At 59.5% G+C, this 224670-nt stretch carries 225 protein-coding genes and 1 tRNA gene (1 of these 226 only partly in view); 101 read left to right on the top strand and 125 right to left on the bottom strand.

What is annotated here, in order from left to right; all coding sequences use genetic code 11:
- Positions 1-127 carry the 5' end (the start) of a DUF3604 domain-containing protein gene (locus ACR0AI_RS16970; RefSeq protein ID WP_480675747.1) on the bottom strand. The gene continues 1796 nt to the left of window position 1, outside the view, so 127 of the gene's 1923 nt are visible here — the first part of the coding sequence; its start codon is at positions 125-127; its stop codon lies off the left edge, out of view.
- Positions 128-409: 282 nt separating this feature from the next.
- Positions 410-1480 carry a hypothetical protein gene (locus ACR0AI_RS16965; RefSeq protein WP_480675745.1) on the bottom strand — a complete coding sequence of 357 codons (1071 nt, stop codon included), beginning with the start codon at positions 1478-1480 and terminating at the stop codon, positions 410-412.
- A 907-nt stretch (positions 1481-2387) separates the two neighbouring features.
- Between ACR0AI_RS16965 and ACR0AI_RS16960 the strand changes: the two genes are divergently transcribed.
- Positions 2388-3386, top strand: a complete 999-nt coding sequence (locus tag ACR0AI_RS16960) for a LacI family DNA-binding transcriptional regulator (RefSeq protein ID WP_480675743.1) — start codon at positions 2388-2390, stop codon at positions 3384-3386.
- Here ACR0AI_RS16960 and ACR0AI_RS16955 read toward each other — a convergent pair whose 3' ends face one another.
- The gene (locus ACR0AI_RS16955; RefSeq protein WP_480675741.1) at positions 3387-4520 is read right to left on the bottom strand and encodes a Gfo/Idh/MocA family protein; all 1134 of its coding nucleotides are present in this window, start codon (positions 4518-4520) and stop codon (positions 3387-3389) included. It abuts the gene before it with no gap.
- A 38-nt stretch (positions 4521-4558) separates the two neighbouring features.
- Positions 4559-5662, bottom strand: a complete 1104-nt coding sequence (locus ACR0AI_RS16950) for a Gfo/Idh/MocA family protein (RefSeq protein ID WP_480675739.1) — start codon at positions 5660-5662, stop codon at positions 4559-4561.
- Positions 5663-5775: 113 nt separating this feature from the next.
- On the opposite strand from ACR0AI_RS16950, the gene iolC reads away from it, so the two are divergent.
- The 3 genes from iolC to ACR0AI_RS16935 are packed head-to-tail and all read left to right on the top strand — an operon-like array spanning position 5776 to position 8438.
- Positions 5776-6756: a 5-dehydro-2-deoxygluconokinase gene (gene iolC / locus ACR0AI_RS16945; RefSeq protein ID WP_480675737.1), complete on the top strand. Its 981-nt coding sequence runs from the start codon at positions 5776-5778 to the stop codon at positions 6754-6756.
- 9 nt (positions 6757-6765) lie between these two features.
- On the top strand, positions 6766-7602 hold the full coding sequence (locus tag ACR0AI_RS16940; protein ID WP_170701454.1) for a 5-deoxy-glucuronate isomerase: 837 nt from the start codon (positions 6766-6768) through the stop codon (positions 7600-7602).
- Positions 7599-8438 carry a class II fructose-bisphosphate aldolase gene (locus ACR0AI_RS16935; protein ID WP_480675734.1) on the top strand — a complete coding sequence of 280 codons (840 nt, stop codon included), beginning with the start codon at positions 7599-7601 and terminating at the stop codon, positions 8436-8438. The genes ACR0AI_RS16940 and ACR0AI_RS16935 overlap by 4 nt, the downstream gene beginning before the upstream one ends.
- Before the next feature lie 12 nt (positions 8439-8450).
- On the opposite strand, the gene ACR0AI_RS16930 is transcribed toward ACR0AI_RS16935, so the two are convergent.
- The 11 genes from ACR0AI_RS16930 to ACR0AI_RS16880 form a co-directional block, all read right to left on the bottom strand.
- The gene (locus ACR0AI_RS16930; RefSeq protein ID WP_480675732.1) at positions 8451-9230 is read right to left on the bottom strand and encodes a TIM barrel protein; all 780 of its coding nucleotides are present in this window, start codon (positions 9228-9230) and stop codon (positions 8451-8453) included.
- A 33-nt stretch (positions 9231-9263) separates the two neighbouring features.
- The gene (locus tag ACR0AI_RS16925; protein ID WP_170639994.1) at positions 9264-10022 is read right to left on the bottom strand and encodes an SDR family oxidoreductase; all 759 of its coding nucleotides are present in this window, start codon (positions 10020-10022) and stop codon (positions 9264-9266) included.
- Positions 10019-10825 (bottom strand): 5-deoxy-glucuronate isomerase, encoded by an 807-nt coding sequence (gene iolB / locus ACR0AI_RS16920; RefSeq protein WP_170691382.1) that lies wholly within the window; start codon positions 10823-10825, stop codon positions 10019-10021. The genes ACR0AI_RS16925 and iolB overlap by 4 nt, the downstream gene beginning before the upstream one ends.
- 47 nt (positions 10826-10872) lie before the next feature.
- Positions 10873-12054 carry a phytanoyl-CoA dioxygenase family protein gene (locus ACR0AI_RS16915; RefSeq protein ID WP_480675729.1) on the bottom strand — a complete coding sequence of 394 codons (1182 nt, stop codon included), beginning with the start codon at positions 12052-12054 and terminating at the stop codon, positions 10873-10875.
- Between the two features lie 48 nt (positions 12055-12102).
- A complete protein-coding gene (iolE, locus tag ACR0AI_RS16910) occupies positions 12103-13002 on the bottom strand; it encodes a myo-inosose-2 dehydratase (protein WP_480675727.1) in 900 nt (299 codons plus the stop codon).
- Positions 12999-14831: a 3D-(3,5/4)-trihydroxycyclohexane-1,2-dione acylhydrolase (decyclizing) gene (gene iolD, locus ACR0AI_RS16905; protein ID WP_480675725.1), complete on the bottom strand. Its 1833-nt coding sequence runs from the start codon at positions 14829-14831 to the stop codon at positions 12999-13001. The genes iolE and iolD overlap by 4 nt, the downstream gene beginning before the upstream one ends.
- An 89-nt stretch (positions 14832-14920) precedes the next feature.
- Positions 14921-15739 carry an ATP-binding cassette domain-containing protein gene (locus tag ACR0AI_RS16900; RefSeq protein WP_170378783.1) on the bottom strand — a complete coding sequence of 273 codons (819 nt, stop codon included), beginning with the start codon at positions 15737-15739 and terminating at the stop codon, positions 14921-14923.
- A 1-nt stretch (position 15740) separates the two neighbouring features.
- Positions 15741-16865 (bottom strand): ABC transporter permease, encoded by a 1125-nt coding sequence (locus ACR0AI_RS16895; RefSeq protein WP_170767239.1) that lies wholly within the window; start codon positions 16863-16865, stop codon positions 15741-15743.
- Positions 16866-16949: 84 nt separating this feature from the next.
- Positions 16950-17891, bottom strand: coding sequence for a sugar ABC transporter substrate-binding protein (locus ACR0AI_RS16890; protein ID WP_170378787.1), 942 nt, complete (start codon positions 17889-17891; stop codon positions 16950-16952).
- A 122-nt stretch (positions 17892-18013) separates the two neighbouring features.
- A complete protein-coding gene (iolG, locus tag ACR0AI_RS16885) occupies positions 18014-19027 on the bottom strand; it encodes an inositol 2-dehydrogenase (protein WP_480675723.1) in 1014 nt (337 codons plus the stop codon).
- A gap of 252 nt (positions 19028-19279) precedes the next feature.
- On the bottom strand, positions 19280-19438 hold the full coding sequence (locus ACR0AI_RS16880; protein WP_480675721.1) for a hypothetical protein: 159 nt from the start codon (positions 19436-19438) through the stop codon (positions 19280-19282).
- Here ACR0AI_RS16880 and ACR0AI_RS16875 point away from each other — a divergent pair.
- Positions 19431-20348, top strand: a complete 918-nt coding sequence (locus ACR0AI_RS16875) for a Hint domain-containing protein (protein WP_480675719.1) — start codon at positions 19431-19433, stop codon at positions 20346-20348. The two genes, ACR0AI_RS16880 and ACR0AI_RS16875, sit on opposite strands and share 8 nt — an antisense overlap.
- A 181-nt stretch (positions 20349-20529) precedes the next feature.
- Here ACR0AI_RS16875 and ACR0AI_RS16870 read toward each other — a convergent pair.
- From ACR0AI_RS16870 to ACR0AI_RS16860, 3 genes are all read right to left on the bottom strand, one after another.
- Positions 20530-20606 (bottom strand) — tRNA-Arg (locus ACR0AI_RS16870).
- A 21-nt stretch (positions 20607-20627) separates the two neighbouring features.
- A complete protein-coding gene (locus ACR0AI_RS16865; protein WP_480675717.1) occupies positions 20628-21104 on the bottom strand; it encodes a GNAT family N-acetyltransferase in 477 nt (158 codons plus the stop codon).
- Entirely contained in the window at positions 21105-21416 is a 312-nt protein-coding gene (locus ACR0AI_RS16860) for an ETC complex I subunit (protein ID WP_480675715.1), read from the bottom strand.
- Between the two features lie 154 nt (positions 21417-21570).
- Here ACR0AI_RS16860 and uvrB point away from each other — a divergent pair, with 154 nt between their 5' ends.
- From uvrB to ACR0AI_RS16840, 4 genes are all read left to right on the top strand, one after another.
- Complete coding sequence (uvrB, locus tag ACR0AI_RS16855; protein ID WP_480675713.1) at positions 21571-23757, top strand: excinuclease ABC subunit UvrB; 2187 nt, start codon at positions 21571-21573, stop codon at positions 23755-23757.
- Between the two features lie 660 nt (positions 23758-24417).
- Positions 24418-24897: a Pycsar system effector family protein gene (locus ACR0AI_RS16850; RefSeq protein WP_480675710.1), complete on the top strand. Its 480-nt coding sequence runs from the start codon at positions 24418-24420 to the stop codon at positions 24895-24897.
- A 115-nt stretch (positions 24898-25012) separates the two neighbouring features.
- Entirely contained in the window at positions 25013-25714 is a 702-nt protein-coding gene (locus tag ACR0AI_RS16845; protein WP_170691398.1) for an ORF6N domain-containing protein, read from the top strand.
- A 47-nt stretch (positions 25715-25761) separates the two neighbouring features.
- Positions 25762-26190: a hypothetical protein gene (locus ACR0AI_RS16840; protein WP_480675708.1), complete on the top strand. Its 429-nt coding sequence runs from the start codon at positions 25762-25764 to the stop codon at positions 26188-26190.
- A gap of 44 nt (positions 26191-26234) precedes the next feature.
- On the opposite strand, the gene ACR0AI_RS16835 is transcribed toward ACR0AI_RS16840, so the two are convergent.
- Positions 26235-26525, bottom strand: a complete 291-nt coding sequence (locus tag ACR0AI_RS16835) for a hypothetical protein (RefSeq protein ID WP_170468737.1) — start codon at positions 26523-26525, stop codon at positions 26235-26237.
- 143 nt (positions 26526-26668) lie between these two features.
- Positions 26669-27088, bottom strand: coding sequence for an excalibur calcium-binding domain-containing protein (locus ACR0AI_RS16830; protein WP_480701410.1), 420 nt, complete (start codon positions 27086-27088; stop codon positions 26669-26671).
- 109 nt (positions 27089-27197) lie between these two features.
- Between ACR0AI_RS16830 and ACR0AI_RS16825 the strand changes: the two genes are divergently transcribed.
- Positions 27198-27680: a HugZ family pyridoxamine 5'-phosphate oxidase gene (locus ACR0AI_RS16825; RefSeq protein WP_480675704.1), complete on the top strand. Its 483-nt coding sequence runs from the start codon at positions 27198-27200 to the stop codon at positions 27678-27680.
- 21 nt (positions 27681-27701) lie between these two features.
- Here ACR0AI_RS16825 and ACR0AI_RS16820 read toward each other — a convergent pair whose 3' ends face one another.
- The 4 genes from ACR0AI_RS16820 to ACR0AI_RS16805 all read right to left on the bottom strand — a co-directional run bounded on the left by ACR0AI_RS16820 (position 27702) and on the right by ACR0AI_RS16805 (position 32578).
- Positions 27702-28022, bottom strand: coding sequence for an antibiotic biosynthesis monooxygenase family protein (locus ACR0AI_RS16820; protein WP_170378809.1), 321 nt, complete (start codon positions 28020-28022; stop codon positions 27702-27704).
- A gap of 111 nt (positions 28023-28133) precedes the next feature.
- Positions 28134-30419: a glycosyl hydrolase family 28-related protein gene (locus ACR0AI_RS16815; protein WP_480675702.1), complete on the bottom strand. Its 2286-nt coding sequence runs from the start codon at positions 30417-30419 to the stop codon at positions 28134-28136.
- Between the two features lie 135 nt (positions 30420-30554).
- Positions 30555-30956 (bottom strand): DUF4864 domain-containing protein, encoded by a 402-nt coding sequence (locus ACR0AI_RS16810; protein WP_480675700.1) that lies wholly within the window; start codon positions 30954-30956, stop codon positions 30555-30557.
- A gap of 47 nt (positions 30957-31003) precedes the next feature.
- Positions 31004-32578, bottom strand: a complete 1575-nt coding sequence (locus ACR0AI_RS16805) for a lysine--tRNA ligase (RefSeq protein WP_480675698.1) — start codon at positions 32576-32578, stop codon at positions 31004-31006.
- A gap of 339 nt (positions 32579-32917) precedes the next feature.
- Between ACR0AI_RS16805 and ACR0AI_RS16800 the strand changes: the two genes are divergently transcribed.
- Complete coding sequence (locus ACR0AI_RS16800) at positions 32918-34798, top strand: cellulase family glycosylhydrolase (protein WP_480675696.1); 1881 nt, start codon at positions 32918-32920, stop codon at positions 34796-34798.
- A gap of 127 nt (positions 34799-34925) precedes the next feature.
- Here the strand turns inward: ACR0AI_RS16800 and ACR0AI_RS16795 are convergent, their stop codons facing one another.
- Both ACR0AI_RS16795 and phhA read right to left on the bottom strand, forming a co-directional pair.
- Positions 34926-35252, bottom strand: coding sequence for a 4a-hydroxytetrahydrobiopterin dehydratase (locus ACR0AI_RS16795; protein WP_480675694.1), 327 nt, complete (start codon positions 35250-35252; stop codon positions 34926-34928).
- Positions 35253-35285: 33 nt separating this feature from the next.
- On the bottom strand, positions 35286-36086 hold the full coding sequence (gene phhA / locus ACR0AI_RS16790) for a phenylalanine 4-monooxygenase (RefSeq protein WP_480675692.1): 801 nt from the start codon (positions 36084-36086) through the stop codon (positions 35286-35288).
- A 109-nt stretch (positions 36087-36195) separates the two neighbouring features.
- Here phhA and ACR0AI_RS16785 point away from each other — a divergent pair, with 109 nt between their 5' ends.
- Both ACR0AI_RS16785 and ACR0AI_RS16780 read left to right on the top strand, forming a co-directional pair.
- Positions 36196-36663: an Lrp/AsnC family transcriptional regulator gene (locus ACR0AI_RS16785; RefSeq protein ID WP_480675690.1), complete on the top strand. Its 468-nt coding sequence runs from the start codon at positions 36196-36198 to the stop codon at positions 36661-36663.
- 79 nt (positions 36664-36742) lie between these two features.
- On the top strand, positions 36743-37165 hold the full coding sequence (locus ACR0AI_RS16780; protein WP_170639976.1) for a tellurite resistance TerB family protein: 423 nt from the start codon (positions 36743-36745) through the stop codon (positions 37163-37165).
- A 2-nt stretch (positions 37166-37167) separates the two neighbouring features.
- On the opposite strand, the gene dacB is transcribed toward ACR0AI_RS16780, so the two are convergent.
- From dacB to ACR0AI_RS16765, 3 genes are all read right to left on the bottom strand, one after another.
- A complete protein-coding gene (gene dacB, locus ACR0AI_RS16775; protein ID WP_480675688.1) occupies positions 37168-38646 on the bottom strand; it encodes a D-alanyl-D-alanine carboxypeptidase/D-alanyl-D-alanine endopeptidase in 1479 nt (492 codons plus the stop codon).
- 66 nt (positions 38647-38712) lie between these two features.
- Positions 38713-39333, bottom strand: a complete 621-nt coding sequence (locus ACR0AI_RS16770) for a nicotinate-nucleotide adenylyltransferase (RefSeq protein WP_480675686.1) — start codon at positions 39331-39333, stop codon at positions 38713-38715.
- Between the two features lie 32 nt (positions 39334-39365).
- Positions 39366-39836 (bottom strand): MOSC domain-containing protein, encoded by a 471-nt coding sequence (locus tag ACR0AI_RS16765; RefSeq protein WP_480675684.1) that lies wholly within the window; start codon positions 39834-39836, stop codon positions 39366-39368.
- Positions 39837-39974: 138 nt separating this feature from the next.
- Here ACR0AI_RS16765 and ettA point away from each other — a divergent pair, with 138 nt between their 5' ends.
- The 4 genes from ettA to ACR0AI_RS16745 all read left to right on the top strand — a co-directional run bounded on the left by ettA (position 39975) and on the right by ACR0AI_RS16745 (position 43759).
- Complete coding sequence (gene ettA, locus ACR0AI_RS16760) at positions 39975-41642, top strand: energy-dependent translational throttle protein EttA (protein ID WP_170462733.1); 1668 nt, start codon at positions 39975-39977, stop codon at positions 41640-41642.
- Between the two features lie 148 nt (positions 41643-41790).
- Positions 41791-42633, top strand: coding sequence for a glycosyltransferase family 32 protein (locus ACR0AI_RS16755; RefSeq protein ID WP_480675682.1), 843 nt, complete (start codon positions 41791-41793; stop codon positions 42631-42633).
- Between the two features lie 213 nt (positions 42634-42846).
- Positions 42847-43053 carry a cold-shock protein gene (locus ACR0AI_RS16750; protein WP_170378838.1) on the top strand — a complete coding sequence of 69 codons (207 nt, stop codon included), beginning with the start codon at positions 42847-42849 and terminating at the stop codon, positions 43051-43053.
- Between the two features lie 151 nt (positions 43054-43204).
- A complete protein-coding gene (locus tag ACR0AI_RS16745; RefSeq protein WP_480675680.1) occupies positions 43205-43759 on the top strand; it encodes a L,D-transpeptidase in 555 nt (184 codons plus the stop codon).
- Positions 43760-43765: 6 nt separating this feature from the next.
- Here ACR0AI_RS16745 and ACR0AI_RS16740 read toward each other — a convergent pair whose 3' ends face one another.
- Positions 43766-44431, bottom strand: coding sequence for an arylesterase (locus tag ACR0AI_RS16740; protein WP_480675678.1), 666 nt, complete (start codon positions 44429-44431; stop codon positions 43766-43768).
- A 26-nt stretch (positions 44432-44457) separates the two neighbouring features.
- Here ACR0AI_RS16740 and ACR0AI_RS16735 point away from each other — a divergent pair, with 26 nt between their 5' ends.
- The gene (locus ACR0AI_RS16735) at positions 44458-45153 is read left to right on the top strand and encodes an ATP-binding cassette domain-containing protein (RefSeq protein ID WP_170468773.1); all 696 of its coding nucleotides are present in this window, start codon (positions 44458-44460) and stop codon (positions 45151-45153) included.
- The gene (locus ACR0AI_RS16730) at positions 45150-47678 is read left to right on the top strand and encodes an ABC transporter permease (RefSeq protein WP_480675676.1); all 2529 of its coding nucleotides are present in this window, start codon (positions 45150-45152) and stop codon (positions 47676-47678) included. Before ACR0AI_RS16735 ends, ACR0AI_RS16730 begins: the two co-directional genes overlap by 4 nt.
- A 4-nt stretch (positions 47679-47682) precedes the next feature.
- Here the strand turns inward: ACR0AI_RS16730 and ACR0AI_RS16725 are convergent, their stop codons facing one another.
- Positions 47683-48129: an RrF2 family transcriptional regulator gene (locus ACR0AI_RS16725; RefSeq protein WP_170490778.1), complete on the bottom strand. Its 447-nt coding sequence runs from the start codon at positions 48127-48129 to the stop codon at positions 47683-47685.
- A 95-nt stretch (positions 48130-48224) separates the two neighbouring features.
- On the opposite strand from ACR0AI_RS16725, the gene ACR0AI_RS16720 reads away from it, so the two are divergent.
- A complete protein-coding gene (locus ACR0AI_RS16720) occupies positions 48225-48836 on the top strand; it encodes a gamma-glutamylcyclotransferase family protein (RefSeq protein ID WP_170691421.1) in 612 nt (203 codons plus the stop codon).
- Positions 48837-48846: 10 nt separating this feature from the next.
- On the opposite strand, the gene gltX is transcribed toward ACR0AI_RS16720, so the two are convergent.
- Positions 48847-50172 (bottom strand): glutamate--tRNA ligase, encoded by a 1326-nt coding sequence (gene gltX / locus ACR0AI_RS16715; RefSeq protein ID WP_480675673.1) that lies wholly within the window; start codon positions 50170-50172, stop codon positions 48847-48849.
- 216 nt (positions 50173-50388) lie between these two features.
- Between gltX and ACR0AI_RS16710 the strand changes: the two genes are divergently transcribed.
- Entirely contained in the window at positions 50389-51321 is a 933-nt protein-coding gene (locus ACR0AI_RS16710; RefSeq protein ID WP_209252382.1) for an MBL fold metallo-hydrolase, read from the top strand.
- 4 nt (positions 51322-51325) lie between these two features.
- Here the strand turns inward: ACR0AI_RS16710 and ACR0AI_RS16705 are convergent, their stop codons facing one another.
- The 3 genes from ACR0AI_RS16705 to ACR0AI_RS16695 form a co-directional block, all read right to left on the bottom strand.
- Positions 51326-52657, bottom strand: a complete 1332-nt coding sequence (locus ACR0AI_RS16705) for an NAD(P)/FAD-dependent oxidoreductase (RefSeq protein ID WP_480675787.1) — start codon at positions 52655-52657, stop codon at positions 51326-51328.
- A gap of 161 nt (positions 52658-52818) precedes the next feature.
- Complete coding sequence (locus ACR0AI_RS16700) at positions 52819-53091, bottom strand: hypothetical protein (RefSeq protein WP_480675671.1); 273 nt, start codon at positions 53089-53091, stop codon at positions 52819-52821.
- 271 nt (positions 53092-53362) lie between these two features.
- Entirely contained in the window at positions 53363-55021 is a 1659-nt protein-coding gene (locus ACR0AI_RS16695) for an NAD+ synthase (RefSeq protein WP_480675670.1), read from the bottom strand.
- 127 nt (positions 55022-55148) lie between these two features.
- Here ACR0AI_RS16695 and ACR0AI_RS16690 point away from each other — a divergent pair, with 127 nt between their 5' ends.
- Positions 55149-56660 (top strand): MORN repeat-containing protein, encoded by a 1512-nt coding sequence (locus tag ACR0AI_RS16690; RefSeq protein WP_480701408.1) that lies wholly within the window; start codon positions 55149-55151, stop codon positions 56658-56660.
- 4 nt (positions 56661-56664) lie between these two features.
- Here ACR0AI_RS16690 and ACR0AI_RS16685 read toward each other — a convergent pair whose 3' ends face one another.
- Positions 56665-57330, bottom strand: a complete 666-nt coding sequence (locus tag ACR0AI_RS16685; protein WP_480675666.1) for an SDR family NAD(P)-dependent oxidoreductase — start codon at positions 57328-57330, stop codon at positions 56665-56667.
- Between the two features lie 291 nt (positions 57331-57621).
- Here ACR0AI_RS16685 and ACR0AI_RS16680 point away from each other — a divergent pair, with 291 nt between their 5' ends.
- Entirely contained in the window at positions 57622-59190 is a 1569-nt protein-coding gene (locus tag ACR0AI_RS16680; protein ID WP_480675664.1) for a 2-isopropylmalate synthase, read from the top strand.
- Between the two features lie 154 nt (positions 59191-59344).
- On the opposite strand, the gene ACR0AI_RS16675 is transcribed toward ACR0AI_RS16680, so the two are convergent.
- Entirely contained in the window at positions 59345-60130 is a 786-nt protein-coding gene (locus ACR0AI_RS16675) for a 23S rRNA (adenine(2030)-N(6))-methyltransferase RlmJ (protein ID WP_480675662.1), read from the bottom strand.
- Between the two features lie 155 nt (positions 60131-60285).
- Between ACR0AI_RS16675 and ACR0AI_RS16670 the strand changes: the two genes are divergently transcribed.
- From ACR0AI_RS16670 to ACR0AI_RS16645, 6 genes are read left to right on the top strand one after another with little or no spacing between them, the layout of a single operon-like run.
- Positions 60286-61332: a rod shape-determining protein gene (locus tag ACR0AI_RS16670; protein ID WP_039523195.1), complete on the top strand. Its 1047-nt coding sequence runs from the start codon at positions 60286-60288 to the stop codon at positions 61330-61332.
- Positions 61333-61391: 59 nt separating this feature from the next.
- On the top strand, positions 61392-62294 hold the full coding sequence (mreC, locus tag ACR0AI_RS16665) for a rod shape-determining protein MreC (protein ID WP_170378866.1): 903 nt from the start codon (positions 61392-61394) through the stop codon (positions 62292-62294).
- Positions 62287-62823, top strand: coding sequence for a rod shape-determining protein MreD (locus ACR0AI_RS16660; RefSeq protein WP_480675660.1), 537 nt, complete (start codon positions 62287-62289; stop codon positions 62821-62823). The genes mreC and ACR0AI_RS16660 overlap by 8 nt, the downstream gene beginning before the upstream one ends.
- Positions 62820-64769, top strand: a complete 1950-nt coding sequence (gene mrdA / locus ACR0AI_RS16655; protein ID WP_480675658.1) for a penicillin-binding protein 2 — start codon at positions 62820-62822, stop codon at positions 64767-64769. Before ACR0AI_RS16660 ends, mrdA begins: the two co-directional genes overlap by 4 nt.
- Positions 64766-65905, top strand: coding sequence for a rod shape-determining protein RodA (gene rodA, locus ACR0AI_RS16650; protein WP_170462716.1), 1140 nt, complete (start codon positions 64766-64768; stop codon positions 65903-65905). Before mrdA ends, rodA begins: the two co-directional genes overlap by 4 nt.
- A 15-nt stretch (positions 65906-65920) precedes the next feature.
- Positions 65921-66853 (top strand): 2-hydroxyacid dehydrogenase, encoded by a 933-nt coding sequence (locus ACR0AI_RS16645; protein ID WP_480675656.1) that lies wholly within the window; start codon positions 65921-65923, stop codon positions 66851-66853.
- 31 nt (positions 66854-66884) lie between these two features.
- On the opposite strand, the gene ACR0AI_RS16640 is transcribed toward ACR0AI_RS16645, so the two are convergent.
- The 6 genes from ACR0AI_RS16640 to ACR0AI_RS16615 all read right to left on the bottom strand — a co-directional run bounded on the left by ACR0AI_RS16640 (position 66885) and on the right by ACR0AI_RS16615 (position 73443).
- Positions 66885-68900 (bottom strand): M3 family metallopeptidase, encoded by a 2016-nt coding sequence (locus ACR0AI_RS16640; RefSeq protein ID WP_480675654.1) that lies wholly within the window; start codon positions 68898-68900, stop codon positions 66885-66887.
- 62 nt (positions 68901-68962) lie between these two features.
- Positions 68963-70012, bottom strand: coding sequence for a HesA/MoeB/ThiF family protein (locus ACR0AI_RS16635; protein WP_480675652.1), 1050 nt, complete (start codon positions 70010-70012; stop codon positions 68963-68965).
- Positions 70012-70467 carry a dUTP diphosphatase gene (dut, locus tag ACR0AI_RS16630; protein ID WP_480675650.1) on the bottom strand — a complete coding sequence of 152 codons (456 nt, stop codon included), beginning with the start codon at positions 70465-70467 and terminating at the stop codon, positions 70012-70014. Before dut ends, ACR0AI_RS16635 begins: the two co-directional genes overlap by 1 nt.
- A 16-nt stretch (positions 70468-70483) precedes the next feature.
- Complete coding sequence (gene coaBC / locus ACR0AI_RS16625) at positions 70484-71680, bottom strand: bifunctional phosphopantothenoylcysteine decarboxylase/phosphopantothenate--cysteine ligase CoaBC (RefSeq protein ID WP_480675648.1); 1197 nt, start codon at positions 71678-71680, stop codon at positions 70484-70486.
- A 63-nt stretch (positions 71681-71743) separates the two neighbouring features.
- Positions 71744-72568, bottom strand: a complete 825-nt coding sequence (locus ACR0AI_RS16620; protein ID WP_480675646.1) for a ChaN family lipoprotein — start codon at positions 72566-72568, stop codon at positions 71744-71746.
- Positions 72565-73443: an RNA polymerase factor sigma-32 gene (locus ACR0AI_RS16615; RefSeq protein ID WP_170378887.1), complete on the bottom strand. Its 879-nt coding sequence runs from the start codon at positions 73441-73443 to the stop codon at positions 72565-72567. Before ACR0AI_RS16615 ends, ACR0AI_RS16620 begins: the two co-directional genes overlap by 4 nt.
- Before the next feature lie 99 nt (positions 73444-73542).
- Here ACR0AI_RS16615 and cobU point away from each other — a divergent pair, with 99 nt between their 5' ends.
- Genes cobU through ACR0AI_RS16595 form a run of 4 tightly spaced genes read left to right on the top strand, consistent with a single transcriptional unit; the run spans position 73543 to position 77144 of the window.
- Positions 73543-74064, top strand: coding sequence for a bifunctional adenosylcobinamide kinase/adenosylcobinamide-phosphate guanylyltransferase (gene cobU / locus ACR0AI_RS16610; RefSeq protein WP_480675644.1), 522 nt, complete (start codon positions 73543-73545; stop codon positions 74062-74064).
- Positions 74061-74639 carry a histidine phosphatase family protein gene (locus ACR0AI_RS16605; protein ID WP_480675642.1) on the top strand — a complete coding sequence of 193 codons (579 nt, stop codon included), beginning with the start codon at positions 74061-74063 and terminating at the stop codon, positions 74637-74639. The genes cobU and ACR0AI_RS16605 overlap by 4 nt, the downstream gene beginning before the upstream one ends.
- A gap of 58 nt (positions 74640-74697) precedes the next feature.
- Entirely contained in the window at positions 74698-75582 is an 885-nt protein-coding gene (locus ACR0AI_RS16600) for a glutathione S-transferase (protein ID WP_475219357.1), read from the top strand.
- A gap of 47 nt (positions 75583-75629) precedes the next feature.
- Complete coding sequence (locus ACR0AI_RS16595; protein ID WP_480675640.1) at positions 75630-77144, top strand: YifB family Mg chelatase-like AAA ATPase; 1515 nt, start codon at positions 75630-75632, stop codon at positions 77142-77144.
- A gap of 197 nt (positions 77145-77341) precedes the next feature.
- Here the strand turns inward: ACR0AI_RS16595 and gshB are convergent, their stop codons facing one another.
- From gshB to rsmI, 3 genes are all read right to left on the bottom strand, one after another.
- Entirely contained in the window at positions 77342-78274 is a 933-nt protein-coding gene (gshB, locus tag ACR0AI_RS16590; RefSeq protein ID WP_170378897.1) for a glutathione synthase, read from the bottom strand.
- A gap of 61 nt (positions 78275-78335) precedes the next feature.
- Positions 78336-78707: a YraN family protein gene (locus tag ACR0AI_RS16585; protein WP_170661161.1), complete on the bottom strand. Its 372-nt coding sequence runs from the start codon at positions 78705-78707 to the stop codon at positions 78336-78338.
- Position 78708: 1 nt separating this feature from the next.
- Positions 78709-79566: a 16S rRNA (cytidine(1402)-2'-O)-methyltransferase gene (gene rsmI / locus ACR0AI_RS16580; protein WP_170721139.1), complete on the bottom strand. Its 858-nt coding sequence runs from the start codon at positions 79564-79566 to the stop codon at positions 78709-78711.
- 88 nt (positions 79567-79654) lie between these two features.
- On the opposite strand from rsmI, the gene ACR0AI_RS16575 reads away from it, so the two are divergent.
- The 3 genes from ACR0AI_RS16575 to murJ are packed head-to-tail and all read left to right on the top strand — an operon-like array spanning position 79655 to position 85144.
- Positions 79655-80827 carry a penicillin-binding protein activator gene (locus tag ACR0AI_RS16575; RefSeq protein ID WP_480675638.1) on the top strand — a complete coding sequence of 391 codons (1173 nt, stop codon included), beginning with the start codon at positions 79655-79657 and terminating at the stop codon, positions 80825-80827.
- Positions 80787-83606 (top strand): [protein-PII] uridylyltransferase, encoded by a 2820-nt coding sequence (locus ACR0AI_RS16570; RefSeq protein WP_480675636.1) that lies wholly within the window; start codon positions 80787-80789, stop codon positions 83604-83606. The genes ACR0AI_RS16575 and ACR0AI_RS16570 overlap by 41 nt, the downstream gene beginning before the upstream one ends.
- On the top strand, positions 83603-85144 hold the full coding sequence (murJ, locus tag ACR0AI_RS16565; RefSeq protein WP_480675634.1) for a murein biosynthesis integral membrane protein MurJ: 1542 nt from the start codon (positions 83603-83605) through the stop codon (positions 85142-85144). Before ACR0AI_RS16570 ends, murJ begins: the two co-directional genes overlap by 4 nt.
- Here murJ and ACR0AI_RS16560 read toward each other — a convergent pair whose 3' ends face one another.
- The gene (locus ACR0AI_RS16560; protein WP_170490861.1) at positions 85145-85831 is read right to left on the bottom strand and encodes a rhomboid family intramembrane serine protease; all 687 of its coding nucleotides are present in this window, start codon (positions 85829-85831) and stop codon (positions 85145-85147) included.
- Positions 85832-85917: 86 nt separating this feature from the next.
- Between ACR0AI_RS16560 and trpS the strand changes: the two genes are divergently transcribed.
- The 13 genes from trpS to ACR0AI_RS16495 all read left to right on the top strand — a co-directional run bounded on the left by trpS (position 85918) and on the right by ACR0AI_RS16495 (position 97392).
- Positions 85918-86946, top strand: a complete 1029-nt coding sequence (gene trpS, locus ACR0AI_RS16555) for a tryptophan--tRNA ligase (protein WP_480675631.1) — start codon at positions 85918-85920, stop codon at positions 86944-86946.
- A 59-nt stretch (positions 86947-87005) separates the two neighbouring features.
- Positions 87006-87869, top strand: a complete 864-nt coding sequence (locus tag ACR0AI_RS16550) for a branched-chain amino acid aminotransferase (protein WP_480675629.1) — start codon at positions 87006-87008, stop codon at positions 87867-87869.
- Positions 87870-87934: 65 nt separating this feature from the next.
- Positions 87935-88390, top strand: a complete 456-nt coding sequence (locus tag ACR0AI_RS16545; protein WP_170378913.1) for a universal stress protein — start codon at positions 87935-87937, stop codon at positions 88388-88390.
- Positions 88391-88396: 6 nt separating this feature from the next.
- On the top strand, positions 88397-88990 hold the full coding sequence (locus ACR0AI_RS16540) for a DsbA family protein (RefSeq protein WP_480675626.1): 594 nt from the start codon (positions 88397-88399) through the stop codon (positions 88988-88990).
- A 69-nt stretch (positions 88991-89059) separates the two neighbouring features.
- Entirely contained in the window at positions 89060-89623 is a 564-nt protein-coding gene (locus ACR0AI_RS16535) for a NifU family protein (protein ID WP_170490874.1), read from the top strand.
- Positions 89613-90200 carry a tRNA (adenosine(37)-N6)-threonylcarbamoyltransferase complex dimerization subunit type 1 TsaB gene (gene tsaB, locus ACR0AI_RS16530; RefSeq protein WP_480675624.1) on the top strand — a complete coding sequence of 196 codons (588 nt, stop codon included), beginning with the start codon at positions 89613-89615 and terminating at the stop codon, positions 90198-90200. The genes ACR0AI_RS16535 and tsaB overlap by 11 nt, the downstream gene beginning before the upstream one ends.
- Complete coding sequence (locus ACR0AI_RS16525; RefSeq protein WP_480675622.1) at positions 90197-90610, top strand: GNAT family N-acetyltransferase; 414 nt, start codon at positions 90197-90199, stop codon at positions 90608-90610. The genes tsaB and ACR0AI_RS16525 overlap by 4 nt, the downstream gene beginning before the upstream one ends.
- Positions 90611-90767: 157 nt before the next feature.
- A complete protein-coding gene (locus ACR0AI_RS16520; RefSeq protein ID WP_170553494.1) occupies positions 90768-91766 on the top strand; it encodes a BMP family lipoprotein in 999 nt (332 codons plus the stop codon).
- A gap of 84 nt (positions 91767-91850) precedes the next feature.
- A complete protein-coding gene (locus ACR0AI_RS16515; RefSeq protein WP_480675620.1) occupies positions 91851-93380 on the top strand; it encodes an ABC transporter ATP-binding protein in 1530 nt (509 codons plus the stop codon).
- Between the two features lies 1 nt (position 93381).
- Entirely contained in the window at positions 93382-94476 is a 1095-nt protein-coding gene (locus ACR0AI_RS16510) for an ABC transporter permease (RefSeq protein ID WP_170462690.1), read from the top strand.
- Positions 94476-95444 (top strand): ABC transporter permease, encoded by a 969-nt coding sequence (locus ACR0AI_RS16505; RefSeq protein WP_480675618.1) that lies wholly within the window; start codon positions 94476-94478, stop codon positions 95442-95444. Before ACR0AI_RS16510 ends, ACR0AI_RS16505 begins: the two co-directional genes overlap by 1 nt.
- 257 nt (positions 95445-95701) lie before the next feature.
- Positions 95702-96622: a sulfite exporter TauE/SafE family protein gene (locus ACR0AI_RS16500; RefSeq protein WP_170378929.1), complete on the top strand. Its 921-nt coding sequence runs from the start codon at positions 95702-95704 to the stop codon at positions 96620-96622.
- Positions 96623-96624: 2 nt separating this feature from the next.
- The gene (locus tag ACR0AI_RS16495) at positions 96625-97392 is read left to right on the top strand and encodes a TIGR02186 family protein (protein WP_480675616.1); all 768 of its coding nucleotides are present in this window, start codon (positions 96625-96627) and stop codon (positions 97390-97392) included.
- A gap of 3 nt (positions 97393-97395) precedes the next feature.
- Here ACR0AI_RS16495 and ACR0AI_RS16490 read toward each other — a convergent pair whose 3' ends face one another.
- From ACR0AI_RS16490 to ACR0AI_RS16465, 6 genes are all read right to left on the bottom strand, one after another.
- Positions 97396-98124, bottom strand: a complete 729-nt coding sequence (locus ACR0AI_RS16490) for an SDR family oxidoreductase (protein WP_480675614.1) — start codon at positions 98122-98124, stop codon at positions 97396-97398.
- On the bottom strand, positions 98121-99653 hold the full coding sequence (locus ACR0AI_RS16485) for an ATP-dependent DNA helicase (protein ID WP_480675612.1): 1533 nt from the start codon (positions 99651-99653) through the stop codon (positions 98121-98123). Before ACR0AI_RS16485 ends, ACR0AI_RS16490 begins: the two co-directional genes overlap by 4 nt.
- Before the next feature lie 60 nt (positions 99654-99713).
- Positions 99714-100352 carry an acyl-homoserine-lactone synthase gene (locus ACR0AI_RS16480; protein ID WP_475219327.1) on the bottom strand — a complete coding sequence of 213 codons (639 nt, stop codon included), beginning with the start codon at positions 100350-100352 and terminating at the stop codon, positions 99714-99716.
- Positions 100353-100435: 83 nt separating this feature from the next.
- Entirely contained in the window at positions 100436-101155 is a 720-nt protein-coding gene (locus ACR0AI_RS16475; protein ID WP_480675610.1) for a helix-turn-helix transcriptional regulator, read from the bottom strand.
- A gap of 363 nt (positions 101156-101518) precedes the next feature.
- Positions 101519-102805: a crotonyl-CoA carboxylase/reductase gene (gene ccrA / locus ACR0AI_RS16470; RefSeq protein WP_170468948.1), complete on the bottom strand. Its 1287-nt coding sequence runs from the start codon at positions 102803-102805 to the stop codon at positions 101519-101521.
- A 111-nt stretch (positions 102806-102916) separates the two neighbouring features.
- On the bottom strand, positions 102917-104305 hold the full coding sequence (locus ACR0AI_RS16465) for a 1-acyl-sn-glycerol-3-phosphate acyltransferase (RefSeq protein ID WP_480675608.1): 1389 nt from the start codon (positions 104303-104305) through the stop codon (positions 102917-102919).
- A 144-nt stretch (positions 104306-104449) separates the two neighbouring features.
- Here ACR0AI_RS16465 and ACR0AI_RS16460 point away from each other — a divergent pair, with 144 nt between their 5' ends.
- From ACR0AI_RS16460 to deoD, 3 genes are all read left to right on the top strand, one after another.
- Positions 104450-106417 (top strand): methylmalonyl-CoA mutase family protein, encoded by a 1968-nt coding sequence (locus ACR0AI_RS16460; RefSeq protein ID WP_480675606.1) that lies wholly within the window; start codon positions 104450-104452, stop codon positions 106415-106417.
- Between the two features lie 122 nt (positions 106418-106539).
- Positions 106540-106857: an H-NS histone family protein gene (locus tag ACR0AI_RS16455; protein ID WP_480675604.1), complete on the top strand. Its 318-nt coding sequence runs from the start codon at positions 106540-106542 to the stop codon at positions 106855-106857.
- 19 nt (positions 106858-106876) lie between these two features.
- Positions 106877-107590 carry a purine-nucleoside phosphorylase gene (gene deoD / locus ACR0AI_RS16450; protein WP_480675602.1) on the top strand — a complete coding sequence of 238 codons (714 nt, stop codon included), beginning with the start codon at positions 106877-106879 and terminating at the stop codon, positions 107588-107590.
- 275 nt (positions 107591-107865) lie between these two features.
- Here the strand turns inward: deoD and ACR0AI_RS16445 are convergent, their stop codons facing one another.
- The 11 genes from ACR0AI_RS16445 to ACR0AI_RS16395 all read right to left on the bottom strand — a co-directional run bounded on the left by ACR0AI_RS16445 (position 107866) and on the right by ACR0AI_RS16395 (position 115836).
- Complete coding sequence (locus ACR0AI_RS16445; RefSeq protein WP_480675600.1) at positions 107866-108012, bottom strand: hypothetical protein; 147 nt, start codon at positions 108010-108012, stop codon at positions 107866-107868.
- Positions 108013-108136: 124 nt separating this feature from the next.
- On the bottom strand, positions 108137-108916 hold the full coding sequence (locus ACR0AI_RS16440) for a succinate dehydrogenase iron-sulfur subunit (RefSeq protein WP_480675599.1): 780 nt from the start codon (positions 108914-108916) through the stop codon (positions 108137-108139).
- A gap of 13 nt (positions 108917-108929) precedes the next feature.
- The gene (locus tag ACR0AI_RS16435; RefSeq protein ID WP_480675597.1) at positions 108930-109556 is read right to left on the bottom strand and encodes a sulfotransferase; all 627 of its coding nucleotides are present in this window, start codon (positions 109554-109556) and stop codon (positions 108930-108932) included.
- 91 nt (positions 109557-109647) lie between these two features.
- Positions 109648-111456, bottom strand: a complete 1809-nt coding sequence (sdhA, locus tag ACR0AI_RS16430; protein ID WP_480675595.1) for a succinate dehydrogenase flavoprotein subunit — start codon at positions 111454-111456, stop codon at positions 109648-109650.
- A gap of 22 nt (positions 111457-111478) precedes the next feature.
- Entirely contained in the window at positions 111479-111850 is a 372-nt protein-coding gene (locus tag ACR0AI_RS16425; RefSeq protein WP_170468973.1) for a succinate dehydrogenase, hydrophobic membrane anchor protein, read from the bottom strand.
- A 10-nt stretch (positions 111851-111860) separates the two neighbouring features.
- On the bottom strand, positions 111861-112244 hold the full coding sequence (gene sdhC / locus ACR0AI_RS16420; protein ID WP_170378960.1) for a succinate dehydrogenase, cytochrome b556 subunit: 384 nt from the start codon (positions 112242-112244) through the stop codon (positions 111861-111863).
- Between the two features lie 213 nt (positions 112245-112457).
- Positions 112458-113117, bottom strand: a complete 660-nt coding sequence (locus ACR0AI_RS16415) for a DUF1194 domain-containing protein (protein ID WP_480675593.1) — start codon at positions 113115-113117, stop codon at positions 112458-112460.
- Between the two features lie 53 nt (positions 113118-113170).
- A complete protein-coding gene (locus ACR0AI_RS16410) occupies positions 113171-114199 on the bottom strand; it encodes a MaoC family dehydratase (RefSeq protein ID WP_480675591.1) in 1029 nt (342 codons plus the stop codon).
- On the bottom strand, positions 114199-114405 hold the full coding sequence (locus tag ACR0AI_RS16405; RefSeq protein ID WP_170378966.1) for a DUF1737 domain-containing protein: 207 nt from the start codon (positions 114403-114405) through the stop codon (positions 114199-114201). Before ACR0AI_RS16405 ends, ACR0AI_RS16410 begins: the two co-directional genes overlap by 1 nt.
- 15 nt (positions 114406-114420) lie before the next feature.
- Positions 114421-114972 (bottom strand): NnrU family protein, encoded by a 552-nt coding sequence (locus tag ACR0AI_RS16400; RefSeq protein ID WP_170721202.1) that lies wholly within the window; start codon positions 114970-114972, stop codon positions 114421-114423.
- Positions 114973-114978: 6 nt separating this feature from the next.
- Complete coding sequence (locus tag ACR0AI_RS16395) at positions 114979-115836, bottom strand: HpcH/HpaI aldolase/citrate lyase family protein (protein ID WP_480675589.1); 858 nt, start codon at positions 115834-115836, stop codon at positions 114979-114981.
- A gap of 169 nt (positions 115837-116005) precedes the next feature.
- Between ACR0AI_RS16395 and ACR0AI_RS16390 the strand changes: the two genes are divergently transcribed.
- Positions 116006-116311, top strand: a complete 306-nt coding sequence (locus tag ACR0AI_RS16390; RefSeq protein ID WP_170661186.1) for a hypothetical protein — start codon at positions 116006-116008, stop codon at positions 116309-116311.
- On the opposite strand, the gene ACR0AI_RS16385 is transcribed toward ACR0AI_RS16390, so the two are convergent.
- Entirely contained in the window at positions 116308-117063 is a 756-nt protein-coding gene (locus ACR0AI_RS16385; RefSeq protein WP_170378973.1) for a sulfite exporter TauE/SafE family protein, read from the bottom strand. The two genes, ACR0AI_RS16390 and ACR0AI_RS16385, sit on opposite strands and share 4 nt — an antisense overlap.
- 161 nt (positions 117064-117224) lie before the next feature.
- Between ACR0AI_RS16385 and mdh the strand changes: the two genes are divergently transcribed.
- The 11 genes from mdh to lpdA all read left to right on the top strand — a co-directional run bounded on the left by mdh (position 117225) and on the right by lpdA (position 129215).
- Positions 117225-118190: a malate dehydrogenase gene (gene mdh, locus ACR0AI_RS16380; protein WP_480675587.1), complete on the top strand. Its 966-nt coding sequence runs from the start codon at positions 117225-117227 to the stop codon at positions 118188-118190.
- Positions 118191-118373: 183 nt separating this feature from the next.
- Positions 118374-119159 (top strand): sulfotransferase domain-containing protein, encoded by a 786-nt coding sequence (locus ACR0AI_RS16375; protein WP_480675585.1) that lies wholly within the window; start codon positions 118374-118376, stop codon positions 119157-119159.
- A 202-nt stretch (positions 119160-119361) separates the two neighbouring features.
- Positions 119362-120555 (top strand): ADP-forming succinate--CoA ligase subunit beta, encoded by a 1194-nt coding sequence (gene sucC, locus ACR0AI_RS16370; RefSeq protein WP_480675583.1) that lies wholly within the window; start codon positions 119362-119364, stop codon positions 120553-120555.
- An 84-nt stretch (positions 120556-120639) separates the two neighbouring features.
- Positions 120640-121521 (top strand): succinate--CoA ligase subunit alpha, encoded by an 882-nt coding sequence (gene sucD / locus ACR0AI_RS16365; protein ID WP_170378979.1) that lies wholly within the window; start codon positions 120640-120642, stop codon positions 121519-121521.
- Entirely contained in the window at positions 121522-121962 is a 441-nt protein-coding gene (locus tag ACR0AI_RS16360) for a hypothetical protein (RefSeq protein ID WP_480675581.1), read from the top strand.
- A gap of 10 nt (positions 121963-121972) precedes the next feature.
- On the top strand, positions 121973-122515 hold the full coding sequence (locus tag ACR0AI_RS16355) for a DUF805 domain-containing protein (protein WP_480675579.1): 543 nt from the start codon (positions 121973-121975) through the stop codon (positions 122513-122515).
- The gene (locus ACR0AI_RS16350) at positions 122512-125469 is read left to right on the top strand and encodes a 2-oxoglutarate dehydrogenase E1 component (RefSeq protein ID WP_480527388.1); all 2958 of its coding nucleotides are present in this window, start codon (positions 122512-122514) and stop codon (positions 125467-125469) included. Before ACR0AI_RS16355 ends, ACR0AI_RS16350 begins: the two co-directional genes overlap by 4 nt.
- A 3-nt stretch (positions 125470-125472) precedes the next feature.
- Positions 125473-126981 (top strand): 2-oxoglutarate dehydrogenase complex dihydrolipoyllysine-residue succinyltransferase, encoded by a 1509-nt coding sequence (gene odhB, locus ACR0AI_RS16345; protein WP_480675577.1) that lies wholly within the window; start codon positions 125473-125475, stop codon positions 126979-126981.
- A 2-nt stretch (positions 126982-126983) separates the two neighbouring features.
- Positions 126984-127259 (top strand): hypothetical protein, encoded by a 276-nt coding sequence (locus ACR0AI_RS16340; RefSeq protein ID WP_170721212.1) that lies wholly within the window; start codon positions 126984-126986, stop codon positions 127257-127259.
- 123 nt (positions 127260-127382) lie between these two features.
- A complete protein-coding gene (locus tag ACR0AI_RS16335) occupies positions 127383-127775 on the top strand; it encodes an MAPEG family protein (RefSeq protein ID WP_480675576.1) in 393 nt (130 codons plus the stop codon).
- Between the two features lie 51 nt (positions 127776-127826).
- Positions 127827-129215: a dihydrolipoyl dehydrogenase gene (lpdA, locus tag ACR0AI_RS16330; protein WP_480675575.1), complete on the top strand. Its 1389-nt coding sequence runs from the start codon at positions 127827-127829 to the stop codon at positions 129213-129215.
- Positions 129216-129237: 22 nt separating this feature from the next.
- Here lpdA and ACR0AI_RS16325 read toward each other — a convergent pair whose 3' ends face one another.
- Complete coding sequence (locus ACR0AI_RS16325) at positions 129238-129831, bottom strand: TetR/AcrR family transcriptional regulator (protein WP_480701405.1); 594 nt, start codon at positions 129829-129831, stop codon at positions 129238-129240.
- A gap of 87 nt (positions 129832-129918) precedes the next feature.
- On the opposite strand from ACR0AI_RS16325, the gene ACR0AI_RS16320 reads away from it, so the two are divergent.
- Positions 129919-130512 (top strand): NAD(P)H-dependent oxidoreductase, encoded by a 594-nt coding sequence (locus tag ACR0AI_RS16320; protein ID WP_480527382.1) that lies wholly within the window; start codon positions 129919-129921, stop codon positions 130510-130512.
- 9 nt (positions 130513-130521) lie between these two features.
- Here ACR0AI_RS16320 and ACR0AI_RS16315 read toward each other — a convergent pair whose 3' ends face one another.
- From ACR0AI_RS16315 to ACR0AI_RS16300, 4 genes are read right to left on the bottom strand one after another with little or no spacing between them, the layout of a single operon-like run.
- Positions 130522-131127: a pyridoxamine 5'-phosphate oxidase family protein gene (locus tag ACR0AI_RS16315; protein ID WP_480675571.1), complete on the bottom strand. Its 606-nt coding sequence runs from the start codon at positions 131125-131127 to the stop codon at positions 130522-130524.
- Positions 131114-131854 carry a lysophospholipid acyltransferase family protein gene (locus ACR0AI_RS16310; protein ID WP_480675569.1) on the bottom strand — a complete coding sequence of 247 codons (741 nt, stop codon included), beginning with the start codon at positions 131852-131854 and terminating at the stop codon, positions 131114-131116. The genes ACR0AI_RS16315 and ACR0AI_RS16310 overlap by 14 nt, the downstream gene beginning before the upstream one ends.
- A complete protein-coding gene (locus tag ACR0AI_RS16305; RefSeq protein ID WP_480675567.1) occupies positions 131854-132753 on the bottom strand; it encodes a cell division protein FtsX in 900 nt (299 codons plus the stop codon). The genes ACR0AI_RS16310 and ACR0AI_RS16305 overlap by 1 nt, the downstream gene beginning before the upstream one ends.
- On the bottom strand, positions 132750-133427 hold the full coding sequence (locus ACR0AI_RS16300) for an ATP-binding cassette domain-containing protein (protein ID WP_170379000.1): 678 nt from the start codon (positions 133425-133427) through the stop codon (positions 132750-132752). Before ACR0AI_RS16300 ends, ACR0AI_RS16305 begins: the two co-directional genes overlap by 4 nt.
- Before the next feature lie 184 nt (positions 133428-133611).
- Between ACR0AI_RS16300 and ACR0AI_RS16295 the strand changes: the two genes are divergently transcribed.
- The gene (locus tag ACR0AI_RS16295; protein ID WP_480675565.1) at positions 133612-134322 is read left to right on the top strand and encodes a zinc-ribbon domain-containing protein; all 711 of its coding nucleotides are present in this window, start codon (positions 133612-133614) and stop codon (positions 134320-134322) included.
- A 108-nt stretch (positions 134323-134430) separates the two neighbouring features.
- Here the strand turns inward: ACR0AI_RS16295 and ACR0AI_RS16290 are convergent, their stop codons facing one another.
- The 4 genes from ACR0AI_RS16290 to argH form a co-directional block, all read right to left on the bottom strand.
- Positions 134431-136974, bottom strand: coding sequence for a TIGR02302 family protein (locus tag ACR0AI_RS16290; protein WP_480675563.1), 2544 nt, complete (start codon positions 136972-136974; stop codon positions 134431-134433).
- Between the two features lie 36 nt (positions 136975-137010).
- On the bottom strand, positions 137011-138276 hold the full coding sequence (gene lysA / locus ACR0AI_RS16285) for a diaminopimelate decarboxylase (RefSeq protein ID WP_480675561.1): 1266 nt from the start codon (positions 138274-138276) through the stop codon (positions 137011-137013).
- A gap of 315 nt (positions 138277-138591) precedes the next feature.
- Positions 138592-138774, bottom strand: a complete 183-nt coding sequence (locus ACR0AI_RS16280) for an argininosuccinate lyase (RefSeq protein ID WP_170469036.1) — start codon at positions 138772-138774, stop codon at positions 138592-138594.
- Complete coding sequence (gene argH / locus ACR0AI_RS16275) at positions 138774-140162, bottom strand: argininosuccinate lyase (protein WP_480675559.1); 1389 nt, start codon at positions 140160-140162, stop codon at positions 138774-138776. The genes ACR0AI_RS16280 and argH overlap by 1 nt, the downstream gene beginning before the upstream one ends.
- Positions 140163-140183: 21 nt before the next feature.
- On the opposite strand from argH, the gene ACR0AI_RS16270 reads away from it, so the two are divergent.
- From ACR0AI_RS16270 to yddG, 9 genes are all read left to right on the top strand, one after another.
- The gene (locus ACR0AI_RS16270; protein WP_480675557.1) at positions 140184-140750 is read left to right on the top strand and encodes a TlpA disulfide reductase family protein; all 567 of its coding nucleotides are present in this window, start codon (positions 140184-140186) and stop codon (positions 140748-140750) included.
- Positions 140751-140814: 64 nt separating this feature from the next.
- Positions 140815-141201 carry a hypothetical protein gene (locus ACR0AI_RS16265; protein WP_480675555.1) on the top strand — a complete coding sequence of 129 codons (387 nt, stop codon included), beginning with the start codon at positions 140815-140817 and terminating at the stop codon, positions 141199-141201.
- Positions 141198-142169: a sterol desaturase family protein gene (locus ACR0AI_RS16260; protein WP_480675553.1), complete on the top strand. Its 972-nt coding sequence runs from the start codon at positions 141198-141200 to the stop codon at positions 142167-142169. The genes ACR0AI_RS16265 and ACR0AI_RS16260 overlap by 4 nt, the downstream gene beginning before the upstream one ends.
- Positions 142170-142263: 94 nt before the next feature.
- Complete coding sequence (locus ACR0AI_RS16255; RefSeq protein WP_170462645.1) at positions 142264-142452, top strand: hypothetical protein; 189 nt, start codon at positions 142264-142266, stop codon at positions 142450-142452.
- A 76-nt stretch (positions 142453-142528) separates the two neighbouring features.
- Positions 142529-143362: an EAL domain-containing protein gene (locus ACR0AI_RS16250; protein WP_480675551.1), complete on the top strand. Its 834-nt coding sequence runs from the start codon at positions 142529-142531 to the stop codon at positions 143360-143362.
- 195 nt (positions 143363-143557) lie between these two features.
- Positions 143558-144733: an acetyl-CoA C-acetyltransferase gene (locus ACR0AI_RS16245; RefSeq protein ID WP_170379022.1), complete on the top strand. Its 1176-nt coding sequence runs from the start codon at positions 143558-143560 to the stop codon at positions 144731-144733.
- Between the two features lie 187 nt (positions 144734-144920).
- Positions 144921-145643 carry an acetoacetyl-CoA reductase gene (gene phbB / locus ACR0AI_RS16240; RefSeq protein ID WP_170379024.1) on the top strand — a complete coding sequence of 241 codons (723 nt, stop codon included), beginning with the start codon at positions 144921-144923 and terminating at the stop codon, positions 145641-145643.
- A 300-nt stretch (positions 145644-145943) separates the two neighbouring features.
- Positions 145944-146891 (top strand): transcriptional regulator GcvA, encoded by a 948-nt coding sequence (locus tag ACR0AI_RS16235; protein WP_480675549.1) that lies wholly within the window; start codon positions 145944-145946, stop codon positions 146889-146891.
- The gene (gene yddG / locus ACR0AI_RS16230; RefSeq protein WP_480675547.1) at positions 146888-147754 is read left to right on the top strand and encodes an aromatic amino acid exporter YddG; all 867 of its coding nucleotides are present in this window, start codon (positions 146888-146890) and stop codon (positions 147752-147754) included. Before ACR0AI_RS16235 ends, yddG begins: the two co-directional genes overlap by 4 nt.
- Here the strand turns inward: yddG and ACR0AI_RS16225 are convergent.
- From ACR0AI_RS16225 to ACR0AI_RS16215, 3 genes are all read right to left on the bottom strand, one after another.
- Positions 147751-147915: a YdcH family protein gene (locus tag ACR0AI_RS16225; protein WP_170379030.1), complete on the bottom strand. Its 165-nt coding sequence runs from the start codon at positions 147913-147915 to the stop codon at positions 147751-147753. The two genes, yddG and ACR0AI_RS16225, sit on opposite strands and share 4 nt — an antisense overlap.
- Before the next feature lie 115 nt (positions 147916-148030).
- The gene (locus ACR0AI_RS16220) at positions 148031-148810 is read right to left on the bottom strand and encodes a tRNA1(Val) (adenine(37)-N6)-methyltransferase (protein ID WP_480675545.1); all 780 of its coding nucleotides are present in this window, start codon (positions 148808-148810) and stop codon (positions 148031-148033) included.
- The gene (locus ACR0AI_RS16215; protein WP_170474882.1) at positions 148807-149022 is read right to left on the bottom strand and encodes a putative signal transducing protein; all 216 of its coding nucleotides are present in this window, start codon (positions 149020-149022) and stop codon (positions 148807-148809) included. Before ACR0AI_RS16215 ends, ACR0AI_RS16220 begins: the two co-directional genes overlap by 4 nt.
- Before the next feature lie 56 nt (positions 149023-149078).
- On the opposite strand from ACR0AI_RS16215, the gene ACR0AI_RS16210 reads away from it, so the two are divergent.
- Entirely contained in the window at positions 149079-150077 is a 999-nt protein-coding gene (locus ACR0AI_RS16210; protein ID WP_480675543.1) for a polyprenyl synthetase family protein, read from the top strand.
- Here ACR0AI_RS16210 and ACR0AI_RS16205 read toward each other — a convergent pair.
- Positions 150070-150891, bottom strand: coding sequence for a 4-(cytidine 5'-diphospho)-2-C-methyl-D-erythritol kinase (locus ACR0AI_RS16205; protein WP_480675541.1), 822 nt, complete (start codon positions 150889-150891; stop codon positions 150070-150072). The two genes, ACR0AI_RS16210 and ACR0AI_RS16205, sit on opposite strands and share 8 nt — an antisense overlap.
- Positions 150881-152596, bottom strand: coding sequence for a tetratricopeptide repeat protein (locus ACR0AI_RS16200; protein WP_480675539.1), 1716 nt, complete (start codon positions 152594-152596; stop codon positions 150881-150883). Before ACR0AI_RS16200 ends, ACR0AI_RS16205 begins: the two co-directional genes overlap by 11 nt.
- 357 nt (positions 152597-152953) lie before the next feature.
- Between ACR0AI_RS16200 and ACR0AI_RS16195 the strand changes: the two genes are divergently transcribed.
- Both ACR0AI_RS16195 and ACR0AI_RS16190 read left to right on the top strand, forming a co-directional pair.
- On the top strand, positions 152954-155407 hold the full coding sequence (locus tag ACR0AI_RS16195) for a GcvT family protein (protein ID WP_480675537.1): 2454 nt from the start codon (positions 152954-152956) through the stop codon (positions 155405-155407).
- A gap of 57 nt (positions 155408-155464) precedes the next feature.
- Positions 155465-156478 carry an Ldh family oxidoreductase gene (locus ACR0AI_RS16190; RefSeq protein ID WP_480675535.1) on the top strand — a complete coding sequence of 338 codons (1014 nt, stop codon included), beginning with the start codon at positions 155465-155467 and terminating at the stop codon, positions 156476-156478.
- 24 nt (positions 156479-156502) lie between these two features.
- Here ACR0AI_RS16190 and ACR0AI_RS16185 read toward each other — a convergent pair whose 3' ends face one another.
- From ACR0AI_RS16185 to soxR, 8 genes are all read right to left on the bottom strand, one after another.
- Positions 156503-157237 (bottom strand): SDR family NAD(P)-dependent oxidoreductase, encoded by a 735-nt coding sequence (locus ACR0AI_RS16185; protein WP_480675533.1) that lies wholly within the window; start codon positions 157235-157237, stop codon positions 156503-156505.
- Positions 157234-157965 (bottom strand): SDR family NAD(P)-dependent oxidoreductase, encoded by a 732-nt coding sequence (locus tag ACR0AI_RS16180; protein ID WP_480675531.1) that lies wholly within the window; start codon positions 157963-157965, stop codon positions 157234-157236. Before ACR0AI_RS16180 ends, ACR0AI_RS16185 begins: the two co-directional genes overlap by 4 nt.
- A 3-nt stretch (positions 157966-157968) precedes the next feature.
- Positions 157969-159093: a mandelate racemase/muconate lactonizing enzyme family protein gene (locus ACR0AI_RS16175; RefSeq protein WP_480675529.1), complete on the bottom strand. Its 1125-nt coding sequence runs from the start codon at positions 159091-159093 to the stop codon at positions 157969-157971.
- On the bottom strand, positions 159090-160184 hold the full coding sequence (locus ACR0AI_RS16170; protein ID WP_480675527.1) for an alcohol dehydrogenase family protein: 1095 nt from the start codon (positions 160182-160184) through the stop codon (positions 159090-159092). The genes ACR0AI_RS16175 and ACR0AI_RS16170 overlap by 4 nt, the downstream gene beginning before the upstream one ends.
- Before the next feature lie 10 nt (positions 160185-160194).
- Positions 160195-161298 (bottom strand): mandelate racemase/muconate lactonizing enzyme family protein, encoded by a 1104-nt coding sequence (locus ACR0AI_RS16165; protein ID WP_480675525.1) that lies wholly within the window; start codon positions 161296-161298, stop codon positions 160195-160197.
- Positions 161299-161332: 34 nt separating this feature from the next.
- A complete protein-coding gene (locus ACR0AI_RS16160; protein ID WP_480675523.1) occupies positions 161333-161884 on the bottom strand; it encodes a TetR/AcrR family transcriptional regulator in 552 nt (183 codons plus the stop codon).
- 152 nt (positions 161885-162036) lie between these two features.
- Positions 162037-163683, bottom strand: a complete 1647-nt coding sequence (locus tag ACR0AI_RS16155; RefSeq protein WP_480675521.1) for an electron transfer flavoprotein-ubiquinone oxidoreductase — start codon at positions 163681-163683, stop codon at positions 162037-162039.
- Between the two features lie 136 nt (positions 163684-163819).
- A complete protein-coding gene (soxR, locus tag ACR0AI_RS16150; RefSeq protein WP_170379057.1) occupies positions 163820-164275 on the bottom strand; it encodes a redox-sensitive transcriptional activator SoxR in 456 nt (151 codons plus the stop codon).
- 88 nt (positions 164276-164363) lie between these two features.
- On the opposite strand from soxR, the gene ACR0AI_RS16145 reads away from it, so the two are divergent.
- The 3 genes from ACR0AI_RS16145 (at position 164364) to ACR0AI_RS16135 (ending at position 166454) form a co-directional block, all read left to right on the top strand.
- Positions 164364-164744, top strand: a complete 381-nt coding sequence (locus ACR0AI_RS16145) for a VOC family protein (protein WP_480675785.1) — start codon at positions 164364-164366, stop codon at positions 164742-164744.
- Between the two features lie 234 nt (positions 164745-164978).
- Positions 164979-165449 carry a transcription elongation factor GreA gene (gene greA, locus ACR0AI_RS16140; RefSeq protein WP_170379061.1) on the top strand — a complete coding sequence of 157 codons (471 nt, stop codon included), beginning with the start codon at positions 164979-164981 and terminating at the stop codon, positions 165447-165449.
- A gap of 15 nt (positions 165450-165464) precedes the next feature.
- Positions 165465-166454 (top strand): hypothetical protein, encoded by a 990-nt coding sequence (locus ACR0AI_RS16135; RefSeq protein ID WP_480675519.1) that lies wholly within the window; start codon positions 165465-165467, stop codon positions 166452-166454.
- Here ACR0AI_RS16135 and ACR0AI_RS16130 read toward each other — a convergent pair.
- Genes ACR0AI_RS16130 through ACR0AI_RS16105 form a run of 6 tightly spaced genes read right to left on the bottom strand, consistent with a single transcriptional unit; the run spans position 166451 to position 171614 of the window.
- Positions 166451-167044: a GNAT family N-acetyltransferase gene (locus ACR0AI_RS16130; protein ID WP_480675517.1), complete on the bottom strand. Its 594-nt coding sequence runs from the start codon at positions 167042-167044 to the stop codon at positions 166451-166453. The genes ACR0AI_RS16135 and ACR0AI_RS16130 overlap by 4 nt on opposite strands.
- Positions 167041-169110 carry a molybdopterin-binding protein gene (locus tag ACR0AI_RS16125; protein ID WP_480675515.1) on the bottom strand — a complete coding sequence of 690 codons (2070 nt, stop codon included), beginning with the start codon at positions 169108-169110 and terminating at the stop codon, positions 167041-167043. Before ACR0AI_RS16125 ends, ACR0AI_RS16130 begins: the two co-directional genes overlap by 4 nt.
- Positions 169107-169598: a molybdopterin-guanine dinucleotide biosynthesis protein B gene (mobB, locus tag ACR0AI_RS16120; protein ID WP_480675513.1), complete on the bottom strand. Its 492-nt coding sequence runs from the start codon at positions 169596-169598 to the stop codon at positions 169107-169109. Before mobB ends, ACR0AI_RS16125 begins: the two co-directional genes overlap by 4 nt.
- Positions 169595-170236, bottom strand: a complete 642-nt coding sequence (mobA, locus tag ACR0AI_RS16115; protein ID WP_480675511.1) for a molybdenum cofactor guanylyltransferase MobA — start codon at positions 170234-170236, stop codon at positions 169595-169597. Before mobA ends, mobB begins: the two co-directional genes overlap by 4 nt.
- The gene (locus ACR0AI_RS16110) at positions 170233-170679 is read right to left on the bottom strand and encodes a hypothetical protein (RefSeq protein ID WP_480675509.1); all 447 of its coding nucleotides are present in this window, start codon (positions 170677-170679) and stop codon (positions 170233-170235) included. The genes mobA and ACR0AI_RS16110 overlap by 4 nt, the downstream gene beginning before the upstream one ends.
- Entirely contained in the window at positions 170676-171614 is a 939-nt protein-coding gene (locus ACR0AI_RS16105; protein WP_480675507.1) for a formate dehydrogenase accessory sulfurtransferase FdhD, read from the bottom strand. Before ACR0AI_RS16105 ends, ACR0AI_RS16110 begins: the two co-directional genes overlap by 4 nt.
- Here ACR0AI_RS16105 and ACR0AI_RS16100 point away from each other — a divergent pair.
- Positions 171613-172329: an AzlC family ABC transporter permease gene (locus ACR0AI_RS16100; RefSeq protein ID WP_170379071.1), complete on the top strand. Its 717-nt coding sequence runs from the start codon at positions 171613-171615 to the stop codon at positions 172327-172329. The two genes, ACR0AI_RS16105 and ACR0AI_RS16100, sit on opposite strands and share 2 nt — an antisense overlap.
- A complete protein-coding gene (locus ACR0AI_RS16095; protein WP_480675505.1) occupies positions 172326-172658 on the top strand; it encodes an AzlD domain-containing protein in 333 nt (110 codons plus the stop codon). Before ACR0AI_RS16100 ends, ACR0AI_RS16095 begins: the two co-directional genes overlap by 4 nt.
- On the opposite strand, the gene ACR0AI_RS16090 is transcribed toward ACR0AI_RS16095, so the two are convergent.
- The 7 genes from ACR0AI_RS16090 to ACR0AI_RS16060 all read right to left on the bottom strand — a co-directional run bounded on the left by ACR0AI_RS16090 (position 172647) and on the right by ACR0AI_RS16060 (position 179145).
- The gene (locus tag ACR0AI_RS16090; protein WP_480675503.1) at positions 172647-173279 is read right to left on the bottom strand and encodes a hypothetical protein; all 633 of its coding nucleotides are present in this window, start codon (positions 173277-173279) and stop codon (positions 172647-172649) included. The two genes, ACR0AI_RS16095 and ACR0AI_RS16090, sit on opposite strands and share 12 nt — an antisense overlap.
- 17 nt (positions 173280-173296) lie before the next feature.
- Positions 173297-173431, bottom strand: a complete 135-nt coding sequence (locus ACR0AI_RS16085) for an aa3-type cytochrome c oxidase subunit IV (protein ID WP_170379077.1) — start codon at positions 173429-173431, stop codon at positions 173297-173299.
- Between the two features lie 67 nt (positions 173432-173498).
- Complete coding sequence (locus ACR0AI_RS16080) at positions 173499-174059, bottom strand: hypothetical protein (RefSeq protein ID WP_480675501.1); 561 nt, start codon at positions 174057-174059, stop codon at positions 173499-173501.
- The gene (locus ACR0AI_RS16075; protein ID WP_480675499.1) at positions 174046-175884 is read right to left on the bottom strand and encodes a glycerophosphodiester phosphodiesterase; all 1839 of its coding nucleotides are present in this window, start codon (positions 175882-175884) and stop codon (positions 174046-174048) included. Before ACR0AI_RS16075 ends, ACR0AI_RS16080 begins: the two co-directional genes overlap by 14 nt.
- A 55-nt stretch (positions 175885-175939) precedes the next feature.
- Entirely contained in the window at positions 175940-176392 is a 453-nt protein-coding gene (locus tag ACR0AI_RS16070) for a DUF6173 family protein (protein WP_170379083.1), read from the bottom strand.
- A gap of 3 nt (positions 176393-176395) precedes the next feature.
- Positions 176396-177442 carry an MBL fold metallo-hydrolase gene (locus tag ACR0AI_RS16065; protein ID WP_480675497.1) on the bottom strand — a complete coding sequence of 349 codons (1047 nt, stop codon included), beginning with the start codon at positions 177440-177442 and terminating at the stop codon, positions 176396-176398.
- Positions 177442-179145 carry an acyl-CoA dehydrogenase gene (locus ACR0AI_RS16060; protein ID WP_480675495.1) on the bottom strand — a complete coding sequence of 568 codons (1704 nt, stop codon included), beginning with the start codon at positions 179143-179145 and terminating at the stop codon, positions 177442-177444. The genes ACR0AI_RS16065 and ACR0AI_RS16060 overlap by 1 nt, the downstream gene beginning before the upstream one ends.
- Before the next feature lie 129 nt (positions 179146-179274).
- Here ACR0AI_RS16060 and ACR0AI_RS16055 point away from each other — a divergent pair, with 129 nt between their 5' ends.
- Positions 179275-180222, top strand: coding sequence for an L-threonylcarbamoyladenylate synthase (locus tag ACR0AI_RS16055; protein WP_480675493.1), 948 nt, complete (start codon positions 179275-179277; stop codon positions 180220-180222).
- A 1-nt stretch (position 180223) separates the two neighbouring features.
- Here the strand turns inward: ACR0AI_RS16055 and ACR0AI_RS16050 are convergent, their stop codons facing one another.
- A complete protein-coding gene (locus tag ACR0AI_RS16050) occupies positions 180224-180778 on the bottom strand; it encodes a YqgE/AlgH family protein (protein WP_170379089.1) in 555 nt (184 codons plus the stop codon).
- A gap of 148 nt (positions 180779-180926) precedes the next feature.
- On the opposite strand from ACR0AI_RS16050, the gene ACR0AI_RS16045 reads away from it, so the two are divergent.
- Positions 180927-181736 (top strand): protein-disulfide reductase DsbD domain-containing protein, encoded by an 810-nt coding sequence (locus ACR0AI_RS16045; protein WP_480541167.1) that lies wholly within the window; start codon positions 180927-180929, stop codon positions 181734-181736.
- A 4-nt stretch (positions 181737-181740) separates the two neighbouring features.
- Positions 181741-182160: an NUDIX hydrolase gene (locus ACR0AI_RS16040; RefSeq protein ID WP_480675491.1), complete on the top strand. Its 420-nt coding sequence runs from the start codon at positions 181741-181743 to the stop codon at positions 182158-182160.
- Here ACR0AI_RS16040 and ACR0AI_RS16035 read toward each other — a convergent pair.
- The 6 genes from ACR0AI_RS16035 to ACR0AI_RS16010 form a co-directional block, all read right to left on the bottom strand.
- Positions 182157-185558 (bottom strand): efflux RND transporter permease subunit, encoded by a 3402-nt coding sequence (locus tag ACR0AI_RS16035; protein ID WP_480675489.1) that lies wholly within the window; start codon positions 185556-185558, stop codon positions 182157-182159. The two genes, ACR0AI_RS16040 and ACR0AI_RS16035, sit on opposite strands and share 4 nt — an antisense overlap.
- A 5-nt stretch (positions 185559-185563) precedes the next feature.
- Positions 185564-187012 carry an efflux RND transporter periplasmic adaptor subunit gene (locus tag ACR0AI_RS16030; RefSeq protein WP_480675487.1) on the bottom strand — a complete coding sequence of 483 codons (1449 nt, stop codon included), beginning with the start codon at positions 187010-187012 and terminating at the stop codon, positions 185564-185566.
- Between the two features lie 107 nt (positions 187013-187119).
- On the bottom strand, positions 187120-187662 hold the full coding sequence (gene moaB, locus ACR0AI_RS16025; RefSeq protein WP_170379098.1) for a molybdenum cofactor biosynthesis protein B: 543 nt from the start codon (positions 187660-187662) through the stop codon (positions 187120-187122).
- A gap of 6 nt (positions 187663-187668) precedes the next feature.
- Positions 187669-188289: a LysE family translocator gene (locus tag ACR0AI_RS16020; protein WP_480527313.1), complete on the bottom strand. Its 621-nt coding sequence runs from the start codon at positions 188287-188289 to the stop codon at positions 187669-187671.
- Complete coding sequence (locus tag ACR0AI_RS16015) at positions 188286-188885, bottom strand: metallophosphoesterase family protein (protein WP_480541307.1); 600 nt, start codon at positions 188883-188885, stop codon at positions 188286-188288. The genes ACR0AI_RS16020 and ACR0AI_RS16015 overlap by 4 nt, the downstream gene beginning before the upstream one ends.
- Positions 188885-189649: a uracil-DNA glycosylase gene (locus tag ACR0AI_RS16010; protein ID WP_480675783.1), complete on the bottom strand. Its 765-nt coding sequence runs from the start codon at positions 189647-189649 to the stop codon at positions 188885-188887. The genes ACR0AI_RS16015 and ACR0AI_RS16010 overlap by 1 nt, the downstream gene beginning before the upstream one ends.
- 441 nt (positions 189650-190090) lie before the next feature.
- On the opposite strand from ACR0AI_RS16010, the gene ACR0AI_RS16005 reads away from it, so the two are divergent.
- The 10 genes from ACR0AI_RS16005 to ACR0AI_RS15960 all read left to right on the top strand — a co-directional run bounded on the left by ACR0AI_RS16005 (position 190091) and on the right by ACR0AI_RS15960 (position 196306).
- Positions 190091-190366, top strand: coding sequence for a hypothetical protein (locus tag ACR0AI_RS16005; protein ID WP_480675484.1), 276 nt, complete (start codon positions 190091-190093; stop codon positions 190364-190366).
- Positions 190367-190424: 58 nt separating this feature from the next.
- Entirely contained in the window at positions 190425-191360 is a 936-nt protein-coding gene (locus ACR0AI_RS16000) for an aspartate carbamoyltransferase catalytic subunit (protein ID WP_480675482.1), read from the top strand.
- Positions 191357-191875, top strand: coding sequence for a hypothetical protein (locus ACR0AI_RS15995; protein WP_480675480.1), 519 nt, complete (start codon positions 191357-191359; stop codon positions 191873-191875). Before ACR0AI_RS16000 ends, ACR0AI_RS15995 begins: the two co-directional genes overlap by 4 nt.
- Positions 191860-192246, top strand: a complete 387-nt coding sequence (locus tag ACR0AI_RS15990; protein ID WP_480675478.1) for a hypothetical protein — start codon at positions 191860-191862, stop codon at positions 192244-192246. Before ACR0AI_RS15995 ends, ACR0AI_RS15990 begins: the two co-directional genes overlap by 16 nt.
- Positions 192243-192695, top strand: a complete 453-nt coding sequence (locus ACR0AI_RS15985) for a hypothetical protein (RefSeq protein WP_480675476.1) — start codon at positions 192243-192245, stop codon at positions 192693-192695. Before ACR0AI_RS15990 ends, ACR0AI_RS15985 begins: the two co-directional genes overlap by 4 nt.
- Complete coding sequence (gene pyrC, locus ACR0AI_RS15980) at positions 192692-193972, top strand: dihydroorotase (RefSeq protein ID WP_480675474.1); 1281 nt, start codon at positions 192692-192694, stop codon at positions 193970-193972. The genes ACR0AI_RS15985 and pyrC overlap by 4 nt, the downstream gene beginning before the upstream one ends.
- Complete coding sequence (gene plsY, locus ACR0AI_RS15975; RefSeq protein WP_170691593.1) at positions 193972-194577, top strand: glycerol-3-phosphate 1-O-acyltransferase PlsY; 606 nt, start codon at positions 193972-193974, stop codon at positions 194575-194577. The genes pyrC and plsY overlap by 1 nt, the downstream gene beginning before the upstream one ends.
- Positions 194578-194597: 20 nt before the next feature.
- Positions 194598-194843 carry a hypothetical protein gene (locus tag ACR0AI_RS15970; protein ID WP_480675472.1) on the top strand — a complete coding sequence of 82 codons (246 nt, stop codon included), beginning with the start codon at positions 194598-194600 and terminating at the stop codon, positions 194841-194843.
- A gap of 191 nt (positions 194844-195034) precedes the next feature.
- Positions 195035-195508, top strand: a complete 474-nt coding sequence (locus ACR0AI_RS15965) for a YHS domain-containing (seleno)protein (protein WP_170553758.1) — start codon at positions 195035-195037, stop codon at positions 195506-195508.
- A gap of 267 nt (positions 195509-195775) precedes the next feature.
- Positions 195776-196306, top strand: a complete 531-nt coding sequence (locus ACR0AI_RS15960; protein ID WP_170661248.1) for a porin family protein — start codon at positions 195776-195778, stop codon at positions 196304-196306.
- A gap of 55 nt (positions 196307-196361) precedes the next feature.
- On the opposite strand, the gene ACR0AI_RS15955 is transcribed toward ACR0AI_RS15960, so the two are convergent.
- Positions 196362-197345 carry a quinone oxidoreductase family protein gene (locus ACR0AI_RS15955; protein ID WP_480675470.1) on the bottom strand — a complete coding sequence of 328 codons (984 nt, stop codon included), beginning with the start codon at positions 197343-197345 and terminating at the stop codon, positions 196362-196364.
- A gap of 193 nt (positions 197346-197538) precedes the next feature.
- Here ACR0AI_RS15955 and ACR0AI_RS15950 point away from each other — a divergent pair, with 193 nt between their 5' ends.
- Positions 197539-198396, top strand: coding sequence for a DUF2189 domain-containing protein (locus tag ACR0AI_RS15950; RefSeq protein WP_170379128.1), 858 nt, complete (start codon positions 197539-197541; stop codon positions 198394-198396).
- Positions 198397-198407: 11 nt separating this feature from the next.
- Here the strand turns inward: ACR0AI_RS15950 and ACR0AI_RS15945 are convergent, their stop codons facing one another.
- Both ACR0AI_RS15945 and ACR0AI_RS15940 read right to left on the bottom strand, forming a co-directional pair.
- Positions 198408-199406, bottom strand: a complete 999-nt coding sequence (locus tag ACR0AI_RS15945) for an NAD(P)H-quinone oxidoreductase (protein WP_480675468.1) — start codon at positions 199404-199406, stop codon at positions 198408-198410.
- 55 nt (positions 199407-199461) lie between these two features.
- A complete protein-coding gene (locus ACR0AI_RS15940; protein ID WP_170379132.1) occupies positions 199462-200154 on the bottom strand; it encodes a COQ9 family protein in 693 nt (230 codons plus the stop codon).
- 111 nt (positions 200155-200265) lie between these two features.
- Between ACR0AI_RS15940 and rpsU the strand changes: the two genes are divergently transcribed.
- Both rpsU and ACR0AI_RS15930 read left to right on the top strand, forming a co-directional pair.
- Entirely contained in the window at positions 200266-200472 is a 207-nt protein-coding gene (gene rpsU / locus ACR0AI_RS15935; RefSeq protein WP_005614280.1) for a 30S ribosomal protein S21, read from the top strand.
- A 291-nt stretch (positions 200473-200763) separates the two neighbouring features.
- Positions 200764-201975 (top strand): CAP domain-containing protein, encoded by a 1212-nt coding sequence (locus tag ACR0AI_RS15930; protein ID WP_480675465.1) that lies wholly within the window; start codon positions 200764-200766, stop codon positions 201973-201975.
- A gap of 51 nt (positions 201976-202026) precedes the next feature.
- On the opposite strand, the gene ppk2 is transcribed toward ACR0AI_RS15930, so the two are convergent.
- Together ppk2 and ACR0AI_RS15920 are read right to left on the bottom strand one after the other, a co-directional pair.
- Positions 202027-202944: a polyphosphate kinase 2 gene (gene ppk2, locus ACR0AI_RS15925; protein WP_170379135.1), complete on the bottom strand. Its 918-nt coding sequence runs from the start codon at positions 202942-202944 to the stop codon at positions 202027-202029.
- Positions 202945-203164: 220 nt separating this feature from the next.
- Positions 203165-203623 (bottom strand): Lrp/AsnC family transcriptional regulator, encoded by a 459-nt coding sequence (locus tag ACR0AI_RS15920; protein ID WP_170553779.1) that lies wholly within the window; start codon positions 203621-203623, stop codon positions 203165-203167.
- Positions 203624-203761: 138 nt separating this feature from the next.
- Here ACR0AI_RS15920 and ald point away from each other — a divergent pair, with 138 nt between their 5' ends.
- Positions 203762-204880, top strand: coding sequence for an alanine dehydrogenase (gene ald / locus ACR0AI_RS15915; protein WP_480675463.1), 1119 nt, complete (start codon positions 203762-203764; stop codon positions 204878-204880).
- Between the two features lie 195 nt (positions 204881-205075).
- Here ald and ACR0AI_RS15910 read toward each other — a convergent pair whose 3' ends face one another.
- Positions 205076-205888, bottom strand: a complete 813-nt coding sequence (locus ACR0AI_RS15910) for a mechanosensitive ion channel family protein (RefSeq protein WP_480675461.1) — start codon at positions 205886-205888, stop codon at positions 205076-205078.
- A 211-nt stretch (positions 205889-206099) separates the two neighbouring features.
- Between ACR0AI_RS15910 and ACR0AI_RS15905 the strand changes: the two genes are divergently transcribed.
- Entirely contained in the window at positions 206100-206798 is a 699-nt protein-coding gene (locus tag ACR0AI_RS15905; RefSeq protein ID WP_480675459.1) for a glutathione S-transferase family protein, read from the top strand.
- Positions 206799-206846: 48 nt separating this feature from the next.
- Here the strand turns inward: ACR0AI_RS15905 and ACR0AI_RS15900 are convergent, their stop codons facing one another.
- From ACR0AI_RS15900 to ACR0AI_RS15845, 12 genes are all read right to left on the bottom strand, one after another.
- Positions 206847-207293 carry a YtoQ family protein gene (locus ACR0AI_RS15900; protein WP_170379140.1) on the bottom strand — a complete coding sequence of 149 codons (447 nt, stop codon included), beginning with the start codon at positions 207291-207293 and terminating at the stop codon, positions 206847-206849.
- A gap of 80 nt (positions 207294-207373) precedes the next feature.
- Entirely contained in the window at positions 207374-209770 is a 2397-nt protein-coding gene (gene pheT, locus ACR0AI_RS15895; RefSeq protein ID WP_480675457.1) for a phenylalanine--tRNA ligase subunit beta, read from the bottom strand.
- A 78-nt stretch (positions 209771-209848) separates the two neighbouring features.
- A complete protein-coding gene (locus ACR0AI_RS15890) occupies positions 209849-210652 on the bottom strand; it encodes a CE1 family esterase (RefSeq protein ID WP_480675455.1) in 804 nt (267 codons plus the stop codon).
- A 248-nt stretch (positions 210653-210900) separates the two neighbouring features.
- A complete protein-coding gene (locus tag ACR0AI_RS15885; RefSeq protein WP_480701402.1) occupies positions 210901-211338 on the bottom strand; it encodes a hypothetical protein in 438 nt (145 codons plus the stop codon).
- Positions 211335-212408, bottom strand: a complete 1074-nt coding sequence (gene pheS / locus ACR0AI_RS15880; protein ID WP_170480999.1) for a phenylalanine--tRNA ligase subunit alpha — start codon at positions 212406-212408, stop codon at positions 211335-211337. Before pheS ends, ACR0AI_RS15885 begins: the two co-directional genes overlap by 4 nt.
- A 70-nt stretch (positions 212409-212478) precedes the next feature.
- The gene (locus ACR0AI_RS15875; protein ID WP_480675451.1) at positions 212479-213849 is read right to left on the bottom strand and encodes a glutamate--cysteine ligase; all 1371 of its coding nucleotides are present in this window, start codon (positions 213847-213849) and stop codon (positions 212479-212481) included.
- Positions 213850-213914: 65 nt separating this feature from the next.
- Positions 213915-214442 carry a hypothetical protein gene (locus tag ACR0AI_RS15870; RefSeq protein ID WP_170481003.1) on the bottom strand — a complete coding sequence of 176 codons (528 nt, stop codon included), beginning with the start codon at positions 214440-214442 and terminating at the stop codon, positions 213915-213917.
- Positions 214443-214545: 103 nt separating this feature from the next.
- Positions 214546-215847, bottom strand: a complete 1302-nt coding sequence (locus tag ACR0AI_RS15865; protein ID WP_480675449.1) for an HlyD family type I secretion periplasmic adaptor subunit — start codon at positions 215845-215847, stop codon at positions 214546-214548.
- A 2-nt stretch (positions 215848-215849) separates the two neighbouring features.
- A complete protein-coding gene (locus ACR0AI_RS15860; protein WP_480675447.1) occupies positions 215850-217970 on the bottom strand; it encodes a type I secretion system permease/ATPase in 2121 nt (706 codons plus the stop codon).
- Positions 217971-217977: 7 nt separating this feature from the next.
- Positions 217978-219294 carry a TolC family protein gene (locus ACR0AI_RS15855; RefSeq protein ID WP_480675445.1) on the bottom strand — a complete coding sequence of 439 codons (1317 nt, stop codon included), beginning with the start codon at positions 219292-219294 and terminating at the stop codon, positions 217978-217980.
- Positions 219291-220049 (bottom strand): SapC family protein, encoded by a 759-nt coding sequence (locus ACR0AI_RS15850; protein ID WP_480675443.1) that lies wholly within the window; start codon positions 220047-220049, stop codon positions 219291-219293. Before ACR0AI_RS15850 ends, ACR0AI_RS15855 begins: the two co-directional genes overlap by 4 nt.
- Positions 220050-220066: 17 nt before the next feature.
- A partial coding sequence (locus tag ACR0AI_RS15845; protein ID WP_480701400.1) for a beta strand repeat-containing protein occupies positions 220067-224670 on the bottom strand: 4604 nt, incomplete at its 5' end.

Genomic DNA, 224670 nt, shown 5'->3' with positions numbered 1-224670 from the left:
GTGCGTAAGGGGAATAGGGTCGTTCCAGAAATAAACCTTCAGCGGCCTCTTCACTTGGCACGGCGTCAGAAAAAGCAGAAGCTGGCGACAGCACCAGCGCCAAGACGAAAGCGGAAACCCGGTACATATTGACCTCCCAAATCAACAACACGGTTCGAAACAGGACTCTTTTCGGTCCATTAATATTCGATTTTATGTATATCATATGGTGTCGATTTCTGTAAAAAATTTTCTCCGGCCATAGTCTTTTCGGCCATCATGGAGCGTAACTCCCTGATAAAAAATCATTTCTCCGGCTTACGCCAGACCCCATCGCCGTCAAAAGAGTTGATTGGTCATCTTGAGCAAGGTTCCGAAACTAAGCCCCTCCCATCGGGGCGTAGCGTGGCAAGACATGTCCCAACCTAACTCACTCGGATGTAGCATTTTCCTGCAGAACTATATTTAGGAAAAACTGCGTTGCGGGGTCCGTTTCTTCGAGCGCAGCCAAGGCTTCAAATTTTTGGTGCAGCGCAGTTTCGCCCCAATTTCGGGTTGCAACAGCGATTTGCAGGGTCAATTCTGGGTCGCTATCAAGGACACCCGCAAAAACGTGTACAATCTTATCCAGGAACTGCGTTTGTGACGATCCCGCGTCGGACAATGCCCGAACCAGGGCCTTTTTGTCATACAGCGTCTTCCTGCGGTCTTTGAGCGCGAGACCAATTGCGTTGATCGCATGTACCCCGTCCGCCTCTATGCCGGCAAGTGCCCACTCATGGGAATGCAAACCGCCAGACTTCAAGGATTTGGCAAAACGCGAGCGGACAATCGAACGTGCCTGTGGATCGGTTTGTAGTCCCAACAATCGAATAGCAACGGGCCAGTAGGCAAAACGGTTTAAGTTATTCAATTCTTCCAAGATCTGGCTGGTTGAAAATCCGTCGCCCTTCGGACGCACAAGTGCATAGTCTGCCCGCGCGATTTCCACCATCGCCATGTCATGCAGGGCTTGATCCGGGTGCCACAAATAGTCAGAAAAGAACGAAACGCGTGCGGCGTTGTCAGTTTCACCCAAACGCCAAAGCCCGCTATTTCTTTGAAGTTTTTCAAGAAACTCGCTTCTATCCGGATTCATTACAAAGATGCGCCGCCAAGCCCGCGAAAAATTGCGCCCAGCCTTGTCGTTGAATTCTGGTCCATATGCCAGAAGAACCGTTGTCGTTGGATCAGTGCGGATAGCCCGCCGCGTAGCGCTATCTATGAGAAATGGAATACTGGGTGCACTACTAAGTTTTTCATCGCTCCCCTTAAAGACGCGTCGAGCCGAATACTCAAAAGGGTTTTCTGGAGTTGACCCCGCAAATACAACAACATCTGCCGCTAGTATTTGATCAGAAATGGTTGCTTCTGGCAGTTCGGTACAAACGGCGCAAGCGAGCAAAGCATGCGGTGTCGCAAAACCGAGTAAGCATATAACAACTCCAAAAAAACTTCGCATAGTTGGCTCACAGCCCAGATCTTCTATTCGCAAACGCTGCTGGTGCTTTTAAAGTAGCAAGAAATCGCTGTTGTGCGAAATCGCGTTGAAACTTGACGGTTTCTGGTCGGCTCTGAGGCTTGGAAAACAAGCCTGAAAATGAGGTGAACAACCGATGTACAAACTACCAAGTCATTACGCTTTGTGGCTTTGAGACCGAAACTTGTAGTGCGGCGAGTTCGAAGTTTATCGCGCAGTTGCAAGCCCGATTGCATCCGCAGTGTCGTCGCCCTGTGAATGAATTGGCGGTCCCTATTCTCCGCATTGAACATCAATGACCAGTTTCCCCGCCGCGCAACAGCAGTGTGCCGACACCGTACGCGTCGATGGCTTAAACAGTCCCTACGTAGTCGCGAGGCCCCGGAGGACGTTTAGCTAAATTGCGCAGCAGAATTACTACGCTTCCAGCAATAAAGGTTCCTCACCTCAAAAAGCTGGAGGGAACACTTTTCAGGATCCGGTCGGCGAAGCCCGTATTGACCGTGAGAAATTGATAGAACTGGTGGGTGGCGGACAAAAGTTCGAGTCGGGTTTCTTCAAAACTCGTCCAAAGCCGTTGGAGCTGTATCGACTCTGGCTGCGCGGCTACACAAAAATGACTTTGCTGGTTGCAGTTCCGGCCACGGTTGAAGAAAAGTGTATTAAGCCTTTGATCGGAGCATTGGTGCATTGACCGATGTTTACAACTCTATCGCTCCAATCCCGATCTACAAAAGATCGCTTCTCAAGAGGGCACAACGCTCCTCCTGGCTCGATATTCCTGTGGCATTGTTGCAACCGGTTGCAGCAATGCGGTCTTGGTGCATAATACAGTCACCATGACACTGCCCAGCGCCCTCCCCGCCCAATTGCCTGCAAGGCACCTGCAATGAGCGTCACCCTCAAAGATGTTGCCGCGTTGGCGGGTGTGTCACGATCAGCCGTTTCGCGCACCTTTACCGAAGGCGCCTCGGTCTCGGCCAAAACCCGCAGTAAGGTAGAAAAAGCCGCGAAAGAGCTGGGATATAGCCCCAATGCACTGGCCTCGTCGCTGACAACGGGGCGGACCAAGCTGATCGGGCTGATCTCGAACAACTTCCACAACCCGATCTTTTTGGAGGTATTCGACCAGTTCACCCGCGCTCTGCAAGAACGAGGACTGCGTCCTTTGATCGTGAACCTGACCGACGAGACCGAGCCTGCCAATTCAGTCCGGATGTTGCGGCAATACTCGGTCGATGCGGCCATCGTCGCCTCATCGACATTGCCCCCCAGTTTTGCCAAGGCGTTCCACGACGCTGGGGTTCCCGTCGTGCATACATTTGGCCGCTCGGCCACCTCGCCCGAGGTACATGTGGTTGGCATCGACAACGTGGAATGCGGGCGTATGGCCGCACGAGAGCTAGTGGCCCGGGGGTACAAACGTGTCGGGTATCTTGGGGGGCCGAAGGATGCGACCTCGTCAATGGACCGTTATCGCGGGTTCATCGAGGAAGCCGCGCAATATACGAACCTCGAAGTGTCCTATTCCTTCGCGCAGAACTACTCGTTCGATGCCGGGCGGGCCGAGATGCTGCGGCTGTTGGACGACACCCCTGCCGAGGGGTATTTCTGCGGCGATGACATCCTGTCGATTGGCGCGCTATCGGCCCTCAAGGATCATGGGCTGACGCCGGGGCGCGACATCGGTATCATCGGCCTGAACGATATGGAAATGTCCCGTTGGGAGAGTGTTGACCTGACCACCATTCACCAGCCGATCAAGCAGATTATCAACGCCTCGGTGGATCTGGTCGAGGAGATGCTGAAAGAGCCTCAGAGATACCCTGAGGCCCGTATTTTCCCCTGCCGGGTGATCGAGAGGGGCACGCTGCGCCCCCGACCGTGATTACTGGAACATTGGCGGACGAGCGTCTTTCCACGCACCGTCCTCTTTGCCCGAAGCGACGGCGGCATGAACGGCGGCGATAGAACGCACACCGTCTGAGGCGCTGGGCAGACCGTCGCGGGACTCACCCCGGATCGCATCGGCCAGATCGCAATAGATATTGGCCACGGCCAGCGGAAAGCCCTCGGGGTGGGCGACGGCTACGCGAGACAGGCGCTGAACCTCGTCATGCAGACCACCCTCGCCCTTTTCGATGATCTGGGTGCGCCCTCCGACTGGAGTGTAGATCAGCTGGTTGGGCTGTTCGGACGCCCAGCGCAGACCGCCGGTTTCACCAAACACCTGAATGTCGAACCCGTGTTGCCGCCCGATCGCCACGGACGACGTCCACAGACGCCCAACCGTGCCGCCTTCGGTGCGGAAATTGACCATCGCGTCATCCTCCAGCTCGCGGCTGGAAATGGTCGAGGCCATATCGGCGGACAGGGATTTCACCTGATCATCACAGACGAAACTGGCCATATGCAGCGCATGAATACCACAATCGGCGAATTGGCCCGAGACGCCCGCCATCGCAGGATCATAGCGCCAGCGGACCCGAGGGTTGTCGGCGTCCGTCGCATCGCCGTGATGGCCGTGGCTGAAATTGGTCACCACCAGCCGCACCTTTCCGATATCGCCTGCCCGCACCATCGCGCGGGCCTGCCGGATCATCGGATAGGCCGAGTAGCAGTAGTTCACCGCGCAGATCTTGCCCGAGGTCTCGGCCACGCGCACGATCTCTTCGCCTTCTTCGACCGTCATGGTCATGGGCTTTTCGCACAGGACGTTGAAACCGGCTTCGAGAAGCGCCTTGGCGATTTCGAAATGGGTGGAGTTCGGCGTGGCAATCGTGACTAGATCAACCCGGTCGGGACGGTCTTTTTCGCCTGCCAACATGTCCTGCCAGCTGCCATAGGCGCGGTCGGCGCTGATGCCCAACCGCTGAGCATATTCGCGGCCTACCTCGGGCCGATGATCCAGAGCGCCGGCCGCGAACTCGAACATCCCGTCCGCCTGTGCGCCCAACCGATGGGCAGGTCCGATCTGGCTTCCTTCACCGCCACCAATCATGCCCCATTTCAGCTTTGCCATGGTCTTTGTCTCTCTTCAATTTTACCGAGCTAGAGCGATCAAAAGTCGCTGATATCTTTCCACTGACGCTGGTTCGACGAGGCCAGCGCAGCCGCCAGCACCCGGTTGACCTCATGCCCGTCGCGGAAGGTCGGCCAGATCGGATTGCCGGTGTGAATGGCCTGCAGGAAATCCTTGGCCTCGATGATGATCTGGTCCTGGTAGCCTGTTCCATGGCCGGGGCCCTGGCAAAACGGCTCATAGTCCGGATGGGCGGGGCCTGTCAGGATTTTGGTGAAGCCACGCTGCCCTTCCGGACCCTCGCGGCGATAGAGCCAGAGGGCGTTCTGATCTTCCTGATCGAACCGGATTGCGCCCTTGGTGCCCGAGATCTCATAGGCATAACCCATCTTGCGGCCTGTCGCGACACGGCTGAAATAGAGATTGCCCATCACACCGTTTTCAAAGCGGCACATCATCTGGGCGTGATCGTCATTCGTGACCTCTCCGCCCGGGCGTGTGCGATGAACGGTTTCGACATCGGCCATCACCTGCGCAATCGGGCCGATCAGCGCCAGCGCGCCGTTCACCATATGTGGGGCCAAATCTCCGATCGTGCCGTTGGCCATGCCGGTCGTGCGCCACGTGGCAGGGGCGTCGGGGTCGGCATAGAAATCCTCGGTATGCTCACCGCGAAACCAGGTGACGTCGCCGATCTCACCATCGGCAATCAGTTTGCGCGCATATTGGCTGGCAGGGGTGCGGATATAGTTGAAACCCACCATGTTGACGACGCAAGCATTCTCGGCCGCACGCGTCATCGCCTGACTGTCCTCAAGTGATGCGCCCAAGGGTTTTTCGCACAGAACCGGCTTGCCCAAGGCAAAGGCCGCCTCAGCGATTTGGCGGTGCGTTTCCTGAGGCGACGCGATGACAATCGCGTCGACCTTCGGATCCTCGACCAAAGCGCGCCAATCGTCGGTCGCACGCTGGAACCCATAGGCCGCACGGTATCGTTCGGCACTGTCAGGGGACGAGGCGCAAATCACCTCGAGTCGCGGACGCAGAGCAGTGTTGAACACGGCGCCTACGGCGGACATAGCAACAGAATGCGCCTTGCCCATATAGCCGCCACCAACAATTCCAATTCCGATTTCAGGCATCTGTCGCGGCTCCGAACATACTATTTGCAACCGGTTGCAAAATCAGTATCGTGTGAATCGATTCAACGCAAGGTCCAAACTTTGCCGACGACGCTACGCCGGAGGAACATCACGTGAGCGCTTTGATCGAGGGCATCAAAGGAAATCGGTTTGCGGTTTTCGGTCGTGCCGGAATGGATATGTTTGCCGATCCAATCGGCGTCAAAAGCGAGGATGCCGACACGTTCCATGCCGATCTCGGCGGGTCCTCGGCCAATATTTGCGCGGGTCTGGTCAAGCTCGGCAGTCAGGCATCATTGGTTACCTCGGTCTCGGACGATGCAGTTGGTCGATTCTGTCTGAACCGCCTGCAGCACTACGGTGTCGACACCTCTTACATCCGCGTTGTCGGCGGTGAGTTCCGCATATCCCTGGCGATCTATGAAAGCCGGGTCGAGAATTTTCAGAACGTCATCTACCGCAATGGGGCAGTCGATTTCCAAGTCACCGAAGAGGACATGGACCGGATCGATTTTTCGGCATTCTCAGCTGTGATATCCGCCGGAACTGTCTTTGCAGCGGAGCCGTCACGAAGCGCCACGTTTCGGGCTTTTGACAATGCCCGCGCCGCAGGTTTGCCAATAATTTTCGATATCGACTATCGCCCTTATAGCTGGCCGTCCCCCGAAGTAGCGGCCGACGTCCTGTCCCGGGCCGGAGAGGCCAGCGACCTGATTGTCGGCAACGACGAGGAATTCGGTTTCATGGCCGGCGGTATCGAAAAAGGGTTCGCAAAGGCCAAGGAATTGGCCGAAAAGCCGGGCCGCATCGTCATATACAAGATGGGTGAAAAAGGTGCCGTTACGATGATGGACGGCCATGAGATTCACACGGGCATCTACCCGGTTACCGCAGTCAAACCTAACGGAGCAGGGGATAGCTTTATGGCAGGTTTGCTGGCCTCAGTCGCCGCAGGCTATTCGCTAGAAGAAGCCGTCATGCGCGGATCGGCTTGCGCCTCCATCGTGGTTTCGAAACCCGGATGCGCCCCCGCCATGCCCACAACGCCCGAGCTGGATGCGTTTCTGGCCGACCACCCCGGCCCGACCACATAGGAGGCCCCCATGCACATCGCGCCCCATGACAACCAGAACAAAGCCATCGTCGACGTCGACGATCCGCTGGTCCCGCTAAACTATTTCAACATCGTCAAACTCAAGCGCGGCGAGGCGTTCGAATACCAGGTGCCGGGCTATGAAACCTGCATCGCCCCCGCCACCGGCTCCGTGGATGTAGACGTCGAAGGCGTGCAATTCGCCAAACTGGGCAACCGGGGCGAGGACGTGTGGGATGGCGAACCAGAGGGCGTCTATGTCCCGGTTGGCGCCAAAACGCAGCTGGTCTGCGTGTCGGATGAGGCCGAGGTTTTCATCGCCGGCGCCAAGTATGACAAGGTTCTGGACCCGTTCGATGTGCGCGAGCATGACCTTGTGCAGTACGGCAGCGACGACACAAAAACGCATCGCAAGATCAAACATATCCTGGGGCAAAAACAACAGGACAAGGTCGGTCGCCTGTTGGTGAGTGAGCTGTTCACCGTTGGTCAGGGCGGCTGGTCGGGCTTTCCCAGCCACAAACACGACACCAACCGCCTGCCGGATGAGACGCGCCACGACGAGACCTATAACTTCCGCTTCAAACCCAATTGGGGCTCGGGCCTGCAGATGTTGCAGCGCGAAGACAATGAACCGGGCGATGCCTATCATATCGTCGATGGCTCAACCGTTTGTATCGACAAGGGCTATCATCCCTGCTGCGTATTACCGGGATATGAGATGTACTATTTCACCATCCTCGGCGGACTGACGCAGCGCTCATTGGTGCAGTATTTCCAACCCACCCATGCCTATCAGGTCGAGACGATTCCGGGCATCAAAGACATGATCGCGAAGTTTAAATGACCCTCGTCACCCTGAAAGACGTCCTGCAGCCGGCTTATGAACAGGGCTATGCCGTCGGCGGTTTGGTAACCCTCGGCTGGGAGGACATGCGCGCCTATGTGGCCGCTGCCGAGGCCGAAAACGCACCGGTCATCCTGCAAGCCGGTCCCAGTTGTCGCGAACACACGCCCCTGCCGATCCTTGGTAAAATGTTCCGCCATCTGGCCGAGGGGGCCTCGGTCCCCGTAGTGGCACATCTGGACCATGGTTACACATATGAGGACTGCAAGATCGCGTTGGACAGTGGTTTTACGTCGCTGATGTTCGACGGGTCGCGCAAACCTTTGCAACAGAATATCGACGAGACCGCCGCCATCGCTGAAATGGCCCACGCGGCCGGGATTTCCTGTGAAGGTGAGATCGGGTTTGTCGGCTATTCCGGCGGCGAAGGCTCAAACGGAACAGACCCCGAGGAAGCCGCCCAATTCGCTCGTGAAACAGGCGTGGATGCGATGGCGATCTCGGTTGGGAATGTCCACCTGCAGCGGAACAAGGAAGGCGGTCTGGACGAAGACCGCATCGCCCGGATCGACGCGCTGACCGAGGTTCCGCTGGTCATCCACGGAGGCTCGGGAGTGCCGGTCGAGCAGCGCACGCGCTTGGCCCAAGGCACCTCGATCTGCAAATTCAACATCGGGACGGAACTGCGTATGGCCTTCGGCAACGCCCTGCGCGACGCCGTGAATAGCGACCCCGAACGGTTCGACCGCGTGACTATCTTGAAAGAGACCCAAGACCCGGTCGAAGCCGCCGCCCGCACCGTGATCCGCGCCTTCGGAGCGCCACCTCAACGGTAGGCGCCTACTAGGTCAGAAGGTGAATGCGGCCCGGAACGCCTCAAGGGCTGTTTCCGGTTCGCCCGAAGCAAATGCCTCCATCCCCACGGGACCGCCATAGTCGAGTTCGAAAAGCGCCTTGGCAACCCTGTTGTAGTTGATCTCGCCCGATCCGGGCTCGCAACGGCCCGGATTGTCCGCCACCTGTATCTCTCCGATCCAAGGTAGGCACTTTTCGCACCACCGGATCAGATCCCCCTCACCGATCTGCGTATGATAGAGGTCAAGGTTGATGCGCAATTGAGGGCGGTCAACAGAAGACACCAGCGCCAACACATCTGCTGTAGACCCAAACGGGCAGCCGGGGTGGTCCAGTTGGTTGAGGTTTTCAAGCGAAAATACGACGCCTTCCTCCTCGGCCAGATCGCAGATCCGGTTCAGGGTATCGCGTGCCTTGAGCCACATGGCTCCGCTCACAACATCATGTTGCCAGTTCGGAATGCCGCCATCACCAAGCCCGGTGCCATGCAAATTCAACCTATCTACATTCAGTCGTTTGCCGATCTGAGCTGTTTCTCGCGCTGATCGAAGCAGCATCTCGGCCCCTTCATCATCCGCCAGGCGCCCTTCGAGATATCCGTTCATGATCGTGAAATTGGCACCTACAACTTCGAGCTTGGCAAGATCCAGATCGGGCCAGTTCCATAGCCCAACACCAAAACCCATCTCGGTCAGACGGGCAGCACGCCAATCCATGGGCTTGTCCAACCAGAGCATTTCGGCGCACGCTGCCAGTTGAAAAGGTTGGGACATCCAAGCTCTCCGATGTTCTAAGATGTGGCGATTCTAGATCGAGCCACCCTCGACCATGAAATTCCCGGCGCTGCACATGGCGGCGTCGTCTGAGGCCAGAAACACCACCATCCGCGCCACATAGACCGGGTCGATCGGGTCCGGCAGACATTGGCGGTCAACCTGTTTTGCCAACGCCTCGGGCGTGACCCACAGGTCTTTCTGCCGTTGGGTCATGATCCAACCGGGGACAACAGTGTTCACGCGGATCCGGTGATCCCCCAGCTCGCGCGCCATGGTTCGGGTCAGGCCATGCACGGCGGATTTGGCGGTGGCATAAGCGGGGAAACCTGCGCCCGCCTCCCACCAGGAATTCGACCCCAGATTGACGATGGAGCCTGCGCCCCGTTCGATCATCGCGGGGGCAACCGCCTGAATGGCAAAGAACATATGGCGGATATTGGTCGCCATACGTTCATCCCAATAGTCTGGGGTGACCTCGCGCCAGTCATGTCGGTCATCTTGCGCCGCGTTGTTGACCAGAACATGCGCGGGGGCCAGTTCCTCGGTCAGTTGCTCCAGCGCATCGCGCAGCGCATCGATGTCGCGCAGATCGCATTGGGCGAAGGCATGCTCGCCCTCCAGCTCCGCCAACAGCTCATGGCCTGCATCCGCGTTGAGGTCCAGAAACCCCACCTTAGCTCCCTGTGCAGCGAATGCCCGAACCGTTTCCGCTCCGATCCCTCCAGCTCCGCCGGTGATGAAAACGGTCTTGCCGTTCAGACTGGGATAGGTGGCAAATTCTGGGGTCATCCGTCACGCTCCATGATCCACTCGACCTCGGGGGCCGCAACAAAGCGCCATTTCCGCAAGGGCCCGGCCATGACGTTCAGATAATACATCTCAAAGCCATAGGGTGCTCCGCAAGGGTGATGGCCGCGCGGAACGGTCACAACATCGCCATCCGAGACCGCCATCGTTTCATCCAGCTGGCCGTCATCTGTGTAGACGCGCTGAATCCCAAACCCGTTCGCCGGGTTGAGGCGGTGGTAGTACGTTTCCTCAAGATAGGTGATGCGCGGGAAGTCATCCTCATCATGGCGGTGGCTGGGGTATGAGGACCAATGACCGTTTGGGGTGAAGACCTCGGTCACCAGCAGGCTATCGGCGTAGTCTTCATTTTCCATCGCGATATTGTTGATATGGCGCGTGTTCACGCCCTTGCCGCGTTCGGTCAGAGTGATGCCATCCGGCCCAATCCGCCGGGCCTGATGCCCGCCTTTGCCGGGGGCCGAGCAGACGGCGATGACGCAATCGGTTTCGGCCACGGCCTCCCATTCGGTGCCGTTGGGCAGATAGAGGCAATGAGGCGGTAATTTCTCGAACACATTCATCCGGTCGCCCAGAACGCCCCAATCCTGCCCGGCGCCGGAGATCTGCGCCTTGCCTTCGACCATGACCAGAATGACCTCACGATCTCCAGTGACCTCGGTCGCCTTGTCGCCCGCGCGCAGGTGGTAGAGGCCGAAGCCGACATAACGCCACCCGGCGCTGGCCGGAGTAATGTCGTGGACCTTGCCACGGGTGCCGAATGGTTTCTTGAGCAAATCTGCCATATTGGTCTCCGGTATTGGGCGGCCCTTAAGACCGCCCGGTTCTTATTTCAGGCGGATTGCCGTGTGGTCAGCGCCGAAAGCGCATTCAATAGCTGCGCCTCAGACCACACCTCTGCCACAGCGCGGCGCAGGATATCCGCCTGACTGTCCGGCGCATTCCCCCCGACCGGAGGGTCTGTGTCGAGATTGGTTGGGAAAGGATAGCCTTCGGCGGTGGCGGCGATTGCAGCCTCTAGCTGTGCAGCAGTTAGATCACCCCGTTGTTTCAAGGCGATGAGCGATGGAAACACCGCCTCGGAAATCGCGCGGCGATCCACGGCCTCCATCGCCCGACCAAAGGCCGAGGACACCTGAAGCAGGTTTGCCATGCGATGAATATCCGCACTGCAGTTTTCGCCTGCCGCATGGAACAGCGCAGGATTGAAGAACACGGCATCCCCCTTTTGCAACGGCAGCTGCACGTAGTTCTCTTCGAAATGCGCGCGGTGATCCGTGTCGTGGAAGGCAAGATATCCGGGCGCATAAAGCTGCGAGAACGGAAGCAGCTTGGTCGGTCCAGACTCCACCGGCATATCGCAATGAGCGACAGCGCCCTGCAATGTCAGAGCTGCCGTTAGAAAATGCGCATGCGCGGGGTATCGCGCAGCGCTGTCTGCCGTTTGAAAGCCAAGGTGATAGTCACGGTGCGCTTGCTGTGCCTGCCCGCCGGGGCGCACCTGGTTGATCTGCGCCGTGACCTGATAGTTCGGACCAAGCCAAGCCTCACACGCGGCGGCAATCGAGGTGTTTCCGAAATAGAGCGCAAAGCCCTCGGGATCGCGCAGGCACTGTTTCTGCAACGCGTTCCAGATCCGGTCATTGGCCCCAGAGGCCGCAAAGTGGTCGCCCTCACCCCCGCCGCCCTGACGTTCGTCTTCGATGATCTGGCGGAACACATCTGTGGCCCGGTCGATCACACTTGTATCCGGATACGCCTGTTTCAGGGCGATGACGCCTGCAGATTTGGCAAGAACCCAAGCCCATTCGGACAGCAAGGCCTGCCGCTTGTCTGCTTGCTCTAGTAGCGGACGCAAAGCCTGCATGTCATAGACGGGCACATTGTTTTCCACAGACGCAGCAAACGACACCGCGTCCGCCGAAAGGGCCTGTGAGGTCAACACCTTGAATTCATCCAGATCACAGGATTCCCGGTCAAAATAGCCGACATATCCGAGTTCTTGATTTACCATGACTTTCTCCTTTCTCATGGCTTCGGTGTTGCCCCTTGGGGCGGTGTGCTAAGCGGTGATCTCCAATCCTGCCTTGCCGCAGACGTCAACGATATGGTCGTAGCCTTTTTTGGAGTACTCATAGGGCGGCGCTTTGGCTGGGTCCTGTTCTGCCTCAACGACGATCCAACCGTCATAATCCATCGCTTTCAGCGCATTTGCGACCGCCTGAAAATCAATGCAGCCGTCACTTGGCACCGTGAACGCGCCTGCAATCACGGCGTCCAGGAAACTGCGGTTGTTTTCCCGCACGTCCTGCACGACGGCGGGGCGGATATCCTTGAAATGGACGTGATGCACGCGGTCGCCCCAACGGTTCAGGGTCGCCATCACGTCGCCACCGCCAAACAGCAGGTGGCCGGTGTCAAAGCACAGCTTCACCTCGGGGCCTGAGCCTTCCATGAGCCAGTTCACGTCATCTTCGCTTTCGATGATCGTGCCCATGTGGTGGTGATAGGCCATCGGCATGCCCTGATCACCCATCCATTTTGCCAGTTCTGTGATCTTGGCCGCGTAGGTCAGCACCTCATCCTTTGACAGTTTCGGACGGTCATTGACCGGCGTCCCGATCTGGCCCTGAACGGTGTTGGAGCATTCGGCGTAAACGATGCACGGGCTGTTCAGCGCTACGAACTGGGCGACCTGTTCCTGCACGGCGTCTCGTTCCGCCGCGAAGTCATTCACCAGAGATGCACCGGAACACCACCCGCCACAAAGCGCGATATCGTTGCCCTCAAGGTAGGCGCGCAGCCCCTCGGTATCGCTGGGCATACGCTGGCCCCGTTCGACGCCGGTGTAGCCAATCTGACGCGACTCCTGCAGCGCTTGTTCCATGGTGTATGCGGCGGTCAGGTCCGGCAGATCGTCATTCTGCCACGCGATCGGAGAGATCCCGATTTTCACGCTCATTTCGTGTTTCTTTCTTTGATGGCAACCTCATAGGCCGCGCGTTTTTCATTCACTTCGGGGCGGGTGCTGACCTCGGGCACCGCGACTTCCCACCATGTGCCGCCATATTCGGTCGAGGGGTAAGGATCGGTGTCGATGACCACCACGTAGGGCCCTGTGATGTCGCCGCGTTTGGCCAGCGCGTTCTCAAGCTCGGCAATCGAGCTGACCTTGACCGAGGTCGCCCCCATCGCCGCCGCATGTGCCGCGAAATCGATGTTCGAGGCGGTTTCGTGGACAGTGTGATCCAGCAGGTTGTTAAACTCGGCCCCGCCAGTGCCCATTTGCAGGCGGTTGATACAGCCGAAGCCCCGGTTGTCGGTGATCACAACGGTGAAGGACACGCCCATCATCGCCGCCGTCGCCATTTCCGAGTTCGCCATCATGTAGGTGCCGTCGCCCGTAAAGCAGATCACGTCGCGATCCGGTTGGGCCATCTTGATGCCCATGGCGCCTGCGATCTCATAGCCCATGCAGCTGAACCCGTATTCCATGTGATAGGCTCCGGGTCGCGGTGCTTTCCACAGCTTGTGCAGCTCGCCCGGCATTGTGCCAGCGGCGCACATCACCACCGTATCGTCATGCGAGGCGCGCTGAACTGCACCCACCACCTGCATATCAGTGGGCAGAGCGTTCCCGTCACCCGGCGCGTCGGTCAGCGCGTCAACCTTGCCAAACCAATCCGCTTTGAGAGTGTCCGCCACAGGATCAGCATTGTAGCCCTGCAACGCCGCGCCCAGCTCCTGCAGGCCAACGCGAGCATCGGATTGCAACGGCATCGCGCCGTGTTTCTCGGCATCATAGGCGGCGGTGTTAAGGCAAATCATCTCGCGCGCGGGGTTTGAAAACAGGCCCCATGAGCCGGTCGTGAAATCCTGCAGGCGCGTGCCAACGGCCAGCACCAGATCGGCCTCGGCGCAGATGTCATTGGCAGGCTCGCCGCCCGTCACACCGATTGGACCCAGGTTCAGGGGATGATCCCAGGCCAAAGCGGATTTGCCGGCCTGCGTTTCTGTGATCGGGATATTGTGTGACTCAACAAAGCTCTGCAGCGCATCCGTTGCGTCCGAGTAATGCACCCCACCACCTGCAACGATAACCGGACGTTTGGCTGCTGAAATCGCGGCCACAGCGCGCGCCAGCTCGCCTTCGTCCGGGCGAATACGGCGCTGGAACCACACGCGCGGTTCAAAGAAGCTTTCTGGGTAATCATAGGCCTCGGCCTGCACGTCCTGACAGAAGGCCAAAGTGACTGGCCCGCAATCCGCCGGATCGGTCATCGTGCGGAAAGCACGCGGCAGAGCAGTCAGCAGATGCTCAGGGCGCGAGATACGGTCATAGTAGCGGCTAACCGGGCGGAAACAGTCATTGGCACTGACAGTGCCATCACCAAAACTCTCGATCTGTTGCAATACAGGGTCCGGCCCGCGCGAGGCGAAGACGTCGCCCGGTAGCAGAAGAACCGGCAGGCGGTTCACATGGGCCAGCGCGGCAGCGGTGACCATATTGGTCGCGCCCGGCCCGATGGATGACGTCACCGCCATCGCCCGCGTGCGCCGCATCTGTTTAGCATAGGCAATCGCGCAATGCGCCATCGTCTGTTCATTGTGGCCGCGATAGGTGGGCAGCGTATCTTTGACGCCATGCAGCGCCTCACCCAGCCCGGCCACATTGCCATGGCCAAAAATGGCCCAGACTCCTCCAATAAAAGGCTCTCCGGCCTCATTCATCTGCGCGCCCAGATAGCGCACCAAAGCTTGCGCTGCGGTCAGTCGGACGGTTTTGCCCATTGTGATCCCTTTCAACACAAGGCCAATTTGGCCAATTCTGCGATTTCGTTGGATGTCGGACCGAATGGTCCCGTTTTGGGCAAACGGCGTTAAACCGTTCCGCCCAGTGACCCTTCCAATTGGGCCAATTCCTGACCTCCTGCCATCAGGTCCTGTAGTTCTTCTGGTGTGATCTCACCGCGTTTTGCGGTGCCCAGCGTTTTGCCCCGGTTCAGCACTGTAAAACGGTCGCCGACGGCCAGCGCGTGGCGCACGTTGTGGCTGATGAAAACCACTCCGACGCCTTGGCTGCGCACCTTGTCGATAGTCGCCAGCACGTTCGAAGTTTGCCGCACCCCAAGGGCCGAGGTTGGCTCGTCCAAAATCAGGATCTTGGCGCCGAAATGAACCGCGCGCGCGATCGCAACCGTCTGGCGTTCCCCTCCAGACAGGGTGCCCACAGCCTGATCCGGGCCACGCAGGTTGATGCCCATCTTGCGCATCTCTTCCATAGTGATTTCGTCAGCCAGCTTCTTATCGAAGAAGCTGATACCAGCCACTTTGCGCGTAGGTTCATTACCCATAAAGAAATTGCGGCTGACACTCATCAGAGGGATCATGGCCAAATGCTGATGCACTGTTGCGATCCCCGCTGAAATAGCATCGCGCGGGTCTTCAAAATGCATCGGTTTGTCTTCGAAGAAAATCTCGCCCGAAGTTGGTTTGTGAACGCCCGACATCGTCTTAATAAAGGTCGACTTGCCTGCACCATTGTCGCCTAGAAGACAGTGGCATTCCCCCGGTTTAAGATCAAAGCTGACGCCTGCCAGCGCAATCACCGAGCCGAAGTGTTTCTGGATGTCGACCATACGAATGATCGGCTTGCTATCCTGCACGTCCCCATGGTGGAACTTGGTATCGTCAGTCATCTCAGTGTTCTCCTGTGATGATGCGGCGGATATAGGTGTTCAGGATTACGGCACCCAACAGGATGATCCCCAAGAAGACCCTAAACAATGAGCTTTCTACGCCGGCAAAGAACAGCCCCTGCTGTACCACGCCAAAAATCAAAGCGCCTAAAGCAGCCCCCAGAACCGAGCCATATCCACCGGTCAGCAGCGCGCCGCCAATTACAACTGCAATAATCGCTTCAAACTCCTTAAGCAAACCACGGTCCGCGCCAGCCGAGCCGAACTCCATAACCTGACAAGTTGCGAAGACCGTGGCGCAGAAGGCGGTGAACATGAACATCAGTATTTTGACTTTGTTCACTGGCACGCCTGAATTCCGCGCTGCCTCGGCGTCGCCACCCGCTGCAAAAATCCAGTTACCAAACTTGGTTTTGGTAAGCAGCACGTGACCAAAAATAATGATACCAATGGCCCAGACAATCAGCATGGGAATACCGTCAACAACAGGCTGACCCGCGCGCGTTCCACGCTCGAACGTTTCGATCAAGCCGTTTTCGCCAAGCCAACTGAAGAACCCTTGTCCGACTTTGCCACCGAAGATCGATGCCAGCCAGTCACCTTCCGCGACATCTTTGATGCCGCCAATGATCGTCTTCCGCTCAATGGTTTGCGGCAGATAAATGGTGAAGCCGCGCAGGATAAACAGAAAGGCCAAAGTCACGATAAAGCTGGGCAGGCCAGTTCGCACCACGATAAAACCGTTCAAGGCCCCAATCGACACACAGAGCGCAAACGTCACAATGATAGCCATCCACACTGGCCAGCTGAGTGTGACTGAGAAGATCGCGATCATCATCCCGGCAAAGCCGATCATCGAACCGACCGATAAGTCAAATTCGCCTGCGATCATGAGCAGGCACGCCCCTACGGCAATGATCATGAACTGCGCCGAAACGATCGACCAGTTCAGCACACCCTGACTGGTGAACATGCCACTATCGAATGCAAACAACAGAAAAAACGTAAATACGGCGACGGTGCCGACAATTCCACCCAGCTCAGGGCGGATCAGAGCACGGCGCAGCGGCGAGATCTCTTTGATCCGTTCGTCTTCAACTGCTGTGGATTGAGCTGACTCAGACATTGTGGTCCTCCCCTCGCGGGTGATCCAGAAAATTTGGAAGTAGGATTGAGCGGGCGTCCTAACACGCCCGCTCAGCTAGGAAGATCAGCGGTATTCACCCGCGAATTCTTCGATTTTCTCCAGGCCATCAGCGGTTACGAAACCGGGGCCAGAGTTGATGTTGTTGCCAGGCAGAACGCCATAACGGTGGTAGTTGGTCAGTACAACAACCGGCAGGTAGGCCTGCAGGAACGGCTGCTGGTCGATTCCCCACTGAATGGTACCGTCCTTGATGGCTTTGACAATCTCGCCACCCAGATCGAACGTGCCGAAATAAATGTCACCGGCCATGCCATTCTCTTGAAGCGCCAAGATGGTTGGATCGGCGGAGGTCGGGCCAAGCGTCAAAACAGCGTCCGTCTCTGGGTTAGCCGACAGGTAGGCCAGAACGCGGTTCTTAATCTCCGCCGGGTCCTGTCCCGCGTCGATCATCTGTTCACCAAGTTCAATACCCAGGCCGTCCGCGAAGCCCTGGCAACGCTCTTGGCTGGATGGCTGGACGATATAGTGGTTGACACAAAGGAAAGAGCCGATGCCGTCACCTTTCGCCCGAAGACCAGCCGCGTAGCCGGCGTCGTATTCGGGCTGCCCGACATACATCAGGGCGCCAACTTCGCGCGCCTTATCGGGCGTCCCAGTGTTCATAATGATCACGTCGATCCCGGAATCTACAGCAGCTTTGATTGGGCCTTCGAGAATATCCGGATCAGCCAACGTGGTGATGATACCGTTGGGGCCAGAGGCTGCAGCCTGATCGATGATGCGCGCCATATCCGCAAGGTCACCTGTAGGCGGGTTGCGATATTCCACCTCGACACCCATCTGCTCACCGGCCAAAGCGATACCGTTCTTGATCGTGTTCCACCAGCTGTCACTGTCAGGGGCATGGCTGACCAGGATGTACTTTTCGCCTTCAGCCGCGGCACCGCTCGCGGCCGCCACCGCGACAGCACTGGCCATCAGTACTCGTTTCACAAACTTGTTCATTTGGTTTCCTCCCATAAAACCGTCTGTTTTCGTCCTAGGCTATCAGCCCCATTTAATCGGTTGGGCCGAATCTGTATTGCCCGGGTCTGTATCCGAGCTGTTTTCAGTTTGAAGAAATTCAATCATTTTGCAACCGGTTTCAAAACTTCAGCCAGATGAACCGGCCTACCGGACTGCGCCGACAGCGTTGCTGCCTCGGCCATTGCGAGGGCTGCAACCCCATCCTCCAGCGACACAGGAACCTGCGCGCCCGACGCCGCTGCCTCCACAAAAGCGGCCCATTCCGCCTGGTAGGCGGGCATGTAGCGTTCCAGAAAGAAATAGGTGGGTTTGGCGCCGACAACACCGGCAGAGGTCGATTTGACAACCGTATTTTCCAGCATGTTCTGCGCCTGCAGAAGACCTTCGGAACCCAGTAGCTCAACCCGCTGATCATAGCCATAGGCCGCCCGGCGTGAATTCTTGATGGCCGCGATACGACCATCGGCGTAAGTCATTGTGACAACAGCAGTATCCACGTCACCGGCCGCGCCGATTTTCGGGTCGACGATCGACGAGCCGACAGCAGAAATCGTCTTCGGGACCTCTCCCATCAGGAAATTCGCCATGTCGAAATCGTGGATCATCATGTCCCGGAACAAGCCACCCGAAACCTTGACATAGCTCACCGGTGGCGGGGCGGGATCGAACGAGGTGATGGACAACAGTTCAGCCTTGCCGATCTCGCCTGCATTCACAGCCGCTTTCAATGCCGAAAAGCTGGGATCAAACCGACGGTTGAAACCGATCATCACGGGTCGACCATGGGCGACAACCGACTGCTGGCAGGAAATGGCCCGCTGGAGGTCCAGATCGACGGGTTTTTCGCACAAAACCGCTTTACCCGCCGCTGTTGCGGCTTCGATCAGGTCCGAATGCGTGTCGGTCGGCGTCGCGATCAGCACAGCTTCAATTTCTGGGTCCGCTATGATCTGGTCCGAGGTTCGAACCTCAGCGCCGTGGTCACTGGCCAGATCCTCTGCCGCCTGAGCCATGGCATCCGAGACCGCGCATAGCACACTGCCCGGATGGGCTGATATCGCCCGCGCATGCACCCGCCCGATCCGTCCGGCGCCCAGCAATCCAACCTTCAACATCCAAACCCTCGAATCCTGTTCTGTGGCGTAACAATGGATTTTTTTGCAACCGGTTGCAATAGTTTTATCATCGGTCCTCCGATCAAGGTCTGCGGGCGATGCAGTCGTCACCTCAACAACAATTGAATACGCGAAGCCTAAATAAGCCTGACGCTCAAGATGACGTGAATTGGTCGGGGTCGAGAACCACCCTAGGGTGCGCCGCAAATGGTCTGTTCAGGCCGTTCAAAACAACAGCAACCATGACGGATATTAGATGGTTTTACGTAGTTTCTTTTCGATCGACAGCGAGAACATGTTGGTCACGTCCAGCCCCAGCACTGGAATAGTAGGCACACCGATCCGCAACAACTCGGACACACCGAACGGAACCGTTTTCCAATATTCTTCGGGCGGGGGAACCATGATCACCGTGGATGACACCTCGGGCACTCCGGATGTGTTCGAAGATGATCAGGCCTTTGGTCACACCGTCACCGATGGCGGCGGTATCGTGGCCAATGGTACCCCTGTGGAATCCGAATCCTTCATCGATATTCGGCAGCTTGACGAAAACGGTCTGGAAACCGGCCCTGTCATCAGGCTGTATGTCTTTTCGCAAAACGGCGTGACCTCGGATGTCTGGGGCTTTGCGGCCTCGGAGCGGCTGATAGACGGGGCCTCCTACGTCAAGGTTGCGGGATCTAATGCAGGATCATCGCTGTATTCGGACTATGTGGCTTGCTTTTCTGACGGTACATTGATCGAAACAGCCGACGGCCCGGTTCCCGTGCAGCAGATCCACGTGGGTCAGCAGGTCTGGACACGGGACAACGGCCTGCAGCCCGTTCTGTGGGTCGGGAGCACATCCGTCCCGGCAACCGGGCGCTTTGCCCCTGTGGTCTTTGCCCCCAATACGCTGGGGAACCCGCGCGAACTTGTCGTCTCGCAGCAGCACAGGGTGATGATCGACACAAGTGTAGCCGAGCTTCTGTTTGGCGCGCCACGCGCATTGGTGGCGGCCAAATTCCTATGCGGCATGGAGGGCGTATCGATTCGCGAAGGCGGGCATGTCAGCTATTGGCATATCATGTTCGATCAGCATCAGATCGTCAGATCTGAGGGCGTTCTCAGCGAGAGTTTTTTAGTAACCCCGACCTCGATCGGAGCGCTGAATCACCCGCAGCGTACTGAAATACTGTCACTTTTCCCTGAGCTGCGCGGAAATCCCAACGCTTATGGGCCGACGGCTGCACCCATTCTGAAGCCACATGAAGCGGCTGTTCTCAGGTCCCATCTATCCCGTTTGAACACCACAGGATCCTGCGTAGCGGCACAGTAACTACGGGAATCCCCCAATTTCGCGCGCTGTACGCATTTGTTAATCATTGGTTACTGATTTACCTACCACTCAGTAACCCTCTAAAGAAGGGCTGGCGCGACCCCCTCAGCCAGCCCTTCTGAACCTTCCCCGCCAAAGCGAAGAACGGATCGGACAAGCCGCGTGTTTTTCTTGGGTGAAATGGCGATCCCTGAAGGACTCGAACCCTCAACCTGCTGATTAGAAGTCAGCTGCTCTATCCAGTTGAGCTAAGGGACCGCTGCGCCCTTCTTGCTGGTTTTAAGGGCGGGGTTCAAGGGCCAAGCGCATGAAGGCGCTGTTTGGATCGTCTTCATACCCATAGATCGGGCCGCAATAGGAATAACCCAGCGCCTCATAGAGCTTACGGGCAGCTGCATAATCTGGCAGATGCGCCGCACCCGTTTCGAGCACAAGTGCCTTTGTGCCCTCATTGGCTGCCAGATCGGCAAGGTATGCCATCATCACCCGCGCGAGACCGCGCCCGCGTGCGGCTTCGACAACGTGCACCGATTTCACTTCGGCCGTACCATCGGGTAGCGTCTTCAACGCGCCGCAGCCCAGGGCGCGGCCCTCTTCGAAAAGACCCCAGAAGCGGATGCCGTCACCCAACAAGGCCTCGGACCCCATGGTATGATTGCTTTCCGCTGGACCCGCTTGTTCGCTATGGGCAAAATGCGCCTCAATCACAGGGCGCATGGCGTCCGACGTGGGGTCGGCCATTCGAATTTTGATCATTTAGTGCGTCCAGGGACTGCGACGGTCCGTTGCAAAGTTCTCGCCATACCCGCGCGGACGCAGGTTGGGCTTGCGCTTGTGCGGTTCACTGACCTGTACGTCGATACCATTGTCCTTGGCGTAATCCAGCGCCTCCTCCTTGGTATCAAATTTCAGGCGCACCTGGGTCTGGGTATCATCGGATGAGGTCCAGCCCATCAGCGGATCAACTTCACGCGTGGACGCAGGCGCATATTCCAAAACCCACTTGCGGGTCTTGGCCATGCCCGAGGTCATCGCATTCCGCGAAGGCTGGTAAATCCGTGCGCGCATCTCGCCCCTCCGTACTCAATTGGCTGGCTTTGTTTATGCGCCACAGCATCCATTCGGACAAGTCCGCAATTGTCGCAATTGCGTTCAAAGGAAATGCCCCCTTGAACCGGAACAAAAACAGATCAAAATCAGGCGCGAAAGGAATCCCCCCTCTATGGCCTATGCTCATTCCGACAAGACCCAGCTGACCTCAGAAGACGTCCGCGCTCGCCTCAAGCTTGAGGGCGGTAAGGCGTTTGTCATGCACACCGATTTTGCGCCTGCCGGGGACCAGCCTACGGCCATCAAAGAGTTGGCGGGCGGTGTTCTAGACGGCGAGCGCGATCAGGTTCTGCTTGGCGCGACCGGCACGGGCAAGACCTTCACCATGGCTAAGGTGATCGAGGAAACGCAGCGCCCCGCCATCATCCTTGCACCCAACAAGACACTGGCCGCGCAGCTGTACGGCGAGTTCAAAGGCTTCTTCCCCGAAAACTCGGTCGAATATTTCGTATCCTACTACGACTACTACCAGCCCGAGGCCTACGTGCCGCGCTCGGACACGTATATCGAGAAAGAATCCCAGATCAACGAACAGATCGACCGGATGCGCCACTCGGCCACGCGGGCGCTGCTAGAGCGCGATGACGTGATCATCGTCGCCTCGGTGTCCTGCATCTACGGTATCGGCTCGGTCGAGACCTACGGGGCGATGACACAGGATCTTAAGGTCGGCAGTGAGTACGACCAGCGTCAGGTCATGGCCGATCTCGTCGCTCAGCAATATCGCCGTAACGATCAGGCCTTTCAGCGCGGTTCCTTCCGAGTTCGGGGTGACTCGCTTGAGATCTGGCCCGCCCACCTCGAAGACCGCGCCTGGAAGCTGTCCTTCTTTGGCGAGGAACTGGAACAGATCACCGAATTCGACCCGCTAACAGGCGAACGTGCGGCCACGATGGAGCAGGTACGGGTCTACGCAAACTCGCACTACGTGACGCCGAAACCGACGATGCAGCAGGCGATCATCGGGATCAAAAAAGAACTCCGCATCCGGCTGGATCAGTTGGTTGGCGAAGGCAAATTGCTGGAGGCCCAGCGCCTAGAACAGCGCACCAACTTCGATCTAGAGATGTTAGAGGCCACCGGCGTCTGCAACGGGATCGAGAACTACTCGCGCTATCTGACCGGTCGTGCGCCGGGCGAGCCGCCCCCGACCCTGTTCGAATTCATCCCCGACAACGCCATTGTCTTTGCTGACGAATCCCACGTCTCCGTCCCGCAGATCGGCGGCATGTACAGGGGCGACTATCGCCGTAAATTCACCCTGGCCGAACACGGGTTCCGCCTGCCATCGTGCATGGACAACCGACCCCTCAAGTTCGAGGAATGGGACGCCATGCGCCCGCAATCCGTCTTCGTCTCGGCCACCCCGGCGAAGTGGGAGATCGAACAGACCGGTGGCGTCTTCACCGAACAGGTCATCCGCCCCACCGGTCTTCTGGACCCTGAGGTCGAAATCCGCCCCGTGTCGATGCAGGTGGACGACCTGCTGGACGAGGTGCGCAAAGTCTCTGCCAATGGCTTCCGCACGCTGGTCACGACTCTGACCAAGCGCATGGCCGAGGACCTGACTGAATACCTGCACGAACAGGGCATCAAAGTCCGCTACATGCACTCGGATATCGACACGCTGGAACGGATCGAAATCCTGCGTGACCTGCGGTTGGGGGCGTTCGACGTGCTGGTCGGCATCAACCTTCTGCGCGAAGGCCTCGATATTCCCGAATGTGGGCTGGTCGCCATTCTTGACGCGGACAAAGAGGGCTTCCTGCGATCCGAGACCTCTCTGGTCCAGACCATCGGCCGCGCTGCGCGGAACGCCGAGGGCCGGGTGATCATGTATGCCGACAAGATCACCGGCTCGATGGAGCGCGCGCTGAACGAGACCAACCGCCGCCGCGCCAAGCAGATCGCCTATAACGAGGAACACGGCATCACGCCCGAGACGGTGAAGAAAAACGTCGAGGACGTTTTGGCCGGTCTCTACGAAGGCGATGTCGACATGAACCGCGTCACCGCCACCATCGACAAACCGATGCACGGCGCCAACCTCGAGGCCCATCTGGACGGGTTACGCGAGAAGATGCGCAAAGCCGCCGAGAACCTGGAATTCGAAGAGGCTGCCAACATCCGCGATGAGATCAAACGTCTGGAAGCGGTCGATCTGGCCGTCGCCGATGACCCTATGGCGCGCCAATGGGCGGTCGAGAAGGCCTCGGAAGACGCGGTGAAATCGCGCGGACGATCAACGGCTGGTAGGCCGGGGCAACGGGGTGGGAATGTGAAGCGGAGGAAGCGGTGAATTCGCTACCAAGCACATTGCTTGGCTTCGTCTTTGCTGGTCGCCCAATCAACACAGTCTTTCAGTTCAGATAACTCGTTTGTAGTATCCTTAGCGTCGCGTAACAGGTCGTTATAGTCATCTACCAATTCGTTATATTTGAACTGAAGACTCTCGTATTCTTCCACGCATTAGGACACATTTGATTTGCACGTGAAGCCTTCGAAATCGCATTGGTAGCTGTCAAAACAAACAGCATTAGTGCTCACGCATTTGCCCGCACTTGAGCATACTTTGTCCCCATAATCGAGACAAGCAGGTTGGGCTCCGTACTGGCATGAGAAAGATTGCGCAATCATTTCAGTGGCAAATACCGTTGCAGAGAAGCAGACAGAAATCGCCAAATACATATTTACTAGTTTCATTTTCCCATTCATTTTATTTGTTCGCGTCGCACGAAATCCTTCTGCGATGAGCCAAAACAACTGCATTGCCCCATTCACTTCAATCGCGCGCGCGCTTCTATTTCTTCGGATTTTTCGATGGTTTGGGAGTCGGTTTTGGATTAGGTCTTGGCGCGGGCTTTGTCCCATCATTACGTTGCGATGAAGCATTTCCGAGACGACCACGTGTCGGTGGAGGCGCAGGTCTCTTTGCCATTTACTACCTTTAGGAGAAGTTTTGACGTATAATAATCGTCTTGATATCGCAGTAGAAGCCCTTCGGCAAACGGAACTGAGGCTAGAAGACTACAATCAGTTGGCATCTAGTGCGGACCAAAGAGCAATGGCGCTTGCTGGAACGATGACGGCAGTTGCCGCTTTGCTTGGTGCTTTGGGGGCAAACACCCCTGCTCCACTGCTGACTTATTTTTGCTGCTCGGTTTTCGTCTTGTCTGGCATTTTGGCTGCGGCATCATGCCTTCCCCGAAGCTCCCATGTGAGAGGGCACTATTGGCGAGTTTGGAAAGGCCATCTCGATGAAGACGATGATTTTTTTGAAGTTATTGCTTCTCAAGCTGCAGAAAACGATGACAGGTTAGATCAGAACGACAAAGCTTTAGAAAAAGCTGCGAGACTAACGAAATTCTCATTCGTTTTGTCGCTTTGGACGTTTTGCTTTTTTGTTTCCGCTCAATTAGGAGCATTGTTCATTCAATGAACTATGTGCTTGCAGTGCTTTGGTTTTCATTCTTGGTACCCCACACTCCACCCTTGCACCCCGCCCCACCCTCCTCCACGTTTGAAATCACAAATTGTGATTCCAAACGGTTGCCATGACGAACACCCTGCCCAGCACGCATGAGGTCCAAAGCGCCATTCACCGGGTGCGTGGCACCCGTGTGGTGCTGGCCGAGGATCTGGCGCAGTTCTATGGAAAGTCGGTCAGCGCCTTCAATCAGGCCGTCTCGCGCAACAAGGACCTGTTCGAGGGCTACCGCTTTCAGCTGTCCGACGCCGAGGTCGCCGATTTGCAATCACAGAATGTGATCTCAAAACCCAAAGGCCGCGGCGGGCGGCGGGTCAATCCGTGGGTCTATACGGATTACGGCGTGGCCATCGCTTCGGCCCTGTTCAAGGACCCGCGCGCGATCAGGATCACCCGGATGATCACCGAGGCCTTTGTCGACGGTGCAAATGCGCTGGCCGAGACCCCGCGCAGCGTACCGGAAATCCTGCTGCCAAAGGACGACCCCGTCCCACTGCTGCCCAATGGCGCGCAACTGCGTGATCTGGCCGAGAACATCCTCGATTCCGGTAAGCAGAGCCTTGTTGACTATATCGCCAGCCCCAGCACCAATCGCAAACAGGCCGTGGCGGCGATCATGAAGACGCTGGCCGAAACCGCCAGCGAAGATGTCCGCACCCAGCAGGAACGCCTGCGCCTGAGCATTGCCCAGCGCTTGGCCACCGGTGACTATGCTGACGATGATGACCGAAAGCGGCTGCTGGACTTGTTGAATGCAATGAAAGGCTAGCCCGTCTCACACTTGCCAAAGGGCAATCTGCGGCTAGCTTCCTTGCCATGCGCTTTGTCCTGCTCTCACTGCTGCTCGGCAGCCCCGCCTATGCGTGGAACGCCACGATTGGCGAGATCTGCACGTTGACACACGAGACCGAAGCAGAGGAGATCCGGCTCACCTACGATCCAGTGCAGCCGCTCTATACGCTCGAAATCACGCGCCGCGCCGAAGGTTGGACGCAAACGCCTTGGTTTGCCATGCGGTTCGAAGGCTCAAACCCGATTGAGATCGGTACGCCACGACACAAGCTGTCGGACGATGCGATGTCTTTGTTCGTCTCAGACACCGGCTTCGGCAACGTCTTGGATGGCCTTGAGTTCAACCAAAAAGCCTATGCCTTCACGCAAGACCACCTGAGTGAATTCTCACTGGAAGGTGCAGCGCCAGAGGTGCGCAAGTTTCGCACCTGTGCAGCGTCGCTGCTCTCGTAGCACTGCCTGGAGTGGCGCGGATCGGCCTGTGGTCAAACGTGCGTTCAGCCTTTGTCCCAATGGGCAATCACGTCAAAACCTGCTGGGGTTGGCGGCGCTTCCATGAACTCGGCGAAATGCCCCCAAAGCTCGGCCACCTTTGGGGCGTTTGCGTTTGAGATATCCTCGCTTTCGACCACCGAGATCACGTATCCGGTGCCGTCCTCGTTCATTACATTGGTAAAACAGTGCATGCCTGGCATGCCCATGATTTCAGATTTCAATTCGTTCATCTTCGCCGTGGCCGCCTCGCGCGTGCCGGGCTTCATTTTAAATTGAGTTACGCGTGCAAACATCTTTGTCCTCCCAAACTGGGCGAAATTGCCCGATGGAGGCACCAAACTGGTACCAACGCGGGGCATCATAGCATGAACTGGCAGATTCCCGCAGCGTCACAGGCCAAGCGGTAGCGGAAGTAATAGGCCTCAACCCACGGGTTTTAGGGCTTGATGAACTTGGCGTTGCCCAAGGACCTTTGGTTGGCGGTTGTTTGACGGGGCGTGGTCGTACTTGGCGAGGGGGCCGTTTGACGCTGCGCCACATCCGGTCCACAGGCCACTCCATCACCGTCGGGATCGTTGCGCGGATGATAGCCCGCATAGCCTTCGTAAAACGTCCCAAACCCCACGGCCCGAGAGGCATCGCAACCGGCTAGAGCGATCAGATGGACCATAGCTTCATCCCGACCATAGTCTGAAAGGCGTACGAACATGTTAAAAGAGATCAGCGCGACGGTCAGCGGCAGGCACAGCACCATAAGCAGAATACGCACCGGAGAGAGTGCGCGTCGCCGGGCGGCTTCGGCCCGGCGCTGACGTTTGGTCGGCAAGGGTTCGTCCAACTTGGATTTGCGAAACATCATGCCATCGCGATACAGGGGATTTGTGGCGAAGCCGAGGCAGAACACGGCTTACCCACAAAGATCACCGCGGATAGGATTACCCTCACGCTTACCGATGCGAGGCAAAATGCCAACAAAAGACCCCTACCAACAGCTGGACGACACCGCCCGGGGCCTGATCCGCGAATTGATGGATGAGGCGACCCATGCTGCGCTCGCCGTTTTGAGGCCAGGCACCGTTGTGCCATCCGTATCGCGGATTGCTATAGCAACAGATGCCGAGGGGCAGCCGATCTCGCTGATTTCAAGCCTGTCGGACCATAGCCGGTCGCTACAGAACAACCCTGCCTGTGCCTTGCTGATCGGAAATCCCGGCGCTAAGGGAGACCCCCTCACGCATCCTCGGCTGACCTTGCACGCGACGGCTCGTTTAGTTGTGCGGGGAACTGAGGATCATGACGATCTCCGCCAGAGGTATCTGTCATTGCGCCCGAAGGCTAAACTCTATGCAGATTTCGCCGATTTCAGCTTTGTCCGCTTTGAGATTGAAGATGGGCTGTTGAACGGCGGTTTTGGCAAAGCTTACCGCGTCGAAGCTACAGACATCTGACCCCAATGCACGGGACCTGCGTCAATTGAATGTCTCAGCCACGTCATACATGACCGGCTCAAAACTCTTGCACAGTTCATTGATCTTGCGGTTGCGGTCACGCATTTCCGGGGTGCGCAGCATGGCAAGAAAATCCTCGCGCCGTTCCCATTGCGAATAATTGGCAATACGGGTCTGGGCGTCGTTGACATGCAGGCCGGCCGATACAAAACCGGGCTGTTTTGAGATGAAGTCGGAATAAGCATCCGTCAGCGCCTCTAGCAGGTCCTGACAGGTGCCGGGTGTCATCTCAAATGTCGTGATAACGGTCTGAACGCTGGCGGTTTTGGCTATGGTCGGCATCTGAGTCCTCCTTTGGCTTACTCTCAGCCTAGCACAGGATTCCCAAACGTCTTGTCTTTCCTGTCACCCGAAGCGAAGCCGCCCTGGCAAAGGGGCGACTTGCAGGTATCGTTACTCCTCGAGGCGCATCTGCACCGAGACATCGCCACTCAAGCTTTCGGCCCAGCGCAGTTGGACGGCATCGCCATTGCTGCCCTGTTCCACATCGGCATAGGGAAAGGAATAGCGCACCGACCCCAGCGCCGTTCTGAGCGGCCCCAGAACCGCCACCGCATCGCAACTGCGCGCCTTGGAGCTAAACGGCAACCGACCGTCCGAGTCGATGGTCCAGACCTGCGAGGCCGAGTTCTGGCTGTGTCGCACACGCAGCGGGTTTTCGACCTTGGCGTCAATACCGTGATAGGTGTTGTTGCTGAACGTGACGTTGATGTGCTGATCCGCATCCAGATCCGCAAAGGACGTATCCACCCGGTCGGCGCGCTCTAGGTCCGTCCCGTTTGAGCGGAACTTGTTGCCGGTCACCGCCAGCCCGTTCAGAAAATGTCCCGGACCGTGCGGACGGATCACGATATAGCTGAACCAGGGCGGCGCCTCGCTGGAATAGAAGATATTGTCGGTGATGCTCATGGCGCTGAAGGAATAGCCCGATACATAGGCGGGCGTCGTGTCACGCTCGTTCGTCCACTGCACAAAGCAATTGTCCACGTAATTCTCGGCGATGGTCGAGCTGTTATAGGTGCCGATCATGATCAGCCCTGCGGTCCGCACGCCTTGCGGGATACTGTCGCCCTGGAAGAAGTGGTTACCAAGGATCATGTTGTTGTCCCCGCCGACAACCGCAAAATGCTTGAAGCGCACCGCCCGGTTGTGGCGGATCTTCACATCGTTCGAGGTGGTGTTCAGCGCGATCGACTTGCGATCCGGTACAATGAACGACTCTTCCGAGGACAGGAACTGGCAATTGTCGATCAGCATCCCCTTACAGCCCGTCCCAATCGAGGTGATGCCGCGATCCAGCGGGCGGCTGATGAAACAATCCGACAATGAGAATGTGCTGCCCGCAGGTGCCAGACGGATGGCGCTGCAGCGGCCGTTGCACTGGAATTCGATCTGTTCCATTCCGAACTTGCGCAGCACTCCGAAATTGCTGAAATCCAGCAGGTATTTGAAGGACACGAAGGTGAAGGTCTGGGTTCCTGCCGCGTCATACATCGGTGCGTTCAACGTCAGCTCTCCGGCGCTTTCATCTTTGCCGCGCACGTAGATCTCGCGCCCCACGCCGCTGCCCTCAACCAGCGAACCGATGGGGATATTCGCGACGTTGGCCACATTTGTCAGACGGGTCGAATCCGCCGGATCATAGGTCGCGACCGAGGTGAAGGTCTCGGTATCCCAGGCCGAGCTGCTTTTGACATCGAATTGACCGTTTCGGATGACCCGACGGGTCGAAAACCCTGGCTTGTTGGGAACGGCAGCAAACATATCGATAGGGGCTGTCACTTCGATTTTGCGCCCACCCAGATCCAGCGATTCATGGTCCGAGTTGTTCAACAACGCCTGAAACGCCTTCTTGAAGGCCAGCTCTTCATTCCCGAACGCAGAGATATAGGCGGGCAGGTCATAGCTTTTCAGCAGTAAAAGCATCTTGTCGTCAGGCATCGTGACCGTGCCCTCAAACTCGACCTCCGAGGACAGGGTGGTGTTCTCGGCCAGGCGATAGGTACCTTGGGGCACAAAAATGCGACGACCATCGGCGGCCTGATCCGCCGCCTCGAATGCAGCCGAGTCGTCGGCAATGCCGTCGCCCACCGCGCCGTAGTCGCGTACATCCACGCGGCTGATGATCTCACGTAGGAACACGCCAGTGACATCCGTGATCTCCAGATCATCGACGCGGATGACGGCCCCGTTGGCGCCCTCAATATCAATGCCGAAATGACCATAGAGCGCACTGACACCCCAAGCCATGTCCACGCCTGGACGTCGCCCGGTGCCCACAATGGCGGTGATCTCGGTCACTGCGCCGTAACTTGTCAGCTGAGTGGCTGGGCCTTGCTCGATGACCCCCGTCAGATGGGTGTCGCCTGCTGCACCGGCCCAGGCGGCGATCCGCACCTCGGGCAGAGGGCCACTGATCGCCTTAACCCGCGCCTTGATCTGCAAATAGCACCCCGGCAGGATCTGGGTCTGGCCCATGTATCGCAGTTGTTGCGGGCTGTTGATCTTCAGGATCTCAAGACAGCCGCCAAAATCCGCATCCGATGGCACAAACGCCCCGGTGCCCGAGCCATCATAGGTCGGTGAGCCCGGCGTACCATCGCCCGCAGACCACACGCCCAGACCGTTTTCGAAAGCAGGCGGCATGAACACAATGCCGTCGGTGATTGCCTTGTTCATAGAAATCCCTTTCCTCGTCGCGCGGCCCAATGGCTGCACGTTCAAACGCCGTGTTCAGGTCCATCCCGAACGCGACGATCTGAGTATCTAAAAGGGATTAACCGCCACTCATGCGACCGTGACGGTGGTGTTGCATCAGGCCGCGGGGTCGGCGCGCCCAAGTAGCTGCACGCCGTTGATCTTCCAGCCATTCTCCTGCTGGATCATCTGATAGTCGAGAATGTGAGCTGCGCCATCACCATCGGTGATCATGACCTTCTGCCACAGCGCGCCTGCGACCTCGCGCAGTTCCAGAAACCGCACATCAGAGGGACGCCAGACCATGGGATAGCCATTGCGTACCATCGCTCCGAAATTGTCCGGGTTTCCGAAAAGACGCTGAATGTTGGGGCTGGCAAAGGTAAAGGCCGTGGCGAAATCATCCGCCTTGAAGGCCTGAATCTGGGCCGCGATATTGGCCTCGATCTCGGCGCTCTGGGCAAACGCACCCGACGCCAGACCGGCGCTCAGGGACAGGGCAAGCAATAAACGACGCATGGGGTACCTCCTGTGGGAACGGTAGCCCCATGCGGGATCAGGTCAAATCAGACCAGCTCTCCGGCCAAGGCCTTGTCGATCAGCGCGATCGTTTCCGGCACGCCGTAGAGGGCAATAAAGCCACCAAAACGCGGGCCTTGCGAGGCCCCCAACAGCACCTCGTAGAGGGCGGTGAACCAGCCACGCATCGGATCAAACCGCTCGCGCCCGATGGAATAGACCACCGATTGCAGCGCCTCATCTTCGGCCGGGCCGTCATAGGCCTCAAGCGCGGCCTTGAGCGCCTCCAGCGCTTCGCGCTCTTGATCCGTCGGGGCGCGGTGCTTGCGTGTTGGTTTGACGAAATCGTTGAAGTAGCGCACAGCAAAACCCGCCGCCTGATCCAGATCGGGGTGGCTTTCTGCAGTCGCCTCAGGCGCGTAACGGCGAATGAAGCCCCAAAGCGCCTCTTTGTCCTCGGCCCCGGAAACCGACGCAAGGTTCAGCAACATGGCAAACGGTACGATCAGGGTCGAATCCGGAACATCACCGCCATGAATATGCCAAACCGGGTTGTTCAGCTGAGCCTTCAGCTCCTGCCCCGGATAGGCCCGCAACTGCTGATGGTATTCATCATAGGCTTTGGGGATGACGTCGAAATGCATCCGTTTGGCCGTTTTGGGCTTTTGATACATGAAATACGACAGGCTTTCTGTAGGCGCATAAGTCAGCCATTCGTCAATCGAAACGCCATTGCCGGACGATTTCGAGATCTTCTGGCCGTTTTCATCCAAAAACAGCTCATACGAGAAATGCTCGGGCGCACGACCGCCCAAAGCACGGCAGATCGCGTCATAGATCTTTTCGTTGGTGGCGTGCTCCTTGCCGTACATTTCGAAATCGACGCCCAGCGCAGCCCAGCGCGCGCCAAAGTCCGGCTTCCACTGCAGCTTTACATTGCCGCCGGTCACGGGAACGGTCCATTCCTTGCCCGTCTCATCATCAAAGGTCACGGTGTAGGTCTCGGCACAGACCTTTTTCATCGGCACATACATCACCCGCCCACTTTCTGGATGCAGAGGCAGGAAGATCGAATAAGTTTGCTGCCGTTCTTCGCGGAGACTTTTCAGCATGATCGCCATGATCTCATCGTAGCGTTCGACAGCACGCTTTAGGATCTCGTCAAACTGTCCGGACTCGTAGAATTCCTTGGCCGAATAGAACTCATACTCGAACCCAAAGGTGTCGAGGAATCGGCGTAGCATAGCGTTGTTGTGCGCCCCAAAGCTCTCGTACTCACCGAATGGATCGGGCACCGATGTCAGCGGACGCTGCAGGTGCTGCTCCAGAATCTCTGGGTTCGGCACGTTGCTGGGCACTTTTCGCATACCGTCCAGATCGTCCGAGAAGCAGATCAGCTTGGTTGGGATATCCGACAGCGCTTCAAACGCGCGCTTGACCATCGTGGTTCGCGCGACCTCCCCAAAGGTACCGATATGTGGCAGGCCCGAGGGACCATAGCCGGTCTCGAACAACACAAACCCCTTCTCCGGAGCGTTCTTCTGATAGCGTTTGAGCAACCGGCGCGCCTCTTCGAAAGGCCAGGCCTTGGACGACATTGCGGTTTCACGCAGTTCAGACATCAGATTTGCTCCATCGGGAAAAACAGCGCCGATCGCCCTTTGCAACCGACCGGCCCCTCCTATTGTGCCGGTGCAGCATGAGTCAATAAAAGCACGGGGTTTTTCTAGCGCCGCCCCCTGCAAATAAGCATAAACTCAGTGTGCAGAACCATTTTGAAATCCCGGGCAACGCGGTAACCTTCCGAAAAGATACACTGTACAAGCACGAGGTGCCTGATGAACCGCCCAGATATCTTTGCTTTTTTGCTCATCCTAGCGGTTAGCATCGCATCAGGACCCAGATCGGCGACGTCGCAGCCAAGCGAAGATGTACAGACTTGGCCGAGAGGGGCGCTGCGGTTGGAAACTCCTATTCCCGACCTAAGTGCATTGAACCACCGGCCTGCGGGACGTCACGGTAAGATACAGGCCGTTGGCGATGAGCTCTTCTTCGCGGATGGTACCCCGGCCCGATTTTGGGGGGCGAACCTTCAAGCCTATGCCCTGTTCACGACCGAACCTCGTTTCATGCGGGCCCACGCCCAACGCCTTTCTCGGTTGGGCTTCAATCTGGTGCGCATCCACCACCACGACTCGCATTGGGTGCAGCCCAACATCTTTGGCAGCGAAGCGCAGACAACCCGCAAGCTCGATGCCTTCTCATTGAAAAAACTGGACCAATGGATCGCGGCACTAAAGGCCGAGGGCCTTTACATCTGGCTCGACCTTCATGTCGGTCGCAGCTTTACACCCGAAGACGGGGTCGAGGATTTCGAAGAGATCGCCAAGGGTGAGACCTCGATTCGCGTCAAGGGATTCAGCTACATTTCACCAAGCATCGAAGCGCTGATGCTTGAATTTCAGGACAAGTATCTACGACACATCAACAAGATAACTGGGCTATCCTACGCAGAAGATCCTGCGGTCATTGCCGTTATGATCACGAACGAAAATGATCTGACACATCACTTCGGAAATGCGCTGCTGCCAGACAAGAACGTCCCCCTGCATAACGCTGTCTATATGGAGGCCGCGCACGAATTTGCCGTGGAACACGGCCTTGATCCGGAGCTCACCTGGCGATCCTGGCTGCACGGGCCGTCCAAGCTGTTCCTGAACGAACTTGAACGCCGCTTCAATGACCGAATGATCGAGAATATTGAAGCGACCGGGTTTGAGGGTCTGATCACCACAACCAGCCTGTGGGGGGGGATGTCGGTCGCCGGGCTGCCCTCTCTCACGCGCGGCTCCATGGTTGACGGGCATAGCTATGGAAGCTCAAGCGAAGTTTATTACGACCCAAGAACGCAGTCCGGCTTTCTGGATTGGCTGTCTATTGGACAGGTGGTCGGAATGCCGTTCAGCATTTCCGAGTGGAACATCGGAGAATTTCCCGGCGACGACAGGTTTATTGCACCACTCAATGTCGCCGTGCGTGCCGCCCATCAGGGATGGGATGCCCCTATCGTCTATGGTTATGCGCAGCAGCCCTTGAATGGCCCGCTTCGCCCCACCAACTGGAGCATGGCCGAAGACCCCGCGATGATGGCCATGATGCCTGCGGCTGCTCTTCTCTATCGGCAGGGCCATGTGCGCCTTGCGGAAAAGACTTATGCCCTTTGCCCCGATCACGAGGCCTTTTTTGGCAGTTCGATAACGCCGGCATCCTCGGTCGGGATACGAACAATCGTCGAGCAAAGCAGATTGGTCACCTGTATGCCGGACACGCCGGCACTGCCTTGGCTGCAAGCCTCGGTCCTGGAGGGGCAGCCATATGAAATACTCGATACCGAGCGCTCTTACCTTAAACCGGACGCTCAAACCGTTGCGGCGGATACCGGTGATTTTTATAGGGCGTTCAACGATGGCCTGATTGTCATCGACACGGCCAAGACACAGGCTGCCGCAGGACAGCTTTCGGACAAAACGGTTGCCACCACGAATGTGGCTTTCGAGGTCGAGAACCCAACAGCAGCCGTTGTTGTCCAAAGCCTTGATGATGAAGAGATCACAACTTCAGGACGCATTCTGGTCTCACTGGCCGCCCGCGCAGTTCCGGAAGAACTCTCCTTTCGGATCGAGCCCTTAGTCGGACGGCTTCAGATTAAAGCACAGCCTGAGCTGACGCTTCGCTTCCCCGACCAGAGAAAAGCCGCCGTGGGAGCACACAGTTTTCAGGACGGTATGCATGTCATTGACCTTGAAAAATTGGGCCCAGGGAACTGGTTTTATCTCGAATAGAAATCCGGGGGCAGCATGAACCCCGCGCGTAGTCACATTCCAGTTGAACCTCCCCGCGCGCCCTCCCGTCGTTCCGGTGCAGCATGAGTCAAAAAAGCACGGGGTTTTTCCGAAGGCAAAGGCCGATTTAACCGGTCAACTGGTCCAGTTTCGCCGCCCAGATAAAGTCATTCTCGCTGAGTCCGCCGATTTCATGAGTTGTCAGCCTGACATCCACATAGCCCCAGCCGAACGAGATATCGGGATGGTGGCCCTGCTGATCCGCCAGCCATGCACAGAGATTGGCCAGATATGTCGCCTTAGCGAAACCCTTGAACGCGAAGTGGCGGCTAAGCTCGGTCGACCCGACATTCAGTGCCCATTCCGATGACAGCTCGCCCATATGAGCATTCGCCTCGTCTGCCGTCAGGGCTGGAATGCCGCCGGAACAAGGTACGCACGTACGGTCTGACAAGTTGCAGGTTTGTCCTGTTGTGGTCATTTTCGATCACTCCGCTGCTGTTGCTTTGGGTGGGAACTTGTTGGGCAATAGACCGAGCGACTGCGCCTGTCTTACATCTGCCAACAGGTCCCTGTCGGCCGCGGCGAACAGCGCCTCGGGGTCTTGCAGAACAAAGTAGCCCATTTGGTGCATGTCGATCCGGTATGGAGTACGCAGGATCGTCAGCACGTCGAACGGGTCCCGGTCCGGCATATCACTTTCGACCGCATAGACAAGTTCAGTGGGCGAGGACGCCAGTCCCGATCCCAGCGCTTTGATCTCACCGTCTTGCCACCTTAACCCGAACTCGACCGAAAACCAATAAAGCCGGATCAGCCAGGCATAGTCCTTCGGCCCAGCCTGCACCCCGGCCTTGCCGATGGCCTGACTGAACGCCGCAAATCTGGGATCGCTGAGCAAGGGCGTATGCCCAAAGATCTCGTGAAAGATGTCCGGCTCTTCAATATAGTCGAAATCCTCGCGTGAGCGGATAAAGGACGCTGCCGGAAACACCCTGTCGGCCAGCATCCCGAAGAAGGTTTCGAACCCAATCAGCGCTGGCACGGGCTGAACCCGCCATCCGGTCAGGTCCAACAAACGTTCCGAGATATCCTTGCAAGAGGGCACACGGGTCTTCGGCAACTCCAACCGTTTCAGGCCGTCGAGATAGTCGCGCGCCATGTATTTCTGCACGTTGTCCTGCTGCGCCGAGTAGAGATCAGCCCAAACGGCGTCCTCTTCAGCCGTATACGCGATATGACCCTTCGCATCGGCGATTTTAGCGCGGTATTTCGTTGATTTCGGCATCTTCTCCTCCCCTTCACAAATATTCTATTCAAGGGCGGTGGCGAATTCAGTTTCTATAAATGGGAAAATCGCTTATTGTTGAACGGATCATTTTGCATTGAGGTCAAAATTGGCACAAACGTTTCATCCTGCTGATCTGGCCATCCTGCAACAGCTGCAAACCGATGGCCGGTTGTCGATGCAGGAACTTGCAGACCGCACAGGCCTGTCGGCCTCGCAATGCTGGCGTCGGGTGCGGGATCTTGAGGCATCGGGCGTTATATCGGGCTACACCGCGCAGGTCCGTGCCAAATCCGTCGGGCTGAACGCAATTGCCTATATTCACGTCGCGTTGCAGAGCCATCAGGAAGACAGCATCAACGCCTTCCTCCGTCTGGTTGAGACCGAGCCTCAGATCGTGGAATGCGCGTCGATTACCGGAGATCATGACTTCCTCCTCAAGGTCTACGCCAAATCGCCCGAAGATCTTGAGCTTTTCATAATGCAGCGCCTTCTGAAGTCAGGTCTGGTCCGTGACACCCGCAGCAACTTCGTGCTGCGTCAGACCAAAACGCGGGGACCACTGCCAATTCTCTGACACGCGCCCGCAAAAGCCGTTGAACCTGCCCGCCAGCCCTCCTATCGTGCGACGGCAGCAAATGACTCAGGACGACCCAATGACCGACCAAGTACCACACCCGATGTCTCCGCAAGATTGCCTTGTGGCGATCATGGTCGCGATCTCGGCGTCGGATGAGACGATCCGCACCGCCGAACTGGTCAAGATCGAAGGCGCGGTGAACATGCTGCCTGTTTTTGCGGGCTATGACATCGACCGCACCCGCCGGGTTTCGCAAATCGTGTTCGACCTGTTCGAGCAGGAAGATGGGTTGGATGCTCTCTTCGGCCTGATCCGAGACAACTTGCCCGAGCGCCTGAACGAAACGGCTTATGCGCTGGCCTGTGACGTGGCCGCCGCAGACGGCTCGCTAGCCGAGACCGAGCTGCGTTTGTTGGAAGAAATCCGCTATGAATTGAACATCGACCGCCTGCACGCTGCCGCCATCGAACGCGGTGCCCGCGCGCGCCACGCAGTTTAGGCTCAACTGCCGTAGAGAGACCCCCAGCGTTCAATCAGCGCCCGCTGAAGCTTGCGCGACCGGCGGTTCCAACTGCGGGCACCTTCTGGTCGCTCGCGTTGCTCGCGCGGGATCGTGGCGCGGTGGTCCACATCTGCCGTAAAGATCGCAAAGGCCAGTTCGGACCCGTCGGCCGTGGTTAGAAAGCCGCCAAGACCCGAGACGAAGTTCAGCGTTCCGGTTTTTGCATTCACCTTGATGGGGTGATCCTTGACCGCCCGACCCTGACTATCGGTCAGCGTGAAAGGTTTGAGCAGGGGCCGCAGCGCCCCGGTTTTGCGCGCCGCGACAAGCGCTTTCACCAGATCACCCGGAGGCATGCGAGACATATCACCGAGGCCCGAATGGTCCACCATGGCGATTTGGCTGGCCCCATAGGTCTCATCCGCCCAGCGGTTCATCTCAGCCGCCGAGTCTGCCAGATCACGCGGCCTGACCCCGCGTGCTTTAGTAGCCGCCATACCTACCATTTCTGCCGTCAGATTGGTCGAGTATTTCAGCATCCCGCGCAGGATGCTCTCTAACCGGTCACTCTGATGCACAACCAACGCAGTGCCTTTTAGAGTTTCCTGAGTGACTTGCACCCGACCCAGAACAACCCCGTTTGAGCGGGCAAGCGTGCGGAACACATCGCCCGCATAAAGCGCAGGTTTTCGAACGGGTAACCAACGTGCGCCGCCTTTGCCCAGCGCGCCTTTGGCCACGGTCCAGCGGTCCTGACGCGCGCTGGGTTGGTAGGTGTAGATCGGCAGGCTGCGCGGTTCGACCCGCATAACAGCCATATCGACATCCGGACGGTACTTGGCGCTGCGCGCATCCATCGTGACGTTGTAATTCGTCCCGGCCCGCTTCCATTCGAAATGAACGCGGTTGAAGTTCAAAGAAATTCCACTGATCGCCGGGCTATAGCCCAGATGATCTGGCTGCCCTGGGTCGATGCTGAACACGTAGGGCAAGGCTCCGTCATAAACTTTGAACGCCCCGCGAACTTCGGTCACCCCAGACTCGCGCAGATTGGCTGCCATGCTTGCCAATGCATCAGTGTCCAATAAAGGGTCGCCGCCACCGACAAGGATCAAGTCGCCTTTAAGAATGCCATTCTCAATTGGCCCATCCGCCAGAAGCTTGGTCTCAAAGCGATGATCTGGACCCAGTACGTCCAACGCATAGAGCGCGGTCAGCGCCTTGCCCACACTCGCCGGGGGCAACCCGGCCTCACCCCCCAGCGCCTCAAGCTGAGTGCCTGTCTCAACATCTGCCACAGCAAAGATCACATCGCCCCGCAGCCCGGCTGCGCGCACGAACCGCTCGGCCCCGGTCAGCTGAGGTCCACGGGCCTGAGGCCGCAAGGATACCAAAGGCGCCTGCGCCATGGCAGCCGCAGGGATCGCAGATGCGCTCAACCCTGCCAGAAACAATCGGCGTGAAATACGATCAACCATGGGTCAATTAAAATCCCAGAGATGAAATTTGGACAACCATTGCATGAGAATATGCAGGCAATGTGGCTATTCGGGCAACACTCCGTTTGCCCAGATGCCGCGATTGCGAAGATCAGTTGAACTGAGATTGACCATCGGCACGTTCACGAAACACCATGCCGGAGCATGCGCGCGCCCCAATAAATGCCGAGCCTGCCCGTCAATTCTGTAGGGTGCGTAGACCCGCGCCGCTGGCGACATCCGCGCGGAAATTCGATCCCCCGGTCGCGCCACAACACCCACGGGGACGTTGTCCATGATCAGCCGCCAGTCCTTCCATTGGTGAAACTGCGCCAGATTGTCAGCCCCCATGATCCAGACGAACCGAACTGGAGGATAAAGCCGCCGGAGGGCCACCAGAGTATCCGCCGTCGCCCGCGTACCCGTCAGCGCTTCGATATCCGTAACGTCCACCCGAGGGTGCTGCATCACCGCCCGCGCGGCCTCTAACCGACGCGGCAAAGGCGCAGGCCCTTGCTGTTTCAGAGGGTTACCCGGAGAAACCAGCCACCACACACGATCCAAACCGAACGCCTTCATCGCCTCAAGCGTGACATGCACATGACCTTGATGCGGAGGATCAAAGGACCCTCCGAACAGCCCAATGACCTGTCCGGGTCGAGCATATGGTATCTGGCTGCGCAACATCCCTTGCTGATGTTCAGAACTGAAGCAGCTTGTCAATCAATCGGTTGCACCGTATCGCCCACCCGAACGCGTCCAGGGCGCACCACTTCGGCACACCACCCGCCATGCCCACGCACGGCGGAATAGCCGCCTTTTCCCAGCGCTTGCTCCATCCGACTGCAGGGCGCACAGATCACGGTAAAGCGCAAAATCGCCTCACCCACCTGCACTTCGCGCCCTTTGAGCGCCGCGAGGTTAATTCCCGAAACCACCAAATTGCGCCGCAATATCTCTGGCGCAATCGGCCCTTGTCCAAGATACGAGCCAATCGCCGCCAAATGTTCCTGCTGGATCAAGGTCACCGCCCTTTTGCCCGCTCGACTGCGATCTCCGTCCAAACCATCGGCGGAAATCATAGCGTCGCCCAAGGTGACGATCTCCGCCCGTCGGGCTGGACGCAAACCAATCCTATCGACCCGACCGGGCTTAGCCCACCCAGCAATCAATTCCGCAAATTCTGACATCTCACGCGCCTCTCAAACCGAACCCACTCTAGCCCGCCCAAGGTCTAAGCAAAAATCACGAAACCACCAGCTTGCCCCGCCCGCTCCGCTTGGATATCAAGCGTTTCAACCCAATTTCCCCGACCCAGAGGACGCGACATGGCCGCCTATCAATATGTCTACCACATGCAGGGTGTCTCAAAGACCTATCCCGGTGGCAAGAAGTGCTTTGAAAACATCCACCTGAGCTTTCTGCCCGGCGTGAAAATCGGTGTCGTCGGCGTCAATGGCGCGGGTAAATCGACACTTATGAAGATCATGGCGGGCCTCGATACCGACTTCACTGGTGAGGCATGGGCCGCAGAAGGTGCAAAGGTCGGCTATCTGCCGCAGGAACCGCAGTTGGATGAATCGCTGACCGTCCGCGAAAACGTCATGCTGGGCGTGGCCGCGAAAAAGGCCAAGGTCGACCGGTTCAACGAAATCGCCATGGAGATCGCTGAGAACTACTCGGACGAGCTGATGGAGGAAATGACCACCCTGCAGGACGCGATCGACGCCGAAAACCTGTGGGACCTCGACAGCCAGATCGACGTCTCGATGGAGGCGCTGCGCTGCCCGCCGGACGATGCCAACATCGCCAACCTCTCGGGGGGTGAGAAACGCCGCGTGGCGCTGTGCAAACTGCTGCTGGAAGCGCCCGACATGCTGCTGCTGGACGAACCGACCAACCATCTGGACGCCGAGACCATCGCCTGGCTGCAACAGCACCTGATCGACTACAAGGGCACCATCCTGATCGTCACCCACGACCGTTACTTCCTGGATGACATCACTGGCTGGATTCTCGAACTCGACCGCGGCCGTGGCATCCCTTACGAAGGCAACTACTCCGCATGGCTGGAACAAAAAGCCAAACGGCTGGAGCAGGAAGCCCGCGAAGACAAGTCCAAGCAGAAGACCCTTCAGCGCGAGTTGGAGTGGATGCGTCAGGGCCAGAAGGCTCGTCAGGCTAAATCCAAGGCCCGGATCAACGCCTATAACGAGCTGGCCGAACAGTCCGAACGCGAAAAGCTGACCCGCGCCCAGATCGTCATCCCCAACGGCCAGCGCCTCGGCGGCAAGGTGATCGAGGTCGAGGGCCTGTCGAAACACATGGGCGACAAGCAATTGATCGAGGGACTGGATTTCGCCCTGCCCCCCGGCGGCATCGTCGGCGTTATCGGTCCTAACGGTGCTGGTAAGTCGACGCTCTTCAAGATGCTCACTGGGCAAGAACAACCCGACAGCGGCACCATCACGCTGGGCGACACAGTCGAGCTGTCCTATGTCGACCAGTCCCGCGACGACCTTGCTGACAACGACACCGTGTGGGAGGCAATCACCGGCGGCGCCGAGATCATCCAACTGGGCGACGCGCAGGTCAATTCCCGCGCCTATTGCTCGTCGTTTAATTTCAAGGGCGGCGACCAGCAGAAAAAGGTCTCCTTGCTGTCAGGCGGTGAGCGCAACCGCGTCCACATGGCCCGCCTGCTAAAAGAGGGCGGCAATGTCCTCCTGCTCGACGAACCGACCAACGACCTCGACGTCGAAACCCTGCGCGCGCTGGAAGACGCTCTGGTCGATTTCGCCGGTTGCGCTGTGGTCATTTCGCACGACCGCTTTTTCCTTGACCGGATTTGTACGCATATTCTGGCGTTTGAGGGCGACGCGCATGTTGAGTGGTTCGAGGGCAACTTCGAGGATTACGAAGAGGACAAAAAGCGCCGTCTGGGACCGGATGCGCTGGAGCCCAAGCGGTTGAAGCATAAGAAGTTTGCGCGGTAGCACCAAAAAGCGATGCCGGAGCTCTGTGTTCCGGCATCACCGCCACAAGATCCGGCCATCCTTAGCAGAAAAATCTTGATACTGGTTTTGCAGAGTACTAGCACCAGACAGTGGTTTTCTATCAGTAAGTGCGCGGAAACAGATCAAAATGCAGCAAAACGGTTTTGGCACATTTTGGTCCGGCCCGAATTTGGGCGAAGTCGAACATGCCTGCCTGTCGTCCTTTCCCCGCGCCGGTCAAACGCTCTATCTTTTTTCGTACGACACAACGTCTTTACAAGTACCAGACGGCATTGTCCTGCGTGATGCGTCTGACATCCTCCCCCTGACACCAGAACTCAGCGAGGTTCTCGGGCAGTATCCTGCGCGTTTTTCGGATTTCTTCCGGCTGAAAATGATGCAGCAAATGGGGCTGATTTGGGTCGATTGCGACGTCTATTTTCTAAAGCCGGTGACATGCAACGGCAGCCTCCTGACCGTTGGTCGCGAATATCGCGGAGGGGCGCGGCACATCTGGAACGGAGTGATGTATCTTGATCCGGAATCCGACCTTTTTGCCGACTATCTGGGAATGTTCACCTGCAACCAAATAGAGTTCCGAGACTCATGGAATGCAAAAATAGCGCATAAAGGCCGCGACGAGTCTGCAGTGGCCGTATTTGATCGCGTCAAAGACGTTCATTTCTTTTCCAACGATCTTCCCCGGAGCTTCTTCGGCCCTATCCTGTTGTCATTGCTTGCTCTGGACCACCCCGAGGTGACACTCACGCCCCCTCCGGTGCACTATCCTTACGGTGCCCCAAAGATTCGAAAAAACACATTCAAGCCGCAGATCTATCCATTGGAAAAACCGCGGGACAGTGAAACGCTGCATTTTTACGGATCAATGGCCCGCAAGGTCAGCGAAGGCTACAGGTCGGCCCAAAACGACGGCAGAATAAATCTTCCGCCCGGAAGTCTGCTGGCACAGGCTTTTGCGGGCACATTGTAGGCAGGCGCTTTTGCCAGCCAGAAAATCTTTGGCTTGCAACCACGGAGCAAATTCCCCCCCTTGCCACACCGCCACCCCAATGCCATATCCAAAGAGCTAACGTTTTTCTATTTCGACCCACTGTCTCCTTCTACGGCGCTCAGTCATTCGATCCAGACCGACGACGCCAGGCTGCCGCATCCACGTGGGCAGCACTAAACAGGAGACACGGATATGCCTGCAGGCACCGTAAAATGGTTCAACACCACCAAAGGCTACGGCTTCATCGCACCCGAAGATGGCGGCAAAGACATCTTCGTTCACATCTCGGCTGTCGAGCGTTCGGGCCTGACCGGTCTGGCCGACAACCAGAAAGTCACCTACGAGCTGCGCTCGGGTCGTGACGGTCGCGAAAGCGCGGACAATATCGAGCTGGCATAAGCCACTCAGACGGGCGGGGGTAAACCTCGCCCTTTTTTGTGGCCGTAAGGCCTCAGATCACGATTTCGTAATATCTGCCCCATAATTGACCAATTAAGATATCATTCTGGAATTCGAGTGATGATTTTTCAGGTCAATTCAAGAGGCGCACATGTTTACACGTCGTGTTTTTCTGGCCGGAACGGCCCTGAGCCTTCTCCCCGGTATCGCCGTCGCCAAGAAGGCTACCGAGTACGATCCCACACCGCAATTTGTCCGGATCAAAAAGCAGTTTCAGCCGGGGCAGCTGCTGGTCGTGCCGCGATCATTCTACCTGTATTACGTGACCGAACCGCGCAAGGCGGTCCGCTATGGTTGTGGGGTCGGTAAAGCCGGGTTGGAGTTTACCGGCACTGCGACCATCGACGTGAAGAAGGAATGGCCCACCTGGCGGCCCACGCAAGAAATGATTGAGCGTGACCCGGTGGCCTATGCCCGTTTCAAGGATAACGACTATGTTCAGCCCGGCGGGGGCGACAATCCGTTGGGCGCGCGGGCGCTCTATCTGTTCCAGAACGGCGTCGACACCTATTTCCGCATCCACGGCACAACGCAGCCGCAGACGATTGGACGGGCCGCGTCGAACGGATGTATCCGTATGATGAACGAACATGTGGTGGATCTCTACAACCGTGTGCCAATCGGAACGGTCGTCACAGTGGTCTAACGACCCCTAGCCCTCATCACCCGACATCTTGACCAGTTCCAGCACGGATGGGCCAAGCGCCTCAACAATCCGCGCGACGCCTTGGGCATTCGGGTGAATCCTATCAGGCTGCATGTATTGGCTGACTGCGTTCGGATCACCACTCGAGGCGAGACCGTCAAAGAAACTCTCGGCGTAGAGGACATCAAACTGTTCAGCCAAATCCGGGTAGATCGTGTCGAACGCCTGTTTGTAGTCCGGACCATAGTTGCCGGGGGCCTGCATGCCGATCAGCAAAACGTCGACATCGCTTGTTTCAGCCGCGCTCAGGATTGTGGTCAAGTTGGCGCGCGACAGATCGGGGTCGAGGCCCCGCAGCAAGTCGTTGCCACCCAGCGCAACGATCATCGCGTCCACATCCGGCGTCAAAGTCCACTCGACCCGCGCCGCGCCGCCCGCCGTTGTGTCCCCCGAGACACCTGCGTTGATCAAACGAACCTCGGCCCCGTTCGCCTGCAGCCAGCGTTCCAGCTGTGGGACAAACCCATCCTGTTCGACCAGCCCATAGCCTTGGGTTAGCGAATCCCCCAATGCGGCAATCACCACGGGCTCGGCTGTTGCAGTATAGCCCCAACTGACAAACAGCCCTGAAACCAGAACCTTGCGCAGAGCTACAAACGCTCCATATCCCAATTGACTGCCCTCCGATGGAAAGACCAATGACTTCAGCTGTTCTTACGCTCCAAAATGCCTCTTTGTCTCTAGATGGCAATGCCGGGCGGGTCGATATCCTGCATGAAATCTCTCTGTCCGTGACGAAGGGTGAGAGTCTGGGGCTGATCGGGCCATCCGGGTCGGGCAAATCTTCGCTGCTGATGCTGATGGGCGGGTTGGAGCAAGCGACCGGCGGTCGCGTCTCGGCTTTGGGTCAGGACCTGACGACAATGGATGAAGATACGCTGGCCCGCTTTCGGCGCGACACGATGGGTATCGTGTTCCAGAACTTCCATCTGATCCCCACTATGACAGCACTGGAAAACGTCGCCACCCCGTTGGAGCTGGCCGGCCACAAGGACGCATTCACCCGCGCAGAGGCAGAACTCGACACCGTCGGCCTGTCCCATCGACGCGACCACTATCCGGCGCAATTGTCCGGAGGTGAGCAGCAGCGTGTTGCCCTGGCCCGCGCCTCGGCCCCGCGCCCTCAGATCCTTCTGGCGGATGAGCCTACGGGCAATCTGGATGAAACCAACGGTGCGGCAATCGTCGATCTGCTGTTCGGTCTGCGTGACAAGCACGGCGCGACCTTGGTGTTGGTTACGCACAGCCCTTCTCTGGCGGCGCGCTGCGACCGCGTTGTGCGCCTGCGCGATGGCCGCATCTCGGATGAGACCAAGCAAGAGGCCGCAGAATGAGCCTGCGACTGGCCGGACGGCTGGCACGTCGTGAACTGCGCGGAGGCCTGCGCGGCTTTCGTATCTTACTCGCCTGTCTCGCCCTTGGGGTTGCGGCCATTGCTGCGGTCGGCTCGGTCCGCTCGGCCATCCAGACAGGGTTGACGCAGGAAGGGGCTGCCTTGCTGGGCGGGGACGCGCAGCTTGAGTTCACCTATCGCTTTGCCAGCGACGAAGAACGGCGCTGGATGGACGAGACCGCGCAACAAGTGTCCGAGGTTGTCGATTTTCGGTCGATGGCTGTCGCCGCGCAAGACACCGGAACCGAGCGGGCCCTGACACAAGTCAAAGCGGTGGATGGCACTTACCCTTTGGTTGGGGCCGTTACTCTGGTCCCGGACATACCTCTGGACAACGCTTTTGCAGGCGCAGACGGCCTGCCTGGTGCCGTCATGGCCCCCGCTTTGATCGACCGGATGGGGCTGGCGGTCGGAGACCGTTTTGCCTTGGGCACGCAGGAGTTTGTTCTGATGGCGGCCCTGCGTCATGAGCCGGACGGTGCGGCGGACGGATTCGCCCTTGGGCCAAGAACACTGGTCCTAACCGAGGACTTACAGGCCTCCGGCCTATTGGCCCCTGGCACGCTGTTTTCGACCAAATACCGCCTCGATCTGCCCAGAGGTACTGATCTTGCAGACCTCTCCCAGCAGGCCAAGGAGGCATTCGACGGCACCGGCATGCGCTGGACCGACGCCCGCAACGGGGCACCGGGCATCACGGAATTCGTCAACCGCCTCAGCGCGTTTCTGGTTCTGGTCGGCCTTTCGGGGCTGGCAGTCGGAGGCATAGGCGTATCCGCAGCCGTCCGCGCGTACCTGTCGCAGAAGACCGAAACCATCGCCACCTTGCGCACCTTGGGGGCCAACCGCGCGACGATCTTCCAGACCTATATGATCCAGATCGGGCTCTTGTCGGGCATCGGAATAGCCATCGGCGTAACATTGGGCGGGGTCTTACCGCTGGCCTTGGCTCCAATGATCCAAAGCCTGCTGCCGATCCCGGCGGTGTTCGCCGTCTACCCGCAAGCGTTGGCCGAGGCTGCGATCTACGGCATACTGACCGCTTTCCTGTTTACCCTGTGGCCACTGGCCCGAACTGAGGAAGTGCGCGCCGCCACTCTGTTCCGTGATGCGCTGACCACGGCCCGCACCCTCCCCCGACCCATCTATGTCATGGCCACCGGTTTCGGGCTGGTTCTGCTGATTGCAATCGCCGCGTGGTTCAGCGGCTCGGCCAGACTGACGCTTTGGACCAGCGCTGGCTTGGTCGGCGCGCTCATCCTGCTGTCCCTATCGGCCATCGCCATCGGCCGCATCGCCCGCGCGGGCAAACCCGCAGCACGTGGCCGCCCTGCCCTGCGATGGGCGCTCTCGGCTATTTCCGACCCACGTGAGGGCGCGGCATCGGTGGTCCTGTCCCTCGGTCTCGGCCTGTCTGTTCTGGCCGCCGTTGGGCAGATCGATGGGACCTTGCGCAACGCGATCTCGGGCAACCTGCCGGATGTTGCGCCGTCCTATTTCTTTGTCGACATCCAAAAGGACCAGATGCCAGGGTTCACCGAGCGTCTTGAGACCGACCCATCCGTCAGTCGCATCGAAAGCGCACCGATGCTGCGCGGCATCGTCACCCAGATCAACGGACGCCCCGCGCGCGACGTTGCCGGGGACCATTGGGTTCTGGAAGGCGACCGAGGTATCACATACTCGACCCGCCCGCCCGAAAACGCCCGCGTCACAGCAGGCGATTGGTGGGCCGAAGACTATTCCGGAGAACCGCAGGTCAGCTTCGCCGCGGAAGAGGCCGCAGAGATGGGGCTGGCCCTTGGGGATGAACTGACGGTTAACATCTTGGGCCGAGATATCACGGCCCGCCTGACCTCATTGCGCGAGGTTGACTTTTCGACGGCAGGCATGGGCTTCATAATGTCGATGAACCCCTCGGCGCTGGCCGGTGCACCACACAGTTTCATCGCCACCGTTTATGCCGAGGAACAGGCCGAAACCGCGATCCTGCGCGATCTGGCCAACCAGTACCCCAATATCACCGCGATCCGGGTGCGGGACGCGATTGACCGGGTGTCGGGCCTGCTGGCCGGGTTGGCGGCGGCAACCTCCTACGGGGCAGGTGTCTCGCTTTTGACCGGGTTTCTGGTCCTGATCGGCGCAGCCGCCGCCGGAGAGCCTGCGCGACGCTACGAAGCTGCGGTGCTGAAAACACTCGGGGCGAACCGGCAGCGCATCCTGGGAAGCTTTGCTCTGCGTGCTGTCTTGCTGGGAGCAGCCGCTGGGGGAGTCGCCCTTCTGGTCGGAATTCTGGGGGGCTGGGCCGTCGCCACCTATATTTTCGACACCGGCTATACGGTTATCTGGCCTTCAGCCGTTGGCATCGTATTGGCCGGAATGGTCGTGACACTGGGTGCAGGGCTTGCATTCGCTCTACGTCCGCTATCGGTAAGACCAGCCCGCATCCTGCGCGCCAGCGATTGACCCTTTAGCGCACGCAGGCGACGGGTTGCAGGATTTTCAATAAAGGATCGTTGTCACAAACCAACGCGTCCAATGTGATTTCGTCAAGTGAGGCGTAAAATACCTCAGCCGCGTCCTTCAGCGCCAGCTTCAATCGACACGCATCGGTCAGAGGGCAGGTGTTGTCGGCATCCGCAAAACACTCGGCAATCGGCAATGCGCCTTCGACATCCCGGAACACCGCCCCCACTCGGATCTCATCGGCCGAGCGCGCCAGCGACATGCCCCCATTGCGACCCCGTTGGGTGCTGAGATAGTTCAACTGGCTCAACTGGTTGATCACCTGAGCCAGATGGTTTTCGGAGATGTTGCAAACCTCGGCAATCTCGGCCTTGGTCACCAACCTTTCGGGATGCGCCGCGCAATACATCAACAGGCGCACGGCGATATTCGTCCGTTTGGTAATCCGCATAAGGGCCTCCCTAAATCAATGATGTGATCTTATTGCATGTCCGGCAAAAAAGCGGTTTGACATACATCAATCAACCCAAAGGACATCCCGCGCTAATGGCAGATCCCTATTTCTTTGGCTATGGCAGCCTCGTGAACCTGGCCACACATGACTTTCCCGATCCCCGGCCTGCAAAGCTCAAAGGTTGGCGGCGGGCATGGAAGCACACCGACTTGCGGTCGGTCGCGTTCCTGACGGCGGTCCCTGATCCGGATTCCGAGATCGAAGGTATGATCGCCCATGTGCCCAAAAACGATTGGGCCGCGCTGGATGAGCGTGAGTGGGCTTATGACCGAATTCCCGCCACGCAGTCGGTCGCGCACCCTCTTAAGCAGGATGTGGAAATCGCTGTTTATGCGGTGCCGAAGGACCGGCACAATGCGCCGACAGATCATCATCCGCTGCTGCTGAGCTACATAGACGTCGTCGTGCAAGGGTATCTGCGTATTTTTGGACCGGACGGGGCCGATCGGTTCTTCGCAACAACGGATGGCTGGGACGCGCCCGTCTTGAATGACAGGGCCGAGCCAAGATACCCGCGCCACCAACAGCTCAAACCTGACGAGACAGATTTTGTTGACGATCGCTTGCGCCGGGCGTCGGTGCGGGTCATTCAACCGCACCAACAAAAAGAGGCAGACGAACTGCCTGCCTCTTTCAAGTTCTAAGGTCTGACAATCAGCCTCGCGCGCGGATCACTTGCAACAGTGGCAAGAGTGCCGCCATCTCAGGCCCGCGCTCCATCCCTGTCAACGCCTTGCGCAGCGGCATGAACAGGCCCTTGCCCTTACGGCCCGTGGCCTCTTTGACGGCCTTGGTCCAAGTGCCCCACGTGTCGCCATCAAACGGACCTTCCGGCAATAGCGCAATTGCCTCAACGATGAAGTCACGATCCTCATCTGCGATCAGAGGCTCGGCCCCGTCCCGGCAAAGCTCCCACCAACCCTTTAGATCGGCCAGAGTGGTGATGTTCTCGCGCGCCATGGCCCAAAACGGCTCGGCCAGGTCAGCAGGAACGCCCGCCTCGGCAACGGCGTCTGCAACATCGGCCAGCGGAAGCGATTGCAGGTGCTTCGCCGTCAGCGGGAACAGGTCCTGCACATCGAACTTGGTCGGAGCCGCGCCAAAGCGGTTGATATCGAACCCATCGATCAGCTCGGCCATCTCGGACCGCAGCTCAACCGGGTCAGACGAGCCCAGACGCGCCATCAAGCTCAGCAGAGCCATCGGCTGCACGCCTTGCTCCCGCAGATCACGCAGGGCCAGCGTGCCCAGACGTTTCGACAGCGCCTCACCCTGCGGACCGGTCAGCAGCGAATGGTGCGCAAAACGGGGGCAGTTGCCGCCCAGCGCCTCGATGATCTGAATCTGCGTTGCTGTGTTGGTGACGTGGTCCGAGCCGCGTACCACATCGGTCACGCCCATCTCGGTATCGTCCACGACAGACGCAATCGTATAGAGCACCTGACCGTCACCCCGGATCAGCACCGGATCGGAAACCGAGGCCGCATCGATCGAGATGTCGCCCAGAATGCCGTCATTCCACTCGATGCGCTCGTGATCCAGCTTGAACCGCCAGACGCCATTGCCACGCTCGGCGCGCAGCGCGTCTTTCTCGGCATCGCTCAGGTTCAGCGCAGCACGGTCATAGACCGGCGGCTTGCCCATGTTCAGCTGCTTCTTGCGCTTGAGGTCCAGCTCGGTCGGCGTCTCAAACGCTTCGTAAAACCGGCCCATCTCGCGCAGCTTGTCAGCGGCTTCGGCGTAGCGGTCCAGACGCTCGGACTGACGCTCAACCCGATCCCAGTGCAGACCCAGCCACTCAAGATCCTGTTTGATCGCGTCGACATATTCCTCTTTCGAGCGCTCAGGATCGGTATCGTCGATGCGCAGGATGAAGGTGCCGCCTGCTTTGCGGGCGATCAGGTAGTTCATCAGGGCGGTGCGCAGGTTGCCCACATGGATGTAACCGGTGGGCGACGGGGCGAAACGGGTGGTTGTCATGGGTGTCTCCTGTTGGCGCGGCTCTTGTCACAAAGGCGCGTTTTTGTCCAGCAGGCGTTTCGGACTACCCAAGCGCCTCAGGCACCCCGGATCGCAAGATGAACAAATATTAACACGCAATGTTCATCCACGCAGACTAAGTACCGGTGTATAAAGTGGCACGCGACCCGAAGCGAACTACCTTTTTCGCTGGCGTTCTGACAGGGAGACTAAGAAATGGCCATCAATTTAACACGCAGAGCGGCCCTGGGCGCCGCAGCAGCCCTTCCATTTGCATCCGCAGCGACCCCTCTTTTGGCGGCCGGAGCCGAGACAAAGGCGAACTCGACTATCGCAAGATCATTCCAGCTGGGCGACTTCACGGTCACGACCCTGCTTGATGGCAGCCTGCCGCGCGACGGCGCGCAGGAAATCTTTGGTGGCGGCGCCTCGGATGAGGAATTCGCCAAAGTTTCAGCCGAAAACTTCATCTCGCCTGACGTGGCACAGTTCTTTTTCACGCCGACTCTGGTGAACACAGGCTCGGAGCTGATCTTGTTCGACACCGGACTTGGTCAGGGCGGCATTCAGGCCGCTTTGGCAGATGCAGGTGTCACGCCTGATCAGATTAACGTGGTCGTGCTGACCCATATGCACCCGGACCATATCGGCGGCATGACCACCAATGACGCGCCGACATTCCCCAATGCCCGCTATGTCACTGCGGCACCCGAATATGATTTCTGGTCCGCTCAGGAAGCCGGGAACCGGGTCGGCGATCTGGTTGCTGCCAAGGTCACCCCCCTGGCCGAGAAGATGAGTTTTATCGAGGATGGCGGAGACGTGGCCTCGGGCGTGACCGCGATGGCGACCTTTGGGCATACCCCCGGTCACATGGTCTATCACCTGGAAAGCAACGGCCAGCGTCTTATTCTGACAGCGGATCTTGCCAATCACTATGTCTGGTCCTTTGCGCACCCCGAATGGGAAGTTCGGTTCGACATGGACAAAGCTGCGGCAACGGACTCACGCCGCAAGATTTTGGGCCTGCTGGCCGCCGACAAGGTGCCGATGATCGGCTATCACATGCCCTTCCCCGGCGCTGGCTATGTCGAGACCCGAGGCGACGGCTTCCGCTTTGTGCCCGTCAGCTATCAAATGATGGGTTAAGCCTTCAATACCCAGGGTCCGGCCGAACCTTTGAGCCATCGGTAAACCGAGACAGGCGAAACGCGGCCGGATCCACACAGGGCGTTCTGTGCATGACCAGATCTGCCATCAGCAGGCCCGCACCGGGGCCGATGCCGAAGCCGTGGCCAGAAAACCCGGTGGCAATGAACAGACCCGGCAGATCATCGACCGACGACAGAACCGGGATCGCGTCCGGTGTCACGTCAATCATCCCCGCCCAGCTTTGGACGATCTCGGCTTTCTCCAGCGCCGGATAGCTCTTGCGCGCATTTGCCCACGCGCCACGGATAACCTTTTGCGACGGCTCCGGATCTAGCACGCGGCAATGTTCGAACGGAGTCACATCGGTGGGCAGCCAGCGCCGATCCTCGCGCGCCTCGGTCGCCCAGCGGCCTGACAGGCGAAAGCGCAGCGATCTCCATTCCTGCACGAATGCTGGCAGGAACTTGAGTGCCAGCCGGAAACTGTCGGGTACGATATCCACCGTGTTTTCATGGCCCGAGGCGATGGTATAGCCGCCATCCGCCCGCTTTCGGATTGCAAACCAATCCGACCACAACGCGACCTCTGGCCCCTCGACCACCGGCGACACGCGCATGACTGTGTTCAGCACTTTCAGTTGAGGCAGGTCGATCCCTGCATTTCCCGCAAACAATCGCGACCAAGCCCCTCCGGCCAAAACAACCCCGTCACACGCCACGCGGCCCCGTTCGGTGAACACTCCGGCAACGCGACCTGCTTGCATGTCGACATTACGGACGGCGCAATTGGTCATGACGATTGCCCCGCGATCACGCGCGGCCTCGGCGATGGCGGGGGCGGCCCATTGCGGCTCGGCCCGACCGTCTTGCGGCATGTAGAGACCGCTTGAGATATCCGACTGCGCCCCGGGCATCAGCTCGGCCAGTTCCGCACCAGCGACGATCCGCGCGCCAGTGTCCAACCCGTCGACATGGCGCATCCAACGTTCAAGATTTCGCGCATCCCGCTGGCCTGAGGCCCCGAACAGAATCCCTGACTGCGTATAGCCGGTCTGACGTCCGATCCGGTCATCCATCCCGCGCCAAAGCCGCAGCGAATCTTGCATCAGAGGGATCTCCCTCGGGTCGCGCATCCCAAGACGCACCCATCCCCAATTGCGAGAGCTCTGCTCACCCGCGATCTGACCCTTTTCACATAGCAGAACGGAAACGCCCCGCTCGGCCAGTTCCAAAGCCGTGGATACTCCAATGATACCGCCGCCAATCACAACGACATCGGTTTGTTTCGGCAATGAAAGATCGGAGTCGAAGACAGTAGGCTTGGGACCGGGCATCAAAAGCTCATGGACAATCGCATGGACCGCCATGGAGACCGACCACTGCGCCACTGGCAACCGGTTTTTTGAGGTTCACAACAGGATTGTGTGGACCTGTGGCGCGCACGCCAAAGGTGCCGCGAAATACGCCGCACCTTCTTCGACTTTAGCTTGGCGATTTACGCCGCGCCTGACAGCTCAGCCCATTTCTGACGCAGATTAGCCGAGAACCCGGTAGCCTCGGGCTTTGATCCCGCCTTGACCTCTTCCTGAGGGACAAGATCAGGGAATTCAGGCCGCTTCATCGGCGCGACATTCTGCTGACCCGCTTCTTCCCTCAGCATGTCCGCAATGGCCGCATCCAGTTTCTCCTCATCCAATTCTTGAGGAGGAGATTCCATCGTATTCAGCGCCCACGGCGCGTGAAGCGATTTATCATATTGCTCATTCATCGTAACACCACACTGTTCACTCAGACATCCCACCCGGATGTGGCGTTGTCAGGCTAAAAAAGGTTTGCCATGACTCTGCGCCCCTCGCAGCAATACGTCACACCCGCCTCACATGAGGCAATATCTAAGCGTAAATGTGGCGGAAAAATGTCGTAAAAACAAGGACAGCCTGCGGATAACCCCGGAAAATGAACGGGGCACGCGCTCCATCGGAAACAATACGGGAAATCAGGGAGGCACTACACCATAAACGGGAAACAATGTGCCTTATTTACTCCTGATCACGCCAACGATTCACGATCGGATAGCGACGATCCAACCAGAAGGCCCGGCTGGTCAGGCGCGTGCCGGGGGCGGATTGGAACCGTTTATACTCGCTGATGTAAATCAAATGCTCGACCCGTTTGGCATCGGCCTCATCGAAACCGGCCGCAACACAATCGGCGATCGAGCCGTCCTGATCGACCAGGATATCCAGAATGCCATCCAGAACCGGATAGTCCGGCAGGCTGTCGCTGTCTTTCTGATCTTCGCGCAGTTCGGCGCTTGGGGGCTTGTCGATGACCGAGGGGCGGATGACCTCGCCCTCAGGCCCCATCATCCAGTCGCGATGATTGGCGTTGCGCCAGCGGCAGGTCTCGAACACGCGGGTTTTGTAGAGGTCTTTGATCGGGTTGTAGCCCCCGTTCATGTCGCCATAGATGGTGGCATAGCCCACGGCGACCTCGGATTTGTTGCCGGTGGTCAAAAGCATCTCACCAAATTTGTTCGAGATCGCCATCAGCAACACGCCGCGCAGGCGGGACTGGATGTTCTCTTCGGTCAGATCGGCATCGCGACCGGTGAACAGAGGGGCCAGAGTCTCGGTCACCGCCGCGCGGCTGTCCGAGATTGGCACATAGTCGTAGTGAACACCCAGTGCCTTTGCGACCGCCTCGGCATCGTCCAGCGAGGCTTGGCTGGTGTATTCCGATGGCAGCATCACGCAGCGCACATTGTCAGCGCCAATCGCGTCAACGGCAATGGCCGCAACCAGGGCTGAATCGACCCCGCCTGAAAGCCCAAGAACCGCCTTTTTGAAACCGGTCTTACCCATGTAGTCGCGCAAGGATTGGACCATGGCACGGTAGTCCTGCTCCCACACATCCGGTTGGGGCACGATCTCGGCCGGAACGATGCGCCAGCCGTCATCACCACGCTCAAGATCTACATGGCGTATCGCTTCGTCGAATACGGGCATGCGGAAGACAAGCTCACCACCCGGGTTCAGACCGAAAGTTGCTCCATCAAAAACCTGATCGTCCTGCCCGCCGACCATGTTCAGATAGATCAGCGGCAGGCCGGTCTCGACCACGCGGGCCACCATGTGGTTTAGACGCACATCGTATTTGTCCCGGAAATAGGGCGAGCCATTGGGGATCAGCAGAAACTCTGCCCCGGTTTCCTCCAGCGTCTCAGCCACATCCGGATGCCAGCCATCTTCACAAATAGGGCTGCCGATGCGGAAATTGCCCACCGAGTACGGTCCACCCAGCGGGCCGGAATCATACAGACGCACCTCATCAAAGACCGTTTCGTTCGGGAGATGGTGTTTCAAGGACTTGCTGGTGATTCGGCCACCATTCAGGATCAGATACGCATTGTAGAGGCTTTCATCTTCGACCCACGGCCCGCCGATGGCAATGGCAGGACCCTCCGCACAATCCGCAGCGAAATCCTGAACTGCGGCCATAGCAGCGCGGTGAAACACGGGCTTCATCACAAGGTCCTGCGTGTTGTAGCCGGTGATGAACATCTCGGGGAAGGCCACCATATCGGCCCCGGCCTCGCGGGCCTCGTGCCACGCTGCGTGTGCTTTGGCGGCATTGCCGGAAATATCCCCCACGGTGGGGTTAAGCTGCGCCAGAGTGATGCGGAAACGGTCGGCCATGCTGCCCTCTTGCCTTCGTCAGTCCATTTGCATTTAGCAGATCACCGCGCGAGTGAAAGGGCCATGCGGCAAAAGCCGTTGCTCTGCCCGTTACGGTCCCTTAGTTTTGCGCCGAAGAAAGCAAGCAATGATGACCGGGCAGGCAGGAACAACAATGGATGTGATCCGCAATTCGATTGCTGCGGGGGCCATGACCCTGATCGCAGCGGCAGCCTTTGCACAGGACGGAACCGTCATCGTCAAGGATGACGAGGTCGGAGGTGTCTATGAAGGCACCTTCCTGAACGGCTTGCGGCACGGGACCGGGTCGTATCGGCTACCCAACGGCTTCGAGTATTCGGGCGAATGGATCGAGGGCAAGATTCAGGGGCAAGGCACGGCGCGTTTTGCGAATGGCGCGATCTATGAAGGTTCCTTCGCCGATGGCCAGCCGGACGGCCAGGGCAAGATCACCTATCCCGATGGCGGCACCTATGAGGGGACGTGGTCCAACGGGGCCATCAACGGAACCGGCGTGGCCCAATATGCCAATGGCCTGCGATATGAAGGCGAGTTCAAAGACGCGCGCCATCACGGCAAGGGAACTCTGTCCGACCCCAACGGCTATTCCTACGAAGGTGACTGGGTCGACGGTGAAAAGCAAGGCATGGGCAAGATCACCTCGGCCGATGGCTCGGTCTATGAAGGTGAGATCGAACAGGGCCAGCGCCATGGTCAAGGTCGTCTGGTTCAGTCGGACGGCGTTGAATATGACGGTCAGTGGCAGAACAACGTGATGACAGGCACCGGGCGGCTGACGCTGGCCAACGGGGATGTCTACGAGGGCGCCTTGCTGGACGGGCGCCGTCAGGGCAAAGGCAAAGAAACCTATGCCAACGGCAACGTCTATGAGGGCGACTACGAAGACGATCAGCGCCACGGCAAAGGCACCTTCACCGGAACGGATGGCTACAGCTATACAGGCGACTGGTCCCGTGGTCAGATCGAGGGTTTTGGCGAGATCACCTATCCCGACGGCTCAACTTATATCGGCGAACTCAGCGCAGACCTGCCACATGGCAAGGGCCAGAACACATATCCCGACGGCACAGTTTACGATGGTGAGTGGGTTGCGGGTGTCTTCGAGGGCCGAGGCAAGGCCACATACCCAAACGGCGTCGTCTATACCGGCGAGTTCCGGAATGCGGTCAGCCATGGCACCGGCGTCGTCACCTTTGCCAATGGCTACCGTTATGAGGGCGAATGGGTCGATGGCGCGCGGCAGGGCAAAGGCAAAGCCAGCTACGCCGACGGCACGATCTATGACGGAGATTTCCTGAACGGCAAGCGCCACGGAAAAGGCACGATCATAACGCCCAGCACCTTCACCTACACGGGCGATTGGGTTGACGGCAAAATCAGCGGCGTCGGCGTTGCGACCTACAGCACGGGCGATGTGTACGAAGGCGGTTTCCTCGACAACAAACGCCACGGCGAAGGCACCATGCGCTATGCCAACGGGCAAGAGGAGACAGGCGTGTGGGACAATGACGCTCTGCCTGCGCAAAGCGCAGCGGAGGAAGCGCCCGCGCAAGAGGACCAACCCGCTCAGGCCGAAAACGCAGAGGAACCAACCGAGGCGGAACCCTCCGACGGTTAACTCGCTACCACGGGACGGGTTTTCCGGCCCAGTCGAAAAACCCACCCGTGTCATCGGTCGTCAGACCGTTGACCACGTTCAACAGGTTCATTGCGGCCTCTTCAGGCTCAACCGCCGGATGCCGCCCAAGGTATTTCTGCGTGAAGGCCGTTTTGACGGTACCGGGATGCAAAGACACGCAGATCGCCTGTTTGTGCGTGCGCGCCAGCTCAATAGCCGAGGTATGGACGATCTGATTCACCGCAGCTTTCGCTGCCCGGTAGCTGATCCAACCACCAATCCGGTTGTCTCCGATCGACCCCACACGCGCCGACAGAACACCAAAAACAGATCGCCTGTCGCGCGGTAGCAATCTGTGCGCACGGCTGAGGACCAAGGCCGGACCAACCGAATTCAACGCAAACTGATCCATCATTGTCTTTGCCGATACAGCGCGGATCGTCTTTTCCGGCACTGCCCCGTTGATCTCCAACGCGCCGGAGACGACCAGAACCAGATCGAACGGGTCAGGTAGATCATCCAGCATTTGCGACGCCTGCTCCGGTTGGGTCAGATCAAACCCGTCAACAGACCGGGACAGGCTCGTAGCCTGCGTACCCTGCCCCTCAAGACGCGTGCAAAGCGCCGAACCAATTCCGCCAGAGGCGCCTATGACCAAAGCTGTTTTCATGTCTCACGACCTAGCGGCGGCGACGGTTGGATCAATGATAGGTCCTCAAGAATTCGCACAGAAAGGACCAAGCCCTCATTTTGGTTCTTTTCATTCCGCGCAAGCTGGGTATAACCTCATCCTCATGATCAACCGCGCAGATATCCTTGTTGCCGACACCGCCCTTCGCGGTGCGTCGCTGCGTGGCCTACTGATCCTAATCCGCCTCTGAGCGTGCCATCCGGCGCGCCCGCTCAGAGGAGGACGCCAGCGCGCCAAGAGGCTTTAGGACAGAAGAAGAAAGAGAACCCCATGACCAACGTGACCGACCAAGACCGCGTCTTGATCTTCGATACCACTTTGCGCGACGGCGAGCAGAGCCCCGGCGCAACCATGACCCACGACGAAAAGCTCGAGATTGCCGAGCTGCTGGACGAAATGGGCGTCGACATTATCGAAGCCGGTTTCCCCATCGCATCCGAGGGCGACTTCAAGGCCGTATCCGAGATCGCGCAACGGTCGAAAAACAGCCGTATCTGCGGTCTGGCCCGCGCGAACTTCGCGGATATCGACCGCTGCTGGGAGGCTGTAAAACACGCCGAGAAGAACCGTATTCACACCTTCATCGGCACCTCCCCCCTGCACCGCGCCATTCCGAACCTGACGATGGACGAGATGGCCGAGAAGATCCACGAAACCGTCAGCCATGCGCGCAACCTGTGTGAAAACGTTCAGTGGTCACCGATGGATGCGACCCGGACCGAGTGGGACTACCTCTGCCGTGTGATCGAGATTGCGATCAAAGCGGGCGCAACCACGATTAACATCCCTGACACGGTGGGCTATACCGCCCCAGTGGAGTCGGCCGACCTGATCAAGCGTCTGATCGAGACCGTACCGGGCGCTGATGAGGTGATCTTTGCCACCCATTGCCACAACGACCTTGGCATGGCGACTGCGAACTCTCTGGCCGCTGTTGCAGGCGGTGCGCGTCAGATAGAATGCACCATCAACGGTCTGGGCGAACGCGCGGGCAACACGGCTTTGGAAGAGGTCGTAATGGCGCTGCGCACCCGCAACGACATCATGCCTTGGCACACAGGCATCGACACCACCAAGATCATGCACATCTCGCGCCGCGTGGCGACTGTGTCCGGCTTCAACGTGCAGTTCAACAAGGCCATCGTTGGCAAGAACGCCTTCGCGCATGAAAGCGGCATCCATCAGGATGGGATGCTGAAGAACCGCGAAAACTTCGAGATCATGCGCCCCGAGGACATCGGCCTCTCCGGCACCTCTCTGCCCTTGGGCAAGCACTCGGGCCGCGCCGCGCTGCGCGACAAGCTCGAGACGTTGGGTTTTGATGTGGGCGATAACCAGCTCAAGGACATCTTCGTTCGGTTCAAGGATCTGGCCGACCGCAAGAAAGAGGTGTTCGACGACGACCTGATCGCGCTCATGACCATGGATGAGCATGACGACTATCTTCAGCTCGTCTCGATGAAAGTGACCTGCGGCACCGGCGGTCAGGCCGAAGCAACCGTTGAGCTCGAGATGGACGGCAAGGACATCGTCGCCACCGAACATGGCGACGGGCCTGTGGATGCAACATTCAAAGCGATCCGCGCGATCTATCCCAACACGGCCCGGTTGCAACTCTATCAGGTTCACGCAGTGACAGAAGGCACCGACGCGCAAGCCACCGTCTCGGTCCGCCTGAGCGAAGACGGCATGATCGCAACCGGCCAATCGGCCAACACAGACACGGTCGTTGCGTCAGCCAAGGCCTACATCCACGCGCTGAACCGCCTGATTGTTCGTCGCGAGAAAACAGGCCCCGGCGCAGACATGCGTGAGATCAGCTACAAAGACCTAACCTAGAAACCGCAAAGGGCTCCCGCACCCGCGGCGGCCCTGCTTCGTCGACCCACCTTGGGTTTTGGGCCCGGCAGCGCGCTGCCGGGCCCAACGCGTTTGGCAGCATCTTTGATGCAGGCAAACGGGACGGGAGCTTTGCTTGCTCCTCTCCAAGACCTCAGAGTTGTTTGAACAACGCGGACAGTCTGCGGGTTTCCTGATCCAAACCAAAAGGCGCGTTGATCACGAACATTCCCGATCCGACCATCCCATACCCTTTGCGCGCTGCGGGGAATGTCACCTCGTGTTTCAACACCTTCGGAAAATCCTGAGACGTCAGTGCATCCACCATCGGCTTTTGACGGCCATCTTTTAGGATCGGATACCACAAGGCGATCACACCGACATTCCATTTGCGATGCAGCTTGGCGATGACCCCCGGCAGGCGGTCATATTCCGCCTTCACCTCGTAGCTGGGATCAATCAACAGCATGCCCCGTCTGGGCATTGGTGGAAGTAGGGACTGCGCCAGTTCATACCCGTCCTGCTTGTAGACGCGCGAATTGCCCCCCGGCACCGCCAGTGACAACGCCGCGTATTCCTGCGGATGCAATTCGGCGAGGTGGAGACTGTCCTGCGACCTCAACAGACTAGCGGCAATCAGGGGCGACCCGGGGTAGCTGGCCTCTCCAAAACGCGCTCGGGTCATCTCGATCGCTTGCGCCAGTGGATGATTATCGCCAAACCAAGCGCCTCGCTGCACCCGCTCGATCCCGGCGGCTGCTTCTCCGGTCTTGCGGGCCTCGTCTGAATCCAGATGGTAAAGCCCGCGCCCCGAATGGGTTTCGACATAGGTCAGCGGTTTGTCCTTTTGGGTAAGATAGGACAGCGTCCACGCCAATAAAGCGTGCTTTTGCACATCAGCCAGATTCCCGGCGTGGTAAATATGTTGATATGAGAGCATATTGCCTTCTACAGTCCCTGCAAATGAGGCGAAAAGGTGCTGATTGCCGCGGAATCAGCCCTTTTACCGGGCGAGTTGGCACCCTATAAGTCATCCGTCCCGGAACCGTCGAGTCGCGGGCAGTAGAAAAACCGACATACAGGATCAGGGGAAACATGGGGATCTTTGGCAATCTGGGCGGCCTGTTCACAGCGGACATGGCTATCGACCTTGGAACGGCAAACACGCTGGTCTACGTCAAGGGGCGTGGTGTGATCCTGTCTGAACCCTCGGTTGTGGCCTATCACGTCAAGGACGGCGTGAAAAAGGTTCTGGCGGTTGGCGAAGACGCCAAGCTGATGCTGGGTCGGACGCCGGGTTCGATTGAAGCCATTCGCCCAATGCGCGAAGGCGTGATCGCCGACTTCGACACCGCCGAGGAAATGATCAAGCATTTCATCCGCAAGGTGCATAAGCGTTCGACCTTCTCGAAACCAAAGATCATCGTCTGCGTCCCGCATGGCGCGACCCCGGTTGAAAAACGCGCGATCCGTCAGTCGGTTCTCTCCGCAGGCGCGCGCCGCGCGGGTCTGATTGCCGAACCGATTGCCGCGGCGATTGGTGCAGGCATGCCAATCACCGATCCGACCGGAAACATGGTCGTCGACATCGGCGGCGGCACCACCGAGGTTGCAGTTCTTTCGCTGGGCGATATCGTTTACGCCCGCTCGGTCCGCGTGGGTGGAGACCGTATGGACGAGGCCATCATCTCATATCTGCGTCGTCAGCAAAACCTTCTGGTCGGCGAATCCACCGCTGAGCGCATCAAGACCACCATCGGCACCGCCCGCATGCCCGACGATGGCCGTGGCCAGTCGATGCATATCCGCGGTCGCGACCTGCTGAACGGCGTGCCGAAAGAAATCGAGATCAGTCAGGCTCAGGTCGCCGAGGCGCTGTCAGAACCCGTCCAACAGATTTGCGAGGCTGTGATGACGGCGCTGGAGACCACTCCGCCCGATCTGGCCGCAGATATCGTGGATCGCGGCGTAATGCTGACCGGTGGCGGAGCGCTGCTGGGGGATCTGGATCTTGCTCTGCGCGAACAGACAGGTCTGGCCGTGTCGATTGCCGATGAAAGCCTGAATTGTGTGGCTTTGGGCACCGGCAAGGCGCTAGAATACGAAAAACAGCTGCGCCACGCGATTGACTACGAAAGCTAAGGCGCGCACCCTTTAGAAAATAGGGTAAATTCGGCCCGAGCAGCACGGGAAGGTAACCTGTGGCAAAAGACCGATCACAGCGCGATGACTACACGGCCCCACTGCGCCGTCTTCTTCTGGGGATTGTCGTGCTGTGCCTGCTGGGCATCTTCATTGTCTGGCGGATCGATAGCCCTCGGGTTGAACGGTTCCGCGCGCAGGTTGTGGATGCTGTTGTGCCGTCAATGGATTGGGCCATGGTTCCGGTCACCGCAACCGTCAACCTGTTCCGTGATTTCCAAAGCTATCAGAGCCTGAGCGAGCAGAACCGCGAGCTGCGCTCGGAACTGCGGCTGATGCGCGCCTGGAAAGAGGCCGCGTTGCAGCTGGAACAGGAAAACGCGCGGCTTCTGGATTTGAACAATGTGCGGCTTGATCCTCGCCTGACCTATGTCACCGGTGTTGTGATGGCCGATAGCGGCTCACCCTTCCGGCAGTCGGTGCTATTGAATGTGGGGGAGCGGGACGGGATCGTTGATGGCTGGGCCACGATGGACGGGATCGGCCTGGTTGGCCGTATCTCGGGCGTTGGGCCGGATACGGCGCGCGTTATTCTGATGACTGACGCCTCAAGCGTCATTCCCGCAACCATCCAGCCCTCTGGCCAGACCGCTTTGATCACGGGCGACAATACCCCTGCCCCATCCGTCGAGTTTCTGGAAAACCGTGAGCTTGTGCGCCCCGGCGACCGTGTCGTGACCTCGGGTGATGGCGGCGTGTTTCCCGCCGGTCTGCTGATCGGCCAGATCGCCGCAGACCCCGGAGGTCGCCTGCGCGTGCGCCTCTCCGCCGATTTCGAACGGTTGGAGTTCCTGCGCGTTCTTCGCTACAACTCGGCCCCCACGATCCGCGATCCGGGTCAGATCGTTGGCCCCTCGCGCCCCGCTGCTTCGTTGTCGTCTGAGGAAGCTGGTGATGGATAAACCGGCCTCTCACAAATGGGCGATGCGCAGTCTCTATGGGGGGCTAGCGGTGTTTGTTCTGTTCCTACATCTACTGCCACTGGATACGCAGCCGGATCGCTGGCCTTTTCCGGACTTTCTGATCGTCCTGACCTTTGCATGGGTGCTCAGGCGGCCGGACTATGTGCCCACCGTTTTGGTCGCTTTGGTCATGTTGCTGGCCGATTTGCTGCTGCAACGCCCGCCAGGTCTGATGGCCGCTTTGGTGGTGCTTGGCGCGGCTTACTTGCGGTCTGCGGCACCCGGGATGCGAGATGCGGGCTTTGTGGCTGAATGGATGTCCGTCAGCGCCGTCGTTGCTGGCGTGTTTCTGGGCAACCGGGTCATCCTTGCGATCCTATCTGTTGACCAGGCGGCTTTGTTACCGGTTATGATCCAGCTTGTGCTGACAATTCTGGCCTATCCGGTCATTGTGCTGCTGTCTCAGAGTGTATTCGGCGTGCGCCGCGTCTCGGCCGCGGATGCCAGTGCTGCAGGGGCGCGTGTATGAAACAACGCAAGATCAAAAGCGAAGGTGTCGCCTATAAACGTCTGCCCCGGCGGGCCCTGCTGCTGGGCGGTTTGCAGGCGGTTTTCATTGGCGGGCTGGCCGCGCGTATGCGGTATATGCAGGTCGACCAAGCAGATGAATATCGTCTTCTGGCCGAAGAAAACCGCATCAACATCCGCCTGATCCCGCCGACGCGTGGGCGCATCTATGACCGCAACGGGCAGGTTATCGGGCAGAACTCACCGTCCTACCGCATCGTCATTGTGCGCGAGGATGCCGGTGACATCGACAAGGTGATCGCCAAACTCTCGGACCTGATCCCGCTGAACGAGGATGAGATTGAGCGCGCACGCACGGAAATGCGCCGCTCGGCCCCGTTCCTGCCGGTCACATTGGTCGATCAGGTGACGTGGGAGGATATCTCGAAAGTCGCGGTGAACGCCCCGGCCCTGCCCGGTGTCACGCCTGAGGTCGGCCAGACCCGACAATACCCGCGCTACGAGGATTTCGCCCATATCGTCGGCTATGTCGGCCCGGTCAGCGACTATGACCTCAGCCAAATCGAAGACCCAGAGCCGGTGCTGCGCATTCCCCGGTTCCAGATCGGCAAGGTCGGCCTTGAGGCCAAGCAAGAGATCGACCTGCGCGGCAAGGCAGGCTCCAAGCGGGTTGAGGTGAACGCCACCGGCCGCGTCATGCGCGAGTTGGACCGGCAGGAAGGCCAACCGGGTGCTGATCTGCAACTCTCGGTCGACGCGGACCTGCAGCAATACGCTCAGGCACGGCTTGCCGGAGAAAGCGCCGCCGCCGTTGTCATTGATTGCGAAACCGGAGATCTGCGGGCGATGGCCTCGGCCCCCAGCTTCGATCCCAACCTGTTTGTGCGTGGCATCTCGGTCGCGGATTACCAGATCCTCACGCAGGACAAATACCGCCCCCTGGCCAACAAGACGGTTCAGGGCACTTATCCGCCTGGATCGACCTTCAAAATGGTCACCGCCTTGGCCGCGCTTGAGGCCGGTGTCGTTGGCCCCGGTAACACCGTTTACTGCCCCGGCCACCTCAAGGTCGGCAGCCGCCGCTTCCACTGCTGGAAACGCGGGGGACACGGTATGGTGGACCTCAATACATCGCTCAAGCGCAGCTGCGATGTCTACTACTACGACGTGGCGATCAAGGTCGGCATCGACAAAATCTCAGAGATGGCGCGGACCCTCGGGCTGGGCATCAAGCACGACATTCCCATGTCCGCTGTGCGTGCCGGTCTGGCGCCCAATCAGGAATGGAAGCAACGCACTCATGGCGAGGACTGGCTGATCGGTGATACGGCCAATGCCTCGATCGGGCAGGGATTCATGCTGGCGTCACCGATGCAGCTGGCCGTGATGACCGCGCGGATCGCCACGGGGCGGGCGGTGACACCGCGTCTGGTCCGCTCGATTGATGGGGTCGAACAGCCAACCGGCGCAGGTGAGCCGCTTGGGATCAGCCCAGCCAATCTGAACTACATCCGCGAGGCGATGTGGTCAGTCTCAAACGACCGGCGTGGCACGGCCTATCGCAGCCGGATCATCGCCGATGACCTCCGCATGGCGGGTAAAACCGGTACCAGCCAGGTACGCAACATCACCAAAGCGGAACGTGCCGCAGGTGTGATTCGCAACGAGGACCTGCCATGGGAACGGCGCGACCATGCGCTGTTCGTCAGCTTCGCCCCCTACGACAAACCCAAGTACGCCATTGCGGTTGTGGTCGAACATGGCGGAGGCGGGTCCAAGGCGGCGGCCCCGGTCGCGCGCGACATCATGCTTCAGGCGCTTTACAACGGCACCCCGCCGCTTGAGGCTTACCCGGCCGGAGATCGAGAGCGCATCAAGGAACAACAAAAACGGCTCGAGGGCGATCGCCGCCCCAAAGCGCGCCCCAGCGAGAAGGACCGCGCATGAGCTATCTTGAATATGCGGTCAAATCCACGCCATCGGGGTTCCGTAAATTCCTGTATATGAATTGGCCTCTGACACTGTTGCTGATCAGCACGGCCAGTGCCGGGTTCCTGATGCTGTACTCGGTGGCGGGTGGCTCGTGGATGCCCTGGGCCGAGCCTCAGATCGAGCGTTTCGGGCTGGGCCTGACGGTGATGTTCATCGTCGCGCTGGTGCCGATCTGGTTTTGGCGCAACATGTCGGTATTGGCTTATCTGGCTTCGATCGCGCTGCTGGTATTTGTGGAGCTGTTCGGCACAATCGGCATGGGCGCACAGCGCTGGATCGACCTTGGGTTCATGCGTTTGCAACCATCCGAAGTGATGAAGGTCGCGCTGGTGATGCTGTTGGCGGCCTATTACGACTGGCTGCCCTCGCACAAAACCTCACGCCCACTTTGGGTTCTGATCCCTGTCGTGCTAATCCTGATCCCTACCTTCATGGTACTGCGCCAGCCGGACCTTGGGACCTCGATCCTGCTGCTGGCTGCGGGCGGAGGGCTGATGTTTCTGGCTGGTGTCCACTGGGCCTATTTCGCCGCCGTGATCGCGGCGGTCGTTGGACTGATTGCGGCCGTCTTCAATAGCCGGGGGACCGAGTGGCAGTTGCTGAAAGACTACCAGTTCCGCCGGATTGACACATTTCTTGACCCGTCTACTGACCCGCTGGGCGCGGGCTATCACATCACCCAGTCCAAGATCGCATTGGGATCGGGTGGATGGAATGGGCGCGGCTTCATGCAGGGCACGCAATCACGGCTGAACTTCCTGCCGGAAAAACACACCGATTTCATCTTCACCACATTGGCCGAAGAGTTCGGCTTTGTCGGCGGCATCACCCTATTGCTGCTCTACGCGCTGATCCTGATCTTCTGCATGGTCACGGCGCTGTCGACCAAAGACAGGTTCTCGTCGCTGGTCACCATGGGGATCGCGCTGAACTTCTTCCTGTTCTTTGCGGTAAATATGTCGATGGTGATGGGGCTGGCTCCGGTTGTCGGGGTGCCTCTGCCCATGGTCAGCTATGGCGGGTCGGCCATGCTGGTTCTGATGGCCGCCTTCGGTGTCGTGCAAAGCGCCCATATCCACCGCCCCCGCTGATCGGAAAGCCCCTCGATGCCTGTCAATATCCTGTTCTCCGCACGTCCTGAGCTTTGGCCGGTGTACCAGCCACTTCTGACCGAGGGGCTGCAAGAGGCAGGCGTCGCCTTCAATCTGGCAACCGAATTCCCCGAGGATGAGGTGGACTACATCGTCTACGCCCCAAGCGGCGGGCTGCTGGATTTCACGCCCTATACCCAGCTGAAAGCGGTTCTGAGCCTCTGGGCCGGGGTCGAGAAGATCGCAGGGAACAAGACGCTGACCGTGCCACTGGCGCGGATGGTGGATCACGGTCTGACCCAAGGCATGACCGAATGGGTCGTGGGGCATGTGCTACGCTATCATCTGGGGATGGACCAGCACATCAAAGTGCAAGATGCTCTGTGGTCGCCTGACGCGCCGCCATTGGCGAACGAACGTCATGTCTGCATTCTGGGCCTTGGCGCATTGGGGCATGAGGCTGCCCAAGCGCTGGCCGCATTGAATTTCAACGTCACCGGATGGAGTCGCACCCCCAAAGACGTCCCCGGAGTAACCTGCCTGAGCGGCGAAGACGGGTTGCGAGAGGCTCTGTCAAAGGCCGAGATCGCCGTCCTCTTGTTGCCCGATACACCCGCGACCGAGAACACTCTGAGCACCGAAACACTTGCGCTGATGCCTATAGGCGCGCGGATCATCAATCCGGGGCGTGGGCCTCTGATCGACGATGACGCGCTATTGAAGGCGTTGAATAAAGGCCAGATCGGACATGCCACTCTTGATGTGTTCCGGGTGGAGCCTCTGCCCGCCGATCATCCCTACTGGGCGCATCCGAACGTAACGGTGACGCCGCATATCGCCTCGGAAACTAGGCCGGTCACAGCGGCGCAGGTGATCGTCGAGAATATCCGGCGCGGGGAAGCTGGCGAGCCGTTCGTGCATCTGGTGGATCGCCAGCTGGGGTATTGATCCCTCGATCCAAGGGCTGGAAGAGAACGGTTTAAGCTGCGATCAGGCCGCGCCCTTTCAGCAAGGCTTCGACACCTGGCATCCGGCCCCGGAAGGCCAGATACAGCTCCTCAGCCTCGCGCGAGCCGCCAGTGGACAGGATATTGTCTTCCAGAGCTTTGGCGCGTTCCGGATCAAATGCCCCTCCGGCCTCTTCAAAGGCCTCGAACGCGTCGGCATCCATCACTTCGGACCACATGTAGCTGTAGTAGCCCGAGCTATAGCCATCGCCCGCGAAAACATGCGCGAAATGCGGGGTCGCGTGGCGCATGCCGATGGCTGCGGGCATACCGATGCCGTCAAGGACCTCGGCCTGTTTTGCCATCGGGTCCGCCGGGGCCGCGCCTTCATGGAAAGCCAAGTCAACCAAAGCCGAGGCGACATATTCCACCGTCTGGAACCCCTGATCAAAATTCGCGGCTTTCAGCACTTTCTCGAGCATTTCCTGCGGCATTGCCTCGCCGGTGTCCGCGTGGGTGGCGAACTCGGCCAGAACCTCGGGGACCTCCAGCCAATGTTCGTAAAGCTGGCTTGGTAGCTCGACAAAGTCTCGCGCCACGGACGTGCCCGAGATGCTTTCATAGGTCACGTTCGACAACATCTGATGCAGGGCATGGCCGAACTCATGGAACAGTGTGCGCGCGTCGTCATAGGACAACAGAGCCGGATCGCCTTTGGCGAAGTTGCACACGTTGATCACGACCGGAGCCTGTTCTTTGGGGAACTTCGCCTGCCCCCGCATTGCGCTGCACCATGCGCCCGACCGTTTGGACCCACGTGCGAAATAGTCACCAATGAAGACCGCTATATGCTTACCCTCTCGCGTCACCTCCCACGCCCGGCAATCGGAGTGGTAGAGCGGCACGTCCAGCGGTTTGAACTCCAACCCGAACAGACGGTTGGCACAGGCGAACGAGGCCTCGATCATCCGGTCCAGTTGCAGGTAGGGTTTCAGCGCGGCCTCATCCAGATCATGCTCGGCCTTGCGGCGTTTCTCGGCGTAGTAGCGCCAATCCCACGCCGCCAGAGGGCCGTTCACGCCATCCTCCTGCATCATCGCAGTCAGCACCTCGGCATCTGCGTCGGCGCGCGCCTTCGCGGGCTCCCACACTTGCATCAGCAGGTCGCGGACGCGGTCGGGCGAGCGGGCCATTTCGGTTTCCAGCTTGTAGTCGGCAAAGCTATCATAGCCCAACAGCTTGGCGCGTTCTTCGCGCAGGCTAAGGATTTCGGCGGCGATGTCGCGGTTGTCGGTCTCACCACCGTTTGCTCCGCGCGCGGTCCATGCGCGATAGGCTTTTTCCCGCAGGTCGCGACGGGGTGAGAATTGAAGGAACGGCACAATGATCGACCGGGACAGGGTGACTACTGGACCAACAGCGCCCTTTTCCTGACCCGCCGCGCGTGCGGCATCGACAACGAAATCCGGCAGGCCCCGCAGGTCATCCTCGGACAGATCCATGAACCAGTCGCGCTCATCCGCCAGCAGGTTTTGGGTAAAGGATGTTCCCAGTGACGCCAGCCGCGCCTTGATCTCTTGCATCCGGGCGTCCTGCTCGCCTTCCAACGCAGCACCAGCCCGGACAAAACCGCGATGAGACAGCATCAACACGCGGGCCTGTTCGTCACTCAGGCCCAGATCATCGCGCCTCGCCCACAGGTCCGCCACACGTTTGAACAGCACCTTGTTCGAGGATATACCCGAGAAATGCGCGGCCAGCTTTGGCGAAAACTCTCGCTGTAGCTGTTCGCGTTTCGGATTGCTGTCCGCGCCCGCTACTGTGAAGAAAACCGACAGCACTTTGTCCAGCTGCTCACCCGCGGCCTCGAGCGCTTCGATCGTGTTGGCGAAACTCGGGGTTTCAGCGTTTGCGGCGATCGCGTCGATCTGCGCGTTATGCGCCTGCAGCGCCTCATCCAAAGCGGGGGCGAAATCGTCGTCCGAAATCTTGGCAAAAGGGGCGAGTTCGAACGGAGTGGTCCAGTCGGACAGGATCGGGTTGGTCATTCAGATCTCCTTTGCCCACAACCTAGGAAGGGCCGGTCAGATGATCCAGAGCAACATGGCGTTTATTCATCACCCGCGCCGCAAATCGGGCAGTCAGAGCGTTTGGACAGGGTGATTTTGCGGCTTTCCCCATAAAGCGCGTCATAGATCAGCATCTCGCCGCGCAGCGCCTGACCGGCCCCGGTGATCACCTTGATCGCCTCAACCGCCATCATGGATCCAACCACGCCCGGCAAGGGGCCGATCACGCCCGCCTCGGAACAGGACGGGGCCAGACCGGCTGCGGGGGCTTCGGGGAAAATACACTGGTAGCAGGGGGTACCCTTGGCCGGATCGAAGACGCTCAGCTGTCCTTCCCATTGAGACAGTGCGCCCGAGATCAGCGGTTTGCCCAACGCGACGGCCGTGTGATTGGCCAAATAGCGGGTTTCGAAATTGTCGGTACCATCCAGGATCAGGTCGAAATCACCAAACAGGTCTGACGCGATTTCCTCGCTTAGACGCCGATTGTAGGGCAGAACGGAGACGTTGGGGTTCTGCGCCTCCATGGCCTGCTGGGCCGAGAACACTTTGGCCATTCCGATATCGGCGTCGCGGTGAATGACCTGACGCTGGAGATTGGCGTTTTCGACCACGTCGTCGTCGATCACTCCGATCGTGCCCACACCCGCTGCAGCCAGATACTGCAAGGCTGGTGCGCCGAGACCCCCGGCCCCAATCACCAACACGCGCGCCTTTTTCAACCGTTTCTGCCCCGGTCCACCCAGTTCGCGCAGAACGATATGGCGGGCATAGCGGTCCAGCTCTGTTTCAGTGAACCGGTCCGAGGGTTTGGCCTCGGTCTTGTCCGCTTCGGGCTGCGCCCGATTTCGCAGCGCTTTCAGCCCCTTGCCATAGACCATGACCAGAGCAGCCGCTCCGGCCAGCATCAGCCACAGCGCAGCTGATCCTCCCGTCGCTTCGCGCAGCGGATGACCGCTCGGCAAAACCATATGCGACAGGATCACCCCGGCCATAAGCACACTGACCGAGGTCACACGCGCCGTGCGGGACACGCCCGCGATATAGCCGACGCCCCAAAGACCCGCGGCAAGGACCAGAACCAGCAGCATCAGCCGCGCCCGGTTGAGCCGAACCCGCCCGACCCACGCGCGGTATCGCCAAGGGTTTCGGTCAGTTCAAACGTGGCCTGCACTACAGGCGCGATGATCAGCTGCGCGATGCGTTCTCCGTGGGTGACCTCGAACCGGTCTTGCCCTGCGTTCATGACGATCACACCCAGCGGGCCGCGATAGTCGCTGTCGATGGTCCCCGGCGTATTGGGCAGGGTGATGCCGTGCTTCAATGCTAAGCCGGACCGCGGGCGGACCTGCACCTCATACCCCGCCGGGATTTCGATTCGCAGGCCGGTGGGGACAAGGGCGCGCTGCCCCGGATCCAGGAAAATCGACGCACCTCCGGGAAGGTTGGCGCGCACATCAGCCCCGGCCGCGCCTGAGGTCTCATATGAAGGCAGTGGAACAGAGGCGTCTGCCCCTTCTTCCCGGATTACGCGGATAGCTACCATCTGTATTCCTTCTGTCTTATCCGGCCAGCGCGTCGGCGATCTTTTGTGCCAGACGCGCGGCGACCATGCCTTTGCCCATGCGCGGCCAGCTCTCGGCCCCTTGTTCCGAAATAAGGACGACTGCATTTTCCGAACCACCCATGATGCCGGTTGCCGGGCTGACGTCATTTGCCACGATCCAATCGCATCCCTTGCGGGCCCGCTTTGCAGTTGCGTTGTCGATCACATCGTCGGTTTCCGCTGCAAAGCCCACAACCAGATCAGGGCGACCCTCGCCCATCTGCGAGACGCGTTTCAGGATGTCGGGATTCTCGGCGAACTCCAGCGAGGGCAGACCATCTCGGCTTTTCTTCAGTTTCCGATCCGAGGCGGTGGCCACTTTCCAGTCGGCGACTGCTGCGGCAAACACACCTGCATTCACAGGGAGCGCCGCATCCACTGCGTCCGACATCTGCTGTGCTGTCTCAACCTCCACGACCTGCACGCCTTGGGGCGGCGGAACTTCTGCAGGACCAGTGACAAATACCACCTCAGCCCCAAGCGCCGCCAAGGCGCGGGCAACGGCAGTCCCCTGCGCCCCGGATGAGCGGTTGGCGATGTAGCGCACCGGATCAATGGGTTCATGCGTCGGGCCGGAGGTCACAAGGATGCGTTTACCCTTCAACGGCCCATCAGCCAGGTGCGCCTCGACGGCGGCAACGATCTCTAGCGGTTCAGACATCCGGCCCGGACCGTATTCGCCGCAGGCCATGTCGCCCTCGTTGGGTCCTACAAAGCGGATGCCGTCCTGCTGCAACAGTTTCAGATTGCGCTGAGTCGCCGGGTGGTCCCACATACGCACATTCATGGCAGGCGCACACAGAACGGGCGTGTCAGTGGCCATCAGAAGGGTCGAGGCCAGATCGTTGGCCAATCCCGCCGCCATCTTGCCCATCAAATCAGCGGTAGCGGGGGCAACCACGATCAGGTCAGCCGAGCGTGACAGCTGGATATGCCCCATCTCGGCCTCATCGGTCAGGTCGAAGAGATCGCGATAAGCTTTCTGTCCGGCAAGCGCAGAGACTGACAGTGGCGTCACGAACTCCTCGGCGGCGCGGGTCAAAACGGGAGTGACTTGCGCACCGCGCTCTTGCAGCCGTCGGATAAGATCGAGCGACTTATAGGCCGCAATGCCACCGCCGATGATCAGCAGAATGCGTTTGGATGCCAGCATGTTCAGCCCTTCCCGTCCCGGTCGGTCCCGACATTAGGCAAGGCCACCGGGTAGTTCCAGCGGTTAATTCTGCGTCTCAAACGCTTTGCAAGGGTCTTCACGCTCAATTTCCGGGCTGTCGATCACCGCATCAAAGGTCCCGTCGATTGCGCCGCCTTCGGACTGGCCTAGCACAAAGACCTTCAGCCCCGGCTTCAGGCGCGACAGAAAGGTCGGGATGCCCCGGTCGGTTCTCGCGTGGCCATTGCCGGTGATCACGGCAATCGGACCATCGGTTTCCTCTTCCGCGCGCAGGATCGCTCGGGTCAGCACCGCGTCTCGCAGGCGTTGGATCGAGACCATTTGCGGCAACATCTCGACAGGCAGAGCATCGCAATGGGCGGCCAGTTGATCCGCCTCGCGTGCGGCTTGATCTTCCGGCGACAGCGGAACGGTCAGACCATAGCGGGCAGCGTCTGCACCAAGGGCCGTGGCCGCGCCCTTTTCCATCGCGGCGCGCGCGGCTGTGCGTGGAACCATGGCGCCATAGACCGGCGCGTCCGAGGCCTGAAAGACTGGGTAATACATACTCAGTGGGGGCCAACCCGATTCCGCCCAGCGCAGGATCCGAGATAATTCCTCGGGGTTGGAGGCGGCGGTCTGCGCCAGACGCTGCGCGCCTTCTTCGGTGACCATTTCCCACACCACCGCGGACGGAGAGATCGCGCCTAACGCCTCAGTCTGTACAAGGTGGTGACGCGGATTGTCGTGGATTTCGCCAAGGATCACCACATCTGCGTCCTGCATGGCTGCCAGGACATCCTCGGGGATCAACTCACCGGCTTGGACCGGGCGCACCGCACTGGCTGTAAACGCCAGCACACACAGCAGAATCGCAAATCTTATCATGCGATGAAGTGTTGCACCTCACGCGATTGGGCTTCAAGGTTCTTGCGCATCTTGGTGAAGGCCGCGGCCTCAAGCTGGCGTACACGTTCCTTCGATAGACCCAGCTCATTCCCCAAGCTTTCAAGGGTCCGGGCCGGTTCGCGCAGCTTACGTTCACGCACGATAAATCTTTCGCGGTCATTGAGGGATTGCATCGCCATCAGTAACCATTCGCGCAGCTGCTCGGTGTCGTGGCGATGTTCAACCGCCTCGGCGGCCTGCTCACGATCATCTTCCAGCGCATCAATCCACTCACGCCCATCTTCATCCGCTGACTGCACCGCGTTGAGCGAAAAATCCGAGCCGGACAGACGCCCTTCCATCATCTCGACATCGCGCAAGGGCACACCGATTTCCGTGGCAATCATCTGGTGCAGCTGATGCCGATCCAACTCCTGCCCCTCGGTGGCGGCTTCACGTTCCAACCGTGCCTGAACGCGGCGCATGTTGAAGAACAGAGATTTCTGAGATGAGGTCGAACCGGTCCGCACCATCGACCAGTTACGCATCACGTAATCCTGGATGCTGGCTTTGATCCACCACACCGCATAGGTCGAGAACCGCACACCGCGATCAGGGTCAAACTTGTCGGCGGCTTTCATCAATCCAAGACCGGCCTCTTGGATCAGATCATTCATCGGCGCACCGTAGCGCTTGAACTTGGCCGCCATTGAAATAGCTAGACGCATGTAGGCGGTGATCAGTCGGTGCAGTGCTTGTTCGTCGCGATTGTCGCGCCACGCATAGGCCAGTTGCAATTCGGTTTCCGCGTCCAGCAGTTCGGCCTTCATCGCTTTGCGGGACATCGAGAAATCGGATGCGTTGTCCAGTGCCATGAAACTCTCCCTTTTTGCAGGCATCAGCCGGGCTTGCCTTGCCGACTTAGGGTCGATACGCAGATCATCACCAAGTGGATCACCAGAAAGGTAAGAATTGTGACCGCCAATTTAACCTTTGTGCTGGGTGGGGCTTCATCAGGCAAGTCGGCCTACGCCGAACAACTGATTGTAACTTCAGGGAAAAGCCGGATCTATCTTGCGACATCACAAGTGTTTGATGGCGAGATGCAGCGAAAGGTCGATCGCCACGTCGAACAACGCGGGTCCGGCTGGGAAACAATCGAGGCACCGCTAGACCTTGCCCCGGTTTTGGCGGAACTTAGTCCTGACCAAGCCTGCCTGATTGACTGCGCCACGATGTGGTTGACCAATCACCTGCTGGCCGAGAACGATCTGGATCAGGCCCAAGCCCAACTGCTGAGCACCCTGCGCAGCTGCCCGGCGCAGCTTGTGATCGTTTCGAATGAGGTTGGTCACGGCATCGTACCCGAAAACGCCCTCGCCCGGCGGTTCCGCGAAGCACAGGGCCGGCTGAACATCGCGCTAGCAGCACAGGCCGACCTGATGGTTCAGGTCACGGCAGGGCTGCCCATGGTCTTGAAGGGACAGTTGCCATGACGCGGCTTCATCTGGTCCGCCACGGCCCCACCCATGCCAAAACGATGGTCGGCTGGTCCGATCTGCCCGCCGATCTGAGCGATCAGGCCGCGCTGCAGCGATTGCATGATCACATCCCTGTGGACGCGGTTGTTGTCTCATCCGACCTGTCGCGCGCGGCGGATACGGCAACGGCGATCCAAGGCCAGCGCCTCCGCCTGCCCCACCACCCTGACCTGCGCGAGATCAACTTCGGCACATGGGAACTGCGCGGTTTCGCCGAGATCGAAGCCGAAGACCCCGAGCTTGCCTTTGCATATTGGGACAATCCCGGCGAAGTGCGCCCTCCAAACGGAGAAAGCTGGAACGACGTCCGTGCGCGGGTCGACAAAACCGTCGATGCGCTGATGGCCACACATGCGGGCGCGGATCTGGTCATTGTTGCCCATTTCGGAGTGATCCTGACGCAAGTACAGCGCGCTTTGAATATTGAGGCGCAACAAGCGTTTTCGCACCGGATCGACAACCTGTCGGTTACCCAGATCGCCTATAACGCGGGCGAATGGTCCGTCGGTGCCATCAATCATCTGCCGTGATCCGGCAGGTCACAAATCACTGATTTACGAGCGCTTCCGGCTCCGTCATCCTTTGATCATGACCTATGATCTCTTTATCGGTGACCGCCTGTTTTCCAGCTGGTCCATGCGCGGCTGGTTGATGCTCGAGAAGTTCGGCCTGCCCTATCGCAGCCACTTGGTTGGCCTCTATTCCGGCACCATGGCCGCGGATATGGAATCCCTTGCCCCAGCCCGTCTGGTTCCCGCCCTGCGTCTGCCCGATGGTACGGTTGTGGGCGAAAGCCTCGCGATGGCCGAGACATTGGCTGAACGGCACCCCGAAGCTGGTCTTTGGCCGTCAGACCCAGCCGCGCGCGCAACGGCCCGTTGGCTGTGCGCCGAAATGGTCGCGGGTTTTACCGCACTACGTGGGGAATGCCCGATGCAGTTGGCGCATGTTTGGAAAGGGTTCCAACCGTCAGCGGACACTTTGAATGACCTCGCCCGGATTGAGACGCTTTGGGCGCATGCTCGGGCGATCTCGGGCGCGTCGAAGGGTCCGTTTTTCGGAGCCTACTCGCTGGCCGATGTCTTCTACACCCCAGTCGCGGCTCGGATCATTGGGTATGATCTGCCGGTCTCAGCCGAAAGTCGCGACTATTGCCTAAGCTTGCTGTCGGATACATCGGTCCGACAATGGCGCGCGATGGGGCTGACCGTGCAATACGATCCGTACCCCTACCCGGAATATTCACCCTCGGCTCTTTGGCCTGTTGGAGAACCGTCCGCGGCACGACCCGCCAACGAAGGCCCCTCAGTCAACGCGCACTGCCCATATTCCGGCGACCCGGTCACCGATTTCCTCGACCTCGACGGCCAGCGCTGGGGGTTCTGCAACACGTTCTGCCGCGACAAAACAGTCGCAGATCCGGACGCCTGGCCCAAATTTACTGCGATGCGCGCAGCCGTTAACCATTCCTAAACCGCCGCCATGGCAGCAACGTCCTGTTAACCAAGAACAGGATTGCCATGGTTGCCCGCGCTCATACGGTTGCGTTTCAAGGGGTTGATGCCCGCCCGGTCGAGGTGCAATGCGCCGTCTCTCCGGGCCTACCTGCCTTTTCCATCGTCGGTCTGCCGGATAAGGCAGTGTCCGAGGCGCGAGATCGGGTGCGCAGCGCGCTCAGCGCCATGGCTATCGCCTTGCCGTCAAAACGCATCACCATAAACCTGTCCCCCGCCGACCTGCCCAAAGAGGGTAGCCATTTCGACCTTCCCATCGCTGTCGCCCTCCTGTCCGCTTTGGAGATCATCCCGGCAGACGCGGCCGAGGGCACTGTTGCGCTAGGCGAATTATCCTTGGACGGGTCGCTGGTTCCGGTCGTGGGCGCTTTGCCCGCCGCGATGACGGCGGCGGCCGAGGATCGCGCCCTGCTCTGCCCCCGCGCCTCAAGCGCCGAGGCTGCATGGGTGGACGCCACTCAGGTCATCGGAGCCGGTTCGCTGGGCGATGTAGTGCGCCATTTTTCGGGTCAGGCCCCATTGGCAGCGGCCAAACCGGGCGAGGTTAGCCTGTCCTCCAACACCCGCGATCTGCGAGACGTCAAAGGACAGGAACGCGCCAAACGCGCGCTAGAGATCGCTGCTGCGGGACGGCACCACCTGATCATGATCGGCACGCCGGGCTCGGGCAAATCCATGCTCGCCGCGCGCCTGCCCGGCATCCTGCCACCTTTGACCCCGGTCGAGGCGCTGGAAACATCGATGATCCAATCCCTATGCGGGTTGTTGGACGAAGGCGGCATCAACCGGACGCGGCCCTTTCGCGAACCGCATCACACCGCCTCGATGGCGGCAATTGTCGGCGGCGGACGCGGTGCAAAACCCGGAGAAATCTCTCTGGCCCATAACGGGGTGTTGTTCATGGACGAGTTCCCCGAATTCCCTCGCACCGTTTTGGAAACCCTGCGCCAACCGATCGAAACCGGAGAGGTCATGGTCGCCCGCGCCAACGCCCATGTGAAGTACCCCTGCCGTTTCATGCTGGTCGCGGCAGCCAACCCGTGCAAATGCGGGTACCTGACCGATCCGTCCCGCGCTTGTTCCCGCGCACCGGGCTGTGGCGAAGACTACCTGAACCGCATCTCCGGCCCTTTGATGGACAGGTTCGATATGCGCATCGAAGTGCCTCCGGTAGCGTTCACCGACCTTGATCTGCCGCCGTCTGGCGACAGTTCGGCCACCGTGGCCGCGCGTGTGGAGCAGGCCCGCGCCGTTCAGAGCGCTCGGTTTGACGGTCACGAGGGCGTACGTCAAAACGCTGATATCGAAGGTAAATTGCTGGAGGAGGTCGCCGCCCCAGATGACGAGGGCAAAGAGCTGCTGCTCAAGGCCGCCGACCGGTTCGGCCTGTCGGCGCGTGCATTCCACCGCATCCTACGGGTCGCGCGAACCATAGCCGACCTGGATAGTTCCGCTGATATCCGGCGACCGCACGTGGCCGAAGCGCTAAGTTTTCGGATCAGCGCACGGGCCATGGCTTAAATGTTCGCCCACAGTATTTTGCTAGGCCGAATGGGATACAATCTACAGCGGAACCGATCATTGCCGTCGTCCTAGACAAGTCCGGTAGCTTACCGCTTGCGCCATGTTCAAGCGAGGAACTCGACCTTCAGTGCGACCGTGCATTCCAATGAACGGACCGCATCGAACACCTAAGCGCCGCCCAACGCCTGTAGCGCTTAGACTTTGGCCTCGATTGCCTGCCAGATCTTTTCGGCGATGTTCTCACCGTTGAAACGCTCAAGCTCTTGAATACCGGTGGGGGAGGTGACGTTGATCTCGGTCAGGTAGTCTCCGATCACGTCAATCCCGACAAAAATCTGGCCTTTTTCCTTTAGTAGAGGGCCTATGGCCGCGCAGATTTCGAGATCCCGCTCGGTCAAACCGATCTTTTCGGGTCGCCCGCCAACATGCATATTGGAACGCGTCTCACCTTCGGCCGGGACGCGGTTGATGGCACCCACAGGCTCTCCATCCACGAGAATCACGCGTTTGTCGCCGTTCTTCACATCTGGCAGGAATTTCTGAACGATCAACGGCTCGCGCGAGAATCCGGTGAACAGCTCATACAGCGAGGTCAGGTTGCGGTCATTGGCATCCAACCGGAACACCCCAGCCCCTCCATTTCCATAAAGAGGTTTAAGGATGATGTCCTGATGCTTGTCTTTGAAGGCCTTGATGGTCTGCATGTCCCGCGCAATCGTGGTCGGAGGGGTCAATTCGGGGAAATCCAGAACCAGTAGTTTCTCGGGGTAATTGCGTACCCAAAACGGGTCATTGACCACCAAAGTTTGCCCCTTCAACCGATCCAGCAGATGCGTTGAGGTGATGTAATGCATGTCGAACGGCGGGTCCTGACGTAGCCACACCACGTCAAACTCAGCCAGATCAACTTCACGCTCGGGACCGAGGACCGCGGGGTCTCCGGCAACGCGCTGAACCTGCATGTCTTGTCCTCGCGCGGTGATCCGCCCCTCCTGATAGGCCAATTGATCCGGCCCGTAGAAGAACAGCTCATGCCCGCGGGCCTGTGCCTCTTCCGCGAGGCGGAAAGAGCTGTCGGCGTTGATATCCACGGCCCCGATCGGGTCCATTTGAAAGGCGATTTTCATGGCATGTCCCTCAACTTCACGCCAGATACATGGCGCAGCAGGCCGAGGGGTTCAATGGGGCTTAGGTCGGTCCGAAGGCGTTTTCGATGATTTGAACAGCGCCCGTGCCATCGACCAGCGCCGCGTCGAACCGAACATTCGTCAATTGCCCGCCGGGTTCATTTTCAAGAAACTGCGCCGCTGATGCGCAGATACGCTGGGTCTGCCGTGGGGTGATCCGAGCCGCGGCCATATCAAAACTGGCGCTTTTCTTGACCTCAATGAAAACGAGCCCTTCGTCACCCCGCGCAATCAGGTCAATTTCACCCCCGGCACCGCGCCAGCGTCTGTGAGCGATCGAGAATCCGCGGCGTTCATAGTCGGCTGCAACCCGCAATTCCGCAGATTGCCCTGCATGATAAGATACCGACCCCCGCACCGCACGCTGCGTCATGTCATCCCTTTCCCAGTTTGAGAGCCTGCTGGTAAATGGGACGTCTGGGAAGTTCATACATCTTTGACACCAAATCCGCCGCATCCCGAACCGAATGGGTTTGCAAGGCCTGTTTCAATGCCTCTTCTACGTCAGATTCGTTAACGCTTGGCGAATGGCTGCGATCCACGAGCAGAACGACCTCACCCTTGGGTGTTTGGTCTTGGTAGGCCTCTGCCAGGTCTTGCAAAGAGCCACGTCGGACTTCCTCGAACTTCTTCGTCAGTTCGCGGCACAAAGCCGCCTGCCGGTCGGAGCCGAGGATGTCGGACAGATCGGACAAGCATCCAGCGACGCGCTTGGGTGATTCGTAGAACACCAGTGTTCCGGGAATATCCCGCAACGCCTCGATTCGGCTGCGACGAGCGCCAGACGCATTCGGCAAAAAACCCGCGAAAAAGAACGCATCCGTTGGCAGGCCCGCCAGCGTCAGCGCCGTCAGCGCGGCGGAAGGGCCCGGTGCGCAAGTAACGGTGTGCCCGGCCTCGGCCGCCTGCCGCCCTAAATCGTAGCCCGGGTCGGCGATTAGCGGCATACCGGCCTCGGACGCATAGGCAACGGATTGCCCTGCGGCCAAAGCATCCATGATCTTGCCGCGTGCGCCCGCTCCGCTGTGGTCGTGATAGGCCTGAATGCGTCGCCCGCCCAAGGGGATACCGTGGATTTCCATCAACCGGCGTAGGCTGCGGGTGTCTTCTGCCGCGATCATGTCGGCCGAGGCCAGCACATCCAACGCTCTGAGCGTAATATCGCGCGCCGTACCGATCGGAGTGGCAACAAAATACAGGCCAGCAGCCAAACTTATGTTTTGGAAATTCAAAGCTGGACCCTCACAGCGTGACGTTTATTATCGCGGCTCGATAGAACAGCAGCGTCGCAAGCCGCCGGATCAGGGAGTTTTCTTTTAGATGTTTACCGTTTGCAAGTCCGTAAGCAAGTTGGCCAAAACCACAATTGCCCTGACCACCGCCGTTTTTCTGGCAGCCTGTGAAACCACTGGCGTCGGCGGAGGCCCCTCGATCAACACCTCGGAACCGGTGCCCGTTGCGCTTCTGGTTCCGCGCGGATCGGGCCAGTCCGGCGACGCGGCGCTCGCGCAAAGCCTTGAGAATGCAGCACGTCTGGCGATGTCGGACCTGCCGAACGTTACAATCGACCTGCGTGTCTATGATACGGCAGGCAATGCCGGTACGGCCTCGGGCGTGGCGCAACAGGCGGTGGCGGACGGTGCCAAGATCATCATTGGACCGGTCTATGCACAGGCCGCCAACGCGGCCGGCCTTGCGGTGCTGAACAACAACGTGAACGTCCTGTCCTTCTCGAACAACACCAGCATCGCGGGTGGAAATGTATATGTACTGGGGCCGACATTCCAGAACACGGCCAATCGACTGGCCAATTATGGCGGAAGACAGGGCAAGACCGGAGCAATCGTCGTACACAGCAATGACGCCGCCGGAGAAGCTGGCCGCTCAGCCATTGCCAATGCGCTCGCCAGCAGCAGTATGAACAACGCTGGCAGCGTCGGTTACGATCGGTCGCAGCAGGGCGTGATCAACGCGGTGCCCAATATCAAATCCGCCATGGATTCCACCGGAGCGGACTCGGTCTTCTTGACTGCAACCACCGCAGGGGCGCTGCCTCTGTTCTCGCAGCTTCTACCTGAAGCGGGGGTTTCGCCGTCGACCTCTCAGTATATCGGTCTGACACGGTGGGACATTCCGGCCCAAACGCTGGAACTGCCCGGCGTTCAGGGCGGTTGGTTTGCCCTGCCTGATCCCGCAAAGGCGCAGGCCTATCGTCAGCGCTATAATGCGACCTATGGCGAAGCGCCGCATCCGATCAGCGGGTTGGCCTATGACGGGATCGCCGCCATCGGGGCGCTTGTCAGCCAAGGCAAATCGAATGCTCTGACCGGGGCAGCGCTGACTCAGAGCGCCGGTTTCCAGGGTGTTGGCGGCATCTTCCGCCTGCGCTCGGACGGTACCAATGAACGCGGTCTGGCGGTTGCCACGATCCAGAACAAACAGGTGGTTGTGATTGACCCTGCCCCGCAAAGCTTCTCAGGGGCCGGTTTCTGACCAGCCTCACCTGACCGCAGTGCCTGAAAACTCACTTATCTGCCCGCCAGAGGATATTTTCGACAGTGCCCGCGTTGACGCTCAGCTTGCTGCGGCGTTCCAGGCAGGTGCTGACAATTCCGCGTTACGTGCTGAAACCGTGCGCATTCTGCGTGAGGCACAAAAATCCGGGCGCGCCGCCATTGCCGAGGCCTTTGCTGCCCGCCCATTTGACGCGCGCCCTCTAACCCGGTCCTATACCTACCTCACGGATTGTCTGGTCGGTACCGCGATGCGGGTCGCCAGCGAGAATCTGCACCCTCTGGCCACCCCGACGCAGGGGGAACGCATCGCTGTTCTGGCGGTCGGCGGTTATGGGCGCGGTGAGATGGCACCCGCGTCGGATGTCGATCTGCTGTTCCTGACGCCCTACAAGATCACCGCCTGGGCCGAGAGTGTGATTGAATCCATGCTCTATATCCTGTGGGATCTGCGCCTGAAGGTCGGCCATTCCTCACGCACGATCAAAGATTGCCTGCGTTTGGGGACCGAAGATTTCACCATCCGCACCGCGATGCTGGAGCAGCGCTACCTGGCTGGTGATACGAATCTCGCCAAGGAACTGGACCAACGCCTCAAGGCCGATCTCTTCAAAGGTACCGAGCGCGAGTTCATCGAGGCCAAGCTTCAGGAGCGCGACGAGCGCCACTTGAAACAGGGGCAGCGCTACGTAGTCGAACCCAATGTGAAAGAGGGCAAAGGCGGGCTGCGCGATCTACAGTCGCTCTACTGGATCGCGAAATACATCTACGGCGTACAAGACGTGGCCGAGCTGGTCCCGCTGGGCCTGTTCACACCGGATGAATTCAAGACCTTTGCCGAGGCCGAAAACTTCCTCTGGGCCGTACGCTCGCACCTGCATCTGGTCACGGGGCGCCCGACCGAGCAGCTGACCTTCGACATGCAGGTCGAGGTTGCGGCGCGCATGGGCTATGAAGATCGGGCCGGGCGGCGGGCCGTCGAAGTGTTCATGCAACGCTATTTCCGCCATGCCACCAGCGTTGGGGAGTTGACGCGGATCTTCCTGACCAAGCTGGAAGCCCTGCATATGAAAGGCGCTCCGCTGCTGGAGCGGATTTTCCGCCGCCGCCCTCGGGTCAAACCCGGGTACAGCATGGTTCACGGGCGTCTGGATATTGCCGATCCGGATACATTCCTGACCGACAAGCTGAACATGTTGCGCCTGTTCGAGGAAGGCCTGCGTACAGGCATGTTGATCCATCCGGATGCTATGCGGCTGGTCACGGCCAATCTGCACCTGATAGACGACGATATGCGCAACGACAAAGAAGCCCAGCGCATCTTCCTCGACCTGATGCTGAAACACGGCAATCCGGAACGCGCCCTGCGCCGGATGAACGAACTTGGGGTGCTTTCAGCCTTCATACCCGAATTCGAACCCATCGTAGCGATGATGCAGTTCAATATGTATCACAGCTACACGGTGGACGAGCATATCATCCAGTGCATCGTCAACCTCGCCCAGATCGAACGCGGAGAGCTGGTTGAATCGCTGCCGCTGGCGTCCTCGATCCTTGAAGGGGGCGTAAACCGCAAGGTCCTCTATGTTGCGCTTCTGTTGCACGATATCGCCAAGGGCCGGCCCGAAGATCACTCTATCCTCGGGGCACAAATCGCGCGGAAAGTGGCACCCAGGCTGGGACTGAACAAATCCGATGCCGAGACGGTCGAATGGCTGGTGCGTTATCACCTGCTCATGTCGGATATGGCGCAGAAGCGCGATATCTCGGACCCTCGGACCGTGCGGGATTTTGCCAAGGCTGTGCAAACGGTCAAACGGCTGGATCTGCTGACCGTGCTAACCGTCTGTGACATTCGCGGTGTCGGGCCTAATACCTGGAACAACTGGAAGGCCACGTTGCTGCGCGCGCTGCATGCGGAAACCAAACGTGCCTTGGAAACGGGCATGGAGGATCTGAACCGTGCCAATCGCGGGGCCGAGGCCAAGAAACTGCTGCGCGCCGAACTGGCCGAATGGTCCAAGGCCGATCTGAAGACGGAAACCGGGCGGCACTATGCCCCGTACTGGCAGGGCCTGAACGTCTCGACCCACTTGGAATTTGCCGAGATGCTACGGACGCTGGAGCACAGCGGCGATCCCGGCGCGATGGAGATCCGCCTGCATCCGGACGAGGATCGCGACGCCACCCGCGCCTGCTTTACCATGGGTGATCACCCCGGTATCTTTGCGCGGATCGCCGGGGCCTTGGCCTTGGTCGGTGCCAACGTCGTGGATGCCCGCAGCTACACCACCAAGGATGGCTACGTAACGGATGCGTTCTGGATACAGGATGCCGAAGGCCACCCGTTCGAAGCCAGCCGTCTGCCGCGTCTGACCCAGATGATCCACAAAACGCTGAAGGGCGAGGTCGTGGCCCGCGAGGCGTTGAAATCGCGCGATAAGATCAAGAAACGCGAACGCGCTTTCAACGTACCGACCCATATCACCTTCGACAATGACGGCTCTGAAATCTACACGATCATCGAGGTTGATACCCGCGACCGCCCCGGTCTGCTCTATGACCTGACGCGCACGCTGGCAGCGGCCAATGTCTATATCGCCAACGCCGTAATCGCGACCTATGGCGAGCAGGTGGTGGATACGTTCTACGTCAAGGACATGTTCGGGCTGAAATACCACTCGGAAAGCAAACAGCGCGGGCTTGAGACCAAACTGCGCAAAGCCATTACCGAGGGCGCCGAGCGCGCGGCGTCATGAAGCAAATCCGGCTGTTTTCGGGCTTCTTCACGGTCGGCTTCTGGACGTTGGCCAGTCGCATTCTGGGCTTTCTTCGTGAAATCCTGCTGACCGCGTTCATCGGCCCCGGCCCGGTGATGGACGCCTTCGTCGCGGCTTTCCGTCTGCCCAACATGTTCCGCCGCTTCTTTGCCGAAGGCGCATTCAACGCAGCTTTCGTGCCGATGTTTTCCAAGCGGCTAGAAGGCGGAGAGAACGCGCAAGGGTTCGCGCAAGACGCCTTCAACCTTTTGGTCGCCGCGGTATTGGCCCTGGTCGGGCTGGCAATGGTCTTCATGCCGGGCCTCGTCTGGCTGACGGCCGAAGGGTTTTACGGCGATGAACGCTTTGATCTGGCCGTCGACTATGGCTATGTCGTCTTCCCCTACATTCTTTTCATGTCACTGGCGGCGCTGTTTTCGGGCGTTCTGAACGCGACCGGGCGGTTTGCTGCCGCCGCCGCAGCGCCGGTTCTTCTAAACATCTTCGCCTGCACCGCCCTGATCGCTGGCGCGATATCCGGAGGCGAGGTCATTCGCTGGCTCATCGCCGTGATCCCTTTGGCAGGTGTGGCGCAGTTGGCGTTGGTCTGGTTTGCCACCGAACGCGCCGGTATCCGCATACGTTTTGGGTTGCCGCGTCTGACGCCCGAGATGCGGAATATGGTCCGCATCGCCGTACCCGCCGCCTTGGCCATGGGGGTTACGCAGGTCAATCTGGTCGTAGGGCAACTTGTGGCCTCAAAAACCGAGAAAGCCGTCAGCTGGTTATTTGCAGCAGATCGTCTGTATCAGCTGCCTCTGGGTGTTGTCGGGATCGCCATCGGAATCGTTCTGCTGCCCGACCTGTCTCGCCGCTTGCGGGCGGATGACAAAGCGGGCGCGCGCAATGCGTTTTCGCGGGCCGGAGAATTCATGTTGCTGCTCACCCTGCCTTCGACCGTAGCCTTCCTGATCATCCCGAACCCGCTGGTGTCAGTCCTGTTTCAGCGGGGCCAGTTCACCGCTGAGGACACAGCCGCCACAGCCCTGGCCGTTGCGATCTATGGCATCGGCCTGCCCGCATTCATGCTGCAGAAGCTGCTGCAACCGCTGTATTTCGCGCGTGAGAACACGCGGTCTCCGTTCCACTATGCTTTGGTGGCAATGATCATCAACGCGGTGCTCGCCTTCGGTCTCTACCCGATTGTCGGCTGGATCGCCCCGGCCATCGCCGCCTCTGCCGCTGGCTGGGCCATGGTGGCCCTGCTGGCTTTCGGCGCGCGCGACATGGGGGATGAGGCGCGGTTCGACGACCGTTTTCGACGCCGCGCCGGGCGGATCATCTTGGCCTCGATCGGGATGGGCGTGGTGTTGTTTGCCGCTATTCAACTGTTCGGCTGGACGCTTGATGTGCCCGGGTGGCGCTATTTGGCTCTGCTTGCGCTGATCATGGTTGCAGCGGTCAGCTACTTCGCATTCGGCCACCTGTTGGGGGCATTTAGACTGTCCGAGTTCAAAACGGCCCTGCGCCGGTCTTGATCACTCACGCCGGATGCGACCCTTGATCCGCGCCCAACCACCCGGTGCCAGAAAGAAGGACAGGCCGAACCCGGTGGCAAAACCGCCCAGATCGGCCACCCAATCACCTGTGCCGCCAAAGATCAGGCCAAACAGCAGCTGAATGCCCATCAGCACCGCAATCAACTGAAATGCCCGCGCCTGATTGGCCCCAACCAAAGAAAGTTTGCGCCACAGCAACCAGGTAAATGCCCCGATCAACCCGTAGACCGGTGGGAACCCTCCGACCAGCGGATAAGACGGGTCCAGAAACAGCGCATAGGCGAGCGCGCCACCAACACCCGACAGCACGAAAATCAGCAGCATCGGAAAGCCACCAAAGACCTCACCCACCATCTTGCCCATGGCCAGCACGAAGACGCAGACAAAAACCGCCTGCGTAAAACTGCCCGAAACGAAGGGATAGGTCACAAAGCGGATGACATGCTCGAACGGCCAGCGCCCGTTTTGCACCATCCAATCGAAGATATCGGCCGAGAACGCGTAGCTCTGCAGCGCATCTAGCCGCCATCCAACCGCGCCCGGCCCTCCGACCAGACCACGGGCGCCCAGCGTAAACGCCAGCTCGATCCCCATGATGAACAGAACCAAGGCCACCACGACGGGCGGCAGAGGGTTCACGGCGGGTGTATAATGCTCACTGCTCATTGGGCTGGCCTTTCGCGGCTGTTGACGTCCCTTGGCCTCATGGGTAAGCGACGAGGGCTGATTTTTCCAGACGGGAGTTCCCTTCGATGACCCAGACCCAATTCACGCCGCGCGTGTTTTCCGGCATCCAGCCTTCGGGCGGGCTGACCTTGGGCAACTATCTGGGCGCGATGAAGCGCTTTGTGGATATGCAAGGGCCAGAGTTCGAAACCATCTATTGCATGGTCGACCTGCATGCGATCACCGTCTGGCAGGACCCCGCTGCATTGTCACACAACACACTTGAACTGTGCGCGGGCTATATCGCGGCGGGCATCGACCCGGAGCAATCCATACTGTTCAACCAAAGCCAGGTGCCCGAACACGCGCAACTGGCGTGGATCTTCAACTGCGTCGCTCGGATGGGCTGGATGCAGCGCATGACCCAGTGGAAGGACAAGGCGGGCAAGAACACGCAAAACGCCTCGCTAGGTCTTTTTGCCTATCCGGCGCTGATGGCTGCGGACATTCTGATCTATCACGCAACCCATGTGCCGGTCGGGGAAGACCAGAAACAGCATCTGGAGCTGACGCGCGACATCGCGATCAAGTTCAACAACGATTTCGGCGTCGACTTCTTCCCGGTCACAGAACCTGTGATCGAAGGGGCGGCCACCCGGGTTATGAGCCTTCGTGACGGCTCCAAGAAGATGTCTAAGTCTGATCCGTCAGACATGAGCCGGATCAACATGACCGACGATGCCGACACGATCGCCAAGAAAATCCGCAAGGCCAAGACTGATCCGGACGCCCTGCCATCAGAAGTCGACGGTTTGGAAGATCGCCCAGAGGCGCGCAATCTGGTCAATATCTACGCCGCGCTCAGCGACAGCTCGGCCGCTCAGGTGTTGGCCGAGGTTGGCGGCAAGCAGTTCGGTGAGTTCAAACCGATGCTCGCGGAACTGGCGGTCGAAAAACTGTCCCCGATCTCGTCCGAGATGGCCCGCCTGATGGGCGAACAGTCCGAGATTGACCAGATCCTGGCCCGTGGTGCGGAAAAGGCGCGTGCGATTGCCGCCCCGATCCTGAAGCAAACCTACGAAATTGTGGGCATGGTCGGCGCAGCCTCGCGCTGATTGCTCTGGACCTTCGTCCGACGCCCTCCTAGGTTTGCCGAAAGTTTTGAGAGGGCGCTATGGCAGTCGGCAAGAATATTCGTACCTATTTTGAAGGCCAATGGCATGAAGGGGACGCACCTATCATGCGAGCGGCGGATCATGGATCGTGGCTAGGGTCCTCGGTCTTTGATGGCGCGCGCTACTTTGACGGCCTGGCCCCAGACCTGCTGGCCCATTGCGCCCGCGTGAACCGATCCGCCGAAGCGCTGATGCTGACCCCGACCGTAACGCCGGAACAAATGGTTGATCTGGTGCGCGAGGGGCTGCAATCCTATGGCCCGGATCAGGCTGTCTATATCCGCCCGATGTATTGGGGCATCCACGGAGACGTCACGGCCATCGTGCCCCAGAAAGACAGTACCGGTTTCGCCATCTGTCTCGAAGAGATCCCAATGGCGCCCGAGACGGCCTCGGTCACGTTGACCACCACCCGGTTCCGCCGTCCTGTACTGGAATCCGCCGTGGTGAATGCCAAGGCCGGGTGTCTCTACCCGAACAACGCCCGGATGCTGACTGAGGCGCGCTCCAAAGGGTTCTCGAACGCGCTGGTCGCCGACGCGATGGGCAATGTGGCCGAGACCGCCACTGCCAATATCTTCATGGCCAAAGACGGTGAGGTCTTTACCCCCATGCCCAACGGCACCTTTCTGGCCGGGATCACCCGCGCACGGCACATCAAAAACCTGCGCGCCGATGGTGTCACCGTACATGAGTCCGTCCTCAGCTTTGATGATTTCCATGCAGCGGATGAGGTGTTCATGTCCGGCAACATGAGCAAGGTGACGCCTGTGACCGCTCTGGACGACATACAATATCAGGTTGGCCCTATCGCCCGTCGCGCCCGCGCGCTGTATTGGGATTGGGCAGCAAGCGAGCGCTAGGGATTCACCCGAGTTGCCAGCACGCTATCGGTCGGGCATGATCCCAGAAAATCAAGAGGACCCAAATGCGCAAGTTTCTCGTCATTCTGGATGACAGCCGCGAATGCCTGAACGCCATGCGTTTTGCCGCGATGCGGGCCGCGCATACCGGCGGCGGCGTGACAATCCTGTCCGTCATCCCACCGGATGAATTCAATCACTGGATCGGTGTGGCCGAAACCATGCGCGAAGAGGCCCGCGAACGTATCCACGCCCATTTCGAAGTCTTCGCCAAATGGATGCGCGACAAGCAGAGCGTTGAACCTGAATTGGCCATTCGCGAAGGCGATCCGGTGGCACAGATCATCGAACACGTGCAATCCGACCCCGAGATTGGGGTTCTGGTTCTGGGCGCCGGCACCGACAAGAAAGGGCCGGGTCCGCTGGTGACTCAGCTGACCAAGAACTCGGGCAGCATGCCGATCCCGATCACCATCGTGCCAGGCGATCTGAGCAAGGAAAAACTGGAAGAGATCACCTGAGGCACCATGGCAGCACCCGTTCAGTTCTGGTTCGAATTCGCCTCAACCTATTCTTACCTCAGCGCGATGCGGATCGAGCAACTGGCCGCTGACAAGGGTGTTTCCATTGACTGGCAGCCCTTTCTTTTGGGGCCCATCTTTGCCGAACAGGGCTGGAATACCTCTCCATTCACGATCTACCCCGCCAAGGGCCGCTACATGTGGCGCGATATGGAGCGTTTATGCGCCGCCCGCGCATTGCCATTTCAACGCCCCGATCCGTTTCCGCAGAATTCCCTGACTGCTGCGCGTTTGGCTGTCGCCATCGGGGCCCAAGACCAGCGGGCCGCGTTTACCCGTGCCGTTTACACGGCCGAGTTCGGCGAGGGCCGCGATATCTCGGCCGCATCAACATTGACCGATTGCCTTGCAGCCGCAGGTCTGCCCGCCGATTTTATGGAGAGCGCGCAAGACCCAAAGGTAAAAGCGGCGCTCTTCGCGCAATCCAGCCGCGCCAAAGAACTCGACTTGTTCGGCGCACCCAGTTTTGTCGTCGGGGATGAGGTTTTCTGGGGTGATGACCGGTTGGTTGACGCAATAAACCACTCTCTCGCAATTTAGAACGGTTCCAAATCTTGACTTCCACGGCAGCTGCCCGCATATCAGACGCAACGAAAACGGAGCTGCCTCATGTTCATTCAGACCGAATCCACCCCGAACCCGGCAACCTTGAAGTTCCTGCCCGGCCAGACGGTGCTTGAAGCAGGCACAGCCGACTTCCCATCCGCAGAAGCGGCTGAAAAATCGCCGCTCGCCCAGCGCATCTTTTCGGTCAGTGGCGTGACCGGCGTGTTCTTTGGCAATGACTTTGTCACAGTGACCAAAGCGGATGACGTCGATTGGGACCACATCAAGCCAAGCATCCTCGGCGCGGTGATGGAGCATTACCAATCCGGCCAGCCCGTCATGGGAGCCGAGGCGGCACCCGCATCCGGCCATGCCGAGCATACCGGCGAGGATTCGGAAATCGTCGACCAGATCAAAGATCTGCTGGACAGTCGCGTGCGCCCTGCTGTGGCTCAGGACGGTGGCGACATCACCTTCCACGGCTTTGACCGCGGCGTGGTCTACCTGCATATGCAAGGGGCCTGCGCCGGCTGCCCGTCCTCGACCCTGACCCTGAAAATGGGGATCGAGAACCTGCTGCGCCACTACATCCCCGAAGTGACCGAGGTTCGCCCCGTTGCCGTCTGAACCGACGCTTCTGGCATTTGACACATCGGCCGCGCATTGCGCGGCCGCTTTGTTGCGTGGCTCTGAAATTGTCGTCACGCGAGCAGAAGCCATGTCACGCGGGCAGGCCGAACGCCTGATGCCTCTGCTGGAGGAGGTTCTGTCTGAGGCCGGTCTTGGCTGGAAAGACCTGGACGCCATCGGTGTTGGCATCGGCCCAGGAAACTTCACCGGCATTCGAATCTCGGTTTCAGCGGCGCGTGGGCTTGTATTGGGTCTGAACATCCCGGCCGTCGGCGTGTCAGGTTTTGACGCCTTGGCCGAGAACATGCCCGACGGTCACCTGCCGGCGATCTCAGCCCCACGCGATCAGGTCTATGTGCAGACCTCCGAAGGCCCACGCCTGATGCCTCGAGCCGAGGCCGAGGGGATTGGCCCCCTCTTCACTGCCACGGACCCAAACGCGCATGTTCAGGCCATCGCCCATGTCGCGGCGCGCCGATGCGGCACGGAAACGGCCCCACCAGCACCGCTTTACATTCGCCCCGCGGATGCGGCGCCGTCTCGCGACCTCCCTCCTGTGCTGCTGGACGAATGACCCCGGAAGTCATGGCCCTGACCCACGCTGCCGCCTTCACGCAAGCGCGCCCGTGGACGGCTGCAGAATTCGAAGACCTACTGCAAAACCTCTTCACCCATGTTGTCGGAGACCCCAACTCCTTTGCCCTTTTTCAGGTCATCGCGGGCGAGGCCGAGTTGCTGACCATCGCGACTCACCCACTGCATCAGCGTAAGGGCTTGGCTGCAGCCTGCATGAAAAACTGGCACGCCGTTGCTGCTGACCTCGGTGCAACGCGCGCGATTCTTGACGTGGCGGCAGACAATGGGGCCGCTATCGCACTCTATGAGGGCTTCGGTTACAGCCCCTGCGGGATGCGAAAAGGCTACTATGCACGCGATTCCGCCTCAAATTGCGACGCAATCGTGATGGAACGCCCCCTACCGTAGCCCCACACCCCACTTTTTAGACCAAGTGGTCAAAAATCAGTTGACCCTGCCTGTTGCATACGGCCTTAATTCCCGTCATCACAACGGTTATGCTCGCTATAGGTGGGTAAACGAGGCTAGTTTAACCTCGAACCGACAAAAACAACGGGAGTACCAAATGACCCTGATGAAATCCTTGATGGGCGCTGCCGCCGCCGTCGCTCTGACCGCTGGTGCCGCACTGGCCGAACCGGCCCTGATCTTTGACTTGGGTGGCAAGTTCGACAAGTCGTTCAACGAAGCCGCACACAACGGCGCGCAGCGTTGGGCCAACGAAACCGGCGGCACCTATCGCGAGATCGAGCTTCAGTCTGAAGCACAGCGTGAACAGGCCCTGCGCCGTTTCGCCGAGGCTGGCGCGAACCCGGTCATCACCATGGGCTTTGCCATGGCCGATCCGCTGTCTGCCGTTGCCGGCGACTATCCTGACACCAAGTTCGTCGCGGTTGACGTTACTTGGCTGGACGCACCGAACATCCGTCAGATCGGCTTTGCCGAGCACGAAGGCTCGTACCTCGTTGGTATGATGGCTGCGATGGCGTCGGAATCGGGCACTGTGGGCTTCATCGGTGGCATGGATATCCCGCTGATCCGCCACTTTGGTTGCGGCTACGCGCAAGGCGCCAAGGCTGTGAACCCTGACATCAACGTTGTTGCCAACATGACCGGCACAACCCCTGCCGCATGGAACGACCCGGTTAAAGGGTCCGAGCTGACCAAAGCGCAGATCAGCCAAGGCGCTGATGTGATCTATGCGGCCGCAGGCGGCACCGGTGTTGGTGTTCTGCAAACCGCGGCGGACGAAGGCATCCTGTCGATCGGCGTGGACAGCAACCAGAACCACCTGCACCCGGGCAAGGTCCTGACCTCGATGCTCAAGCGCGTGGACGTGGCCGTCTATGACGCGATGAAAGCGGGTGAAGATCTGGAAACCGGCGTGTTCGCCATGGGCCTGGCCGAGGACGGCGTTGGCGTTGCCATGGACGAGAACAACAAAGAGCTGGTCTCGGTTCGTATGAACGACGCCGTGGACGAAGCACGCAAAGCGATCATCAACGGCGACATCTCCGTTGTCAGCTACTACGAGAACGACAGCTGCCCGGCGCTGCAGTTCTGATATCGCACGGGGCGGGGGGTGACTTCCGCCTCGGTCCCACTCTGCCGCGAACCGCGCGGCCCTTCGGCAACCCAAGGACAAGACATGACAGTCCCCGCCATTGAGCTCAAAGGGATTTCCAAAGCCTTTGGGCCGGTTCAGGCCAATAAAGACATTTCCATCAGCGTCGCCCCCGGCACGATCCATGGGATCATCGGTGAAAACGGTGCGGGCAAATCCACGCTGATGAGCATTCTCTACGGCTTCTACAAAGCCGATAAAGGTGAGATTTGGATCAACGGCACCAAGACCGACATTCCAGACAGTCAGGCGGCCATCGCCTTGGGTATCGGGATGGTGTTCCAGCACTTCAAGCTGGTCGAAAACTTCACCGTTCTTGAAAACATTGTTCTGGGCGCCGAGGATGGTGGGCTGCTGGCCCCGTCTCTGGCCAAAGCCCGGAAAGAGCTGAAAGCGCTGGAAGAAGAATACGAGCTGTTCGTCGACCCTGACAAGCGCATCGATGAAATCGGCGTGGGCATGCAGCAACGGGTCGAGATCCTCAAGGCGCTGTATCGCAAGGCCGAGATCCTGATCCTCGACGAACCCACCGGCGTTTTGACCCCGGCCGAGGCAGACCAACTGTTCCGCATCCTCGATCGCCTTCGGGCTGAAGGGAAAACGATCATCGTGATCACGCACAAGCTGCGCGAGATCATGGAGAACACCGATACCGTCTCGGTCATGCGGCGCGGAGAGATGACCGCTACGGTCAAGACCTCCGAAACCAGCCCTGAGCATCTGGCCGAGCTGATGGTGGGCCGCAAGGTCCTGCTACAGGTCGACAAGGTGCCCGCGCAGCCCGGGAAACCCATTCTTGAGGTCCAAGACCTGCGCGTGTTCGATGCGGCAGGCGTTGAACGTGTCAAAGGCATCGACCTGACCGTCCGCGCCGGTGAGATCGTCGGTATCGCAGGCGTCGCGGGCAACGGCCAGTCGGAACTGTTGGAAGTTCTGGGTGGGATGCGCCCCGGTCAGGGCTCGATCAAGCTAAACGGTACGCCCTTGCCCCTCAGCGGGGCCGGGTCTGATGGTCAGGCGCGTCGCGCGCAGCACATCGCGCATGTGCCGGAAGACCGTCAGCGCGAAGGTCTGATCATGGACTTCCATGCCTGGGAAAACGTTGCCTTCGGATATCACCGTGACCCGGCCTACAAGCGCGGCCTGTTCATGGACAACGCCGCCCTGCGCGCGGACACCGAAGCCAAGATCGAGAAATTCGATGTGCGTCCCCCGAACGGCTGGCTGACCGCCAAAAGCTTTTCCGGAGGCAACCAGCAGAAAATCGTCGTCGCGCGCGAGATCGAGCGGAACCCAGACCTGTTGCTGGTTGGCCAACCGACCCGCGGCGTAGACATTGGCGCGATCGAATTCATTCACAAGCAGATCGTAGCCCTGCGCGACCAAGGCAAAGCGATCCTGCTGGTCTCGGTCGAGCTGGAGGAGATTTTCTCGCTCTCGGACCGGATCGCCGTGATGTTTGACGGACATATCATGGGTGAGCGTCTGCCCCATGAGACAGATGAAAAAGAACTGGGCCTGCTGATGGCCGGTGTTGCGGGAGAGGCCGCGTAAGATGGAAAAAATGCCCAAATGGGCCGACGTCGTGCTGATCCCCATCATCAGCCTGGTGTTGGCCACGATCCTGTCGGCGCTGGTGATCCTCGCCATCGGAGAGAACCCGGTTGAGGCCGTGAACTTGATGGTCACAGGCGCGCTGGGGTCAACCTATGGCTGGGGCTATACGCTCTATTACGCGACTAACTTCATGTTCACCGGACTCGCGGTGGCCGTGGCTTTTCACGCGCGGCTGTTTAACATCGGGGGCGAAGGTCAGGCGATGCTGGGCGGCCTTGGCGTTGCCATGGTGTGCCTCTACATCCCTTGGCCGCATTGGAGCATCGCTCTGATCGCCGCAGGTCTGGGGGCCGCTATATTCGGCGCGGCATGGGCCGCGATACCGGCTTACCTGCAGGCCAAACGCGGCAGCCACATCGTGATCACCACGATCATGTTCAACTTTATCGCAGCTGCCTTCCTGAACTACATGCTGGTCAATGTCATGCGCCCGCAAGGTTCGCAGGACCCGGCGACCGCGCGCTTCCCCGAGGCAGTACACCTGCCGACCTTCCAATCCATGTTCTCGACCGCTGAAAACGTGATGTTCCGCGGCGCACCGGCCAATATTTCGTTCTTCGTGGCGATCATCGCCTGTTTCGTGGTCTGGGCGCTGATCTGGCGCACCCGGTTGGGATATGAAATTCGGGCCTATGGTCATTCGGAAACCGGTGCCGTCTATGCCGGGATCTCGCCGGTTCGCATCACCATCATCGCCATGCTGATCTCGGGCGGGCTGGCAGGTCTGATGGCCATCAACAACGTGATGGGTGAGGCCGAGCGTTTGGTTCTGAACTCGACCGAAGGCGCGGGTTTCATTGGGATCGCCGTGGCACTGATGGGCCGTTCGCACCCGTTCGGCGTGTTCCTCGCGGCGCTTCTGTTCGGCTTCCTCTATCAAGGAGGTGCCGAATTGGCCTTGTGGACATCCATCCCGCGCGAATTGATCGTCGTCATTCAGGCACTGGTGATTCTGTTTACCGGGGCGTTGGACAATATGGTGCGGATGCCACTTGAAAAGCTGTTCCTTGCCCTGCGGAAGGAGCCTCAGTAATGGAGTCGTTCGTAACACTGATCCAGGTTCTCGATTCCACCGTCCGTCTGGCGACGCCTTTGCTGCTGGCTTGTCTGGCAGGCCTCTATTCCGAACGTGCCGGGATTTTCGACATCGGGCTTGAGGGCAAAATGCTGATCTCGGCCTTCTTCTCGGCGGCTGTTGCTGCAGTGACCGGCTCGGTCTGGTTGGGATTGCTCGCGGGGATCGCGTCGTCTCTGGTCTTGTCGGCACTGCACGGCGTGGCATCGATCACGTTCCGGGGTAATCAGCTGATCTCTGGCGTGGCGATCAACTTCCTGGCCTCTGGCCTGACGGTTTTGATTGCTCAAAGCTGGTTCCAACAAGGCGGGCGCACCCCGTCGCTGTTCGGCCAAGGCCGGTTTGAGCCGATCAACTTCCCATTCGCCGAAGCGCTGAGCGACGTGCCCTTCATCGGCCCGATCTATTCCGAACTGCTGTCCGGCCATTCGATCCTTGTCTACATCGCCTTCCTGATGGTGCCTGCGACGTGGTGGATCCTCTATCGCACCCGGTTCGGGTTGCGGTTGCGCGCGGTGGGCGAAAACCCGGCTGCCGTGGATACTGCCGGTGTCTCGGTCGTCGGCCTGCGCTTTGCGGCTGTAGCCATCTGCGGCGTGCTTTGCGGTATCGCCGGGGCCTATCTTGCAACTGCGCTGCAGGCCGGGTTCGTTAAGGAAATGACCGCCGGACGCGGGTTCATCGCGCTGGCGGCGCTGATCTTTGCGAAATGGCGTCCATGGCACGCGATGTGGGCCTGTTTGCTGTTTGGCCTGCTTCAGGCCATCGCGCTGCGTTTCCAGAATATCGACCTGGGCGGCATCGTGATCCCTGTGCAGGTGATGGACGCCCTGCCCTATATCCTGACCGTGGTGATTCTTGCGGGCTTTGTCGGCAAGGCGGTTCCGCCCCGCGCCGGTGGCGAACCGTATGTGAAAGAACGCTGATAAGTCCAGTTCAGGGCCAATTCTGGGTCCTGTTCGCTGCAGAGCGGCATGCAGAGTTGATTTTGCATGCCGCAACCGCTCTAAGAGGGTATGTGCGTGTTTCCTCTGATAGAAAAGAGTGCAAACCTCCTCTCGTATTTGCCAAAGACGGGTGGTAGGCCTGTGACCGCAGCGCCCGATATTCAGGCTGCACGCATTTCCGATGCCGGCGGGTCCACCGCTTTGCACAGCCGAACTCAATACGACTAGAGCATGCCATGCAAATTTACCTTCCGATTGCCGAAGTCTCCGTAAACGCCTTTCTATTGCTAGGGCTCGGCGGCATGGTCGGCATTCTGTCGGGCATGTTTGGGGTCGGCGGTGGGTTCCTCATGACGCCGCTTCTGTTCTTTATCGGCATCCCTCCGGCCGTTGCCGTTGCGACCGAGGCCAACCAGATCGTGGCCTCGTCCTTCTCGGGCGTTCTGGCGCATTTCAGGCGAAGGACGGTCGATTTCAGGATGGGCACGGTTCTTTTGATCGGCGGCCTCATCGGGGCCGCGCTTGGCGTCGTCGTGTTCAACTACCTCAAGAGCTTGGGCCAGGTCGATCTGCTGGTAACCCTGTGCTACGTCGTCTTCCTTGGCGTGATCGGCAGCCTGATGTTCATCGAAAGCCTACGCGCCTTGCGCAAGGCCAAAAAAGGCGGGGCGGCACCTGCTAAGCGCCGTCAACGCGGCTGGGTCCATGCGATGCCCTTCAAGATGCGCTTTCGCACCTCGGGTCTGTATATCTCGGTCATCCCACCGGTTCTGGTCGGCCTCTGCGTAGGCGTTCTGTCCGCGATCATGGGCGTTGGCGGCGGCTTTATCATGGTGCCCGCGATGATCTATCTGCTGGGCATGCCCACCAAGGTTGTGGTCGGGACATCCCTGTTCCAGATCATCTTCGTCACCGCCTTCACGACAATGCTGCACGCCACCACGAACTACACCGTGGACGTGGTTCTGGCCGTGCTGCTCCTTGTCGGCGGCGTTATCGGAGCTCAGATCGGAACCGTGATCGGGGCCCGGATGCCAGCCGAGCAATTGCGGGTTTTGCTTGCCGCGCTTGTGTTGGTCGTTTGCGGCAAGCTGGCGCTTGATCTGCTTCTGGAACCGTCCGAGCTGTATTCGCTTGGCGCCAGCGGAGGGCACTGACTATGGTCCGCTCATTGATCGCCGCCCTGTGCCTGTTCTGCCTGCCCGCGGCTGCCGCGGAAGAGCAGGTGGTCCTGGGCCTCAGCCAGGACCGCGTTGCCATTACCGCAACGTTCGACGGGTCCGAGATTCTGATCTTCGGGGCCATCAAACGCGAAGCCCCGATCCCCGAAGGCCCTCCGCTTGAGGTGATCGTCACCGTCGCGGGCCCATCCGAGCCTCTGACCGTGCGCCGCAAAGAACGTAAACTGGGAATCTGGGTGAACTCCGACAGCGTCGAGGTCGATCTGGCCCCCAGCTTCTACGCGGTAGCCACCAGCGGGCCATTCAAAGAAATCCTTACCAATACCGAGGATCTGCGCTATCGGGTTTCCATCGAGCGGGCCATCCGCTCGGTCGGAGCGGCGATGCATATCGAGGCTGCTCAAGACTTTGCCGATGCCGTGATACGCATTCGCGAAAGCGAGAGCTTGTATTCGGTCCGCGAAAACACGGTTGCGGTGGACGAACAGACCCTGTTCCGCACGTCGATCGACATGCCTGCCGACCTGACCGAAGGAGACTACGCCGCACGCATCTTCCTGACGCGGGGCGGCAATGTGGTGTCGCAATACGAAACCACCATCGACGTGCGCAAAGTGGGGCTGGAGCGATTTCTCTACAACATGTCCCGCGAACAGCCCGTTTGGTACGGGCTGATGTCACTGGTCATCGCCATCGCCGCTGGGTGGGGTGCCTCAACAGCTTTCCGTCTGCTGCGCGAAAAGTAACGCTCAGCCCCGGCCGATATAGGGCATGGTCGTGGCCATCACGGTCATAAACTGCACATTGGCCTCGGGCGGTAGATTGGCCATGTGCAGCACCGACTTGGCCGCGTCTTCCACATCCATGGTCGGATCGGGCGTTCTACCATCGGCAATCGCAGTATCAACCAGCCCCTGCACCATCTGAGTGCGGGCGTTCCCGATATCGATCTGACCGCAGGCAATGCCAAAATCACGCCCGTCCAGCGACAGGCTGCGAGTCAGCCCGGTGATGGCATGTTTCGTTGCAGAATAGTGCACCGAGTTCGGGCGCGGTACATACGCCGCGATTGAGCCGTTGTTGATGATGCGCCCCCCTTGTGGGGTTTGATGACGCATGATCCGAAATGCCTCACGCGCGCTCAGGAACATGCCGTTAAGGTTAACGTTGACGCTTTGGTACCAGTCCTCCAACGCGATTTCATCAATCGTGCCGCCGGGTGCAAAGATGCCAGCGTTGTTAAACAGAACATCCAGCCGCTCGGCCCTGTTCGAGAAAGATCGGAAGGCGCGCGCAACAGCAACCGGATCGGTCACATCCGCAACCAGAGGGATCGCGTTGCGATGCCCTTCGGCCATTTCCACTAGTTTGTCTTCGCTGCGTGCCAGCAGGCCGACGGTCCAGCCCTCGGCCAGAAACAGCTCGGCCGTGGCTTTTCCGATCCCGGAACTTGCGCCAGTTATGAGGATGGATTTCATGTCTCTTCAGCCTCCAGTGTCAGGGTCGCCGCCGGTATGGCGCGCAGATCATCGACGCGCAGAGGATGGGTGGGTTTGGACAATCGATTGCGCACCACCCAGATCAACCGCTCCTGCGCACGGGTGATGGCAACATAGGCCAGTCGTTTCCACAAGGGCTGTCCGGCCTCGGTCCGACCCATGCGGGCCGCGGCGTAGATGTCGGGCGCAAACACCTGCACCGTATTCCATTGCGAACCCTGCGCCTTGTGGATCGTGACAGCCGCTCCATGCAAAAAGGTCGCGCCCATACGCGCTGCATAGGGGATGAACGGTTCCTCTTCATCCGGCTTTTCGATCTGCACAATCGACGCCGCACTGACCTGAGGGTCCTCGGCCCCCATAACATGCAGGCGAGAGAAACCGGGTTTTCGCCCCGGCCCCAGATAGACGACCTGCGCGCCTTTGATCAGGCCACGCGCCTCAAGATCCAGCCGTTTCTTGCGGTGTTTCAGAGGCAGCTCAATCCCGTCGCAGATCAGCGGCTCACCTTCCAGCAACTCCGTCTCGGGCGCGCCATGGACCTGCCGGAAGGCCTGGATCAGACGGATGCGCGTTGCGTTGCGCCAGACCAGAACCGGGCTGCGGGGCATCAGATCAACCTCGACCCGCTGCCCCCAGACCACCCGGTCATCGCGACGCGCGGTGTCTTCGACCAGACGCTCGAAATCCTCAAAGCCCATGGCAGGGTCAGCAAGCGCATGGGCCAAATCGAGAATGGGATTGTCGGCGTCCTGACGGTGTATACGATGCAGGGTCAGTTTGCGCGGCTCGGGCAGGGTTTCGAATACCATGCTACCGGATTGGTTAACTGGTGCCAGCTGCGCCGGATCGCCGAACAGCAGCAACGTCGGGAAGATCTCTTTCAGATCATCAAACTGACGGTCATCTAGCATCGAGGCTTCGTCGACAAAACCGATATCCAGCGGCTCTTCCCGGCGTTTCCAACCAGTGATGAAATCCGACCCGCGCAAACCGGCGGCGGCCAGAGCACCGGGGATCGACTTGTTGTTCTGATAGAAGGCAGCCGCTCGGTCCAACGCCTCATCCGTCAGGCCTTCGATTTCGGGCCGTTCGTCATTGCCCTCAAGCCATTCGGCGATGCGTTCATATTCCGGGTCATAGACGGGCGTATAGAGAATGCGGTGGATGGTCGTCGCGGGCACCCCGCGCAGGCGCAAAACGCTTGCGGCCTTGTTGGTGGGGGCCAGAATCGCCAGACTGCGTTTGTCGCGGGATTTTCGGCTTTCATAGTCGCCTGAAACGATGTGAACGCCTGTTTCGGCCAGCGCCTTGTACAGTTCCGCCAGCAAAAGGGTCTTGCCCGAACCGGCCTTGCCGATCACGGCCATAACACCCGATTCACCGTGTCCCGGCAGTTTCAGCAGGGCGTCATCTTCAAGGTCCACCCCGGCAGAGCGCAGCATCTCGGCGATGCTGTCATAGGCGGCAGCCTGATCTTCTGAGAAGGTCACATTGGGCAAAGACATGGCGCGACCCTACAGGGCCGCGCCACCCTTCACCAGATACGGATTTGGGTTTTCAAGACCCTAGGCCGACAGCGCAAACCGGTGCTGTTTGGCCGGGCCGAACGCGGTTCTGAACCACAGGCGCGAAAGCTCACGCGGAATGCCTGCCCGCTCGGCCACGCGGTTGCAATCATCCGCGGAATAGGGCCAAAGACCGACCGAGATTTGATCCCGCCCTTTCCCCTCGGACCCCAATACAATTGGGGACGACCCAATCAGGCGGTAGATCCGGATCATCCGCGCATCAAAGACGCCGGCGATATGGGTCAGACCGAAGCCCTCCATCATTTCGCCGCCGCTCAACATGATAGCCCCGGCCGTATGGGGGCTGGCCGTTCGCGACAGGCAAAAGCGCGTGACCTCCCAGATCAGAGGGCTGCAGATCGGCTCGCCCTCGTTGAGATGACCGAACACTTCGTTCACCATGACCGGGCCAGTGGTCGGCAGAACCCGCATTGAGCCGCCATGGCTGCCGTCCGACTCCTCCCAAATCACATAAAGCGGGTTGAGGTCATCGTATTGATCCCGCTCTTCCCCTTTTTCATTGACGTAAACGTCCCATCCCAGCCGGGTTTTGAACTGATCCGCGCGATCGCGAAACATCCCGTCGGCCAAAGCTGGAAATTTATGCAGCTCATCAGCATACAAATAACGCAACATGACTAATTCCCCTTGTCGTCCTGTGCAGGAACGAAAGGGGTACGAAGTCGTGGTTAATTTACTGTTCTAGGACCGTACGTTGCTTAAACGACTATTAACCCACGGCTGAGCGCGGTCACGATCGCGTGCGTCGTGTTTTGCGCGCCCAGTTTCGAGCGCGCGCTTTCAATATAGACCCTCAGCGTGTGTTCCGAGATCGACAGCGAGTGTGCAACCTGTGCGCGGCTGAAGCCCTGCGCAAGCAACGTCATCGCATCAATTTCACGCGGAGACAGACCTCGGGTCGCTTCAGGCTGCCTGTCCTTTTCAAACTCCAGTGCTTTTCGGTTGATGTAATGCGCCACGAGAATCAATTCGCGGCCAAAGGTCGAGATGAAATTCTGCCAGGTGTCGTCGTCACAACTGTGATTGACGGTGAACAGCGCAAACTGCCCATTTGGCCCTCGGATCGGGATCGAATACCCCTGATTGCCCACCCCATGTTCCAAGGCATCCTGAAGAAACGCTTTGGACACCCTGCCGGACCAGTCCAGCGATTTCCAATCAACCGGGTGAAATCTTTGGAAACACCCCAGTATCACGGGGTCGATGCGATGATAGTTTTTTTCGCGATACCGTTCATCCCAGGCATCGGAATAGGTGGTATAGCCGTACTGATCCCCGGCGGCATCCACCCAATGATATGTCAGATGTTCGACTTTCAGACAGTCGCGCAGGCGAGTGGCGACCGAGCCAAGCTCATCAAGCGTGCTGGTGTTTTCCAAATCCTTCAGGATCTGACCCAAATCGAGTTCTGTTCCCATCCGCGGGCGCCCGTGCCTTATCTGTCATGGACGCGATCTCGGCTGCGGCAATCAGCTTGGTGTCGTCCAGCTGTTCGGCCAAGGCAGTCAACCCATTCGCAACAGCGAACGCGTTGAGGTCCGACAATACGTCCAGTATCCACTCATTTTGCGCCATAAGGGTCTCTCTGAAACAGTTAACGAAGTGTTAACACAACCATAGCATGTGCGATCTTTTTGACCTATTCACCGGTTTCTACTCCCCAAAAATAGTGAGGGGCAAAATTCCAACCTGTTGAAACAAAAAAGGGCTTTCCCAGAAGGCGAAACACCCGCGTATCGAAGATCCGATTCGCGGGTGTTTTTGTCTATTTCAGGATGGGCTTATGGACGCGCGTCCAAAACCTCTTCCAAAGTGCGCATGCCGGTGCGCGGGGCCTGAACCAGGACCGACATGTTCCCTGGCTTGTGCTCGTTGCGCAGCATTTTCATATGCGCTTCGGGCAGATCGTTCCAGGCGAACACTTCCGACATGCAGGGGTCCAGACGGCGTTCGACCATCAGCTTGTTGGCGGCTGCCGCTTGCTTCAGATGCGCAAAGTGCGACCCTTGCAGGCGCTTCTGGTGCATCCACATGTAGCGCACGTCGAAGGTACAATTAAACCCGGTGGTCCCAGCACAAATCACGACCATGCCGCCCTTTTTCACCACGAAGGTCGACACTGGGAAGGTGCTTTCACCGGGGTGCTCGAACACCATATCAACGTTGTTGCCTTTACCGGTGATATCCCAGATCGCCTTGCCGAACTTGCGAGCCTCTTTGAACCACTCGGCGTATTCGGGCGTGTTGACCGTGGGCAGCTGACCCCAGCAGTTGAAGTCCTTGCGGTTCAGAACGCCTTTGGCGCCCAGCCCCATCACGAAATCCCGTTTGCTTTCGTCCGAGATCACACCAATCGCATTTGCACCGGCCGTGTTGATCAATTGGATCGCGTAAGAGCCCAAACCACCCGAGGCGCCCCAAACCAGAACGTTCTGACCGGGCTTCAGGTCATGAGGCTCGTGCCCGAACAGCATTCGGTAGGCCGTAGCGAGCGTCAGGGTATAGCACGCCGCCTGCTCCCAGGTCAGGTGCTTGGGACGCGGCATCAGCTGTTGCGCCTGCACGCGGGTGAATTGGCTGAACGACCCGTCTGGGGTCTCATAGCCCCAGATGCGCTGGCTGGGCGAGTACATCGGATCCCCGCCGTTGCATTCCTCGTCGTCGCCATCGTCTTGGTTGCAGTGGATCACCACCTCATCACCAACCTTCCAGCGCTTGACCTTGTCGCCAACGGCCCAAACGATGCCAGACGCATCCGAACCAGCTATATGGTAGGGGGCCTTGTGGCCATCAAACGGGCTGATCGGCTGGCCCAAAGCGGCCCAGACGCCGTTATAATTGACGCCCGCCGCCATCACGAGGACCAGAACCTCGTTGCTGTCCAACTCGGGAACATCAACCACTTCCTGCTGCATCGCAGTATTTGGTTCTCCGTGACGCTCTTTGCGGATCGCCCAGGCGTACATCTGCTTGGGCACAAACCCCATCGGAGGGATTTCCCCCATTTCATAGAGGTCCTTTTCGGGTGCCTCGTACGACGCGATACCGCTTTCGGTGTCCAAAGCCATGCTGGCCTCCTTTTCAATACCTTTGCCGCGGCGCAGAATCGCCGCCTCTCCTACAGAGGGATAGGAGGGGTTGCGCAACATTGCAACCATCTTTGGTCTATTTTTGTAATTTTATGACCCAGCGGGTGCAGAAACATCTTTCGCGAGCGCAGCATTGGCGGATTTCACCTGTTCGGGCACTGACTCTGCGTAGTATTGCATAAGATCCTCGCGCTGCCCGGACAGGTTCAAAGCCCCGTCTTGACGCGTCAGAATGCGCCGTTCGACCATTTGGTCCACCGCGCTTGTGATGGCACCCTCTGCCTCCGCGAGCGCAAGACCATCAGATTCCATGAGGGCACGGATTCGACTCCGCACCTCCTGTTCGGGCATTGGGCCATTCTCGCGCAGCAGCCAGCAGGCTGCCGGTCCCGGCACCAAGGGAATCGCCGCGCCAATCCGTTTCATCAACGCACGCGCGAGGTCAGTCATCACGTCATCCCCTGCCCGTGCCTCGAAGTCTTTCAGCGATATCGGCTCACCATACCTAACCGCGGCCAGTCCGAACCGCTTGTAGCGACCGATCAACCGACGCCAGATTTGCTTGAGAACCCAGCTTGTGATCACCCCGATCCGCGCACGAAAACGTCGATCAGTTCCAAGGGCGGCGCGCGTCAGAATCGTGTCCTCAAGTACGCGGTCATAGTTCAGCGCCACCGGCACAAACACCACATCGCGCCCCTCAGGCGAGGTGCCGTCGATAATATATTTCAACAAACCCAGCTTGGGGCGCCCTAAAGCGCCGGTCAGGCTGAGCCCGCCTTCGGGGAACATTGCCTGCGTTACACCCGCTTCGGTCGCGTGCCGGACATAGCTGGCCAGAACCTGGCGATACAGCTCGCTGCCTGATTTGCGACGGATGAAGTACGCGCCCATCGCGCGGATCAACCGGCTGAGCGGCCAAACCCGCGCCCATTCGCCCACGGCATAGGACAGGGCGGATTGCTGCGCCGCCAGATAGGTGACCAGAACATAGTCCATATTGCTGCGATGGTTCATCACAAAGACAACCGTCGCCTCGGGGTCGATATCCTTGATCGCGCTTTCATCCTTATAGCTGAGATGCACGTTGTAGAACGCGTTGCTCAGCAATCGGGACAGGCGAATGGCGAAGCTGAAATAGGCAAAAGCCGAAAAGGACGGCACGATCTCACGCGCGTATCGGCGGGCTTGTTCGAACGCAACGGCTTCGGGGATGCCTTCTTCATGGGCGTGCTGCTGCACCGCGTGCCCGACCTGAGGATCATAGATGAGCCGCTGGATCATGTCGTGCCGCCGCGCAAGTTTGAACGGCTGGATCGGCCTCTGCAGGCGTTGGTTCAACCGAGAGACCGCCCTCTCAAGCCTGCGGCGAAAGAACCAGCGGACGGAAGGGAACAGAAAATGCGAGGCAAAAGTGACCATGGCAAAGACCACGATCAACAGGAATAGCCACAGCGGAAGTTCCACGGTTCTCAACATCGGGCCACACTGCCACCAAACGAGGCGGCTCACAATCTAGACAATTCGCATATGCCGCAACGCAGCGAATTGACAATGCCTGAAAATTGCGATTTAGAACCCGTAGACGTAATTTTGTTACTCACCGAAACACGAGGCCCGCCCATGACGCAGATGCAGAAAGACCGCCCCTGGCTGATCCGAACCTATGCTGGTCATTCCACCGCCAAAGCCTCGAACGCGCTGTATCGCGGCAACCTCGCCAAAGGTCAGACTGGCCTGTCGGTGGCGTTCGATCTGCCGACTCAAACGGGCTATGACAGCGACCACACGCTGGCGCGGGGTGAGGTCGGCAAAGTGGGTGTGCCGATCTGCCATCTGGGCGACATGCGGGTGCTGTTCGATCAGATTCCGCTGGAGCAGATGAACACCTCGATGACAATCAACGCAACGGCCCCGTGGCTGCTGGCGCTTTACATCGCCGTGGCCGAGGAACAGGGCGCGGATGTCTCAAAGCTGCAGGGCACCGTTCAGAATGACCTGATCAAGGAATATCTCAGCCGCGGCACCTATGTCTGCCCGCCCAAGCCGTCGCTGAAGATGATCGCGGACGTGGCCGAGTATTGCTATACCAACGTGCCAAAATGGAACCCGATGAACGTGTGTTCCTACCACCTGCAAGAGGCCGGCGCGACCCCGGAACAGGAGCTGGCCTATGCGCTCGCCACCGCCATTGCGGTGCTAGATGAGCTACGCCCTCGTGTGCCTGTCGAGGACTTCCCTGCCCTATGTGGACGCATTTCCTTCTTCGTGAATGCTGGCATCCGCTTTGTTACCGAAATGTGTAAAATGCGGGCTTTCGTCGATCTTTGGGATGAAATCCTTCAACAACGCTATGGTGTTGAGAACCCCAAGTTCCGCAGATTCCGCTATGGTGTTCAGGTGAACTCGCTTGGGCTGACCGAACAGCAGCCGGAAAACAACGTCTACCGCATCCTGATCGAGATGCTAGCCGTCACACTGTCGAAAAAAGCGCGCGCTCGTGCCGTACAGCTGCCCGCTTGGAATGAGGCTTTGGGCCTGCCCCGCCCGTGGGACCAGCAGTGGTCGATGCGCATGCAGCAGATTCTGGCTTATGAGACGGACCTGCTGGAATACGGAGACCTGTTCGACGGGAACCCGGCGGTTGATGCCAAGGTCGAAGAACTCAAGGAAGGCGCGCGGGCCGAGTTGGCCAATCTCGACTCCATGGGCGGTGCCGTGGCCTCGATCGAATACATGAAGTCCCGACTGGTGGACTCCAATGCAGAACGCCTGAACCGCATCGAACGGAACGAGACCATTGTGGTCGGTGTGAACAAATGGGTCGACGGTGAGCCCTCGCCTCTGCAAACCGAGGATGGCGGTATCATGGTTGTGGACCCTGCGGTCGAGCAGGAGCAGATCAATCGTCTGAACGAATGGCGGGCCGAACGTGATGATGCAGCCGTAGCAGCGGCGCTGGCTGCTCTGCGCGAGGCGGCGCAAACTGGGGCGAATGTCATGGAACCCTCGATTGCTGCGGCCAAGGCCGGTGCAACCACGGGTGAATGGGCCGAGGAAATGCGCAAGGTCTACGGCACCTACCGTGGCCCAACCGGCGTGTCCGGCTCGGTCTCGAACAAGACCGAAGGGTTGGAGGACCTGCGCGCGTCGGTGGATGCAGTCAGTGACCGTTTGGGGCGTCGTTTGAAGTTTCTGGTCGGCAAGCCGGGTTTGGATGGTCATTCCAACGGCGCCGAGCAGATTGCCTTCCGCGCCCGTGATTGTGGTATGGATATCAGCTATGAGGGCATTCGCTTGACACCAGAAGAAATCGTCTCGGCCGCGTCCGAAGACGATGCCCATGTGATCGGTTTGTCGATCCTGTCTGGCAGTCATCTACCCCTGGTCGAAGACGTAATGACCCGCCTGAAACAGGCAGGCCTGTCGCACGTGCCTGTCATCGTCGGCGGGATTATTCCGGACGATGACGCAGACGCTTTGAAGAAAATGGGTGTCGCCAGAATCTACACGCCCAAGAATTTCGAGCTGAATGCCATTATGGGCGACATCGTCGCGTTGGTGGACCCGCAGGAAATCGCCGCTGAATAACACCCGTTTCGAAAAACTCTTGATGGCTATTCCCGAAATGACGGGAATAGCCTATATCGGCGCGTGGAAATACGGCTTGTATTTTTCAACCGTAACCACTCACTCCTAAAAGAGGAAAAATAATGGGACTTGAGCTTGAAAACATGTCGCGCAATGAACTTCTGCAATTGCGCAACGATATCGATAAAGCCCTGGTAAATGCCGAAAAGCGCGAGCGCAAAGCCGCTCTGGAAGCCGCCGAAAAAGCCGCAGCCGAATTCGGGTTTCCCCTGTCAGATCTTTTGGACGGCGCTTCGAAAGGCATCAAGCTTCAGAAATCAAAAGCGAAATACCGAAACCCAAACGCCCCAGATCAAACCTGGACCGGCCGTGGACGCAAGCCTCAATGGGTGCATGACGCGCTGAATTCCGGCACCGATATCGTCGAGTTGGAAATATGAATTTGAGGTCGTTTCAGAAATGACAATCCACATTGGCGCAGAAAAAGGCGACATTGCTGAAACCGTTCTTTTGCCCGGAGATCCCTATCGGGCGAAATGGGCAGCCGAAACGTTTTTGGATGACGTAAGGTTGGTCAATGATGTGCGCGGCATGCTCGGGTTTACCGGTACGTGGAAAGGGAACCCTGTCACCATTCAGGGCAGCGGCATGGGTATGCCCTCACTTTCCATTTACGTGAACGAATTGATCCGGGATTTCGGTGCGAAGACACTGATCCGCATCGGCTCCTGCGGTGGTATGCAGGACAGTGTCAATGTCCGCGATGTTATTCTGGCCATGGCGTCGACCACGCTCAGCACGCCGTCTCGGGGTATCATGAAGGAATTGAACTTCGCCCCCTGCGCCGATTGGGGTCTGTTGCAGGCCGCGGCCAATGCGGCGGCAGCCAAGGGAACACCGACCCATGTGGGCGGGATCTATTCCTCCGACGTGTTCTATGATGAGCGCCCCGATCTGAACGAACAGATGGTGCGTCACGGCATTCTGGGGGTCGAGATGGAAGCAGCCGAGCTGTATATCCTCGCCGCCAGACACAAATGCCGGGCGCTTGCGGTTCTGACCGTCTCGGACCACTTGCTGACGGGCGAGGCCCTGCCCTCATCTGAGCGGGAGCGCAGCTTTGGCGACATGGTCGAGATCGCACTGCAAGCGGCCTTCCCGGACGCAGCATAGAGTGAAACGGGCCGAGCATGTCTCGGCCCGATTTCTATTTGCCGATTGTTTGTCGCAGACATTTCGAAGGACGATCTGATCCGTCGGATCTCGCGCCGCAAAAGGCGCAGACCCACAGATCCTCGTCTCGATGCTGTCGCCAGCGACAATCGCGTGTCAGCGAAGACGTGCGGGACCGCCAGAAGAAATAGGCGAAAACCCCAGCGGCCAGAAGAAGCAGAAGAACAGGCATAGATCTGTTTGGCCCGCTCCGGCCGCAAATGGCAAGGCTGGTGTTAGGCTGCGTTTGCGTATTCGAACAGATCAGGCTCTCGCTGATCCTCGGCAACAACAGGTTCAGGCGTATAATACGCCCAAGCTTGCTCCAACAGGGTTAGAGCTTCCTTGGCGTCGGGTTTCGGTGTGTTTGCTTGTGTACTCATCGGAGTGATCCTGATTTCATCACTCCTCCCTTCTGCAAACATACGGCGTCAGTGGACCGACGACATCGGACGTTTTTGCAAAGGGGGCATGCGCTTGCCGCAGCACGGCAAGCGCATCGGTCGATCAGACAGAGCGTTCGACCATCATCTTCTTGATCTGCGCGATCGCTGCCGCCGGGTTCAGACCCTTCGGGCAGGTCTTTGCACAGTTCATGATCGTGTGGCAGCGATACAGCTTGAAGGGATCTTCCAGCTCATCCAGACGCTCACCGGTGGCTTCATCGCGGCTGTCGATGATCCAGCGATAGGCGTGCAGCAAAGCTGCGGGGCCAAGATAGCGGTCGCCGTTCCACCAATAGCTCGGGCACGAGGTCGAGCAGCTGGCGCACATCACGCATTCATACAGGCCATCCAGCTTCTTGCGGTCTTCGATCGATTGCTTCCACTCTTTCGCGGGGCGGTTGGTCTTGGTTTCCAGCCACGGCATGATGCTGGCGTGCTGCGCGTAGAAATGCGTCAGATCGGGGATCAGGTCCTTGACCACCGGCAAATGCGGCAGCGGATAGATCTTCACGTCGCCCTTGATCTCATCCATGCCGTAGATACAGGCCAGCGTGTTGATCCCGTCGATATTCATCGCGCAGGAGCCACAGATCCCCTCGCGGCACGAACGACGGAAGGTCAGGGTTGGATCAATCTCGTTCTTGATCTTGATCAGCGCGTCCAAAATCATCGGACCGCAGGTGTCCATATCGACGAAATACGTGTCGACACGCGGGTTCTGGCCGTCATCGGGGTTCCAGCGATAGATCTGGAACTTGCGCAGGTTCTTCGCGCCGTCCGGTTTGGGCCATGTCTTACCGGTGGTGATCCGGGAATTCTTGGGCAGGGTCAGTTGAACCATGTCAATTCTCCATTCAGCCTGTCCGGGCGCGGTCAGACGCGCCTCGATTGTAGTGCCCCCAATGGGCAATGTTCACGTCAAAATCCGCAGATAACCAGTCGGCAATCGCCTGAGGGTCATCGCGGTCGATATCAAAGAGCAGGAACCTCGGGTTCCCGTCGAAATGGGCCTGCACCTCGGCGTGGTGTACGTCATACATCCGGCGCCAGCCCTGTTTCACGTCGTCTGCGCTCGTCCCGTTGGCCTTGCAGCAGCGTTCGAGATAACCACCATTGCTGTGCAGCGCGCGTGAGGAGATCCAATCCTCGCGATCGCGCGTATTCAGTAGAAAATAGGCATCCGGATAAGCCGCATGCAACTCGCGGAAAAACCGTGTGCCATCCAGCATGAACCGGGCATTCACAAAAGCAATGTCTGTAAAGGCCCGGACCGAGCCGAACCCATCCAGCGGTTTCCGACCCATGGCGATATTCGTCACCATTTTTTGGGCCAGATTATCCCCCTGATTGTCCACCCAATGCACCGACGCGATGCCGCTGTTCTGAAACAGCTTGTGCAGCGACGTGGTGGCGCAGCGATTCAGACCGATCAGGATGATCTTGGGGTCTCGCGGACCCGAGGGTAGCCGTTCAACCGTCATGGCAAGCAACCCTCACCACGCCCGACATGGGCGTTTGTCGTGTTGGTGGGTATGTGGCGCTTGCACCGCATTGCCTGATGGTTGCTCCTACTTAGAACGTCCGCGCTTTGGGCGCGATTTTCTTGAGGCTGATGCCGCCTTGATCCTCGTTGGTCAGAGGATCAACGATCACCGGACGGTAGCTGAGTTCAACCTTGTTACCCTCGACCCGGCTGACGGTGTGGACACGCCAGTTCTCATCGTCGCGCTCTGCGAAATCCTCATGCGCATGTGCGCCACGGGACTCTTTGCGCGCTTCGGCCCCCACGATGGTAGCCAGAGCGCTTGGCATAAGGTTGGTCAGTTCCAGTGACTCCATCAGGTCACTGTTCCAGACCAGAGACCGATCCGAAACCTTCAGATCGTCCATCTTAGCCGCGATCGCTGTCATCTTTTCGACGCCTTCCGCCATGGTCTTGGCGGTCCGGAACACAGCCGCGTCCTGCTGCATGGTCTTTTGCATCTCAAGCCGCAGGTCAGCGGTTGGGACTGCGCCCGAGGCGTTCCGTACAGCGTCAAACCGATCAAATGCCTTGTCAACGGACGCCTGGTTCAGCACAGGGTTCGGCGCGTCTGCGTCCACTACTTTACCGGCCCGGATGGCCGCCGCGCGACCAAAGACGACCAAATCGATCAGAGAGTTAGATCCCAGACGGTTGGCGCCGTGGACCGAAGCACAGCCCGCTTCGCCCACTGCCATCAGACCGGGAACAACTGCGGTTGGGTTGTCGGCAGTGGGGCTGAGAACCTCACCCCAATAATTCGTCGGAATACCGCCCATATTGTAGTGTACGGTCGGCAGAACGGGGATTGGTTCCTTGGTAACGTCCACACCAGCAAAGACACGCGCAGATTCCGAGATTCCGGGCAGCCGTTCCGCCAGCGCCTCGGCTGGCAGGTGGCTGAGGTTCAGGTGGATGTGGTCGCCATCATCGCCGTGACCACGACCTTCGCGGATCTCCATCGTCATCGAACGCGAGACATAGTCGCGCGGCGCCAAGTCCTTATATTGGGGCGCATAGCGCTCCATGAATCGCTCACCTTCAGAGTTGGTCAGGTAACCGCCCTCACCCCGAGCACCCTCGGTGATCAGACAACCCGAGCCATAGATGCCAGTCGGGTGAAACTGAACGAACTCCATATCCTGAAGCGCCAGACCGGCACGGGCCACCATGCCGCCACCGTCGCCAGTGCAGGTATGGGCCGAGGTCGCGCTGAAATATGCACGACCGTAACCGCCGGTCGCCAGCACAACCATCTTGGCGTTGAAGACATGCATCGTGCCGTCGTCCAGCTTCCAGCAGACAACGCCTTGACACTGCCCGTCCTCGGACATGATCAGGTCGATAGCGAAATATTCGATGTAGAATTCAGCGTTGTTTTTCAGCGACTGACCGTAAAGCGTATGCAGGATTGCGTGACCGGTCCGGTCTGCGGCCGCGCAGGTACGCTGCACGGCGGGGCCTTCGCCAAACTCGGTGGTGTGACCGCCGAAGGGACGCTGATAGATTTTACCCTCTTCCGTACGGCTGAAGGGCACGCCGTAGTGTTCCAGCTCATATACAGCTTTGGGGGCTTCACGCGCGAGATATTCCATCGCATCGGTGTCACCCAGCCAGTCCGAGCCCTTAACGGTGTCGTACATGTGCCATTGCCAATGGTCAGGCCCCATGTTGGACAGGGACGCGGCAATACCACCTTGCGCGGCAACCGTGTGTGAGCGTGTCGGAAACACTTTGGTGACACAGGCTGTACGCAGCCCCTGCTCGGCCATGCCCAATGTTGCCCGCAGACCGGCCCCACCTGCACCTACGACGACCACGTCGTATTCGTGGGTTTCATATTCATATGCTGCTGTCATCGTTCTTGTTCCTTATCGCGCGTCACAGGGCCAGCTTGACCAGGGCAAACAGCCCCGCAGCCATCAGCGTGTAGCCAAGCGCCCACATCGCAACGAGAGAGATTTTCTCAAGAATGCCATGGATATAGTCTTCGATAGTTTCCTGCGCCTCATACATAAGCTGCTGCAGGCCCACGACCAGCGTCAGAGCGGTGACAATCGCAGGGAAGGGACGGCTGAAATAGGCCAGAACCTCTTCATACGTGCCGCCGAGGCCCATTCCGAAGGTGATGATAAATATGGGAACCAGCACGGTCAGGATCATCGCGCGCACCATGGTACGCCAATGGGTTTGTGTTCCCGATTTCCCTGCGCCCAGGCCCTGCGCGCGTTTGCGGTCGGTCAGATATCGCATCTCCGTCTCCTTAAACCACAAGCACGGTGAGAATGGTCAGGACTGTGGCCCCGATGAACATGCCCATCCCCAGTTTTTCCGAGGTATTCACGTCGAGGCAGTAGCCGAAGTCCCAGAAAACGTGACGCAGGCGGCCCAGCGTGTGATACCAAAGTGCCCAGGTCGCGACGATGAGGATCAGCTTGCCGAACCAGCTGGTCAGGAACCCGTCGATCAGCGCAAATGCACTTTCCGAAGTTGACGCTGCCAGCAGCCACCAGACGACCAGAATGGCAACGGCAAACACCCCGAGGCCGGAAAACCGAACCATGATGGATGACATGGAAGTCATCTGTGGGCGATAGATCATAATATGTGGCGAGAGCGGGCGGTTGCCCCGATTGACATCGGCCATGGCGGCTCCTCTTACTTTGGCTACCAGACTTTTTACTTGTTTTTGCGCTTCTGTCACGTGCTGCACCTGCAAAAACAGGTAAAATTGCCTCAAAAACGGTGATTTTGACCAATTGTGATCACGCACTTTAAAAGTGTGATCACAAAATACAATGCGATCATTCTATGTTAGCGTTTTCAACGCAGAAGCATTGTGATCACGAATCCCTACAGATCATCGAAAACCGGCAGATTGCTGCGTCACCTCGCGCAGCAACTTTTTTCGTATGCGCTCCGGGTAATCAGCAAAACCCGAAGCCGACACGACAAACGCCCCCTCTCCGAAAATGACATTTTCAAAGAAATAGGCCGTTAGGTCCGGTTCACTTTCTTCGATAGCTATGGCGTTTACTGTCACGCCTCGATCTTTCAGAAGGCCGTGAATCTGTGTTGGCTCAACACCTTCGTTGGAAACCCCATCGCCCGAGATATCAATCAGCAGTCGCCTGCACTCTGCCACGTCGTCAAACCGCAGCAGGGTGGCTTCCAAAGCCTCTCCGATCGCAGTCGAGAAATTGCGCCAGACCCTTGGGTCCTGTGCAACTTGATCAGCGAACTTCTCCAGAGCAATAAAGCTGTCGATTTTCGTCCACGGGATCGTCACACGCTGGCGGGATTCGCCCGTCCATTGCACCAACATCAACTGCGCCTGCCCGCGCACCAAGGCCTCGGACACGACCGGGTCACGCAACCCAGCGGCGAGGCCATCCATCTGAATGCGGTATTCGCTGCTGTCGACAGAGCCAGAGACATCCACCGCCAAGGCCAGCGCCAGATCACACGCCCAAGCGGGGCGTGTAAGGCACAGGAAAAGGGTGAGAAAACGCAGAAACATGACGCCACCCTAGCACGGATTGCGGGTCCTGTGTTCACATCACTGTAACCCGACTAGATCGGCATCAAGGCCCAATAATCGAGGTCCAGCAACACATTTGAGGTGTATTTTCCGTCTTCACCGCGCAGCTCAAACGGCGCGCCGCCTTTGGTCGCCACCAGACGCAGGCGGATCGCTCCGACCCCGGGCACGTCGGTTTCGGCCTTGTCCAAAACCTCGGACCACGCCTTGATCGTGTCTCCTGCGAAACAAGGGTTGGCATGTGCGCCGCCATTCAGACCCACGATCATCTGCGCATTGGCGAGGCCGTTGAACGACAAGGCCCGCGCCATCGAGATCACGTGGCCCCCATAGATCAGGCGGCCTTCAGGGCGGAAGGTCAGGTCGAAATGCACCTTGGCCGTGTTCTGCCATAGGCGTGTGGCCAACATATGCTCGGCCTCTTCCACCGTCACGCCGTCCACGTGATCAATGGTTTCGCCGATCTCATAGTCGCCCCAACGATGCGGCTCACCCGCCAGGGTGAAATCGTAATTCGAGAAATCAAGCCCCTCGGGGATGACTAAATCGTTTGGCTCCAGCACTTTCTTCAACTCGGGCACAACCGTTTCCGGTGCTGGAGCATCCGGGTTTGCCTTGCGCACCATCACCCAGCGGACGTACTCCATGACCACTTCGTCCAACTGGTTCAGACCGCGCGTCCGCACCCAGACCACACCGGTCTTGCCGTTCGAGTTCTGCTTGACCCCAATCACCTCGGACACCGACCGCAGCGTGTCGCCCGCATGAACCGGCAACAGCCAACGCCCCTCGGCATAGCCCAGATTGGCAACCGCGTTCAGCGAGATATCGGGCACCGTTTTGCCGAACACCACGTGGAAGGCCGCCAGATCATCAATCGGGCTTTCCTGCAAACCACAGGCCCGCGCGAACTCATCCGAGGAATACAGCGCATGACGCGCAGGGTAGAGCGCATGGTAGAGGCCGCGCTCTCCCTCCGTCACGGTGCGAGGGACGGCGTGCGGCAGCACCTGCCCGACGGAATAGTCCTCAAAAAAGCGGCCCGGATTGGTTTTTGCCATTATTGCTGTCCCAGTTTCATCTCAGGTGAATAGTCCGCGTCGACCTCTTTGGTCACAGCCTGCGCGCACCGCATGACGTTGTTGGCCTGATCGAAAGCGTAGGAGGGATCGCCATAGAGCTCCCACCCTTTTGCCAAGGCGTCCGACACTTTGTGACAGAAGGCCGAGGTGTCTTCCTCGGTCAGCAGGCGATAGAGTTTTGCCATTCTTTCAGGTCCTTATCATCCGAACGGAGACGGGCCGACCAGCCCGTGGATATAGCCGATCACACCAAGCAGCACGATCGAGGCAACAAAGAACATCGCGTCCATGCCATAGGTGCCGGGTTCGCCGGGGGTCCAGTCGGGTTCGGATTTGTTGATCACGATCACTTCGACCACGGCCCAGGCCAGCAACCCGCCGAACAGAATGATTGAGGCCAGATCGCCATTCACCAGCAGATGCGCAAAGGCCCACAGCTTGAACCCGCCCAGCATCGGATGGCGCAGCTTGTGCAGCAGACGGCCTTTCTTAGGGGCTGGGCTCATCATGTAGATCGCGATCAGCACCAACAGATTGTTGATATGGGTCATGAAGCTTGGCGGCGCCCAGACATAGATGAACTCGGTCATGCGGTAGCCGAAGATCATCAGCAAGATCGCAGCCACCAACGCCAGCGCCACAGCCCCTTTGCCGCCATCGCCCATAGCCGCGCGCTGCGCAGGCAGGATGCGTTTGAACAGGTGTGCGGCCCACCATAGCGCCACACCAAGGATCAGAAGAACAAAGCCCATGCTGGCTTACCCCGCTTGCAAAGCTGAAATCGCCTCCGCTTTTGCCAGAATTTCGCGGGCAGTTACAACATGCAGGTTTTCGACGATCTTACCGTCAACCACTGCAACGCCCTGCCCTTGCGCCTCGGTTTCCTCAAACGCGCTGATCTGGCGGCGGGCGAGGTCTATCTCGTCATCCGACGGGGCGAAGGCTACATTGGTGACCTCGATCTGCGCCGGGTGGATCAGCGTCTTGCCATCAAAGCCCATATCTCGGCCCTGTTCGCATTCCGCTGTCAAACCGTCTGTGTCCTTGAAGGCGTTGTAGACGCCATCAACGATGATCAGCCCTTCGGCCTTGGCCGCCAGCAGACATAGGCCGAGCGAGGTCATCAGCGGCAGACGGTCGGGACGGAACCGGGTTTGCAGGTCCTTAGCCAGATCGTTGGTCCCCATCACGAAACCCGCCATCAGAGGATGCGCTGCAATCTCAGCTGCGTTCAGCATACCGCGCGGGGTCTCCATCATGGCCCAGATCGGCAGGTCCCCTGTGATCGCGGCCAAAGCATCCACATCCGCCGCCGAGTTCACCTTGGGCAACAGAACAGCATCGGCGTCCATCTCGCGCACGGCCTTGGCGTCATCTGCACCCCACGGAGTATCCAGCCCGTTGATGCGCACGATCTTGACCCGAGGGCCGTATCCGCCAGCGGCCAGAGCTGCCTTCAGGGTCTCGCGTGCGTTGGGTTTTTCGTCGGCAGCCACCGCGTCTTCGAGATCGAAGATAATGGCATCAACCGGCAACGTGCGGGCCTTGTCCAAGGCCCGGTCACGCGAACCGGGGATGTAAAGAACCGAGCGATAAGGGCGCTGACGCGGGTGCATTGGCCTCTCCCGTTGAAATAATGTTGCGCAGAAAGGGGCATTTTTCTCAGGAAAGTTCAAGGCAAAAATCGCCGCAACGCAGCATTAGTGACGCAACGCTCTTTGCTTTAACGCAATATCGCCCTCTTGACCGCAGGCTTCAGGCGACTGGTGACAGATGGGGTCAGAGATGAAAAAGACAGTTTTGAAGATGACAATCGGACTGGGAATCATGGTCCTCGCGGCGCAACAGGTTCAGGCGCAGGCCCGCAACTGCGCCCATCGGGCCGATGTGTTGCAACGCCTTGCGGAAACCTATGGTGAAACGCGCCGGGGGATCGGCATTGCTCGTCAGGGTGCGGTGATGGAGCTGTTTGCCTCGGACCAATCTAGCAGCTGGACGATCACGGTGACCCTGCCGGACGGAATGACCTGCCTTGTGGCCTCGGGGCGGGCCTATGAGCAGATGGCCGATGTCCTGCCGCCAAACACCTAAGTCAGTGCGTCCCAGATCAGCTTGCCTCCGGTCAGGGTCAGCAACACATAGGCGATGCCAAAGAACAGGCGTTCGGACAGCATGAAATGCGCGCGGACGCCCAACCAGGCCCCCAATATAGCGAAAGGGGTCAGCAGAAGATCTGCCAGCGCCGTGTGCCATGTGAAAAGGCCGAGATAGGCGTAGGGCACGAATTTCGCCGCGTTGATCACCCAGAACACCAAAACGGTCGAGGCCTGAAACTCGGTCTTCGACAGGCGCTGGGACAACAGATAAACGGCAGCCGGGGGACCTCCGGCATGGCTGACAAAGCTGGTAAACCCGGCGACAAGCCCCGCGAACAGACCTGCAGAGGCAGGCAAGCGGCGGGTGAAACCGCGAATCCAGCCTTTGCTTTGGGCGACGTGCCAGATCACGAACCCGACCGAGATCCCTCCGATCAGCAACCTCAGCAGGTCGTCATCTGTTACGCGGTATAGCCAGGTGCCCAGCAGAACACCCGGAACCGCGCCCAGGATCAGCAGACGCGAATCCGGCCAGCTCCAGCGTTTCCAGTAGGGTCCCAGCGTGGCCACGTCGATCACCATTAGGATCGGCAGCATCAGCGCCAGCGCCTGCCCCGGTGTCAGTATCAGAGCCAGAATCGACGACGACGCAAAGGCCACGCCCGAGCCGAACCCACCCTTCGAGATGCCCGCAAAAATCACCGCCGGGATCGCGACTGCAAAAAACATCAGGTTCAATTCAAACATGCAGCGTCCCGGGAATTGGCTTGATTCACAGGCGGTTTAGCGCAACCGGATTGGGGATGGCAAACGGTATGCGGTGGCATGCCGCGCCGCAGGACCCTTGCGCAAAAGCCATTTAACGACTAGCAAACCCGCGATTTCAATACCGACCGGAGATATTCCAAATGGCCAGACCCAAGATTGCGCTGATCGGCGCTGGGAACATCGGCGGCACGCTTGCGCATCTTGCAGCTGTCAAAGAACTCGGTGACGTCGTCCTGTTTGACATCGCTGACGGACTGCCTCAGGGCAAGGCGCTCGACATCGCCGAGTCCGGCCCGTCCGAAGGCTTTGACGCCGCAATGTCGGGCAGCAGCGACTATGCGGACATCGCAGGCGCAGACGTGTGCATCGTCACCGCAGGCGTCGCCCGCAAACCGGGAATGAGCCGCGATGACCTGCTGGGCATCAACCTGAAAGTCATGAAATCGGTCGGCGAAGGCATCGCAGCCCACGCGCCCGATGCGTTCGTGATCTGCATCACCAACCCTCTGGACGCGATGGTCTGGGCTCTGCGTGAATTCTCGGGCCTGCCGCACAACAAAGTCTGCGGCATGGCGGGCGTTCTGGATTCGGCCCGTTTCGCACATTTCCTGTCGGAAGAGTTCAACGTCTCGATGCGCGACGTCACCGCCTTTGTTCTGGGCGGCCACGGCGACACCATGGTACCGTCAGTGCGCTATTCGACCGTCGCCGGCATCCCGCTGCCCGATCTGGTCGAGATGGGCTGGACTACGCAAGAGAAATTGGACGCCATCGTTCAGCGTACCCGAGACGGCGGCGCCGAGATCGTTGGCCTGCTGAAAACCGGCTCGGCCTTCTATGCGCCTGCGACCTCGGCGATCGAAATGGCTGAAGCCTACCTGAAAGATCAGAAGCGCGTTCTGCCTTGCGCGGCCTATTGCAACGGCGAGTTCGGCGTTGACGGCATGTATGTAGGCGTTCCGACCGTCATCGGTGCAGGCGGCATCGAGCGTATCGTCGACATCAAGTTGAACGAAGACGAACAAGCAGGCTTTGAAAACTCGGTCAACGCTGTGAAGGGCCTGATTGAGGCTTGCAAGGGCATCGACGGCTCTTTGAACAGCTAGGCTGAGTGTAATTGATGAGGTGGCCTCTAAAACTAAGGAGGCTGCCTCAAATCCGATAAAGACCTTTGACGCATAAGTCCTTGACACCAATGCCAAAGTGGCAGGATTATCTGTAGTGTCGACGCTGAAAGTGCCTTCTCAACCACACTACACAAATTCAAGAACTGCTTCACAAACAACGCGATGGTAGAAAAACGCCCTGATGTATCTCTGAAAATCCTTGGTGAACGGAACTCTGGAACTAATTTCCTTCGCAGTTTTATTGAAGCCAATTTCGATACCCACGTGTTCCCCAGTGAAGCGCAACTTAAGCGTTGGCAACGGCGCTATCTACATAAGTTCACGCAGCCTAAGCTTCGCCGTTCGTTTCGGGAAGCTATGATGGACGACAATCACTATCAGGCAATCTCCGAAAATGGCGGCTGGAAACATGCTGCCGCCACGGGCCCTTTTCTTGAGAATTTCGCAAAACCTAAGAACTGTCATGTCATTTGCTTGGTTCGACATCCGGTCAGCTGGCTCAATTCAATGCACCGAAACCCGTTTCATGCATTGGCACCTGTGCCAAGGGACTTTTCTGACTTTATTCGGTCACCATGGGTAGCACTCCCCAGAGACATGCTGTCCAACAGATTTTTGGAAAACCCAATCCAACTTCTGACTAAGAAGTTGGACAGCTACCACTGGCTGGCGTCACAATATGATAGAACCTACGTGTTGCGGTATGAAGATTTGGTTACTGACCTCCAAAAAACCGCAGACAAATTATCTGAATTCTTGCCGCGCAAAGGCGAAACGATCGAAGTTCTCAAGGAAAGCGCCCGTAGTTTTGGTGTCGGACATTCAACATTTGAAGACTATGCCACGAAAGCCAAGCAAGCATCTTTTAGCGTATTGTGTGACGATGATCGAAAACACGTGGAGGCACGATTTTCCAGTTGTTCTTTGAGGGAACTGTATCCGAAGTAGTTCAGAACGCACGAAGCTATCCTTTTTTGCGCTTCTGATAGTGATTCTTAGATTCTTTCATGTTGTGATCACACCCTAAAAAACTGTGATCACAAATAGGAAAAATCTTCACTAAAAATCGCCCTACGATCAAAAAAGCCTTTATAATTGCGTCCTAGACACCTCTATATCGGTGTAATCGTAGTCAGACGGGACAATTTCGATGAATATTCACGAATACCAAGCCAAGGCGCTTCTTCGCAGCTATGGCGCTCCGGTCTCCGACGGTCGCGCGGTTCTGCGCGCCGAGGAAGCCAAAACCGCAGCCGGTGAACTGGACGGCCCTCTGTGGGTTGTGAAGGCGCAGATCCACGCAGGTGGGCGCGGCAAGGGCAGCTTCAAAGAGGCCGACGCAGGTGAAAAGGGCGGTGTCCGTCTGACCAAGTCGGTGGAAGAAGCGGCCGAGGAAGCAAAGAAGATGCTGGGCCGCACTCTGGTCACTCACCAGACCGGCCCCGCGGGCAAGCAGGTCAACCGCATCTATATCGAAGCAGGTTCCGGCATCGAGAGTGAACTGTACCTGGCGCTCCTGGTAGATCGCCAGACCAGCCGCATCTCTTTTGTCTGCTCGACCGAAGGTGGCATGGATATCGAAGAAGTGGCCGCGTCCACGCCCGAAAAAATCCTCTCCTTCTCGGTGGACCCTGTGACCGGTTATCAGGCCTATCACGGCCGCCGCATCGCGTTCTCGCTGGGTCTGGAAGGCGCTCAGGTCAAGCAATGTGTGCGCCTGATGGGCATCCTCTACAAAGCCTTCGTCGAGAAGGACATGGAGATGCTGGAGATTAACCCGCTGATCGTCTCAGACAGCGGCGAGCTCAAAGTACTGGACGCCAAGCTGGGCTTTGACGGCAACGCGGTTTACCGCCACCCCGACATCGCGGAGCTGCGCGACGAGACCGAGGAAGACCCCAAGGAACTCGAAGCCTCCAAGTACGATCTGAACTACATCGCGCTGGACGGTGAGATCGGCTGCATGGTCAATGGTGCTGGTCTGGCGATGGCAACGATGGACATCATCAAGCTCTACGGTGCCGAGCCTGCCAACTTCCTCGACGTGGGCGGCGGTGCGACCAAAGAGAAAGTAACAGAGGCGTTCAAGATCATCACCTCGGACCCGAACGTCAAAGGCATTCTGGTCAACATCTTCGGCGGCATCATGCGCTGTGACGTCATCGCAGAGGGCGTTGTTGCCGCGGTGAAAGAGGTCGGCCTGCAGGTTCCGCTGGTCGTACGTCTGGAAGGCACCAATGTCGAGAAGGGCAAAGAGATCATCAACACCTCTGGCCTGGATGTAATCGCGGCAGACAACCTGAAAGACGGTGCCGAGAAGATCGTGAAAGCCGTGAAAGGCTAAGCCCAATTCCGTGGAGTGGGTTTCGCCCCACTTTTCCGAAGAATTCTGGCAGGCTTTGGCCCGCCTAAAATAGGAGAACGCCAGATGGCAGTCCTCATCGACGAAAATACCAAAGTGATCTGTCAGGGCTTTACTGGCTCGCAGGGCACATTCCACTCTGAACAGGCCATTGCTTATGGCACCAAGATGGTCGGCGGCGTGACCCCTGGCAAAGGCGGCATGGAGCATCTGGGCCTGCCCGTGTTCAACTCGGTCCACGAAGCCAAGCACGTGACCGAAGCCAATGCCTCGGTGATCTACGTGCCGCCGCCCTTCGCGGCTGACTCGATCCTCGAAGCAATTGACGCCGAGATGGAAGTGATCGTCTGCATCACCGAAGGCATTCCGGTTCTGGACATGATGAAGGTGAAGCGCGCACTGGAAGGCTCGAAATCGCGCCTCATCGGCCCGAACTGCCCCGGTGTCATCACACCTGACGCCTGCAAGATCGGCATCATGCCCGGCCACATCCACAAGCGCGGCTCGGTCGGCGTTGTGTCCCGCTCGGGAACTCTGACCTATGAGGCCGTTAAGCAGACCACCGATGTGGGTCTGGGCCAGTCCACCTGCGTTGGTATCGGCGGCGACCCGATCAAAGGCACCGAGCATATCGACGTGCTGGAATGGTTCCTGGCGGACGACGAGACCCATTCGATCATCATGATCGGAGAGATCGGTGGATCGGCCGAAGAAGAAGCTGCACAGTTCCTGGCGGATGAGGCCAAGAAGGGCCGCAAAAAGCCGGTTGCCGGTTTCATCGCAGGCCGCACCGCCCCTCCGGGCCGCCGAATGGGCCACGCGGGCGCGATCGTCGCCGGCGGCAAAGGCGGTGCCGAGGACAAGATCGAAGCCATGCGCTCGGCCGGTATCGTTGTGGCAGAAAGCCCGGCAACGCTGGGTGAGGCCGTGCTGGAAGCGATTGGGTAAATGATCAACTGCCGGGCATACGCTCTAAGGGCGGCGCCCGAAAAAAGGGTGGGCGCGTTGCGTCCATCCTTCTCATCTTTAGCTTGGCTGTGGTCTTTGTTCGCGACTGCGATGTTCGTATTTTCTACCGCTGGGCAAGCCAAAGCAATGGAATGCGAAGTTCGTATTGGCTGGTCCAGCGAGGGTCAGTTTATTCAGGACGAGGCTTGCGGCATACACAACGTTGCCAAGGCTAAAGGTTTTTTTGACCTCGAGCTCTCGGGCAGCAAAAAATACCAGTTCCGCTTTCGCGCAAACAAAGAATCCACCAAGGATGAAATAGTGCGGCGCGTTGGTTATGTTTGCGATTTGATAGGCAGCGAACGGGCCGTTTTCTCAGCCAATCGCGGAAGGGAGCGTGCGCTGATCGTTTCTTTTTCATGTGGCGACGCAAGGGGGTGAATTGACTGCCATGACCTTCTCTGACGCGATCCGCACTTGTTTCTCCAAATTCTTCACTTTCTCGGGTCGCGCCTCACGGCCCGAATACTGGTTTTTTTTCCTGTTCATCGTGATCTGGAGCATCATCGCCGGGATCATTGATGCGCAGTTCTTCACTCAGGTCTCCGTGACCGAGGGGGATGGCGTGAAATCCGTAACCGCCACGTCCCGTCAACCGGTGCAAAGCATCGTCAGCCTGATTGCGTTCTTCCCGCATCTGGCCGTCGCATGGCGGCGGATGCACGATTCCGGGCGCAGCGGGCTTTACGCTCTGTTGCCGATCCTGCTGATCCTCGGGGCCTTCGCGGTTCTGATCTTCGGCATCGGCCTTGCCTCGAGTTTCCAGCATGGCGGCAATCTGGACATTCTGTTCACACGTGCCACTCTGCTGATCGTCATTCCGACACTGCTTGTTTTGTTTGTGTCGCCCCTCCTGGTTCTGTGGTGGCTGACCCGCCCGTCTCAACCAGGCACCAACCAATACGGTCCCAACCCATATGAGGTAGCCCAATGACCGAACACACGCCCAATTCCGCGTTCCATGCCTCTAGCTTTATGCAAGGCCACAATGCCGAGTATCTGGAGCAGCTCTATGCCCAATACACGAAGAACCCCGGGGCGGTGGATGCCGCTTGGGACGAGTTTTTCAAGGCAATGGGTGACGCTTCTCCGGATGTTCAGCGCGAGGCCGAGGGGCCATCCTGGGCGCGGACCGACTGGCCGCCGATGCCTGCGGATGATCTGACCGGGGCGCTGACCGGTGAGTGGGCCGAGATCGATGCCAAGGCGGCGGGCAAGAAGATCGAGGAAAAGGCCGCAGACAAGGGCGTAGAGGTCAGCGATGACCAGATCAAGCGCGCCGTGCTGGACAGCTTGCGAGCGCTGATGCTGATCCGGGCCTACCGGATCCGGGGCCATCTGGCCGCCGATCTGGATCCGCTGGGTATGCGCGCGGCCAGCACACACCCGGAACTCGATCCGAAGACCTATGGCTTTACCGAGGCCGACATGGACCGGCCGATCTTTATCGACAATGTTCTGGGCCTGCAGATGGCCTCGATGCGGCAGATCGTCGAGATCGTGAAACGGACCTATTGCGGCACCTTCGCGCTGCAATACATGCATATCTCAGACCCGGAACAAGCCGCGTGGCTGAAGGAGCGGATCGAAGGTTACGGCAAGGAAATCGCCTTTACCAAGGAAGGCCGTAAGGCGATCCTGAACAAGATGGTCGAGGCCGAGGGTTTCGAGAAATTCCTGCATGTCAAATACATGGGGACCAAACGGTTCGGTCTGGATGGTGGTGAAAGCCTGATCCCGGCGATGGAGCAGATTATCAAACGCGGTGGTGCTCTGGGCGTCAGCGACATTGTCATCGGCATGCCGCACAGAGGCCGCCTGAATATTCTAGCCAACGTTATGGGCAAGCCCTACCGCGCGATTTTCAATGAGTTCCAGGGCGGCAGCTTTAAGCCTGAAGATGTGGATGGCTCTGGCGACGTGAAATATCATCTCGGTGCCTCCAGCGACCGTGAGTTTGACGGCAACAGCGTCCACCTGTCGCTTACTGCCAACCCCTCGCACCTAGAAGCGGTGAACCCGGTGGTTCTTGGGAAGGTCCGCGCCAAACAGGATCAGTTGAACGACACCGACCGCACCAAGGTTATGGGCATCCTGCTGCACGGTGACGCGGCCTTTGCCGGTCAGGGTGTGGTCGCCGAAGGGTTTGGTCTGTCCGGCCTCAAGGGCCACAAGACAGGCGGCACCATGCATATCGTCGTGAACAACCAGATCGGCTTCACAACGGCGCCGCACTTCTCGCGCTCCAGCCCGTATCCCACGGATATCGCGCTGATGGTCGAAGCGCCGATCTTCCACGTCAACGGCGACGACCCCGAGGCGGTTGTTCACGCCGCCAAGGTCGCGACCGAGTTCCGCCAGAAGTTCCACAAGGACGTGGTCATCGACATCTTCTGCTACCGCAGGTTTGGTCACAACGAGGGCGATGAGCCCATGTTCACCAACCCGATCATGTACAAGAAGATCAAGACGCATAAGACCACTCTGTCGCTCTACACCGAACGTCTGGTCAAAGATGGGCTTATCCCCGAAGGTGAGATCGAGGATATGAAAGCCGCCTTCCAGGCCCATCTGAATGATGAGTTCGAGGCCGGCAAAGACTATAAACCCAACAAGGCCGACTGGCTGGATGGGCGCTGGTCGCATCTGGACAAGAACAAAGAGGACTATGTGCGCGGCGAAACCGCCATCGCCCCGGCGACTCTGGCCGAGATCGGCAACGCGCTGACCCACGCCCCTGCGGATATTGCGGTACACAAAACCGTTGCGCGTCTGCTGGACCACAAAAAACAGATGTTCGACAGTGGCAAGGGCTTTGACTGGGCCACAGGTGAAGCGCTGGCCTTTGGCTCGTTGCTGACCGAGGGCTTTCCGGTTCGACTGTCCGGTCAGGACGCGACGCGCGGGACGTTCAGTCAACGTCACTCGGGCTTTGTCCATCAGGAAACGGAAGAGCGGTTTTATCCGCTGAACAACATCCGCGAGGGTCAGTCGCACTACGAAGTGATCGACTCGATGCTGTCTGAATATGCGGTTCTGGGTTTTGAATACGGCTACTCGCTGGCCGAACCCAACGCTCTGGTCCTGTGGGAAGCGCAGTTTGGTGACTTTGCCAACGGGGCGCAGATCATGTTCGACCAGTTCATCAGCTCGGGCGAAAGCAAATGGTTGCGGATGTCGGGTCTGGTGACGCTGCTGCCGCACGGGTTCGAGGGGCAAGGCCCCGAACACAGCTCAGCGCGTTTGGAGCGGTTCCTGCAGATGTGTGGTCAGGACAACTGGATCGTGGCGAACTGCACGACACCGGCGAACTATTTCCACATCCTGCGCCGCCAGCTGCACCGCACCTTCCGTAAACCGCTGATCCTGGTGACCCCGAAATCGCTGCTGCGCCACAAGCTGGCGGTCAGCACGGCCGAGGATTTTACCACTGGCTCCAGCTTCCACCGGGTGCTGTGGGACGATGCGCAACAGGGCAACTCGGACACCAAGCTGGCCGCGGACGACAAGATCAAGCGCGTGGTTCTGTGTTCCGGCAAGGTCTATTACGACCTGCTGGAGGAACGCGACGCCCGTGGTATCGACGACGTCTACCTGATGCGGATCGAACAGTATTACCCGTTCCCGGCGCACTCGCTGATCAACGAGCTTGAGCGTTTCAAAGGGGCTGAGATCGTCTGGTGCCAGGAAGAGCCTAAAAACCAAGGTGCCTGGACCTTCATTGAGCCAAATATCGAATGGGTGCTGACCCGTATCGGCGCCAAACATACACGGCCGCTCTATGTCGGCCGCGCAACCTCGGCCTCGCCTGCGACGGGTCTGGCCAGCCAACACAAAGCTCAACAAGAAGCGCTCGTGAACGAAGCGCTGAGCCTCGAAGGAAAGTAAACGATGACCATTGAAGTTCGTGTTCCCACGCTAGGCGAGTCTGTTACCGAAGCCACGGTTGCGACCTGGTTCAAGAAACCTGGTGATGCCGTCGCCGTGGATGAGATGCTCTGTGAGCTTGAAACCGATAAGGTGACGGTCGAAGTCCCCGCCCCCGCCGCTGGCGTTATGGGCGAGATCGTCGCCGCCGAAGGTGAAACCGTTGGCGTCGACGCCCTGCTGGCAACCATTGCCGCAGGCGAAGGCGCAGCCCCTGCTCCGGCCGTAGCAGCGCCCGCCCCTGCGGCCGCCCCGGCAGCGTCGGGTGGAAGTGTCGATGTGATGGTGCCCACGCTGGGTGAATCGGTCACCGAAGCCACCGTCTCGACGTGGTTCAAACAGGTTGGTGACGCGGTCGCGCAGGACGAGATGCTGTGTGAGCTGGAAACGGACAAGGTCTCGGTCGAAGTTCCCGCCCCTGCTGCTGGTGTTCTGGCGGAAATCGTTGCGCCCGAAGGCACAACCGTGGACGCCTCGGCCAAACTGGCCGTGATCTCGGGCTCCGGCGCGGCCGCAGCCCCTGCACCCGCCCCTGCCGCCGCCGCAGCCCCGGTCGCAGCAGCAACCGGCAAGGATGTCGCCAACGCTCCGTCGGCAGAGAAAGCCATGGCCGAGGCCGGTCTGTCCGCCGCTCAAGTCTCTGGCACCGGACGTGATGGCCGCATCATGAAAGAAGACGTGGCCCGCGCCGTGGCAACGGCTGCTGCACCTGCGCCCGCCGCCGCTCCGGCTCCGGCCCCTGCGCCGCGCGCACCTGTGGCTGCTGATGACGCCGCGCGCGAAGAGCGGGTCAAGATGACCCGCCTGCGCCAGACCATCGCCAAGCGACTGAAAGACAGCCAGAACACCGCCGCCATGCTGACCACCTATAACGAGGTGGACATGACCGAGGTGATGGCCCTGCGCAGCCAGTACAAGGACCAGTTCGAAAAGAAGCACGGCGTGCGTCTGGGCTTTATGTCCTTCTTCACCAAGGCCTGCTGCCATGCGCTGAAAGAAGTGCCCGAGGTGAATGCCGAGATCGACGGCACCGACATCGTCTACAAGAACTTCGTCCACATGGGTGTCGCCGCCGGTACACCCACAGGTCTGGTTGTTCCGGTCATCCGCGATGCAGACTCGATGTCTTTTGCAGCGATCGAAAAGGCCATCGCCGAGAAAGGCAAACGCGCCCGTGACGGCAAGCTGAGCATGGCCGAGATGCAAGGCGGCACCTTCACCATCTCGAACGGTGGCGTCTATGGCTCGCTGATGTCTTCGCCGATCCTGAACCCCCCGCAATCGGGTATTCTGGGCATGCACAAGATTCAGGACCGCCCGATGGCGATCAACGGTCAGGTTGTGATCCGTCCGATGATGTATCTGGCGCTGTCTTATGACCACCGGATCGTTGACGGCAAAGGCGCGGTGACCTTCCTTGTCCGCGTGAAAGAGGCGCTGGAAGACCCGCGCCGCCTACTGATGGATCTGTAATCATGGCAACGCATGTTCTGTGGCAAGCCGATGTTGCCGACTTTGATGCCTGGCTGAAGGTGTTTCGAGAAGACATCGCGATGCGCCAGGCAGCCGGTATTCACGACCTGTATGTCTGGCGTGACCCAGATCAAAAGGATCACGCCATCGCCATGTTCGAAGTGGATGACATACAAAAAGCCCGCGCTTTCTTCGATTCGGAAGAGCTGGCCATGCATCTAGAACGCGGTGGGGTCGCCCATATCCAGGTGAAACTTCTGGACCCGGTCTTACCGTAAAAACTCTGCTGTGTGCGGGGCCGCCCTGTACACAGCCCCGCAAATACACGTGAAGCGCGCCTGCTATTGATGTCAGAGAATGCTAACCGACAAACGGACTCTGGTTGAAAAAGGATACTCGTCATGTCTTCCGAACTTTCCATTCTTGCCCTGTACGGCCTTCTGATCGTCGTAGTGGTTTTGTTGAATGTGCTGACAGCCATGTCGCAGGTCGGGTTGATGACATTGGGTGGCGCACGGGACGACATGCCTGACCTGACCGGCGTTGCGGGCCGGGTCGAGCGGGCTCTGACCAATTCGGTCGTCGCCATGGCCCTGTTTGCCCCCGCCGTTCTGATACTGTCCGCCAAGGAGGCCTTCACCTCCGGATCGCTGCTGGCCGCGCAGATTTTTCTGATCGCGCGTGTGGTTTTCGTTCCGATCTACGCCTTCGCAATCCCGGTTCCCTTCCTGCGCACGATCGTGTGGATGGCTGGGTTTCTTGCGACGATCTATCTTTACCTGCTAGCCCTATAGCTTAGTACGCCGCACCAGGATGCGGCCAAGACACACCAAGGAGTGCCCTCAATGTCCAGCTATGACGTCATCGTAATCGGAGCCGGTCCCGGCGGCTATGTCTGTGCCATCCGCTGCGCCCAGCTGGGTCTGAAAACCGCCGTTGTCGAAGGGCGTGAGACGCTGGGAGGCACCTGCCTGAACGTGGGCTGCATCCCGTCGAAGGCGCTGTTGCATGCCTCTCATCAACTGCACGAGGCCGAGCATAACTTTGCCAAGATGGGCCTGAAGGGTAAATCTCCGTCCGTCGACTGGAAACAGATGCAGGCCTACAAGGAAGAGGTGATCGAGGGCAACACAAAGGGCATCGAGTTCCTCTTCAAGAAGAACAAGATCGACTGGCTGAAGGGCTGGGGGTCGATCCCCGCTGCCGGCAAGGTCAAGGTGGGTGATGAGGTTCATGACACCAAGAACATCATCATCGCATCGGGCTCCGAGCCTTCGGCCCTGCCGGGCGTTGAGGTTGACGAGAAGGTCGTTGTAACCTCAACCGGCGCGCTGTCGCTGGGCAAGATCCCGAAAAAGATGGTGGTGATTGGTGCCGGTGTGATCGGTCTGGAACTGGGCTCGGTCTACAGCCGTCTGGGTGCTGAAGTGACGGTGATCGAGTTCCTCAAGGAAATCACCCCGGGCATGGACCCCGAGGTGCAGAAGACCTTCCAGCGGATCCTCAAGAAGCAGGGTCTGAACTTCGTGATGGGTGCGGCGGTGCAAAAGACCGAAGCGTCAAAAACCAAAGCGAAAGTCACCTACAAGCTGCTCAAGGATGACAGTGAACATGTGATCGAAGCCGATACCGTCCTGGTCGCCACCGGTCGCAAGCCATACTCGGACGGATTGGGGCTGGATGCGATGGGTGTCGAGATGACGCCGCGCGGTCAGATCAAGGTCGGCGCGGACTGGCAGACCAACGTGCCGGGCATCTACGCGATTGGAGACGTCACCGAAGGCCCGATGCTGGCGCACAAGGCCGAAGACGAAGGTATGGCCGCCGCCGAGCAGGTGGCCGGCAAGCACGGCCACGTGAACTACGGCGTCATCCCAGGCGTGATCTACACCTGGCCCGAGGTTGCCAATGTGGGTGAAACAGAGGCGACCCTGAAAGAACAGGGCCGCGCCTACAAGGTCGGCAAGTTCATGTTCATGGGCAATGGCCGCGCCAAGGCCAACTTTGCCTCAGACGGATTCGTCAAGATCCTGGCCGATAAGGAAACCGACCGGATTCTGGGCGCGCATATCATTGGCCCCGCTGCTGGTGATCTGATCCACGAAGTTTGCGTCGCGATGGAATTCGGCGCGTCAGCCGAAGATCTGGCGCTGACCTGCCACGCCCACCCGACCTATTCGGAAGCCGTGCGCGAGGCCGCTCTGGCCTGTGGTGACGGCCCAATTCACAGCTAAAGCTCTCTGACTCCGGCAGCGATCAGCTTGCCGGGGTCAACCAGGCATTCAGGTAAGTTTCAAGCCTGTCGGTGAACGTTGTTGCCGAGTGCAACGCACAGAACCTGAGAGACATGGCCTGAATCGCAAAGGCCTGCACACCTTCGGCCAATAGTTCGGACGGCAAATCCTTGCGCATCTCGAATGCGTCCAACCACATCATCACCACCCGGAAATACCGCTCAAAGCAATAGGCGATCGGCCCAACATCCGCGATGGCGGTTGCGCCGGAATACCGGATCAGTAGATCAAAGACATACCGCTCGGACATCATGAAGCTGTGGACCGGTTCCAAAGCTGCGATGAGCTGCCTGACGGTTTTGGGTGATGGCCCTGCCTCGGCCTGATCCAGACACGCATTCAATCTGTCCGCGATCAGGATCTCCATTAACGCGTCCTTGTCGCGGAAATGCGCGAAGAAGGTGCCCTTGGCGACACCGGCCGTTTGCACCACCTCTTCCACCCGAAGGCCCTCATACCCGCTTTTCTGTATCAACTCTTCCGACACCGCCATCAGGCGGGCGCGGGTTTTCAACGTGCGTTTCTGGACTGTCTTTTGCATGAGGTCAGATTGCATGTTTTTTGACCGCGGTCAAATTTTATATTGACCATGGTCATTTTTATACCTAATAAACTGACCACGGTCATTTTTAGGAGACATCCCATGCACGCCAAGAAAATCCTGATCCTCGACGGGCACCCCGCCGAAAGCAGCCTGTCCCGTACTTTTGCGAAAACCTACGGCGACGCTGCGCGCCAGAACGGTCATGACGTCCGCCTGATCCATCTGAGCGACCTTCAGTTCGATCTCGATTTTGGGCAGGGCAACTATCACGAGTTCAAACCCCTCGAACCCGAGCTTGAGAAGCTGTTGCAAGATTTCGAATGGAGCGACCATCTCGTTATGACCGCGCCTATGTGGTGGGGTGGCCTGCCCGCAAAGCTTAAAGGCCTGATCGATCGCATGTTCATCCCGGGACGAACCTTCGATACCCGAAACACCACCAAGCTGGGCTTTCCGGCCCCGATGCTGACCGGCCGCACCGCACGCGTCATCCTGACCTCGGACACACCTGGCTGGTTCATGCGCCTGATCTACCGTCAAGCATTGATCCGGCAAGTCCGCGATCAGATACTCGGCTTCGTCGGCTTCAAGCCAACGCGGTTTACATATTTCGCAGGGGCCAGTGAGCCAAAGCCGGGAAGCGTCGATCGCTGGATATCAAAGGTCGCCAGAATTGGCGCAGAGGCTATCTAGGAGCCGTGCCTACCACATCGTCTTTGCGGCGCGCGCGCCCCATTGGGAGTCGTATTGCGCGCCGCCTTCCTCACCGGATGAGGCTTCTGCAAGGATCTCGCCAACCGTGGGCAATCCTTCGCTTTGATCGCCGCTGGTCCATGTACCAGCCCGCATCAAGGCCCGGGCGCATTGGGTGTAAATCTCGGCAATCTGGATAACAATCACGGTGGCCGGTTGCTTGCCTTGTTTTCCGAACCGGGCCCTCAACCCTTGATCCGCGGATACCCGTGCCGTCCCGTTCAGGCGGACCACAGTGTTGGAGCCAGGCACGATGAACATCAGCGAGACTCTCGGGTCACGAACAATGTTGCGCAACGAATCCAGACGATTGTTCCCCCGCCAATCCGGCATTGCCAGCGTGTTGGGATCAAGCTCCAAAACAACGGGCCCATCGTCCCCGCGCGGGCTGCCATCGACGCCTTCGGGGCCAACGGTACTTAGAATACATAGGCGCGAGGCCATGATCCATTGCCTGTAGAGCGGCTTCAGGCTGTGCGCGACCTTACGCAATGACGGCGCAGCGGGCGTGCCATAGAGTGCCTCTAGGCTCGGTATGTCTTCAATGAACTCCATCCGGATCAAACCCCACTTCTTTCATCAAAGCGTCTGAGCGTGTCTCGATCACATCTTCCAAACGGCTCAGAAACGCGTCCCGTTCGACACCCGGTTCTATCGGGTCGAGGAAATCGACAACCGCCAACCCGGGTTTGCGCAAGATACCACTGCGCGGCCAGAACACGCCGGCATTGGTTGCAACCGGCACACAGGGAAAGCCCAGCCCGTTGTACAGGATCGCCGTGCCAACCTTATAGGGCTTGGACAGACCGGGGGCGACGCGGGTGCCCTGAGGGTAAATCACCAGTTGGCCGGGTTCGGCGAATTCCTTGGCGACGTCTTTGACCATCTTGGCCACTGCCGCACCCTTCTTGCCGCGATTGACCGGGATGCAGCCCAAACGACGCGCATACATTCCGATGACTGGGGTCCAGAGAAGCTCTCGTTTCATGATGAATTTACCATGCGGGATGGCGTCGAAGATCATGATGATATCAAGGAAAGACTGGTGCTTGGCCCCGATGACGACCTCGCCGGTTGGTACCGTGCCACGCACCTCGCACCTTATGCCGACCATCCATCCTGCCAACCACATCGTGCTGCGCGCGTAAGTTTTGCATGCGCGCAATGCGCCCTGTTTCGTGAAGATCGCGTATGGCAGATAGGCGATTCCAAGGATCAACATCCAAACGTAAATCACAATCATGAAGATCAGGGAACGGATCCATTGAAAGCCCTGTGACATCAGGAAAGCTCCTTCAACTTGCGGCGGGCGGCGGTCCAGGTGGCGAAGAAGGCAACCACAGCGCCCAGAACGGGGATCAGCAAGGGCAACACCCAGCCAAGCCCCTGAAACCCTACTCCGGTCAGAAATCCGCCCTCGTCCGAGGGGTCGGGCAAGAGCAGAACACCTGTCATCCCCAATATCGTCCCGACAAATGCGCCGAAGAAGGCGCGGTAGGTAAAGCGGCGGACAAATGCGCCCGCGATGAACCGATCCCGCGCGCCCACCTGCCGCAGCACTGCGATGATACTGGCATTCGCAGCAAGCGAGGCATTGGCCGCCAGCGTGATCATCGCCGCAGTTGCACCACCGATCAGCAGGATCGAGACCCAGCCCAGCCGTCGCAGGGACATCGCCGCATCCACTAAGGGCTCGCGCCAGCGGGTGTGGTCATCCAGAACCGCTCCGGGTACTTCGGCGCCCAATCGCAGGCGGAGACCCGCCGTGTCCAGACCCGGCTCACCTTCAACAATTTCAATCAGTTGCGGGATAGGTAGCGTTTCAATCGGCAAGTCCGGCCCGAACCATGGTGACAGCAGCGCGGCTTGTTCCTCGGCCGTCAGCGCGCGGGCCGAGGCGACGCCGGGTGTCTGGCCAAGAACGGTCAGGGCGGTTTCCGTCTGTGCCGCCATCTGCTCGGCCGGGGCGTTGATGCGCAAGGTGGCAGCCCCCGCCAATTCCGAGGCCCAACGGTCTGCAATCCGGCCAGAGGCCAGCGAAAGCGCCAGTGCAAACACCGCCAGAAACGCCATTGCGCCCGAAACAAATAGGGTCAGATGCGCGGTGTACCCGGTCGGAGGGACAACGCGGTCCGCGCGCGTATCTCGGCGCAACAGGTTGCGGATGTCGCCATTGCTCATAGGTCCGCTCCGGCCAGATTCAGTTTGCGCTGCGAGATACGCAACACGCGGGCCTGAACCTGGCTTTTGGCCGCCCGGATCAAGCTCAGGTCGTGGGTAGCGATCAGGACGGTCTTGCCCATGCGGTTCAGCTCGATCAGAAGACGCAGCAGCCGTTGCGACATCTCCCAATCCACGTTGCCAGTGGGTTCATCTGCCAGCACTACGTCGGGCGACAGGATTACGGCTCGGGCCAAAGCCGCGCGCTGCCGTTCGCCGCCCGACAGTTCAGGCGGATGCGCGTCCAACCGTGCACCCAACCCGACCCAGGACAAAAGCTCAGTCAGGTTGTCCTGCTCTTCCGACTCGGCACGGCCCGACACCATCAGAGGCAGGGCTACGTTTTCAGCCAGTGTCATGTGATCCAGAAACTGGCAATCCTGATGCACAACACCGACCCGACGCCGCAGCAGGGCCATCTGATCCCGATCCAGACGCGCGATATCTTCGTCAAACACGCTCAGCCGACCCGAGGTCGGCAACAACGCGCCATAGCACAGCTTCAGCAACGTGGTTTTGCCTGCGCCCGAAGGTCCGGTCAGGAAATGGAACGAGCCGGGCTGCAATTTGACTGAGACATCGCTCAGCAATGCGCCGTCGCCATAGGTATAGCTGACATTTTCCAGCTCGATCACAGGTGTCCCCAGTTCTTTTGCCGATCTTCTTGCCCGAGCTTGCCTGCGGTTTCAATGCCTGCACCGGGTCCAATTGGCGACACTTGCCCCATGAAACCGAAAACGCCCTTTGCTGTTGGGTCTTAACGGAATATCATCCCTGAAAAAACTACTATCGGGCCGAACGTCAGGCCGGGGAGGCAGTATGAGACTTACATGTCCGAATTGCGGCGCTCAGTACGAAGTGCCGGACGAGGTGATCCCCGAAGAGGGGCGCGATGTGCAGTGCTCCGCCTGTGACCAGACGTGGTTTCAGCCCAAGCACCCCGAAGACGCAGCACCCGTTACTGAGGCGCCTGATGCCACCGCCGAGCCGGACGCTAAGCCAGAGCCGACCCCTGAACCCGACACAGAAGTCGAAGTTGTTGATGAGGCGCCGTCCGATACCGGCAAAACCGGCAATGTCGATCCGGCCGTTGCGAGCATTCTGAAGGAAGAGGCCGCGCGTGAGGCGGAGCTGCGCTCTCAAGAAGGCAGCAGCCTTGAGACGCAACCCGATCTGGCGCTAGAGGATTCTGTCGAACCCGAGTTTCAGATCAAGCGCCCGACTGCGACCGAGACCGCCGAGGATGCCGGCCAAAAGGATGCGCTTCCTGACGTTGAGACCATCAATTCAGGCATGTTGAGCGATGAGGGCGACGACACGCCCCCGGCCAAGCAATCCCGCGGCTTTGTGCGCGGCTTTGCCGTGATGCTGATCATCGGCGTGATCCTGTATCTGATCTATGGCAATGCGCAACAGATCAGTGAGGCCGTACCGCAAGCCGATCCGGTGCTGGACTCCTACGTCTCTTTGATTGATCAGGCCCGTATCTGGCTTGAGACGCAGGCCGGGGCAGGCGCGCCGCAGGAATAGAGCGTTTCGAGTTTTACCTTAGTCATCAAGTGACACGAATGTCCCGATAACGCTGAAAGCGTGACAGGGTATTCTTGTCTCAGGTTTAAGCCGAAACGATATAGCGGCTCAGAACCGTTCCAACAGACGCTTGAGGTATTCCAGCTCGATCTCGGGCCGGTCCGTTTCACCGGTCCGACGGCGGATTTCGTCCAGCAACTCACGCGCGCGGCGGTAAACGTCTTCACCCTGCAACAGGTTGTCATCGGTTGAAATCGACCCGGCCGCACCGGGATTGCGGCCAAGCGGATCACGGCTGTTGGCTTGCGCCTCACCTTCCTCGGTACCTTGTCCGGATTGGTTCTGTTGGTTCTGCGCCATGGCCTCACCCAAGGACCGCATGCCTTCGCGTAGGGCCTCCATCGCTTCGGACTGACGGTCGATCGCTTCGGCCAAATCATTGCCGCGCAGCGCCTCCTCCGCCTCTTCCATGGCACCTTCTGCGCGGCCCAACGCATCGCGCGCCGCGTCGCCTTCGGGGGTGCCTGCACCGGGCAAACCCTGTTGCTGTCGGTTCAGTTCTTGCCGCAGGGCCTGCTGCCGATCCGCCAAAGACCCCTCACCCGGTTGGCCTTCGCCCGCCTGATCCGAACCTTGACCCTGACCGCCTTGACCCTCGTGGCTTTCGCCGCGGCCCTGACCGCCATTTCGGCCTTCATTTCCTTGGTTCTCGCCTGCCTGAGCGCCGGGGTTGAACTGTTCCTGCAGATCGCGGAACGCCTGATCGCTCAGACCTTGCTGTTCACGCAGGGTCTCGGCCAAGCCTTCCATGGCCTGCTGCCCTTCGGATTGACCACCCTGCCCTTGGCCTTGGGTGACACGCATGTTCTCCATCATCTGTTGGAACTCTTCCAGCGCCTGCTGCGCCTCGGCCATGCGGCCCTGTTCCATCAATTCCTGAATGCGATCCATCATGGCCTGAAGATCGTCCTGCGTCATCTGCATGCTTTCGCCGTTCTGACCGGACTGGCGCTCATCACTGTCGCCGTTTTCCTGCGCAAGACGCTGCAACTGGTTCAGGTAGTCCTGCGTGGCCTCGCGCAGTTCCTGCATCAGCTCGGCGATTTCCTCATCGCTGGCCCCGTTTTGCATCGCCTCAGTGAGGCGCTCCTGCGCCCGGCGCATCCGCTCCAGCGCGTCTGCCAGAGTGCCGTCTTCGATCAAAACCGCCAGATCCCAAAGGGCCTGCGCGATCTCGGCCTGTTGCTTGTCCTTCAAACCGTAGTCGTTGAAGGTTTCCAACCGCCGCAGCGTGACCCGCAGCCGCAGATAGGCGGTGTCGGAGCGAAACAATTCCTCGGGCCGGTGTGAGATCGCCCGCAGCACCTGAGCCACTCGCGGTGCGTTGGTCCGCGACCAGAGCAGATCGCGGCGCTGTTCGATCACCGCAGCCGCCAAGGGATCAAAGAACCGGCGCGCAGGCAGATCGGTCAAATATGGCTCGGAGGTGCTTTCCTGATCCGAGGCGTCGCGCGCCATCAACGTGATACGAACCGGCAGATGCGCCCATGGGTGCTGCGAGAAATCCTCAATCAGATCCTCGGTGAAATCTGCACGGTCGCCGGTGATCGGCATTGGCAACTCGACCTCGATCACCTCGCGCGGTTCCGGGTCAGCCGTCAGACCATAGCGACGATCAACCGAGGTCATATCCAACTCGATCACCGCCGAACCGGAGACGATCCCGTAGTCATCCGAGGCCGCAAAGGGCAGCTTCATCTGCCCGCCTGCCTCGGCTTCGGCCTTATCAGCAACCGCAATGCTCGGCGGGGTGTCGGGAATGACGTCCACCATCCAATCCCGTCCTGCGGGGCCATCAATGCGCATCTGGCCTGAACGGGCGACGGTGAAATCCTGCTCAGTTTCGGTCGCGGCCTCGGCACCGAGGGGAGAGCTTGTTTCGGTCAGGCTATGCGCGCCGACCTCGCCATAGAAACGCAGGGTGACGCGACTGCCTTGCGGGATCGACAGCGTGGGGCCGGTCTGATCGGCCAGATAGAGCGTCGGCAGTCCGGTATAGCGTGGGGGTTCGACCCAGCCTTCCCATGTCGGCCCTTGCCCTGCCACCGCCGTTCCGGGCGCCATCTCGGCCACCGAGCCAATCCGCCAGAAAGAACCGAACAGGGCCGCGACCACCAACGCGAGCAAAGCCGCGTAGCGCAGGGCATAAGGATCACGCGACGCCAGTCGGAGGTCGGGTTTGGCAACGCGCGCTTGCGCCGCGCGGTCCGCCATCCGCGCCTTGTGCGCCTGCCAGAGGGCAACCGAATCCGCATCCCCCGCACCAATCGCCTGATCATCCATCAATGCCTGAATCGGACGCCCGGGCAGGGTTTCATCCAATCGGGCCAGCGCTTCGGCGCGTGAAGGCAGGTGGATTTGCCGAATCCCCCAGATCGCGCTGACCAGCAGCGCAATAGTAACCACGACAGCTACACCCCACACGATCTCAACCCGCACAAGATCATGCAGACCCAGCATCAATGCGGCCAAAACAGCCATCAAAACCGAGAAAAACGGCCAAAACGCGCGCAATACCTGCTCGGCCAGCAATCCGGCATGTGTCATCCACACGGACAGACGGGGAACGGGTAGGTTTGGTTTGTCGCTCAAAGCGGGCCTCCAGAGTTGGCCCGCGCGCCTACCGCGTCAGAGCCACTCAGGTATGGTATCGCGGTTTATGATTTCGTCAAAGCTTGGGCGTTCACGAATTACGGCAAATTGATCCCCATGCACCAAAACCTCGGGGATCAGGGGGCGCGTGTTGTATTCGCTGGCCATCACCGCGCCATAGGCCCCGGCGCTGCGGAAGGCGATCAGATCACCCGGTGCAAGCGGCGGCATGTTGCGCTGTTTGGCGAAAGTATCACCGGATTCGCAAACCGGGCCCACGATGTCATAGGGCTGTTGTTCGACCCCAGCTGCGGGTTCCTGTACCGCAACGATATCGTGATGCGCCTCATACATGGCCGGGCGGATCAGATCGTTCATCGCTCCGTCAAGGATGAGGAAATCACGCCCTTCGCCGGATTTCACATAGATCACCTTGCTGACCATCAGACCGGCATTGCCCGCGATCAGGCGACCGGGTTCGATTTCGATTTCACAGCCCAGATGACCCAGCGTTTTCTTGATCAGCGCACCATATTCCAACGGCAGAGGCGGCGCGTCGTTCGAGCGCGTGTAGGGAATGCCAAGCCCACCGCCCAGATCGAGGCGGCGGATGTTGTGGCCCTCTGCACGCAACTGCTCAGTCAGTTCGGCGACCTTGGTGTAGGCCAGCTCAAACGGCTCAAGCTCGGTCAGTTGCGAGCCGATATGGACGTCGATGCCGATCACCTCCAACCCCGGCAGAGCGGCCGCGTGCGCATAGACCTCGGACGCGCGCGAGATCGGGATGCCGAACTTGTTCTCGGACTTGCCGGTTGCGATTTTGGCATGGGTCTTGGCGTCCACATCCGGGTTCACCCGAACGGTGATCGGCGCAACCACACCTAGCTCCGTCGCCACCGCGTTGATCACTTCCATCTCGGGCTCGGATTCGACGTTGAACTGGCGGATGCCGCCGGTCAGCGCTGTGCGAATCTCATCCGCCGTCTTGCCAACGCCCGAAAAGACGATTTTGTCGCCCGGCACACCGGCGGCCTTAGCGCGCAGGTATTCCCCGCCCGAGACCACATCCATTCCAGCACCCGCCTGCGCCAGCGTTTTCAGGATCGCCTGATTGCTGGCGGCCTTCATCGCATAGCAGACAAGGTGATCAGTGCCTTCAAGCGCGTCATCGAACAGCTTGAAATGCCGCAACAGGGTCGCAGTCGAATAGACATAGAACGGGGTTCCGACCGCGGCTGCGATTTCGGAGATTGGGACATCCTCGGCGAAAAGCGCGCCGTCGCGGTAGAGAAAGTGATCCATAGAAGCGCGATTAGACCAAAACCGCCCTATGGATCAATGGATTCGCACTGAAACGATACGCTGCAGGGCGTTCAAAAATCGTTCGACACGCCGACACGCGCGTAGCCGGACACTGAGACTCCGGTTGAATTGGGCTCTTTTTGCGGCGCCGGCCGTTGGCTGGAGGTCGGCTCGCAAGCCGCAAGCGCGACGAGCGCCAGAAGAAATCCGAAAATTCGCATGAGATCAGTCTCTGAGTACTAGAAAGAAGGGCCGCGCCTTGGCGTGCCAGACCCTACTTGGGTGTTTTGCCCGGAATTACAACGAGATCAGCGATTAAACGCCCAGATAGAGGCCAAAGCCCCCGCGGCGGAAGCCGATACCTCCGCCCACATGCGTTCCGCTCGAGCCGACGCCAACACCCACGCTTGCCGTTGGCTGAACCGGCTCACCATCCGCGCCACATCCGGCCAGCGCGAACCCAGCCGCTACAATCACCGCTATGCGTAGAACTGTCATCACACCAGCGCCTTCCATCGCTCAACCTGCGCCCGCACCTGATCGGGGGCGGTGCCACCATAGGATTGGCGCGAGTTTACCGAGTTTTGGACAGTAAGAACAGAATAGACGTCATCGGTGATATCCGCATGGACCGACTGCATGTCTTCCAAGGTCAGATCAGGCAGGTCGCAGCCCTTGTTTTCAGCCATCGCCACCAGCGAACCGGTGACATGATGGGCATCGCGGAACGGCAGACCCAGAACCCGTACAAGCCAATCGGCCAAATCGGTCGCGGTTGAGAAACCCGACCCAGCCGCTGCGGCAAGGCTGTCGCGGTTGGCAGTCATGTCCTTGACCATGCCCTCCATCGCCGCCAGAGCCAGCATCCAGTTGTCGGCGGCGTCAAAGACCTGCTCTTTGTCTTCCTGCATGTCCTTGGAATAGGCCAGCGGCAGGCCTTTCATCACCATCATCAGCGCGGTGTTCGCGCCATAGATGCGGCCGGCTTTGGCGCGGATCAGCTCTGCCGCGTCTGGGTTTTTCTTCTGCGGCATGATCGAGGACCCGGTCGAGAACCGATCCGAGAGCGTCACAAACCGGAACTGGGCCGAGGACCAGATCACCAGCTCTTCGGCAAAGCGCGACAGGTGGACGGCGCAGATCGAGGCAGCGGACAGGAACTCCAACGCGAAGTCGCGGTCGCTGACGGCATCCAGTGAATTGGCAGAGGGGCGGTCAAAGCCCAGCGCCTCAGCCGTCATGTGCCGGTCGATGGGGAAGGATGTCCCGGCCAGCGCGGCGGCCCCGAGGGGGGATTCGTTCATGCGCGCGCGGGCATCGCGCACGCGGGACAGATCGCGGCCAAACATCTCGACATAAGCCATCATGTGATGGCCCCAGGTCACAGGCTGCGCGGTTTGCAGATGGGTAAAGCCGGGCATGACCCAATCCGCCCCGGCCTCGGCCTGCGCCAAAAGCGCGCGGATCAGGGCCAGAAGACCGGTTTCCGCCGCATCCAACTGGTCACGTACCCAAAGTTTGAAATCGGTCGCCACCTGATCATTACGCGACCGACCCGTGTGCAGACGGCCCGCGGGTTCACCGATCACCTCTTTCAGGCGCGCTTCGACATTCATGTGGATGTCTTCCAGCGCGGTCGAGAACTGAAATTCCCCGTTCTGGATTTCTGACAAGACTGTGAGCAGCCCTTCCCGAATGGCCTGCGCGTCACTATCACTAATAACGCCTGTCGCCGCCAGCATAGCGGCATGGGCGCGCGAGCCTGCGATGTCCTGGGCTGCCATCCGCTGATCGAACCCGATCGAGGCATTGATTGCCTCCATGATCGCGTCTGGACCGGCGGCAAAGCGGCCGCCCCACATCTGGTTCGAGGATTGATCGGTCATGTAAGAAAACCCGGAGTTGATATGCGCCTATTTCGTCTGATCCCCCTTTATATGGCCCTTGCGCTGGGTGCAAATGCCGCTTTGGCGACCGATGCCGAAACGCTGGGCCCCTTGCGCGAAGACAGCCTGAAACGGCTGATCCTGCATAAAGAACCCAAGCCGGTGACGCCGGTTGACTTCCAACTGGAAGATGATGGCGGCACGGCCTCACTTGCGGATTACAAGGGCAAATACGTCCTGCTTAACTTCTGGGCCACCTGGTGCGCGCCCTGCCGCAAGGAAATGCCCCAGATTGCCGAGCTGCAAGACGAGTTCGGAGGCGACAAGTTCGAGGTTCTAACCCTTGCAACCGGGCGAAACTCGCCTGCCGGGATCAAGAAGTTCTTCGAGGAAAACGGCATCGACAACCTGCCACGCCATCAGGACCCCTCACAAGCCGTGGCGCGTGAGATGGGTGTTATCGGTTTGCCGATCACGGTCATCATCGACCCCGACGGCAATGAAATCGCCCGCCTGATCGGCGATGCCGAATGGAACTCGGATAGCGCGAAGTCGATCATTGCGACTCTGGTCGAGGCCAACAGCTAAGCTGACGCAACGCCACCTTTGACAGCCCATCCTCCGATCCGCACTCTGTGCGCAGGAGGATGGAATGCCACTGGAAATTCTGTTGGTGCTTGTGGTCGGCGGGATCGCCGGGGTTACTCTGTTGCTGCATCTGACCGGCAGATCGCAGCGGCGCGTTCTGTCGCCTGAAACCGCGCGCGAACAATGGGTTCGGCACTTCCCGGAAGACACAGTTATTGACGTAACTGTTGCCCATGATCGCCATGCCGCGCTGGTGCGGACGGAAGAAGGGCCGGGTCTCCTCTGGTCCTTTGGCGCGGATACTGTAGCGCAGCATCTGCTGGACTATGACTTGCTGGACCGCACCGACGGGTTCGAGATTCTGTTCCACGATTTCGGCACACCCAAAGCCATCATTCATCTGGATGACCTCGAGCGCCCCCACTGGCGCAACTTGATGGAGGCCGCATGACCGATCAAATCACCTTTCCCGATGCCGTCCAATGGGCCGTCCCGTTCTTCATCGCCGCCATTCTGGCCGAATTCGTCTGGATCGCCGTCAAAGGCCGTGGTGGGCGGTATGAGACTCGCGATGCTGTGACCTCTCTGATCATGGGGGCAGGCAATATTGCGTCGGGGTTCCTTCTTGGCTTCATCGCCTATGGGTTCTTCATGTGGCTGTGGCGGATCACGCCGCTCGATCTGGGTACGTCGATCCCGATTATCATCCTGTGCTTTGTGCTGGATGACCTGCGGTATTACTGGGTTCATCGGTTCGGTCACCGTATCCGCTGGGTCTGGGCCAGCCATGTGAACCACCACAGTTCGCAGCACTACAACCTGACCACCGCGCTGCGGCAGACATGGACCTATACGTTTACCTTCATGATGGTGGTGCGCGCGCCGCTGATCCTGCTGGGCTTTCACCCGGCGATGGTGCTATTCGTGGGCGGGCTGAACCTGATCTACCAGTTTTGGATTCACACAGAAGCCATCGGCAAAATGCCCCGTTGGTTCGAAGCGGTGATGAACACTCCCAGCCATCACCGGGCGCATCACGGCCGCAACGCGCGCTATCTGGATTGCAACTATGCTGGCGTTTTCATCATCTGGGACAAGATGTTCGGCACTTTTGTCCCCGAGCAAGAGAACGACCGCGTAGACTACGGGCTGGTTCACAACATCGCCACCTTCAACCCGCTGCGCGTAGCCTTTCACGAATGGGTCGGCATATGGCACGATGCGACCCAACCGGGGCTGACGCTGAAACAACGCCTAGCCTATTGTTTTGCCCCGCCCGGCTATAGCCATGATGGAAGCCGGGACAGCTCAGAGCAGATCAAGGCAAAGCATCTGGCCCGCCACCCTGAAGATCTTGGAACGCCCGGATTCGAGCAGACTCGCGAAAACTTGCCTAATTCCGCAGCAAAACAGGCCTGATCCCGGCGCGACACCACGCCACTCTGGTTGAAATCCGGCCCGATCGGTCCATATGGAGCGTCAGGCGTGACGTAACCAGTGACCGGAGGCCGGAATGACCCGAGTAACAACCGTATCAACCACAGTCGGACTGCTGGGTGTGCTTCTGGCCATGTTCGCCGCCATCGCAACGGCAGCATCAGCGCTTGTCCTGATCGGGTTCTCCATGATGGTCCTTGGTGTATTGGGCGCGGTGTTCGGAGCAGCGGCCTCCCTCAGCCATGCGTGGCAATCTGCGCGCTAATCATCACCTGCATTAACCGCAGATTCATCTGTTTCCTGCGACACTGCGACCGGAGAGCCATTCGGGATCAGCGCGCATGCGGGACAAGACAGTTGCAGAGTCAGGGGAAGGGCCCGACAGCCCTTTGACCTCGGCAGTTTCCGGGCGGGATCAATCTGTATTGCAGATGGCCTCGGATGCGGTGCGGCACAAACAATGCAAACTGGCCTTTCAGCCGGTAATGCAAGCACAGGCCCCTCATAACATTGCCTTCTACGAAGGGCTGATCCGCGTTTTGGATGAAACCGGACGGGTCATCCCTGCGCGGGATTTCATGCCTCAGGTGGAAAACACGCCGATCGGGCGTGAGCTGGATTGCATCGCGCTAGAGATGGGGTTGCAGACGCTGGTCAGGAACTCTCAGATCCGGCTGTCGATCAACATGTCGGCGCGCTCGATCGGGTATTCGCACTGGTCTCGTATTCTAGATCGCTTTCTCAAACGGGATAGCAATCTGGGCGAACGACTGATTTTGGAGATATCCGAGAAATCGGCGATGCAGGTGCCCGAACTGGTGATCGACCTGATGGACAGGTTGCAGGAGCGTGGTATTGCCTTTGCTCTGGACGATTTCGGCGCAAGCAATTTCAGCTTTCGGCATTTCCGCGAATTCCTGTTTGATGCCGCCAAGATCGACGGTCAATTCATTCGCGGCATCAGCAACGACCCCGACAACCAGGCCCTCGTCCGTGCATTGATCGCAGTCGCGCGAGAGTTCGAAATTTTGGTCACAGCCGAATCAGTTGAAAATCCGCAGGACGCAGCGTTTCTGAGCGCAAGCGGTGTCGATTGCATGCAGGGTTTCCTATTTGGCGCGCCGTCGTTGTCGCCGCCGTGGAAGGCAGAAAGAAACTCCAAAACAGGGACTTAGTTAGACAATCGGCGCGCGAACACTTGCCTGATTGCCACCTGAGGCAAGCTGTCCGTTGCTGCAAGTGCAGCATTACGTTATTGCAGAAGGCACTAGAGGGGGGAGAAATTGGCGCTCTGGTACGGGCAGAGGAGGCCCTCTGCTGTCCGCGTCGTCACATTTCCCGCTGGACCACGACGGTAAAGGACAAATTATATGACCAATGTAGTAATCGCATCCGCCGCACGCACAGGTGTGGGCAGCTTTGGCGGCTCGTTTGCCAATACCCCCGCACATGATCTGGGCGCTGCCGTCCTCGAAGCCGTCGTCGAACGCGCCGGCGTCGACAAAGGCGAAGTCAGCGAAACCATCATGGGTCAGGTCCTGACAGCTGCTCAGGGTCAGAACCCCGCACGTCAGGCGCATATCAACGCCGGTCTGCCGCAGGAAAGCGCGGCTTGGGGCATTAACCAGGTTTGTGGCTCGGGCCTGCGCGCTGTTGCCCTAGGCGCTCAGCACATCCAACTGGGCGATGCGGATATCGTCGCCGCTGGCGGACAAGAAAACATGACACTGTCTCCCCACGCTGCCGCCCTGCGCGCGGGCCACAAGATGGGCGACATGAAATACATCGACACCATGATCCGCGACGGTCTGTGGGATGCGTTCAACGGCTATCACATGGGCCAAACCGCCGAGAACGTCGCCGAGAAATGGCAGATCAGCCGCGACATGCAGGACGAATTCGCCGTTGCCTCACAAAACAAAGCCGAAGCCGCGCAAAACGCGGGCAAATTCGCGGATGAGATCGTTCCGTTCACCATCAAAACCCGCAAGGGCGACATCGTAATGGACAAGGACGAATACATCCGTCACGGCGCAACAATGGAAGCAATGGCCAAACTGCGCCCGGCCTTCACCAAAGACGGCTCGGTCACTGCGGCAAACGCCTCGGGCCTGAACGACGGCGCGGCGGCGACCCTGCTGATGTCGGCTGAGAACGCCGAAAAGCGCGGGATTGAACCTCTGGCCCGTATCGCATCCTACGCGACTGCCGGTCTTGACCCGTCGATCATGGGTGTTGGCCCGATCTATGCCTCGCGTAAAGCGTTGGAGAAAGCAGGTTGGTCGGTTGACGATCTGGATCTGGTCGAAGCCAACGAAGCCTTCGCCGCGCAAGCCTGCGCCGTGAACAAGGACATGGGTTGGGACCCGTCGATCGTGAACGTGAACGGTGGCGCGATTGCCATTGGCCACCCGATCGGAGCATCCGGTTGCCGTGTTCTGAACACGCTGCTTTTCGAAATGAAGCGCCGTGATGCCAAGAAGGGTCTGGCCACCCTCTGCATTGGTGGCGGCATGGGTGTCGCCCTCTGCGTGGAGCGCGACTAAGTGCGTTGACATCTAAATAGAAAAGGGCGTCCACTGGACGCCCTTTTTTGTTACAATCAAGCTTTACACAACCACTGCGACAATATCGCCAGACAGAAAGACAAGATCGAACACGAAACGATATTGCGCAACATTCTCTCTCAGAGTAACAGAATTACCAAGACGACCAAAATTGGAGGAGTCATCCATGGCACGTACAGCACTCGTAACCGGCGGTTCTCGCGGCATCGGCGCAGCAATTTCCAAGGCGCTCAAGGCCGAAGGATACAATGTTGCCGCCACCTATGCGGGGAATGACGAAGCCGCAGCGAAATTCACCGAGGAAACCGGCATCGCCACCTACAAGTGGAACGTAGCCGATTATGACGAATCCAAAGCGGGTATCGAAAAGGTCGAGGCCGAGGTCGGTCCCATCGACATCGTCGTCGCTAATGCGGGCATCACGCGCGACGCGCCCTTCCACAAGATGACGCCTGAACAGTGGCATCAGGTCATCGACACCAACCTGACCGGCGTTTTCAACACCGTACACCCGGTCTGGCCCGGCATGCGCGAGCGTAAGTTCGGCCGCGTCATCGTCATCAGCTCGATCAACGGTCAGAAAGGCCAGTTCGCTCAGGTGAACTACGCAGCCACCAAAGCGGGCGATCTGGGTATCGTGAAGTCGCTGGCGCAGGAAGGCGCGCGTGCGGGCATCACCGCCAACGCGATCTGCCCCGGCTACATCGCAACCGAAATGGTTATGGCTGTGCCTGAGAAGGTCCGCGAGTCGATCATCGGCCAGATTCCGGCCGGCCGATTGGGTGAGCCAGAGGAAATCGCGCGCTGCGTCGCCTTCCTGGCGTCCGACGATTCGCAGTTCATCAATGGGTCGACCATCTCGGCCAACGGCGCTCAGTTCTTCGTCTGATTTCAACGCACTGAACGAAAACGGGCCGGTCCTTTTGGACCGGCCCTTCTTTATCCCGTAAGTCCGCGCGCGCTGCGGTCAGCGGGAACCAAACACCCATCCCAGAACTTTGTGAACAAGCTTGCTGCGCTCTTCATGGGCACGACGAATTGCAATCTGGACAGACGGGTTTGTTGACATCTCGATCATGGCGGATCCCCTTTGCTAAAGCTGAACTTGACTTGCCCTAAACATGACCTTTGATTGAAAAAGGCACAAACGAGAGTTTTCAAGCATTCAGATAAGTATTACTTAAGTGATATGAGTGATCGCCTTCCCCCTCTCACCGCTTTGCGCGCCTTTGACGCTGCCGCGCGGCACATGTCCTTTGCCAAAGCCGCAGAAGAGTTGAACGTCACGCCCGCGGCGCTTTCCTTCCAGATCAAGTCGCTTGAGGACCATTTGGGCCATCCGCTGTTTCGCCGCCTGAATCGCGCGGTCGAACTGACCGAGGCGGGCAAAGCCCTTGCCCCGGGGGCTGCCGAGGGGTTTGCGTCACTCAAGGCGGCTTGGGCCGCTACGCGAAGGCTTCAGGACAACACCACCCTCACGGTGACGGCCGGACCTGCGCTGACCGCCAAATGGCTGGCTCCGCGCCTTTACGATTTTGCCCGCGCACATCCCGAAATCGACCTGAGGTTCTCAGCCACCCTGCGCAATATGGACCTTGAAAGGGATGATGTGGATGTCGCGATACGATTTGGCTATGGCGGGGATGATGGCCTCTATTGCCTGCCGGTTCGCAAAGAGTGGCTGACACCGGTCATGACGCCCGAATTGGCCGCTGAGTTCACAACTCCCGAAAGTCTGCGCGACGCGCCTCTGATTCATGACGACTCGATTGCTTTTCTAAAACCTCCGGCGGATTGGCCGACGTGGTTTAGGGCTGTTGGCGTGGAGTTCACGCCGACCCACGGGGCACATTTTTCTAACGCGGACCACGCGATTGACGCTGCTGTCGCCGGAGTGGGCGTGGCTTTGGGGCGACGGGCGATGATTATCAAGGACATGGTGGAGGGGCGGCTTGTCGCGCCGTTCAAAACCGCCATTGAGACCAAAGGCCGCTTTCGCTTTCTCTGCCTGCCCGGAGCGGAAAACCGGCCTCAGGTCGCAGCATTTCGCGATTGGTTTGTTGCGGAGATTGAAAAAACCGCTCATATCTCGGATGAATTCACCATAGTTCCTGTAGAAGACGTCTCATCCACATGACCAGACAACGCGCCACCGCCATCGGCTTCATTGCGGTTTTGCTTTGGGCGCTGCTGGCCCTGTTCACAGTCGGGTCAGCCCCAACACCGCCGCTTCTACTGAATGCGATCTGCTTCAGTATCGGCGGTACTTTGGGGCTTGTCTGGACGTGGCGATCTGGCGGATTGTCCCAGCTGCGCCGCATCAGTTGGAAAGTCTACGCTTTTGGAACGGTGGGCCTGTTTGGCTACCACGCGCTATACTTCTCGGCCCTTCGGATGGCCCCGGCGGCCGAGGCGGGGCTGATCGCCTATCTCTGGCCACTGCTTATCGTCCTGTTCTCGGGCCTGTTGCCCGGAGAGAATCTGCGCGCTGGCCACCTGATCGGGGCCTGTTTGGGCTTTGCCGGGGCTGCGCTGATCATCACCGGAGGCGGCAGCGCCGGGTTTCAAGCCGCCCACCTACCGGGATACGCGCTGGCGTTCCTATGCGCATTGACATGGTCGGGCTATTCCGTGTTGTCACGGAAGCTGGGAGAAACGCCCACAAGCTCGGTCGCGGTGTTCTGCGTGTTCACGGCGATCGCCTCATGGTGCCTGCATTTCGCGCTTGAGGCACCGGTCTGGCCGGACACCACGCTCAGCTGGATATCGACACTGGCCCTTGGCCTTGGGCCGGTCGGTCTGGCGTTCTATGTCTGGGATATCGGGGTCAAGCAGGGCGACATTCAGATGCTGGGTACGAGCTCATATGCTGCACCTTTGCTGTCTACCGTGGTTCTGGTTTTTGCCGGGATCGCCATGCCGACATGGACATTGGCGATCGCGGCGGTCTTGATCACCGGCGGGGCCGTGGTTGCGGCGCGCGCCAGTCTTAAAGGTTAGGTCGATAAGCGCTCGATCTCTTCCTTCAGCCTTAGCTTCTGTTTCTTTAGCTGGGCGATATGAAGATCATCAATGCCTGGCGCGCGTTGAGCTTGTTCCACTTCGAGACCGAGAGATTCGTGCTTCTTCTTCAGTTCCGTCAGATGTGCGCTCACGCTCATGGCGATCCTCCTTGTTTACGTGTCTAGATGTCACGTAAGAAGTTGAGCATATCGTTTCCACCCTGTCACGCCGCAGACGCGAAGAAAAAGTGATAAATCCGACAAATTCGGCTGGTCATTGCCGATTGGCGTGAAACGGCCCCAACGCCGCGCCCTGCCGCAGCACATCTGAGAGTTCCGGCGTATAGCTGTCACCGTCGCGCTCATGCCGTTGACCCGCATGCAGGATGACCGGAGCATGCAGCCGGAACGCCGCCCGCCCGCCTTTTCGGGCCCGCAGAATCACAAGCTCGGCCTCTCGCCCCACGCGGGCCGCAAGCGGCAGCACTTCGACCGAGCCCAGTCGTCCCCGACAGGCCAAAAGCATATCGTGCAGGCGATCCGCCTTTTGGATCATGTGCAGATAGCCGCGCGGGGCCAGCCGTTTGGCCGCGACATCAATCCAATCGGCAAGAGGTGTCTGCTCTCCCAAAGCCACACTGCGCCCCCTGTCCGTGGCTGCGCTATGCGCGCCTGCGCGATAGTAGGGCGGGTTGGCGATCACGTGGTCGAACTGGCGCTGCTTCAGATCGGAGGGCAGCTCATTCAGATCGGATGAAACGACCTCCAACACCATATTGTTTTCTGTGGCATTGCGGCGGGCCAGATCTGCATAGGACGGTTGCAATTCGACGCCGCACAGGTCCAAACCCGGGACCCGTGTCGCAAGGCAAAGTATTGCCGCCCCCGCCCCGCAGCCAAGCTCCAGCACCGATTGGCCGCTGATCGCAGGTACGATGGCCGCCAGCAAAACAGGGTCTACGCCTGCGCGATAGCCGGACACCGGCTGCCAAAGAAGCAGCCGCCCGCCGAGGAAATCGTTCCGGCTTAGCTCATCATCCTTGAACCCGGTCATCGCCCCAGCGGGATCTCGTTGTCGCGCATCACACGCTCTGCGCGGCTCAGGTCATCGGCGCGAACCATCAGACGACGGGGGAAGATTCCGATACCGCCTTCGAGGATGCTCATATTTACGTCCATCTGAAAGCAGTCTATATCCTCGCCCTCAAGAAGAGCGGATGCAAAGGCCAGGATTGTCGGATCGGTGCTGCGCAATAGTTCTTTCATGGGGATGGATGTAAGGGCAAGGCAAGGCGAAAGTCGAGCCTTGTATCAGGAGTGTGATGGGCATCAGCACAATCTCGAAGCCGCACGAACGGCTGGCCGAAATGTTGACCAGCGAAATGGAGGCGGTGAATACGCTGATCCGGACCCGGATGGCGTCCGAACACGCGCCCCGTATCCCCGAGGTGACCGCGCATCTGGTCGAAGCGGGCGGCAAGCGCCTGCGCCCGATGCTGACATTGGCGGCGGCCCGGCTGTTTGGTTATACGGGCGAGCATCACGTGCGTCTGGCCGCGACGGTCGAGTTCATTCACACCGCGACCCTGTTGCATGACGATGTGGTCGACGAAAGCGCTCAGCGACGCGGGCGGCCCACGGCGAACCTGTTGTGGGACAACAAATCCAGCGTGTTGGTGGGCGATTATCTGTTTTCCCGCAGCTTCCAGCTGATGGTTGAAACCGGATCGCTGCGTGTTTTGGATATCCTCGCCAATGCTTCGGCCACGATTGCCGAAGGCGAGGTGCTTCAGATGACCGCCGCCACCGATTTGAACACGGATGAGAGCATCTATCTGCAGGTCGTGCGCGGCAAGACAGCGGCCCTGTTTTCCGCAGCGACCGAGGTTGGCGGCGTGATTGCGGAAGCCTCAGACGCGCAGGTCAAAGCTTTGTTCGACTATGGCGATGCCTTGGGCATTGCCTTCCAAATCGCCGACGATCTGTTGGATTATCAGGGCGATAGCAAGGCAACCGGCAAGAACGTGGGCGATGATTTCCGCGAACGCAAACTGACCCTGCCGGTGATCAAGGCCGTCGCGCAGGCCACCGCGGATGAGCGCATCTTCTGGGAGCGTACGATCGAGAAAGGCCGCCAGCAGAACGGCGATCTGGAACATGCGCTTTGGCTGATGAACAAATACCAGACGCTCGAGGCGACCCGTCAGGACGCGCTGGGTTGGGCGAACAAGGCCAAAGCCTCGCTCGAGGTTCTGCCTGATCACGAAATCCGCACTCTGCTGCGCGATCTGGCTGACTACGTGGTCTCGCGCCTCAACTGAGGCTGGTTGCGCGGCACCACCAATCGGGCTGGGCCGCGCCGATCTCATAGGCTGCGAAATGCGCGGCCTTCATCGACGGATAAAGCGCAAAACAGGTCGAGCCTGACCCGGACATTCGGGCCAGCAACACATCCCTTGTGTCCGCCAACTCCTCCAAAACGCGCCCGATTTGCGGGGACTGGCTTATGGCGGGTTGTTCTAGGTCGTTTCTTTGGTCGGAAAGCCACACGGCGCAATCTTCCACGCCTGCGAATGCGGGGATTTGATCTGGCAATCCCGGATTGTCCCGCGACGCCATTGCGCCGAAGACCGAACCGGTCGAAACCTCAACCCCAGGATTGACCAGCAGGGCAGGCAATTGGGGCAAAGCGATCCGGTCCACCTGCTCGCCAATCCCCCGCATCCGCGCAGCCTCGGCCACCATGCAAACCGGAATATCGGCCCCTAACGCGGTCGGAAGATGTGGCGGGATATCAAGCCCCTGCGCCGCCGCTTGGCGCAGCATGGCCGCCGCGTCCGAGGACCCTCCACCGATGCCTCCACCATGGGGTAGCACCTTGTTCAACATGACATGACCCGTCCACCCGGTGCCCTCGGCCGCTTTCCAAACCAGATTTCGGCTGTCCGTCGGAACCCCGTCGGCATGCTCTCCGCTCACGGAAATCGAAAAGCCTACGCCCGGCTCAAACACCAGCTGATCGCCAATGTCGGCAAAAGCCACCAGTGAATCCAACAGATGATAGCCATCTGCGCGCTGACCGGTGACATGCAGGGTTAGATTGACCTTGGCAGGCGCAAAGGCGCTAGTTGCCATTGGCAACCTTCAACGGATCCGCGCCCTCTTCGGACAGAACCGTATCCAGACCGACCTCAAGCTTGCGTCGGATGCGTTCGGGATCAGCCTCACCATTGGTGTCTTCGGGATCAACGAAGGACAGGGCCCGTTTCCATTGGAACTCAGCCTCGCGGGCGCGTCCGACGGCCCAGTAGACATCGCCCAAATGGTCGTTGACCACCGGATCCACCGGCATCAGCTCAACCGCGCGCTCCATATGCTCGACCGCTTCGTCATAGCGACCAAGGCGGAACAGGACCCAACCCAGACTGTCAACGATATAGCCGCTGTCCGGGCGAGCCGCGACGGCACGCTCGATCATATCCAGCGCCTCGTCCAGTTTCTCGCGCCGTTCCACCAGCGAATAGCCCAGATAGTTCAGAACCTGCGGCTGGTCCGGATTCAGCTCGAGTGCGCGCCGGAAATCGGCCTCGGCCTGATCCCATTGCTTGAGACGCTCATGAGAAATCCCGCGCGCATAGTGCAAAAACCAATTCGCGGCCGAGACGCCTTCGGCCAGATCAATCGCCGTGTTATAGGAGTCGACGGCGGCGGCGTAGTTTTCCTCACGGCGCTGCAGATCTGCCAAAGCGATATGGACACTGGGCAGATCAGGCTTTTCCGCAGCAAGCGATTGCAGAACCTCAACCGCCGCATCGGTTTTGCCGGATTGCCCCAAAACATCGGCCCGGCCGAGTTCGGCCACGTGATGATCGGTGCTGTCCTTGGGAACCGCGCGATACGCCTCAACCGCAAGATCAAGCTGGTTGAGTTCCGACAGAAGCTCGGCGCTCATCAGAAGGGCGTCGACGTGATCGGGCCGCAGGAAGCTGGCAGTGCGGGCATAGAGCAGAACGTAGTCCGGCGCGGCCTCGTCATTCAACGCGGCACCCACCGAAAAGAAGATCTCGGCCATGCCGTCTTGCGCCGTTCCTGCATGGGTGAAGGGCAGCGTTTCGCCATCAGACAATCGGCTTGTGTAATCCGCGATCGACGGATCGCTTCCGGCCTGAAACACATCGGCCAGGAAGGTCAGAGCGTCCTCATTCCGGTCAAGCTGCGACAGAACCTCGGTCCGGGCTAACGCGGCGCGGCGTGTGAACCGGGCCACGACCCCGTCATCGGCCGCGAAAATCGCCTCAGCCCCTTCGAAATCACCGATCGACGCCAAAGCCATCGCTTTGTGATAGAGGGCAAACTCGCGCAACCCTTCCTGGGTTGTAACCGAGTCGAACTGCTCCATCGCCTTGGTCATCTCACCCTGACCAAGATAGGCCCAGGCAATCATCAACCCATCGACCAATGGACCCACGCCCTGCGTTTCGGGATCACGTGACAGCAGGGTCTCCCAATCGCCCTCTGCGATCAGGTTTGCGGCGATGGCAATCCGGGCTGCTTGGCTCGGAAGGCCATTCTCTTCAATCGTCTCAGCGATGGGCAGTGCGCGCTCAACTTCGCCCAGCGCCAGCCGCGCGACGACGACGCTTTCCAACAGCAATGCGTTCTGCGGATCAGACCGCAACGCCTGCGCATAATACCTTTCGGCGGCGGCATAGTCGTTTTCGTAGATTGCCTGACGTCCGGCCAAATAGGCCCCGGACCCGGTATCCGAAAATGCCGGGATTGCGACCGAGGATGAAAGCAGCGCGGCCAGTGCCACGCGACGAACCAGGGAAACCACCAAAATCCTGCCTTGCTATCGTTGACTGCACGTTAAGCTAGGGCCTCGGCCGGCAAGAGGCAATGGCTCAAGGTTCACGACGCCGCCATTGCACCGGTTTTCGCCTAAGAACTGGCCGCCCTGTTGCACGGATCAAGCAGGAGCGCCGTCCAACACTCAATGGCAGCTCATCAATAGGGCTTTTGGTTGGCTCACCCTGGCGGAGGATTTGGGTACCCTTCGCGTTTCATAAAGCACATGTTCGGTTTGGGTGATTTCAACTCATTCAGAGTGAAATATTTTTGCGATTGCGCAAAAGGCCGACTGACGGAATGGTGCTTCCAAACACTGTTGGCAAACCAGACACGGTATAAACATACGATGAAGTCACATGCGCAAGTAGTTGTGGTCGGGGGCGGCTGCGTTGGGGCCTCGATCCTGTATGGTCTGACCGAACATGGCTGCACGGATGCGGTGATGTTGGAGCGGACGACGCTGACATCCGGGTCCACGTGGCACGCCGCCGGTTTGCTTGTGACCTTTGTACGGTCGCGAAACGTGTCGAAGATGACCATGGAAACCATCCGCATCTATACCGAGATTGAGGAAAAGATGGGTTCCTCGGTGGGCCTTCGAAAAGTGGGCCAGCTGCGCGTCGCCAATACCGAAAAGCGCTGGGATGAGTTCCAGTCCTATATCTCGATCGCCGAAGCCGCCGGGGTGCCATGCAAGCTACTGACACCGGAAGAGATTGCCGAAGTTCACCCTCTGCTGAACCAAAGCCCGGATATTCGTGGCGGCATCCTGCATACCGAAGACGGCTATGTGAATCCCGCCGACATAACCATGGCGCTGGCCAAGCTGGCGCGCGATGCCGGGGCCAAGGTCTATCAGAACACCGAAGCCACCGCTTACGAAAAGCTGAAAAACAGCCACTGGAAAGTGACCACCAACCAGGGTGAGATCACGTGCGAGCATCTGATCTTTGCCACCGGCAACTACGCCCGTGAAAATGCGCGCCGTGTGGGGCTGGACCTGCCCTGTATCCCGATCGTTCATCAATATTGGACGACAGAGACCGTGCCCTTGCTGAAAGAGCGCAAGGCACAAGGTCTGCCGGAATTCCCGATCCTGCGGGACGAGGACTATGGCGCCTATCTGCGCGAGGATGTGGGTGGCATCCAATTTGGCCCCTATGAATTCACCAAGGACCTCAAGCTGTTCGCCGAAGCCCGCGTGCCGCCGGATTTCGGGGCCGACCTTCTGCCCGAGGATTTCGATGCCGTGGAAAGTCAGTGGGAACGCGCCATCGAACGTGTTCCAACGCTGGGCGAGGTTGGCATCAAGGCCAACACCCGTGGCCCGTTCCAGATGACCCCGGACGAGCTGCCTCTGGCTGGCCCCGCACCGGGGCACGAGAACCTGTGGCTGGCCGAAGGGATGCCCGGTGGCATCCTGTGGGGCGGTACGGTAGGGAACCGTCTGGCCAAGTGGATCGTGGATGGCGATCCGGGCATGGACATGTCGGAACTCGACCCGCGCCGGTTCTCGGACTATGCGTCGAAACGGTGGACCATGGACAAGGTGCGCGAGACATGGGGCACCCATATGGATGCCCATGTCCCCGGTGAGGATTTCCCCGAGGCGCGTCCGATGAAAACTGCAGGCTCCTACGATCTGTTGACCGCGCAGGGTGCCGTCTGGACCAGCTTCAACGGCTATGAATTCCCGCGCTGGTTCGCCAAATCACCCGAAGAGGCGATCCCCGAACACTCGTTCCGCCGCACCAATCATATGGAGCTTGTACATGAAGAAGTGCGCCGCACGCGCGAAGAGGCAGGCTTCATCGAGATGTCTCCGATGACCAAATTCACCGTGCGCGGGCCGGGCGCGGCCAAATGGCTGGACGGTCTGATGGCCAACAAACTGCCCAACGTGGGGCGCATGACCCTGTCGCTGATGCTGAACGACAAGGGCGGGATGGATGCGGAATACACCATCGTGCGCTACGCCGAAGATGACTTCTACCTGATCTCGACCCCGAATTGGCAGGCCTATAATTGGGACCAGATGCAGCGTCTGCTGCCCAAAGACGGCTCGGTCGTGATAGAGGATATCTCGGAACAGCTGGGCGTGATCGCTCTGGCCGGTCCGAAATCGCGCGAGATCCTGTCGAAATTGACGGACAATGATCTTTCGAACGAGGCCTTCCCGTGGCTTTCGGCGCAAATGGGTGAAGTCGGCTATGCCAAGGGCGTTCACCTGCTGCGCGTCTCCTACACCGGTGAGCTGGGATGGGAGCTGCACCATCCGGCGGGCTACAACCGTCATCTCGTGGATCTGTTGCTGAAGGCGGGCGTGAAACCGTTCGGTCTTGAGGCGCTGGAGTCCATGCGGCTCGAGAAATCCTATCGCGCTATCAACCGCGAGATCTGCAAAGACCTGACCCCTTATGAGGCCGATCTGGGCCGGTTCGTCGCTATGACCGAGAAGATCGACGGGCAAGTGGTCGAGCGGGACTTCATCGGCAAACCCGCTCTGCTGAAACAGCGGGACGCGGGGGGATACAACACTCTGGTCACGTTGAAACTGCCCTATTGCGATACCTCGGTGATGTTTGACGAAGGCGTCTACTCCGATGGTAGATTGATCGGGCGCGTCACCTCGGGCGGGTTCTCATACTATTGCAACCACGACATCGCGATGGCGCTGGTGCCACAGAACATGACGGTACCGGGCACCAGAATGCAGGTTCTGGTCCATAACGAGATGCGCGAGGCCGAGGTCATCGACACCTGCGCCGTGGACCCCACCAGCGCCCGCGCACGCGCCTGACAAGAACAACAAGGGGGCTGCGGTCCCTTTCACGAACACAAGGACAGGATTTAGCCAATGACCGATATCTCGACGAAAACGCTCTCACTCCAAGAGGTTAGGGAATTGGCGAAATCCGTCCTTGTGGCTGCGGGCATGGATGATCCGGGCAGCGACATGATTGCTGAGATCGTCGTCAAATCCGAACGTGACGGCCCACGCAGCCACGGTTTGCGCATGCTGCCGGTCTACGCCCAGAGCTTTACCTCGGGTTATGCCAACCCCGCTGCGCACCCCAAACTCGAGCGTATCGCACCGGGCGTTCTGCGTGGTGACGCAGACAATGGATACTACCAGATCGCCGCGGCCGCAGCACGAGACGAGCTGATCGCAATGGCGCGCGAAAACGGGATCGCTGCCTTTACCTGCGCAAATAGTCACCACCTCGGCGCGTTGCGCTTTGACACCGAACCGCTGGCCGAGGCGGGGTTGGTGGCTTTGGCTGTCGTCAACTCACTGTCGATGGTGGTGCCTCAGGGCGGTGTGCGCCCTGTTTTCGGCACCAATCCGATGTCCTTTGCCTGCCCGCGCGACGGCATGGAACCTATCGTTTGGGATCAGGCGTCCTCGACGGTTGCGTTGATGGATATCCGCATGGCCGCCGCCGAAGGGCATGACCTGCCGCGCCCTGCAGGTCTGGCCCCGAATGGCCAGCCTAGCGCCGACCCAAACGCCATTCTGGAAACCCGCAGCCTGTTGCCCTTTGGCGAGCACAAAGGGGCCGCGATCGCCTTCCTGATCGAGGTCATGGGCGCGGCACTGGCCGGTGGCACCCTCTCGGTCGACAATGCCGAGCGCGAGGCGCATGGCGCGTTGAACGTCAAGGGCGGCGCGACCCTGATCGCGATTGATCCGACACGGTTCGGAAATGCCGCCTTCAACGACTATGTCACGCGCATCTGTGCCGAGATCGACGGCAACGGCACCGCCCGCATACCCGGTGACGGGCGGCTGAAGAACCGCGCCGCGTCTCAGGCCGAGGGTGTCAGCGTCAGCACCGAATTGCTGTCGCAGTTGCAAGACTTGCGGTAAGCTCTCGAACCGATGGCACGGGGGTCAGGGCAAGCTCAACTTGGCCATCCGCCCGCCATCGACCGTGTAGACCTGCCCGGTGATAAAGCCGCTTTCCTCGGCGGCCAGAAACGCGGCCAATGCGGCCACTTCTTCGGGCTTGCCGGTGCGTGCGACCGGGTGGATCTGGCCGATGTCCCGGCGAAACGCATCCGGGTCGGGCATTGAGTCGATAAAGTCGAGGTTCAGCTCGGTGTCGATCCAGCCCGGAGCAATCGCGTTGCAGCGGATACCCTCGGCCCCGTGATCCACCGCCACGGCGCGGGTCAGCCCGTGCAGCCCGGCCTTGGATGCGCAATAGGCGGCGTGGCCGGGATTGCTGCCCAGCCCCTCGATCGAGCCGGTATTGACGATACTGCCCTTTGTCTTGCGCAGATGGGGCAAAGCGGCCTGAATCATCAGGAAAGGCGCGGTCAGATTGACGGTCAGGTTTTTCTGCCAGTCATACAACGTCATCTCTTCGACGCGGGCCTCCTGCATCATCCCGGCATTGTTGACCAGAACGTCCAACTTCCCGGCGCGGGCGATGACCTCGGCCACCACCTGCGCAGGCGCGGCAGGGTCGGTGAAATCGGCTGTGATCCCTTCGAACCGGTCATCTCCACCACGCTGCGCGGTGAAGACGCGCGCGCCCTCCTCCGTCAGCCGTGCCGCGATGGCCTGCCCGATCCCAGAGCGACCGCCGGTGACCAGCGCAACCTTGCCCTCAAACCGTCTCATGCGACCGGCTTCCCGCCATTGACCTCGACCAGCGTGCCGCACATATAGCGCGCCGCATCCGAGGCGAGGAACAGGACCACATCGGCAATATCCTCAGGCTCGGCGATCCGCCCAAGAGGCACGGTCTTACCCAGTTCAGTCACGGCCTCGTCAGGATCAAACCCACGCTTGGCAAAGCCCGAGCGCAGCATCGGCGTGTTGACCTCATTCGGGCAGACGGCGTTGATGCGGATGCCCTGATGCGCGTGATCCATCCCCATGCATTCGGTCAGCGAGGCAATCGCCGCCTTGGTCATGCAATAAAGCGCGTGGTTTGGCCCCGGCGCCTTGCCGCCCCAGCAGGACGCGGTGTTGACGATGGCGCCACCGCCCGCCTCGGCCATCAGTGGAATGGCAGCGCGGCAAATCCGGAACGGAGCCTCGACATTCACGCCTAAGGACAAGGCCCAGTCGGCGTCCGACGTCTCGGTCACCGGGCCACGCGTGATGACGCCGGCATTGTTGATGACGATATCGAGGCCGCCCAAAGCCTGTTGCGCGTTGGCGGCCAGTTGGTCGCAATAGGCAGGGTCCAGCAGATCACCGGGCAGATGGGCATCGGCCGCGATCCCATCGGTCGAGCGATCTGCAACCGCGACCCGAGCACCCTGCGCGCGCAACTGTTTAACGATGGCCTGCCCGATCCCTCCGGCCGCGCCGGTGACGAGGGCGTTTTTGTCCTGAAACATGTCTTAGTCTTCCCAGATTGCGACGGTCTGCCCCAGCAGGTCCCGGTTCATTGTCACGCCAAGGCCCGGCACATCGGGCGGCAGAACGCCACCGTTTTCGATTGGGGCGTCGAACGCCCCGGTCTGGATCGTCACCATGTCGCGCGGGTCCAAAACACAGCGCAGCAGCCGTTCGGGCACGGTCGCACCCATATGAAAGATCGACGCGGCAGACAGGGTTGATCCCACCGTGTCCTGCACACTGATCGTCAGCCCGGCGGCGCGGCAGATGTCGCGGTGACGTCGGGCATGGGTCAGCCCCCCAGCTTTCGAGATCTTCAGCCCAATGCCATCGGCCACATCCAGCGCCACCAGATTGGCGATATCGCCATCCTCTTGCGCCAACTCGTCCAGAATGATCGGCACGTCACAGCGCTGGCGCAGGGAAAGCGTCTCACGCCATGTGGCACAGGGGGCCTCCAGCACGAAATCCAGCCCGTTCGGCAGGGCGCGGAGCATCCGCAGCGCGGTTTCCGGGATCAGGCCGCCATTGGCATCGACGATGAAGTACTCACCCGGTTGCCGATCCGCCAATGAGGCCGCAATACGTTCGGCGTCCAGCGCCGGGCCGCCTTCGGAATCCATCGCACCGACCTTGACCGAATGGCCCATATAGCCCATCGCGCGGTGTTCCGCGACGCGGGCGCGCATATCCTCGGGCGTGCCCGCGTAGATCGAGCTGATCGCGGGCAGGCGATTGCCCGTCGCGCCGCCCAGCAGTCTATAGACCGGCAGGCCAACCGATTTGCCGAACAGGTCCCAACAAGCCAGATCAAGCGCCGATTTCGCGTGGTTGTGGCCCAGCAGCGCCTCATCCATCGCGTCATTGATCCGGTCCACATCGCGCGGGTCTCGGCCAATCAGATAGGGGGCGATTTCCTCGATACCTGCCCGCGCCCCACGCGCGTGGGCGGCGATGTAGTTCGGGCCGAAAGGCGTGGATTCGCCCCATCCCTCGGTCCCATCATCGGCGGTGATACAGACGATGACGCTGTCAAACCCGGTGTAAATGCGCCCGCCCGACAACTCGTAAGAGCCGCCCGCATAGGGCAGATGCAGTTCAAAAAGCTCGATCTTACGGATTTTCATGAGGTCACCTGCGGCGGGATCAGCACCAGCTGCCCGGTATGTGTTTTGGTCAGAAACTCTTCCTGCGCCGTCGCGATCTCGCTCAGCGGATAAGTCTTGGCGACCAGAGGGCGGATTTCCCCGGCCTCGATGTATTTCACGAGGTTTTCGAACACGATGTCCTCCTGAAACGTACAGCCAAACAAGGTGAGGTCTTTCAGGTAGAGCGTCCGCACGTCGATTTCACAGATCGGCCCGGCAATGGCCCCGGCGGTCGTATACCGCCCGCCCCGGCGCAGCACGTCCAGCAGGCTGGGCCATTGCGGACCAGCCACCAGATCGACCACCACGTCGATCGAGCCCTCCCCCAGTTCAGCCACAAGATCGGCGTTGCGGTCCAGCACGCGGTCTGCACCCAAAGCTAGAACGGCCTCGGCCTTCTCGGGCGCGCACAGCGCGATCACATGCGCGCCACGCCGTTTCGCCAGTTGCACCGCAGCCGAGCCAACACCGCCGGAAGCCCCGGTGACCAGAACAGTCTCGGCCCCGACGCTGGCGCGGTGCAGCATGCCCTCAGCCGTGGAATAGGCGCAGGGGATGGCGGCCAGTTCCACATCCTCCCAGTCGCAATTCACCGCGTGGGTTTCCTGCGAAGGTGCGATGCAGAACTGGGCAAAACCCCCATCGCATTCGCTGCCGATGGTCCAGCATTCATAAGGGCGGTAGTCGACATAAGTCCGCAGCATGTTGCGCACGATCACACGCTCGCCAATGCGTGCCGGGTCGACCTCATCGCCTATGGCAGCAACATAGCCACAGACATCCGCGCCCTGAATGCGCGGGAAGGTCAAGGGCGTACCCGACCAACTGGCGTCGTCATCGTCCACGGTCTCAAAACCCGAGGCACCGCCGGTATTGGTGTCTTCGGTGACAGCCTTGGAGTACCAGCCGATCCGCGTGTTGATGTCGGTGTTGTTCACGCCCGCGGCTGCGACCTGGATCAGAACCTCTCCGCGCCCCGGCGTCGGGACCGGGACGTCCGAGCGGTAGTCCAGCATCTCAATACCGCCATGGCCAGTCAGTTGAACCGCGTACATGGTTTCGGGGATCATGGTTTTCACCTTAGTATGAAGCGACAGGCGCGCCGAACAGCGTTTCGTCGGGGGTGACGCCCAGACCCGGCCCGGTCGGGCGCTGGATGTGACCGCCCTGGATAGTGATGCCGTTTTCGGGATCGTAGTTGCCTTCGATATAGGGGGCGGCGAGCCATGCGCCCTCCATCAGCGTCGGACGCACGGTGGATGCAATCTGCGTGCAGGCGGCGGCGATGATGTCCCCGCCCCAGCTGTCATCGCAGGTATGCGGCAGGTTGCGCGCCTCGCAGATGTCGCGGAAGGTGCGCATGTTCTGAAGGCCCCCGATCCGGGTGACTTTCATGCCAAACCCATCCACAAGCCCGGTCCCGGCGGCCGAGATCACGGTGTTCAGGTCGACGCTGTTTTCATCCATGTAGATGCCATGACTCACCTGAGGGCGGATCTTTTCCAGGTCCTGATAGGTGTTGCAGGGCTGTTCCATGATGAAGGGCACATCCGGGCATTCACGACTGACGCGCAACGCATCGCGCGTGGTCCACCCGCGATTGCCATCGACTGCAAGGCGCATGCCTGTTCCGCCGACAACCTCCCAGACTTTGCGGATGGTTTCGATATCAATCTCAACCGGACGGCCACCCACTTTGATTTGCAAGCGAGGATACCCCTCGGCCAGCTGCTCTTTGGCAAGGCGCGCGATATCGTCCGGCGCGCCCACACCCGTCGCATAGTAAGAGGGCACGCGATCAGTCTGCGCCCCGCCCAGCAGGTCGGCGACATTCACGCCCAGCTTCTTGCCAATCAGGTCATGGGCCGCAATGTCGATGGCGGCCTTCGCATAGTTGTGGCCGTTCAGCAGCCCGTTCATCCGGTGGTGCAGGGCCACAGGCCACAGATCCGCGCCGATCAGACCTTTGGCCATTGCCTTCAAGGCCGCCCGCGCGCCCTCTGCATGCGCTTCGGCATAGGTGGGGCCGACCGGGCAGGTCTCTCCCCAGCCGGTTGTGCCATCCTCGGCCACCAGCTTGACCAGCGTGGTGTCCAGCGCCCAGACCTCGGCGTTGGCCATGGTGTAGGGGCCGTTCTTGACTGGCAGATCATGGGCGTAGATGTGGATTTCCTTGATCTTCATATCCGTCTCTTTTGTCGTTTGCCGGAGGCCCGGCCTAGTGAATATCGGCATCGGCCAGCAACGCGCGGGCGCAGCGCATCGTGGCCGAGGTTGCGGCCTCAGCCCCCATCAAACGTGCGCTTTCGGTCAGGCCTTCGTGCAGGATGAACAGAGCCTCGGCCAAAGCCTCGACATCGCAATCGGGGGCCACGTGGATCAACCGGGCGCGGAACATGTCGCGGACATGCTGTTTATGCGTCGTGACCGCATCGCGGATCGCGTCACTTTCGGGGTAGGCCGCCAGCGCATTGCGGAACAGGCATCCGGTGTTTGAAACCTCGCGCAGCCAGTTCGCCAGGCGGGTCAGAACGTGCAACACATGATCCGCGCCCCGGAGGTGATCGGTGCCAATCCAATCGGAATAGGCGGCATCGCGGTGATCCAACGCGCCTATGACCATTGCTTCGCGGCTGGGAAAATACTTGTAGAGCGTGCGCAGGGAGACGTTCGCGCCCTCTCGCAAGGCTTCTACACCTTGGGTGGCAAATCCCATCTCTGAAAATTGCCGGTCTAGGTTTTCTGCGATTTTCTGTTGTGTCTCAGTCATGTTTCGATGGTAGAGCGATCACTCTACTCACACATCACCGTTTGCGACACAGACTTTCTTTCCAACGACAAAAAATGCCACCGGCGGGACCGGTGGCATGGAACACGGGCGGGATGGCGGCTGGGTCGCGCCGCCAGTGCCGGAGTTTTCAGTTACATGTTTGGATAGTTCGGGCCGTCGCCACCCTGCGGAGTGGTCCACGTGATGTTCTGGCTCGGGTCTTTGATATCGCAGGTTTTGCAGTGGACGCAGTTCTGGAAGTTGATCACGAACCGCGGACCGTCGTCATCCTCGACCATCTCATAGACGCCAGCCGGGCAATACCGCTGCGCGGGCTCGGCGAATTTGGGCAAGTTGACGGCGACCGGGATCGACGGGTCGCCCAGCTTCAGATGGCAGGGCTGGCTTTCCTCGTGGTTGGTCATCGCGAAGGACACGTTGGTCAGTCGGTCAAAGGACAGAGTGCCATCGGGCTTGGGATAGTCGATCGGCTTGTGCTTGCTGGCCTCTTCGGTCGCTTCGGCGTCGTTCTTGCCGTGACCCATCGTGCCGAACAGCGAAAAGCCCAGCGTGTTGGTCCACATGTCCAGACCCCCCAGCGCCAGCGAGGGCATGAGGCCCCATTTCGACCACATCGGCTTGACGTTGCGCACTTTCTTGAGGTCCTGACCAATGGCCCCTTCGCGCACGTCGGTTTCATAGGCCGTCAGCTCATCACCGGAACGGTCAGCCTTGATGGCGTCAAAGGCCGCCTCGGCTGCGGCTTTGCCCGACAGCATCGCGTTGTGGTTGCCCTTAATGCGCGGCACGTTGACCATACCCGCCGAGCAGCCAAGCAGCGCCACGCCCGGAGCGACCAGCTTCGGCATCGACTGATAGCCGCCTTCGGTGATTGCGCGAGCGCCATAAGCCACGCGCTTGCCGCCTTTCAGCAGCTCAGCGACCATCGGGTGATGCTTGAAGCGCTGGAATTCCATGTACGGATACAGGTGCGGGTTTTTGTAGTTCAGGTGAACCACGAAACCGACATAGACCTGGTTGTTTTCCAAGTGATAGATGAAGGAACCGCCACCTGCGTTGCTGCCCAGAGGCCAGCCCATGGTGTGTGTGACCGATCCCTCTTTGTGCTTGGCCGGGTCGATCTCCCAGATCTCTTTCATGCCGACGCCGTATTTCTGCGGCTCTTTGCCGGCAGACAGGTCGTATTTGGCGATGACTTCCTTGGACAAGGAGCCGCGCACACCTTCCGACAGGAACACGTACTTGCCGTGCAGCTCCATGCCCGGTTCGGTGCCAGGGCCGTAGGAGCCGTCTGCTTCCAGACCAAAGACACCAGCGACCACGCCTTTGACTTCGCCATTTTCGCCGTAGACTAGCTCGGAACAGGCCATGCCGGGGAAGATTTCCACGCCCAGCTCTTCCGCTTGTTCAGCCATCCAACGGCAGACATTGCCCATCGAGACGATGTAGTTGCCGTGGTTGTTCATCAGCGGCGGCATGGGCGCATTAGGAATGCGCAGCTTTCCGGCCTCACCCAGCATATAGAAATTGTCTTCGTTCACCGGCGTGTTCAGCGGCGCGCCTTTTTCTTTCCAATCCGGGATCAGAACGTCCAGACCGCAGGGATCAAGCACCGCGCCAGACAGGATATGCGCGCCCACTTCAGAGCCCTTTTCCAGAACCACGACATTCAGGTCGGCATCCAGCTGTTTCAGACGGATGGCCGCCGACAGGCCCGCGGGGCCTGCGCCCACGATCACCACATCGTATTCCATCGCTTCGCGTTCAATCTCGGCCATCGCGGGCTCCTTAGCTAACTTTCCGAATTGGCGCTTTTCTCATGCGGTCGGCGCAATTTTGTTTCACGGCTGATTACATGGTGAGAAAGACTCAGGTCAATCGAAACACGGCGTAACAATGCCGCTATTCGACACTTCATGTGTTTGGCGAGTCGCCCATAAGGTATCTGGGACCGCTACCATGTGATTTGGCGCGGTCATCGGGGTTGTAAAGTGCGCATTTCGGCAGGCTGAGGCACCCGCAGCCGATGCAGCCGTCCAGATTGTCGCGCAATCGCGTCAGGGTATTGATTCGCTGATCCAGATGGGCGCGCAGCGTGACGCTGATGTCTTTCCAGTCCTGCGGCGTAGGGGTTCGGTTACCAGGCAGGCCCGATAGGACCTCACGGATCTCGGGCAGGGTCAGGCCGAATTGCTGGGCAATCATCACAAAGCTCAACCGCCTGATATCGGCCCGCTGATACCGCCGCTGCCCGCCTGCATTGCGCCAGGGCGAGATCAACCCCTGCGCCTCATAGTAGCGGATCGCCGACACCGCCAACCCGGTACGCCGTGCCAAAGCACCAATTGCCAGACCTTCGGAAGCTGCCATTTCACCCTCGCAAAAAATACCTTGACCTGAAGTTAGGTTTAGAAATTACGCTGAGTCGTGACAAGCCTGAAAAATGAAAGGACCTGCCATGATGGCCACGCTTGAACACACGAACTTCACCGTCAACGATCCCAAAGCATCGGCCACCTGGATGCACAAAGTGTTTGGTTGGGACATCCGTTGGGAAGGCGCCGCGATGGCGGGCGGCTATACGGTGCATGTGGGCACAAAACACACTTACCTTGCCCTCTACCGCCCCGAACACCCCGAGCCTTCGAACGAAAGCAGCTATGACGTGGTCGGCGGCCTGAACCATGTGGGCGTTTTGGTCGAGGATATCGAAGCGACCGAGGCCAAGGTGCGCGCGGCAGGTTTTACACCGCATAACCACGCCGATTATGAGCCGGGCAAGCGGTTCTATTTCGACGATGACAACGGGATCGAGTTCGAGGTGGTGCAATATGATTGAGATGTTGTGGCTCTGCACCCCGTCACAGCGGTGGCGCAGGAACAAGCCCCCGGACCACCGCCACAGGCGCGAACCGCCTCAGCGGAACGGCGTTAAGTCGCAAATCGACGTGTGACGCCCTCTTGGCCTCTTGCATTTCACGCTCCATTTGGGTCAGGTACTGAACGACCCATCATTCGCCCCGACGCTTTCCCCGCGGCGGGGCGGCTCAATTTATGCGTGGACAACAAGATTATGGAAAAGATTCCAATGACGCCTGCGGGCAATGCCGCGCTCGAGGCGGAGCTGAAAAACCTCAAATCCGTCGAGCGCCCGGCGATCATCGAAGCCATCGCTTCGGCCCGCGAACTGGGTGATTTGAAGGAAAACGCCGAATACCACTCAGCCCGGGAAAAGCAGGGCTTCATCGAAGGCCGCATCAAGGAGCTTGAGGGCATCCTGTCGCTGGCCGATGTGATTGATCCGGCCAAACTGTCGGGAGCGATCAAGTTCGGCGCCAAGGTTACGCTGGTCGATGAAGACACCGATGAGGAAAAGACCTGGCAGATCGTTGGTGAGTACGAGGCCAATATCGAAAAAGGCCTGCTGAACATCAAATCGCCCATGGCCCGCGCCCTGATTGGTAAGGACGAAGGCGACAGTGTCGAGGTTCGCACCCCCGGCGGTGTCCGCTCTTACGAAGTTCTCAACATCGAATTCGCCTGACCCGGAGGGTCTGTCATGTCGGGGCCACAACCTGACCAGGAAAGCGAACGGCCAACCTCGCTGGGCATCTATGATCGTCCTCAGCGCCCGTCTGTGACCTCGATCGAGATTGCGGCCGGGGTGCTAAGTGTCATCTGGCTGGTGGTCTCGGTCGTATTCCTTGTGCTGCCCGACCAGACACAGGGTGGCGGGTTCATTGTGACCCTATTGGCGGTTTTCTTGCCGGTAGCGATGATCTGGGTTGCCGCAACGGCGATGCGTGCCAGTCGCGTCATGCGCGAGGAAAGCGCACGGTTGCAAACCGCGATTGATGCAATCCGTCAAGCCTATGTCGTTCAGCAACAGCGCGCCGCCAGCTCGTATGAGCCGACGGTGTCCAAGAAGCTGGACGAAATCGCCGCTGTGACGAAAAAGGCCGAGGACGCGTTGGCCACCTTTTCCAGTAAACGGCGTGAACCCTTGCCGGTCGACCCACCTGCGCCGGGCGGGCAGACCTCGCTGGCGTTGGGCACCACCGCCGAAGAGATTACACCGCCGCTAACCACCGATACTTTCATCCGCGCGCTGAACTTCCCCGAGACCGAGAAAGACATCGAGGGCTTCACCGCGCTTAGGATGGCGTTGAAGGATCGAAAAGCCTCCAAACTGGTGCAGGCCTCGCAGGATGTTCTGACCCTGCTCAGCCAAGAAGGCATCTATATGGATGACCTGCGCCCCGACATGGCACGGCCCGAGGTCTGGCGTCAGTTTGCGCAGGGCGCACGTGGACGCTCGGTCGCGGCTTTGGGCGGGATTCGGGATCGTTCGTCGCTGGCGCTGACGGCGGCGCGGATGAAACAGGATCCGATCTTCCGGGATGCCGCACACCATTTCCTGCGCCGCTTTGACAACATGATCGTCGAATTCGAGGCCAATGCCAGTGACGCGGAACTGACCGCCCTTGGTGATACAAGAACCGCGCGGGCCTTCATGCTGTTGGGGCGTGTGGCTGGCACCTTCGACTAGGTGGTAGGTACAGGCCAGCTCATCTTGGTGGCGCGGCTGAAGCCGAACAGGTGCCGAAACGGGCCGGTTTTCTCAACACCCACAGGTTTGAACCCTTCGCGTTCATACAGGGCCTGCGCGCGTGGGTTGGTGTCGATCACATCCAGTTGCACCTCGGCCATACCACGGCGCTGCGCCTCAGCCTTGATGGCAGAGAGCAGTGTTGTTCCAATGCCCTGCCCGCGGGCCTCAGCCGCGACAAAGATGCCGTCCATCTGGAACACACCGGGCTGCAGATCGCGCTCCAACACGCTCAGAACCACGCCGCGCCAGAGCGCCCCGAACCAGCCATAAACGCGGGCGAGGTCCGACAGGCTGCCGCCCGCAAAGCCGCCTTTGTTGGTCTTGAACCCCGCAAGGCCCAGCATCCGGCCATCAGCGGCGCGCGCAACCAGCGCGAATTCCGGGTCGAGGGCCGTTTCAAAGAAGGCCAACCCTTTTTCATCCGGCCCCATCACCTTGTGCAGCTTGGCCGCAAAGGCCTGCCAGAACAGGGTTGCGGCTTGGGGCCTTTCAACCTCGCTAAAGCCTTTTGAAACCGTGACCGTCACAGCCCAAAACTGCCGTAAGGGATAAAGCGCACCAGATCGCCCGGCTGGATGTGGCGCGCGCCGTCTTCGATCTCAACCAGCCCCTCGGCCCAGCTTAGCCCGCTGATCCGGCCCGAGCCCTCCGAGTGAAAAACCTCGACCCGCCCCTCGCGAATACGGGCGCGCAGATATTCCCGGCGACCGGGTTTCTTGCGTTTCTCAAAAGCGGCGGGAACCTCGAAACCCTGTGGCTCTGCCCACCCCTGCCCTGACATCTGGCACAGGGCAGGGCGGGCGAAGATCAAGGTACAAACCAAGGCGGCCACCGGGTTGCCGGGCAGGCCAAAAACCGGCGTGCCCGACCACATACCCAGAGCCAGAGGGCGACCGGGTTTGAGGGCAATTCGCCATTCCTGCATCGCCCCCGCCTCGCGCAGCAGAGCCGAAACATGGTCCTCATCCCCCGCCGAAGCGCCGCCGCTGGTCAGGATTACATCGGCCTGCGTGGCAGCCTCATCCAACCTCGCCCGCAAGGTTTCGCGGTCGTCGGCGACACGACCCAGATCGACTGGCACAAAGCCCATACGGTCGATCAAAGACAACAGCATGGGCCGGTTCGCGTCATATATCTGCCCGGCACCTGCTGCCTCGCCCGGCTCTACAAGTTCATCCCCAGTGGACACAACGGCCACGCGCAGAGGTTTGCGCACGAGCACCTCGGAAACACCGACCGCTGACAAAAGCGCCATGTCGGCCGGTGTCAGCTTGCGACCGGCTGTCAGGGCGACCTCGCCCGATGCAATATCCTCACCCGCGCGGCGCGTGTTTGCGCCCTTTTTCAGAGGACCATGGAAGGCAATGTGGCCGTCCTGAACCGTCACGTCCTCTTCCAGAATGACCGTGTCCACGCCTTCTGGCAGAGCCGCGCCGGTCAGTATGCGCAACGCGTGGCCTGAAGGAAGCGTGCCATCGAACGGAAAACCCGCCGCGGCGCGCCCCTCGGTCAGTGGCATCACCTGCGCGCCCTCAGTGGCGGGGCCTGCGAACCCATAGCCATCTACTGCCGTGTTGGGCTGCGGCGGGTTCGAGCGCTGCGCCACCACATCCTCGGCCAGAACGCGGCCCATGGCCTGCGCAAGCGGCACCACCTCGGCCCCTGTGACGGGGCGCAACCGATCCCGCAGCAACGCGAGCGCATCATCCACGGGCGTCCAGTTCACCCCGGCAGGCAAGGCAAAACAATCGTTTCGCAATGGCGGAGGCGATATGTTCGGTTTGTCCTGCGCTACACCCAAGATCCACCCCTCCTCTGAGGTTGAAACGTTCAACTGTCTGTCCAATTCCTGATCCGTCATCCGCGACAGAGTCAAGGCAACCTGTTCGACCTGCCACGCATCCTTGATCCGATCCGGCGGCGCTGCACCAAGGTTGAGCGAGGGCCAGATCTCGACAATCGCCACCGGTTTATCCAAAGGCTGAAAGGGCCAAACGACGATCTTGCCCGCGAAGGCGCGGCGTAGCCGGTTCAACACGGGCAAGCCCATCATAACTTGCCCACCGACGGCCCCTGCCCCTGCCATTTGCCAACAGGTAAAGCTGCCTTTGGCCAAATGCTCAACCGCGCGGCGGTCCGGAAACGGGTTGCAATAGTCCTGTTTCGTGCGCGGCAACCCGGCGATGTCGCGCCGCAGGCCATTCATCCAGAACGGGCCTTTGCCGCCAAAGCCCGCATTGATCTCCCCCGCGAGGTCAAAGCGGTTGTTGGAGCTCGGAGAGTCCTCAATCCGATCTTCGAACCAGTCCCACAGGGCAATCGGATCATGTGTTCCGGTGATCGCCTTGGCAAAGCCTGCGGGATAGCCGAACGGGAAATCAAACCCCAGCATCAGGCGGCGACCTGCAGTCAGTTCAGTGTCGATCAGGCTACGCAACCAATCCTCGGCGACCACCCGGTTGCGCAGGTAGTCCAATACCTGCACCGCGCCGTCGCGCACCACGCAGACCCAGATGGCATCTTTGCGAGGGCGCGGTCCAGTGTCGTTGCCACCGGACCAATCGACCATCGCAAAGCTGTCGAAAGGGCTCACAAACCGACCTCGGAGAGGATGAAATCCGCAATCGCCGCCGTGTCGTTCAGATCGAACACGGGTCGGTCCAGATTCAGCGGAGTATCACTGGCCACAGCGCGGATCGTGTCATCCGACGGGGCGATCAGGTCATTGCCCGGCTCGGCGCGGAAGGCCTCGACCTTGGGGTGGCGTTCGCGTTTATAGCCCTCGATCAGCACCAGATCGACGGGAGAGAGGCGGGCGAGCAGAGAGGCCAGCGTAGGCTCCTCCGCGCCACGCAATTCCTGCATCAGGGCGACGCGCTGCCCCGAGGCCAGAAGAACCTCGCTCGCGCCTGCCATTCTGTGGCGATGGCTATCGCGACCCGGCTGATCGACGTCAAAGGAATGATGCGCGTGTTTGACGGTCGAGACGGTGTAGCCGCGCCCAGTGATCTCGGCCACCAGCCGCTCCATCAGCCCGGTTTTGCCTGCGTTCTTCCAGCCGGTGACGCCGTAGACCCTCATGCCTGCTCCAACAGTTTTTCGACGCGCACGAGGTCGTCCGGTGTGTTGACATTGAAGAACGGATCGAACGGGTCGGCGGGAAAAAGCGCCTCGCGCCCGTCATGCTTGTCGGTCCACAGTACGACCTTACGCAGCCCGTCGTTCAAAGCGGCACGCAGATCATCGCGCAGCGCCACAGGCCAGAGGCCGAATGTCGGGTGCCGGTTGACCTTCTTGCCGCCTGACTTCAAGGCCTCGTCCCCAGTGCGGGGCGTCGTGGCAAGGACCAAAGGATGCGTTTGACCCTGAGCTTCGTCGGTCAGCCGCGCCACCAAATCACGCGGGAAGAACGGCGTGTCTGCGGCAGCGGTGACGATACTGTCTGCGTCCTGCTCTGCCGCCCAATCCAGCCCGGCCAAAACCCCGGCCAAAGGGCCTGCAAACCCTTCAATCGAGTCCGGCAGAACGGGCAGATTCCATTCCGCAAACCGCGCTGCGTCTCCGTTGGCGTTCAACGCGAGGCTATCCACCTGCGGGCCGAGCCGGTCGATGACATGAGACAACAAGCTTTGCCCGCCGATCTGCAAAAGCCCTTTGTCTCCACCGCCCATCCGGGTCGCAAGGCCACCTGCGAGGATCACTCCGAGGGGTTTGGTCATGTTGTCAGTCCTTTCAGCGTGGGCCAGTTCGGTGTTCGTAAAAAGATGACGACAACAAACAAAACCAGAAGACCACCCAGCCAGAAAGACCAAATGCTGGCGACCAGAAATCCAGAAAGAAACATGGCCGCGGTGTTCAGCCGATATCGCCGCGCCGCGGTTCGGGTCGACCTATCCAGCCCTTTCAGCGCGGGAAGTCCCCAAAAAAAGATACGCAGACGCGTCGACTTTCGCTGCGACGCGCTAACGGGCGCACGAGAGGTTGCGATCAAATCGGTCAAAGCGCCCCATCCAAGCTGATCCATCACCTCGTCGGGATAGGTCGCCAGCGCCATATCTATCGCCAGCTCATCCGCATATTGGTACTTCACGGAATAGAGCATCGTGGCACAGAGGATCGGGAGGACCAGCAACTCTTCAAGCCCTGCGAGCATTTCAATCATCCCGCGCTCTTCCTGCGATGTTTCTTGTCCTCGACGGCCACGCTCGCTGGGTCCACGTCGCGCAGCAGGCGATCCTCGCCGGACAGGCACACAAAGCGCTGCCCGCGCATGCGGCCGATCAGGGTCAGGCCGACCTCGCGGGCGATCTCGACGCCCCAGGCGGTGAAACCAGATCGGGACGCCAGAACCGGAATGCCCATCATCGCCGTTTTGATCACCATTTCCGAGGTCAAACGCCCGGTGGTGTAGAGGATCTTGTCCTCCGCCGTCTCATTCTCGGACAGCATCCAGCCGGCGATTTTGTCGACGGCGTTGTGGCGACCCACATCCTCCATATACACAAGCGGCCGGCTTTCACGGCACAGAACCGTCCCATGGATCGCACCAGCCTCAAGGTACAAAGACGGCGTGCGATTGATCTTGGCGGCCAGATCATAGAGCCACGAGGTCCGGACCGAAACCTGTGGCAGGCGCACGTCCTCCAACCCCTCCATCATGTCGCCAAAGACCGTGCCCACGGCACAGCCGCTGGTGCGGGTCTTTTTCTTCAGCTTGTCCTCATAGGAGGTTTCGCGCGCTGTCCGCACAACTACGGTTTCGAGGTCATCGTCATAGTCAACCCGTGTGATTTCATCATCAGCCAGCAACATCCCCTGATTGCGCAGGAAGCCCAGCGCCAGATACTCGGGATAGTCGCCAATGGTCATCGCCGTCACGATTTCCTGGGAATTGAGGAAAATCGTCAGCGGGCGTTCCTCAACCACCGAAATCTGGCTGACCTCGCCATTCTGGTCCACGCCTTCAACGGCGCGCGTCAAACGCGCGGAGCCGGGATCGGGGGCGATGATATAGTCCGAGACATCCAGTTCTGTCACCAATTGCAACCCCTTCCCAAGACCGCTACTGCTGCTGCGAGTACCATAGGGTTTAGCCATGGCAGACGCCACATCCAAGTCATACTTCTGGAAAGGGTTTCGCGACGGGACACCCTTCATTTTTGTCGCGATTCCATTTGGGACCCTGTTCGGGGTTTTCGCCGCCGAGGCCGGGCTGGATATCGTTCAGGTCGTCGCATTCTCGGCCACGGTTTTCGCCGGAGCAGCGCAATTCACCGCCCTGCAATTGCTGCAGGAGAACGCGCCGACAGCCATTGTACTGGCCTCGGCCCTTGCGGTGAATTTGAGAGTGGCGATGTATTCGGCCTCACTGACGCCGTTTCTGGGGGCTGCCCCAATGTGGCAGCGGGCCTGCGCCGCCTATCTGACGGTTGACCAGTCTTATGCCTGTTCGATCGTTCAGTTTGAGAAAGAGCCAAAGATGACCGTGCCGCAGCGCATGGCTTATTTCATCGGCTCGGTCACGCCGATCACGCCGTGCTGGATTCTGGCGACCTATCTGGGCGCGGTTTTGGGTACCCGGATTCCCGAAAGCTGGGCTTTGGATTTCGCCCTGCCGATTACCTTTCTGGCCATGCTGGGGCCGATGATGCGGACGCTGCCCCATGTCATTGCAGCCCTTGTAGCGCTGGTTGTGTCGTTGCTGGCCGTGAGCGTGCCGTTCAATCTGGGCCTGCTGATCGCCGGAACCGCAGGCATGATCGCTGGTGCTCAGGCCGAGGTGATCCTGGATCGTAGAAAGGCGCACGCATGACGCAGATCGACCCCACCACCATGTGGACCGTCATTATCGGCCTGGCCATCGGCAGCTTTGCCCTGCGCTTTGTGTTCATCGGCTTTGTCGGAGACCGCCCGATGCCACCCTGGCTGCTGCGCCACCTGCGCTACACCGCCGTGGCGATCCTGCCTGCGCTGATCGCGCCGCTGGTCGTATGGCCCGCCGCGACCGAAGGCCAACCGGATGCAGCCCGAATGGCGGCTGCGGCGGTGACGCTGTCTGTTGGAGTGTTCACCAAAAACGTGCTGGCCGCGATCTTTTACGGCGCGGGCACACTTTACGGTCTGCTTTATCTACTGGCTTGAAGCTGCATCCAGCTGGTTCAGAGCGGCGTTATTGGCTGCCAGACCTTTTTGCAGATCGGCATCGTCATTCTCGCGATATTCTTCAGTTATGACACCGGGAATTTCGGCGAACTGTTCCGAAAGCTTAATCGGAAAGAAGGTCACTTCGATCTGCTCGAATCCGGGCACCTGCTGCAATAGCCGCGCGGTTGAATTGGCGCAAAAAGACCCTGCGACGGGCCCGGTCTGCTTGGCCAGTTGCAACGCTATCTCAGCCTGTTGCGGCGTCACCTGAATGGTCTGGATGCGGGCAAAATGCGTCTCGCGCGCATGAGAGCTGCGATAGGCGCGCTCGACCGCCGGGGTGATGCCATAGAGAACATCATCCCGCACCGGAACGATATCCGCCCGGAACGAGCCTGCTGGATCAAAAATCACCCTCTCGCTGGCACCGATCATCAACGAGGTATGCGCCCCCGAACCGGAGCGCGTGTTGATCATCGTATAGAGCGTCAGGGTCGACGGCCCAGGATCACGGTAGGACCGCGATACGATCTCAGCCTGATCTGCCTGAGGGCGTTTAGAATTCGCGCAGGCAGCCACTGTTGCCGCCAAAAGGCAGGCGATCAAAATCCTGAACACGGTCGACCCCGAAAGATTTAGGAAGCGTAAAGCGCCAGCAGGAACGCCAGTATCGCGATGGCGACACAGCACCAGACGGTAGCCTTGATGAAGCCCTCAAAGGTTTTGGTTTGAACGGTGATGTCCATTTCGCCGTGCTTGTGTTCAGCCATGAGTCTCAGATTCCCAGTTCGCGTGTTTAATCGCTGGATAATCGAAAATTTCGGGCCTGTCACCACGTCATTCCAGCGCAGGGACCCTGTCACCCAACACAAAACACCCTGGATAGCCGAATCCCCACCGCCACGGCAGTCCGCTACAGGGGCCGCCGCCGAATCGGACCGCGCCGTAGAGGGCATCCGAGGTCAGCGAATGGACCGAGCGGATCTGCTCGGGGGTCATGTCATAGCGTTCCGCATAGGCCTGTGCGTAGGTCTCGCCATGGGTTTCGACACAGACCTGCAAAGCCTGGTCAGCGGCGAGGCGCGCATCATAGCTGTCGGAGGCCGTCTGCGCGTCACCGGCGTTGTGATAGGCGCGGTCATGGGTCACGCAGCAGTACTCCCAGGGCGGATGTTCCTGATACAACTCGCCGATCTGAGGGAACGTATCGGCCACCCAGCGCCAACTGGCCGACAACCCGCCAGAGCATCCGTCAGTTTCGAACGGGATCAGCTCGGCGTCGCCGCGTTGTGCAATCATGGCACGGTGCGAGGGCATCTCGACCGCGCGCATCAGGTCTTGAGACGTGGCCGGGCTGGCCAGCAAAAACAGACCCAACGCCAGTTTACGGGCTGTCATCGCGCATCGCCTCGGTATCGACTGTCATGCCGAAAGTTGTGGCCAGCCAAAGCAGCACGCGTTCCGCCGGGCCCATCTCGGCGCGGACGCGTAGAACTTCGCGCGCCATGGCCGGGCGGTCCGTGATCAGCCCGTCCACCCCCATCGAGGCCATTGCCGACATCTGCAGCGGGTCGTTCACCGTCCAGACATAGATCTCCTTACCCGCCGCGTGGACCGAGCGGATCAGTCCCGGGGACACTGTTGCCGCGTTCACAGCAACAAAATCGCCTTCCAGCCCCGCCAGGTTGCCCACCGCCGTCGCAGCCAGCACACCCGCGCGCCAATCCGGGCGCAGCGCCTTCATCTTTTGCACGGCCGGATATTTGAGCGACATGGTGGCGATGTCGTCCTGCATTTCGAACTCTTCGACCAACGCGGCGACCCGGTTTTCCAGGTCAACGTCGTGGCCGTAATATTTCAGCTCGATAATGACTTTGGATTTGCCTTTTGTCGCCTCCAGCACCTCACGCAGGGTTGGGGTGCGTTGGTCGGCATATTCAGGGCCAAACCAGCTGCCGATGTCGATGGACTCCACATCCTCCATCGTAGCGTCCCAGATTTTGGTCGGGACCCCGGCCAGTTTCATGAAGTCACTGTCATGGGCCACGATGACAACGCCATCGGCTGTTTCCTGCACGTCGATCTCAACCCAATCCGCTCCATCTTCAATTGCCTTAAGAACCGAGGCCATGGTGTTTTCGGGCCGCAGCGCCGCAGCCCCCCGGTGGCCGATAACATCGGCATGATCCTCGGCTTGAACGCGTTCCAGCAGATTGTGGCCGAACCAGCCACCCAGAAGAAGGGCAGCTGCCGCCAGCCCGACCGCTGTGAACAGCGAGGCCTGCATGCGGCGCGGCTCGGGGTGTGGCGGCTCATCCGTCTGAGGTTCAAAGAACTTGTCCAGCAGAACCGCCAATGCGCCCAGCGCGGAGGCAGCCAGCACCAGCCCGGCCAGAGACCAAAGCCCTGCAATCGCGAGGCTATAGGTCAGCGCCAATTTCAGGTTACTGCTGCCTTGCAACGGCACCAGTCCAAACAAAAGCCCGGCCACCCATGCAATCACCGCTGCAATCGCGAGGCGCATCGCCAGCCATGCGACCAAGGCCAGTTTCAAGCGCCCGCGTTTGCCCTCCATCCGGGACGTGCTGATATTGAACACATGCGCCGGGTGGACGTTTTCAAACAGCACCAGATGAAGTGACAGAGCCCAGCCCGACAGCTTGCGGATCAGCACCCAAGCCATGGCGAGAGCCACCGCGCCGATCAGGGCCACAGCCACCATAAAGGCGGGCGGGTGGAAGGTCAGGTAGTAGTTGATGTCGTATTCGGTCAGCGTCCACCATGCGATCAACGCCGCGACCGCAAGAAACGGCAGCGCCAATAGCAAAACCCGCAAAATGAACCGGGCCGCAAAGCCGAATAGCGATGGCAGGCGCGACAGAACCAAACCGATCGCCGCACTGCCCGCGCGCCACGGATCGGCCTCTCCCATCCTCAAAGAGGCAGCCATGACCGCGAAGACAAACACCTCGGCCAATAGAAAAAGGCTCAGCACCACGATGGCCGCAATGAACCCGGCGGGCGAGAGGATGAAGGCCGCGATATCCTGATCCGTCAGCGCGGTTTGATCGGACAGCGAAACCGCCAGATTGACTGCTAGAGCGACACCGGGCGCGACCAGCGCGATCAGCAGCAGCCGTACCGCCAGATAGATGGGCACAAAGACCCTGCGTCTTGCCCAGGCGCCGGAATAGGCATTTGTAACGGTTGAAAAAACGGACATGCGAACACCTTTGAATGATGCATGCATTCAAGGGTGTGCAGGCATGAATTGCAAGTCAGCTGTCTTCGAGATCCGCAGCCAGACGGAACCCGATGCGGTTGGCGGGCTTGTCCTCGACCGATTTGGGCAAAGCGCGCAGCATCACGTTCAGCTGGCTGACATGCTGCACCAACTGCGTGCGTGCACCCGTTCCGTCCGAGCCGAAGAACGTGATGATATCGGGGTCGAAATAGCCCATCCCCTGAATACGCATCACACCCGCGTCACCGCCGGTAAAGCCCATTGCGACCTCATGATCGCCATCCAGCGTTTTCTCGAAGTTCTGTATATAGAGGATCAGACGTTCATACGCCCATTGCGCGGCGCTTTTGGTTTCAACCGGTTTTTTCAGCTGCCCCGGCAGGGGCTGGGTGCCGGACTCGGCCTCGGAATCCGCGTGAACCTCATAGCACCGCGGCAGGGCATCCGCTTCAGCAGCCTCAGCCGAGGTTTCGATCTTGTCCTGCATTCATCACCCTTTGCGCTGAAACGTCCACGCCCCGTCCACGCGTCGCGTCCGGGTTACAGCTCCACTGTGATGAAGATGGTTCATATGTGCAACCGCTTCGACCAGAGCCAGCCCGTATTCGCCCTCACGAATGGTACGCTTGAAGAGCGGCGCAAAGCACTCGGCTGCGGCTTTGGGTTGGTCCAGATATTCCAGCAGACGCTCTAGCGCGCCGTGGTGGTTCTCGATCAGCTGACGCATGCGCAGTGGCAGACCGGTGAAGGGCAATTTGTGGCCCCCCAGAACCAGATGATCCGGGCGAGCCAGTTTTTGCAGCCGCTCGCAGGCCTCGATCCAGTCTGAGACCGGATCGGCCATGGGTTCAGTTGCATAGACGCCCAGATTGGGGCTGATCGAGCCGAGGATCTGATCGCCGCTCAGCACCAAATGATCATCGCGGCTCCAGAGTGTTACATGTTCGGGCGCGTGACCGTTGCCCATATGCACGTCCCAGTCACGCCCACCGATACAGATCACGTCACCCTGTTTGACCCGCGTGAAGCCGAGGGGCATGGGATAGACCGTATCGGCAAAGTTGAACGGACGATCGGCCTTGCGCTTTTCTAGAAACGCAGGGTCCATACCCGCGCTCTGATAGAAATCCAGCGTCTCTTGCGGCCAGTTCTCCTGCACGTCCAGTGTCAGCATCCGCGAAAACAGCCAAGCGGTGCGGCTTGTCACCAGCTCGACCCCATGTTCGGCCTGAAACCAGCCTGCATTGCCCACGTGGTCGGGGTGGTGATGGGTGACAACAGCGCGCCGAATGGGCTTTCCCGCCAGAGGGCCCGACATCAGCTCAGCCCAGATGCGGCGGGTTTTATTCGAGGACATCCCGGTATCAATCACCGTCCACCCTTCGCCATCGTCCAGCGCGTAGATATTCACATGGTCCAGCGCCATCGGCAGGGGCAGGCGCATCCACAGCACGCCCTCGGCAATCTCGATGGCTTCACCGGGGGCGGGCGGCTCAGGCCACGGATATCGGATGCCCGATGGCTCCACGCCGTCCATCACGCGCCCAGATCTTCGGCGCTGAGGGCAAAGAGGTCATCCGCCCCGTTCTGCGCCTGCGCCAGCAGACCGAGATATTCGGGCAGCAAGGCATTGATGTAGTAGCGCGCCAGTCGCGCCCGCGGGCCATCCGGATCGGCAAGGGCTGCGGCCAGATGGTAGTGCCCGCCCAAAACCCGCGCAAAGGCGCGCAGGTAGGCCGCGGCACCCGCAAAGCGCGCGTTCATATTGTCCTGCGCCACCATCCATTCGGTCGCTTCGCGCAGGGATTCCGTGGCCTCCCACACCGGACCGGCGAGATCGGGCATCTTGGAGCGGGCCTCTTCGGCGTGATCTTCGATCTCATCGAGCAAGCTGGCAGCAGCGTCTCCACCGTCCATCATCTTGCGGGCGACCAAATCCATTGCTTGGATGCCGTTGGTTCCCTCATAAATCGCGGTCACGCGGACATCGCGGTAGTACTGGGTTGCCCCTGTTTCTTCGACGAAGCCCATGCCGCCATGAACCTGTACACCGGTCTCGGCGACGCGCATCCCGGTCTGTGTGCCAAAAGCCTTGCCAATCGGGGTCAGCAGAGCAGCCCGCGCGGCCCAGTCGGCATCTCCGGTCGCGTGCGCCATATCAATCGCTGCGGCATTCGCCAGCATGATCGCCCGCGCCGCAAATACATCCGCCCGCATTTCGGCCAGCATCCGGCGCACATCCGCGTGGTCGATGATCGTGCCCGAGGGCGTCTTGCCCTGCTTCCGCTCCATCGCATAGGCCAGCGCGTGCTGATACGCGCCCTCGGCGACGCCGACACCCTCACCACCGACACCCAGACGTGCGTTGTTCATCATGGTGAACATGGCCGCCATACCGCCATGCTCCTGCCCGATCAGCCAACCCGTGGCCCCGTCATACTGCATGACACAGGTCGGAGAGCCATGGAGACCAAACTTGTGTTCCAGCGACACGACGCTTAGGTCGTTGGCCGCGCCGGGGTTGCCCTGTGCGTCCGGCAAGTATTTCGGCACGAGAAACAGCGAAATCCCCTTGGTGCCCGGAACCGCGTCGGGCAGACGGGCCAGAACCAGATGGCAGATATTCTCGCAGAAATCGTTGTCGCCCCAGGAAATATAGATCTTCTGCCCGGTGACCGCATAGGTACCGTCCCCTTTGGGTTCTGCTCGCGTCGTCAACGCACCAACATCCGATCCGGCCTGCGGCTCGGTCAGGTTCATCGTGCCTGAATAGGCGCCCGACATCAGCTTGGGCAGGTACAGCGCCTTGAGCTCGTCACTGGCATGCGCCTCAAGCGCTTCGATCTGACCCTGCGACATCAAGGGGGCCACCTGCAGCGACAGGCAGGCCGCGCTCATCATCTCATTGACCGCCGACGTGACGGCCATCGGCAGACCCATGCCGCCATAGTCGGGGCTACCGCTCATCCCGATCCAGCCGCCTTCGGCGATGGCTTTCCAACCCTCAGAATATCCGGGTGAGGTGCGAACAACGCCGTTTTCCAAGCGCGCCGGTTCCAGATCACCGGGGCGTTGCAGCGGAGCAAGAACCTCTTCGCACATCTTGCCCGCTTCCGTAAGGATCGCGCTGACCACATCCGGGGTTGCGTCAGCGAATCTCTCGGTGGCCGTGATCTGATCCAGACCCACCACATGGCGGAACAGGAATTCATAGTCAGAAACTGGGGCGCGGTATGGCATGGCTTCCCTTGCGGTCTGTCGGCACGGCCGCACTTGGAATCTGCGATCAGCGCCGGTATGCATCTTTGCGTATTGGGATTACCTACTCTTCCCCATGTTGCAAGCAACCAAAACGCGGCGTCACCAGATATGATCCCCAGCACTCTTGAGCTAACAGCCGACCCCGAAGGTATTGCCCGGGCCGCTGATCTGTTGCGTCAGGGCCTGCTGGTCGCCTTCCCGACCGAGACGGTCTATGGCCTGGGAGGTGATGCTAGAAACGGTGAGGCCGTGGCCGGGATTTACGAGGCCAAGGGTCGGCCCAGTTTCAATCCGCTGATCGCCCATGTCGCCTCGGTTGAGGCGGCGCAGCGGTTTGTGCAGTGGTCTGATCAGGCCGAGCGTTTGGCGAATGCGTTCTGGCCCGGTCCGCTGACCTTGGTTCTGCCGCTGAAGCCGGGGCACGGTGTGTCATCGCTGGTTACTGCAGGGTTGGATACTTTGGCCGTTCGCGTGCCTGCGCATCTTACGGCGCGCGCTTTGCTGGCGGCAGTTGACGGGCCGGTTGCGGCGCCATCGGCCAATCCCTCGGGTCAGATTAGCCCAACGACGGCAGCACATGTTCATGCGGGTTTAGGTGGTCGGATCGCCGCCGTTCTGGATGACGGCCCCTGCGGTGTCGGGTTGGAATCCACCATCGTCGGACTGACCGGCGAGCCCAGCTTGCTGCGCCCCGGAGGCGTCGCGTTGGAACAGATCGAGACCGTCCTGAACACCCGCCTTCACCTGCACAAAACGGGGGATATGCTGACCGCTCCGGGGCAGTTGCAATCGCACTACGCGCCAGATGCGCCTGTCAGGTTGAATGCCGAAACCGTGCAGGGGGACGAGGTTCTGCTGGGATTCGGCCCGGTCGTCTGTGACATGAACCTGTCTGAAACAAGCAGTCTGACCGAGGCTGCGGCCAATCTGTTCGCCGCGTTACACAGCCTGAATGAAACCGGGCGTCCGATCGCCGTCTCTCCGATCCCCGATCATGGGCTGGGGGCGGCGATCAATGACCGTCTGCGCCGCGCCGCAGCACCGCGCGACACTTAATTTAGGCACGTCCCGCGCTAGCCGATAGTGTCAGCGGGTCAACACCCAGCGTGGCCAGGGCCTTTTCCCATTTGTCGTCATCGGGCACATCGAACACCAATTCCGAGGATGCATCCGCAGTCAGCCAGCCATTCATCGCGATTTCATCCTCCAGCTGGCCGGGTCCCCAGCCGGAATAACCCAGCGTCAGCATCGCGTTCAGCGGGCCACGCCCTGCGGCCATATCCTCAAGCACGTCCAGAGTGGCCGTCATGCTGAAGTCATCCGAAATCTGCATCGAGTGCAGGTTGGCATCATAGTCAGAACTGTGCAGAACAAAGCCACGCGACATCTCGACCGGGCCTCCGAAATGCACCAGACGCTCGCCTATGATGGGAATGCGACACGGGATGTTGAGCTGTCCCAGCAGGGTTTTGAACCGCAGATCAGAGGGTTTGTTGATGATCAACCCCATCGCCCCATCGTCGCCGTAGCTGCAGATATACACGACCGAGTGATCAAAGCGCGGATCGCCCATCCCCGGCATCGCAATCAACAGTTTTCCGGTCAGGTCCATGCGAGGTTTCTCTTGCTCGTTACCCCTCAACAATGACCCTGCAGCACTGGTATTGGCAAGGGAGCAAAGCTGATTTCAGCAGATTTCACACAGGTGACCCGAACGTGACTTGGATTTCAGGTCCGCACGGCGCATGTAATGGGGTATGATGACTCGCATGAAATCTTCGGTTGCCCTTCTGCTCGCCTGTCTGGGCCTGTCCGCACCCGCCTCGGCGCAGGGTTTGGACGGGGTTGTAGCGCTGGATGTTCTGGACGGAGGGCGCACGGCCAATGGGACCTATCTGGGCGCTCTGCGTCTGACCCTCAAAGAGGGGTGGAAGACCTATTGGCGCGCGCCGGGCGACGCCGGGATCCCACCGCAATTCGATTGGAGCGGGTCCGGAAACGTGGGCGACGTGCGTATCACCTGGCCCGCGCCCGAGATTTTCGACCAGAACGGCCTGAAATCCATCGGCTACGAGGATCAACTGGTACTGCCGGTCGAGATTACCCCAAAGAACCCCGCCAAACCTGTGCGCCTGCGGGGTGAGATGGATCTGGGGGTGTGCAAGGACGTTTGCATCCCGCAGCGTCTAGATTTCGACCACAAGGTTGACTCTGATGCAGGTCGCAACCCCGCAATCGCAGCCGCTTTGGCGCAACGCCCCTACTCGGCCCGCGAAGCGCGTGTGGCAAAGGCCAGCTGCCATCTGACCCCAACCTCGGACGGTATGCAGATCGAGGCGCGGGTGACCATGCCTTCGGCCGGCGGGCAAGAGGTTGCGGTGATCGAGCCGGGGAACCCGGTCCTTTGGGCCTCGCAACCCGAAACGCAGCGGCAGGGTGGCACACTGATTGCCCGATCCGAGGTGATCAGCGCCTCGGGCGCACCTTTTGCGCTGGATCGGTCCGAGATTCGGATCACGGTTCTGGGCGCCAACCACGCTGTGGACATTCAGGGATGCTCTGCAGGCTGACCCTATGACGCAATCCCCTAAGATCGGTGCGCTTGCCGTTGTGCTGCATCAGGAGCACGTTCTGCTGGTGCAACGTAGCAAGGAACCTGACAGGGGTTTGTGGGGGTTTCCCGGCGGCCATGTGGAATGGGGTGAAACCGTCCTTCAGGCCGCAGAACGGGAATTGCTTGAGGAAACATCGGTCGCGGCTGAACCGCTGCATTATCTGGACAATCTAGACCTGCTGCGGAGAGGTGAGAACGGGCAGGTCCTGTCGCACTATTTGCTGGTCGGGGTGGCTTGCCGATATCAATCGGGTACGCCTTTGGCAGGGGATGATGCGCTGGACGCGCAATGGTTTCCCATCGAGCGGATCCTCAAAGGCGACCTGCCGATGAGCAACCGCGTAGCAAGCCTGTTGCAGCTTGCGCTGAAGGAGCGCTAGGCCCCGACCCGGCTCTTGAACCGGGCATAGAACATCCCGGACAACAGCACGCTCAGGATCACGATGGGGATGGCACCCGCCACAAACGCTCCCAAACCCATGCGTATAATCTCTGGCGCCTCCGCGCCTCCGTAAAGACCGACCAATGGGTCTGCAGGCGCACCTGAGACCATCGGCCAGACAAGCGTCACCGCAAACCAGAGCAACAGCGCCAAAGCGGTCGCGCCAAGGGCGGCCTGCACCATGCGGTCCCGCGCGTAGATCGCCCGGCGCATCGCCGTCATCGGGCGCGCGAAATCGTTCAGGATCGCCAGCAGAGCGGGCACCAGAACCAGCACCAGCACCATTCCGAAGCCCAGCCCATAGACCAGTGTGATCACCGTCGGCTTGAGGAATTGCGCCTGTTGCGAGCCTTCATAGAGCAGCGGCGTTAGCCCCAGCACCGTCGTCAGCGTGGTCAGCATCACAGGACGCAACCGGTCGGCCGTGCCTTCGATGATCGAGGGCACCAACCCCCTCTCCTGCTGGTAGCCATCAATGGTGGTCACCAGCACAATCGAGTCGTTGACGATAATGCCCGTCATGCCCAGAAGCCCGACAACGGTGAACATGCTCAGCGGCACGTCCCAGATATAGTGCCCCCAGATCGCGCCCACCAATCCGAACGGAATGATCGACATCACCACCAGAGGCCGCGACCAGCTGGCGAACACCCAGGCCAGAACAAGATAGATGCCGGTCAGGCACAGGATCAGACCGGTGCGCGCCTCGGACAGGAACTCGTCCTCTTGTTCGCTCAGGCCAGCCATACGCCAGTCGACCTGATATTCGCCCGCAATGCGCGGCAGTATCTCTTCGTTCATGGCACGTCCGATTTCGGCGGCGCGGGCGGGGTCATCCTCGGAGATGTCGCCATTCACCGAAATCACCCGCAACCCGTTCTCGCGCCGGACGGTCGAGAAGCCTGATTTACGCTCGACCGAGACGATGTCGGCCAGCGGGACATAGACCCCGTCCGGCGTGCGCATAAGGGTGCGTTCCAGGAAATCGGCGGTCAGCTCGCCCTCGGGCAGTTCCACGCGGATCTCGGCGCTGCGGGGACCATCGGGGAAGGTCGCGGCCTCAATCCCGTTCAACCGGTTGCGCAGCACGCGGCCCAGCGTTTCGATGCGGAAACCCAGCGCCTGACCCTGTGCCGTCAGGTCGAGGATGTATTCCTCTTTGTCATAAGCCAGATTGTCCTCAAGCGCCGAGACTTCGGGGTATTTCGACAGTTCTGTCTGCAACTCCTCAGAGGCAGCTTTCAGCGTGTCCACATCCGCGCCGTAGAACTGCACGTCAATCGCGTCCCCTCCGGGACCCGAACGCCAGCCCCGGAAGCTCAGCAGCTCAACCTTGGGATGGCGGGGGACGAAATCCTGAAGCTCACCCACAAATTCGAAGCTGGAATAGGGGCGCAGGTCGGCGTCGATAAGCTCGATCGAAATACCACCCAGAAGGTCGTCATCCTTGCCCTCGGCGGCGGACAGACCGAACCCTGCGCTGCCGCCAACTTCGGCCAAAACATATTCCAAAGGATTGCGCCCGTGGCGCTCCTCATAGATCTGGCCCAACTCTTCGGTGGCGCGCTGCAATTCGCGCATCATGGCAATCGTGTCGGCGCGGGTTGCCCCTTCGGCCATGATGAAATTTCCGGTGACCGAGCCGCGTTCGGGCGCGTTGAAGAACCGCCAGTTCACATCGCCGCGAATAAATAGGGCAGCCTGGGTCGCCAGGATCACCAGCATGAGCGCAACCACGACATAGCGTGCCCAGATGACCCAAGCGATTAGGGGGCGAAACAGCGTGTCCCGCACCCAACGGAAGCCCCGGTTCACCACACGGTTGGGCAGGTCATACCAGTGCTCCTTGGCCGAATGCGCAATGGCGTGGGACATGTGGTTGGGCAGGATCAGGAAGCATTCGATGAGTGAGGCCGCCAGCACCGCGATCACCGTAAAGGGGATATCACGGATCAACTCTCCGAACCGGCCACCCACAAGGGTCAGGCCGAAAAAGGCGATCACGGTGGTGATGGTGGCGGCAAAAACCGGCATGGCCATGCGGCGGGCAGCGCGTTCGGCGGCTACGATGGGCGGCTCGCCCAGACGGCGGGCACGGAAATCGGCGTGTTCGCCGACAACGATGGCGTCATCCACCACGATCCCAAGCGTGATGATCAAACCGAACAGAGACACCATGTTCAGCGACAGGCCACCGATATACATCAGCGCAATCGCCGCCGACATCGCAACCGGAATACCCGCAGCAACCCAGAAAGCAATGCGCGCGTTCAGGAACAGGAACAGCAGACACACAACAAGGCCAAGGCCAACCAGCCCGTTGTCGATCAGAATATCCAGACGATCGGTGATGGCTTGCGCGCGGGTACGGATCATCTCGACCGAGACACCTTCGGGCAGGCTGGCCTGCATCTCGCTCACCACATCCTCGACCGTGTGCTGGATCGCGATGGCATCCCCCAGATTGGAACGGTCCACCCGAACCGACATGGCCGGATTTTCCCCGACAAAGTAACTGCGGTTGCGATTGACCCCTTCCACCCGGATCTGCGCCAAGTCGCCGACAAACAGCTTCGATCCGTCTGCAAAGGTCCGCAGAGCGATGGTCTCAATCTCTTCCGGCGTGCGCTTTTCTGCGCCGGTCCGGATGCGCGCGTTGGCACCCGTCACATCCCCCGCCGGGCTGGCATTGACCTCAGCCGAAATGGCCGAGGCGATGTCGGCCAAAGCCACATCATTGGCAATCAGCTGCGCGGTGGGCACCTCAACCACCACACGCGGGGCTGCGAGACCGCGGATCGTAGTGCGGGTCACGCCAGCAGCAAACAGGCGGTTGATCAGCTCATCTGTGAACTTGGCCAGCTGGTCCGGATCAACCGGGCCGGTGACGACCACATCTGTCACCCGATCGCGCCAGGCCCCCCGTCGGATCGTGGGCTCTTCGGCATCTTCGGGCAGATTGGTGACGCTGTCGACGGCGGTGCGCACCTCCTCAACGGCGCGGGACATGTCCCAGTTCGGTTCGAACTCCAGCCGGATACTGGCAGAGCCTTCGCGAGAGGTCGCCGTGGTGCTTGCCACACCTTCGACCGCCAGCAATTCGGGTTCGAGCAGTTGGACGATGCCATTGTCGACATCTTCGGGGCCGGCGCCTTCCCATTCGACATTTACGTCGACCCGTTCCAGTACAACGTCCGGAAAGAACTGTGCCCGCATATTCGGAATGGCCGCCGCGCCAAGCACAAGCATCACTAGCAACAACAGGTTGGCCACGGTTCGGTGCCGGGTGAAATAGCTTAGGATACCTCCGGCAGCGCTAGGGATTTCGCGCATCATGGCGCTTAGCCCCCGGCCCGGTTTTCAATGCGACGCACCAGAGAGGCCGGAACTTTCGCCTCTTCCAACTGGCCGAGCATACGTGTTTTCTCGGCCTCGGGCATATCCTCGCTGGCCTCAACATGGGTGATCAGTTCGGCCCGTTTCGCATCGGTCAATTCCACCAGACCGGGATCTGCGCTGGCCTCGGCGCGCAGGGGGCGCACGCGAACCCCGGACCCCAGTAGAGGCGTGCGGCCTACGACGACCTCGCGCCCTTCCAGCCCTTCGCCGCGCAGCAGAACCTCATCGCCCTGACGGCGGATCAGTTGTACAGGCAGGGCTTCTAGGCGATCATCCGCACCCAGCACCAGAACGGTTCCGGCGGCATCCAGAACCGAGGAAGGCAGGCGCACGACCTGCTCAAGGGGCTGCTCCTGCACCGTCACGGTCACGAAATCGCCGGGTTTGAACCCGGAGGCATCCTCGAGCCGCGCATAGATCAACCGTCCGGTTTGCCCCTCACCCGCCGAGCCGCTGTCGCGGCTGATCCGGCCTGTCGCGGTAAGGTCGGTTCCCGTGACCTCAAGCGAGATGGTGACGGGGGCGCTGATCAGCGCTCCATCTTCTTCGAGCAAGCGCACGAATTGCGCGGTTGAAACGCGGAAGGCCACCTCTAACGCGTTAGGATCCACCAGTTCGGCCAGCTTCTCATTTGCCGAGACCAAACGCCCTTCGACCAGCGTGACATCTGTCAGGGTGCCTCCGAACCGGGCACGGATGGTCATGTCCTCCAGATCCCGCTCTGCGGCTTCCTGCGCAATCCGCGCGCGGGCCAGCAGGGTCGTGGCCTGATCCACCCGCGATTCCGCCTGCGCCAGCGCAATGCGGCGTGCCAGTACGGATTGCTGAGCGGAGGCGGCGGTCAATTCGGCCTCTTCCACACTGGCGGTTGCCCCTACGCCACGAGATTCGAGATCGCGTTGACGCTGCAGGGCTCTCTCACGCAGCTCGGCCTGCGCCTCGGCTGATTTCAATTCATCCTGCGCCAGCAACAATGACCGTTCAGCATCACGTTCTTCGAACTGCGCATCCAGAACGTCCGACTTGGCACGATCCAGTGCCGATTGCGCATCCGCCGGATCAAGTTCAACCAAGACCTCACCCGTGGTCACGGTGCCGCCATCCTCGAAATCATCCGCCAATGCGATCACGCGCCCCCCCAGCGCCGCGCGCAACTCCAGACGGCGACGGCTTTGCACCTCGCCGAAGGCTTCGAGATTGGGCGTGACGGTCTCAAAAACAGCCGGGCGAACGGTCACCGCAAAGACCCGCTCGCGCGCTTTGGGTTGTTCATTCTCGCGGGTCAGGACCTCTTGCACAGCCCCCGTGACGATCTGAACGGCGACAAACAGCAAGGCCAGCGTCAGCGACGCCAGAAACACACCGACCAGACTCTGCCTTAAGAAACGCATCTACTATTCATCCCGGTTGCAAATGGGCTGCCCTGCGGAAAATGTAGCGGAGGCACGAAATATGCCAAGCCACAAAGCGGTTATAAGGTGTTGAACGTGCGACCAGTCTACTTCCGTCGCAGATGTTCGTCCAATCTGGGCATTATTTCCACGAAATTGCAGGGTCGGTGGCGATAGTCGAGCTGTTTCTCGAGGATACCGTCCCAAGCGTCCTTGCAGGCCCCGGGGCTGCCCGGAAGTGCAAAAAGGTAGGTTCCGCCCGCCACGCCACCCGTGGCGCGCGACTGCACCGCTGAGGTTCCGATCTTCTCCATCGAAATGATGGTGAAAACGGTCCCGAAGGCGTCGATTTCTTTCTCGTAGACGTCGCGATGCGCCTCGACCGTCACGTCCCGCCCGGTCAGCCCGGTGCCACCCGTCGAGATCACCACGTCGATTCCGGTATCCGCAACCCAGGCGCGCAGTTGATCGGCGATCTGGGCGCGCTCGTCCCGGATGATCTTGCGATCTGCAACCACATGCCCCGCCTTTTCGATGCGGTCCACCAATGTCTGGCCCGAGCGATCCTCATCAACCGAGCGCGTATCCGAGACGGTCAGAACCGCGATGCGGATGGGAATAAACTCAATCGTTTCGTCGATACGTGACATGAGGCGTCAAGCCCTTTCCATAATAGAAAGCCGCAGCGCGAGCGCGGTGAAAATCCCGCCCGTCACCCACCCCATAATGCGTGAGGCGCGCGGGTTTCCGATCAGCAACCGGCCGGCACCGCCAGCGAACACGCCAACCAATCCGTTCACGACAAAACCACCCAATGCGATGATCGCGCCAAAGATCATGAATTGCCCTAGGATCGAGCCCGCCGCGGGATCAACAAATTGAGGGATAAAGGCCAGAACGAACAGAATGATCTTGGGGTTTGTCAGGTTGACCACCATCCCGTCTCGGAACGCCATGCGCGTCGGCCTTGCTGGCCCTTCGGTCGAGACCGCTCCGTTGCGGATTGCGCCCCAGGCCAGATACAGCAGATAAGCAACACCCATCCAGCGGATGACATCAAACAGCCATGGCATCGAATTGACCAAGGCTCCAAGGCCCAGCCCTGCCAGCAGGACATGCACCATCAAACCCAGCGATATCCCGGCGCTTGCCACCAGCGCCGGACGGGGTCCGGATTTCAGGCCCTGCCCGAAGCAGAACATCATATCCGCGCCGGGTGTGAGATTCAGCAACATCGCGGCAGGGACAAAGGCCAGCAGAGTAACGGTTTCGATCATATCGCAACCTCAAACCAATTTGTTCTGGGGCCAAGATTGGCGATTTCTGAACGACCCAATGACCCGCGATAGCCCCAGCTATCGTGGATATGCCCACAAAAGACCAGTTCCGGTTGCAGGCGTTCCACCGCATCGCGCACGGCGACCGATCCGACGGACATCCCTTGCGACGTAGTATCGCCAAACCCTTTGGGCGGAGAGTGAACAACCAGCACATCCGTCCCATCGCAACGGTCCAGCATCTCTGCGGCTTCGGCCTCGCTCAGGTCACAGGACCAGTCGCCAAACGGCGTGACCGGCACGCCGTAGCCCAAGCCAAACAAGCGCAACCCGTCGACGGTCATGCCCGTGCCATGCAGCACATGGACGCCATCGGGGGCGACATCCATTAACTCGGCCGCGCTTTCGGCATTGCCCGGGATTAGAACCAGCGGTGCCGCTATGCCAGAAAGCATCTGCATCGCTTCATCCAGCCCCTGCCGCATGTTGCAATAGTCCCCGGCCCCGATTACCAAATCCGCATCGGCGCTGGCCGCCACCAAATCAGCCGCCCGGTTACGTGCCATGTGAAGGTCCGAGAACGCCAGGATACGCATCATCCAGCCCCTAGTCGCGCTTTCAGCTCGAGCAAATCAGCCCAAGCCTGTCGTTTCATCTGCGGCTGTCGCAGCAGGTACGCGGGGTGGAACATCGGGATGACAGGCAGGTCCAGCGCCTGATCCCAACTCCCGCGCAAGCGTGTGATGCCGCGTTTGCCCAAAACCGCCTGACAGCTGATATTGCCCATCACCACCAGCACTTCGGGTTTGGCAAGCGCCACGTGACGTTCCAAGAACGGCTTCATCATGCCGATCTCTTCGGGTTTTGGGTCGCGGTTCTGCGGTGGGCGCCAGGGCAGCACATTGGTGATGTAGACATCCTGCGCGCGGTCCAGATCAATCGCCGCTAGCATACGGTCCAACAGCTGCCCGGCCCGACCAACAAAGGGTTTACCTTCGCGATCCTCATCCCGGCCCGGAGCCTCGCCAATGATCATCACCCGCGCACCCGGAGTGCCATCGGCAAAGACCAACTGTCGCGCGCCGCGCTTCAGTTCACAATGATCGAACGCCTCCATCACCGCGCGCAGCTGGTCGAGGGACGCGGTACCTTGAGCGGCCGCTTTGGCATTCGCAACTGGATCAACCTGTTTGGGCTTGTCCGGCGCGGCTTGAGGGGTTGCGGGCTTCTTCACCTTGGGCGTCGTATCCGGCAAAGTATAGCGGTCCACCGGCACGTCTCCGATCGCCTCGGTCGCGCCCAGTTCGATCTGCCATTCCAGCAGCGCCTTTGCAGTGTGATAGTCCAAGCCCGATTCCATGCCCCTCAATCTAACCAGCTTTTGCCTGAGGGAAAGCGAATAGACCTTGCCTCGGCACCGGGACAGACCGACCATGCGGGCGTCATGCTGACTTTTCTGCGATTCCTTCTGGTAGCTCTGGCGCTTGCCCTCGGCGGCGAACCCGCCTCGGGCCAGTTGCTTGGCGGGGCGGATCAATGCCGGGCGGGTCAGTTCGCCTGCGGTAGCCGATGCTGCTCGGGCGGACAGAGATGCAGCTTTGACGGCCACTGCATTCCCCTGGGCGGAACTTATTGCGGCGGCGGGCGCAGCTGTGGCGCATTCGAGCGCTGCGTCGCGGGGGGCACACGCTGCGCGCCTGCTGGGGCAAACGCCTGCACCTCAAGCCTCGATTGTCCCTCAGGCAGCTTTTGCAGCGCGCGTGGCCAATGCGAAAAAACCATACCCGATTTCGACCCCAGCTTGCCTGAGGACCTTGGCCCGCCGCAGATATGCGACGATGGCCTGACCTGCGCGCGCGGGTCGTCGTGCCTGCCTGGGGGCGGATGCACGCGTCCCGGGTGGTTCTTGTGCGAGGAAACCGGATCGCAATGCCGCCCCGGTTTCAAATGCTCGGAACATCAGGGATGCGTTCCGATCAAGGCCATCGACTGCGGCTACGGCAAGTGGTGCAAACCCGGCGAGCAATGCCTGTCTGATGGCGGGTGCGAGAAACTGCCCGAAGGGTCGGAACCATAGGTTGCCTCTGCCCGCGTGGCTTTCTATAAGCGGTCCGATTGTCAGACAGGAGCCCGCCATGCGTTTTGCCCATCGTCACCTTCTTGGCATCGAGCATCTGTCGCAATCCGATATCACCGCCATTCTGGATCTGGCCGAAAAATACGTCGACCTAAACCGCCAGTCGACCAAGCATTCGGACGTTCTGTCGGGGCTAACTCAGATCAACATGTTCTTCGAGAATTCGACCCGCACGCAGGCCAGTTTCGAACTGGCGGGCAAACGGTTGGGCGCGGATGTGATGAATATGGCGATGCAGGCCAGCTCGATCAAAAAGGGCGAGACGCTGATCGACACCGCCATGACACTGAACGCGATGCATCCTGACCTGCTGGTGGTGCGGCATCCACATTCCGGGGCCGTGGACCTGCTGGCACAGAAGGTGAATTGCGCGGTTCTGAACGCAGGGGACGGGCGGCACGAACACCCCACACAGGCCTTGCTGGACGCTCTGACGATCCGCTGGGCCAAGGGCCGGTTGCATCGCCTGAACATCGCGATCTGCGGCGACGTCGCACATTCCCGCGTGGCGCGGTCGAACCTGATCCTGCTGGGCAAGATGGAGAACCGCATTCGCCTGATCGGCCCGCCCACGCTGGTCCCCTCGCAATTCGCCGATTTCGGGGCCGAGATCTATGACGATATGAACGAAGGCCTCAAAGACGTCGACGTGGTGATGATGCTACGCCTTCAGAAAGAGCGGATGGATGGCGGCTTCATCCCCTCGGAGCGTGAGTACTATCACCGCTACGGGCTGGACGCCGCCAAACTGGCGCAGGCCAAGCCCGATGCCATTGTCATGCACCCTGGACCGATGAACCGCGGGGTTGAGATCGACGGCACGCTGGCCGATGACATCAACCGCTCGGTCATTCAGGAACAGGTCGAAATGGGCGTCGCCGTACGTATGGCTGCGATGGAGCTTCTGGCCCGCAACCTGCGTGAGGTCGCATGAGCGATCTGACCGTCGCCCCCCATGAACACGGCGTGATCCGACTGTTCGCGCTGGACATGCGCCCGGAAGAGGCCAAGTTCCTGCGCGAGCCCGGTGCGGCCGATCAGGTTCTGGGTGTCAATGGCTTGGACCCAGATCAAATCGACATTTTCCCGGTCTCCGACCTCGAAGACCTTGGGCTTTATGGTTATCTGCATGAGGGCGGAGGCGTGTCCGAGGATCAACTGGATCGCAGCATGCTTGAAGCCATCGAAGGCTGGGTCTTGGTTGTCCGCAGTGCGGCCTTTGGCGGGCGCGCAGCGCAACTGAACCCTGATCCTCGCCTGCATTTGCTGGGTCTTTTCACCGAAGAGTCCACGAACTGGACCGGCGGTGCAATCGAAACCGAAAGCGCCAAGCCTTTCTCGGCCCCGCAGATGCCCATCGACAACGATGCCCCTCGCCGTGTCGGATCGGCCCTGATGGCGGTTCTCGCCCTGCTCGTTATCGGAGGTGCCCTATGGCTTATCCTGTAACCTTCACCCCGGACAAACGCGCCTATATCCAGACCAACCTGACCCTCGCCGCCATTGCGATGGCGGGCGCGATGCTGGTGCTGTGGTTGATCGGCAACCCCTATGTCTGGACCGGCGCGCCAGCCGGGCTGGCCGCTATCGGTTTTCGCGCCTGGTATCTGGCCTCGGAGGAGTTGAACAATACGTGGGAATTGTCTGACACCACCCTCACCGGCCCGGGCCCTCGGGTTGTCGCGCTGAACCAGATCGAAGCCGTCAATACGATGGGCAGCTTTGTTCAGGTTGTGACACGGGGCGGCGACAAGCACCTCATCAAATACCAGGCGAACCCTGCCGCCACCAAGGCCGCTATCGAAAGGGCCGCGGGATGAGCGACGGGTGGTGGCGAACCCATATCCCTGCGGGCGAAGAGGTCCTCTGGACCGGGCAACCGCATCAAGGATATTTTCCGCCCCATGTGGGGTGGGCTTACCGGATTTTGATCCTGAGCCTCGGTCTGGCTTGGCTGGCGAGCCCGTGGTTCGCCGATACCCTGCGCGATTATTGGAAACTCATCGGGTCCACGGGGTTCGTCGCATTCCTCATGTGGTACGACCGACTGCTGCGCAGGAGTCGTGTCTATGTGGTGACCACCCGCAACGCATGGTGGATCAGCAAGATCTTCAAACCCAAACACGTCCCGATCAACCACGCGTTAAACTACCATCGCAGCGGTCAGAACCTGGTGTTTTCGCGCCGCCTGTTTCTTGTCTTCGAATACCTGTCCGACCCTGAAGCCGCTTTGGCGGCTTTGAACCAAGCCCGAGAGGCCTCAGCATGACTTCTGTCGTTTTCACCAATGCCCGCTTGATCAACCCGGAAACCGGCACGGACAGCCTGGGCTGGCTACACGCCGAAAACGGGAGCATTGTTGCGCTGGGGGATGGAAACGCCCCAGCCATCAGCGGAGACGTCATCGACTGCAACGGCAAATGCCTTGCCCCCGGGATTGTCGATATCGGCGTCAAGGTGTGCGAACCGGGTGAACGGCACAAGGAAAGTTACAAATCCGCCGGTCTGGCCGCCGCTGCGGGCGGTGTGACCACCATCGTCACTCGTCCGGACACTTTGCCTGCGGTCGACACGCCCGAAACGCTGGAATTTGCCACTCGGCGAGCGCAAGCGGATGCGCCTGTCAACGTCCTGCCGATGGCCGCCCTCACCAAAGGGCGCGAAGGGCGTGAGATGACTGAGATCGGCTTTCTGCAGGATGCAGGGGCCGTTGCCTTCACTGATTGCGATCACGTCATTACCAACACCAAGGTGTTTTCCCGCGCGCTGACCTACGCCAAATCCTGCAGCGCGCTGGTCATTGCGCACCCTCAGGAGCCGGGGTTGAGCAAAGGGGCCGCCGCCACCAGCGGCAAGTTTGCCGCCTTGCGCGGGTTGCCGGCCGTCTCGCCAATGGCGGAACGGATGGGGCTGGACCGAGACATCGCCCTGCTAGAGATGACCGGAGCCGCCTATCACGCCGACCAGATAACGACCGCCCGCGCCCTGCCCGCACTGGAACGTGCCAAGCGCAACGGGCTGGACATCACCGCCGGAACCTCAATCCACCACCTGACGCTGAATGAGCTGGACGTGGCCGACTATCGCACCTTCTTCAAGGTCAAGCCGCCCCTGCGGTCTGAGGATGACCGGCAAGCCGTGATCGAGGCCGTACGGACGGGCCTGATCGACATCATCAGTTCGATGCACACGCCGCAGGACGAAGAAAGCAAACGTCTTCCGTTTGAAGAGGCCGCCTCGGGCGCCGTTGCGTTGGAAACCTTCCTGCCCGCAGCCCTGCGGCTGTATCATGCGGGGCAACTGGACCTGCCTACTCTGTTCAGGGCAATGGCGCTGAATCCGGCGAAACGGTTGGGGCTGGAAAGCGGGCGCCTGGCGAAGGGTGCGCCTGCCGATCTGGTTATGTTCGACCCGGATGTGCCTTTTGTGCTGGACCGGTTTGCCCTGAAATCGAAATCGCAGAACACACCGTTTGACGGGCAGCGCATGCAGGGTAAGGTCCTTGCAACCTATGTGGCCGGCAAAGACGTGTACCGGAGAACCTGATGCCCGAAATCGACAGCTCTATGACCGTACTCGCCCTGTGGGCGGCCTTGGGATACCTGATCGGATCGGTCCCTTTCGGCCTGATCATCGCGCGCGTCATGGGGCTGGGCAATCTGCGGCAGATCGGATCAGGCAATATCGGCGCAACAAATGTTCTGCGCACCGGCAGCAAACCGGCCGCCGCGCTGACGCTGCTGCTGGATGGCGGCAAAGGGGCGCTGGCGGTCCTGCTTGCACGCGCCTACGCGGGTGAGGACGCGGCGCAGATTGCCGCCCTGATGGCCTTTCTCGGCCACTGCCTGCCTGTTTGGCTGGCCTTCAAAGGCGGTAAGGGCGTTGCAACCTTCATCGGCCTTTGGCTGGCGCTAGACTGGCGCGTCGGCGTTGCTTGCTGTCTGACCTGGCTGGTCTCCGTCGCGATCTGGCGCATGTCCTCGGCCGGAGCGCTGGCCGCAGCGGCCTTGTCGACCACTTGGATCATCACCCTGACAGACGGTTCGACATTCATCCTCGGGATCGCCCTCACCTTCCTGATCTACTGGCGTCACAAGGACAACGTGGCCCGAATCAAGTCCCGGACCGAGCCGAAAATCGGGAAATCGTGACCCCGCCAGAGGAATTTCTGATGGCATTTTTCGCCCTGCCCACCGGTACGTTCACTGTCCGAGCAGACACTAAGCGCTATGTCGTGTCACGGCAGGTTCTGGCAGCGGGCAAATCCCACAAGCTGGTCGCGCACGAGTTAGGCGGGACGGACTATATCAGCCTGAACCTCTATCGGACGCGAAACAGCGGTGCGTTGCTGCGTCCCTGTGAAATGCCCGCAAGCAAAGTGGTGGATTTCGTGTTGGCGCTGATCCCCGATATCTGATTGATATTCTGCATTTTTGCACATCGCCTCTGTGCCTCAGCACAATCACAATTCATTGTTTTGAACGTGATCAAGCCGCCTCCCATCTGCAGTCCGTGGCGGCCAATTACCGGTCTCACAAGATAAAATCCCCGGGTCCGCAAATCGCAATTCAGGCGAGGTCGCGCGGCCCTTTCACGAAAGGTGAAGCTATGAACACGTTTAAATCTCTGATCGGCGGCGTTGCCCTGTCTGTTGCTCTGGCCACTTCGACCTTGGCTGCTGGTGTTGAACTTAACGCAAGCTCGACCGGTCTGGCGATGCAAGGCTATGACCCGGTTGCCTATTTCACCGCTGGCGAAGCAACCAAAGGCGACTACCGCATCACCACTCTTCACAACGACGCTCTGTACCGCTTCTCGTCGGAAGAAAATAAAGTGGCTTTTGAAGCCAACCCCGAGGCCTACCTGCCCGCATACGGCGGCTACTGCGCCTTCGGCGCGGCCATGGGCTTCAAATTCGACGGTGACCCGAACCACTGGAAAATCGTTGACAACAAACTGTACCTGAACCTGTCGCAAGACATTCAGGAACGTTGGGAAGGCGACATCCCGGGCTTCATCGAGCAAGCCAGCACCAACTGGGAAACCATCGCAGACAAAAGCCCGGCTGAACTGCAGCAATAATCCGCTGAAATTGACAGCACGCGTCGGCGGCAGAGTGATCTGCCGCCCCATTTTATTTGAAGCTTTGAAAACACTAACTATCTTATTGAGACAGACCCGGATTTAACGGGCGGACATCGGGCCAGACGGCCTGAACGATCCAAGACCTAGTACGGAATATGCCACAAACGATGATCCGGTCCTGAGGCAGGGCCGTATTTGAGTATGGATATGCGCAGCCAGACCCACAAATTGGCGCGCGGTTATTTGGAATGAAAGGATCAAGACATGATAGGCAGATTGGCACTTGTGACAGCGGCATCCACCCTGGCGGCAGGGGCCGCGATGGCCCAATCCTCGGGCAGCTGGACGGGGTTCTACGGCGGTCTGCAGCTGGGTTATATCGACGTCGATACCAACGTTTCTGGTATTGATGGCGATGCTGCGATTGGTGGTATCATCCTCGGATATGACTATGATCTGGGCGACTGGGTCGTAGGCGGCGGCTTTGACTACGACTGGACCAATGTCGACCTCGGCCCTGCAACGGTCGAGGATGTATGGCGCATCAAAGTGCGCGCAGGCTACCAGGTGAACCCTCAGGGTCTTCTTTACGGTGTTGGCGGCTATGCGGATGCAGGCACCGACAATCTGGGCAGTGACAACGGCTGGTTCATCGGCGCAGGCTATGAGCAGATTGTGGCCCCGAATGTCAGCATCGCTGGCGAGTTGCTGTATCACGAGTTTGACAACTTCAACTCGTCCGGTGTCGATGTTGACGCCACAACACTTCAGATCCGAGCGGCCTACCGCTTCTGATTTTTTCGGTTTCCGAACTGAAACAGACCCGGCGTTTTGCGCCGGGTCTTTGCGTTTACAAGTCCAGAATTGTGCTGCCCGTGGTTTGCCGCGCCTCTAGCGCGCGGTGCGCTTCGGCAATCTGATCCAGAGGGAAGCGCTGGTCGATATGGATCTTGACCTCTCCGCCCTGAACCTTGCCAAATAACCGCCGCGCCATTGCCTGACAAACCGCGTGGTCCGCAATATGCGTGAACAGCGTCGGGCGGGTGATCTTGAGCGAGCCTTTCTGCCCGAGAATGCCGATATTAACCGGCGGCACCGGCCCGGACGCATTGCCGAAGGATATCATCATGCCCAAGGGCTTCAGACAATCCAATGAGCCGTCAAACGTATCGGCCCCTACGGAATCCATAACCACATCGACACCCTTGCCGCCAGTCAGTTCGGCGACGCGTTCGGCAAAGTTTTCGGTCCGGTAGTTGATGCAATGGGTCGCACCGTTGAATTGCGCGAGGCTGCATTTCTCATCAGTTCCTGCGGTTCCGATCAACTTGATGCCCTCGGATTTCGCCCATTGGCAGGCGATCAGGCCGACACCGCCTGCAGCCGCGTGAAACAGAACCGTGTCGCCGCGTTTCAAAGGGGTGGTGCGATGGAACAGATATTCGACCGTCAGACCTTTCAACATCATCCCGGCGGCTATCTCGAAGGGGATACCATCCGGCAGAGGGCATACCTGCGCTGCGGGCATCACCCGCGCCTCGCAATAGGCGCCGGACGGAGCGCTGGCATAGGCCGCGCGTTGGCCCGGCTGCAAATGCGTCACGCCTTCGCCGACCGCCTCAATCACACCTGTAGCCTCCATGCCCAATGCATGCGGCAATTCAAGGGGATAGAGGCCCGTTCGTTGATAGACATCAATGAAGTTCAACCCGCAAGCCTCGTGGCGAATGCGAACTTCGCCGGGGCCGGGATCGCCTAAAGGCTGGTCCTTGATCTGGAGGACCTCGGGTCCGCCGAATTCCTCAATGACAACTGTACGCGCAGTTTGCTGCATTCTGACCTCCTCTTGCCTTTGCTCAAGCTAACACGCCTGCGCGGCAAGACAATCCGGGCGATGCGGCGGCGGCAATTCGGGAATTTCGAAAACTGTGCTATACTTCACGCAGGCGTTGCCGGCTGGTCCGGCCACGAGCAACCCTCAGCCGGATCCATTCTGCGGCGCACCACTCGCCAAGGAAGGGAACAAAATGGCAAAAACTATCGGTAATCCGATCAGCTGGGCGGCCCAAAGCCTTGGAGCAACCAGCGATCACGTCTCGGAAAGCGTCTCGCACCTGGGCAGCTCGGACGTGCGCCACCTGCCCATGGTGCAGCCACTCACATTCGACGACCTGAAATACTGCCTGAGGGCGGGATACACGGACTTTCTGGAAACCCGCGCGGATGCGATCTTTATTGTGCTGATCTACCCGATTGCCGGGCTGTTGATGGTGGGCTTTGCAATGAACATGGACTTGGTGCCGTTGCTGGCCCCCCTGATCGCAGGCTTTGCTCTGATCGGCCCAATCGCAGCCGTTGGTCTTTATGAAATCAGCCGTAAGCGCGAACAAGGCGGAGAGGTCCACTGGCTGGACGCGTTCGGTGTATTCCGATCGCCCTCCTTCGGGGCCATTCTGGCGCTCGGGTTCTATTTAGTCCTGCTGCTGCTTGTCTGGCTGATGGTCGCTCAAAGCGTCTATGCGCAGACGCTCGGTCCTGAACCGCCTGCCTCGCTGGGCGCATTTGCGACCGAAGTTCTGACCACCGGCGCGGGGTGGACAATGGTCATTTTCGGCACCGCTGCGGGGTTCTTTTTCGCGTTGATCGCGCTGGCGGTCAGCGTTGTCAGCTTCCCGCTGCTATTGGACCGTAAGGTAGGGCTTCCCGTGGCCGTTGTGACATCCGTTCGCGTGTTGCGCCACAATCCGGGTGTCATCATGGGCTGGGGTTTTATCGTCGCGACCCTGCTGGTGCTGGGTGCAATCCCGATGCTGCTGGGGTTGATCATCGTAATGCCCGTTCTGGGCCACGCAACATGGCACCTCTATCGGCGCGCCGTTGCGTGACCCAAAAGGCGTTAGCCTGAGACGTTCAGAACGATCTTGCCAATATGCTGCGAGCTTTCCATAAGCGCGTGCGCCGCAGCAGCCTCGGCCAAAGGGAATTCGCTGTGCATCACCGGCGCGACCTTGCCTGCAGAGAGCAGCGGCCAGACGGCCTCGTGCAGGTCCTGAGCGATCTTTGCCTTGGCCAGATCGCTTTGCGGACGCAGGGTACTGCCGGTCAGCGTCAGGCGTTTCACCATCATCAGGGCAAAATTCAGCTCTGCCACGGGTCCTTGCAAAAAGGCGATCTGAACCAGACGTCCATCCTCGGCCAGCGCTTTTACGTTACGAGGGATATAGTCGCCGCCAACCATATCGAGGATCAGGTTCGCGCCCCCTTCGGCCCGCATGACCCCGACAAAATCCTCATCCCGGTAGTTGATCGCTTTTTCGGCCCCCAAGTTCACACAGGCCTCACATTTCTCAGCCGAACCCGCCGTCGCAAAGACACGCGCGCCAAACGCGTTTGCCAGTTGGATCGCCGTCGTCCCGATACCGCTGGAGCCGCCATGGACGAGGAACCGCTCACCCGCTTTTAGGCCGCCGCGTGTAAAGACATTCGACCAGACTGTGAAAAAGGTCTCTGGCAGGCAGGCGGCGTGCTTTAGGTCCATGCCATCGGGGACAGGCAGGCAATGCGCGGCAGGCGTGGCGACATATTCAGCATATCCGCCGCCCGGAAGCAGCGCGCAGACTTTGTCACCGATCGAGAGCCCCTCAACACCCGCGCCAAGGGCCACCACTTCGCCCGAGGCCTCAAGCCCCGGCAAATCGCTTGCACCGGGCGGCGGATCATAGGCCCCGGCGCGCTGCAGCGCGTCCGGTCGGTTCACGCCGGCATAGGCCACTTTCAAAACGACTTGACCGGCCGCCGGCTCGGGAATCGGTCGTTCGGTCAGTTGCAGGACATCAGGGCCGCCGGGTTCGGTGATTTCGACGGCACGCATTGTCTGGGTCTCAGGCGAAGTCATGGGTAAATCTCCTTTGCCCAATGCCTAGCAGGCCAAAAAGCAAAGGCCCAGATGCTTACTTGCGCGGGTTCAGCATCCCCGGCAGATCAGCCCGCATCTTCATCGGTGGTTTCACCTGAGCTGCAAACCAATTGGGAACGGCCAGCAAGGGCTTGAGCAGCGGGTTGCCGTTCACCTGCGCCTTGAGCTTTTCGAACTGCATCACGTTTTCGATCCGGCGATCCAGAAACGCCCAACTGTTCTGGTGATCCGGCGAATCATCCCCCAGCCAAAACAGCAGGGTCGACGAATAGACCCCCGATAGGGTTGCGCGCTTGGTGTACCAGTTTACATCGTCCGACGTATCGCCCAGTGCATCCCAGATCAGATCGCAAGTGCCCCATACCGCCTTGGCCCCGTCTGCCGCGTGGTTGGGTAGTGAAAACAGGGTCATGCCCCGGCGCACCAGCTCCTTGTCCTCGACCGCCTCAAGCCGGAACCGAACAGCAGCGGCAACCTTTTCACGGAACTTCAGCTCGCTCATGTCAGTGGACTTGATTCTGTCCAGCATGACCTGATCGCCCCGCGCGTGGTAGGCCAGCGCCAGATCGACCGCGCCGCGCGGACAGATCGCACGGGCCAGACCATCATCCAGATCGCAATCGACAACGGCCGCGCGAAAACTGGCCTCGGACCAGCCATCGAACGGAACATGCATCAGGATCGCGTCCAGCAGCTGTTGTTTGGTGTCTTCGTAAGTGACGGTCATGGCGGTTCTCCGGTGCTTGGGCACAGTACTAGACAAGATAGAGCGGCTTTGCTATACGGCCAACTCCTGCAATTTCCTTGCAACTCTATCTAGAAAGGTGGTGACAACCACATGCAGGTTAGTGTTCGCGACAACAACGTCGATCAGGCGCTTCGTGCCCTGAAGAAAAAGCTGCAGCGCGAAGGCGTGTTCCGTGAAATGAAGCTGAAGCAACATTTCGAGAAACCGTCCGAGAAAAAAGCGCGCGAGAAGGCTGAGGCGATCCGTCGTGCCCGTAAACTGGCACGTAAGAAAGCACAGCGCGAAGGTTTGCTCTAAGCACCTGACGCTCGTCCAGCTTTGGATGACACTATTTGACGACCCCCGAGGCATCGCCCGGGGGTTTGTCGTTTCTAAGTGCGTTTTTGCCCGCGCCACTGCACAACCAGTGCGATAACTCGCCGAGCCTTAGTCTCGCCTCTTTCTCGGCGTTTTCCAGCGCAGCGAATCTGCGTCCGACTGCACCGACCCGCCGAAAAGCGCCGATTTTCATCGCCTCTCTGTTCATGTGTTTGGTGGCCCCGATAACTGGGCTCGTCCACTCAGACAAAACATAAAACGGAGGCAAAAATGTCTACAGCAAGTGAAGTAGAACGAGAGATGCTGGCGCTCATCAACCAAGAGCGCACATCCCGCGGTCTGGACCCCCTGCAACTTGAAAGACAGCTTAACGAGTCATCAGAAGACCACAGCGCTTGGATGCTGAACACGGACCGGTTCAGTCACACCGGATCGGGCGGATCCAGCGCAACCCAGCGCATGCAGTCGGCCGGTTTCGATCTGGAAGGCAGCTGGCGCACGGGCGAGAATATCGCCTGGCAATCCGAGCGCGGCGCCCCAGGCATCAGCGATGATGTCGCGCAACTGCATCAGAACCTGATGAACAGCCCCGGCCACAGGGCCAACATTCTGAACCCTGATTTCAAATATATCGGGATCGGCGTTGAGACGGGCGACATGCAGGGCTTTGACGCAGTCATGGTGACGCAGAACTTTGCCACCACTGACGCAGAGGTCATGTTGGACATCGACGACACCGCCATGACCCCGCCCCCGGCTGAAGATCCAGTGCCCGAGGAGCCGGAAACAGATGTGACCGAAACCGAAGACCCAACTCCGGAACAACCGGTAACCGATGTCACCGAGACCGAAGACCCAGAGCCTGAGCAGCCCGAAACCGACGTCACTGAGACCGAGGACCCAGAACCTGAGCAGCCCGAGACCGACGTCACCGAGACCGAGGACCCGGAACCTGAGCAACCCGAAACTGACGTCACCGAGACCGAAGACCCGGAACCTGAACAGCCCGAGACCGACGTCACCGAGACGGAAGACCCAGAACCTGAACAGCCCGAGACCGACGTCACAGAGACAGAGGACCCGGAACCTGAACAACCCGAGACCGACGTCACTGAGACTGAAGACCCTGAACCCGAGCAGCCCGAAACCGATGTCACCGAGACCGAAGATCCGGAACCGGAACAGCCCGAAACAGACGTCACCGAGACCGAGGACCCTGATAGCGGTTGTTTCGACGTCGCAGCTTTCCTCGCCGAAATTGAGGCGTTCATTCAACAGCTGCAGACGCAGTTGGATCAATTCGCCTGGAATGACGACGCCATGACGCCAGACGAACCCGAAGATGACTTGGATCTGGTGATGGTCGACGATATTGACCCATCTTCGGATGACACGTCGTGCCCGGAGATAGCGTCTGACGACTCCGGAGACGTCTTCTTCGTCAACTTCTTCAATTTCGATTGCATGATGGACGTCGCCTGACGGCCTATCCTGATGCGAGGCAGTCCGCTGCCTCGCATCCTCAAAGCACGATCAGTAGATCTTGGGTACGTGCAGCTCGTCCGGCAGAACGCGGCGTTCGTAGTCCGGATTGTAGCGGCGATCGGGCAGATTGACCCTCTCATGCGGAACATCCGTATAGGGGATCATGGTCAGAAGATGCTCGATACAGTTCAGACGCTCGCGTTTCTTGTCATTACCTTCCACAATGTACCACGGCGCTTCGGGGATATTGGTGCGGAAGAACATATCTTCTTTCGCCTTGGTGTAGGATTCCCAGCGTATGCGGGATTCCAGGTCCATGGGCGACAGCTTCCACTGTTTCATCGGATCATGGATACGCATAAGGAATCGCAGCTGCTGTTCTTCATCCGTGATCGAGAACCAGTATTTCAGCAAGATGATCCCCGAGCGCACCAACATACGCTCAAACTCCGGAACGTCCTGAAAGAACTGCTCAACCTGATCCTCGGTCGCAAAGCCCATCACCCGTTCCACGCCTGCACGGTTGTACCAGGAGCGGTCGAACAGAACGATCTCACCGGCCGCAGGCAGATGCGGCACGTAGCGCTGGAAATACCACTGGCTTTGTTCCCGGCGACTTGGGGCTGGCAGGGCAACCACCCGCGCCACACGCGGATTGAGGCGCTGGGTGATCCGCTTGATCACGCCCCCCTTGCCCGCACTGTCACGGCCTTCAAACAGGATACAGACCTTGGCACCGGTGTGCTGCACCCAATCCTGCACCTTGATCAACTCGGCCTGAAGACGTAGCAGGTTTCGGAAATAGACCTTCCGGTCCAGCATGTCCGGATGCTGTTCCCGATAGATCTTGCGAACTTCCATCGACAGCATCGGCTCACTGAATTCGATCTCGAAGTCCTCATCCAGCGTATCTTCCAGCTCAGCCTCCAACCAGTCTTTGGGGGCGCCATCGTTTTCGTAGGCCAAGGTCAACTCCTTATTATTCTTCGGGTTCCCACCCTGGCAGGTTTGTGTAACCGCCTGATGTCATCAGATGAATTGATGACATCGCGCTGCCGGGATCAGGGGGAGGCGCAGCGCGAGGGTCTCGTCGTATCAATTTTGGACGCCCCGCCCCGGGGATACAAGCCGTAGAATTGACGCAAGGCAGTCCTTTGCCTTTCTACGCGCAGAAAATAGGCGCCGTTCAAACCGGTAGGGCGGTTGTCTTGAAGACCGTGCGCAAAGCGAAAGAGCTTTGCATCTGCGCCACTTTGGGCAGCCGTGACAGGTATTGACGGTGGATCCGGGCGAAATCCTCGGTATCTTCGGCCACCACTTTCAGGATGTAGTCAGCAGTTCCGGCCATCAGATGGCATTCCAGAACGTCAGGGATACGCGAAACAGCCTTTTCGAACGCGTCCAGAACTTCTTCGGCCTGGCCCTGCAATGTGATCTCGACAAAGACGGTCGTCGGCACATTCATCTTGCGCGCATCCAGCAAAGCCACGTAATTGCGAATATAGCCATCAGCCTCAAGCCGTTGCACCCGGCGATGGCACGCCGAGGGGGACAGATTCACCTGCTCCGACAGCTCGGCATTCGACATTCGACCATTGCGCTGCAGCGCAGAAAGTATCTTCCGATCAGTCGTGTCTAGGCTCATTGCTGCAAATCCTTTGCGAGATTTTCGCAGTCTACGCGAAAATCTTCCGACAAAAAACACAAAGCCCCGTCTTGTTTCACAAAAATTGCGCCTTGAATTGCACATAATTTAGGCAGTTTATGAACGGAGACGGTGCAGATGAAAATCGGTTGCCCCAAGGAAATCAAACCCCAGGAATTTCGCGTCGGCATGACGCCCAACGCCGCGCAGGAAGCGGTTGCGCGCGGACACGACGTGCTGATCGAATCCGGTGCCGGCATTGGCGCAGGATTTGACGATGCCGCCTATATCGCCGCTGGCGCGGGCATCGTGGACACCGCAGAAGAGGTTTTTGCCACGGCCGACATGATCGTGAAGGTCAAGGAACCTCAGGCCGGTGAGCGCAAGATGCTGCGCGAAGGCCAATTGCTGTTCACCTACCTGCACCTCGCCCCGGACCCGGATCAGACCCACGACCTGTTGACCTCAGGCTGTACAGCAATCGCCTATGAGACCGTCACAGACGCAAGCGGCGGTCTTCCTCTGCTTGCGCCCATGTCCGAGGTTGCGGGCCGTCTGGCACCTCAGGTCGGGTCTTGGACCCTGCAGAAGGCCAATGGTGGCCGAGGCGTACTGATGGGCGGCGTTCCCGGCGTTGGTCCAGCCAAGGTCGTCGTGATTGGTGGCGGTGTCGTCGGCACCCACGCAGCCAAGATCGCTGCAGGTATGGGCGCAGATGTGACGGTTCTTGACCGCTCACTGCCTCGGCTGCGCTATCTGGACGACGTATTCGGCGGGCAATTCAAGAACCAATACTCGACGGCTGGCGCGACGGCTGAACTGATCCAGGACGCCGATATGGTGATCGGAGCCGTTCTGATCCCGGGCGCTGCCGCTCCGAAACTGATCAGCCGCGAGCAACTGTCAACGATGAAGCCCGGTGCGGTGCTGGTGGATGTGGCTATCGACCAGGGCGGCTGCTTTGAAACCTCGCGCGCAACTACTCATGCCGATCCGATCTACGAGGTCGATGGCGTGATGCACTATTGCGTCGCCAACATGCCGGGCGCGGTGGCCCGGACCTCGACCATCGCTTTGGGCAACGCGACGATGCCGTTCATGCTGGCGCTGGCGGACAAAGGTTGGAAACAGGCCTGTCAGGACGACCTACACCTGCTGGCGGGTCTAAACGTTCACGCCGGACAACTGACTTATTATGCGGTTGGCAAAGCCCTCGGCATCGACGTCGTCTCCCCCAATGTGGTGATCAAGTCGTAACAACTCCCGCCCCTGAAATCGCCTTTTTGCCAAAAGGCGATTTAAAGCGTTGGGCATGGCGCCACGCCTATTGGCGCGGCGCGGGTGGTCTTGAACGACACCCCATCCGCAAAAACGAAAGCGCCGCACAAATGTGCGGCGCTTGGCCCAACGGGAGGAGGGCATTTCCAATGCCCGCGCGACGGCCGGGAGCGTTCAGCCCTCTTTGTGGATCTCCACCGAATGCGGATAGGGGATCGAGACGCCCTTCGCATCGAAGGCTTCTTTCACAGCTTTGGTCAGTTCGAATTTCACATCCCAATAGTCCGCCGCTGCACACCACAGACGTGCGGTCAGATCGACCGAGCTATCGCCCAGATTGGTCACACGCACCCAGGGCTCCGGATCTTTGTGAATACGCGCATCCGCGTTCGCAACGTCCAGAATGATCTTCATCGCCTCATCTGCACTGTCGCCATAGTCGATCCCGAACACCAGATCCACACGGCGCGTGTCATGTGCCGAGTAGTTGGTGATGATCGACCCCCAGGATTGCCCGTTTGGCACGATAATCTGCACATTATCCGGCGTCACCAATTCGGTCGTGAACAGGTTGAGGTCTTTCACTGTCCCCGCTGTCCCGCCGATGTCAACAAACTGGCCCAGTTTATAAGGCCGGAACACCACCAGCATCACACCAGCTGCCAGATCGCTGAGTGTCCCCTGCAACGCTAGACCAATCGCCAGAGACGCGGCACCCAAAATGGCCACGATGCTTGTCGCCTGGATCCCGAAAATCCCGAGAACAGCGACCAGAACCATCGCCAGGATCACCCATTTGACGAGGCTGGCCACGAAATTGCCCAATGTCGGGTCGATCTGCGGGGTCGCGTTGATGCGCCGCCGCACCATGCCACCGATTGCTCCGGCGACGATCCAGCCCAAAATCAGTACGATCAGCGCTTTGACCGCGCTCATGATCAGAGGCGCAAAAGCACCCACCTGTGTTGCAACTTCATCCACGCGCATTTCCTTTCTCAAACATCAATCCCGCGGCTTTCGCGCGGGAGTCACTGAATTGTGAGCGAAAAACGCAAATCGGTCTAGGTGCGAGTTGCTGCCGTTTTCCCCATTGTTCGCCAGCAAACAACGGGTGACCTACACTGCACAGCTTGGGGGGCTGACAAATACGCGACTCCGTGCCTAACTCAAACGAAACCGCCCGAACAGGAGCTTTCGCATGCTGGACACTGCCTCATTCCCGATCATGGCCAAATGGCCGCCGCAACACCCCGATCGCCTACAGCTCTATTCCTTCCCGACACCCAACGGGGTCAAAGCCTCGATCATGTTGGAAGAAACCGGCCTGCCTTATGAGGCTCACAAGGTCACACTGGCCGATGCCGATGTCAAAAGCCCCGAGTTTCTGTCGCTGAACCCTAACAACAAAATCCCCGCGATCATTGACCCCAATGGCCCGGATGGCACCCCCATTGGCGTGTTCGAGAGCGGCGCGATCCTGCTCTATCTGGCCGAGAAAACCGGGCAGTTCATCGGCCAATCCACCACCGACAAGCATCGCATCACGCAATGGCTGATGTTCCAGATGGGGGGCCTTGGGCCGATGCTCGGACAATTGGGCTTTTTCTACAAATTCGCTGGCAGCGAGATCGAAGACCCCCGCCCGCGCGAGCGCTATATCAATGAGGCCAAGCGCTTGCTCAACGTCCTGAACCAGGAACTCGAGGGGCAAGACTGGATCGCCGGAGACTACTCGATCGCCGATATGGCCATCGCGCCCTGGCTACGCGGGCTGGATTTCTATGGTGCCAAAGAGGTCGTTGGGTGGGACGACCACGCCAATCTTACGGCCTATCTGGATCGGTTCCTTGACCGCCCCGCCGTTCAAAAAGGCTTGGTTACACCCGCCCGCGACTGACCCCAAAGGGGCTTGCGACCATCCCGGCGCGCAAGCCCTTTTCGCCGCCTAGCCCGGCAGTGCGCCGGTCAGAACATAGCGCAGGATCTCCACCACCTGGCGTGGCTCCTCCGCAACCGCCAGAGCGGCAGCGTCAACCTCTTTCAACGCGTGCTGATGATCTGGGCCGTGCAGCACAATGATCGACTTGCCCAAAGCAGCCGCGTAGCCCGCGTCAAAGGCAGCGTTCCACTGCTTGTATTTGTCACCGAACCGGACAACCACAACATCCGCATCCGAGATCCCCTTGCGCGTCCGGATCGCATTCACCATCGCACCTTTGTGGTCGTGCCAATACTTGTTCGGCTCTGCGCCCAAAACGGCTACACCACAATCATCACTGGCCGCGTGATCAGTCACCGGGCTGCTGAACGTGACATCCAATCCCTCGGCACCCGAAATGATCTGCTCACGCCAATCGGTGTGAATCTCGCCAGACAGATAAACTTTCAACATCTTGCGTTTCCTCCCATGAAAAAGGGGCGCATTCGCCCCTTCATCTTTCTAAAAATCTTCTGACCGAGGGTGGATCACCCTTAGCCGCGCAGAACGCCGCCTGTGGCTTTCGATACCTTGGCGATGATCTTCTCTGCCACGGCCTCGATATCCTTTTCCTTCAGCGTCGCATCTTTTGGCTGCAATCGCACGGTGATGGCCAGAGATTTCTTGCCCTCACCGAGGCTGCCGCCGATGAACTCATCAAAAACGCGAACGTCTTCGATCAAGGCCTTGTCAGCCCCCGCTGCAGCATTCACCAAAGTCAGAGCTTCGACAGTATCATCGACCACAAAGGCAAAGTCACGCTCGACCGCTTGAAGATCGCGCAGTTCCAGCGCGGCGCGGGTTGCGCCGGATTTGCGCGGCAGCGGCACCTCATCCGGCCAGATGGTGAACGCCATCGCTGGACCTTTGATATCCATCGCCTGAAGGATGCGCGGATGCAACTCACCAAACACGCCCAGAACCTTTTTCGGGCCGAGGCAGATTTTGCCGTGACGACCTGGATGCCACCAGGCGTCTCCGTCGCGCAGGATCTGAACCTTCGCCGGAGCGCCGATTGCAGCCAGAACTGCCTCGGCATCCGCTTTGGCGTCAAAGAGGTCAACCGGGCGGGACGCGCCGTGGACGTCTTTGGGACCGTTACGGCCAACCAGCAGGCCGGAGATCTCTGTCTTCTGATCGCCCGGCTCGCCGTCATGGAAGACCGGGCCAACCTCGAACAAGGCCACGTCAGCATAGCCGCGTGCCTGATTGCGCGCTGCCGCTTGCAGCAGGCTGGGCAACAGGTCCGGGCGCATGTGGCTCATCTCGGACGAGATCGGGTTTTCCAGACGCGTCGCGTCATCTCCGCCGCCGAACAGCGCAGCCGAGGCCTGATCAATGAAGGTATACGAGACGCATTCGTTATAGCCCAATGCCGCACAGGTGCGCCGCGCCATCGACTGACGACGCTGTGTCGGGGTCATCACTGGTTTGGGGATGCCATCGGTCACGCGCGGTAAGGGCTTACCTTGCAGCTTGGTCAGAGACGCGATCCGCGCGACTTCTTCCACCAGATCGGCCTCGCCCATCACATCGGGACGCCAGCTGGGCACATGCGCCATCTCGCCTTCCAGACGGAAGCCCAGACGGGTCAGAGTCTGGCGCTGCTCGCTTTCTGGAATATCCATCCCGACCAGAGACTGCACACGCGCCGCGTCCAACTTGTAGGCCCGCGCATGGTTCGGAGCCTTGCCAGCCTCAACCACCTTGGAGACCTCACCGCCGCAGATATCCAGGATCATCTGGGTCGCCTGCTCCAACCCTTCCAGCGTGTATTCCGGGTCGATCCCACGCTCGAACCGATAGCGCGCATCCGAGTTGATCTTGAGTGCACGACCGGTCAGCGCGATTTGCACGTGATCCCAGAACGCGCTTTCGAGGAAGACGTTCACGGTCTCTTCGGTGCAGCCGGTTTCCTCACCGCCCATGATACCGGCGATGGACTCAGGCCCCTTGTCGTCCGAAATCACCATCATGCCGGGCTGCAGCGTGTATTCTTTCTCATCCAGCGCCACCAGTTTCTCACCGCCCTTGGCACGGTGAACGCGCAGATTGCCCTGCACCTTGTCCGCGTCAAACACGTGCAGCGGGCGGTTCTGGTCGTAGGTCATGTAGTTGGTGATATCGACCAGGGCCGAGATCGGACGCAGACCGATTGCCTTCAACTGATCCTGCAACCACTGCGGGCTGGGGCCATTCTTCACTCCACGGATCAGACGGCCGGTGAAATGAGGCGCGCCGTCCAGCGTGTCCTCATCAATTGTCACCTGGATCGGGCTGTCGAAATCACCCGGCACCGGCGCATAGGCGCGCTCTTTCAGCTTGCCAACGCCGCGCGCGGCCAGATCTCGCGCAATACCTGAGACACCCAACGCATCCGGGCGGTTGGGGGTGATCGCGATCTCGATCATCGGGTCGATTTTGGAGGGGTCATTCTCTGCCAGCCAGTCGACGAACCTGTCGCCGACGTCACCCGAAGGCAGCTCGATGATGCCGTCGTGCTCATCCGACAGCTCCAACTCACGCTCCGAGGCCATCATGCCAAAGCTCTCAACGCCCCGGATCTTGCCGACGCTGATGGTGATATCCAGACCGGGGATATACATGCCCGGTTTGCAGACTACGACAGTGATGCCTTCGCGTGCGTTTGGGGCACCGCAGATGATCTGCAGATCGCCCTCATCCGTCTCAACCGTGCAGACGCGCAGCTTGTCGGCGTCGGGGTGTTTCTCGGCATGTTTCACATGGCCCAAGGTAAAGCCCGCCAGACGGTCCGCCGGGTTCACGACCTCTTCGACCTCAAGGCCAAGATCGGTCAGCGCCTCAGTGATCTCATCAACCGACGCATCGGTGTCGAGGTGGTCTTTCAGCCAGGACAGAGTGAATTTCATTGCTCGGGGCCTTTTTTGGCAGATATCCAGTCGGCACAGGCAATGACAAAGAATGCGCCAAGGTGCAAGCGCCGCGGGTCACGGATAGGTGGGGGTGCGGCCCAAAAGCTCGTCCAATTGCCGCCCGATCCAGCCATGGGGGATGAAATGCCCACCCGGATGGGTATCCAGCACCACCTGCCCCTGCGCGCAATCGGTCCATTCCACCCGGCTGAGGGTCAGGATCGGCACCACGCTCCAATCGCCGCGCGGGGTTGCGTCGTGGCAGTCGTATTTCGCGCGCCACAGAGCCACCGGATAGGTCGTGTCACCATTCGCGCCATAGGGAAAATCCATCACCGTATCGCTGAGGCCATGCACATGGCGCGCCTCAAGCGGGGCTTCGGGGCAGTCTTCAGTCTGGCGGATGCTGCCGGCAACGGCCAGCAAGGCGGCGACGTCATTGCCCGACTGGCACACATAGCGCCACGCCATCGCGCCGCCGAAGGAATATCCCGAGACATAGATACGCTCCGGATCAACCGGATAGCGCTTGGCGACATCCTCCAACACGCGGTCGGCAAAGGGCACATCACCCGTGCCCGAGGTCCAGAAATCCCAGCTTTTGCCCAGCCCGTTCGGGGCCACCAGCAAAACGCCACGCAGCTTGGTCGCCCCGGCAATGCGCTCATGGTTCACCACCACAGTCCCCTGCCGCGCCCAGCCATGGAAATGCAACAACACTGGCAGAGGCGTTTCGCCGTCCCACCCCTCAGGCTCCAGCACATGGTAGGAGCGGTCGCCGACCTCACAGGCCGTATCGCCATGGCAATCGGATTTCCAAGGTTCCATGGCGAGCGCCGGGGTTGCGGTCAGCAGAAGAAATAGCAGTCGATAGATCATAGGCCGGAGCCTAGCCGCCTGACGCGGACTGTCACGTCACAACCCTGTGGGAACCTGTAACAAGCCGCGCGACCGCCAGACCGCGGGATGGCGATCCAAGGTTTGTGTTGGGCACTTTATGCCAGCCAAATCCGCGTGCTGTTCGAGCGTTGCGCTGCCGGAGGCAAATCGCCAGCCTGTGCGGGCGGTCTGGCGATCGCGCGGCGGCCTATCGGCCTTTGCTCCGCGCTTAGTTCATCACTAGAAGATCAGCGGCTCACACCCAAGCCAATAAGCACCAACGCGGCAGCAACGATGACGCAAACTGGCAAAACGAAGTATTTCGCAAACACACCTAAAACACCTGCGATTGAGGTCTTGTTCTCGCGTTGTGCTTGCTTTTCCAGTTTTTCAGCTTTTCGTTTGTTTTCTAGATACTCTTGACCGCGTAGGGTGAGCTTTAGGCTGTCGATGCCATCCTTTGTAAAGATGCCATCAACCAAGCGCTCTTTGCGAAGCATAGAGAGATAGTGATCTCTCTCGGAGATAGACATCCCGACTTTCGCTTCTGCTTTATCGGTATATTGAGGCGAGTTCGGATACATCGCGTTTAATCGTTCAGCCTTGTCGTCAAAAGAGGCTCCGGAAACACCCGAAGCCTCAATGTACTCCATAAGTTGGAGAAGCTTGTCAGAATCGCCCGTCACCTACTCAAACCACCATGCAGGTTCGGCATATCCAGAGCCGCAAACCCATAGTGGCGCAGCCAGCGCAGGTCAGAGTCAAAGAACGCCCGTAGGTCAGGAATGCCGTATTTCAGCATCGCCAGACGGTCTATCCCGATGCCGAACGCAAAGCCTTGATAGACCTCGGGGTCGATCCCACCAGCGGCGATCACCTTGGGGTGGACCATGCCGGAGCCCAGAATCTCCATCCAGTCGTCGCCCTCGCCGATCTTCAGCTGACCATTGTCCCAGGAACAGCGGATATCGACCTCGGCTGAGGGTTCCGTGAACGGGAAATGCGAGGCGCGGAAGCGCAGTTCGACGTCGTCAACCTCAAAGAAGGCCTTCACGAACTCTTCCAGAACCCATTTCAGGTTCGCCATCGAGATGTCTTTGTCGATGGCCAGCCCCTCGACCTGATGGAACATCGGCGTGTGGGTCTGGTCATAGTCGGCACGGTACACACCGCCCGGACAGATCACGCGGATCGGAGCGCCCTGTTTCTCCATCGAGCGGATCTGCACCGGAGACGTATGCGTCCGCAGCACATGCGGCGGGCGATCATCGCCCTCGCCGCGATGCATGTAGAACGTGTCCATCTCGGCCCTTGCAGGGTGGTGACCGGGGATGTTCAGGGCGTCAAAGTTATACCAGTCGTCCTCGATCCGAGGACCTTCAGCCACGGCAAAGCCCAATTCGGCAAAGATCGCGGTCAGTTCCTCGGTCGCCTGGCTGATCGGATGGATCGAGCCCTCACGGCGCGCGCGGGTCGGCAGGGTGACGTCCAGCCATTCGGTGCGCAGACGCTCATCCAGCGCGGCATCAGCCAGAGCGGCCTTCTTCGCGGAGAGCGCCGAGTTTATCTCATCCTTCAAGGCGTTCAGCGCGGGGCCTGCGACCTGACGCTCTTCGGGGGTCATCTTGCCCAGCTCGCGCATCTTCAGCGCGACCTCGCCTTTTTTGCCCACGGCAGCGACGCGGATCGCCTCAAGCGCGTTCTCGTCGCCGGCCTCGGCGATTTGGCCCAGATATTTTGCCTTAAGATCGTCCATGACGCCCTCTGAATTTGGTCGCCAACCTGCTATCGGGCCAGCCCCGCGAATGCAAGCGGGACCGGGCGGATCAATAGCTGTATTCGGGGAAAATCCGGGTCAGGTCGCCGTTCCAGTCGCCATTGTAGTGTTCCAGCAACTCATCGGCAGGCACCTTGCCGGTGTCGATGCTTTCTTTCAACGCGTTCAGGAAATGCGTTTCATCCGGGACCAGACCGCCAGCACCGGGGAAAGCACGGGCTTTCAGACCAGCCTCAGAGATCGCCACGACCTCACGCGCCAGATCGTGCATGTTGATACCCCCAACTTGGGCCTGCAACCCGTTGACCGCGGCCTGAACACGCAGTTCCTCGCGGGTTTCAGCATCCCAGCCTTTGACCAGATCCCACGCCGAATCCAACGCGGTTTGGTCATAGGTCAGGCCGACCCAGAAGGCCGGCAGCGCGCACAGGCGGCGCCACGGACCACCATCGGCACCGCGCATTTCCATGAATTTCTTGATCCGCGCTTCGGGGAAGGCCGTGGTCAGATGGTCCGCCCAGTCGGACAGGGTCGGTGTTTCACCCGGCAGAGCGGGCAGCTCGCCCTTCAGGAAGTCGCGGAAGGACATGCCCAGCGCGTTGATATACTGGCCATCGCGATAGACGAAATACATCGGCACATCGAGCGCGTATTGAACGTAGCGCTCGAACCCGAAGCCCTCTTCGAACACGAAAGGCAGCATGCCGGTGCGCGCATCGTCCAGATGCCGCCAGATGTGGCTGCGCCAACTTTTCTGGCCGTTCACCTTGCCCTCAAAGAACGGAGAGTTTGCGAACAGTGCCGTGGCCACCGGTTGCAGCGCCAGCGCCACGCGCAGTTTCTGCACCATGTCTGCCTCTGAGCCGAAGTCGATATTGACCTGAACCGTGCAGGTCCGGCGCATCATGGCACGGCCCATGGTGCCGACTTCTTCCATGTAGTCGTTCATCAGCCGATAGCGCCCCTTGGGCATCAACGGCATCTCTTCATGGGTCCAGATCGGAGCAGCGCCCAGACCGATGAAGCCCACGCCGATCTCATCGGCGATATCCTTCACCTCACGCAAGTGGGTGTTCACCTCATCGCAGGTCTCGTGGATCGTCTCGAGTGGAGCGCCCGACAATTCCAGCGCGCCGCCGGGTTCCAGGCTGACATTTGCGCCGTCTTTTTCCAGCCCGATCAGATGGCCCGCTTCGCGCACCTCGGCCCAGCCATGGCGGTCGCGCAGCCCTTCAAGCACCGCAACGATGGAGCGTTTGCCTTCAAAAGGCAGCGGTTTGAGGGTGTCTTTGCAATAGCCGAACTTCTCATGCTCGGTCCCGATGCGCCAATCGGCTTTGGGCTTGCAGCCCGATTCCAGATATTCGGCCAATTGCTCGTGGCGCTCGATCGGACCGCCGCCGGACTGAGGGATGGACATGAACCGATCTCCGATCCTGATGTGTCTGTCTTATCGGTCAGTCCTGAGCGCAAACCGCGCCAGTGTCAATGCAGCCGAAGATGAGCCGGGCGCGAGGAGGTTTTTTCCCAGATCACCACAGGATGGCGCGACCCGCCGTGGAGTTCGGCCAGCATCTGTTGCGTTTTCAATCCCGGCAGCGCCGAGAACACATCGAACAGCGCCTCGGCCCCTTCTGCATTCACAGGAATGTGAAGCGTCGGTTGCCCCGGTTGGTCCAACACCCAATGCGCCGGGCTTGAGGTCGGATCAAGCGCGAGTCGCTCAATCTCGCGCGTTGCCACCATGCCGCCATCCAGCGGGCCGAGATAGGTGATCTGCCCCTCATCGACGCTGACGACGCCCTGCCCGCCTGCCCCGGTCCGAAACCGGGCACGCTGCACGCCGATCACGGTCAGAGCGACTGCGACGGCCACCAGTACCCATCCCAGAACGCCCAGCAGACCGCCGGGTCCACTGACCCAGCTGAGGCCCAGAACCAGAACGAAACCGGCCGCGACAACCTCGCGCCAGCGCCAGAGGGCCAATTTGGCTTCGGGTCGAATGAAACTCATATCGGTGTTCCTGTTTCAGCGCTTGGACGTGATGGGCGATGCCCAGCCCCCTCAAAATCGGGCCGAGCGGCGCAGAGTTCAAGAGGGGGTTTCGGTTCCCGACTTAATCCCGGAAGGCGCGATCTTTGACGCGGATCACCGGTTTGGTCAGATATTCCAGCACCGTCTTCGGCTCGGACAGCATATCGACCTGCGCAACCATGCCGGGGATCACGTCCAGTTTCTGCCCATCCGCATCGGTGAGCGAGCCGTCCAACTGAATCTCGACCACATAAACCGAGGTTTCCCCATCCGGGGCCAGAATCGTATCCGCCCCGATCCGTGTCACCCGCCCATCCAGCGCGCCATAGCGCGAGGCGTCATAGGCGGTAATGCGCACTTTCACGTCCTGATCGGGTCGGATGAAGGCGATGTCATCAGGAGCAACATAGGCCTCGACCGTGACGGTTTCGCCAAAGGGCACGATCTCGGCCACAGTCTGGCCTTGCTGCGCAACTCCGCCCAATGTCGAGATCAGCACCTGATTGACCACGCCACGCGCCGGGGCCCGGATTTCCGCCCGCGCCAATCGGGCCTGCAGCGCGGGAATGCGGGTTTCAAGCGCGGCCAGTCCAGCCTGTGTTTCGGTCAATTCCCTATTGGCGATGGAGCGAAACTCCCGCTTGCGGGCAACGATCTGGCTGTCGATCTCGGTCAGGGCAGCCTGCGCCATCAGGATGCGGTTTCCGGCGTCACTCAACTGCCCGTTCTGGCGGCTGAGTTCCCGGCGCAGGTCGATCATGGCGATGGGGCTTTCGATCCGACGCTCGACCAGAGGCTGGATCACGCCGATCTCTTCCTCCAGCAGGCCGATGGTCTCATTGTTCACATCCTTGCTGATCCGGGCGGCCTCGATCTCGGCCAACTTGATCTCGCGCCGGGCGTCCAGAACCTCAAGATCGGCGGTCAGATGCGCTTCCATGGCCAGGAACAGATCCCGTTCCGCATCAAGCAGTTTCCCCTCGACGCCCTCGCGATCCGGCATGTCGAACGGCTCTCCGGCAATTTGCGCCTCAAGCCGGGCGCGGCGCAGGCGCAGGGCGGTGGCCTCAGATACGGCGGTGTCCAGCTCGGCCCGCAACAGCGCGGGGTCGAAGCGCATCAGGACGTCCCCGGCCTCAACCGTGTCGCCGACGCGGATGTTGATCTCGGTAATGGTGCCGGTTTCCGCCGCCTGAACCACCTGCACAAGCTGCGAGGGCACCACGCGCGCCTCGGCCCGCGTTACATCGTCGATCTCGGTGAAATAGGCCCAGGTCAGCACAACGGCCAGCAAGGTCACGACCGACAGCAGGATCAGGCCACCGGCGGCACCACGCCTGCCGCGCAGCTCGCGCGCTGTTGCTGTGAAATCTGCCCCGGCCATCCTTACGCCTCCTTCACGGCGCGTGCCGCCGGGCGGTTGCGGACCAGCATATCGTCCTTGCTGCCGTCATAAGTGACTTTGCCGCCGTTCAGAACAATCACCCGGTCCACCAATTGCAACAGGCTGGTTCTGTGCGTCACCAGCACCAGCGTCCGGTCATCCGACAGCCAGCTTTTCAGGTTCTCGATCACCTGCGATTCCGTCTGCACATCCATGCCCGAGGTCGGCTCGTCCATCACAAGTGTCGGCGGATCACCAATCAGCGCCCGCGCGATGGCCACCGCCTGACGCTGCCCGCCAGACACACCTGCGCCGCCCTCATGCACCTGCATGTCATAGCCATGTGGATGCGCCGCCGCGATCCGATCGGCCAGCGAGATGGCGGCCTTGCTATGAGCCTCATCATCCGTCACACCAAACCGCCCGGCGATGATGTTTTCGCGCAACGTGCCCGAGAACAGCCAGCAATCCTGCAACACCGCCCCGATATTGCGCGTCTTGTCCGCAGGATCCACGGCGCGTGCATCCAGACCGTCCAGCAGAACCGCGCCGTCATCGGGTTCGTAGAGGCCCAGAATAAGGCGCGCCAGAGTGCTTTTGCCCGACCCAACAGGGCCGAGAATGGCAACCTTCTCACCGGGCTTGATGGACAGGTCGATATCCTTGAGGATCGAACCCAACGCCTCATCATAGGCAAAGCTGACGCCTTTGAATTCGATCTGCCCCGCGATCGTGCGGCGCGACAGATAGCGGCGACCGGCCTCACGCTCGACCTCCTGCTGCATCAGCGCGTCGATCTGGCCATAGGCGACCCGCGCCTGATTCAGCCGCGTTAACACCTGTGCCAATTGCGACAGGGGGGCCAATGTCTTGCCCGTGAGGATCACACAGGCGATCAGCGCGCCCATCGAGATCACCCCGTCCCGTATCAGGAAAACGCCATAGAACACGATGGCGACCTGCGCGATCTGCTGCACCAGAAGCGTCAGGTTCACCGTGCCCTGAGACACCAACCGCGTCTTGCCGGAACTGTCCGCTTGCGCCCGCACCGTATCGTCCCAGCGAGCGCGCATGACCGGTTCCGCACCGGTGGTCTTGAGCGTCTCCATCCCCGTCAGGGTTTCCATCAGAACCGATTGTTTGGTCTGCCCATCAACACTGGATTCGCGCGCATAGCGGCTGAGGAACGGCTGCGCCAGCAGGCCGGACAGCAGAGTAATCGGCACCGCAATCGCCGGGACCAGCGCCAGCGGGCCACCGATGGCCCAAATCACCCCGATAAACACCAGCAGGAACGGCAGATCGACCAGCGCGACCAGAGAGGCCGAGGTGAAGAAATCCCGCACCACCTCAAAATCCCGCAGGATTGAGGCCATGCGCCCGTTCTGCCCGCCCCGCGCCTTCATCTTCAGCGCCATGAGTTGGTTGAACAGACGCTCAGCAATCTTCATATCCGCGCGCTTTCCGGCCGTATCGATAAAGCGCGACCGCAGGTTCTTGATCAAAAAGTCGAACAGAAGCGCGAACCCGACCCCGGCGACCAGCGCCAACAGGCTGTCCACCGCCTCATTCGGCAGGATGCGGTCATAAACCACCATGGTGAACAGTGAGGTCGCCAGCCCCAAAATGCTGGTCACCATCGCCGCGAGGATGATCTGAACATACACGCCACGCAGATCGCTGAACGCCGACCAGAACCAATGGCCTTGTGGGGTCGTGCGATCTTCGTCCGAGCGGCGGGCGCGTGAGGCGCGCAGGATCCAGCGCGCTTTGGCAATACGCCTGTCCTTGCGTCGCCAGATCTGAGGTTCAGCGGATCCGCTGCTGGCATCAATGACAAGAAAGCGGTCCTTGTCTTCGCGGTCGAGAACCACAAACGGCATCCCATCCGCGTCAAAGGCCAGAACCGGGAACAGGATCGGGTCCATCTTGGTCAACCGCGCCTTGCCGAAATCGGCTTTGTATCCGGCGGCCTCAAGCGCGCTGACCGCATCCTTGACCGCGAAAGCCTCACTGCTGCCTTTGAAAACGCGGAACAAATCCGCCTCGGACAGCCCGTGGCCCAACCGCTCTGTCAAAAGCTGAAGATGTGTGATCAGCGGGTCTGTGGCGGTTGGGGTCATGGGGATATCACAAGGTTGGATCAGTCGGTTGTGCGACGCCCAGCGCATCCAGAATATCACCTGTCACCGCAAGCACCGCATATTCGGCCCGGCGCGCCTGTGCCTCAAGCTGGATGACCCGGACCTGAGCCAGGTTCAGCTCGCGCAGAGCGTCCAGAATTTGCACGATGGTCGAACGCCCGATGTTGAACTGCCCCCGCGCCGCATCAAGCGCCTGCTCGTTGATCTCAACCGCCCGGCGGGCCGTCGCAAGACGCCGCTGGATTGAGTTCGTCTCTTCCAGTGCCTGAGACAGATTGCGCTGCAACTCGCGGCGCAGCTCTTCTGCATCGGCCTCACTCTGCTGCAGATTAGCCCGTGCCGTTTCTACATTGGCGCGGGCCGATCCACCCTGATAGATCGGGACATTGACGCCCAGACGGGCCTGCGCCCCGTTGTCGATACTGCCTTCGTTAAAGTCGGTCTCAAGGATCGCGGACAGGGTCGGGCGAGTGGCGCGCTCGGCCACGACAACCTCTTGCTGACGCACCTCACTGACGGCGACCTGTGTGCGCAGACGCGGGCTGCGTTCGACCATAGCCTGCGAGGTTGTGCCCGCCAGAACCGGGGCCGGAGGGATCGTTGGAATAGCACTCGGGCGGCTGCCGAACACTTCAATCCAGGTGGCTGTCGCCAGTTCAACATCCGTTTCAGCCTGCGCCAACTCGGTCTCGGCATTGGATTGACGGCCTTGACCGGCGAGCAAATCCGCCACCGATCCGGCACCGGCATCGAATCGGGATTGGAGGTCGCTGACCAGCGCCTCAGTGCGTTCAAGGTTCTGCCGGGCCTGATCTTCAAGACGACGGTTGCGGTCAAGGTCGATGATGGCCTCGATCGCCTCGAAGCTTTGGGCGCTTAGCTCGGACAACTCGCTTAGCCAGGTCTGGCGCGCCTCGATCTGGCGCAGCCCGACGCGGCCTGAAACCTTGCCACCGTCATAGATGATCTGGCTTAGGCGTAGGATCGGAACCGTATCTCCGTCAGAGGTCAGAGAGGTTTCGGCGTTCAGCTGGGGTCGGAACGCACCCCTTTCGGCCTCGATCCGGGATTGCGAAGCCAGAACATTGGCAGTTCCGGCCGCAGTCGTCGGAGAGGTGGCGACGGATCTACGCACCAGCTCGGCAAATTCCGTGCGAGCAACGTTGCCCTTCAAATTGCTTTGCGCCGCCGCAGGCTGCGCGTCGGGTTCGGCTGAAGGGTCGAACGACTGCGTGCCCTGCAAATCCTCACTGCACCCCGCCAAAACAAGTGTGGTCATCACAACCGACAACCAAGTCTTCATGGTGCCAACACTCCTGGTTTTAGTTCAGCGCCCTCCAGAAGATCATCGGTCAATGCATCCAAAAAGGCGCGGTCTTCCTCTCGCGTTACAGGAGTATTTTGCGGTTGGGAAGCAACCTTGGGCCTTGCCGTTCTTTTTAAATGATTGCGTGACAATAACTGCGCATATGCCGCCCCCAGCGCACCTGATTTCGCAAGCTCAGAAAGGGTATCTGCTGGCAGAGCGCGCAGTGCATCCTCATCCGTTTGAAACAGCTGGACGGTGTCACTGGCTTGTAGAGGTCTCGTTTTCAGAACACCCACCTCGTGCAAAGCTACACCGATTTTATGCAGCGCATCCAAGCCCTTGACAAAACGAGAGAACGCGTTGGTAACCGGCTCCAAACTCGGGTGCAATTGCGCGTCGTCATAGATCGGGTGCCCAGTTTCGCCGATGCAGTCTGGGTCTTGCCAGATGCCAAGCACGAAACTGTCCGCGTCCGGCAGAAGGGTGAACGGATACATGCGCAAGAGGAACGGCACATGGTTCAATTTCAGCCCTGCGTCCGAGTTCAACGGCGCAAGCGGGTACCACTTGCCGCGGGCCTGCGCAAAATACCAGGGCATCTCAAGCGTCACCGACGACAGCTCCGACACCCCGACCAGAACCGAGGGCACATGATCGGCAAAACCGAAATCGGAAGGACTGCGCCAGCGTAAACCGGCGCAGTCCTTGTGTGTCAGGGGTCGCGGCGTGATCGCGACGGGTGAAGTCATAGGCACCCTCCGGAGCGTTAAACCAACTCAGACGCGGGCGGCAGGTCGATCTCGGAATAGACCAGGAAGCCGTCGAGGTTGTAGCCACCCACATTGCTGCCAGAAAGCCCACTGACATCCGCATTGGTAAAGCTCGCGATTGTGTCGCCAAGGGTATAGTTTGCCCCAGGTGCGCCACCTTCGATCAGATCCTGCAACACTGCGTTGCCGCTTTGATCGAAGAACAGAGCGTATTCGCCCGGTCCAATTGGATCAAAAGTTGCGGCGATCGAGTCCAGATCCCCTTGATCGGTCGCATCGTCGACCTCCCATGCGATCGAGAACACGGCCAGATCTTCTTCGACCACAATGCGGTCGCCGGAATCTTCGCTATCGGTGAAGCGGAAACCGTTGATCACGTTGGTGCCCGAGTCGGCAGGGTCGATATAGATGAACGCACGATCCTCCGCCGGTGTGCCTCCTGCGATATCAACCGTGTCGGCGCCACCCCCGAGGATGATGGCTGCGTTGCCGCCACCATTAAAGGTCACGGTATCATCGCCGCCGCCCGCCTCGATCCAGTGATCGACGCCTTCGATACGGATATCCTGCGCCGCGTCATCGGCGACAACGATCAGATCGCGCGCCCCAAGGCCGAGCGAGTAGTCGATCGCACCTTCATTCGTGGCACTGTCCAGCATTGCAGCAAAGTCAGCAAACGGAATTCCCAGATCAGTCAGCGACCAGACCGGGCTGCCATCCAAGGTAAGGGTGGCTGCGTCGACCGTGCCCGAGAGAACTTCGCTGCCGGGTAGGCCGGACAGAGACAACCCACTGCCGGTGACCGACAAGGCGTAGTTTTCCGCTGCACCAATTTCGAAGAATGTGAACTCGGTCGTCGATTGCGTCTGCAGGAACTCGGTGATGTCCGACGCGATCAGAGCAAGGTTCCCCGCGCCAGCGACTGTCAGCGTGGCCGGATTGTTCATCCGCCCTGGTGACAGTGAAAGAATCTCTTCTGCGATGGAATTCTCAAGATCCTGTGCGCTCCGACCCACAAGTGTGACCGAGTCATCGGGGCTGAGGTTGAAGCGCAGAGATGCCTGACCGTCAAAGGTAACATCCTCATAGTCCGGCAGCCCGAATTCAAAGGCACCATTCCGAGCTTGTAGTTGATCGACGTCGATATCGAAATTGTAGACGACATCATGACCCTCACCCACAATGAAGATGTCCTCGGACGCACCACCCGTATAGGTGTCTACACCGCCGCGCCCTTCGAGGACCGAGCCGGTATCCGCCGCCGTCAGTGTGTCATCGCCGGTACGCGAGCCACGAACCTCTTCGACATTCGACAACGTATGGGTAAAGGCTTGGCCGTCCCAAATACCGGTTGCGATACCTGTTTCCAGGTTCACCGTCACGCCGGTGGTGACATCGCCGCGGTCATAACGCACGACGTCATACCCACCAGCCGCATTCAGAACATCCGTACCTGCGCCCAGAATGAAGCGTTCATCCCGGTCCGAGCCGGTCACGTTGTCATCCTCGTCAAAGGTCCTCAGCTCGATCCGACCACCCGAGCCGGTCACGTTCAGGTCAATGGAACCACCTGCAAAGGTGATGTCGCCGGTATCAAGGTTTGCAGTCGTCGCGCCACCGCCCGTATCAATGCGGATGATGCCCGAGTTCAGATTGGCGTTAATGGTGTCATTGCCGCCCGCATAAAATGCTCCGAACCACGAGAAACCGCTGCCCTGAGTGATGTTGATCGTGTCATCCCCAGAGGTGCTCGAGATTCCCAGACCAAAGGCTTCGCCAGCTGCAAGCGGATCGGTAATGGTATCCACGCCATCCCCGCCCTTGTTGACCACACCATTGTTGTTGGCAAAATCAACGAAGGCCTCTATCGGTCCGGTCAGCCCGTCATAGCGCAACTCGACAAAGCTCTCACTGTCCACGTTTGACAGAAAAAACTCATCATCCCCGAGCGAGCCGTTGATGACGTCATCTCCATCACCGCTAGACAGCGGGTTGATGAAGTCATTGCCATCGGTTCCATCGATAACATCCGGACCGTCCGTTCCGATGATCGGATTGACCGCAAAGCGATCCGCGTATTCCTGCTGGAAGTTCGCAACCGTCCAGTCTTCGAACAGGATCGTCGCGCCATCCGGCAGGGTAATCCTGACATCATCGCCGATCTGCTCGGCGTTTTGCACGGCCAGAGCGACCTCTTCATCTGTGGCATTGTTGTCCAGTTCGATGTCGTCGATCCCGGCCTCAAAGTCGCGAATGATGTCATTACCACGTCCAACGATGAACAAGTCTTCGCCAGCGTTGCCCTGCAACGTATCATCACCTTCGCCGCCGATGAGGATATCCTCACCCGCGCCGCCAGTGATGGCGTCATTGCCACCGCGACCATCCAGGAACGCGTCCGTATCCGCCGCAGTCAGGGTATCATCTCCCGTCCGAGAACCGCGCACTGCTTCGACATTGGACAAGCTGTGTTCAAAAGCCTGACCATCCCACAAGCCGGTCGCGATCCCGGTGGCAAGGTTCACGGTCACACCCGTCGTCACATCACCACGGTCATAGCGCACGGTGTCAAAACCTGCGCCACCGTCAAGCGTGTCGGTCCCTGCACCCAAAATGAACCGCTCATCCGCGTCCGAACCGGTGATGAAATCGTCTTCGTCAAATGTCCGCAGCTCTATCCGACCGCCAGAGCCTGTCGCATTCAATTGGATGCTTCCGCTAGCAAAGCTGATCAGGCCAGTCGAAAGATCGGCCGTGGTCGCCTCACCACTTGTATCGACACGGACGATACCTTCGTTCAGGCTGGCATTGATCACGTCATTGCCACCGGCATAAACAACCCCAGCCCACGAAAAGCCAGTACCCTGCGTGATATTGTAGGTGTCATTGCCAGCGGTTCCGACAAGACCGATACCAAGAGATTCCCCGGTTGTGTTGGGGTTGGTCAGCGAGTCGAACCCGTCCGCGCCCTTGTCGACAAAGCCCGTATTGTTGGCATAGTCGATCGAGGCCGTGATCGGGCCGTCTAGCACTGAATAATTCAGCTCGACAAAGCTTTCACCACCCGAGTTCGAGAAGTCGATCTCATCATCTCCAGTCGAGGCGTTGATGAGGTCAAACCCATCATCATTGCCCTGCGGGTCGATGAAGTCATCACCAGCGGTACCGTCCAGAACATCATCACCAAACGTGCCGATAATGTCGGAACCACTACCCCCGATTTCATCTTGTAGATCCGCTACAGTCCAACCCTCGAAACGCACAGTCGCACCGGTTGAGACAAAGGTGACAACTACTGCGTCGCCATCTTGCACTGCGTCTGCAATGGCTTGATCGATTTCCGCTTCCGAATAAGCCGGTTCGAGTTCGATTGTGTCGACGGAGTCGCCTTCATAGTCCTGAATTGTGTCGTTGCCACGCCCGACAAAGAACGTATCAGCACCGCTGCCGCCGACCAGCACGTCGTCTCCGGCACCGCCGATCAGCGTGTCATCGCCACCGCGGCCGTCAAGGAAGGAACCACTATCTGCCGCCGTCAGGCCGTCACCCCCGGTCCGCGAGCCGCGTACCTGTTCGACATTCGACAAGCTGTGCGAGAAGGCCTGACCTCCCCATGTACCAGTTGCAACGCCTGTTTCAAGGTTGACAGTTACGCCATCAGAAACGGGGAAGCGGTCATAACGCACGAGGTCAATCCCGTCGCCTGCATCCAGCGTGTCGTTTCCGGCCCCAAGAATGAAACGCTCATCCAAGGCCGAGCCGGTAACAGTGTCGTCACCATCGCCGGTCACCAGCTCAACCCGGCCACCAGAACCGGTGACATTGAGGTCGATCGAGCCACCAAAGAATGAAATGTCGCCTGTGGTCAAATCTGCTGTCACGTCTTCGGACTCCGAAGACGTAACGCGTACAACACTCGAATTGAGCGCCAAATTGACGGTGTCATGACCACCCGCATAGACGATCGCCGTGAAGGTTCCCGCATCGTTTTGAGTGATGGTGTAGGTATCATCTGCAGCAGTGCCAAAAATATCAATCCCGTTGGCCTCACCAGTTGTGTTCGGGTTGATCAACGTATCCGTTCCATCAACTCCGCCGACGCCTTTGACCACCTGTCCCTCGTTGAGCGAGTAGTCCAGCGTCACATCAATCGGACCGCTCAAACCACCATATTCCAACGTAACAAAGCTATCGGCGCCGGTATTGGTCAGGTCGATCGTATCATTGCCCAGTGACCCAATAACCCGGTCCGGGTCATTCCCATCGTTACCTTGCGGATCAATCGTGTCATCGCCGTCAGTGCCAACAAGCAGGTCATTGCCAGACGTACCCACGATATCCGAGCCACCACCAGCGTTTTCAGCCTGTAGCTCGGCAACCGTCCAGCCCTCCAGCCGGAGCGTTGCACCGGTCGAGGCGAAAGTGACTACCACCGCGTCGCCATCCTGCACAGCCGCCGCAACAGCTGCGTCAATTTCGGCCTCGGTGTAGGCAGGGTCCAGCTCGATCGTGTCGATGGCGTCGCCCTGATAGTCCTGAATGGTGTCGTTGCCACGTCCGACAAAGAACGTATCCGCACCATCACCACCGATCAGCAGGT

This window comes from Ruegeria sp. BG3 (assembly GCF_056538485.1).
Note: the sequence above shows the minus strand (reverse complement) of the source record. Positions and strands in the feature narration are given on the sequence as shown.

What these genes read in the sequence shown, in the direction of transcription:
- ACR0AI_RS16110 (WP_480675509.1), bottom strand. Translation starts at nt 170,679, where the DNA reads ATGATTGAAATGCTCGCAGGGCTTGAAGAGTTGCTGGTCCTCCCGATC.
- ACR0AI_RS16545 (WP_170378913.1), top strand. Translation starts at nt 87,935, where the DNA reads ATGCGCAAGTTTCTCGTCATTCTGGATGACAGCCGCGAATGCCTGAAC.
- ACR0AI_RS16835 (WP_170468737.1), bottom strand. Translation starts at nt 26,525, where the DNA reads ATGTTTGCACGCGTAACTCAATTTAAAATGAAGCCCGGCACGCGCGAG.
- deoD (WP_480675602.1), top strand. Translation starts at nt 106,877, where the DNA reads ATGACAATCCACATTGGCGCAGAAAAAGGCGACATTGCTGAAACCGTT.
- odhB (WP_480675577.1), top strand. Translation starts at nt 125,473, where the DNA reads ATGACCATTGAAGTTCGTGTTCCCACGCTAGGCGAGTCTGTTACCGAA.
- ACR0AI_RS16455 (WP_480675604.1), top strand. Translation starts at nt 106,540, where the DNA reads ATGGGACTTGAGCTTGAAAACATGTCGCGCAATGAACTTCTGCAATTG.
- moaB (WP_170379098.1), bottom strand. Translation starts at nt 187,662, where the DNA reads ATGTCACGTATCGACGAAACGATTGAGTTTATTCCCATCCGCATCGCG.
- ACR0AI_RS15910 (WP_480675461.1), bottom strand. Translation starts at nt 205,888, where the DNA reads ATGCGCGTGGATGAAGTTGCAACACAGGTGGGTGCTTTTGCGCCTCTG.
- ACR0AI_RS16225 (WP_170379030.1), bottom strand. Translation starts at nt 147,915, where the DNA reads ATGAGCGTGAGCGCACATCTGACGGAACTGAAGAAGAAGCACGAATCT.
- ACR0AI_RS16635 (WP_480675652.1), bottom strand. Translation starts at nt 70,012, where the DNA reads ATGCTGCTGGTTCTGGTCCTTGCCGCGGGTCTTTGGGGCGTCGGCTAT.
- pyrC (WP_480675474.1), top strand. Translation starts at nt 192,692, where the DNA reads ATGACTTCTGTCGTTTTCACCAATGCCCGCTTGATCAACCCGGAAACC.
- ACR0AI_RS16440 (WP_480675599.1), bottom strand. Translation starts at nt 108,916, where the DNA reads ATGGTTCAACTGACCCTGCCCAAGAATTCCCGGATCACCACCGGTAAG.
- ACR0AI_RS16490 (WP_480675614.1), bottom strand. Translation starts at nt 98,124, where the DNA reads ATGAAATCCATCCTCATAACTGGCGCAAGTTCCGGGATCGGAAAAGCC.
- ACR0AI_RS16930 (WP_480675732.1), bottom strand. Translation starts at nt 9,230, where the DNA reads ATGTCCCAACCTTTTCAACTGGCAGCGTGCGCCGAAATGCTCTGGTTG.
- ACR0AI_RS16055 (WP_480675493.1), top strand. Translation starts at nt 179,275, where the DNA reads ATGATCCCCAGCACTCTTGAGCTAACAGCCGACCCCGAAGGTATTGCC.
- pheT (WP_480675457.1), bottom strand. Translation starts at nt 209,770, where the DNA reads ATGAAATTCACTCTGTCCTGGCTGAAAGACCACCTCGACACCGATGCG.
- ACR0AI_RS15860 (WP_480675447.1), bottom strand. Translation starts at nt 217,970, where the DNA reads ATGACCCCAACCGCCACAGACCCGCTGATCACACATCTTCAGCTTTTG.
- plsY (WP_170691593.1), top strand. Translation starts at nt 193,972, where the DNA reads ATGCCCGAAATCGACAGCTCTATGACCGTACTCGCCCTGTGGGCGGCC.
- sdhA (WP_480675595.1), bottom strand. Translation starts at nt 111,456, where the DNA reads ATGACAGCAGCATATGAATATGAAACCCACGAATACGACGTGGTCGTC.
- ACR0AI_RS16875 (WP_480675719.1), top strand. Translation starts at nt 19,431, where the DNA reads ATGATCACCGTGGATGACACCTCGGGCACTCCGGATGTGTTCGAAGAT.
- ACR0AI_RS15870 (WP_170481003.1), bottom strand. Translation starts at nt 214,442, where the DNA reads ATGAGTTTCATTCGACCCGAAGCCAAATTGGCCCTCTGGCGCTGGCGC.
- coaBC (WP_480675648.1), bottom strand. Translation starts at nt 71,680, where the DNA reads ATGCTGGCATCCAAACGCATTCTGCTGATCATCGGCGGTGGCATTGCG.
- ACR0AI_RS16725 (WP_170490778.1), bottom strand. Translation starts at nt 48,129, where the DNA reads ATGCGGATTACCAAACGGACGAATATCGCCGTGCGCCTGTTGATGTAT.
- ACR0AI_RS16935 (WP_480675734.1), top strand. Translation starts at nt 7,599, where the DNA reads ATGACCCTCGTCACCCTGAAAGACGTCCTGCAGCCGGCTTATGAACAG.
- ACR0AI_RS15930 (WP_480675465.1), top strand. Translation starts at nt 200,764, where the DNA reads ATGTCTACAGCAAGTGAAGTAGAACGAGAGATGCTGGCGCTCATCAAC.
- ACR0AI_RS16700 (WP_480675671.1), bottom strand. Translation starts at nt 53,091, where the DNA reads ATGAATGAGCAATATGATAAATCGCTTCACGCGCCGTGGGCGCTGAAT.
- ccrA (WP_170468948.1), bottom strand. Translation starts at nt 102,805, where the DNA reads ATGGCTTTGGACACCGAAAGCGGTATCGCGTCGTACGAGGCACCCGAA.
- ACR0AI_RS16165 (WP_480675525.1), bottom strand. Translation starts at nt 161,298, where the DNA reads ATGAAGATCAAGGAAATCCACATCTACGCCCATGATCTGCCAGTCAAG.
- ACR0AI_RS16335 (WP_480675576.1), top strand. Translation starts at nt 127,383, where the DNA reads ATGTCTTCCGAACTTTCCATTCTTGCCCTGTACGGCCTTCTGATCGTC.
- ACR0AI_RS16955 (WP_480675741.1), bottom strand. Translation starts at nt 4,520, where the DNA reads ATGGCAAAGCTGAAATGGGGCATGATTGGTGGCGGTGAAGGAAGCCAG.
- sucC (WP_480675583.1), top strand. Translation starts at nt 119,362, where the DNA reads ATGAATATTCACGAATACCAAGCCAAGGCGCTTCTTCGCAGCTATGGC.
- ACR0AI_RS16680 (WP_480675664.1), top strand. Translation starts at nt 57,622, where the DNA reads ATGACCAACGTGACCGACCAAGACCGCGTCTTGATCTTCGATACCACT.
- ACR0AI_RS15950 (WP_170379128.1), top strand. Translation starts at nt 197,539, where the DNA reads ATGGCAAAAACTATCGGTAATCCGATCAGCTGGGCGGCCCAAAGCCTT.
- ACR0AI_RS16410 (WP_480675591.1), bottom strand. Translation starts at nt 114,199, where the DNA reads ATGGCAAAAACCAATCCGGGCCGCTTTTTTGAGGACTATTCCGTCGGG.
- ACR0AI_RS16710 (WP_209252382.1), top strand. Translation starts at nt 50,389, where the DNA reads ATGGCCATCAATTTAACACGCAGAGCGGCCCTGGGCGCCGCAGCAGCC.
- ACR0AI_RS15875 (WP_480675451.1), bottom strand. Translation starts at nt 213,849, where the DNA reads ATGTCCATCCCTCAGTCCGGCGGCGGTCCGATCGAGCGCCACGAGCAA.
- ACR0AI_RS15865 (WP_480675449.1), bottom strand. Translation starts at nt 215,847, where the DNA reads ATGGCCGGGGCAGATTTCACAGCAACAGCGCGCGAGCTGCGCGGCAGG.
- ACR0AI_RS16085 (WP_170379077.1), bottom strand. Translation starts at nt 173,431, where the DNA reads ATGGCTGAACACAAGCACGGCGAAATGGACATCACCGTTCAAACCAAA.
- ACR0AI_RS16340 (WP_170721212.1), top strand. Translation starts at nt 126,984, where the DNA reads ATGGCAACGCATGTTCTGTGGCAAGCCGATGTTGCCGACTTTGATGCC.
- ACR0AI_RS16495 (WP_480675616.1), top strand. Translation starts at nt 96,625, where the DNA reads ATGGTCCGCTCATTGATCGCCGCCCTGTGCCTGTTCTGCCTGCCCGCG.
- ACR0AI_RS16415 (WP_480675593.1), bottom strand. Translation starts at nt 113,117, where the DNA reads ATGTTTCTGCGTTTTCTCACCCTTTTCCTGTGCCTTACACGCCCCGCT.
- ettA (WP_170462733.1), top strand. Translation starts at nt 39,975, where the DNA reads ATGGCCGCCTATCAATATGTCTACCACATGCAGGGTGTCTCAAAGACC.
- ACR0AI_RS16950 (WP_480675739.1), bottom strand. Translation starts at nt 5,662, where the DNA reads ATGCCTGAAATCGGAATTGGAATTGTTGGTGGCGGCTATATGGGCAAG.
- ACR0AI_RS16305 (WP_480675567.1), bottom strand. Translation starts at nt 132,753, where the DNA reads ATGAGCAATGGCGACATCCGCAACCTGTTGCGCCGAGATACGCGCGCG.
- ald (WP_480675463.1), top strand. Translation starts at nt 203,762, where the DNA reads ATGAAAATCGGTTGCCCCAAGGAAATCAAACCCCAGGAATTTCGCGTC.
- lysA (WP_480675561.1), bottom strand. Translation starts at nt 138,276, where the DNA reads ATGGATCACTTTCTCTACCGCGACGGCGCGCTTTTCGCCGAGGATGTC.
- dacB (WP_480675688.1), bottom strand. Translation starts at nt 38,646, where the DNA reads ATGGTTGATCGTATTTCACGCCGATTGTTTCTGGCAGGGTTGAGCGCA.
- ACR0AI_RS16315 (WP_480675571.1), bottom strand. Translation starts at nt 131,127, where the DNA reads ATGGAGTTCATTGAAGACATACCGAGCCTAGAGGCACTCTATGGCACG.
- ACR0AI_RS16600 (WP_475219357.1), top strand. Translation starts at nt 74,698, where the DNA reads ATGACCTATGATCTCTTTATCGGTGACCGCCTGTTTTCCAGCTGGTCC.
- ACR0AI_RS16780 (WP_170639976.1), top strand. Translation starts at nt 36,743, where the DNA reads ATGACCGACCAAGTACCACACCCGATGTCTCCGCAAGATTGCCTTGTG.
- ACR0AI_RS16735 (WP_170468773.1), top strand. Translation starts at nt 44,458, where the DNA reads ATGACTTCAGCTGTTCTTACGCTCCAAAATGCCTCTTTGTCTCTAGAT.
- ACR0AI_RS16480 (WP_475219327.1), bottom strand. Translation starts at nt 100,352, where the DNA reads ATGTTGCGTTATTTGTATGCTGATGAGCTGCATAAATTTCCAGCTTTG.
- ACR0AI_RS16070 (WP_170379083.1), bottom strand. Translation starts at nt 176,392, where the DNA reads ATGCAGGACAAGATCGAAACCTCGGCTGAGGCTGCTGAAGCGGATGCC.
- ACR0AI_RS16615 (WP_170378887.1), bottom strand. Translation starts at nt 73,443, where the DNA reads ATGGCACTGGACAACGCATCCGATTTCTCGATGTCCCGCAAAGCGATG.
- ACR0AI_RS16695 (WP_480675670.1), bottom strand. Translation starts at nt 55,021, where the DNA reads ATGGCCGACCGTTTCCGCATCACTCTGGCGCAGCTTAACCCCACCGTG.
- ACR0AI_RS16270 (WP_480675557.1), top strand. Translation starts at nt 140,184, where the DNA reads ATGCGCCTATTTCGTCTGATCCCCCTTTATATGGCCCTTGCGCTGGGT.
- ACR0AI_RS16860 (WP_480675715.1), bottom strand. Translation starts at nt 21,416, where the DNA reads ATGCGCGCACGGATTTACCAGCCTTCGCGGAATGCGATGACCTCGGGC.
- rodA (WP_170462716.1), top strand. Translation starts at nt 64,766, where the DNA reads ATGAGCTATCTTGAATATGCGGTCAAATCCACGCCATCGGGGTTCCGT.
- ACR0AI_RS16675 (WP_480675662.1), bottom strand. Translation starts at nt 60,130, where the DNA reads ATGCTCTCATATCAACATATTTACCACGCCGGGAATCTGGCTGATGTG.
- ACR0AI_RS16925 (WP_170639994.1), bottom strand. Translation starts at nt 10,022, where the DNA reads ATGACCCCAGAATTTGCCACCTATCCCAGTCTGAACGGCAAGACCGTT.
- ACR0AI_RS16820 (WP_170378809.1), bottom strand. Translation starts at nt 28,022, where the DNA reads ATGCCGACCATAGCCAAAACCGCCAGCGTTCAGACCGTTATCACGACA.
- ACR0AI_RS16255 (WP_170462645.1), top strand. Translation starts at nt 142,264, where the DNA reads ATGACCCGAGTAACAACCGTATCAACCACAGTCGGACTGCTGGGTGTG.
- sucD (WP_170378979.1), top strand. Translation starts at nt 120,640, where the DNA reads ATGGCAGTCCTCATCGACGAAAATACCAAAGTGATCTGTCAGGGCTTT.
- iolG (WP_480675723.1), bottom strand. Translation starts at nt 19,027, where the DNA reads ATGTTGAAGGTTGGATTGCTGGGCGCCGGACGGATCGGGCGGGTGCAT.
- ACR0AI_RS16015 (WP_480541307.1), bottom strand. Translation starts at nt 188,885, where the DNA reads ATGCGTATCCTGGCGTTCTCGGACCTTCACATGGCACGTAACCGGGCG.
- ACR0AI_RS16965 (WP_480675745.1), bottom strand. Translation starts at nt 1,480, where the DNA reads ATGCGAAGTTTTTTTGGAGTTGTTATATGCTTACTCGGTTTTGCGACA.
- murJ (WP_480675634.1), top strand. Translation starts at nt 83,603, where the DNA reads ATGAAGCAAATCCGGCTGTTTTCGGGCTTCTTCACGGTCGGCTTCTGG.
- ACR0AI_RS16435 (WP_480675597.1), bottom strand. Translation starts at nt 109,556, where the DNA reads ATGACGGTTGAACGGCTACCCTCGGGTCCGCGAGACCCCAAGATCATC.
- ACR0AI_RS15850 (WP_480675443.1), bottom strand. Translation starts at nt 220,049, where the DNA reads ATGACTTCACCCGTCGCGATCACGCCGCGACCCCTGACACACAAGGAC.
- ACR0AI_RS16010 (WP_480675783.1), bottom strand. Translation starts at nt 189,649, where the DNA reads ATGGAATCGGGCTTGGACTATCACACTGCAAAGGCGCTGCTGGAATGG.
- ACR0AI_RS16155 (WP_480675521.1), bottom strand. Translation starts at nt 163,683, where the DNA reads ATGGCCGAGATTGAACGCGAAGCGATGGAATACGATGTGGTGATCGTG.
- ACR0AI_RS16045 (WP_480541167.1), top strand. Translation starts at nt 180,927, where the DNA reads ATGACTCGCATGAAATCTTCGGTTGCCCTTCTGCTCGCCTGTCTGGGC.
- ACR0AI_RS16210 (WP_480675543.1), top strand. Translation starts at nt 149,079, where the DNA reads ATGGGCATCAGCACAATCTCGAAGCCGCACGAACGGCTGGCCGAAATG.
- ACR0AI_RS16460 (WP_480675606.1), top strand. Translation starts at nt 104,450, where the DNA reads ATGACGCAGATGCAGAAAGACCGCCCCTGGCTGATCCGAACCTATGCT.
- ACR0AI_RS16170 (WP_480675527.1), bottom strand. Translation starts at nt 160,184, where the DNA reads ATGATCCCCGAAACCATGTACGCGGTTCAACTGACTGGCCATGGCGGT.
- ACR0AI_RS16830 (WP_480701410.1), bottom strand. Translation starts at nt 27,088, where the DNA reads ATGTTTCGCAAATCCAAGTTGGACGAACCCTTGCCGACCAAACGTCAG.
- ACR0AI_RS16355 (WP_480675579.1), top strand. Translation starts at nt 121,973, where the DNA reads ATGACCTTCTCTGACGCGATCCGCACTTGTTTCTCCAAATTCTTCACT.
- ACR0AI_RS16940 (WP_170701454.1), top strand. Translation starts at nt 6,766, where the DNA reads ATGCACATCGCGCCCCATGACAACCAGAACAAAGCCATCGTCGACGTC.
- ACR0AI_RS16475 (WP_480675610.1), bottom strand. Translation starts at nt 101,155, where the DNA reads ATGGGAACAGAACTCGATTTGGGTCAGATCCTGAAGGATTTGGAAAAC.
- ACR0AI_RS16605 (WP_480675642.1), top strand. Translation starts at nt 74,061, where the DNA reads ATGACGCGGCTTCATCTGGTCCGCCACGGCCCCACCCATGCCAAAACG.
- ACR0AI_RS16185 (WP_480675533.1), bottom strand. Translation starts at nt 157,237, where the DNA reads ATGAGACGGTTTGAGGGCAAGGTTGCGCTGGTCACCGGCGGTCGCTCT.
- iolB (WP_170691382.1), bottom strand. Translation starts at nt 10,825, where the DNA reads ATGGCAGATTTGCTCAAGAAACCATTCGGCACCCGTGGCAAGGTCCAC.
- ACR0AI_RS16900 (WP_170378783.1), bottom strand. Translation starts at nt 15,739, where the DNA reads ATGACTGACGATACCAAGTTCCACCATGGGGACGTGCAGGATAGCAAG.
- ACR0AI_RS16195 (WP_480675537.1), top strand. Translation starts at nt 152,954, where the DNA reads ATGAAGTCACATGCGCAAGTAGTTGTGGTCGGGGGCGGCTGCGTTGGG.
- ACR0AI_RS16890 (WP_170378787.1), bottom strand. Translation starts at nt 17,891, where the DNA reads ATGAACAAGTTTGTGAAACGAGTACTGATGGCCAGTGCTGTCGCGGTG.
- ACR0AI_RS16145 (WP_480675785.1), top strand. Translation starts at nt 164,364, where the DNA reads ATGATGGCCACGCTTGAACACACGAACTTCACCGTCAACGATCCCAAA.
- ACR0AI_RS16020 (WP_480527313.1), bottom strand. Translation starts at nt 188,289, where the DNA reads ATGATCGAAACCGTTACTCTGCTGGCCTTTGTCCCTGCCGCGATGTTG.
- ACR0AI_RS16325 (WP_480701405.1), bottom strand. Translation starts at nt 129,831, where the DNA reads ATGCAATCTGACCTCATGCAAAAGACAGTCCAGAAACGCACGTTGAAA.
- ACR0AI_RS16250 (WP_480675551.1), top strand. Translation starts at nt 142,529, where the DNA reads ATGCGGGACAAGACAGTTGCAGAGTCAGGGGAAGGGCCCGACAGCCCT.
- mdh (WP_480675587.1), top strand. Translation starts at nt 117,225, where the DNA reads ATGGCCAGACCCAAGATTGCGCTGATCGGCGCTGGGAACATCGGCGGC.
- ACR0AI_RS16030 (WP_480675487.1), bottom strand. Translation starts at nt 187,012, where the DNA reads ATGCGTTTCTTAAGGCAGAGTCTGGTCGGTGTGTTTCTGGCGTCGCTG.
- ACR0AI_RS16720 (WP_170691421.1), top strand. Translation starts at nt 48,225, where the DNA reads ATGGCAGATCCCTATTTCTTTGGCTATGGCAGCCTCGTGAACCTGGCC.
- ACR0AI_RS16825 (WP_480675704.1), top strand. Translation starts at nt 27,198, where the DNA reads ATGCCAACAAAAGACCCCTACCAACAGCTGGACGACACCGCCCGGGGC.
- ACR0AI_RS16515 (WP_480675620.1), top strand. Translation starts at nt 91,851, where the DNA reads ATGACAGTCCCCGCCATTGAGCTCAAAGGGATTTCCAAAGCCTTTGGG.
- gltX (WP_480675673.1), bottom strand. Translation starts at nt 50,172, where the DNA reads ATGACAACCACCCGTTTCGCCCCGTCGCCCACCGGTTACATCCATGTG.
- ACR0AI_RS16755 (WP_480675682.1), top strand. Translation starts at nt 41,791, where the DNA reads ATGCAGCAAAACGGTTTTGGCACATTTTGGTCCGGCCCGAATTTGGGC.
- ACR0AI_RS16320 (WP_480527382.1), top strand. Translation starts at nt 129,919, where the DNA reads ATGCACGCCAAGAAAATCCTGATCCTCGACGGGCACCCCGCCGAAAGC.
- ACR0AI_RS16425 (WP_170468973.1), bottom strand. Translation starts at nt 111,850, where the DNA reads ATGCGATATCTGACCGACCGCAAACGCGCGCAGGGCCTGGGCGCAGGG.
- ACR0AI_RS16670 (WP_039523195.1), top strand. Translation starts at nt 60,286, where the DNA reads ATGGGGATCTTTGGCAATCTGGGCGGCCTGTTCACAGCGGACATGGCT.
- ACR0AI_RS15995 (WP_480675480.1), top strand. Translation starts at nt 191,357, where the DNA reads ATGAGCGATCTGACCGTCGCCCCCCATGAACACGGCGTGATCCGACTG.
- ACR0AI_RS16525 (WP_480675622.1), top strand. Translation starts at nt 90,197, where the DNA reads ATGACCCCGGAAGTCATGGCCCTGACCCACGCTGCCGCCTTCACGCAA.
- pheS (WP_170480999.1), bottom strand. Translation starts at nt 212,408, where the DNA reads ATGGACGATCTTAAGGCAAAATATCTGGGCCAAATCGCCGAGGCCGGC.
- ACR0AI_RS16505 (WP_480675618.1), top strand. Translation starts at nt 94,476, where the DNA reads ATGGAGTCGTTCGTAACACTGATCCAGGTTCTCGATTCCACCGTCCGT.
- ACR0AI_RS16845 (WP_170691398.1), top strand. Translation starts at nt 25,013, where the DNA reads ATGACGAACACCCTGCCCAGCACGCATGAGGTCCAAAGCGCCATTCAC.
- ACR0AI_RS16535 (WP_170490874.1), top strand. Translation starts at nt 89,060, where the DNA reads ATGTTCATTCAGACCGAATCCACCCCGAACCCGGCAACCTTGAAGTTC.
- ACR0AI_RS16310 (WP_480675569.1), bottom strand. Translation starts at nt 131,854, where the DNA reads ATGTCACAGGGCTTTCAATGGATCCGTTCCCTGATCTTCATGATTGTG.
- ACR0AI_RS16385 (WP_170378973.1), bottom strand. Translation starts at nt 117,063, where the DNA reads ATGTTTGAATTGAACCTGATGTTTTTTGCAGTCGCGATCCCGGCGGTG.
- ACR0AI_RS16485 (WP_480675612.1), bottom strand. Translation starts at nt 99,653, where the DNA reads ATGTCTTTGCCCAATGTGACCTTCTCAGAAGATCAGGCTGCCGCCTAT.
- ACR0AI_RS16770 (WP_480675686.1), bottom strand. Translation starts at nt 39,333, where the DNA reads ATGTTGCGCAGCCAGATACCATATGCTCGACCCGGACAGGTCATTGGG.
- ACR0AI_RS16510 (WP_170462690.1), top strand. Translation starts at nt 93,382, where the DNA reads ATGGAAAAAATGCCCAAATGGGCCGACGTCGTGCTGATCCCCATCATC.
- ACR0AI_RS16500 (WP_170378929.1), top strand. Translation starts at nt 95,702, where the DNA reads ATGCAAATTTACCTTCCGATTGCCGAAGTCTCCGTAAACGCCTTTCTA.
- ACR0AI_RS16405 (WP_170378966.1), bottom strand. Translation starts at nt 114,405, where the DNA reads ATGGCAAAACTCTATCGCCTGCTGACCGAGGAAGACACCTCGGCCTTC.
- ACR0AI_RS16840 (WP_480675708.1), top strand. Translation starts at nt 25,762, where the DNA reads ATGCGCTTTGTCCTGCTCTCACTGCTGCTCGGCAGCCCCGCCTATGCG.
- ACR0AI_RS16865 (WP_480675717.1), bottom strand. Translation starts at nt 21,104, where the DNA reads ATGATCAAAATTCGAATGGCCGACCCCACGTCGGACGCCATGCGCCCT.
- ACR0AI_RS16690 (WP_480701408.1), top strand. Translation starts at nt 55,149, where the DNA reads ATGATGACCGGGCAGGCAGGAACAACAATGGATGTGATCCGCAATTCG.
- ACR0AI_RS16815 (WP_480675702.1), bottom strand. Translation starts at nt 30,419, where the DNA reads ATGAACAAGGCAATCACCGACGGCATTGTGTTCATGCCGCCTGCTTTC.
- ACR0AI_RS16245 (WP_170379022.1), top strand. Translation starts at nt 143,558, where the DNA reads ATGACCAATGTAGTAATCGCATCCGCCGCACGCACAGGTGTGGGCAGC.
- soxR (WP_170379057.1), bottom strand. Translation starts at nt 164,275, where the DNA reads ATGGCAGCTTCCGAAGGTCTGGCAATTGGTGCTTTGGCACGGCGTACC.
- uvrB (WP_480675713.1), top strand. Translation starts at nt 21,571, where the DNA reads ATGGCCTATGCTCATTCCGACAAGACCCAGCTGACCTCAGAAGACGTC.
- ACR0AI_RS16640 (WP_480675654.1), bottom strand. Translation starts at nt 68,900, where the DNA reads ATGACCAACCCGATCCTGTCCGACTGGACCACTCCGTTCGAACTCGCC.
- ACR0AI_RS16685 (WP_480675666.1), bottom strand. Translation starts at nt 57,330, where the DNA reads ATGAAAACAGCTTTGGTCATAGGCGCCTCTGGCGGAATTGGTTCGGCG.
- ACR0AI_RS16360 (WP_480675581.1), top strand. Translation starts at nt 121,522, where the DNA reads ATGATCAACTGCCGGGCATACGCTCTAAGGGCGGCGCCCGAAAAAAGG.
- ACR0AI_RS15955 (WP_480675470.1), bottom strand. Translation starts at nt 197,345, where the DNA reads ATGCAGCAAACTGCGCGTACAGTTGTCATTGAGGAATTCGGCGGACCC.
- ACR0AI_RS16135 (WP_480675519.1), top strand. Translation starts at nt 165,465, where the DNA reads ATGTCGGGGCCACAACCTGACCAGGAAAGCGAACGGCCAACCTCGCTG.
- gshB (WP_170378897.1), bottom strand. Translation starts at nt 78,274, where the DNA reads ATGAAAATCGCCTTTCAAATGGACCCGATCGGGGCCGTGGATATCAAC.
- mobB (WP_480675513.1), bottom strand. Translation starts at nt 169,598, where the DNA reads ATGAGGGTCTACGGCGTCACCGGCTGGAAGAACGCAGGCAAAACCGGG.
- ACR0AI_RS16040 (WP_480675491.1), top strand. Translation starts at nt 181,741, where the DNA reads ATGACGCAATCCCCTAAGATCGGTGCGCTTGCCGTTGTGCTGCATCAG.
- iolE (WP_480675727.1), bottom strand. Translation starts at nt 13,002, where the DNA reads ATGAGCGTGAAAATCGGGATCTCTCCGATCGCGTGGCAGAATGACGAT.
- dut (WP_480675650.1), bottom strand. Translation starts at nt 70,467, where the DNA reads ATGGTAGCTATCCGCGTAATCCGGGAAGAAGGGGCAGACGCCTCTGTT.
- ACR0AI_RS16645 (WP_480675656.1), top strand. Translation starts at nt 65,921, where the DNA reads ATGCCTGTCAATATCCTGTTCTCCGCACGTCCTGAGCTTTGGCCGGTG.
- ACR0AI_RS16215 (WP_170474882.1), bottom strand. Translation starts at nt 149,022, where the DNA reads ATGAAAGAACTATTGCGCAGCACCGATCCGACAATCCTGGCCTTTGCA.
- ACR0AI_RS16180 (WP_480675531.1), bottom strand. Translation starts at nt 157,965, where the DNA reads ATGTTTCAGGACAAAAACGCCCTCGTCACCGGCGCGGCCGGAGGGATC.
- ACR0AI_RS16805 (WP_480675698.1), bottom strand. Translation starts at nt 32,578, where the DNA reads ATGTCTGAACTGCGTGAAACCGCAATGTCGTCCAAGGCCTGGCCTTTC.
- ACR0AI_RS16810 (WP_480675700.1), bottom strand. Translation starts at nt 30,956, where the DNA reads ATGCGTCGTTTATTGCTTGCCCTGTCCCTGAGCGCCGGTCTGGCGTCG.
- ACR0AI_RS16060 (WP_480675495.1), bottom strand. Translation starts at nt 179,145, where the DNA reads ATGCCATACCGCGCCCCAGTTTCTGACTATGAATTCCTGTTCCGCCAT.
- ACR0AI_RS16050 (WP_170379089.1), bottom strand. Translation starts at nt 180,778, where the DNA reads ATGGACCTGACCGGAAAACTGTTGATTGCGATGCCGGGGATGGGCGAT.
- argH (WP_480675559.1), bottom strand. Translation starts at nt 140,162, where the DNA reads ATGACCGATCAATCCTCGAACCAGATGTGGGGCGGCCGCTTTGCCGCC.
- ACR0AI_RS15905 (WP_480675459.1), top strand. Translation starts at nt 206,100, where the DNA reads ATGCTGGACACTGCCTCATTCCCGATCATGGCCAAATGGCCGCCGCAA.
- ACR0AI_RS16280 (WP_170469036.1), bottom strand. Translation starts at nt 138,774, where the DNA reads ATGACAGTTCTACGCATAGCGGTGATTGTAGCGGCTGGGTTCGCGCTG.
- ACR0AI_RS16445 (WP_480675600.1), bottom strand. Translation starts at nt 108,012, where the DNA reads ATGAGTACACAAGCAAACACACCGAAACCCGACGCCAAGGAAGCTCTA.
- ACR0AI_RS16520 (WP_170553494.1), top strand. Translation starts at nt 90,768, where the DNA reads ATGACCCTGATGAAATCCTTGATGGGCGCTGCCGCCGCCGTCGCTCTG.
- ACR0AI_RS16750 (WP_170378838.1), top strand. Translation starts at nt 42,847, where the DNA reads ATGCCTGCAGGCACCGTAAAATGGTTCAACACCACCAAAGGCTACGGC.
- yddG (WP_480675547.1), top strand. Translation starts at nt 146,888, where the DNA reads ATGACCAGACAACGCGCCACCGCCATCGGCTTCATTGCGGTTTTGCTT.
- ACR0AI_RS16745 (WP_480675680.1), top strand. Translation starts at nt 43,205, where the DNA reads ATGTTTACACGTCGTGTTTTTCTGGCCGGAACGGCCCTGAGCCTTCTC.
- ACR0AI_RS16395 (WP_480675589.1), bottom strand. Translation starts at nt 115,836, where the DNA reads ATGCACCCGCGTCAGCGCCCTTATCGCTCGGTTCTTTACATCCCCGGT.
- ACR0AI_RS16100 (WP_170379071.1), top strand. Translation starts at nt 171,613, where the DNA reads ATGGCAGACGCCACATCCAAGTCATACTTCTGGAAAGGGTTTCGCGAC.
- lpdA (WP_480675575.1), top strand. Translation starts at nt 127,827, where the DNA reads ATGTCCAGCTATGACGTCATCGTAATCGGAGCCGGTCCCGGCGGCTAT.
- ACR0AI_RS16080 (WP_480675501.1), bottom strand. Translation starts at nt 174,059, where the DNA reads ATGACAGCCCGTAAACTGGCGTTGGGTCTGTTTTTGCTGGCCAGCCCG.
- ACR0AI_RS16960 (WP_480675743.1), top strand. Translation starts at nt 2,388, where the DNA reads ATGAGCGTCACCCTCAAAGATGTTGCCGCGTTGGCGGGTGTGTCACGA.
- ACR0AI_RS16895 (WP_170767239.1), bottom strand. Translation starts at nt 16,865, where the DNA reads ATGTCTGAGTCAGCTCAATCCACAGCAGTTGAAGACGAACGGATCAAA.
- ACR0AI_RS15940 (WP_170379132.1), bottom strand. Translation starts at nt 200,154, where the DNA reads ATGACCGTCACTTACGAAGACACCAAACAACAGCTGCTGGACGCGATC.
- ACR0AI_RS16220 (WP_480675545.1), bottom strand. Translation starts at nt 148,810, where the DNA reads ATGACCGGGTTCAAGGATGATGAGCTAAGCCGGAACGATTTCCTCGGC.
- ACR0AI_RS16465 (WP_480675608.1), bottom strand. Translation starts at nt 104,305, where the DNA reads ATGTTGAGAACCGTGGAACTTCCGCTGTGGCTATTCCTGTTGATCGTG.
- ACR0AI_RS16560 (WP_170490861.1), bottom strand. Translation starts at nt 85,831, where the DNA reads ATGAGCAGTGAGCATTATACACCCGCCGTGAACCCTCTGCCGCCCGTC.
- ACR0AI_RS15990 (WP_480675478.1), top strand. Translation starts at nt 191,860, where the DNA reads ATGGCTTATCCTGTAACCTTCACCCCGGACAAACGCGCCTATATCCAG.
- ACR0AI_RS16765 (WP_480675684.1), bottom strand. Translation starts at nt 39,836, where the DNA reads ATGTCAGAATTTGCGGAATTGATTGCTGGGTGGGCTAAGCCCGGTCGG.
- ACR0AI_RS15960 (WP_170661248.1), top strand. Translation starts at nt 195,776, where the DNA reads ATGATAGGCAGATTGGCACTTGTGACAGCGGCATCCACCCTGGCGGCA.
- ACR0AI_RS16095 (WP_480675505.1), top strand. Translation starts at nt 172,326, where the DNA reads ATGACGCAGATCGACCCCACCACCATGTGGACCGTCATTATCGGCCTG.
- ACR0AI_RS15900 (WP_170379140.1), bottom strand. Translation starts at nt 207,293, where the DNA reads ATGTTGAAAGTTTATCTGTCTGGCGAGATTCACACCGATTGGCGTGAG.
- ACR0AI_RS15945 (WP_480675468.1), bottom strand. Translation starts at nt 199,406, where the DNA reads ATGACTTCGCCTGAGACCCAGACAATGCGTGCCGTCGAAATCACCGAA.
- ACR0AI_RS16295 (WP_480675565.1), top strand. Translation starts at nt 133,612, where the DNA reads ATGAGACTTACATGTCCGAATTGCGGCGCTCAGTACGAAGTGCCGGAC.
- ACR0AI_RS16105 (WP_480675507.1), bottom strand. Translation starts at nt 171,614, where the DNA reads ATGGCTAAACCCTATGGTACTCGCAGCAGCAGTAGCGGTCTTGGGAAG.
- ACR0AI_RS16705 (WP_480675787.1), bottom strand. Translation starts at nt 52,657, where the DNA reads ATGCCCGGTCCCAAGCCTACTGTCTTCGACTCCGATCTTTCATTGCCG.
- ACR0AI_RS16390 (WP_170661186.1), top strand. Translation starts at nt 116,006, where the DNA reads ATGAAAAAGACAGTTTTGAAGATGACAATCGGACTGGGAATCATGGTC.
- ACR0AI_RS15920 (WP_170553779.1), bottom strand. Translation starts at nt 203,623, where the DNA reads ATGAGCCTAGACACGACTGATCGGAAGATACTTTCTGCGCTGCAGCGC.
- ACR0AI_RS16190 (WP_480675535.1), top strand. Translation starts at nt 155,465, where the DNA reads ATGACCGATATCTCGACGAAAACGCTCTCACTCCAAGAGGTTAGGGAA.
- ACR0AI_RS16205 (WP_480675541.1), bottom strand. Translation starts at nt 150,891, where the DNA reads ATGGCAACTAGCGCCTTTGCGCCTGCCAAGGTCAATCTAACCCTGCAT.
- ACR0AI_RS16915 (WP_480675729.1), bottom strand. Translation starts at nt 12,054, where the DNA reads ATGGTAAATCAAGAACTCGGATATGTCGGCTATTTTGACCGGGAATCC.
- ACR0AI_RS15890 (WP_480675455.1), bottom strand. Translation starts at nt 210,652, where the DNA reads ATGATCTATCGACTGCTATTTCTTCTGCTGACCGCAACCCCGGCGCTC.
- iolD (WP_480675725.1), bottom strand. Translation starts at nt 14,831, where the DNA reads ATGGGCAAAACCGTCCGACTGACCGCAGCGCAAGCTTTGGTGCGCTAT.
- ACR0AI_RS16000 (WP_480675482.1), top strand. Translation starts at nt 190,425, where the DNA reads ATGCGTTTTGCCCATCGTCACCTTCTTGGCATCGAGCATCTGTCGCAA.
- ACR0AI_RS16035 (WP_480675489.1), bottom strand. Translation starts at nt 185,558, where the DNA reads ATGATGCGCGAAATCCCTAGCGCTGCCGGAGGTATCCTAAGCTATTTC.
- ACR0AI_RS16595 (WP_480675640.1), top strand. Translation starts at nt 75,630, where the DNA reads ATGGTTGCCCGCGCTCATACGGTTGCGTTTCAAGGGGTTGATGCCCGC.
- ACR0AI_RS15965 (WP_170553758.1), top strand. Translation starts at nt 195,035, where the DNA reads ATGAACACGTTTAAATCTCTGATCGGCGGCGTTGCCCTGTCTGTTGCT.
- ACR0AI_RS16235 (WP_480675549.1), top strand. Translation starts at nt 145,944, where the DNA reads ATGAGTGATCGCCTTCCCCCTCTCACCGCTTTGCGCGCCTTTGACGCT.
- ACR0AI_RS15985 (WP_480675476.1), top strand. Translation starts at nt 192,243, where the DNA reads ATGAGCGACGGGTGGTGGCGAACCCATATCCCTGCGGGCGAAGAGGTC.
- ACR0AI_RS16175 (WP_480675529.1), bottom strand. Translation starts at nt 159,093, where the DNA reads ATGAAAATCCGTAAGATCGAGCTTTTTGAACTGCATCTGCCCTATGCG.
- ACR0AI_RS16260 (WP_480675553.1), top strand. Translation starts at nt 141,198, where the DNA reads ATGACCGATCAAATCACCTTTCCCGATGCCGTCCAATGGGCCGTCCCG.
- mobA (WP_480675511.1), bottom strand. Translation starts at nt 170,236, where the DNA reads ATGACCAAACCCCTCGGAGTGATCCTCGCAGGTGGCCTTGCGACCCGG.
- rpsU (WP_005614280.1), top strand. Translation starts at nt 200,266, where the DNA reads ATGCAGGTTAGTGTTCGCGACAACAACGTCGATCAGGCGCTTCGTGCC.
- ACR0AI_RS16575 (WP_480675638.1), top strand. Translation starts at nt 79,655, where the DNA reads ATGTTTACCGTTTGCAAGTCCGTAAGCAAGTTGGCCAAAACCACAATT.
- ACR0AI_RS15970 (WP_480675472.1), top strand. Translation starts at nt 194,598, where the DNA reads ATGGCATTTTTCGCCCTGCCCACCGGTACGTTCACTGTCCGAGCAGAC.
- ACR0AI_RS16160 (WP_480675523.1), bottom strand. Translation starts at nt 161,884, where the DNA reads ATGACTGAGACACAACAGAAAATCGCAGAAAACCTAGACCGGCAATTT.
- mrdA (WP_480675658.1), top strand. Translation starts at nt 62,820, where the DNA reads ATGAAACAACGCAAGATCAAAAGCGAAGGTGTCGCCTATAAACGTCTG.
- ACR0AI_RS15855 (WP_480675445.1), bottom strand. Translation starts at nt 219,294, where the DNA reads ATGAAGACTTGGTTGTCGGTTGTGATGACCACACTTGTTTTGGCGGGG.
- greA (WP_170379061.1), top strand. Translation starts at nt 164,979, where the DNA reads ATGGAAAAGATTCCAATGACGCCTGCGGGCAATGCCGCGCTCGAGGCG.
- phbB (WP_170379024.1), top strand. Translation starts at nt 144,921, where the DNA reads ATGGCACGTACAGCACTCGTAACCGGCGGTTCTCGCGGCATCGGCGCA.
- ACR0AI_RS16375 (WP_480675585.1), top strand. Translation starts at nt 118,374, where the DNA reads ATGGTAGAAAAACGCCCTGATGTATCTCTGAAAATCCTTGGTGAACGG.
- ACR0AI_RS16620 (WP_480675646.1), bottom strand. Translation starts at nt 72,568, where the DNA reads ATGATAAGATTTGCGATTCTGCTGTGTGTGCTGGCGTTTACAGCCAGT.
- trpS (WP_480675631.1), top strand. Translation starts at nt 85,918, where the DNA reads ATGACCCAGACCCAATTCACGCCGCGCGTGTTTTCCGGCATCCAGCCT.
- phhA (WP_480675692.1), bottom strand. Translation starts at nt 36,086, where the DNA reads ATGCCGAAATCAACGAAATACCGCGCTAAAATCGCCGATGCGAAGGGT.
- ACR0AI_RS16350 (WP_480527388.1), top strand. Translation starts at nt 122,512, where the DNA reads ATGACCGAACACACGCCCAATTCCGCGTTCCATGCCTCTAGCTTTATG.
- ACR0AI_RS16550 (WP_480675629.1), top strand. Translation starts at nt 87,006, where the DNA reads ATGGCAGTCGGCAAGAATATTCGTACCTATTTTGAAGGCCAATGGCAT.
- ACR0AI_RS16730 (WP_480675676.1), top strand. Translation starts at nt 45,150, where the DNA reads ATGAGCCTGCGACTGGCCGGACGGCTGGCACGTCGTGAACTGCGCGGA.
- ACR0AI_RS16065 (WP_480675497.1), bottom strand. Translation starts at nt 177,442, where the DNA reads ATGGACGGCGTGGAGCCATCGGGCATCCGATATCCGTGGCCTGAGCCG.
- ACR0AI_RS16585 (WP_170661161.1), bottom strand. Translation starts at nt 78,707, where the DNA reads ATGACGCAGCGTGCGGTGCGGGGGTCGGTATCTTATCATGCAGGGCAA.
- ACR0AI_RS16540 (WP_480675626.1), top strand. Translation starts at nt 88,397, where the DNA reads ATGGCAGCACCCGTTCAGTTCTGGTTCGAATTCGCCTCAACCTATTCT.
- ACR0AI_RS16400 (WP_170721202.1), bottom strand. Translation starts at nt 114,972, where the DNA reads ATGGGCTTTGTTCTTCTGATCCTTGGTGTGGCGCTATGGTGGGCCGCA.
- sdhC (WP_170378960.1), bottom strand. Translation starts at nt 112,244, where the DNA reads ATGGCCGATGTCAATCGGGGCAACCGCCCGCTCTCGCCACATATTATG.
- ACR0AI_RS16265 (WP_480675555.1), top strand. Translation starts at nt 140,815, where the DNA reads ATGCCACTGGAAATTCTGTTGGTGCTTGTGGTCGGCGGGATCGCCGGG.
- ACR0AI_RS16660 (WP_480675660.1), top strand. Translation starts at nt 62,287, where the DNA reads ATGGATAAACCGGCCTCTCACAAATGGGCGATGCGCAGTCTCTATGGG.
- ACR0AI_RS16075 (WP_480675499.1), bottom strand. Translation starts at nt 175,884, where the DNA reads ATGTCCGTTTTTTCAACCGTTACAAATGCCTATTCCGGCGCCTGGGCA.